Origin of the sequence: Saccharothrix longispora (genome assembly GCF_030852425.1) — a bacterium.
GTDB classification, from domain to species: domain Bacteria; phylum Actinomycetota; class Actinomycetes; order Mycobacteriales; family Pseudonocardiaceae; genus Actinosynnema; species Actinosynnema longispora.
On the sequence record NZ_NSDM01000001.1, the window covers coordinates 56,478 to 282,790 of the forward strand.

Below are 226,313 nucleotides of genomic sequence, written 5' to 3' on the forward strand. Positions count from 1 at the left end.
GGGAATCGCTCGAAGCGGAATCGACCACAGCACGGGGGGAACCGTGAACTCACCTCGGAACCGGCCGCAGCAGACACCGCCCGGGCAGGCGCCTCCCGGCGGGTACGGGTACGGACCCGGTGCCGGCGGGTACGGACCCGGCGGCGGGTACGGGCCCGGACCCGGTGGCGCCGGGTACCCGGGACCTCCGCCGGTTCGGAAGAAGCGGACCGGGTTGGTCGTCGGGATCGTGGTCGCGGTCGTCGTGCTGCTGGTGGCCGGTGTGGTCGGGAAGCTCTACTTCGACTACGCCGACGAGCCCGGCGGCGGGCCCGGCGGGGAGCCGGTCGCGCAGTGCGCGTTGAGCGACTCGCTGAAGCAGCAGGCGCACGTGAGCAGCTTCCGGCTGATCCAGGCCCCCGCCGAGGCCGAGAAGGGCATGAAGCAGACCCACTGCGCCTGGGAGCAGACCAAGGGCCGGGACGGGCGGAACCCGCGGACGATCCACGTGCTGGTCTACGACTACGCGAAGTTCTCCGACAAGTCCGACCGGAACGAGGAGATGGCGGAGGGCAACTACACGAGCTTCACGTCCTACGCCTCGGGGTCGCAGGCCAAGCAGGTCGACGGTCTCGGTGACCAGGCGATGGTCGTGATCCCCTCCTCGTCGACGGATCTGACCGAGGTGAACCTGCTGGTGCGCAGGGGTGCGGTGGTGTGGAACATCCGCTACTTCGGCCGGGACAAGGGTTTCCTGAGCGACTCGGCGTTCCCGGTGGACGACGCGGAGGCCGTGGCGCGCCGGACGGCCGAGGAACTGGTGCGGTAGCGCAGGCGGGAAGACGGGCGGTCACGCGGGAGGGGCCCGACCGGCGGTCAGCCGGTCGGGCCCCTCCCGGACGCCCCTCGGGGCGGCGGTCAGTGGGCGAAGTGCCGCGTGCCCGTCAGGTAGACGGTGGCGCCGGCCGCTTCGGCGGCCGCGATGACCTCGGCGTCGCGGACCGAGCCGCCGGGCTGCACGACGGCGCGCACGCCCGCCTCCAGCAGGACTTCGAGGCCGTCCGGGAACGGGAAGAACGCGTCGGACGCGGCCATCGCGCCCTTGGCCCGCTCACCGGCCCGGGCAACCGCCAGCCGGGCCGCGTCGACCCGGTTGACCTGGCCCATGCCGGCGCCGACGGTGGCACCGCCGGAGGCCAGCAGGATGGCGTTGGACTTCACCGCGCGGCACGCGCGCCAGGCGAACGCGAGGTCCGCCAGGCCCTCCTCGGAGAGCGGCTCGCCGCACGCCAGCGTCCACTTGGCCGGGTCGTCGCCGTCGGCCTCGATGGTGTCGGCGGTCTGGAGCAGCAGCCCGCCGGACACGGCGCGCATCTCCGCACCGCCGCGCTCCGGCTCGGGGGCGACCAGGACGCGGATGTTCTTCTTGCGGGTCAGCACGTCGACCGCGCCGTCGGCGTACGACGGGGCGATGATCACCTCGGTGAAGATGTCGGCGACCTGCTCGGCCATCTCCACGGTGACCTCGCGGTTGGCCGCGATGACGCCGCCGAACGCGCTCACCGGGTCGCACGCGTGCGCGTTGCGGTGGGCCTCCGCGATGGCGCCCGGACCGTCCACCTTGGACACCGCGATGCCGCACGGGTTGGCGTGCTTGATGATCGCGACGCACGGCAGCTCGTGGTCCCACGCGGCGCGCCAGGCGGCGTCGGAGTCCACGAAGTTGTTGTAGGACATCTCCTTGCCGTGCAGCTGGGACGCCGTGGCGAGGCCGGGCAGCCCGTCGCCCCGCGTGTAGAGGGCGGCCTGCTGGTGCGGGTTCTCGCCGTAGCGCAGCACCTGCTTGCGGTTCCACGTCGCGCCGACCCAGCCGGGGAAGCCGGAGCCCTCGTCGTCGGGCGAGACGACGCTGCCCAGGTAGGAGGCCACGGCCACGTCGTAGGACGCGGTGTGCCGGAACGCGTCGACGGCCAGCCGCTGCCGCTCGGCCAGGGTGAAGCCGCCGGCGGCGACCTGCTCCAGCACCCACCCGTAGCGGGACGGGTCGACCACGACGGCGACGACGGCGTGGTTCTTCGCCGACGCGCGCACCATCGCGGGGCCGCCGATGTCGATCTGCTCGACGCACTCGTCGGGGGACGCGCCCGACGCGACGGTGCGCGCGAACGGGTACAGGTTCACCACGAGCAGGTCGAACGGCTCGATGCCCAGCTCGCGCAGGGTCTCCAGGTGGGCCTCGCGGCGGGTGTCGGCGAGCAGGCCCGCGTGCACGCCGGGGTGCAGCGTCTTGACCCGGCCGTCGAGCACCTCGGGGAACCCGGTCACGCTCTCCACGGGCGTCACCGGCACCCCGGCGTCGGCCAGGGTCTTCGCGGTGCCGCCGGTGGAGACGATCTCGACTCCGGCCGCGTGCAGGCCGGTGGCCAGTTCCAGCAGCCCCGACTTGTCGGACACCCCGATCAGGGCCCGACGAACCGGTCGCCTCTCGGCAGGAGTGGTCACGGGATGCTCACCTTTCGTCCGTTCACGGTGCAGCCCTCGCGGGCCAGGCGGGCGACCACGTCGACGAGCAACCGCCGCTCCACCACCTTGATGCGCTCGTGCAGGCTTTCGACGTCGTCGTCATCGGCGACGACGACCGCTTCCTGGGCCAGGATCGGCCCGGTGTCCACGCCGCCGTCCACCAGGTGCACGGTGGCGCCGGTGACCTTCACGCCGTAGTCGACGGCGTCACGCACCCCGTGCGCGCCCGGGAACGCGGGCAGCAGCGCGGGGTGCGTGTTGACCATCCGGCCGCCGAAGCGGGCCAGGAAGGCGGGTCCGAGGATCTTCATGAACCCCGCGGACACCACGAGGTCCGGTCGGTGCGCCTCGACGGCGTCGGCGAGGGCGACGTCCCACGCGGCCCGGTCGGCGTGGTCGCGCAGCTTCGCGGTGAAGGTCGGGACGCCGGCGCGCTCGGCGCGGGCCAGGCCCTCGATGCCGGCGCGGTCCGCACCGACGGCCACCACCTCCACCGGGTAACCGGGGTCGGCCGCCGCGTCCAGCAGCGCCTGCATCAGGGTGCCGGAACCGGAGACGAGGACGACGACCCTGGCGGGGACGGGAAGCCGGAGTGTGGTCGCGGCGCTCAGCGTGCTCTCCTTGCTGGGGACTGTCACAGCAGCTCAAGAGCAGCCTAGGCGGTGCTCACCTCGGCTTGTCGGCCAGGTCCGGGTCGCCGTCCCGGCCGTCGTCCGGGTCGGCGCCCGACCCGGGGACCGGGTCGCGGCCGGCCTCGTCCTCGTCCTGGACGTCGTCCTCGTCCTCGGCGTCGTCGTACTCCTCGGAACGGGGGTCTTCGGAGTCGTCGAGGTCCTCGGCCTCGTCGTACTCCTCGTCCCCGTCCTCGGCGTCGTACTCCTCGTCGTCCTCGTAGTCGTCGGGGTCCTCGGGGTCCTCGTCCGATTCGTCGTACCCGGCGTCGTACTCCCCGTCCTCGTCGTCGTCAGCGGGTTCGGCGCCCGGGCCGGGATCGGGGTCGGGTTCGGGCTCCTCGGCGGCGGCCTCGAACACCGGCTGGGGTTCGGGGGCCCGGACGCGCGCCGGACGGGGGCCGGAGAACCAGGCCACGACCGCGCCCGGCACGGCGATCCACGCCATCGTGAGCACGGCCAGCAACCCGGCCGGGATGGTGACCGGGTCGAACGCGCCGGACCCCAGCGCACCACCCGACACGGCCGCCAGCACGAGCAGCCCCACGGCCGCGGTGACCGCCGCGACCAGCACCGCGCGCACCCTGGCGCGGGGCGTCCCGGCGGCGTCGCGCAGCGAGAACCCGATCAGCACGCCGAGCGCGCCCGGCACCACGAGGACCAGCGGCAGGTAACCCGCCTGCTCCTCGGGCAGGGCCGCCAGCAGCGGCACGGCGGGCACGGGGCCGCCGACGAACTCCAGCGGGCGCACCACGGCCGAGCCGATGGAGAACCCGGCCCCCACCACGTACGACAGCGCGCCGACCACCGCGTTCGGCAGGTAGGCCAGGCACATGAGCCAGATGCCGAGGCCGGTGCCGATGGTGCCGCCGGTCTGGTCGAACAGCGAGGCGGTCGTGGACCAGGAGAACAGCAGGCCGAGGGTCAGCACCAGCGCGCCGGCGGCGGTCAGCGCGAACAGCGCCAGCGCGCCCGCCCGCAGACCGCGCCGCGCCACCGGGTCGACGCGCTCGAACACGACCTCCACCAGGCCGCAGCGCTGCGCGACGCCCGCCACGGCCGCCACGCCGGACACCGCGGCGCACCCGAAGAACGCCACCGCGGGCGTCGCGCGCACCACGCCGTCGTCGCCCATCAGGAACGCGATCACGCCGCCGACCACGGCGTGCGTGCCGGCGATGCTGAACACCACGGACCGGGCCTGCAACGGCTCGAACAGGCCGAGCCGGTCGGCCGCGCTCGCCGCCGCCCGGTACACCAGCAGCATCACCAGCGCGGTGGGCAGCAGCGGCAGCAGGCCGAGCTGCCCGCCGTCGAACCGCAGCGGCACGTGGTGCGCGACCAGCCAGCCGGGTGCGGCGGCGGTCAGCACGCCGGTGGTCGAGAACGACGCGTGCGCGGCGGTCGACGAGATCAGCGCCAGCAGGGCCGCGACGGCCGCGTACCCGACGACGACGGAACCGGCGGCGGTCGTGGTGAGCACCCGCGCGCGTTCCGCGCGGGAGAACTCGGGCGGGCGCACGGAGTCCGTCACGGCACCGTGTGGAGTCGTTTGCAGCACCGGCATCTGTCCACCATCCCAGTCACGATGGGCCGTTCGGGTGAGGCTCGCCGCACACGCGAAGAGGGGTGGCACCGGAGCACCGGTGCCACCCCTCCCACGTCTGCGTCAGGACTGCTGCTGGGGACCGCCGAACCCACCGGGCGGCGTGCCCTGGCCGGGCTGCTGGCCGGGCTGGCCGAACTGGCCGGGCTGCGGCATGTACGAGGTCGGCTGCGGCTGGCCGGGCTGCTGGCCCTGCTGCGGCTGGACCGGCTGCTGCTGCTGGAACTGGCCGGACGGCGGGCCGTACTGCTGCGGCTGGCCCTGCTGCGGGAACGCGCCGGACTGCGGGTTCCAGCCGCCGGGCTGCTGGCCGTAGGGGTTCGCGGGCTTCGGCGTGAGCTTCAGGACGCCCGCGTCGAGGAGCAGGCTCGCCACCACGGCCGCGGCGAGCAGCAGCGACACGATCAGCAGGACGACCTGCATGCCCTCCACGTCGGCCTCGGTCTTGACGATGCTCTGGAGCAGCACGAGCATCGGGATGACCGCGAGCGGCACGGCCGCGTAGAGCAGGCCCCTCGGGGCCTTGGGCAGCACGGACAGGCCGGCGAGGATGCCCGCGGCGTACATGAACTCGATGAAGCCCGACGAGGGCACGTCGTCGGCGAACGCGAGCAGGAACGCGATCAACGCCAAACCGGCCGCGACCAGCGGCAGGATCAGGTTCAGGTTCACGCCAACCGCCGGCTGCGCCGGTCCCGGCTGCTGCTGAGGGGCGCCGTACGGCTGGGACATGGTGCGGTCTCCTCCACCTGCGGGGTACTGATCGGGACGACAGAACGCTAGCCGATGCACACTCTCCGACGACCACCGGACTCCCGTGGTTCCCCGGAAAGCACCCGATCAATCGGATCGGGATGTGCCGAAGGCCACCTCCGGGGTGGGAGGTGGCCTTCAGTGTGTTCCACGAACGGGTGAATGTCAGCCCATCGACTGCATGATCTCCCGCATGATGGCGGCGGTCTCGGACGGCGTCTTGCCGACCTTCACGCCGGCGGCCTCCAGGGCCTCCTTCTTCGCGGCGGCGGTGCCGGCCGAGCCGGACACGATCGCGCCCGCGTGACCCATGGTCTTGCCCTCGGGCGCGGTGAAGCCCGCCACGTAGCCGACGACCGGCTTGGTGACGTTCTCCTTGATGTAGGCCGCGGCCCGCTCCTCGGCGTCGCCGCCGATCTCGCCGATCATCACGATCGCCGCGGTCTCCGGGTCGGCCTCGAAGGCCGCCAGGGCGTCGATGTGCGTGGTGCCGATGATCGGGTCGCCGCCGATGCCGATGGCGGTGGAGAAGCCGAAGTCCCGCAGCTCGTACATCATCTGGTAGGTCAGCGTGCCGGACTTCGACACGAGGCCGATCTTGCCCGCGCCGGAGATGTTGGCGGGGATGATGCCGGCGTTGGACTGCCCGGGGCTGATCAGGCCGGGGCAGTTCGGGCCGATGATGCGGGTCTTGTTGCCGGTGGCGACGGCGTGCGCCCAGAACGCGGCGGTGTCGTGCACCGGGATGCCCTCGGTGATGACGACGGCCAGCCCGATGCCCGCGTCGATCGCCTCGACGACGGCGGCCTTGGCGAACGCCGGCGGCACGAAGATCACGGTGACGTCCGCGCCGGTGGCCTCCATGGCCTCGGCGACGCCGCCGAACACCGGGAGCACGTTGCCGTCGAAGTCGACCTTCTCGCCGGCCTTGCGCGGGTTCACGCCGCCGACGATGTTCGTGCCGGAGGCCAGCATCCGCTTGGTGTGCTTGGTGCCCTCGGCCCCGGTCATGCCCTGGACGACGACCTTGCTGTCCTTGGTGATGAAGATAGCCATCGTCAGACCCCCGCAGCCGCGAGCTCGGCAGCCTTGTCGGCCGCGTTGTCCATAGTGTCCACCACGGTGACCAGCGGGTGGTTGGCCTCGGCGAGGATCGCGCGGCCCTCTTCGACGTTGTTGCCGTCGAGGCGGACGACGAGCGGCTTGGCGGCCTCGTCGCCCAGGATGCCGAGCGCGGCCACGATGCCGTTGGCGACCGCGTCGCACGCGGTGATGCCGCCGAACACGTTCACGAACACCGACCGCACGTCGGGGTCGTTCAGGATGATGTCGAGGCCGTTGGCCATGACCTCGGCGGACGCGCCGCCGCCGATGTCGAGGAAGTTGGCGGGCTTCACGCCGCCGTGCTTCTCCCCCGCGTAGGCGACCACGTCGAGGGTGGACATGACGAGGCCGGCGCCGTTGCCGATGATGCCGACCTGGCCGTCCAGCTTGACGTAGTTGAGGCCCTTCTCCTTGGCCTTGGCCTCCAGCGGGTCCTCGGCCTGCTTGTCCACCAGCGCCTCGTGGGCGGGGTGGCGGAACGAGGCGTTCTCGTCGAGGGTGACCTTGCCGTCGAGCGCGACGATCCTGCCCTCGGGGTCGCGGACCAGCGGGTTGACCTCGACCAGCGTGGCGTCCTCGGACACGAAGGTGTCCCAGAGCTTCACGATGACGTCGGCGACCTGGTCGGCCACCTCGGCCGGGAACTTCGCGGCGGCGACGATCTCGTCGGCCTTCGCGCGGTCCACGCCCGTGATCGCGTCGACGGGCACCTTGGCCAGGGCCTCGGGCTTGGTCGCGGCGACCTCTTCGATGTCCATGCCGCCCTCGACGCTGGCCATGGCCAGGAAGGTGCGGTTGGCGCGGTCGAGGAGGAAGGAGAAGTAGTACTCCTCCGCGATGTCGGACGCGGGGGTCACCAGCACGCGGTGCACGACGTGACCCTTGATGTCGAGGCCGAGGATGGCCTCGGCCTTCGCCTCGGTCTCGTCCGGGTTCTCGGCGAGCTTGACGCCGCCCGCCTTGCCGCGGCCGCCGGTCTTGACCTGGGCCTTCACCACGACGGTCGAACCGAAGCGCTCGGCGATGGCCTTGGCCTCGGCGGGGGTGGTCGCCACGTCGCCCGGAAGTACCGGGACGTCGTGGGCGGCGAAGAGGTCCTTCGCCTGGTACTCGTACAGGTCCACTCGGGTCTCCTGCGACGTCGGTGTCGGACACCGCGCCTCTTCGTGCGGTCCCTCGATGGTCCGGCGCTCCAGGCTGGTGCCTGGTGCCCTCACGTACCAGGCATCACCTGGAACGCCGGCATAGCCGTGGGGGGGACCGGCTCGACGCGGCTTCGCAAGACACTATCGACCTGCCCGGACCACGCCGCACCCCACGCCCGTGAAGTCGGTCATAGAGGTGGTGAGGTCGATCACCACACCGGTTCAGCGGGCGGTGCGGACCGCCGCGGTGACCAGGAGGGCGGCGGTGGCGGCGAGGGCCAGCCACAGCCCCGGTCCCGGCTCGGCCCCGGCGGCGCGGGCGGCGGTGAGCGGGTACTCCAGGGCCCTCGTGCCGGTGACGGCGGCGGCCCCGAGCAGGAGCGCGGCGCCGTTGCCCGGCCGGGCGCGCAGGGCGAGGGCGGCGGCCCCGAGCACGGTCACCAGGGCGACCAGCAGCCCCCAGGAGCCGACGCGCAGGCCGAACGCGGTGATCGGCGCGTAGTCCCGGGCCTCGATCACGGGCAGCGCGAACGCGCCGACGGCGAGCAGGGCGGCGATGAGGGCGCCCGCGATCAGCGGCAGCGGGGCCTCCCCGGACGCGGTGCCCGCCTCGTCCCGCTCCACCGCGCCGGCCAGGGCGGCGGTGACGGCGGCGGCGAGGGCGGCCAGCGCGGCCACGACCGTGAACCACGTGCCGGGGCCGGGCTGGACGGCGTCGACCCGCGTGGCGGCGAACACGGCGTCGAGCGCGCCGGCGGCGGCGAGCGGGACGGTCGCGGTGGCCACGGCGAACGCCGGGCGGGCCGCGCCCCTGGCGAGCAGGGCCGCGCCCAGGACGCCGACGGCGACGGCGGCGGGCCACAGGAGCCGGGCGGCGTAGTCGGTGGGGGCGGGCAGGCCGGCCGGGAGGACGAGCTGGTCGGTCAGCGCGCCCGCGACGGCGGCGGCGGCGGCGACCAGGCCGAGGGCGCCCGCGACGGGGTGCAGGCGGCGCAGGCCGGGCAGCCCGGGTTCGGCGCGCCCGGCGGGGCGGTCGGTGACCCGGTCGGCGGCGCGGTCGCGCTGGGACCAGGTGAGCAGCGCGGCGGCGGCCAGCACCAGGAACGGGCCGGCGGCCGGGCCGACGCGGTCGGTCGCCAGGGCGGTGGCGACCGGTGGGAGCGCGACGGTGACCAGGGTCGCGGCCAGGCCGAGCAGGCCGCCCCGGCGGGCCTCGGGCGTGGTGGCGCTGGCCGCGATCACGGCGAGGACCGGTGCGGCGACGACGAGCAGCAGGCCGCCGAGCATCGGCAGGGCGGGCGAGTCGAGCGGGCCGCGCGCCGGGACCAGCGCGTCGGTCGAGGTGAAGGGGGCGGCGAACAGGCCTACGCCGGCCAGCAGGCCCGCGACGGCGGGGAGGACGAAGCGGGCGCGCTCGGCGCGCGCGTCCGGCTCGGCGAGGGTGGTCGCGGCCAGCGCGCCCGCCGTGACCAGCAGCACGTGACCGGCGAGCAGCGGCCACACCCCCGCCGCGGGGGTGGGCGCGTCGAGGGTCGCCGGGCGGAACAGCTCGGGGCGCGCGGTGTCGAGCGGGTCGACGAGGACCTGGAGGTCGACCAGCAGGCGGCCCACCGCGAGGACCGCGGGGGCGATCAGCGAGGCGGCGGCGCTGACCTGGTGGCCGCGCGCGAGCAGGACGGCGGCCAGGGCGGTCGGCGCGAAGGCGAGCACGGCCAGCAGCGGCCACGCGGTGAACGCCGGGGGCGCGCCCGCGTCGACCACCCCGACCAGCGGGGCCGCCGCGCCGAGCAGCGAGCCGGCGAGGCCGAGCCCGACCGCCGAGCGCAGCCTCGTGGGTGCCGATGAGACCGGGTCCGCGGTTCGGATCACCGGTCGGACGCTAGCAAAGGGGTGGCCGGCGGGTGCGGTGCGCGGGGATGCGCGCGGGGAATGCGCGCGGGGAATGCGCGCGCGACGCCGCCGGTTGTCGGGGGTACCGCCTACCTTCACTCGTACGGGTGGTCCGAGGGGGTCGGTGGGGTCCGACCGTTTCGGGAGCGGGAGGGGCGGGCACCCGGAGTGCACCGGCCCACGGGGTAGCGGGGCACGGGTTTCGGGATGTCGGGACACGACCGGTCCGGGGAAGCGGGACGACCGGTCCGCTCCCGCGGCGCCGTCGGCGCCGCGGTCGGGGGTTCGGGGCGTCCCCCGTCGGGGGAACGTCCGGTCGGAGCACGCCGCGCTGCGGGCACCGGAGTACGGGATACGTGATTCAGGTCACCTTTGAATATCGGTTGCCCGTAGCGCTCCGCGTGCAGTAGTGAGCCCAGTCACACGATCGGACCATGCTGCGGGTCACCCCATCGTGCCTGTACGCACCGCGTTTCTTGGGGTTCCGATGACCGAAAGTCACAGTTGACAGTTCTGCGCGAGCCTTCGGGCGCTAAACGGTAGACATCGACACCGGGGATTGCCCTTAAGGGTCTCGCCCCGTTATCTTCCCCCGGTCCGTTGTCACGGTCTGGTCACAAGCAGGACAGCGAGTCGGTTACCCCGACCGGCTCGACCGGGATCCCCCGCCCGGTGTCCGACCGGACTCCCCGAAGACGGAAGGCCAGGTTTTGTCCCGACACCGCTCCCCCGGCGGCCATACGAGTTCTGCTGTGCTCGACGAAGCGGTCGAATCCGCCTCGACGCGTGCGGTCGGCACTCACCGGCTCCCGCCGCCGCCCTCGGCGCTGCGCGGCCGGATCGTGGTCGCGGCCGTCGCCGTAGGCGCTTTCGCCGCCGCCGGCGCAGGTCAGACGCTCCACGCGCTCGGCTCCGACTCCCCCTCCTCCGCCGACGAGGTCACACCGCTCGCGAACGCCGCCGACGGCGCCGCCGCGTTCGGCGTCGGCGGCTCCGGCCCCGCGTCACCGCAGGTCCTGCCCGTCGCGAAGACGGTCGACACCGCGGCCGAGGCCCAGAAGCTCGTCAAGAGCCAGCAGATCACCGAGAACCGCGAAGCCGCCGAGATCGAGGCGAAGCGCCCCAAGTACGTGCGCCCCGCCGCCGGCTCCTTCACCTCCGGTTACGGCGGCCGCTGGGGCGAGATGCACTACGGCATCGACATCGCCGGCCCCATCGGCACGCCGATCCTGGCCGCCGCGGATGGTGTCGTGGTCGAGGCCGGTCCCGCAAGCGGTTTCGGCCTCTGGGTCAAGGTCGAGCACGACGACGGCACCACGACCGTCTACGGCCACATGGACACGTTCTCCGTGCGCAAGGGCCAGCGCGTCATGGCCGGCGAGCAGATCGCCCGCATGGGCAACCGCGGCTTCTCGACCGGCCCGCACCTGCACTTCGAGGTCTGGAACCCGGCCGGCATGAAGATCAACCCGCTGACCTGGCTGAACAGCAAGGGCGTCAGCGTCTGAGGCGCTGAGCGCGGGCCGGCCGCCACGACGCGGACGGCGAAGGACGGCACGGACGACAGAGGCCGGGCTGCTCGACGAGCAGCCCGGCCTCACCCTGTGGTCGTGCAACCGCCCCCCCCGGCGGCGCCCCCCCGGTGCGATCACCGCCCCGACGCGGTGGGCCGCACCCGTTCCCCCTCGCCACCGGCGGCTCCCCCACGGCCCGCTCGCCCCGAACGACCAGGCCGTCCGCTGGTGACACCCCTTAAGACGCCCGGTGGCGGCCGGGGTTGCGGACGAATCCGGAATTACCCGGACAGGTGACGTCAGGCGGCGCCGGAGTCCTCGGCGAGCCGGGCGTCGTACGCCGCGCGCGCCGCCGCGACCTCCGGTTCGTGCCGGTCGGACCACGCGCCGAGGACCTGGACGACCCCTGCGGGCCCACCCCGAGGGGCGTCAGCTCGTAGTCGATGCGCGGCGGCACGGTCGGGGTCACGGTCGTCATCCCATCCGCCGGCTCACGCCGTCGATCCTGCGCCACAGCTCGCCGAACCGGTGCGGCCTCTCCGCCAGGAACGACAGGGTCGGCGGGGTCCACCGGTCGGCCACGCGGTCGAGCACGGCGCGGACCTCGCACCCGGACCCGTGGTCCCACTGGCGGGCGTCGTCGTCGGTCCCCGTGCAGTGCCCGGGCACGTCTTCTGCCACGGCTCCTGGTCTGGGTGGAATGCATGCGCACGCAAGGGCATTTCACCCCCCGCGATGCCCTGAGGGGCCGGGCCCCTCAGGGCATCGCGGGACCCGTCAGAGCTTCACCAGGGGCACGCCGCCGATGAGCATGAGCCGCACGGTGCCCGAGCCGCCGAAGTCGATCGTGGCGGTCGCCCGGGGCCCGGAGCCGTCCACGGCCACCACGCGCCCCAGCCCGTACTTGTCGTGCGTGACCCGGTCGCCCACGTCGAGCTTGATCGCGGGCGTGTCCTTCCACTGGTTGTTCACCGGCGCGGGGCGCGGCGAGGACGACGAGCGGCCCCACGAGGTGGGCGCGGACGGCGCGGACCGCCTCGGCTCGACCCGGCGCCAGTCGACCAGCTCGGCCGGGATCTCGTCGAGGAACCGCGACGCGGGGTTCGCCGACGGCTGGCCCCACGCCGAGCGCACCAGCGCCCGCGACAGGTACAGCCGCTGCTGCGCCCGCGTGATGCCCACGTAGGCCAGCCGCCGCTCCTCGGACAGCTCCGCCGGGTCGCCCAGGGCCCGCATGTGCGGGAAGACGCCGTCCTCCCAGCCCGTGCAGAACACGACCGGGTACTCCAGGCCCTTCGCGGTGTGCAGGGTCATCAGCGTGACCACCCCGTCGGACTCCGCGTCCGGCACCGAGTCGGCGTCCGCGACCAGCGACACCCGCTCCAGGAACGCGCCCAGCGAACCCTCGGTGGGCAGGCCCTCGTCCTCCTCCGGGACGGGGACCGCCGTGCCCAGGTCGGTGAACTCGCGGGCCACCGTGACCAGCTCGTTGAGGTTCTCGACCCGGGTGTGGTCCTGGGGGTCGTCGCTGGCCTCCAGCTCGGCCCGGTAGGCGGTCTTCTCCAGCACCGCCTCCAGGATGTCGGCCACGTCGTCGCCGCGCTCGACCATCACCCCCAGCTCGTCCATCAGCTCGACGAACCCGGCGATGGCGTTGCGGGAGCGCGGGTTGAGCATCGGCACGCGGCCGACCACGGCGTCGCGAAGGGCCTGGGCGAAGCCGATGCGCTCGCGCTCGGCGTAGGTCGAGACGCACGCCTCGGCGCGGTCGCCGATGCCGCGCTTGGGCACGTTGAGGATGCGCCGCAGCGACACCGTGTCGTCCGGGTTGGACAGCGCCCTCAGGTAGGCCAGGGCGTCGCGCACCTCGCGCCGCTCGTAGAACCGCACGCCGCCGACGACCTTGTAGGGCAGGCCGAGGCGGATGAAGATCTCCTCGAACACGCGCGACTGGTTGTTGGTGCGGTAGAACACGGCGATCTCGCCGTTGTTCGCCTCGCCGGAGTCGACCAGCCGGTCGATCTCGTTCGCGACGAACTGCGCCTCGTCGTGCTCGTTGTCCGCGACGTAGCCGACGATCTTCTCGCCGTCGCCCAGGTCGCTCCACAGCCGCTTGTCGCGCCGGTCCGGGTTGCGCGAGATGACCGCGTTGGCCGCCGTCAGGATGGTCTGCGTCGAGCGGTAGTTCTGCTCCAGCAGGATCGTGGTGGCCTGCGGGTAGTCCCGCTCGAACTCCACGATGTTGCGGATCGTCGCGCCGCGGAACGCGTAGATCGACTGGTCCGCGTCGCCCACCACGCACAGCTCGGCGGGCGGCACGCCGTCGGAACCGGTCCCGACCAGCTCCCGGACCAACGTGTACTGGGCGTGGTTGGTGTCCTGGTACTCGTCGACCAGCACGTGCTTGAACCGGCGGTGGTAGTGCTCGGCCACGTCGGGGTGGTCCTGGAGCAGCTCGACGGTCCGCATGATCAGGTCGTCGAAGTCGAGCGAGTTCGACTCGGTGAGCCTGCGCTGGTAGCTCTCGTAGACCTCGGCGACGCGGCGCTCCAGGTCGTTGGTCGCGCGGTCCTTGGCCGTGGCCGCGTCCACCAGCTCGTTCTTCAGGTTCGAGATGTGGATGGCGAGCGTGCGCGCCGGGTACCGCTTCGGGTCCAGGTCGAGGTCGCGGGCCACCAGGGTGATGAGGCGGCGCGTGTCGTCCGAGTCGTAGATCGAGAAGTTGGACGACATGCCCAGCACCTTGGCCTCGCGGCGCATGACCCGGACGCACATCGAGTGGAACGTGGACACCCACATCGACCGGGCGCGCGGGCCGACCAGGTCGGCCACGCGCTCCTTCATCTCGGCGGCGGCCTTGTTGGTGAAGGTGATGGCCATGATCTCGCCGGGGTGCGCGCCGCGCTCGGACAGCAGGTGGGCGATGCGGCGCGTGAGCACCCTCGTCTTGCCGGAACCCGCACCGGCGACGACGAGCATCGGCGACCCGGCGTGCTCGACGGCCCGGCGCTGGGCCGGGTTGAGGTCGTCGAGCAGGCGCGCGGACCGGGAGGAGGGGGGACTTGCGGGCAAGTCGAACAAGGCGCTCATCGTCCGTCCACGGTACCGGGTGCCCCCGACAGAGCGGGTGCTGTGGCATAGTGGGAGTTGTGCAGGCGACCCACTTCGAGTTTTTCTACGGGAACCGGATTCCGGCTCCCGTGGGGCGCTAGCGCGACCAAGCCACCACGAAGCCCCGGAGTCCTCGGACCCCGGGGCTTCGTCGCTTCCGGGGCAGGGACTCCCACCAGAGTCGAGAGGTCCTCACGATGAACAGCACCGACGCCGCCCCCACCGACGCCGGCCACGGCGCCGACCACGACATCGACGCGCTCCGCCAGGAGATCGACCACCTGGACGCCGAGCTGCTGCGGCTGGTCAAGCGGCGGATCGAGATCTCCAAGATCATCGGCGCGGCGCGGATGGCCGCGGGTGGCACGCGGATCGTGCACAACCGGGAGATCGACGTGCTCAACCGCTACCGGGAACTCGGCCCCGAGGGCCGCGACCTGGCGATGATCCTGCTCAAGCTCGGTCGTGGGCCGATGGGTCGCCAGTGACCGCACGGGCGAACGCCCAGCCGGTGAGCGCGGACCTGGCGCGCGCCAGGTCGGCGTCCACCAGCTGGGCGTCGTCCGGCACGTAGGCCAGCGGGTCGTCCAGCAGCTCCAGGCCCAGCAGCCCCTCCACGAGGGCGTGCAGGCACAGCGCGGCGTACCCGCGCAGGTAGCCGCCCTCCTGGGTGAGCACGGCGGGCAGGCCGAGGCCGGCCACCGCGCCGCCGATCCACCGGTAGCCGGCGGCGGTCAGGTTGTGCCTGCCGTTCGGGTCGAACGCCGAGCCGTCGAAGCCCGAGGCGCAGACGAGCAGGTCCGCGCCGAACTCCGCGACCGCCGGGAGCGCCACCTCCTCGAACGCCCGCCGGTAGGCGTGGTCGCCCGCGCCGAGGGACAGCTCGACGTTGACGTTGCCCGGCCCGCTCTCCTCCGGTCCGCCGGTCTGCGCGTGGTTCGCGCCCCACGGGCCGTGCCGCATGTGGACGGAGACGGTGAGCACGTCCGGTGTGTCGCGGAACACCTCCTGCGTGCCGTTGCCGTGGTGGACGTCCCAGTCGAGGACGGCGACCCGGCGTCCCGCGCGGCGGGCCGTCTCGGCGACCAGCGCGGCGTTGTTCACCAGGCAGTAGCCGTCCGCCAGGCCGGGCTGGGCGTGGTGGCCGGGCGGCCGGACCAGCGCGTAGGCCAGGCGCGCCCGCCCCTCGGCGACCGCCTCGTAGGCGGCGAGCGCGGTGCCGGCGGCGGCCCTGACCGCGTCCCACGAGCCGGGGCCGACGGCCGTGTTGACCTCGACGTTCGTCCGCCGTCGGCAGGCGTCGCGGAGGTACCCCAGGTACTCCGGGGTGTGCACGCGGGCCAGCTCGTCGTCCCCGGCGAACCGACCGGCCGACCAGGTGAGGTGGCGGGCGACGGGGCCGTGCCGCAGGGCGTGCCGGAACGTGCGCAGCCGGTCGGCGCTCTCCGGGTGCGGTTCGGGGACGTCGAGCCAGTCCCACTGGCCCGGCAGCTCCCACAGGCCCGAGCCCGGGTCGTGCTCCAGGCAGGCGTCGTGCCAGAAGACCTCCACGCGACGGTGGATATCAGGGCGATCACGGATGGTCCAGCGGGTTTGGCCGCGGGCACACTGTCCGCATGGGAGTCATCGGTCTGATCACGGGCCTCGTCGCGATCCTGGGTGTGCTGGCCGCGCTGGCGCACGACGGCTACCTCGCGATGCTGGGTTCGGCCGCCAAGTCCAAGCGCGCCGCGGGCGCGCCCATCGCGCAGTACGTCCGGAGCCGGTGGACGCTCGCCGGCGTGACCACGATCATCGCCCTGGTGGGCTTGCTCATCACCTCGGGCGAGGGGGTGTCCGGCGACGTCATCGGCGCGCTGATCGCGGGTGGCGCGGGCCTGGCCGCCACCAACGCGCTCCAGGGCACCCGGAAGAGGCTCAACAGCGGGAGCTGAGCGACAGACGGCCAAGATTCACTCTTAAGCGTGGCAGTGGTCGTCACAAGGCTGATCCGGTCGGCTCCACGTGGACCCCGCGCCTACGGTGAGGTGGTCGCGGGGTCCACGACATCCCATCCCCGGTGCCCCCGCACGTCACTTGAGCCACACAGGTGAGCTGCCCCTTCCCGGGCGTCCGACCAGGGGGTGGGAGGGGTCTGCACAACATGGACATCGGGGAACAGGAGCGGTCGGGCAGGCACCGGGTCGACGACCGGGTGGTGGTCCGGCTGCCCGACGTCGGCGACCCGCCGTCCGCGGCGGCGCTCTCCCTGCCCGCCCAGCGGGCACGCGACCCGTTCGTCGACACGGACGCGGTGGGCCTGCGGAAGTTCGACATCGGCCTGGTGCCCGCCTCGGTGACACCGCCGAGGACGTGGCGCCGCGCCGCGTGGTTCGCGGTGCTGTCCTCCGCCGCGGTCCTCGTGGGCCTGGCCGCCGTGGCGTCGGAGCTCGTCGGGCCGGTCGGTCCCGCGGAGCGCATCGGGATGCCCGGCTACCCGACCGACGTGCCGCTGCTGACGAGGTTCCCGAGCGGCACGCCGTCGACGGCGGGGACCACGGCCGTCCCCACGCCCGACCGCCGCACCGCCCCCGGTCCGCGCGTGGACGTCCTGCGCACGGGGTCGGGCGACGGCTCCCCGGAGGACCGCGGCGGCAAGCCCGGCGGCCCGCCCGGCAGCCGCCCCGGGGGCCGCACCCCGGACGTCACCGTCCTCCCGTCCTCCGCGCCCGGCGTCACCACCGTGCCCGGCGACTCGGCGCCGCTGGTCGACGCCGAGGACGTCGCCACCCTCACGGAGCGGTTCTACGAGGAGGCGGCGCGGAACGCGGGCACCGCCGTCGCGATGGTGTCGGCGGCGTTCCGGCCGGACGCGCGGGCGCTGCTGGAGCAGCGGTACGCCGACGTGTCGCTGGTCGAGGTGAAGCAGATCAGCGTGGACCCGGCCAGGGGGACGACGACCAGCACGATCCTGGTGACCCGCGCGGACGGGTCGACGAGCACCGAGCGGTGGGAGCTGGTGTTCACCACCGGCGACGAGCCGCTCATCGCCGCCGAGAGGCCCGCCGGGAGCGCCTAGCGGTCGTTCGCGAACGCACAGCGGAACGCCGCTGCGTAGCGCTTCGCCCGATCGAGGGACGACTGTTGGCCGCTCACCGCCACGAACGGGTGAACTCGTGCGTCGAACTGGCTTTCCGCTGGTCGGGCACGGTACCTGTCTTGCGTCGTCCAGCCGAGGAGTCCCAGTGCAGCGCTCCACGACGAGCGGTCGCAGGCACAGCCGCGCGGGCTCGGTGTCCGTCGCCGAGCTCATCAGGAAGCAGCCCGCGCCGGTGCGCACCCCCTCACCCGGTCGGGCCGCCGCGCACGGTCCGGTGACCGCCCAGGTGACCGACCCGCCCGTCCCGGGACCGCGCCCGTCGGACCGGCGGGGCAGACGGGCGCGGCTCGTCGGCGTGGCCGCCGGTGCGGCGCTGGTGCTGGCCTCGGTGGCCGCCGCCTCGCTGCTGGCGGCCCACCGCGAAGCCGGCCCGGACGAGCCGCGCGTCGAGGCGCCCGGGCCGATCAGCGGTGCGTCCGCGCTGCGCCCCGACGTGCTGGCGGAGCGCCTGGGCGCGAACCGGCCCGACGGGCTCCCGCTCGGCGCGTCCCCGGTCGCCGACGACGTGCCGTCGCCGCTGGGGGAGGGCGTGCACGCGATCCTGCCGACCGGGCCGAAGCCGCAGGTGGACGCGGTCCGCACGTTCTTCGAGCTGCTGCCCTCGAAGCCCGTCGACGCCTCGCGGCTGCTGTCGCCGGACCTGCTGGGCGACAGCGCCCGGGAGTTCGTGGCGGCGTGGCGCGGCGTGCGGGCGATCACGATCGAGTCGACCAGCCTGCGCCCCGACGGCACGGTCCTCGCCGTGGTGTCCATGCAGGAGAGCGGCGGTGACTGGATGCGGGTCGAGCAGCTGTTCCGGCTGACCGACACCACGGTCCCGCAGATCGTCCACGCGGAGGTCCTGTCCGCACAGCGAAAATGACCGTGCGTGACGATCCGTCGCGCTCGATTGACACTGCGTGCATGTCAACTGTGTTTATGTGTCGGACTTCCCCCAAAGGGGTTACGAACTCGGTCACGATTCGGTATCCATGTCCCGGTCAGTAGCGCAACGCACTCCACCGGGAGAGGTGTCCAGCGGTGTCGAACGACGACAAACGCCGTCGATTGGATGGTGATTCGACGGCGAAGCTGTCGGTCGCCGACCTGATCGCGCGGCGTGAGGCGGAGACGCAGCCGATCCCGAGGATCACCGAGGACCTACCCGCGAGCGGGTCCGAGGAGACGGTGCGCTTCACGCCCACCACCAACCTCTCCGGCCGGGAACTGCACGTCACCGAGCTGCTCAAGCGCGAGGGACGGGCCGGCGAGGAGGAGCGCGGCGGCGGGTTCTCCGTGCCGAAGATCGTCGCGATGGCCGGTGGTGGCGTGGTGCTCGCCGGCACCGTCGCGTTCAGCGCCACCAACCTGCTCTCGTCGCCGGACGAGCGACCGCCGGCGGAGGTGCGCTTCGACGCCCGCCCGGCCGCCCGGGCCACGAACACGCTCACCAAGGACCTCGGCGCGGCCGCCGCCAAGCAGCAGGAGACGCAGCAGGCGCAGGTCGAGACCACGACCACCACGCCGGAGCCGACGACCACCCGGCGCCCGCAGCGCACCCAGCAGCAGGCGCCGAGGCAGACCACCGCGCAGGAGCAGGCCCCGTCGACCGCGGAGCAGGCGCCGACCGCCGACACCGAGCGGACGACCACGCCGCCGCCGAGCACCGGCACGACGACGCCCGCGCCGCCGAGCAGCAGCACCCCGCCGACCTCGCCGACCTCGTCGTCCACCGCGCCGCCCTCCTCGGACGCGAGCACGCCGCCGTCCTCCGCGCAGCCGTCCCCGACCCCGCCCTCCTCGACCCCGCCCTCCTCGACCCCGCCCTCCTCCAGCACGCCGTCCGGCGGCATCGGGGTCGGCCTCGACCTGGGCGGCCTGCTCGACCCGATCGGCGGCTTCGACTTCTTCGCGCCGGGGAACTGATCGCTCCACGCACGCCACGGGTCGACCCGGGACACCCGGGTGGGCCGTTCGGCGTGCCCCGGTCGCGCGTCCGGCGCGGCTCCGCGGCGGTTGGGCCGTTCGGCCCCAATGTGCGCGGTCTTCGCGGGAACGCCCCCCGCCGGACGCCCTCATCGGGTATCCCTTCCCGGTCACCCCTCCACGGGCGTCGTCCCGGCGCGGGTGACCCGCACAACGGTGCGAAAGCCGTCGTCACGACCGGGGTAGGCTCTGCGGGCGAGCGGTGGCCTAGCCTGTTCCGCGCACCGACCCGCACGACGAGGAGCCCCAGCGTGAGACCAGCTGCCCTTGCCGCGGCCACGCAGCGCCCCAGCGAGGTGGTCCGGTGAGCAACGACGGTCGCGTGATCGCCGATCGCTACCGTTTCCTGGACAGGATCGGCAGCGGCGCGATGGGCGTCGTGTGGCGTGCCCAGGACGAGCGGCTCGGCCGCGTCGTCGCGGTCAAGCAGCTGCTGCTCCAGCCCAGCCTGGAGGCGCGCGAGAAGGACGAGGCGATCCAGCGCGCCATGCGCGAGGGCCGCATCGCCGCGAAGCTGCACCACCCCAACGCCATCGCCGTCTACGACGTGGTGGAGGAGGACGGCGCTCCGTGCCTGGTCATGGAGTACCTGCCGTCCTACAGCCTCGCCGACACGATGGCCGAGCACGGTCCGCTGGACCCGCTGGAGGTCGCGCAGATCGGCATGCAGGCCGCCGCCGCGCTGGCCGCCGCCCACGCGGCCGGGATCGTGCACCGCGACGTGAAGCCCGGCAACGTGCTGCTCGCCGAGAACGGCCTGGTCAAGATCACCGACTTCGGCATCTCGCGGGCCAGCGACGACGTCACGGTCACCAAGACCGGCCTGATCGCGGGCACCCCCGCGTACCTGGCGCCGGAGATCGCGCGCGGCCAGGACCCGACCCCCGCCTCGGACGTGTTCTCGCTCGGCTCGACGCTGTACGCGGCGGCCGAGGGCGAACCGCCGTTCGGGCTGTCGGAGAACACCCTGGGCGTGCTGCACGCGGTCGCCGCGGGCCGGATCAACCCGCCGACGCTCGACCACCCGCTGACCGACGTGCTGCTGCGGTTCCTCAACTACGACCCCGAGGCCCGGCCGACCATGGCCCAGGCCCGGGACCTGCTCAACGCGGTCGCGCACGGGCGCAACCCGAGCCTGACCGGCCTGGCCCCGGCCACCTCGGTCGGGCTGGCGCCGCTGGGCGCGGGCGCGACGACCGTGCTGGACGGCGACCGCACCCGCGTGGTGCGCCCCGGTCCGCGCACGGTCGGCCCGCGGACGGCCGGGACCATCCCGCCGGTGGCCCCGCCGCCGTCGAACAACAACCGGCCGCTGGTGGTCGCGGCGGTCGTGCTGGGCGCCATCCTTCTGGTGGGCTTCCTGCTCGTCGCGCTCGACGTGTTCGACAAGTCGCCGACCACCCCGCCGGCGGGCGGCTCCAGCTCGTCCACGCCCACGCCGACGACCACCACCACCACGCCGTCGCAGGTGGTGACGACGACCCAGGAGGTGGTCCCCACGACCACGACCCCGGAGGTCGTCCCGACCACCACGCCCCAGGAGCGGACCACCACCACGACGACCACGACCACCACCACGACGACGACCACCACGACGACCACCACGACGACGCCACCGACGACCTCGATCTCGGTGCCACCGGTGAACCCGGGCGGGTCGTGAACCTCGTATGGTGTGCGTCGAACCCAATCGGGTGATGCACCGTTCTTGTCCTAGTGGCGTCCGGTCGTTCGCCACAGAAGTCCTAGCACTTACTGGGAGCACGCCGTGACCGACGATGGCCGCCTGGTTGCCGGCCGCTACCGACTTGGCCAGCGGATCGGCAGCGGTGCGATGGGCATCGTCTGGCAGGCGCACGACGAGCGCCTGCACCGCACCGTCGCCGTGAAGCAGCTGCTGCTCCAGCCGGGGCTCGCGGAAGCCGACACGGACGAGGCGAAGCGCCGCGCGATGCGCGAGGGCCGGATCGCGGCCCGCCTCCAGCACCCGCACGCCATCGCGGTGTACGACGTGGCGGAGGACGACGGCCAGCCGTGGCTGGTGATGGAGTACCTGCCGTCCAAGAGCCTGTCCACGGTGCTGTCGGAGCGCGGCACGCTGCCGCCCCGCGACGTGGCCTCGATCGGGCAGCAGGTGGCGTCGGCGCTCGCCGCCGCGCACAACGCGGGCATCGTGCACCGCGACATCAAGCCCGGCAACATCCTCCTCGGCAACGAGGGCACGGTGAAGATCACCGACTTCGGCATCTCCCGGGCCACCGGCGACGTCACGGTCACCGCGACCGGCATGCTCGCCGGCACCCCGGCGTACCTCGCCCCCGAGGTGGCCAAGGGCTACGACCCCGGCCCGCCGTCGGACGTGTTCTCGCTGGGCTCGACGCTGTACGCGGCGATCGAGGGCATGCCGCCGTTCGGCCTGAACGAGAACACCATCGCGCTGCTGCACCAGGTGGCGTCCGGCAAGGTCGTGCCGCCGAAGCAGGCCGGTCCGCTGACGGCGCTGCTGATGCGCCTGCTGCGCGCCGAGCCGGAGGACCGGCCGACGATGGCCGAGGCGCGCGAGGCGCTGGCGGCGGTGGCCGCGGGCCGGGCCGCCCCGGACTTCCCGATGCCGATGCCGCAGAGCCACCCGCCGTCGTGGCAGGGCTCGCCCGTGCAGGCGCCGCCCGCCGCGGCGACCCGCGCGATGACGCCCGCGTCGGGCATCCCCCAGGGTCACCAGAACGGGTCGCCCGCCGCGACGCGCGTGGCGCCCGCCGTGCAGTCCCCGCCGCCCGTGCAGCAGCAGGCCCGGCCCGCGGCGTACATCCCGCCGCCGGACCGCCCGCGCGGCGCGTCGAGACCGGCCGGCCGCGGTGGCGCGCTCAAGAGCAAGCGCTCCACCGTGATCACCGCGCTCGCCATCGCGGGCGCGGCCACCGCGGGCATCCTGCTGGCCAGCCTGATGTCGGGCGGCGACGACCCCGGCAACCACGCGGCCACGAACACGTCGACCACCGCGCCCGCCGCGGGCGGCGAGCCGTCGACGACGTCGACGAAGAAGGCGCCGGGACCGCCCGCCACCTACACCAGCGCGCCGACGGAGCAGGACCAGGAGCGGACGGTCCGCGAGTACTACCAGCTGCTGCCGGTGGACCTCGACGCCAGCTGGGGCCGGCTGGCCCAGCCCATGAAGGACGCCAAGGGCGGCTTCGAGGGCTACAAGAGCTGGTGGAACCAGTTCGAGACGGTCGAGCTGACGGGCGTGCGGCGGAACTCCGACTTCGCCTACGAGGTCGAGCTGACCTTCACCACGAAGAGCGGCCAGCAGGTCGTGGAGCGCAAGCTGATCGTGCTCCAGTGGGCGCAGCAGAGCCTGTTCATCTCCAACGAGCAGGACCTCGGCCGGTCCTAGGCGGTAGTAGCGGCTCCCCGGGGCGCCGTCCCCTGGAGCGCCGTCCCCTGGGTGGCCGCCGCGGCCCGCAGCGCCTCCAGCAGGCTGTCCACGGCGGGCGAGCCGACGGCGTCCTCGCGCGCGGCCGCGCAGATCGTCCTGGTCGGTTCGGGGCGGCGCAGCCTGCGCACCACCACGCCGGGGTGCACGACGCCCAGGCTGAGCTTGGGCACGATGGTCACGCCGAGCCCGGCCGCGACGAAGCCCTGCGCGGTCGGGTAGTCGTCGGCCTCCACCACCACGGTGGGCGCGAACCCGGCTCCCGCGCACGCGTCGAGCACGATGCCGCGGCACGGCCCCGGCGGCACGACGGCGTCCACCCACGGCTCCCCGGCCAGGTCCGCGAGGTCCAGCACGCGCTTGCGGGCCAGCTCGTGCCCGCGCGGCAGCACGGCCAGGTACGGGTCGTCGAGCAGGTGCACGAGGCGCACGCCGCGCGTCGGCTCGTCGGCCGCGTGGCTCACCACGACGGCCACGTCGGCCCGCCCGGCCGCCACCTCGACCGCGGGGTCGTCGGGCTCGGTGAGCTTGAGGTCGAGCGCCACGTCGGGGCGGGCGGTGCGGAACGCGGCCACGGCGGGCGGCACGAGCGCCGCTCCCGCGGTGGCGAAGTACCGCACGCGCAACCGGCCCGTGCGGCCCGCGCGCAGGTCGGCCAGGGCCGCCTCGGCCTCGACGAGCCGGTCGGCGATGCGGGCGGCGTGCTCGGTGAGCACCCGGCCCGCCGTGGTGGGCCGCACGCCGCGCCCGACGCGGTCGAGCAGCGGCAGCCCCGCCTCCCTCTCCAGGGCCGCCACCTGCTGGCTGACGGCCGAGGGCGTGTACCCGAGGTTCTCCGCGGCGGCGGTGATGGAGCCGGTGGAGACCACGGCCCGGAGCACCTGCATGCGTCGTACGTCCAACATGCCACCACGCTACAGCTCTGCTTAAGCGTCGTGCAGTTCTCTTCACTTGTGCTGATGCTTCGCGTGGCTCAGGGTTGACCCGTGAACAGACCCGGCACGCTGATCAGGATGGGCGTCCTCGCCCTGCTGTGGGGCTCCAGCTTCCTGTGGATCAAGATCGCCCTCACCGGCCTGTCGCCGGTCCAGATCGCCCTGGCGCGCACGGTCCTGGGCGCGGGCGTCCTGGTGGTGCTGCTCCGGGTCGGCGGTCGGCGGCTGTCGCGGGACCGGGCGGTGTGGGGCCACCTGGCGCTCGCCGCGGTGTTCGGCAACGTCGTCCCGTTCGTGCTGTTCGCGGTCGGCGAGCAGACCGTGGACTCCGGCGTGGCGGGCGTGCTGAACGCCACCACTCCGCTGTGGGCGCTGGCGATCGGCCTGGTGCTGGGCACGGAGCGCGGCGGCGGCGCGGTGCGGTTCGTCGGCCTCGCGCTCGGTTTCGCGGGCACGCTGCTCATCTTCGCGCCGTGGGAGCGGGCCGGCCTGGCGAGCTGGGGTGCGCTGGCGTGCCTGCTGGCCGCCGCCTCGTACGCGGTCTCCTACAGCTACGTGGGCCGCACGGTGGCCGGGCGCGGCTCCACGCCCCTCCAGCTCTCCGCCACGCAGCTCGTGGCCGCCTCCGGGCTCACCGCGCTCGTCGTGCCCGCGGGCGGCCTCCAGCCGGTGCACCTCGACTGGCGGCCGCTGGTCGCCGTGGCCGTCCTGGGCGTGTTCGGCACCGGCGTCGCGTTCGCCCTCAACTACCGGCTCATCCAGGACGTGGGCGCGACCGACGCCACGACGGTGGGCTACCTGCTGCCGGTGGTCTCCGTGCTGCTCGGCGCGGCGTTCCTCGGCGAGGCGCTCGACGCGCGGGTGGTGCTCGGCATGGTGGTCGTGCTCGTGGGCGTCGCGCTGACCCGGAAGCGGCGCGCCCCGGCGCCCGGCGCGCCGATCCGGGAGTTGGCGACTACGCTCAAGTGACCAGGGATAACGCTGGGTTACCCGCCGGTATGAGCCAGTTGGGACACCCGTCCTGGGCAAACGGGTGGACTTGAGACGCAGGTCTCCCCCGATCGCGTGGTGTTCAGGCGAAGCACGTCCCGATTCGCCCCCTCGGACGTCTCTTCTCATGAAAGGGATGGACGTCGAAGGGAACCCCAGGGACATGAGCACCGAGAGCATCACCACCACGACGACGTTCCACCTCCTCGTACCGGGGATCGCCCCGGCACCGGTGGAGGCCGAGCTGCACTACGAACCGGAGGACCCGTACGCGGTAGCCGTCCTGTTCCACACCGGGCAGGGCAAGGTCGAGTGGATCTTCGCCCGCGACCTGCTGGCCGACGGCCTGCTGACCGCGTCCGGCGAGGGCGACATCCTCATCCGCCCGGCCGCCGACGACCCGGAGCGGGTCCTGCTGGAGCTGAACGCGCCGACCGGGTTCGCGATCTTGTCCGCCGAGGCCGAGCACATCGCCGAGTTCCTGGACCTCACCTACGACGTGGTGCAGCCCGGCGAGGAGGACCTGTGGATCGACTTCGACCGCGAATTGGCCAAGCTGGTCTCGACCAACTGATCCCGTCGCCTACCCTCGTAACCCGTGACGGGGTCCGGGGGGACGGTAGGCGGTCGGTACGCGCTGGTCGAGCGGGTCGGCAGCGGCGCCATGGGCGTCGTCTGGCGGGCGCACGACGAGCTCCTCGACCGCGAGGTGGCCGTGAAGCAGCTCCGCATGCCCGACCTGACGCCGGACGAGGCGGAGGTCGCCAGGGCCCGGGCGATGCGCGAGGCGCGCAACGCCGCCAGGCTGCACCACCCCCACGCCGTCGCCCTGTTCGACGTGGTGGTCGAGGACGGCCGGCCGTGGCTGGTCATGGAGCACCTGCCCTCCCGCAGCCTCGCCGGGCTGCTGGCGGAGGACGGTGCGGTGAGCCCGGCAGAGACGGCCAGGATCGGCGGCCAGGTCGCCGCCGCGCTCGCCGCGGCGCACGCGGCGGGCATCGTGCACCGCGACGTGAAGCCGTCCAACGTGCTGATCGGGCACGACGGCACGGTGAAGCTCACCGACTTCGGCATCTCCCGCGCCACGGGTGACGGCACGCTGACCGACAGCGGCATGATCACCGGCACCCCGGCGTACCTCGCGCCCGAGGTGGCGCGCGGCGAACAGCCGGACAGCGCCTCCGACGTCTTCTCCCTCGGCGCGACCCTGTACGCGGCGACCGAGGGCAGGTCGCCCTACGGCGAGTCCGACAACAACTTCGGCCTGCTCTACCGGGCGGCCGCCGGCCGGATCGAGCCGCCCGCCCGCTCGGGCGAGCTGACGGACCTCCTCACCCGCGTGCTGTCCCCGGACCCCGCGGAGCGGCCGACCGCCGCCGAACTGGTGGACCTGCTGGTCGCGCACGCACCGACGACCTCGCCGATGTCCGCCCCGAAACCGGCGCCGGAACCAGAGCCGGAGTCCGAGCCCGCCGAGGGGCCCGCGGCGGGAACCGCCCCCGGCCGACGCCGGCGCGGGGTGGTCGCCGCGCTGGTCGTGGCCGTGCTGCTGGTCGCGGGCGTCGTCGGGTACGCCGCGGTGGACCTCGACGTGGTGGACCTCGGCAACGCGCTGGGACTCCACGACGGCCGGCCGCCGGTCGAGCAGTGGGTGCCGTCCCCGGCCGACAACGCCGTCGAACTGGTCCGCGGCCACTACGAGGTGCTGCCCGAGGACCCGTCGAGGGCGTACGAGAACCTCGCCGAGTCCTACCGCCTGCCGTTCGAGGAGTACTCCGCGTTCTGGGGCCGGTACGAGGACGTGCGGACGTCGCTGATCGAGGCGGTCCAGGACGGGGCGACCGTCCTGGTGCGCACCCGGGTGGTCTTCGTGGAGGCCGGGGTGGAGACCAGCGGGGACTACGAGCTGCGGGTCGAGCCCGGCCCCGGCCGACTGGTGATCACGGGCTCGCGGCAGTTCGGCTAGACCAGGCGGCGGTCCGACGCCCAGCGCGACAGCTCGTACCGGTTGGACAGCTGCGTCTTGCGCAGCACGCTCGACACGTGCGTCTCGACCGTCTTCACCGAGATGAACAGCTCCGAGGCGATCTCCTTGTACGCGTAGCCGCGCGCCAGCAGCCGCAGCACGTCCCGCTCGCGCGGGGTCAGCAGGTCCAGCTCCGGGTCGCTGATCGGGGCCGCGCCCGGCCGGTCCGCGAACGCGTCCAGCACGAACCCGGCCAGCCGGGGGCTGAACACCGCGTCGCCCTCCGCGACCCGCACGACCGCGCGCACCAGCTCCTGGCTGGAGATGGTCTTCGTCACGTACCCGCGCGCGCCGGCCCGGATGACCGCGATGACGTCCTCGGCCGCGTCGGACACCGACAGCGCCAGGAACACCACCTCGGGCAGCGCCGTGCGGACCTGCCGCAGCACCTCCGCCCCGCCGCCGTCGGGCATGTGCACGTCGAGCAGCACCACGTCGGGCCGGTGGTGGCCGATGCCGACGACCGCCTCCCCGACGGAGCCGGCCTCGCCGACCACCTCGACCTCGTCCGTGATCGAGTCCAGCTCGGCCCGCACGCCCGCGCGGAACAGCGCGTGGTCGTCCACCAGGAACACCCGTACCGCCACGGCCCGGCCCCCGTCTCCCACTCGTCAGCCGATCACTTGTCGGCTGTCTTCCTCGGCATCATCAGCTGCACTTCCGTCCCCTCGCCCAGCGAGGTGCGGATGCGGACTTCACCGCCGTGCCGCTCCATCCTCCCCCCGATGGAGTCCGCGAGGCCATGCCGGTCCTCCGGGACGGTCTCCGGGTCGAAGCCCTTGCCCCGGTCGCGCACGAACACGGTCACCCGATCGGGCTCCACCTCGCCGTACACGCTGATCTCGGCGACGCCCGCGTGCTTGGCCGCGTTGACCACCGCCTCGCGGGCCGCCTGCACCAGGGCGTACAGGTCGGGGTCCAGCTCGCAGTCGCCGACCACGACCGGCTGCACGGACAGCGCGAACTGGTCCTCCACCTCGCCGGACGCGGCGGCGAGGGCGGCGGACAGCGTCCTGGGCCGGGTGCTGTCCTCCACGACGTTGCCGTACAGCCACTCGCGCAGCTGCCGCTCCTGGCCGCGGGCGAGGCGCTTGACCTCGCGCGGCTGCTCCGCCTGCTTCTGGATCAGCGCAAGCGTTTGCAGGACGGAGTCGTGCAGGTGGGCGGCGATCTCGGCGCGCTCCTCGGTGCGGATGCGGACCCGGCGCTCCTCGCCCAGGTCGTTGATCAGCTTGATCCACAGCGGCACGGTGAGCACCGCGACGCCGCCGAGCGTGGCGACCACCGCGAGCAGCGCGAACCGCAGCTGGTCGATGCCGTAGCTGTTGACCAGCAGCACGCCGATGCCGATGGCGACCAGGGCGACGCCCGCGAGCACCCGCACGACCGTGGTGCGACCGGTGCCGAGCAGCCCGGACCGCGCGCCGTCCCGCCAGCGGCGGCGCTGGGCCTCGTCCGCCTCCCGCCACACGACGGCCGCGCCGACCATGGCCACCGCGAGCGGCCCGGTGATCCAGCCGCTGACCGGGCCGGAGACCAGGCCGGTGAGCACGGCCGCGCCGATGCCCAGGGCGAGCAGGCCCAGCGCCTGCTGCCGCTCCCTGGGGTTCGGGGGCTGCTCGGGCACGCCCGCCGCCTGCTGCGGCACGAACAGCCACAGCAGGCCGTAGGCGATGGCGCCGACGCCGTTGAGCGCGGTCAGCGCGGCGAACACCGCGCGCACCCAGAACACCTCGACGCCGAGGTGGTCCGCGACCCCACCGGCCACACCCGCGACCACGCGCCCCGTGCGCCTGCGGCGGACCGGCTCCGCGGCTTTCGCCTTCGTCTCCACGCTCACCGGACGATGGTCACACGCGGCCGGGGGCCGGTCATCAGGGTTCCACCCCATGCCCGGTTCAGGGTGCGTCCCGGATGTGCGGGGCGGCCCCCGTCCAGCAAGCTCGTCATCGTGAGCGGGAACATCAGCGCAGCGGGCGTCGAGGAGACGCTGAAGGACTTCTGGGTCAGCCGACCCAGGCGGCCACACGACGGTCGCAAGATCGCCGGTGTCGCCGCCGGTATCGCACAGCGGTACCAGATCGACCCGGTGATCGTCCGGGTGGCGTTCGTCGCGATGGCGCTGTGCAACGGCGCCGGCGTGCTCGTCTACCTGCTGGGCTGGCTGTTCCTGGCCCAGGAGGGCGACGAGTCCTCGGCGGCCGAGGCGCTGGTCGGACGGGGGCGCAGCTCGACGCCGACGCCCCTGACCGTGGCGCTGGGCATCGCCGTGCTGCCCGCGACGGGGTTCTTCGTCGACGGTGGGTTCACGATGGTCGGCGGCGTGCTGCTGTCCGTCGGGGGGATCTACCTGCTGCACCGCGGTCGCGGGCAGCTCAACCGACCGGCCGCGCCACCGACGCTGCCGGCCTACGACCCGGGGGTGCCGGTGCAGGACCAGACGACCGAGCGGGTGACGCCGCCCGCGTGGGACCCGCTGGGCGCGGCCCCGTTCGCGTGGGACCTGCCGGAGCCGGCGGGCGTGCCCGAGCCGGTGGTGGCGCGGTCCCGACCGGTGCGGCGCAGGTCGCGGGCAGGCGTGGCCACGTTCGGCGTGGCGATGCTGGTGCTGGCCGGTTCGGTGATCGCGGCCGACCACTGGGCCTGGTTCACCGTGCCGCACGTCATCGGCCTGCTGGTCGCGGTGATGGGCCTGGGCATGGTGGTCGGCGCGCTGCGCGGCGGCGGTGCCAAGGGCCTGCTGTGGTTCGTCGTGCCGCTGTCCCTCGTCGGGGTGGGCATGACCGCCGCCGACCTGGAGACGCTCCGCACCGACCGGATCGGCAGCCACCGGCCCGCGCCCACCGCGATCGAGCAGGTGCAGCCCCGCTACGAGACGGGCATCGGCGAGGTCGACCTGGACCTGACCGGTCTGCCGGGCACGGGGTCGGTGAAGACGGTCGTCGAGGTCGGGGTGGGCAGCGCGCGGGTGACGGTGCCGGCGAACGCGGACGTGGTGGCGACCTGCCGCGCGGACCTCGGGTCGACGCGGTGCCTGGGCGCGGAGTCGGGCGGCGAGGACCGGCTGGAGACCGTCGACGACGACGGCGCCGACGGCCCGGGCGGGCTGAGGATCGAGCTGGACGTGCGGAGCGAGCTGGGAGAGGTGGTGGTGAGCCGTGGCTGACCAGGATTCGGTCGAGAAGCGCGGGGTCGACGTGGTGGGGCTGGTGCTGGGGGTCGCGGCCCTGGTCGCCGCGACCTACATGCTCTCGGACGGCGCCTCGTGGCCCGCCTTCCTCGACCTGAGGTGGGCGCTGGCGGGCGGGGCCGTGGTCATCGGCATCGGCCTGCTGGCGGGATCCGCCCGGCGGCGGGGGTAGCGACCGAGGGGGTCGGAGGAAGAGCGGAAGGCCCGTCCCGGGTGGGACGGGCCTTCCGGCCGTTCAGGGGAGGGTCACTCCCACTCGATGGTGCCCGGCGGCTTGCTCGTCACGTCCAGCACGACCCGGTTGACCTCGTCCACCTCGTTGGTGATGCGGGTCGAGATGCGCTCCAGCACGTCGTACGGCAGGCGCGTCCAGTCCGCGGTCATGGCGTCCTCGCTGGACACCGGCCGCAGCACGACCGGGTGGCCGTAGGTGCGGCCGTCGCCCTGCACGCCGACGCTGCGCACGTCCGCCAGCAGCACCACGGGGCACTGCCAGATCTGCCGGTCGAGGCCCGCGGTGGTCAGCTCCTCGCGGGCGATGGCGTCGGCCTTGCGCAGGACCTCCAGGCGCTCGGCGGTCACCTCGCCGATGATGCGGATGCCGAGGCCGGGGCCGGGGAACGGCTGGCGCTGCACGATCGTCTCGGGCAGGCCCAGCTCGGTGCCGACCCGGCGCACCTCGTCCTTGAACAGCGCGCGCAGCGGCTCGACGAGGGTGAACTGGAGGTCGTCCGGCAGTCCGCCCACGTTGTGGTGGCTCTTGATGTTCGCCGCGCCGGTGCCGCCGCCGGACTCGACGACGTCCGGGTACAGCGTGCCCTGGACCAGGAACCCGTAGTCGCCCTCGGCCTTGAGGTCGCGCTCGGCCTGCTCGAAGACGCGGATGAACTCGCGGCCGATGATCTTGCGCTTCCGCTCCGGGTCCGTGACGCCGGCCAGCGCGTCCAGGAAGCGCTCGCGGGCGTCCACGGTCACCAGCTTCACGCCGGTCGCGGCCACGAAGTCGCGCTCCACCTGGGCGCGCTCACCGGCGCGCAGCAGGCCGTGGTCGACGAACACGCAGGTGAGGCGGTCACCGATGGCGCGCTGCACGAGGGCCGCGGCCACCGCCGAGTCGACGCCGCCGGACAGGCCGCAGATGGCCTTGCCGTCGCCGACCTGCTCCCGGATGCGCGCCACCTGCTCGTCCACGATCGACGAGGTCGTCCACCGGGGGCGGATGCCCGCGATGTCGTGCAGGAAGCGGCGCAGCACCTCCTGGCCGTGCGGGGAGTGGCCCACCTCCGGGTGGTACTGCACGCCCGCGAACCGGCGCCGCGGGTCCTCGAACGCGGCCACCGGCGCGCCCTCGCTGGTCGCGGTCACGGTGAAGCCCTCGGGGGCCTTGGTGACCGAGTCGCCGTGGCTCATCCACACCGGGTGGCTGGCGGGCAGCTCGTCGTGCAGGAGGCCCCCGTCCTGCCGGACGCCCAGCTCGGTGCGTCCGTACTCGCGGGCGCCGGTGCGCTCGACCGTGCCGCCCAGGGCGCCCGCCATGGCCTGGAAGCCGTAGCAGATGCCGAACACCGGCACGTCCACCTCGAACAACTTCGGGTCCACCTGCGGGGCGCCCGGCTCGTAGACGCTGGACGGGCCGCCGGACAGCACGATGGCGGCCGGGTCGCGCTCCAGCAGTTCCGCCACGGGTGTGGTGTGCGGGACGACTTCCGAGTAGACCTGCGCCTCCCGGACCCGTCGGGCGATCAGCTGCGCGTACTGCGCGCCGAAGTCGATGACCAGCACGGGGCGGTTGCTGCTCTCAGCCACTGCTGCAAAACCTCTCGTCTCGCGGGTTCGCGCAGGTGAAGGATGTCATGCGTGGAAGAGGAACCGCTCACCGGAGGCGGCCTGAACGAGGTCGTCCGGATCGGGTCGACGGTGCGCCGCCCGACCGGGCCGTGGACGCCGAACGTGCACCTGCTGCTGGAACGCCTTGCGCCGCTTGGCATCGCGCCGCGCGCGCACGGCGTGGACGAGCGCGGCCGGGAGGTGCTGTCCTACCTGCCGGGTGAGGTGGGCCACCCGCCGCTGCCCGGGGCGATGCGGTCCGACGACGTGCTGGTGGCCGCGGCGCGGCTGGCCCGCCGGCTGCACGACGCGTCGGCCGGGCTCGCGCACGTGCGGGAGGGCTGGCAGTTCCCGGCGCTGTCACCCGTCGAGGTGATCTGCCACAACGACCTGGCGCCGTACAACACGGTGTTCCGGGACGGCCTGCCGGTCGGGTTCATCGACTTCGACGGGGCCCGGCCGGGGCCGCGCTGGTGGGACCTGGCCTACACCGCGTACTGCCTGGTGCCGATCTCACCCGAGTGGGGGACACCCGACGAGCAGTGGCGGCGCGCGGAGCTGTTCTTCGCGGCTTACGGCGCCGAGGTCACGGGCCTGGGCGCGCGCGTGCTCGCCCGGTTGGACGACATGGTGACCATGATCCGGGAGCGCCCGGAGTTCCACCGGCAGCGCGCGGAGCGACACGACGAGTACTACCTCGGTCACGCGCGGTATGTGGAAGAGCACTTCCAAGATCGATAGTCGAACCAACCCGGACGGGCATACGGTGTGGTCCATGGACGCCACCACCCCCGAGCCGAGGCCCTGCTGGATCGCCGGACGCGCCGAGCAGGGCGTGCAGGCCATCACCGTCTTCCACCCGTTCGACGGCACGGAGGTGGCGTCGGTCGCCGTGCCCGGACCGGACCAGGTGGAGCGGGCCGTGGCCGCCGCCGCGGCCGTCGCGAAGGACTTCCGGCGCACGCCCGCGCACGTGCGTGCCCGTGCGCTGATGCAGGTTTCCGAAGCGCTGGCCGACCGCGCCGAGGAGATCGCCGAGACGATCACCGCCGAGAACGGCAAGCCGCTGCGGTGGGCGAACACCGAGGTGCAGCGGGCGGTGAACACGTTCCGGTTCGCCGCCGAGGAGGCCCGGCGGTTCACCGGCGACCTCCAGCGCCTGGACACCGACCCGAGCGGCGAGGGGCGGCTGGCCGTCGTGCGCCGGGTGCCGCGCGGCCCCGTGCTGGCCGTGGCGCCGTTCAACTTCCCGCTGAACCTGGTCGCGCACAAGGTCGCCCCCGCCCTCGCGGTCGGCGCGCCGGTGATCGTGAAGCCCGCGTCGGCGACGCCGCTGTCGGCGCTGCTGCTCGGCGAGCTGCTGGCGCAGACCGACCTGCCCGAGGGCGCGTTCTCCGTGCTGCCGGTGCGCGGCGGCGACATGAAGGCGCTGGTCACCGACGAGCGGCTGCCGGTCATCTCGTTCACCGGGTCCACCTCGGTCGGCTGGTCGCTGATGGACGACGCGCCGCGCAAGCACGTGGTGATGGAGCTGGGCTCGAACTCGGCGGCCATCGTGTGCCCGGACTGGCCGGACCTGGACCTGGCGGCCTCGCGGATCGCCACGTTCGGCAACTACCAGGCCGGGCAGTCGTGCATCGCGGTGCAGCGGGTGATCGTGCACCGGGACGTGGCCGGTGAGTTCGTGCCGAAGCTGGTGGCGGCCGTGCGGTCGCTGCGGACCGGCGACCCGCACGACCCGGAGGTCGAGGTCGGGCCGCTGATCGACGAGGACAACGCGCGCCGCGTCGAGGAGTGGGTGGCCGAGGCCGTGTCCGCCGGGGCGACCCTGCACGTCGGCGGCGGGCGGACCGGCACCACGGTCGAGCCGACCGTGGTGCAGGACGTGCCGGAGACGGCGAAGCTGTGGCGCCAGGAGGTGTTCGGGCCGGTGCTCGCGGTGTCCGTGGTGGACTCGGTCGCGGAGGCGTTCGAGCAGGCCAACGCCACCGACTACGGGTTGCAGGCCGGGGTGTTCACGCGCGACGTCGGCATCGCCTTCGAAGCGGCGGCCGAGCTGGAGGTCGGCGGCGTGATCGTCGGCGACGTGCCGTCCTACCGGGCCGACCAGATGCCGTACGGCGGCGTGAAGGGGTCGGGCACCGGGCGCGAGGGCGTGCGGTCGGCGATGGAGGACTTCACCGAGGAGCGCACGCTGGTGCTCACCGGCATCACCGTGTGAGCGCCTTGGCGATCGCCATGAGGCCGTCGACCAGGTCCTCGGGGTCGGAGCCGGTGGACAGGGCGCGCAGCTTGAGCCCCATCACCATGGCGACGACGGCCCCGGCGACCTGGTCGGCGTCCTCGACCCCGATGGACGCCAGCACGGTCGAGGCCAGCTTGTCGTAGGCGGCGAAGCACTCGGCGGCGGCGGCGCGCAGCTCCGGGTCGCGCCCGGCGTTGAGGTACAGCTCGTGAGGCGCGATCCGGTCCGCGTCCGCCCGCGTGGCCCGGCCGACCTGGCACACGACCTCGACGACCTGCTCCAGGTCGTCGCAGCCTGCCTGGTTCTGCCGGGCCAGCTCCGCGAACCGCCGGGTCTCGTCGGCGACGAAGTGCAGCATGCTCTCCCGCAGCAGGTCCTGCTGCGTGGCGAAGTGGTAGGTGATCGAGCCGAGCGAGACGCCCGCCTCCTGGGCGATGCGCCGGTTGGTCACACCGGCGACGCCGTCCTCGCCGATGATCCGCAGCACGGCGCCGACGATCCGCTGCCGGGTTTCGACGGGCTTGGTCATGCCCCCATTGTCCCCTGCCACCCGCTCTCCTCCCGCCACCGGCCGTGCGCCGCCGATGGTACTGTTCGTTCGAACGAACAGTACAACTCCGGGAGGGCTCATGCACGTCAGGGGAACCACCGCACTGGTCACCGGGGCCACCGGCGGGCTCGGGCAGGCCATCGCCCGCGCCCTGGCCGACCGGGGCGCGCGACTCGTGCTGACCGGGCGGCGGGTCGCCGAGCTGGAGCGGGTCGCCGACGCGACCGGCGGCCGCGTCGTGGCCGCGGACCTCGCCGACCCGGCCGACGTGGCGCGCCTGGTGGAGGAGGCGGGCGAGGTGGACGTGCTGGTCGCCAACGCCGCGCTGCCCGCCAACGGCGCGCTGCTCGACTTCACCCCCGAGCAGGTCAGGCGGGCCCTCGCGGTCAACCTGGAGGCGCCGATCGCCCTCACCCACGCCCTCGTCCCGGGGATGGTGGCGCGCGGGCGCGGGCACGTCGTGCACATCGGCTCGCTCGCGGGCAAGGTCGCCTCCGGCCACTCGTCGCTCTACAACGCGTCCAAGTTCGGCCTGCGCGGGTTCGCGCTGGGCATCCGGGAGGACCTGCGCGGCACCGGCGTCGGCGTCTCCGTCGTGGAGCCGGGCATGGTGCGCGACGCCGGGATGTTCGCCGACGCGGGCGGCGTGCCGCCGAAGGGCGTGCGGACCGTGTCCCCGGCACAGGTCGCGGAGGCCGTCCTGGACGCCGTCGAGAAGGACCTGGCCGAGGTCGCCGTGGCACCGCCCGAGCTGCGGTTCGCCGCCACGCTCGGCGGCGCGTTCCCGACGTTCTCCTCCTGGTTGCAGCGGCGGATGGCCACCGACGAGATGCAGCGCCGCATGGCCGAGCCGAACAGGGCGAAGCGCTGATGGCCCGCCCCGCGCCGACGACGGGCGCGCGGGCGGTGGACACCACCGCGATCCCGCACCCCCGGTGGCGGCTGCCGGTCGTCGGCGACGTCGTGGGCACGAGCCGCCGCACGCCCGTGCAGGACTCGATGCGCCTGGGCCGCGGCCTCGGGCCGATCTTCACCCGCAAGTTCCTGGACCTGGAGATCGTGTTCGTGGCCGGCGGGGCGCTGACCGCCGAGCTGGCCGACGAGACCCGGTTCGCCAAGCACCTCGCGCCGGGCGTGGAGATGCCGCGCGGCATCGGCGGCGACGGCCTGTTCACCGCCTACAACCACGAGCCGAACTGGCGGGCCACCACCGGACGATGGTCGAGGTGACCGCGCAACTGGTGGCGAAGTGGGACCGCGGCGGCGAGGTCGACGTGTCGGCGGACATGACCGCGCTGGCCCTGGAGACCACCGGGCGGGTCGGGTTCGGCTACTCCTTCGAGTCGTTCGAGCGGTCCACCGCGCACCCGTTCGTGAGCGCCACGCTCGGCCCGCTGCGGTACGCCCAGCGCCGGAACTTCACGTTCCCGCTGGTCCGCACGCTGTTCGGCGGTCGGGCCGAGGAGCGGTACCGGAGGGACCTGGCCCACCTGGCCGAGGTCGTGGACGAGGTGGTCCGGGCGCGGCGCGCCGAGGGCGGCGGCGGGGCGGACCTGCTCGGGCTGATGCTCGACTCGGGCGCCCTCGACGAGGTGAACATCCGCGACCAGGTCATCACGTTCCTGATCGCCGGGCACGAGACGACGTCCGGCGCGCTGTCGTTCGCCCTGCACTACCTGTCGCGCCACCCGGAGGTGGCCGAGAGGGCGCGGGCCGAGGTCGACGCGGTGTGGGGCGCGGCGGAGGCGCCGGAGTTCGAGCAGGTGGCCAAGCTGCGGTACGTGCGGCGGGTGCTGGACGAGGCGCTGCGGCTGTGGCCGACCGCGCCGGTGTACGCGCGGGAGGCGCGGCGCGGCACCGTGCTCGGCGGGCGGTACCCGCTCGAGGCGGGCCAGTGGGTCCTCGTCCTGCTGCCGCTGGTGCACCGGAACCCGGAGGTGTGGCCGTCACCGGAGTCGTTCGACCCGGACCGGTTCGCGCCGGATCGGGTGCGGGCCCGGCCGGCGCACGTCTACAAGCCGTTCGGGACGGGCGAACGGGCGTGCATCGGGCGGCAGTTCGCGGTGCACGAGGCCACGCTGGCGCTGGGCACGCTGCTGCGCCGCTACGACCTGGTGGCGTCGCCGGACCACCGGCTGCGGGTGGCGGAGGCGCTCACGCTCAAGCCGGAGGGCTTCACCCTCACCCCCCGCCGCCGCTGACCGCCACCGTCGACCACCGGGGCGCGGGCGGGGTCACCGGAGCGCTTCCCGCACCGCGCGCTCCCGCTCCGGCGTCCAGATCCGCGGCCAGTCCACGCCGTCGCACTCGTCCCAGCAGCGCTGCACGTCGAACGGCAGGCACCGCTCGAAGGCCGGCGACCGGCCGTGGCGCGGGGCCAGGGCGGCGTGCGCCGCCCGGAACGCCTCCTTCACCGTGCCGCCGGCGACGTGCACCGACCCGACCGCGCGGCGCAGCTCGTCCAGGAAGTGGCGGGACCGGGCGATCGCGGCCTCCACCCCGCCCCGGTCGCGCGCCGGCGCGCCCCGCCCGCCGACGAGCTGCTCCGCGCCCAGGGCCGCGACCCGGTCCAGCGTCGAGGTCGCCCACTCGTCGTGGAACGCGTCCCCGGTGCAGGGCGCGGCCCCTCCCCCGACGAGGTCGCCCGCGAACAGGACGCGCTGGTGCGGCAGCCACACGAGGACGTCGCCCGCAGTGTGCCCCCGACCGGCGTACCGCAGCTCGACCACGCCCCGGTCGCCGCCGAGCGGGATGGTGAGCCGGTCGGAGAACGTCATCGTCGGCCAGGTCAGGCCCGGGATGCCCGCGGGCTCCTCGAACAGGGCGGGCATCCGCCCGTGCTCGTGGGCCCGGTCGGCGCGACCGCGCTCGGCGATCAGCTCGCGGGTGTTCTCGTGCGCGATGACCTCGTCCGCCCCGAACGCGGAGGCGCCGAGCACGCGCACCGCGTGGTAGTGGCTCAGGACCAGGTGGCGGACCGGTTTGCCGGTGTGCCGGCGCAGCACGTCGAGCCAGCGGCGCGCGGCCTTCGGCGTGGCGCGGGCGTCCACGCAGACCAGGAAGTCCTCCCCCTCGATGGCACCCACGTTCGGGTGTCCCTCGGCGGTGAGGGCGTAGACGCCCTCGGCCAGTTCGACGAAGACCTCGTCCTCGGGCGTGAGGTCGGCGTCGGACGCGAACGGCTTCGGTGCCACACCTCCCATCATAGGCGGTCGCGGTCACCCCCAGTGATGCCCCGTTGACGCAGCGGTCACCCTGACGAGCGGATCTCCACGATCGGCAACCGCAGCGCGCCCGGCGCGTGGGCCGGGACGGCCGGTGCCGCCGGCGGCACCGGCGCGATCCGCCGGTACCCCTCGCCCTGCGCCGGCCGCAGGTCCCGCTCCCCCTTGTTCGGCCACAGCGAGAAGGCCCGCTCGGCCTGCGCCGTGATGGTGAGGGACGGGTTGACGCCGAGGTTGGCCGAGATCGCGGCGCCGTCGACGACCGACAGGGTCGGGTGGCCGTAGGCGCGGTGGTACGGGTCGATGACGCCCGCCGCCGGGTCGGAGCCGATGGGGCAGCCGCCGATGAAGTGGGCGGTGAGGGGGATGTTGAACAGCTCGCCCCACGTGCCGCCCGGGATGCCGCCGATGGCCTCCGCCGCCCGGAGGTTCGCCTCGTGCCCGGCCGGGATGAACGTCGGGTTCGGCTCGCCGTGCCCCTGCCGGGAGCCGAGCTTCCGGCGGCCGAACAGGCCCCTGCCCGGGTACGTGGTGATCGAGTTGTCCAGGCTCTGCATCACCAGCAGGATCACCGTCCGCTCGCTCCAGCGGTGCACGGACAGCAGCCGCGCCAGGCGGACCGGGTGGCGGACCGCCTGCGCCAGGAACTGGAGCAGGCGCGGCGTGGACTTCGCGCCGTCCGTGGCCAGCGTCTGGAGCAGCCCCATGACGTTGCTGCCCTTGCCGTAGCGCACCGGCTCGATGTGGGTCTGCTCGTCCGGGTGGATCGACGAGGTGATGGCCACGCCCTGGCTGAAGTTCCGGTCCTCGTCCACGGTGTAGCGGCCCGCGCCGATGATCGCCTCGGAGTTGGTCCGGGTCAGCTCGCCGAGCCGGTCCGACAGGCGGGGCAGCGCGCCGGTGCTCTTCATCCGGTGCAGGAGTTGCTGGGTGCCCCACGTGCCGGCGGCCAGCACGACCTGCCCGGCGGTGATCGTGCGGCGGCCCTTGCGGAGCTTGCCGCCGGTGCGGCGGGTGCCCACCGCCCACGTGCCGTCCGACACCTGCCGCAGGTCGGTGACGGTGGTGAGCGGCAGCACGGTCGCCCCGTTCCGCTCGGCCAGGTACAGGTAGTTCTTGACCAGGGTGTTCTTCGCGCCGACCCGGCACCCGGACATGCACGCGCCGCACTCGGTGCAGCCGGTCCGGGCGGGGCCCGCGCCGCCGAAGTAGGGGTCCTCGGCCTGCCGGCCCGGCTCGCCGAAGTACACGCCGACCGGCGTCGGGTGGTAGCTGTCGGACACGCCCATCTCGGCCGCGACCTGCCGCATCACGTGGTCCGACGGCGTGGTGGTCGGGTTCTCCACGACGCCGAGCATCCGCGACGCCTGGTCGTAGAACGGCGCCAGCTCGGACTCCCAGTCGGTGATGTGCGCCCACTGGCGGTCCCGGTAGAACGGGGCGAGCGGCCGGTACAGGGTGTTCGCGTAGACCAGGGAGCCGCCGCCGACGCCGGAGCCGGCCAGCACCATGACGTTGCGCAGGGCGTGGATGCGCTGGATGCCGTAGCAACCGATCGCGGGCGCCCACAGGTAGCGGCGCAGGTTCCACGAGGTCTCGGCGAACTCGTCGTCGGCGAACCGGCGGCCCGCCTCGACGACGGCCACCCGGTAGCCCTTCTCCACCAGCCTGAGCGCGGCGACGCTGCCGCCGAAGCCAGAGCCCACGACCACGACGTCGAAGTCGGTGTTGTTACCGGCGAGTTCACCCATGTCCGCGAGGTTAGGCGTAACTTCCGGTAACAGCTAGTTCTCGATCGGTTCAGACGCCCACGCGGAAGAGCCCCCGCCGAGGACGACGGGGGCTCCTGGCGCGAAGCGGGTCAGCCGCGGATGGTCAGGCCGACCTTCTGGAACTCCTTGAGGTCGGAGTACCCGGTCTTGGCCATCGCCCGGCGCAGCGAGCCGAACAGGTTCGTCACGCCCCGCGGGTCCACCGACGGGCCGAACAGCAGGCTGCGCAGGTCCACGACCTGGTCGACGCCGGTCGACACGTGGCTGCGCGGCACCGACGGGTGCGCGGACGCCGCCGTCCAGTACAGCCCCTGCGCGGGCGCCTCCGCCGCGGCGGCCAGCGGTTCGCCCAGCATCACCGCGTCCGCGCCGCAGGCGATCGACTTCGCCACGTCACCGCTGGTCAGCACGCCACCGTCGGCGATCACGTGCACGTACCGGCCACCGGTCTCGTCCAGGTAGTCCCGGCGCGCGGCGGCCGCGTCGGCGATGGCCGTGGCCATCGGCACGCCGATGCCGAGCACCGCGTCCGTCGTCGTCACGCCCGGCGTGTAGCCGTAACCGACGATCACGCCCGCCGCGCCCGTGCGCATCAGGTGCATCGCCGTCCGGTAGTCGCCGACACCACCCGCGATCACCGGCACGTCCAGGTCCGCGATGAACGACTTCAGGTTCAGCGGCTCGCCGTCGCGCGACACGTGCTCCGCGGAGATGATCGTGCCCTGCACGACCAGCACCTCCACACCCGCCGCCAGCAGGTCCGGGGTCAGCTCGGCGGCCCGCTGCGGGCTGACCCGCACCGCGACCGTCACGCCCGACTCGCGCACCTGCTTGATCGCCTCGGCGATCAGGTCCATCCGGACCGGCGCGGAGTGCAGCTCCTGGAGCACCCTCACCGGCGCGGCCGGGTCGTCGGTGTCCTCCACCGACTGCACCAGCCGGAACAACGCCTCTTCCACGTCGCCGTGCCGGGCCCACAGGCCCTCCGCGTTGAGGACGCCCAAGCCGCCCAGCTCGCCGATCGCGACCGCCGTGCCCGGCGACACGATCGCGTCGGTCGGGTGGGTGATCAGCGGGATCTCGAACCGGTAGGCGTCGATCTGCCACGCCGTCGAGACGTCCTTCGAGGACCGGGTCCTCCGGGACGGGATGATCTCGACGTCGTCCAGCTCGTAGGCCCGCCTCGCGGTCCGGCCCATGCCGATCTCGACCAGATCGCGCACCTCAGTCGTCCTTCCGTGGAGCCAGCAGAACCAGTGGACCTTAGCTCAGTGCGACGCGGTTCAGCGGGTCGTGTAGTTCGGCGCCTCGACGGTCATGGTGATGTCGTGCGGGTGGCTCTCCTTCAGGCCGGCCGCCGTGATGCGCACCAACTGCTTCTGCTGGAGGTCGGCGATCGTCTTCGAACCGGTGTAGCCCATGGCCATCCGCAGGCCGCCGACCAGCTGGTAGGCCACCTGGGACAGCGGGCCGCGGAACGGCGTGCGGCCCTCGATGCCCTCGGGCACCAGCTTGTCCTCGGACAGCACGTCGTCCTGGAAGTAGCGGTCCTTCGAGTAGGACTTGCTGTTGTCGCCGCGCCCGCGCAGCGCCGCCAGCGAGCCCATGCCCCGGTAGGTCTTGAACTGCTTGCCGTTGACCAGGACGACCTCGCCCGGCGCCTCGGCCGTGCCCGCGAGCAGGCTGCCCAGCATGACCACGCTCGCGCCGGCCGCGATGGCCTTCGCGATGTCGCCGGAGTACTGGATGCCGCCGTCGCCGATCACCGGCACGCCCGCCGGGCCGCACGCCAGGTTCGCCTCGTAGATCGCGCTGATCTGGGGCACGCCCACGCCCGCGACGACGCGCGTCGTGCAGATCGAGCCGGGGCCGACGCCGACCTTCACGCCGTCCGCGCCCACGTCCACCAGGGCCTGCGCGCCGGCGCGGGTGGCGACGTTGCCGCCGACCACGTCCACCAGGTCGCCCAGCTCCTTCTTCACCCGGGCGACCATCTCCAGCACGTTGCGCTGGTGGCCGTGCGCGGTGTCCACCATGATCACGTCCACGCCCGCCTCGGCGAGCGCCGCGGCGCGGGCGAAGCTGTCCTCGCCGACGCCGATCGCGGCGGCGCACAGCAGCCGGCCGTCCGGGTCCTTCGAGGCGTTCGGGTACTGCTCGGTCTTGACGAAGTCCTTGACGGTGATCAGGCCGCGGATCTTGCCGTCACCGTCCACGATGGGCAGCTTCTCGACCTTGTGGCGGCGCAGCAGCCCCAGCGCGGCCTCGGCGGACACGCCCACCTGCGCGGTGACCAGCGGCCCCTTGGTCATGACCTCGCTGACCTTGCGCGAGTGGTCGACCTCGAACCGCATGTCCCGGTTGGTGATGATGCCCACGAGCTTGCCGCTCTCGTCGGTCACCGGGACGCCGGAGATCCGGTAGCGGGCGCACAGCTGGTCCACGTGCGCGATGGTGTCGTCGGGCGAGCAGGTCACCGGGTCGGTCACCATGCCCGCCTCGGAGCGCTTCACCGTCTCCACCTGGCGCGCCTGGTCCTCGATGGACAGGTTGCGGTGCAGCACGCCGATGCCGCCCTGGCGGGCCATCGAGATGGCCATCCGCGCCTCGGTCACCGTGTCCATCGCGGCCGAGGCCAGCGGGATGCCCAGGGTGACGTTGCGGGACAGCCTGGTACCGGTGTTCACCGCGCTCGGGATGATCTCCGATTCGGCGGGCAGCAGCAGTACGTCGTCGAAGGTCAGTCCCAGCATGGCGAACTTGGGGGGGACTCCGTCAGCGTTGAGCTCGCTGGTCATGGCGGCTGGCTTGCCTTCCGTCGTGCGGTGATCCCGCCGGCGCGGATCGGGTTTCCACAGGCGGCGATGGGTTCAGCCCATGGTATCTGGACGTGGTCGGGGGTCGGCCCGGTACCGTGCGGGGTCGTGCCGCACGACGCGTTGCCACCAGACCCGTTCGCAGGTGATCCGGACGACCCGGCCAGGGCGCTCGGCGAACCCGAACCCGATCACGACCACCCGCCGATGGACGACGAGGAGCGGGCCGAGCTGGTCGGGGACCTCAGCGACCTCGCGGTGTACCAGGCGCTGCTCGAACCCCGTGCCGTGCGCGGGATCGTGGTCGACTGCGGCGAGTGCCAGGAGCCGCACTACCACGACTGGGCACTGCTCAGGTCGAGCCTGGAGCAGCTGCTGGCCGACGGTCGCATGCGCCCGCACGAACCCGCGTACGACCCCGACCCGGCGGCCTACGTCAGCTGGGAGTACTGCCGCGGTTACGCGGACGGGGTCACCGCGACCGAGAGCGCCCGCTGACGGTGTGACGAAGCCCGCCCCCGTCGGGGAGCGGGCTTCGTCACACGCGGTTCGCGCTCACCGCTCGGAGGTGCTCTGCGTCTCCGCCTGGCCGGCGGACTGCCCCGCGTTGCCCGGCGACTCCGTCTCGCCGCGCGAACCCGTCGGATCACCGGACACCCCGCCGGTCGGCAGGACCGGGGCGGTCGTCGTGGTCGTCGTCGGGACCGTCGGCTCGGTCGGCTGGACCGGGAGGACCGGGGTGGTGGTCGGGGACGTCGGCGACGGCAGGTCGCTCGGCTTGACCGGGACCACCGCCGTGCTCGACGGGACCGGCGTGGCCGGCGTGGTCGTCGGGGTCGCCGAGGTGCTCTCCAGCATCTGCTTCTTGAGGGACTCGTGCGTCTGGGCCAGGTCGTCCTTGCCGTCGTCGTGGGAGACCGACCCCAGGTACTGGTCCGCCTTGTCGAGGGCGTCCTTCGCCTCGTCGTAGCGGCCCTCGCGCAGTGCGACGGTCGCCCGGTCGAGGTCGCTCCTGACCGTCACGGCGGCCTCGACCGACCGCGCGTGGTCGGAGTAGAGGACCCTCGTCAGGCCCCAGAGCGTGTCGCCGGGCTGGGCGTCCCTCGCGACCAGGCTCATCCCGGTGAACGCGATGGCCAGCACGGCGGCGGCGCTCGCGAGGGGGATGAGGAAGCGGTGCCTGCCCCGCGCCCGGGGGCGTGCCGCGGCGATGGTGGCCACGGCGGTGTCGGTGTCGACGAGTTCGCCCACCGGGCGGCTGTCCACCTCGCGCCGCCACGCCAGCAGCAGCGCGTTCAGCTCGTCCCCCGCGAGCGCGTCCGCCTGCTCGGTGTCGCGCCCACCGAGCGCGTCCAGCAGGGCGTCGTCAGCCCGGATGCCCGCGAGGTCGTCCCCAGGACCGACCAGGGTGTCATCCGGTTGCGGCGGTCTCTCATCTCGTCCGCGCACGACTTCTCCGTTGCCCTTCTCGTGCTGGTCAGCCACTCAGACCACCTCCTCCGAAGCCAACGTCTTGCGCAGCCGGGCCAGGGCGCGGTGCTGCGCCACCCGGACCGCGCCGGGCGTGGACCCGACCGCGTCGGCGGTCTCCTCGGCCGACAGGCCGACGACCACTCGGAGCAGCAGGATCTCCCGCTGCTTCTCGGGAAGGACTTTCAGGAGGACGGCCATCCGGTCGGACAGCTCACCCTGCATGGCCCGCTGCTCCGGACCCGCCTCCGTCTCGGGGGCGTCCGGCACCTCCGGGACCGGCTCGGACCGGTTCCGGGCTGCGGAGCGATGCGCGTCGGCCACCTTGTGCGCGGCGATCCCGTACACGAACGCCAAGAACGGCCGACCCTGGTCGCGATAGCTGGGCAGGGCCGTCAGCACCGCGAGACACACCTCCTGGGCCACGTCGTCCGCCGAAGCGAAAGACCTCTCCTGCCTTCCGACACGGGCGCGGCAGTACCGCACCACCAAGGGGCGGATGGATGCCAGGAGCCGCTCGATCGCGTGGCGGTCGCCTTCGACGGCCGCGCCCACTTCGGCGTCCAGTCCGTCCCCCAAGTTGGTCATCGCAGACAACAGCCCTGGTGTTACGCGTAGGCGTACCGACAACGAACGGCACGGGACGATCTACGTCGCCCGCACCGGCGATGCTTACCGTACCGGTCCGAACGCGGGGTGTCGGGCAACGGGTACGCGGAGTGCGCGTGACCAGCGGACACGCCGTACGCAACGAGCCGGCCCGGCGACGATGACGTCGACCGGGCCGGCAAGAGGAAGGAGCCGGTGTGACCCGCCTTACGAGACGAGGCCGCGCCGGAAGCCGTGCGCGACGGCCTGGGCGCGGTCGCGCACGCCGAGCTTGCGGAACAAGCGCCGCGCGTGCGTCTTCACCGTGTCCTCGGACAGGTAGAGCTCGCGCCCGATCTGCCCGTTGCTCTTGCCCTGGCTCATCCCGCGCAGCACCTGGAGCTCGCGCTCCGTCAGCTGCACGCCCGGGTCGGACGGCTGGCGCGGCGCGGGCACGCTGGTGCTCGCGAGGGTGTGCGCCAGCGCGGCCACCAACTCCGGGCGCGAGGCGTCCCAGCGGAGGTAGCCGCGGGCCCCGCCGGCGATCGCGGCGGCGATGCTGCCCGCGTCGTCCGGTGCGCCGAAGACGATGACGTTTGCCTGCGGGTTGGCCGAGACGAGTCGCCGGGTCGCTTCGACCCCGGTCGGCACGGCGCGCTGGGTTCCCACCAGTACGACGTCCACCGGCTGCCTGGAGAAGCGAGCCAACAACTCGTCACCGTGCGCTACGCAGTCGATGCGGCTAACCCCGGGGACAGCCGACATCACGCGGGTGAGACCCTCCCGCACACTGCGCCGGTCGTCGCAAATAAGGACCGTGGTCACGGGGACTCCTTCCTGCAGCCGAGTGACGTTCCATATCCCCTATCGGACGCTAGGGGCCGAACCTTGACACGATCCGGTGCTTAATCCGTCAAGAACTTCGTCTCAGCGTCTGCGTTCGGGGGTTCCCCGGAACGGAGCAGCGAAGTCGGGACCCACGGCGAGTGGGCCGCCAATCGTCGGCTGATCGGATCAGCTCTGCGCAACACGCAGCTCAGAGCACTTTTCGCACTCTTCCTCACGTTCCAGTTTTCCGCAGAAGTGCGGTCTACCTGGACATTTGCGAGCACGAGTGCCGCCGGCCAGGACAACGAGAGAAGGCCCATCCGGTCAGTGTGAGTTAGGTCACAGTGCAGCATTCGGGTCCCCCTGTCAACGCTTTCGGGGGTCCCGACGACCACCAGGGCGGTACCCAGGACGAGGTCCGACTTGAGGGTGTGGCGCAGGGCGCCGGCCTCGCGTGCGAGTGACGCGGCCGTCTCAGCCGGGGCGACGGCTCGCTCCGCGTGACCGGCGGCCAGCTCGACCTCGGCGGCCACCCAGGCGTGGCGGACGCGCGCCCGCCAGCCGACCGGCTCGACCCGGGCGTGCAGCCGACGCGCCTCGACGAGCCTGCCCGCACCCAGCGCGTCGGCCGCCAGCCCGAGCAGCGCGTCGGTCCGCGCCCCCGCCGCGTCCACCCCGTCCACGTCCACCCCACCCCCGCGCGGGGCGCGCGCGAGCGCCACCGCGTCGAGGCGGCGCGCGGCGGCGTGGCCGCCCAGCTGGCGGCGGTGCGAGGCGAGCGTCGAGGCCGCCAGCGAGCCGAAGAGCCCACCCGCCGCGATCAACTCCCCCAACGCGGTGGCCGCCGCCGCGTAGTGCCCCTGCCCCCCGAGCACGACGGCTGCCAGCCACCGCTCCTCCGGGCCGCCGCGCAGCCCGCCCCACACCTCGGCGTCGGGCCGGTCGCCGAACGCGGCACGTCTCAGTTCCACTCCCCCATCCTGCAGCCACCCCCCGACAACCCCGGCCGCCGGACCTGGACGCAGAACCCACCGACCCCGAACGCAGAACCCACCGAACCCGGACGTACGACTCACCGGCCCCGGACGTACGACTCGCGCGACCTGGACGTACGACTCGCGCGAGAGTCCAACGTCCGGGTCGCGCGAGTCGTACGTCCGGGGGCCCTGAGTCCTACGTTGGGGGGCCTGGGTTCTGCGTTCGAGGGCCTCGGTCAGGGGTGGCAGACGGCGCGTTCCACGGCGGTCGCCGCCGCGGCCGGGTCGGTCGCGCGCTCCACCGGGTGGGGCACGACGCCGCGCTGCCAGCCCGGGCCGCCCGCGAGGACGCGGAACTGCTGGCGCGTGCGGGGCAGGGCGGCGAGCACGGCCGGGTCGGCGTAGCGGGGCAGGTGGGCCCACAGGACCACGGCGGCGGGGGCGGTGCGGCGGACCGCGGCGACCAGGGCGGTCACGGGGAGGGCCGGGCCCAGGTTGCGGACGTCCACACCCCGGCGGGCCAGCTCGGCGGACAGGGGGTGGAGGGGCAGGTCGTGCCGCTCACCGGGGGCGCAGGCGAGGAGGACCGGTCGGTGGTTGCGGGGTTCGGTGACGATCGGCGCGACTCGGGCGAGGGTCGCCCGGACGCACTCCTCCAGCAGGTGCGACACCTCCGCGCCCGCCCCCGAGGGCTCCCGGCGGGCGGCGACCGCCGCCAGGACCGGGCTGATCACCCCGGTCCAGGTGGTCAGCACCCCGTCGGCCTCCACCGCATCGGCCAGGAGGGTCTGCGCGGCCGCCTGGTCCAACGCCACCACGGCACGGGCCAGGCCCCTGGCCGGGCGGTTCGCGCCGCGGAGGCGCAGGGCGCCACGGCCGGGCGGTGGCGGGGTGGCCGGCGACGCGGGGACGGGGGCGGAGAGGGCGTACTCGGCGGCTTCGGCGGACGACGCCCCGCGCAGGAGCGCCTGCTGCATCAGCTCCAGGCGGGCCACGTCGCGTGGCGCGTACTTGCGGTGTCGCCCGGTTGTGTGATCACCAGGTCCGAGGCCGTAGCGGCGGTCCCAAGTGCGGAGCGTGGCCGGCGCCACGCCCAGCCGGCGGGCCACCGCCGCCACCGACAGGGTCAGCGGGTGCTCCGGATCACCTTCTGCCACAACGCTTCCCCCCTCTCCCGCGGGCGGGGTGGCGGCGTGGTCGGGGGGCGTGGTCACGCCGCCATCGTCCGTTCACCCGAAGTCACCGGCAAGTCCGGGTTTCAACCGAATTCCAACACCCTTCGAATGAATTGACGCCCATACGTCCTCCGCCCCCTTGAACAAGCTTTGGCGCGGTTCTACGGTGGATCATCGTTAAGCCGAATGGAGCAGTTCAGGGCCATGGGCCAAGGAGGCGGTCTCGATGGCGGACACCCGTAGGCTTCCCGGTCCCAACGCGGATTTGTGGGACTGGCAGATGCGCGGCTCGTGCCGCGGGATGGACAGCGCGTTCTTCTTCCACCCGGACGGTGAACGCGGCCCGGCACGGGCACGGCGGGAGGCGCGGGCGAAAGCCGTGTGCCTGTCGTGCCCGGTGCTGGAGATGTGCCGGCGGCACGCACTGGCGGTGCAGGAACCGTACGGGATCTGGGGAGGGCTCTCGGAATCCGAACGGGACGGCATCATCAAGGCCAGGAAGCGGCACCTGACGCCGGCCTGAGGGCCGGGTCGGACGCGCGGCGCGGAACGAAGAGGGGCGGCACCCGGTCGGGTGCCGCCCCTCTGCCCGGCTCGGATCGAGCCCCGAGTCGGACCTCAGTGGCCGTGGCCGTGACCGTGGCCGTTGCCGGCCGCGGCGGGCTCGTCCTCCTTCTTCTCCACGACGGCGCTCTCCGTGGTGAGCACCATGCGCGCGATCGACGCGGCGTTGGAGACCGCGGAGCGGGTCACCTTCACCGGGTCGATGATCCCGGCCTCCAGCAGGTCGCCGTAGGTCAGGGTGGCGGCGTTGAGGCCGAAGCCCCAGTCGCCCTCGCGCACCTTGTTGACCACGACGGCGCCTTCGAGGCCCGCGTTCGCGGCGATCCAGAACAGGGCCGAGCCCAGCGCCTCGCGGACGATGGCGACACCGGTCGCCTCGTCGCCCGACAGGTCGAGGCCGTTGTCGAGGACCTTGGCGGCGTGGATCAGCGCGGAGCCGCCACCGGGGACGATGCCCTCCTCCACCGCGGCCTTGGTCGCCGCGACGGCGTCCTCGATGCGGTGCTTGCGCTCCTTGAGCTCGGTCTCGGTGGCCGCGCCGACCTTGATGACGGCGATGCCGCCGGACAGCTTGGCCAGCCGCTCCTGGAGCTTCTCGCGGTCCCAGTCGGAGTCGGTGGCCTCGATCTCGCGGCGCAGCTGCTCCGCGCGACCGGCCACGTCGGCCTTGGTGCCGCCGCCGTCGACGATGGTCGTGTTGTCCTTGGAGACCACGACGCGGCGGGCGGAGCCCAGCACGTCGAGACCCGCCTCGGACAGCTTCAGGCCGACCTCGGCCGCGATGACCTGGCCGCCGGTGACGACCGCGAGGTCGTCCAGGAACGCCTTGCGGCGGTCGCCGAAGTACGGCGCCTTGACCGCGACCACGCGCAGCGTCTTGCGCAGGGCGTTGACCACCAGGGTGGACAGCGCCTCGCCCTCGACGTCCTCGGCGACGATGACCAGCGGCTTGCCGGCCTCGGCGACCTTCTCCAGGATCGGGAGCAGGTCGGCCAGCGCCGAGATCTTCTCGCGGTGCAGCAGGATGCGGGCGTCCTCGAACACCGTCTCCTGGGCTTCGAGGTCGGTGGCGAAGTGCGCCGAGACGTAGCCCTTGTCGAACTGCACGCCCTCGGTGATCTGCAGCTCGGTCGCCATCGAGGAGGACTCCTCGACGGTGATCACGCCGTCCTCGCCGACCTTCTCGATGGCCTCGCCGAGCAGCGCGCCGATCGACTCGTCGCGGGACGACACGGTGCCGACCTGGGCGATGTTGTCGCGGCCCTTGACCGGGGTGGCCTTGCCCTTGAGGGCGTCCACGACGGCGTCGGCGGCGGCCTGGATGCCGACCCCGAGCGACATGGGGTTGGCGCCGGCGGCCACGTTGCGCAGGCCGACCCGGACCATGGCCTGGGCCAGCACGGTCGCGGTGGTGGTGCCGTCACCGGCGACGTCGTTGGTCTTGGTGGCGACGCTCTTGGCGAGCTGGGCGCCGAGGTTCTCGAACGCGTCGTCCAGCTCGATCTCACGGGCGATGGTGACGCCGTCGTTGGTGACGGTCGGCCCACCGAACTTCTTGTCGAGCACCACGTGCCGGCCGCGCGGACCGAGGGTCACCTTGACCGTGTCCGCGAGCTTGTTCACGCCGCGTTCGAGAGCCCGACGAGCGTCCTCGTCGAAGCTGATCTGCTTGGGCATTGCTTACCTCTCCTGGATGCGAAACGCCCCGGTAGCCCCGGTGATGGGGTCGCCGGGGCGCCTTGCGTGACAGCCGGACGTCAGTTGATGACGGCCAGCACGTCGCGGGCGGAGAGGATGAGGTACTCCTCGCCGTTGTACTTGACCTCGGTGCCGCCGTACTTGGAGTAGATGACGACGTCGCCGACAGCCACGTCCACCGGGACGCGGTTGCCCTTGTCGTCGATCCGGCCGGGGCCGACCGCGAGGACCTTGCCCTCCTGGGGCTTCTCCTTCGCGGTGTCCGGGATCACGAGGCCGGAAGCGGTCGTGGTCTCGGCCTCGCTGGCCTGGACGACGATCTTGTCCTCGAGCGGCTTGATGTTCACGCTCACCGGGCTGACCTCCACGGTCGTCGAAAGCGTTGGCAGGTTGCGTTACGGCTCCTGCCACCCCGCCGTCGCGGGGGTCGGGGCGGTTGCTGGTGCCGTGCATCTAGCACTCTACCCATGCGAGTGCCAACGCTTCAACGACCCCCTGTCACTCGTCCCGGGGACCGAGCCGCGCCACGCCGTCGAGATCGGCGCGGAACCGGTCGAACCCGCGGCGCGGCACCTCGGACGCGCCCTTCAGCGCGACCTCCCGCGCCCGCGGTCGCCCCTCGTGGACCTGCGGAGCGCCGGACTTCCCGCGGAACACCCTGGTTCACCCGTTCGCCACCCGCGTCGACCACGGTGGGCGCCCGACCACCGTTACCGGTGGTGCGGCCCCGGCGGCGGTCTGCGCCGCTGACGCGGGCTCCCCGGAGCCCGACGGCCCTTCGCGCTCGGCGTGGCCTCGGACGGCGCAGGTGGTGGGTCCGACGGGCGTCAGAGGACCTGGATGGTGCCCACCGGCAGGCCGGGCGTGGTGGACAGGTCCATCGGGGACGGCTTCGCGCCCGCCGCGACCAGGTGCGCGCCCAGGGCGGCGATCATCGCGCCGTTGTCGGTGCACAGGCGGGGGCTCGGGACGCGCAGCAGGATGCCCGCCTCGGCGCAGCGCTCCGCCGCCAGGCCGGAGAGGCGCGAGTTGGCCGCCACGCCGCCGGAGATCACCAGGGTGTCCACGCCCAGGTCCTTGCACGCCCGGATCGCCTTGGCCGTCAGCACGTCCGCCACGGCCTCCTGGAACGACGCCGCCACGTCGGCCAGCGGGATCTCCTCGCCGGCCCGCTCCTGCCGCTCCACCCACCGCGCGACCGAGGTCTTCAACCCGGAGAACGAGAAGTCGTACTTCGAGTCGCGGGGACCGGTCAGGCCGCGCGGGAACGCGATCGCGCACCCGTTGCCCTGCTTGGCCAGCTTGTCGATGGGCGGGCCGCCGGGGTAGGGCAGGTCCAGCAGCCGGGCCACCTTGTCGTACGCCTCGCCGGCCGCGTCGTCGACGGTCGAGCCGATCTCGGTGATCCGCTCGGCCAGGCCCTCCACCAGCAGCAGCTGCGAGTGGCCGCCGGACACCAGCAGCGCCAGGCAGCGCTTCGGCAGCGGGCCGTGCTGGAGGGTGTCCGCGGCGACGTGCCCGGCCAGGTGGTTCACCCCGAACAGGGGCTTGTCCAGCGCCGCCGCGTACGCCTTGGCCGCCGACACGCCGACCAGCAGCGCGCCCGCGAGGCCCGGTCCGGCGGTGACCGCGATCGAGTGCACGTCCCGCAGCTCGACCCCGGCCTTCTCCACCGCCCGGCGCATGGTCGGGACCATCGCCTCCAGGTGCGCCCGGGACGCGACCTCGGGCACGACGCCGCCGAAGCGGGCGTGCTCCTCGACGCTGGACGCGACCTCGTCGGCCAGCAGTTCCATCGCGCCGTCCGGGCCGAGCCGGACGATGCCGACGCCGGTCTCGTCGCACGAGCTCTCGATACCGAGGATGAGCCGGTCAGTCACGGTTCGCGGGCCTTCCCATCGTGTACGCGTCGGCGCCCGACGGCTGGTAGTAGCGGCGGCGCAGGCCGAGGTGCTCGAACCCGTGCGCCAGGTAGAGGTTGATGGCGGTCGCGTTGTCGGTCCGCACCTCCAGGAACACCGGGAGGCCGGTCTCGTCCGCCTTGGCCAGCAGGGTGCGCAGCAGCGCCTTGCCGACGCCCGTGCCCTGCTGCCCGGCGACCACGGCGATGGTGTGCACGCTCGCCTCGAAGTCGGTCAGGCCCAGCCCGGCGTACCCGATCAGGACGCCGTCGAGGTACGCGCCGACGTAGAAGGCGCCGTTGTCCAGCTCGCTGCGGAACGCGCCCTCGCTCCACGGGTCGTCGCCGGGGAACAGGTCCTGCTCGATCCGCGCGCACCGCGGCGCGTCCTCGCGCCGCAGCGGGGCGATCGTGACGGTGCCGGTGCTCACCCCTTGGTCACCCGCTTGCGGCCGGCCGGTTCGACGGCGTCGGGTCGGCGCAGGTAGAGCGGGGTGAGGGCGGCCGGGCGGGCGCCGGCCAGCAGCTCCTCCGCCGCGGCGGCCACCAGCGACACCGGCGACGGGTAGCGCGCCGCCACGACCGGCAGGCCGAGCACGTCGGCGTACAGCGAGGCGCCCTCGCCCGCGGCCGAGGCGACGGCGGGCAGCTTGGCGGCCAGGTCGGCCGGCCGGTCCACGTGCGGGCCGTCGGTGCGCCGCCCGGCCGCGTCGTAGGCGGCCCAGTAGACCTCCTTGCGGCGGGCGTCGGTGGCCACCAGCAGCGGCTTGCCGGTCGCCGCGTCCAGCGCGACGGCGTCGGGCGTGGGCACCGGGTACACCGGCCGGTTGAGCGCCTGGCCGAGCGCGGCGGCGGTGACCAGGCCGACGCGCAGGCCGGTGAACGGCCCGGGGCCCGAACCGCACACGACGGCGTCGAGGTCGGCGAGGGTGCGACCGGCTTCCGCCAGCGCCTCCTGGAGGTGCGGGGTGAGCAGCTCGCCGTGCGCCTTCGCGTTGACCGTCACCCGCTCGGCGAGCAGTCGCGGGGGCGAGTCGGGGGTCAGTTCCACGACACCGGCCGTCACGGCGGGGGTCGCGGTGTCCAAGGCGAGCACCAGCACAACGGTCAAGGATAGAGGTCCCCCCGGCCGCCCGGGACTCGGTGACCCGGTGCGCGGCCCACACTGGACTTGACGTCCACGTCAAGTCGGAGGATCGGCACCGTGCGCATCGGAGAACTGGCGCGGCGGGGTGGGACGACCACCCGTGCGCTGCGCTACTACGAGTCCCTGGGCCTGCTGCCGGACCGGCGCGGGGCGAACGGGCAGCGGGAGTACGACGAGGACGACCTGCGGCTGGTCGTCGAGATCCGCTCGCTGACCGGCATCGGCTTCACCCTGGAGGACACCCGGCCGTTCGTGCAGTGCCTGCGCGACGGGCACGCCGGCGGTGACGCCTGCCCGGCGTCGGTCGCGGTGTACCGGCGCAAGCTCGCCGAGCTGGACGAGTGCCTCGCCCGGCTCGGCGAGGCCAGGGAACGGGTGCGCGCGCAGTTGGAGGACGCCGAGCGGAGGAGCAGACCGTGCGCACGCTGACCGAACTGACCGACGACACGTTCGCCGAGGGGGTGGCCACCGGGACCGTGCTGGTGGAGTTCCGGGCCGACTGGTGCCCGCCGTGCCGGATGCTCGAACCGGTGCTCGTGGAGATCGACGCCGAGCGCGACGACCTGACCGTGGTGAAGCTCGACACGGACCGGAACCCGCGCACGGCGCGCGACCAGCGGATCATGTCCGCGCCCACGCTCCAGCTCTACAAGGACGGCGAACTGGTGGCCCAGGTCGTCGGCGCACGGCCGAAGATCCACCTGATGGCGTGGCTCGAACCACACTTGTGATACGCCAGGCGGTCCGGCCGGTCACTGTGGGTGGATGCTGCTGCCGGCGTTGGCCTCACCGTCGTCGAAGACCGCCCTGCGCTTCCCCGGACGGGAGCTGACCTACGAGCGGTTGGCCGACGAGGCCCGCCGCGTCGCGCACGGGGTGCGCGGGATGCGGCGGGTCGCCGTGTGGGCGCGGAACACGCCCGAGACGTGCGTGGCGGTCGTCGGCGCGCTGCTCGCGGGCGTGCCCGTGGTGCCGCTGAACCCGAAGCTCGGCGAGCGCGAGCTGGCGCACGTCCTCGCCGACAGCGCGCCCGACCTGGTCGTGGACGACGAGCTGCCGTCCGGGCCGTCGGGCGACCTGCCCGAGCCGGACGCCGAGGCGCCCGCGCTGATCGTCTACACCAGCGGCACGACCGGGCCGCCGAAGGGCGTGGTGCTGCCGCGCCGGGCGCTGGCCACCAACCTCGACGCGCTGGCCTCGGCGTGGGCGTGGACCGCCGACGACGTCGTGGTGCACGGCCTGCCGCTGTTCCACGTGCACGGCCTCGTCGTCGGCGTGCTGGGACCGCTGCGGCGCGGCGGCACCGCGCACCACCTCGGGTCGTTCGGCGTCGCGGGCGCGGCGGCGGCGCTGGAGGCAGGCGGCACGATGCTGTTCGGCGTCCCGACGATGTACCACCGGATCGCGAACGAGCCGGAGCACGCGGCGGCGTTCGCCCGCGCCCGGCTGCTGGTGTCCGGTTCGGCCGCGCTGCCCGCGAGCGTGCACGAGCGCGTCGAGCGGCTGACCGGGCAGCGCGTCGTGGAGCGGTACGGCATGACCGAGACCCTGATGAACACCAGCGTCCGCGTGGACGGCGACCGGCGGCCCGGCGCGGTGGGCCCGCCGCTGCCCGGCGTGGAGCTGCGGGTCGTCGGCGACGAACCCGGCGAGATCGAGGTGCGCGGCCCGAACCTGTTCCTGGAGTACCTGAACCGGCCCGACGCGACCGCCGAGGCGTTCCACGACGGCTGGTTCCGCACCGGGGACCTCGCCGTGGTCGACGCCGACGGGTACGTCCGGATCGTCGGCCGCCGGGCCACCGACCTGATCAAGAGCGGCGGCTACAGGATCGGCGCGGGCGAGATCGAGAACGCGCTGCTGGAGCACCCCGCCGTGGCCGAGGTCGCGGTGACCGGCGAACCGGACGAGGACCTGGGCGAACGGGTCGTGGCCTGGGTGGTGGCGCGCGGGGAGGCGCCCGCCCCGGAGGAGCTGGGCGACCACGTGGCGCGACTGCTGTCGCCGCACAAGCGCCCGCGCGTCGTGCGGTACGTGGACGCGCTGCCGCGCAACGACCTGGGCAAGGTGCTGAAGCGGGAGCTGCGGTGAACGCGCCCGACCCCCTGGGTTGGCCGGGGTACCGGGACCAGGTGGCGCGGGCCCGGGAGCGGACGGGCGGCGTCGAGTCGGTGTCGTGGCGGCGGACCCGGCGCGCGGTGGAGGTCGTGTTCGACTTCCGGTTCCTCGGCGGGTCGGTCGGCACGGCCACCGGCGACGTGGTCGAGGCGGCGTTCGGGCAGGCGCGGGCCGCGGGCCTGCCGGTCGTGTCGCGGATCTCCACCGGCGGCAGCCGGATGCAGGAGGGGATGCTGTCGCTGCGGCAGCTCCAGCGGGTGGCGGCGCTGTGCGCGCGGCACCGCGCGGCCGGCCTGCCGCACGTGTCGGTGCTGGGCGACCCGACGACCGGCGGCCTGTGGGCGTCGCTCGGCGCGGGCGCGGACTACGTGATCGCGGTGGCCGGGGCGCAGGTCGGGTTCGCGGGCAGCAGGGTGCGCCCGGCCGACGACCCCGCCTACACCGCCGAGGGGCAGTTCGCGGCGGGCGCGGTCGACCTCGTGGCGGAGCCGGGCGACGTGGACGCGCTGGTCGCCGCGGTCCTCGAACTGCTGACCCGGGGCGACGCCGTCCCCGCCGAGGTGCCCCGCGCCCTGGGCGCCGAGGACCTGCCCGCGGACGGGTGGGACGCGGTGCTGCGGGCGCGCGCCCCGGAACGCCCCCGCGCGGCCCGGTACCTCGACGACTACTTCGACCTCCGGGTGCCGGTCAACGGCGACCGGGCCGGGGGCGTGGACCCGGGGGTGCTGTGCGGCATCGGCCTGCGGGGCGAGCGGCCCGTCGCGTTCGCCGCGCAGACCGGCACGGCCACCACGCCGGCCGGGTTCCGCACCGCGTCCCGGCTGATCCGGCTGGCCGAGCGGTTCGCGCTGCCCGTGCTCACGCTGGTCGACACGCCCGGCGCGGCCAACGACCCGGCCGCCGAGCGCGCGGGCGTCGGCCCGGCCATCGCCGAGCTGTTCACCGTCGTCGCCGAGAGCCGCGTGCCCGTCACGACCCTGGTGATCGGCGAGGGCGGCTCCGGCGGCGCGCTCGCGCTGGCCTCGCCCGAGCACACGTGGATCACGCCCGACGCCTACTTCTCGGTGATCGCGCCGGAACTGGCGGCGAACATCCTCAAGCGCGACGACGTGCCCGCGCTCGCCGACGACCTGCGGCTGCGGCCGCAGGACCTGGTCGAGCTGGGCGTGGTGCGCGGGATCGCGTCACACGGGTAGCCCGCGGGTCACACCGGAAGTTCCCGCTCGACCCACGCGCCGTGCGGGCTCAGGTGCGCGACCCGCACGTCGTCGTCGCGCCGCTCCAGGGTGATGAGCAGGTGGTCCTCGTTGAGGCGCTCGGCCACGCCCTCGCCCCACTCGACGGCGACCACCGCGTCCACCAGGTCGGTGTCCAGGTCGAGGTCGTCCAGCTCGTCGAGGTGCCCGCCGAGCCGGTAGGCGTCCACGTGCACCAGTGCCACGCCCCGGCCGCCCGGCGCGGGGTCGTGCACCCGGGCGATGACGAACGTCGGCGAGCTGACCCGCCCCGTCACGCCCAGGCCCGCGGCGAGGCCGCGCACCAGCGCCGTCTTGCCCGCGCCCAGCGGACCGGACAGCAGCACGAGGTCGCCACCCCGCACCAGCCCGCCCAGCCTGCGCCCGAAGTCCTCGGTGTCCGCCACCTCGGGGAGCATCACGCTCACGCCCGTCGCCACCACTGCCGACCGCCCTCCGATCGTTCGGCGGCACTGCGCCGAACCAGACCGACCAGGTGCCCGGTGACCAGGTCTGCCTGCTCCAACATGAGCATGTGGCCCGCGCCGGGCACGCGGACCAGTTCGCCGTGCGGCATCTCCTCGGCCATCCGCTCGGCGTGCGAGAACGGCGTCAGCTTGTCCGCGTCGCCGCTGATCACCAGCACCTCGCAGTGCCGCAGGCCGGCCAGCGCCTTGTAGCGGTTGTGCGTGCCGAGGGTCTCCAGGAACTCGGTGAGCGCCTGCACGGTGACGCCGTTGATCATCCTGCCCATCAGGTCGACCATCGACGGGCTGACGTGCCGGTCGCCGAACGCCAGGGTCCGGATGCCGCTCCAGGTGAGCGTCGAGGCGCGTCGCCGCACCCACTCGACCAGGCCCGGCTGGAGGCCCGCCAGGCGACCGACGCCCAGCGTCACCGGGTTGTGCCGGGACAGCACGGACCTGGGCAGCCCCGCGCCGCCGATCTCGCCCGCCGCCGTGCCGACGAGGGCGACGCCGCGCACCCGTTCGGCGAACAGCTCGGGCCGGTGCTCGGCCAGCGCCATGATCGTCATGCCGCCCATCGAGTGCCCGACGAGGACCAGCGGGCCGTTCGGGGCCATGCTGCGGATGACCGCGTCGAGGTCGTGGGCGAGCTGGTCGATCGTGCTGGACCCGGGCGCGGCGCGGCCCGAGCGGCCGTGGCTGCGCTGGTCGTAGAGGACCTGGCGGACCCGCGGGTCGGTGAGCTCCGCCAGGTCGCGGCGCTGGAAGTGCCAGCAGCGGCGGTCGAGGGCGAAGCCGTGCACGAGGACGACGGTGAGGTCGGGCCTGCCGCCGTCCGCGGGATCGACCTCCTCGGCCGACAGCGGCACGCCGTCGTCGGCGGCCACCGTGGACTCGCGGTTCGGGGTGAGCCCGCCCAGCGGTTCGTCGGCGAACGGGTCGTCGGCCTCGCGGTCGTGCGAGACCTTCTTCTGGTTCGCGGCCACGCCGACCGCCACGCCGGTCACGGCGGCGCCGAGGATGCCGCCCGCCCAGCCGACGGCCTTCCACAGCGTGTTCACCGGTACACCCTGGTCACGCGCGGGCGGTACATGCCGGTGACGATCTCGTAGTCGATGGTGCCGGTGGTGTCGGCCCACTCGCGGACCGTGGGCTCGCCGCGCTCGCCGGTGCCGAACAGCACGACCTCGTCGCCCTCGGCGGGCCGGTCGTCGCCGCAGTCGACCACGACCTGGTCCATGCAGACCCGGCCGACGACCGGGCGGCGCCGACCGCCGAGCCACACGTGCATCCGGTTGGACAGGGCGCGCGGCACGCCGTCCGCGTACCCGACGGGGACCAGGGCCAGCGTGGTGTCGGACTTGGCGGTCCAGGTCATGCCGTAGGACACGGACTCGCCGACCCCGATGCGCTTGGTGAGGGCGACGGACGAGCGGAACGTCATCACCGGGCGCAGGTCGGCCGGGACCGGGACCGGGTTGAGGCCGTAGATCGCGATGCCCGGCCGGACGAGGTCGAAGTGCAGGTCCGGGCGGGTGAGGAGGGCGGCGGAGTTGGCCAGGTGGCGGAGCGGGTCCAGGCCGGCGGCGCGGGCCTCGCGGAAGGCGTCGTCGAAGCGCGCGGCCTGGGCGTCGGTGGCCGGGTGGCCGACCTCGTCGGCGACGGCGAGGTGCGACCAGACGGCGTGGACCCGCACGTTGGGGGTCTTGGCGGCCTTCTCGACCAGTTCGGGCCAGTCGGCGGGCGGGCAGCCGCCGCGGGAGAGACCGGTGTCGACCTTGAGGTGCACGCGGGCCGTGCGGCCGGCCCTGGTGGCGGCGTCCGCGATGTCGTCGAGCTGCCGGGGCGAGGACGCCGACAGGTCGATCCCCTGCTCCACGCCGGGCGCGTAGTCCGTTCCGGGCGGGTCGAGCCAGGCGAGGATCGGCGCGGTGAGCCCGGCGGCCCTGAGCCTCAGCGCCTCGTCCAGCGAGCAGGAGCCGAGCCAGGCGGCCCCCGCCTGCACCGCGGCCCTCGCCACCTCCACCGCCCCGTGGCCGTACCCGTCCGCCTTGACGACGGCCATGGTCCCGGCTCCCGGCGCGAGCGCGTCGAGGTGCGCGACGTTGTGCCGGAGGTTGTCGAGGTCGATCACGACCTCAGCGCGAGGAGCAGCCATAACACCGCTCATGGTGACACAACCCGCGAGTCGTGCGTTCAAGCCGGGCGAGTCGTACGTCCAAGCCGCGCGAGTCGTAAGTTCAGGTCCGGTGAGTTTCGTGTTCGGGTCGAGAGGCACTGATCCCGAACGCAGAACCCGGTGCTCCCGACCGTACGACTCGCCCGGCACGAACTTACGACTCGCGCGGGGCGAACGTACGACTCGCGGATCAGGGGGTGCGGGTGGTGCGGGTGGTGCGGATGGCGTCGGGGAGGGCGTGGAGGAGGGCGGAGGCGGGGATGGGAGCCCCGTCGGCGGCCAGGGCGGCGGCGAGGGTGTGGACGCGGGTGGCGCAGGCCGCGGCCAGGGCGGGGTCCAACCCGGCTGCCAGGAGGGAGCCCAGGACGCCCGAGAGGACGTCGCCCGAGCCCGCGGTGGCGGCCCAGGAGTTGCCGGCCCGGTTGACGAGGGTGCGGCCGTCGGGGGACGCGATCACGGTGGCGTGCCCCTTGAGGAGGACCACGGCGTCGAACTTGTCCGCGGCACGTCGGGCGGCGGCCACGCGGTCCTCGCCCACCGGGCCGGCCAGGCGCTCGTACTCGCGGTCGTGCGGGGTCAGGACGAGCGGGGTGTCGGGGTCGCGCGCGTCCCACAGGTCGGGGTTGTTGGCGAGCATGGTGATGGCGTCCGCGTCCGCGCACACCGGGACGCCCGCTTCCAGGACGGTGCGGAGCACCTGCTCGGCCCCCGGGCCGGTGCCGAGCCCCGGACCGACGACCCACGCCTGCACGCGGCCCGCGTCGGTGATCGAGCCCGTGCAGATCGCCTCCGGCCAGTGCGCCCGCACGGCCTCGGCCGCCGGGCCCGCGTAGCGCACCAGTCCCGACGTGGACAGCAGGGACGCTCCGGTGGCCAGCACCGCCGCACCGGGGTAGGTCGACGAACCGGCGGCGACGCCCGTCACGCCCTGCGTGTACTTGTCCGAGTCGGGGCCGGGGACGGGCCAGGCCGCGCCCACGTCCGCCGGGTCGAGTTCGAGCAGGTCGGGACCGGGCAGCGCGTCGGCCAGGCCGATGTCGACCAGCCGCACGTCGCCGCAGTCGGCCAGCGCGTGCACGGGCTTGAGGCAGCCGAACGTCACGGTGGTGTGCGCGCGCACCGCGGGTCCGGCGACGTGACCGGTGTCCGGGTCCACGCCGCTCGGCAGGTCCACGGCCAGCACGGGCGCGTCCAGCCCGGCCACGTGGGCGGCGGCGTCCGGGCGCAGCGGGCCGCGCGCGGACAGGCCGACGATGCCGTCGACGACCAGGTCCACCGGTCCCAGGCGGTCGACGACCCGGCCGCCGGCGCGGCGGAACGCGGCCAGGCCCTCGGCGTGGGCGCGGGACGGCTCGAGCAGCACCGCGGTCACGGCCACGCCCCGCTTGCGCAGGTGGTACCCGGCCCACAGGGCGTCGCCGCCGTTGTTGCCCGCGCCGACCAGCAGGCCGACCCGCCGCCGCCCGGCGAGCAGCTCCGCCGCGACGACGGCCACGCCGAACGCCGCCCGCCGCATCAGCGCGCCCGGCGGCACGGCCGCCATGACGCGTTCCTCCGCCGCCCTGACCCGTGCCGTCGTCCACAGACCCCGCATGGGGGTCAAGCCTGCCCTACTCGACGGTGACGGACTTCGCGAGGTTGCGGGGCTTGTCCACGTCGTACCCGCGGCTGCGGGCGATCTCCGCGGCGAGCACCTGGAGCGGCACGGTGGAGATCAGCGGCTGGAGCAGCGTCGGCACCGCCGGGATCTCGATCAGGTGATCCGCGAACGGCCGCACGGTCTCGTCGCCCTCCTCGGCGATCACGATGGTGCGCGCGCCGCGGGCCTGGATCTCCGAGATGTTGGACACGAGCTTCGAGTGCAGCTGCGCGCGGCCCTCGGGCGACGGCATCACCACGACGACCGGCAGGCCGGGCTCGATCAGCGCGATCGGGCCGTGCTTCAGCTCCCCCGCCGCGAAGCCCTCGGCGTGCATGTACGCCAGTTCCTTGAGCTTGAGCGCGCCTTCGAGCGCCACCGGGTAGCCGACGTGGCGGCCGAGGAACAGCACGGCCTTGGAGTCGGCCAGCTCGCGGCCCAGCGCCCGGACCCGCTCGACGGTGCCGAGCACCTTCTGCACGGCGGCGGGCATGGCCTCCAGCTCGTGGAACTCGCGGGCCACCTCGTCCGGGTACTTGGTGCCGCGCGCCTGCGCCAGGGCCAGGCCGACGAGGTAGTTGGCCGCGATCTGGGCGAGGAACGCCTTGGTCGACGCCACGCCGATCTCGGGCCCGGCGTGCGTGTAGAGCACGGCGTCGGACTCGCGCGGGATCTGCGCGCCGTTCGTGTTGCACACCGCCAGCACGCGGGCCTTCTGCGCGCGGGCGTGCCGCACGGCCTCCAGAGTGTCGGCGGTCTCACCGGACTGGGAGACGGCGACGACGAGGGTGTCGCGGTCGAGCACCGGGTCGCGGTAGCGGAACTCGGACGCCAGCTCGACCTCGACGGGCAGGCGGGTCCAGTGCTCGATGGCGTACTTGGCGACCAGGCCGGAGTGGTAGGCCGAACCGCAGGCCACCACGAACACCTTGTCGACGTCGCGCAGGTCCTGGTCGGACAGCCGCTGCTCGTCGAGCACGATCCGGCCGTCGCGGAAGTGGCCGCGCAGCGTGTTGGCCAGCGCCTCGGGCTGCTCGTCGATCTCCTTGAGCATGAAGTACTCGTGGCCGCCCTTCTCGGCGGCGGACAGGTCCCAGTTGACCGTGAACGGCTTGGCCAGCGCCTCGTCACCGTGGAAGTCGGTCACGGTGTAGCCGTCGCGGTCGATGACCACGACTTGGTCCTGCCCCAGCTCGACGGCCTCGCGGGTGTGCTCGATGAACGCCGACACGTCGCTGGCCACGAACGTCTCGCCGTCCCCGACACCCACGACCAGCGGGGACGAGCGGCGGGCGGCGACGACCAGGTCGGGCTGCTCGGCGTGCGTGACGACGAGGGTGAACGCGCCCTCCAGGCGGCGGACGACGGCGCGCACGCTGGCCGCCAGGTCGCCCTTGGTGTCACCGTCGGCGTAGGCGCGGGCGACGAGGTGGGCGGCGGTCTCGGAGTCCGTGTCGCTCGCCATCTCGACGCCGTCGGCCTCCAGCTCGGCGCGCAGCGCGGCGAAGTTCTCGATGATGCCGTTGTGGACGACCGCGACCTGGCCGGTGACGTCCCGGTGCGGGTGGGAGTTCCGGTCGACCGGCGCCCCGTGCGTGGCCCAGCGGGTGTGGCCCATGCCGGCGGTGCCCGCGAAGCCCTCGCGCCCGACCTCGTCGAGCCGGGCCTCCAGGTTGGTCAGCCGTCCCGCCTTGCGCTCCACGGCCAGGCCGCCCGCGCCGTCGAGGACGGCGACGCCCGCCGAGTCGTAGCCCCGGTACTCCAGTCGCCGCAAACCGTCGAGCACGACGTCCAACGCCGACCGGTGGCCCACATATCCCACGATTCCGCACACGCCGCACAGCGTAACTAGACCAGGAGCATCACCCAAAAGGGCCACCTCAACGCGTTTGCGCAGGTGGGCGTGCGATTTGGTATAGACCAATCGTGAGGTGCGCCCGGGTCCGCTCGATCGACTACCGTTCACGCGGTGAGCGGTTACTCGGCGAAGCAGGTGCTCGACCAGCTCGGCAGGCCCGGCCCGCACCCCGTGCTGCGCGGCGACCTCGCCCTGGTCGGGCTCCCCGGTCTGGTCTACACGCCCGCCTCCGGCCTCGGCCTGCCCGCGGTCGCGTTCGGGCACGGCTGGTTGCAGCCCGTCGAGCGCTACCGGGCGCTCCTGCGGCACCTCGCGTCCTGGGGCGTCGTGGCCGCCGCGCCCGGCACCCAGCGCGGTCCCCTGATGTCCGCCCGCCTGCTCTCCGGGAACCTGCGCACCACCCTCGACGTGCTCACCGGTGTCCGGCTCGGCGACGGCGGGATCAGCGTGGACACCGAGCGCCTGGCCGTGGCGGGGCACTCGATGGGCGGCGGGGCCGCCGTGCTGGCCGCCGCCGACGACAGCCGGGTGCGCGCGGTCGTGACGTTCGCCGCGTCCGAGACCCGACCGTCCGCACTGGACGCCGCCCGCCGCGTCACCGCCGCCGGCCTGCACCTGGCCGCCGGGGAGGACCGCATCGCGCCGCCCGTCGGGCACGCCGAGGCCATCGCCGACGCCTGGCAGGGCCCCGTGCAGCTGCGGTCGCTGCCCGACACCGGCCACCTCGGGTTCGCCGAGGGCAGGCACTGGAGCGAACTGCTCCTCGACGGCAAGGGCGAGCGGTCCACCCAGAGGATCGCGCGAGCGCTGACCACGGCGTTCCTGCTGCGCCTGCTGAAGGGCGAGAAGCAGTGGGACGCCCTGCTCGACCACGACGTCAAGGGCGCCCGGCTCGACCACCAGCGCGGTCCGCTCGCCCGACGCTGAACGCGCGACGGCCCCGGTCCTCAGTGGACCGGGGCCGTCGCGTGCCTCACGTCAACCAGCTCTGCCCGCCGAAGTCCTCGTCGTCCACCGGCGCGGGACGCCGGGGAGCCGGCCGCACCGCGGGCGGCGGCGGGGGCGGCGGAACCGGGGCCGCCACCGCGGGGAACGGCGTGGTCGGGGGCGTCGGCGCGGGCGTGGTCCACGCGTTGCCCGGCGCCGGCGCCTCGTAGGTCGGCTCGTCGTCCTCGGCACCGAAGCGGAACTCGCCCGGCTTCTTCTCCGTGGCGGCCTGCGTGCCCCAACCGCCGGCGGCCTTCCGGCGCGCTTCGGTCTCCTCGATGCGCTCGACGACCTTCTGCGCGACCCGCCCCTGCTTCGAGAAGCTGTCGGCGGCCTGCTCCTTGGCCTCGCGCGAACGTCGTTCCCGCAGCTCACGCCGGTCCGCGTGCTCCCGCGAGATCTCGTCCAGGCGGCTCTTGGCCGCGGCCAACCTCTCCGACGCGACGCTCATCGGCGCTCCTCACCCAGCACGCCCTGGACCCGGCTGAGGGCGACGTCGTCGTCGAACAGCGAGCCGGTCGTGCGCCACTGCCCGGGGCTGCTGCGCTCGTTGTCGCCGCCGCCGCCCTGCTGGCCGCCGGCGGCGGGCATCCCACCGGCCATGCCGCCCATCATGCCGCCGCCGACGGCCGAACCGGCCGGCTGGCCCGCGGTGCTGCCGTCGTGCATGGACGGCAGGGTCGCCGAACCGGCCTGCCCCGCCTGGGAGGCGTTGGTGTCCGCCGCCAGGCCCTGGTCGGCCGAGTTCGGGGCGCTCCACGTGCCGTCCGAACCGGACGACGAGCCGCCGAGCACCGAGTCGGCCCCGTTGAAGCCGCTCGGGCCGCCGCCGAGCACCGACGCGCCGGACGCGGACGTGGTGCCCTCGGTGTTGTACTGGCCGGGGCCGTCGAACGCGGGCCCGGCGACGAAGCCGCCACCACCGGGACCCCCGCCGAACCCGCCACCGCCGTCGAAACCGCCGGCGAAGCCCGGACCGCCGCCACCGGGCAGCGGGACGCCGGCGGCGGGCGTGGGCGCACCCGAGGGCTCGGTGAAGCCGCCCGCGAACCCGCCGCCCCCGACCGCACCACCACCGGCCGCACCACCACCGGCGACCGGCATCGGCGCGCCCTGGGGCTCGGTGAAGCCGCCGTCCGGAGCCGGCATCGCGACCGGCTCCGGCGCGGTGAAGGCGGGCGCGGGCTGACCGATCAGCGGCTCGGCCGGCGCGGGCATCGTGGTCACGTCGCCGGGCCGGTCCGCGCTCGGCAGGTCGGGCACGGCCGCCGCGTCCGAACCGGAGTCCGGGGTGTCCTCGCCGAACTCCACGCCGTACTGCTCCGGCGACCCGTCGCCGTCGTCCACGGTCAGGTTGATCTCACCGGTCAGCGGGTCGACCTCGGCCGTGATGGCCAGGCCGTCCAGCTCGATCAGCGCCTTGCCGTCCGCGCCGGCCTCGATCGGGATGGCACCGTCCGCGCCCGCTCGGCCGCCGTCCTCGCCCGCGGCGAACAGGGCACTGGCCGCGCCGGCCTGCGCCCCGCCCGGCACGCCGGCACCGGACGCCGGGGTCGCGCCCGCCGGCGCGCCGGCCGGCGCCGCGCCGCCGTTCTGGCCCATCAGGGCCTTCAGCGCGTCGGGGTTGTCGCTGAAGTCGACGTCGTAGGTCTTCGGCTCGCTCTGCGGCGTGTCGACGGTGATCCTCACGTGGCCGTTCGCGTCCGGCTCGGTGATCTTGATCTCGTTGTCGCCGCTCTTGATGGTGACGGTCTCGGGGTTCTCCTCCTCGCCCTTGAGGCCGTCGGGCTCACCGCCCTGCTGGTCGTCCGGCTTGCCGTCGCCGTCGAGGTCGTCGGGCTTGCCGTCCCCGTCGGTGTCCCCCGGGACCTTGATCTCGTCGGGCTTGCCGTCGCCGTCCTTGTCGAGCGGGTTCTCCGGCTTCGGGATCTCCGGCATGGCACCGCCACCGCCGCTCCCGCTGCCGCCACCGGGCATGCCGCCACCGGGCATGCCGCCACCGGGCATGCCGCCACCGGGCATGCCGCCGCCGGGCATGCCGCCGCCGCCCGACCCCGTGCCGCCGCCCGACCCCGTGCCGCCGCCACCGGTGCCGCCACCCCCGCCGGTGCCGTCGCCGCCCGTGCCGGTGCCGTCGTCACCCTGCCCCGACGAGGGCTCGGGGAACGGGCTCTCGAACTCGGCCATGTAGTTGGCGAGCGTGTCCCACTGCGCGTCGACGGAGGTCTTCGTCTCCGCGCAGCACTGCTTGAACTGCTCGTAGAGGCCCCAGAACTCGGTGTTGAACGAGTCCCTGATCCACTTCTTGCACTGGTTGATCGCGTAGTCGCGGTTCTCGTCGTTCAGCGAGCAGTCGTCGGAGTGGATGCGGTCCGCGATGTTGCTGCCGGTCTTCGAGTCGACCCAGCCCGCGATCTCCAGCACCCGGTCCTTGGAGTAGTCGCCCTCGCCGCGCGCGAACGAGACGACCTTCTCCGCCATGAACGTGTCCGCCTGGCCGATCTGCTCCCGGTACATGCCGAGCACCTCGTCGGCCTTGCCCTTGCACAGCTCGTACACGCCGCTGACGGCGGTGCGGGTCAGCTCGGCGGCCCCGTTCAGGGCGTCACCCAGTTCGGTGATCTTCGGCACGATGTCGCCGCTGTAGTGCTCCCGCGACGCCTGGGACGCCGCACCGTCCCACTCGCCGTACAGGGCGTTGAGCTGCGTGTCCACGTCCGACTTCATCTCGTCGACGCGGGACTTCGCGCTGCTGAACTCGTCGGCCTCCATGAGCAGCTTGTGGAAGTTGATCCCCCGCTGCTCGTCGTACGGCTTGTTGACGTGCTCGGCCATGTTCAGCGAGTGCGTGTTGCCGACGCAGTCGCCGGGCCGGTTGTTCCAGATGGGCTCGAACTTCTCGAAGACCTTCAGGCCCGCCTTGCCCGCGTCGAACAGCTCGTCGGACAGCTTCACACCGGTGCCGGCCGAGGTGGGGGCCTGCGAGCCGTCCAGGGACGCCTGCCCGTCCTCGACCGCCTTGGTCTGCTCGCGGGAGTTGTAGCTGTTGGACTCGCCCTCGGCCTTGGCCTCGTCGTAGCGGCTCTGGAGCCCGTTGTCCGCGGACGCGCCGTCGCCCCAGTTCCAGAAGCTGGAGGTGTCGTAGCGGTCCTTGTAGGCGTTGGCGTCGTCGGGGATGTTCCACGGCGCGGTGTCGGAGACGTAGGCGTGCATCAGCTCCGCCTTCTTGTCCTCCGACACGTTCGGGTCGTCGAGGACCGCCTTGACGTCGTCCCAGCTCGGCGTCGCCATCAGTACTGGCTCCCCACGTTGCCCGCGTTGGTGGACTCGACGTCGTCGTAGGTCGCGGCGCCGGAGCCGATCTTCCCGGCGAACCCGGCCAGCACGCCGGTCATGTTCGCGATGCCCTTGCCGAAGTTGTCGATCCCCGTCTTGTACTTGGCGAAGTGCTGCTGGTGCGCCTCGCCGAAGTCGCGGGAGATCGTCTCGGTCTGGCCGACCTTCTTCAGCTCGTCGGCCGTGTCCTTGGCGGCGTCGGAAATGCCCTTCGAGGCCTTACGCATCGCCTCGGTACTGGTGCCGTAACCGGCCACGGCGATCCACTCCCCTCCGTGGCACGACGGCCACGACCCTCTCAACCGACTCGCCCGGTACGACGCGGGCGTGCGGCTCGTGGTTCCCATCGTGGCAGCTCGCGCGGCTGCCCGGACACCTTTCCGGTCTCGTCGCACGCGTGGGCGACCGGGCTGGTCAGCCCTGCCGGGGCGGCTGCGGCGGCTGACCGGGCGGGTACGGCGGTGGGCCGTGCGGCGGGCCGGCCTGCGGCGGGCCGTACGGTTGCCCGTAGGGCTGACCGGGGTGCCCGTGCGGCGGCCGGGGACCGGGCCTGTTCCGGCCCTTCTTCACCAGCACCACCACGAGCACGACGACGGCGATCACCACCAGCGCGATGATCGCCATCGAGGCGTAGCCGAACCGCACCATGCGGACCCCCGGGCGTGAGGCGTCAGTGCACCGAGGAAACCACACCGGCGAGGCGCTGCGCGGCGGACTCGGCCAGCTCGTGCGTCGCCGCCTCCACCATCACCCGGACCAGCTGCTCGGTGCCCGACGGGCGCAGCAGCACCCGACCGGTGTCGCCCAGCTCGGCCTCCACGGCGGCCACGGCCTCCTTCACGGCGGCGTCCGTCGCCACCGCGGCCTTGTCGGCCACGACGACGTTCAGCAGCACCTGCGGCAGCCGGTGCATCACCGACGCCAGCTCGGCCAGCGGCTTGCCCGTCTCGGCCATGCGGGCCATCAGGCGCAGCGCGGTCAGCAGGCCGTCGCCGGTGGTGGCGTGCGCGGGCAGGATGACGTGGCCGGACTGCTCGCCGCCGAGGGCGAACCCGCCCGCGCGCAGCTCCTCCAGCACGTACCGGTCGCCCACCGCCGTGGTCCTCAGGGCGATGCCGTGCTCGCGCATCGCGATGTGCAGGCCCAGGTTGCTCATGACGGTGGCGACCAGCGTGTCGTCGGTCAGCTCACCGGATTCCTTCATGCCCAGCGCCAGCACGGCCATCACCTGGTCGCCGTCCAGGTCGTTGCCGTCGGCGTCGACCGCCACGCAGCGGTCCGCGTCACCGTCGTGCGCGATGCCGAGGTCCGCGCCGTGCTCCACGACGGCGGCGCGCAGCAGCGCCACGTGGTTCGACCCGACGCCGTCGTTGATGTTCAGGCCGTTCGGCGCGCAGTGCATCTCCACGACCTCGGCGCCCGCGCGGCGGTAGGCGTCCGGCGCGGCGACGGACGCGGCGCCGTGCGCGCAGTCCACGACGACCTTCAGGCCGTCGAGCCGGTGCGGCGTCACCTTGACCAGGTGCTGCACGTACTGGCCCTCGGCGTCCTCGATGTCGCGGACCCGGCCGATGCCGGCGCCGGTCGGGCGGTGCGGGCGCTCGCCCATCTTCTGCTCGATCTCGTCCTCGACCGCGTCGGGCAGCTTGTGCCCGCCCGCGGCGAAGAGCTTGATGCCGTTGTCGGGCATCGGGTTGTGCGACGCGGAGATCATCACGCCGACGTCGGCGCCCAGCGCGGCCACCAGGTGGGCCACGGCCGGCGTGGGCAGCACGCCCGCGCGCAGCACGTCCGCACCCGCCGACGTGAGACCCGCCACCACGGCCGCCTCCAGCATCTCGCCGCTGGCGCGCGGGTCCCTGCCGACCACGGCGACCGGCCGGTGCGACCGGTCGTGCTCGGCCAGCACGCGCGCCGCGGAAGCGGCCAGCGACAGCGCCAGCTCGGGGGTCAGGTCCGCGTTGGCGAGACCGCGTACGCCGTCGGTACCGAACAGGCGGGGCATGATCGCCGTGACCTCCACGTGAAGTGCGCAACACTGGGCTGGCGGAACGGACTGGCAGGACTCTCGCTGGAAAAAACACCGCGGGAGCAGCAGTTCGACGAAGAACGAAGAACTGGCTGCTCCCGCGGGGTGGTGCTCGCGGACCCGGGTGGGGTCAGCGCTTGCTGTACTGAGGCGCCTTGCGGGCCTTCTTCAGACCGTACTTCTTCCGCTCCTTGACCCGCGGGTCACGGGTGAGGAAGCCGGCCTTCTTCAGCACCGGGCGGTCCTCGGAGTCGACGGCGATCAGCGCACGCGCGATCGCGAGGCGCAGCGCACCGGCCTGGCCGGTGGTGCCGCCGCCGCGCAGGGTCGCGATGACGTCGAACGTCTCCGGCTTCTCCGTCGTCACCAGGGGCTCGCGGATGAGCTGCTGGTGCACCTTGTTCGGGAAGTAGTCGTCCATCGACTTCCCGTTCAGGGTGAACTTGCCGGTGCCGGGGAGGAGCCGCACGCGGACGATCGCCTGCTTGCGGCGGCCGACGGTCTGCGCGAGGTGGTGCGCACCCGCGTTCAGGGTGTGGCGCACGACGGGCGCGGCGTCGGTGTCCTCGGCGCCCTCGGCGTCGGCGTCACCCTCCGCCTCGACGGCGTCGGTGTCCTCGGCGTCGGTGGCCTCCGTGGCGTCGGCCTCGGTGCCCTCGACAGCCTCGGGGGCGGTCTCGTCGGCGTCGGTCTCGACGGCGTCGAGCTCGGCCTCAGGGGTCGTCACGTCGGTGTCCTCGGTCTGCTGCGGCTCGGTCACTGGCCGACCTTCTTGATCTCGTACGGCTGCGGCTGCTGCGCAGCGTGCGGGTGGTTCGGGCCCGTGTAGACCTTGAGCTTGCCCGCCATCGCGCGGCCGAGGCGGTTCTTGGGCAGCATGCCCTTGATCGCCTTCTCGACCAGCCGGTCGGCGCGGGTGTCGAGCACCTCGCCGAACGAGCGCTGGCGCAGGCCGCCCGGGAAGCCGGAGTGCCGGTACACGAACTCCTGGTCACGCTTCTTGCCGGTCAGCGCCACCTTGTCCGCGTTGATGACGATGACGAAGTCACCGGTGTCAACGTGGGGGGCGTAAGTCGGCTTGTGCTTGCCGCGCAGCAGCGTCGCGGCCTGGGTGGCGAGCCGACCGAGCACCAGGTCCTGGGCGTCGATCACGTGCCAGGCTCGGGTCACCTCGCCGGGCTTCGGGCTGTACGTGCGCACGGGTCTACCTCGTCGTCAACTTGCGTCTGGGGTCATTGCGGCGGTTGCTCAGGCCAGAGACCCCAGGTGGGCAGAGGACCAGAACACGAGGCGCGCATGGTGCACACCGGGTACCGCACAACAACGTAGGAAGATACCGGGTGGGATCGGGGCGGTCAAAACGGCCCCCGGTCAACCCGGTTCCGGAACCGCTCGCGGCCGTCGTCCGCGAGCGGCCGGGGTGGTGCGGGTCACACGTGCGCGGGCCCCGGGACCACGTGGGTCCCGGGGCCCGCGATGCGCGGTGGGGCCGGACTCAGCCCCAGCGGCCCTCGTTCTTCCGCTCCGCCGCGTTGTACGCGTCGTTCGCGGAGGCGACGGCGGTACCGATGGCGGCGAGCACCTGCTGGAGGCCGGAGGCCGACTCGTTCCACTTGGCCTGCGCCTGGGCGTACGCGTCGGACGACGCACCCTGCCACTGGGCGATGACCGGGTCGATGCGGCTCTTCAGCTCGTCGAGCTGCTGCTGCACCTGGCTGGCCTGGCCGGAGATGTCGCCGGCGGCCGTGGACAGCGCGCCGAAGTCAACCTTGATCTCGTCGTTCATGATTTCCCCTCGGAAGTCGTATCAAGCAGAAGAGGCATTGCCGGTGAATCAGAGGAAAACGCGGGGGAAAACATCAGCCGCCGAGGCGACCCATGATGTTCGACATCTCCGCGGCCTGCTCCTCTTCCTGCTGCACGTAGGTCTGCGTCGCGCCGCTGATCTGCTCGGCGATGGAGACGAGCGCCTCCTGGAGCTTCGCGGCGTCGGTGTTGAAGCGGTCCATCAGGTTCTTGAACGCGTCGGCCGCGCTACCCCGCCACGCACCGCTCACCGCGTCGATCGTGTTGCGGAGCTGGTTCAGCGTGGCCTGGGTCTGGTCGTTCACGTTCATGATGTCGGTAGCCGCGTTCTGGAGCTCCGGAACACCGGTTGCGTAACCGCTCATCGGGCGTGACCCCCTAGGTCGTCGATCAGGCGTTCTTGGTCCGTACGCCTCTTCCGACGCAGACCCTCCCACGAACGGTTCCGCCGTGTCGCGACTTCCTCCGAAGTAGTTGCGGTAGTAAACGCACCTTCGGGTCAGTAGAGGATTCGCGCTTGCGAAAAGTCCTCGTCATCGTCGGTGCGGGACGGGAGTTGGCCGCTGGGACCCGCTGCGGGACGAGAACCCGAGAACGGCGGCGAAGGAACGGGATTTGCATTCGCGTCCGTTTGCTCTCGCGATTTCCCGTCCGGCGGGGTGAGCAGTTCCACACCGGTGGGCAGTTCCTCGACCGGCAGCCCCCGGTGCTCGCGGAACCCGGTGGCGACGCGTTGGACGTCCTGGGACGTCGGGGCGTGCCCGTCGGGCCGCACGCGCCGCTCGCGCGCCCGCTCGGCCAACTCCCGGTTCCGGTCGCGCTGGGCGGCGGTCCTCGCGCCCGCCTCGGCTGCGGCGCGGCGGCCCCTGGTCACCGCCGCGTCGAGGTCCGAGCGGAACCTGGCCACGGCCTCCGAGATGCCGGTCATCACAACCCCCACGCGGTGTTCGGCCGGCCGGGGCGCGGCCCGGTCGCGGTCCGGCTGGTCACGGTCTAACCGGTCACGGTGAGCGTGCGCACGACCTGCTCGCACGCGGGGCGGACCCGGTCGCGCCCGTCCTCCGGGTACTGGCACCCGACGCTGACCTGGACCGAGCCCTCGAACAGCACGTACCACTCGATGGTCGCCGCGCCCGCCGCTTCCCGGTAGTAAACGACATCCTTGCCCGCGAAGCCGGCCGAAGCGTCGAAACCGGACAGGTTCGCGCCCTGGTCGTACAGCGTGCGCAGCTCGGTCTCGGCGCGGGCGCGGTCGGCGGTGGCGTCGTAGGCGAGCTTCTGCTCCTGCACCGCGATGACGTCCAGGTCGAGGTCCGCCGAGTCGGGCTTGAGCAGCACCTTCCGGGTCTCGACCTGGCCGCCGGTCTGCTGCCAGCCGACCGGCGCGGTGAAGCTGTAGTCGTACTGGGCGATCGTCTTGCCCGCGGCGGAGGACGTGGTGGTGGTGGTCGTGCTCGTCGGCTGCGCGGTGCCGCCGTCGCCGTCCCGGCTCAGCGCGTACGCCACGGACCCGCCGACGGCCGCGAGCGCGACCACGGCGCCGAGCACGACCAGCGGCAGGCGGTTCGGCCCGCGCGGCGGTGGCGGCGGTGGCGGTGGCGGGAGCGGCGACGGTCCGAAGTGGACGGGCCGGGGGAAGCCGGACGGCGGCGACGGCGCGGTGATCTTCCGGGTGATCTTGCGGGTCCGGTCGCCGGTGATCTTCTGCGTCACGTCGCCCTGGCCCGGCGGCGGGATCGCCCCGGTGCGCAGCGGGTCCACCCGCACGGCCCGCAGCGCGCCGCGCGCGACCACCGTCTCCGGCTGGTCGATGCTCGTGGGCACCACCCCGGACTGCTCCAGCACGAGCCGGGCCACCAGCGGGATGCGGCTCGACCCGCCGACGAGGAACACGCCCGCGAGCCCGCGCGGTTCCAGGCCGGCGTCGCGCACGGCCGTGACCACCAGCGCGGCGGCCCGGGTGAGCGGGGTGGTGACCAGGCGTTCGAGGTCGGTGCGGGTGACGTGCGCGTCGGGGAACGGCGGCGGCATCGGCACGTCGGTGTAGGCGTGCCGGGACAGCGTCTCCTTCGCGCCCCGCACGTCCTGCCGCAGCACCCGCCGACGCCGGCGGTCGATCAGCTCGCGGCCCTCGACGAGCTGCCGCCACGCCTCCGGGTCGCCGGGCGCGACGAGCGAGCCGATGTGCTCCAGCAGCGCCTGGTCGACGTCCGCGCCGCCGAAGCCGGGATCGCCCTTGGTCGCGAGGACCTGGAACGCCCCGCCCCGGCGGACCACCACGCTCGCGTCCGCCGTGCCCCCGCCGAGGTCGAGCACGGCCAGCGCCGCGCCGTCCTGGACGGCGTGCGACGCGGAGTGGAACACGGCCGCCGCGACGGGCTCCGGCACCAGCCGGACGTCCCGGCCCAACCCGCGCCCGGCCCGGAGCAGCACGCGGGTGCGGATGGCGCCCCAGTCGGCGGGGTGGGTGAGCACGAGCAGGTCGACCGGCGCGCCGCCCGCGACCCGCCGCGCCTCGTCCACGGCCCGCGCCAGCACGGCGCGCACCACGTCCACGACCGGCAGCACGGACGTGCCGAGCAGCAGTTCACCCTCGTCGACCCGGCGCTTCGGGTGGGGCTCGTAGCGAGCCGGGTCCACGGCCGCCTGCCGCTCCGCCTCCTGCCCGACGAACAGCGTCCCGTCGGCCGCGGCGAACACGGCGGAGGGCACGATCGGCTGACCGTCGACGACCACGACCTGCGGTTCCCGGCCGTTCAGCGACATGGCGACGCAGGTGCTGGACGTGCCGAAGTCCACCGCCACGTGCAAGGTCATCCGTCATCCCCTCGTCGGCCGGGGTCCGCCTGCCCGCATATGCATACCCCACGGCGCGGGCCGCCCGTCGGCTAACCCGGCGGGACGCGGGCGGGCGGCGGCCGGTGCGCCCGCGCCGCGGTCACCCGACGGACGTGCCGTGGGCGAGCAGGCGCTCGCCGGGCTCGCGCATCTCCGGCGCGCCCAGCTCGCGGAAGACGACGAGCGCGTCGCGCCAGTGGCGGCGGGCGGTGGCGGTGTCGCCGGCCGCGTGCCGGACGTCGCCCAGGCGGGTCAGCGCGAGCGCCTCGTTGTGGCGGTCGCCGACGGCCCGGCTGTGCTCCAGGGAGCGGTCCAGCGCGAGCGCCGCGGCGTCCAGGTCGGACAGTTCCAGGTGGATCAGGCCCAGGTTGGCGAGGTTGATGCCGGCCGAGTAGCGGTCGCCCGCGCCGAGGTTGAGGTCCAGCGCGCGTTCCAGGCACTCCAGCGCCCGCTCGCGCTCGCCGTCGGCGCGGTGGATCGTGGCGAGGGTGTCCAGCAGGATGCTCTCCCCCGGCCTGCCCTCCTGCCGGTGGCAGATCTCCAGGGCGCGCAGCAGGCAGTCGACGGCCAGGTCGTTGCGGCCGGTCGCGCTGTGCGCCATGCCGAGGTTGTTGAGGGCCTTGCGCAGGATGCGGTCGTCGCCGTGCGCCTCGCTCAGCTCCACGCACCGCGTCGAGTGCGCGATCGACTCGTCGAACCGGCCGAGCCTGCCGCACACGCTGCTCAGGTTGATGCGGGTCACCGTTTCCGCGTGCGCGTCGCCGAGGCGCCGGGCCGCCTCGACGCCCAGCCGGCCGAGCGACAGGATCTCGGCCCACTTCGACCGGGTGTTGAGGAAGTTCCACGAGACGGCCGACATCTGCGGCACGTACTCGCACCGGCCGCGGTCGGCGGCGGCGCGCGCCAGCAGCACGAAGTTCAGGTGCTCGGCCTCGAACCACGCGGTGGCGGCCTCGAACGAGTCGAACTCCTCCGGCCGCACGCCGTCGAGCACCGGCAGCCCGGGTTCGACGTAGTCCGACGTCATCCACCGCTTGGCCCGGTGGCCGGTGTGCAGGTACCAGTTGAGGGCGCGGTCGGCCGCCTCGTCGGCGTCGGCGTCCTCGGCGGCCGACAGCTCCGCCGCGTACCAGCGCAGCAGGTCGTAGGTGGAGTACCGGTCGGGGCCGTGCTCGAACAGCAGGTGCGCGCGGGTCAGCTCCTCGATCGCGGCGACCGCCCCGGGCAGCGGCACGCCGGCCAGCGCGGCGGCGGCGGGCGTGGACAGCGTCACGCCGGGGTGCCTGCCGAGCAACCGGAACAGCCGGGCCGCGGCCGGGCCCAGGTGCCGGTAGGACCAGGAGAAGACGTTGCGGACGCTCGCGTCCGGGTCGCCCGCGTCGAGGAAGTCGAGCCGGTCCTGCTCGTCGGCCAGCTCCTCGACGACCAGGCCGATCGGGAAGTGCGGGTTCACGGCGGCGCGCGCGGCCACCACGGCCAGTGCCAGCGGCAGGCCCGCGCAGTGCCCGACCAGGGCCTCCGTCGCGGCCTCGTCCCGCTCCAGGCGGTCCCGGCCGAGCCTGCGGGCGAGCAGGGTGCGCGCCTCGGCGTCGTCGAGCATGTCGAGGGTGAGCGGGTGGGCGCCCTCGGTGTCGCACAGCCCGGCCAGCCGGTCCCGGCTGGTGACGACGACGAAGCAGCGCGAACCGCCGGGCAGCAGCGGGCGCACCTGCTCGACGTCGCGGGCGTTGTCCAGCACGATCAGCAGCCGCCGGTCGCCGACCGTGTCCCGGTACAGCCGGACCTGGCCCTCGGTGGTGGCCGGGATGCGGGCGGGCGGGACCTCGAACGCGTCGAGGAAACCCCGGACGGCCTCGCCGGTCGGCACCGGTTCGCCGGTCGGGTCGAAACCGCGCAGGTTCACGTACAGCCGGCCGTCGGGGAAGGAGTCGGCGACCTGGTTGGCCCAGTGCACGGCCACCGTCGTCTTGCCGACGCCCGCCGTGCCGCTGATCACGACGAGCCCCGGGCCCGCCGCGCGCCGGGCGTGCGCGGACAGCTCGGCCAGCTCCTCCTCCCGGCCCACGAAGTGCGGGCTGCGCGCGGGCAGCAGGTGAGGCACGGCGACCGGCTCCGACCGGGGTGGCGGCGCGGGCGCCAGGTCGGGGTTGGCGATCAGGATGCGCTCGTGCAGCTCCCGCAGCGCCGGGCCCGGTTCGACGCCCAGTTCGGCGGCCAGCACCCGACGCGCGGCGCGGTAGGCGGCCAGCGCCTCGGCCTGCCGGTCCGACCGGTACAGCGCGAGCATCAGCTGGCCGTGCAGGCGTTCCCGCAGCGGGTGCAGCCGGACCAGCGAGCGCAGCTCGGCCACCAGGTCCCGGGCGGCGCCGGCGGCGAGGTCGGCCTCGACGCGGTGCTCCAGCGCGGCGGTGCGCTCCTCGTGCAGCGGCGCCACGTCCTCCGCGTGCAGCACGTCGGACCGCACGTCGGACAGCGGCTCGCCGCGCCACAGCGCCAACGCCTCGGCGTACCGGCCACACCGCACGAGCGACCGGAAGCGGTGCAGGTCGAGGGCGTCGGGGGCGACCTCGGCGACGTACCCGCCGGGCGCGGTGCGGACCACGTTCGCCGCGCCGAGCGCCTGGCGCAGCCGGGTGACGGTCATGTGCAGCGTGGCGCGGGCCCGCGACGGGTCGGGCGCGCCGCCGTCCCACAGCCGGGCCACGAGGTCGTCCACCGGCACGACCTCGCCCGCGCGCAGCAGCAGCGAGGCCAGCAGCACGCGCGCCTTGCCCGCGGGCACGGCCACCGGGGTCCCCGAGTACCGGACGGACAGGGGGCCGAGCACCCCGAACTCAGCAGTCAACGAGCCCTCCCCCACCAGCGACCCGTCCCGGAACGACCACCGCCAGTCTACCCGTGGGATCACCCGCCGTGACGGGCCGGCGACAGCCGGCTGACCTCCTCGCGCACCGCGGCGGCCTCCGCCGGGTCGAGGCCGTCGAACAGCTCCGCCGCCCGCTCCAGCGCGGCCAGGGCGGCGGGCACGTCGCCGCGGTCCCGCTCGGCGTGGCCGAGGCGGCGCGACGTGCGGGCCTCCTCGTCCTTCGCGCCGGTGTCGCGCCACAGCTCCACGGCCTCGCGGAACCGGGCCACCGCCTCGTCGTGCCGCCCGGAGTGGTGCAGCGCGTGGCCGAGGCTGTCCAGGGCGCCGGCCTGGCCGAACAGGTCCCCCAGCTCGCGGAACGCGGACAGCGCCTCCCGGCAGTGCGCCAACGCGGCGTCGTGGTCGCCGAGGAGGCTGTGGAACCAGCCCACCGCGTTCAGCGCGCCCGCCACGGCCGCCGGCCGCCCCGACCCGCGGAACAGCTCCAGGGCGCTCGCGCACTCGCGCAGCGAGTCCTCGTACCGGCCGCGCTGCTCGTGCACCGCGGCCAGGCCCCGGTGCGCGCGGGCGCGGCCGAAGTCGTCACCCAGCCGGGAGGACAGCTCCAGCGCCAGCCCGTAGTGCCGGGCCGCGCCGTCCAGGTCGCCGGTCTTGATGCCGGTGAGGCCGATGTTGCGGTGCGCCCTGACCTGCGCGTCGAGGTCGCCGAGCCGGAGGCCCGCGGCCAGCGCGACCTGCTGCGTGGCCAGCTGGTCGCGCCAGTGGCCCTGGCGCTGGAAGTACGTGGCGACCGTCCACGCGAGTTGCCACGCGTGCGCGTCGAACCCCTCCTCGTGCGCCAGCTCCACCGCACCGACCAGGACCGGGTGCTCGGTGGCGAACCACGCCAGCGCGGCGCGGTGGTCGACCGGCTCGACGGGGACCGCGCCCGGGCCGGCGGGCACCAGCGCGACGGGGTCGCGCTGCGGGTAGAGCAGCCGGTCGGCCCGGTCGGCGCTGTGCAGCAGGTGGTCGAGCAGCCCGCGCACGGCGGCGCGCCGCTCGTCCTCGTCGTGGTGCTCGCGCGCCTCGTCGGCGGCGTAGAGGCGGGTCAGGTCGTGGAAGGCGTACCGGCCGGGCGCGGGCTGGGACATCAGCCGGGACCGCACCAGCTCGCGCAGCGCCTCCTTCGCCGCCGGCGTGCCCACGCCCGCCAGGCTCGCGGTGGCGGCGGGCGTCACGTGCGGGCCGGGGTGCAGGCCGAGCAGGCGGAAGACCCGCGCGGTCGGCTCGCTCAGCCGGCGGCACGACCAGGAGAACACCGCGCGCGCCGCGGTGGCCGGGTCGCCGGCGTCCAGCGCGGCCAACCGGGTCCGCTCGTCGGCCAGCTCGGCGGCGAGCGCGCCCAGCGGCAGGTCCGGGTCGGCCGCGGCGCGGGCGGCGACGATGGCCAGCGCGAGCGGCAGGCCCGCGCAGTGCGCCACCAGGGAGTCGAGCGCGGCCGGTTCGGCGGCCCGCCCGACCGACCCGATCCGCCGCTCCAGCAGCGCCCGCGCCTCCGGCTCGTCGAGCAGGTCGAGCGACAGCGGCACGGCGCCCTCGCGCACCACCAGGCCGCTCAGGTCGTTGCGGCTGGTGATCAGCACGAGCGGCGCCGTGCCGCCGGGCAGCAGCGGGCGCACCTGCTCGCTGTCGCGCGCGTTGTCCAGCAGCACGAGGACGCGCCGGTCGGCGAGGACCGTCCGGTACAGCGCGGCCCGCGCGTCCAGGCCGACCGGGACCCGGCCGCGGTCCACGCCCAGCGCGTCCAGGAAGTGCCGGATCGCCTCGTCCGGCCGCACCGGGTCGGCGGTCGGGTCGTACCCGCGCAGGTCGGCGTAGAGCTGGCCGTCGGGGAACCGGTCGGCCACCTCGTGCGCCCAGTGCACGGCGAGCGCGGTCTTGCCGACACCCGCGGTGCCGCCGATCGCGGCGACCACGACGGTGCCCGCGTCGACGTCCAGCAACCCGTCCAGCGCGGCCAGCTCGGCGCGGCGGCCCACGAAGAACCCGGTGCGCGGCGGCAGCCGGCGGGGCGCGACCGGGCGTGGCGCCGGCAGTTCCCGGTGCAGCCGCTGGAGGTTCGGGCCGGGCTCGACGCCCAGCTGGTCGGCCAGCCTGGCGCGCAGCGCCGCGTACGCGGCGAGCGCCTCGGTCCGCCGTCCCGACCGCGCCAGGGCCGTCATCAGCAGGGCCCAGAACCGCTCCCGCAACGGGTGCCGCGCGACGAGCCCGCGCAGCTCCTCCTCCAGCTCACCGCCGCCACCGGCCTCCAGGTCGGCCTCGATGCGCCGCTCCAGCACCACCAGGTGCTCCTCCAGCAGCGGTGGCACGTCCTCGCGGCGCAGCACGGGCGACGCCACGTCCGCCACCGGCGTGCCGCGCCACAGCCGCAGCGCCGCCGCGTACTCGCCCCCCGCGGCCAGCTCGCGGAACACGTGCAGGTCCAGCGCGCCCGGCGGCACGTCCGCCGCGTAGCCGTTCGCGGTGGTGCGCACCACGTTCGCCTCGCCGAGCGCCTGCCGCAGGCGCGTCACGACCATCTGGAGCGTCGCCTTCACCCGGCGCGGGGCGGGCGCGTCGCCGTTCCACAGCCGCGCCACGAGGTCCTCGACCGGCACGGTCCGGCCGGCGCGCAGCAGGAGCGCGGCGAGCAGCGCGCGGGCCCGGTCACCGGGTACGGCCACCTCCCGGTCACCGTGCCGCACCTCCAGCGGGCCGAGCACCGCGAACCGGACTTCCGGTCTCCTCGGGTTCCGATAGGCAGCCACCCCGAATGTCTACCGCGACGGGCGGCGTGGCGCGCGTACGCCGACCGGGTCGGACCGGCCCACCGGGGGTGAGGGCGCCGTGAGCGGAGTGTGAGGAGCCCTCGGCACACTGGGACGTGCCCACCACCACACCACAACGGGCGGTGGGACCGCACCGGGGGGAGCGGTACCGGGACGCGGTGTGCCGTCGGGGAGCGGCACGCCGCTCCCGGAGCCGACCGGCGTCGGGGGGTCCGGGGTTCGGACGAGCCTCGTGTGAGCCGAGTGTGAGGGCCGTGCGGCACAGTGTGCGCAGGTCCACCGCGGGACGCGGGAACGGCGGTGAGGGGCACGGGGGGTGTCGCCGTTCGCGCTGGTGGGGGGCTGCCCCCGCGGGGGACCGGGACGGCCCGCGACCTGTTCGGCGATCGCCCGCCGGACGGGCCGCGGGCCGTACCCGTGCTCAGGCCGTGCGCGGGTGGGGGCCCCGCCGGGACCCCCACCGTCGGCGACGACTCACTCCGGGTCGATCCAGGAGACCTGGATGCGCTGTTGGCCGAACTTGCGGGTCACCAGCGTGCCCCGGCCCGGCGGCTGCGGCGACGGCTTGAGGTTGCCGACGACCGAGCCCTCCTCCTTCGAACCGGAACCGACCAGGAACGGGGCCGAGAGCTCCTTGAGCTTGCCGAGGATCGGGTCGAACAGCGCCCGGGACGCGCCACCCATGCGGCGGACCACCACGATGTGCAGCCCGACGTCCTTGGCCTGCGGGATGAACTCGGCCAGCGGCGCGAGCGGGTTCTGACCGCCCTGCGGCGCCACCAGGTCGTAGTCGTCGACCACGATGAACAGCTCCGGGCCCTTCCACCACGAGCGGTTCTTCAGCTGCTCCTGGGTGACGTTCGGGCCGGGCAGGCGGCCGGTCATCGAACCGCGGACGTCCTTGATCATGTCCGTGAGCTGGGCCGACGACACGGCGTAGGACAGCAGGTGGTCCGTCTCGATGTAGCCGAGCATGGTGCGCCGGTAGTCGACCAGCATGATCAGCGCCTCGGTCGAGGTGTAGCTGTTCATGATGCCGCGCACGATGGTGCGCAGCAGGTTCGTCTTGCCGGACTCGCCGTCGGCCAGCGACATGAAGTGCGGGTCGGCGTCGAAGTCCAGGTAGACCGGCGCCAGCGCGTCCTCGTTGACGCCGATCGGCACGAGGTGGCCGCGGTTCGGGTTGAGCTGCTGGACCTGGTTCATGAAGTCGGCGTACGGCAGCACGTCGGGCAGCAGGCGGACCTGCGGCGCGCGGCGCCCGCGCCAGGACGCGTTGACCTTGGCCATCATGTCCTGCACGCCGGCGGACACGCTCTCCGCGTCCGAGGACGCGTCGATGCGCGGCAGCGCGGTGAGGAAGTGCAGCTTCTGCGGCGACAGGCCGCGGCCCGGCCGGCCGGCCGGGATGTTGACGGCGACCTTGCGGTCCACGTCCGACTCGCTCGGGTCGCCGAGGCGCAGCTCGAAGCGGGTGCCCAGGAGGTCCTTCATCGCGGGCCGGATCTCCGCCCACCGGTTCGCCGACACGACCACGTGCACGCCGTAGGACAGGCCCTGCGCGGTGAGCGCCTGGACCATCGGCTCCAGCGCCTCGAACTCCTGCCGGAAGTTCATCCAGCCGTCGACGATCAGGAACGCGTCGCCGAACAGGTCGTCGCGGATCTCGCCGCGCCGCCTGCGGTTGCGGAACTCGACCATCGAGTCGATGCCCTGCGCCCGGAACCGCTGCTCGCGCTCCGAGATCAGGCCCGACAGCTCGGCCACCATGCGCCGCGCCTTGTCGACGTCCAGGCGGGAGGCGAAGCCACCGACGTGCGGCAGGTTCTCCATCGCGGCGAGCGTGCCGCCACCGAGGTCGAGGCAGTAGAACTGCACCTCCTCGGGGGTGTGCGTCAACGCCATCGACGTGATGAGGGTCCGCAGCATCATCGACTTGCCCGACTGCGGGCCGCCGACGACCGCGCCGTGGCCGGCCGCGCCGGAGAAGTCCGCCCACAGCAGGTCGCGCCGCTGCTCGAACGGCTTGTCGACCACGCCGAGGGGCAGCTGGAGCTTGCCGTTGGCGAAGAACCCGGGCGCGGTCAGACCGCGGTCCTCGGTCGCCTGGAGCGGCGGCAGGAGGGTGTCCAGCGACGGCGGCTCGTTCAGCGGCGGCAGCCACACCTCGTGCGCGGGCGGGCCCTGGCCCACCAGGCGCTCGACGATGACCTCCAGCTCGCTGGGCTCGTTGGAGTCCTCCTTCTTCTCCTGCTTGACCGGCTCGAGCGGCTTGACCGGCTCCTTGGGGATCTCGATGTAGTCCGGCACGAAGAAGCGCGGCCGCTTGTCGCTGGTCACCGGCGCGGACGGGCCCGCGACCTGGAGGCCGGCGGGCCGGTACGGGCCGGACACGTACAGCGCCTTGAACCGGGTCAGCGGCGAACCCTGCACGCCCAGGTAGCCCGAGCCGGGGATGGGCGGCAGCTCGTAGGCGTCCGGCACGCCGATCGCGGCGCGCGACTCGGCGGCGGAGAACGTCTTCAGGCCGATCCGGTAGGACAGGAACGTGTCCAGGCCGCGCAGCTTGCCCTCTTCGAGGCGCTGCGAGGCCAGCAGCATGTGCATCTGGAGGGACCGGCCGACGCGGCCGATCTGGAGGAAGATGTCGATGAAGTCCGGCTTGGCCGTCAGCATCTCGGAGAACTCGTCGATGCAGATGAACAGCGCGGGCAGCGGGTCGAGGTCGGCGCCGTTCTCACGGGCCTTCTCGTAGTCCCAGACGTTCTTGTAGTTGCCCTTGGCCAGGACCTCCTGGCGGCGCGACACCTCGCCGGCGATGGCGTCCTTCATGCGGTCGACCAGGGTCAGGTCGCCCGCCAGGTTGGTGATCGTCGCGGCGACGTGCGGGGCCTTGTCCAGGCCCAGGAACGTCGCACCGCCCTTGAAGTCGACGAGGATCATGTTGAGCGACGTCGACGAGTGCGTGGCGAGCATGCCGAGCACGAGCGTGCGCAGGAACTCGGACTTGCCGGAACCGGTCGCGCCGATGCACAGGCCGTGCGGGCCCATGCCCTCCATCGCGGCTTCCTTGATGTCCAGCTCGACCTGCTGGCCGTACTCGCCGATGCCGAACGGCACGCGGTAGCGGTCGCGCACCGGCCTCGGCCGCCACGCGCCCTGCACGTCGAAGGTCATCGGGTCGCCGGGGACGCCCAGGAACTCCAGCAGCGGCGGGTTGTTGCTCATCGACAGCGGGTCCTCGTCGCCGCCGCCCGCCTCCACGCCGCCGATCCGGTACGGCGACAGCCGCCGGGCCAGCGCCTCGGCCTCGACCACGCTCAGCCAGTCCGGCGAGCCGAACCACTCGACGCCGCTCGCGCTGCGCGCGCCGAGCTTGCCGTCCTCGATGACCAGCCGCAGGCCGCGGCGGGCGGTGAGGTTGCCCAGGGACTCGGACAGGTCGAGCAGCGTGACGCCGACCAGGCCCTCCTCCAGGATGATCTGCTCTTCCCGGGTGACGTCGCCGTCGTCGATCACGATGACGACGTGCGGCTGGTCGGCGGGCGGCGGCGCGTTGCGGGTGAACCGCTGGCGGTCGCGCAGCTGCTCGTCGAGCATCTGCTCGACCTCGGAGAGGGAGCCCGCCATCATCCGCATCTGGCCGATGCCGTCGACGATGTTCGGGTGCTGCACGTGCGGCAGCCACTTCATCCACTCCCACTCGGCCTTGGTGCGACCGGTGGTGACGACGGCGATCAGCAGGTCGTCCGGCGAGTGGAAGGTGGCCATCTGCGCGAGCAGGGCGCGGGCCAGGCCGCGCTTCTCCTCGATCCCGCCGAGCAGGCCGACGGCGGCGAAGCCGCGCAGCGCGATCGAGATCGGCAGGTCGGGCACCAGCGAGTGGGCGCGCACGAAGCGGCGCAGCGCCAGCGTCGCGATGGGCTCCAGCTCCTCGACCGGGCCGGTCTGCGGCGGCACCAGGCGGGTGGCCAGGCGCTGCGAGCCGCGGCCCGCGCGCAGGTGGCAGAAGTCCGGGTCGTTCTGCCGGCGCTCCCACATGCGCCGGGTCGTGGCCAGGGACCACAGCATCTGGGGGTCGGGGTGGACCCACTCGCGCTCGGCGCGCTGCTCGTTGGCGGCTTCGCGGGCGCGGTCGCGCATCTGGCCGAGGTAGCGCAGGTAGTCCTTGCGGTCCTCGTTCATCTCGGCCTTCTTCTGGCCCTTGCCCCCGCCCATGCCGCCGGCCATCATGCCGATGGTCGAGACCAGCATCATGCCGGGCATGATCATCGCAGCGGGGCTCCGCCCGCTGTAGCTGAACATCAGCACCATCATGCCGACGGACGACACGATCATGACGACGGGCATCGCCTTCATCATGATGTTGCCGGGGATGACGCGCGGCACCTCGGGTGGTGGTTCGAGGTGGACCTCACCGCCGGGCGGGCGGGGAGCAGCGAGGCGTGCCGTGCGCTTGAACTGCAGCGTGCTCACCTGAGAGGCACCTCTTCAAACTCGATCGAAAACACCTCTCGGCACGCGTGCGGGTGCGCGCGCCGACCAGTAGCAACCGACACTATTGCGCATCGAAACGACCCGTGGCGGTGGGTCCGGGAAATCCGCCGGCCGGAGGTGTTGCGCACGTGTTGTGCGGATCGGCACTTCCGGGTCATTCGGTGAGGCCATACTGGGTCCGCTCCCGCCGGGCCCGCTCCCGCCGGGGCGGCCGACGGGACCGCCGACCGGCCGAATAGGGTCGGGCGAGACCCACGGCACACACTCATCAGGACTTAGGGGGCGCTGGTGGCGACCGGTACGACGGTGTTCAGCCGGGTGACGGTGGTTGCGCCGCGAACGCGTATCGACGTCGCGCTGCCCGCCGACGTCGCGGTGGCCGACCTGCTGCCGATGCTGCTGGACATGGCCAAGGAGGCCACTCCGGACGGCGGCGTGCGGCACGGCGGCTGGGCCCTGGCCAAGCTGGGCGACAGCCCGCTCGACCCGAGCCGCACGCTGGCCTCGCTCGGCGTGGTCGACGGCGAGCTGCTGCAACTGCGCAAGCGCAACGAGAACCCTCCGCCGCCGCTGTACGACGACGTGGTGGACGCGATCGCCGAGTCCGACCCGGACAGCTTCCGGCCGTGGACGAAGGACACCGCGCGCCGCTACGGCCACATCGCGGGCGCGCTGTCCCTGATCACGGCCGCCGTCGCGGTCCTGCTGTCCGGTCCGCCGGCCGGCGGCGGCAGCCTCGGCCCGGCGATCAGCGCGGGCGTCGTGGCGATCGTCGCGCTGGCCGCGGGCGCGGTCGTCTCGCGCTCCTACAACGCGACCGGCACGGGTGTGCTCATCGCCGCCGCGGGCGGCCTGCCCATGGCGTACGTGGCGGGCCTCTACACCGTCCCGGGCCCCATCGGCCGGCCGAACCTGCTGCTGGCCAGCGCGCTGGTGCTGATCTTCGCGTCGGTGGCGATCCTGCTCATCGGCCGCGGCATCACGGTGTTCATCGCGGCCGCGACGGCGGGCGCGCTGAGCGGCCTGGCGTTCCTCGTCGGCATCTTCGTCGACCACCCGCTCCAGGGCATCGCGGCGGCCACCGCGGCCGTCTCGCTCGCGGCGCTGTCCACGCTGCCCCGGCTGACGATCCAGCTGGCCAAGCTGCCGCTGCCGACCGTGCCGGGCAGCGCCGAGGACCTCAAGGAGGACACCGGCTTCCCGGAGTACTCCGTCATCGAGCGCCGCACGGCCAACGCCCACGAGTACCTGACCGGCATGATCATCGGCTGCGGCGGCGTCGCCGCGGTGTTCGGCGTCATCGCCGCCTCCGACGGCACCGTCTGGGGCCCGCTGCTGGCGATCGTGGTGACCCTCGTCCTGCTGCTGCGCGGCCGCTCCTACGCCAACGGCGCGCAGGCCGTGGCGCTGCTGGCCAGCGGCATGGTGGCGGGCGCGGGCGTGCTGGTCGGCTGGCTCCTCGGCTCCACGCCCGGCGACCGGCTGCTGTACGTGTTCGGCACCCTCGTGGTGGTCGGCGCGCTGGCGCTGGTGCTCGGCGTGATCTTCCCCCACCAGAAGTTCTCCCCGGTGCTGCGCCGCACGGTCGACGTGCTGGAGGCCATCCTCATCGCGGCGGTGCTCCCGCTCGCCCTGGCGGTGATGGACCTGTACGTGGCCATGCGCCAGCTCATCCCCGCGTGAGGAACCGATGCGCATCCGCAAGCTCGCCGCGCTGACCGCGGTGGCCGTCACGCTGGCCACCGCGCCCGGCGTGCACGCGCAACCCGCCTCGACGGCCCCGCCGACCCGGCCGAACTCCCAGCCGCCGCCGGTCGACCTGGCCAAGTACCTGCGCCCGCGCGCCAACCCCCAGGAAGACGTCGACTACAAGCAGTCGACGCAGTGCATCACGTCCGGCACGGGCGACCGCGCCATCCCCAACAAGCCGTGGGGGCAGATGCAGCTGCGCCTGGAGGAGGCGCACCGCTTCGCCACCGGCAAGGGCGTGATGCTGGCGATCATCGACACGGGCGTCAACGCGGACCACCCGCGCCTGGCGGGCCGGGTCGTCCCCGGCGGCGACTACGTCGAGACCGAGCGGCGGGGCGTCTTCGACTGCGACGGCCACGGCACCGAGGTCGCGGGCGTCGCGGCGGCCAGCCGGGACGACGCCACCGGGTTCGTCGGCGCGGCGCCGGACGCCAAGGTGATGGCGATCCGGCAGACCAGCGACCACTACAAGTTCGAGGACCCGGCCAAGGTCGACAGCCGGGCGTCCGCCGGCAAGGTCGACACGCTGGCCAAGGCCATCGTGGTGGCCGCGTCGGACGGCGCGAAGGTCATCAACATCTCGCTGACCGCGTGCGCCCCGCCGAGCGAGCCGAGCACCGGCGAGCGCGAGTTGCAGGCCGCGATCAGGTGGGCGGTGGACGAGAAGGACGCCGTCATCGTCACCGCGGCGGGCAACATCGCCCAGGACAGCGGCTGCCAGGGGCAGAACGACAACCAGAACCCCCAGAACGTCAACGTGGTCGCCTCGCCGCCGTGGTACGCGGACGACGTGCTGGCGGTGGCCTCGATGAGCGAGAACGGCGCGGTGTCGTCGTTCTCGGTGTGGGGCCCGTGGATCAGCGTGGCCGCGCCCGGCGAGGACATCGTGACCCTCGACCCGGCGGGCAAGGGCCTGACCGACGCGAAGACCAACCCGCAGAGCGGCCAGCTGTCCCGCATCCAGGGCACCAGCTTCGCCTCGCCGTACGTGGCGGGCGTGGCGGCCCTGGTGCGCGAGCGGTTCCCGGACCTGAAGGCGCGCCAGGTGATGGAGCGGATCAAGGCCACCGCCCAGCACCCCGGCAACCCGAGCGGGCGCGACCACAAGGTCGGCTACGGCATGATCAACCCGGTCGCCGCGCTGACCGCCGAGCTGCCCGGCGAGTCCGGCTCCGCCATGTCGGCCGCGCCGACCCAGCTGATGACGACCCTCGACCCGCTCAACCCGCCGGACAGCACGCCGATGATCGTGGCGCTGGCCGGGACCGGCACGGGCGTGGGCCTGCTGCTGCTGACGCTGTTCATCGTGCACACGGTCAACCGCAACCGCGCCCGGCGTGCCGCCGTCCCGGTGAGGCGCTCGGCGCTCTGACCCGCCGGGTCACGAGACCGGACCACCGCGAAGGGCCGCCTCCCGGACGCCGGGGGCGGCCCTTCCCGCGTCCGGGGCGGTCAGTCCTCGCCGAGCACCGACGGCGCGGACTTCTTGGGCTTGCCGAACAACTGCTCGGTGGACCCGGCGAGCCGCACCTTCGCCCGGTGCTCCTTGTCGCCGCCCTGCTGGCCGCCCGCACCGCCCATGGCGCCCATCATGCCGCCGCCCACCACCCCGGCGCCGGTCCCGCCACCGGGGCCCGCCGGGCCGCCCGGGGCCGCCGCGGCGGCGGGCCTGGCCGCCGCCGGTTCCGCGGGCCCCGGCTCGGAGACCGCGGTGGAGCCGCCCGGCGACATCTGCTCCGGGGCGCCCCCGCCGGGAACGCCACCGCCGCCGCCGGGGACGCCACCGCCCGGCACACCCCCGCCGCCACCACCGGTCGGGGACCCGCCACCACCGGAGGCCGCGGCGGGCTCCGGGGCGGCCGGGGGCAGCCCCGGCGGGGTCGCGGTCTGCGGGGTCGCGGTCTGCGGGGTCGCGGGCGCGGCCCACGTCCAGTCCCGCTCGGGGTAGCGGTGCTCCATCGCCACGTCGGCGAAGTCGTCCGAGCCGGACACCCCGTCGCACAGCCGCAGGAACGCCTCCAGCACGTCGCGCACCGACTCGTGCAACTCCTTGACGGGGTCGTGCAGGTCGTCCAGGACCTCCACGACGCGCCGGTCGCCGTCCAGCGGCAGCGCCGCCGCGCCGGACACCGCCTCGGCCGCCTCGGCGAACACCCGCGACATGTCCTCGACGATGCCCCGGACGCCCTCGGCGGTCCCGTCCAGCGCCTCGCCCATGGCGTGCATGGCGTCGGACATGTCGTGCCCGGCCAGGCCGACCTGGCGCATGTGGTCGACGAACGCGTCGGCGTCCCGCCCCTGCCACGCCGAGTCGAGCTTGCCCAGCGGGCCGGTCAGGTCGCGCGTCACGTGCTCGGCGACGAGCCCCGCCCTGCGCCAGCGCCCGGCCTCGTCGTGCAGGTCGTCCCAGTCGCCCAGGACGGGCGCGAAGTAGTCGGCGACCAGGTCGCGCACGCCGAGCCTGCGGCTGATCCCGGAGAGGTAGTCGAGTTCCGCGCCCACCTCGGCGGCGATCCGCCCGCCGTCCCCGCCGCGCATCAGCCACCCGCCCCGTGCCGCTCGGCGCCCTTGATCAGCGCGACGGCGTCCTCGTCCTGGGCGCCGTAGTGCTCGGCCACCTCGTGCAGGCCCGCGGCGGCGGCGGTGAGCACCTCGCACGCCCGGTCCAGCTGCCGCTGGAGCAGCCCGGCCGCGCGGCCGTAGGACTCGGCGCTGCGCAGGGTCCGGCCCAGCTCGCCGAAGCTCCGCGGTCGCACCGGCGCGTCGCGCAGCTCCGCGCGGGCCCGCGCCAGCTCGCCGGCCGCCTCGTCGACGCGCTCCGCGTACAGCTCCAGCCAGCGCGGGTCGACCGACACCCGACCGGCGCTCGTCGACGCCACCGCGCCGCGTGGGACCTCGTGCACCACCGCACCTCCTGAGCCCTGTGACGGCGGCCGGCCCGCGCCGGTTCCGCCGGAGGGGTCAGCCGCCCTGCTTCTTCGCCTGCTCCTCCGGGAGCAGCCCGTTGTTCTTGGGCACCGGGATGGAGTCCCAGCTGCGCGCGGCGTCGTTGCGGTTGAGCTGCGGCCCGTTGGGCAGCAGCCGCAGGATCGACTCGGGTCCGGGCGTGAAGCCGTCCGCGCCGAGGCCGAGCGCGGCAGCCGTGGTCACGTCCGGCACGCCGTACTTCACGCCGCGGCCGGTGATCAGGTGGATCGGGCCGCTCGTGAAGTCCTGGGTGGACGTCGCGCTGCGCACCACGGCGGCCTTGCCGGGCGCCATCACGAACTGGCTCACGACCTCGCCGGTGGCGCCGACCTGGTTGATGGTCACCGGCACGACGCCCGACGGGACCGGCAGCGACGGCGCGATGGTCACCTTGGTGTGCTGCGACTTGTTGTCCGAGCCCACGTTCTGGGCCTGCCAGCCGAGGCACACGACGCGGTTGTTCTGGTTCGCCTCCAGCGTGTCCGGCACCTCGGTCGGGTAGTCGTCGAAGTCGAGCTGCTTGGTCGTCTTCGCGCTGTTGATCCGCGCGATGTCGACGCGCTTCGGGTCGGCGCCCTGCGCGTAGGCGGAGCGGATGAGGTCGCCGGCCGCCCTGCTGATCTCCTGGAGGCCGTCCCGGAGCGTGACGTAGAAGACCGGGTCCGCGCCGGTGCGCGCGACCTCGATCACGTCGCCGACCTTGAGGTTCTCGCCCTGGACGTAGGTCACGGCCTGGCCGCGGCCGTCGATCTCGGGCGCCACCAGCGGCTTGGCCTCGGGGATGGCGTTGAGCAGGCCGGAGCTGATGATGCGCGGCTTCTTCTGGTTCAGGTTGAGCGCGGTGAGGACCTTGGCGTCGGCCAGGTCGACCTTGGCCCGCACGGTGGAGGTCGAGGTCACCTTCGAGTTCACCGGCGCCTTGTAGATCAGGTACGCCTGCTTGTCGTCGGTGGCCGCGCGCACCAGCAGCGCCCGGTTGCCGTCGAGCAGCTCGCCGCCACCGCTGTAGCCCGCGAGCACGGTGGTGGTGAACTTGTTGTTCGCCGTGGGGTCGTTCAGGGACTCGTCCAGCGTCAGCGTGTCGCACACCGACCAGTCCGAGCCGATCCGGTCGGCCGGGGCGGGCAGCACGTCGGGACCGTCCGGGATGCCCGTCAGCCGGCCCTTGGCCAGCTTGGACAGGGCCTTCTCGGTGACCAGCTTGGGCTCGCCGCCCGCGACCTGGGGGGCCTGGTTGACCGCGCCGGCCGCGGCGTCACCGCCGGCCTGGGCCTCGGTGCCGCTGTCCGGGTTCTGCTGCTGGAGCAGCAGCAGCCGCGCGGAGGCGAGGTTGGTCATCGGGATCAGCGTGCGGGGCGAGCCGCCGCGCACCACGTAGACCTGGCCGGTCTCCTTGGAGATGGCGATCTGCGTGTCGTCGGTCACCTGCGGGTCCGGCGAGAAGAAGCCGAAGATCAGGAAGCCGATCAGGCCGATGACGCCGAGGAGGACCCCCACCGCGGTCGCGCGCGAGTGCGTGCGCATCGGGTCGTGCAGCATCACCGCGTCCCTGCGCACCAGGGCGGACTGCATCCTGCGCAGCACGAAGCGGTAGGCCTGGACCTGTGACTTGGTGGTGGGTGTTGATGCCATTCTCGGCTCGCTGCTCTCCCAGTCGCGGTACGGTCTGCACGATAGCCGGACGGCGGGTGGTCCGTGTGCGGGTTGGTGAACCCGGTCGGTCCACCCGGCGCACGCCGACGGAAAGAGAACCAGATCGGATGTCGGTCACTACTCCGCCTCCGGGCACACCACCCGTGGGCGCGGCTCCCCGCCCGGGCGGCCCGCCCACCCCCGCGGGGGCACGTCCGCAGGCCGCCGGCAACGCCGTGCGCGCCGCCCTGCTGAAGGCCCGTCGCCGCACCGCCGGTTCGAGCCTGGGCGCACTGCCGGTCGCCAACCTGGTCGTGCTGGAGGTCGGTGTCGCGATCGGCCTGGTCCTGCTGGCCGTCGGCGCCACCGGTGACGGCGTCGAACCCGTCCCGATGTACATCGCGGCCGGCGTGGTGCTCGTCGCCCTCGTCCTCGCGTTCGCCCGCTCCCGGGGCCGCTGGCTGACGCAGTGGATCAACCTCGTGGTGCGCTACAACTTCCGCTCGCACACCCGCGCCGCCAAGCGCAGCGGCCCGGTGGAGATGAAGCCGCCGTCGGAGGAGGAGAACTCGGTCATCGGCCCGGAGGACCCGAGGGTGGCGCTGCTGCGCCTCGCGGTGCCGGACCTGGTGATCGCCAAGGGCGTGGACCACGAGCGGCGCCCGCTGGGCATGGCGTGGCACCAGGGCGCGTGGACCGCCGTGCTGCTGGTCGACCCGGCGCCGGGCCTGATCACCGCGGTGGGCAGCGCGCCGTCGCTGCCGCTGGGCGCGCTGGCGCCCACGCTGGAGGACCGCGGCGTGGTGCTGGACTCGATCTCGGTGATCTGGCACTGCTACCCCGGAAGCGCCGCGCTGCCCGCGAACTCGCCCGCGCTCAACTCGTACCTGGAGGTGCTCGGTCCGCTGCCCGCGGCGGCCCGGCGCACCACGTGGATCGCCGTGCGGCTCGACCCGCGGCGGTGCGCGGCGGCCATCAAGGAGCGCGGCGGCGGCGTCGTGGGCGCCCACCGCGCGCTGATCGGCGCGCTGTCCCGGGTGCGCAACGCGTTGGAGTCCGCGGGCGTGTCGATCCGCCCCCTCGACTCCGACGAGCTGATCCGGGCGGGCATCTCCGCGGCCGAGCTGACGGCGGTGGCGGGCTCGAACAACCCCGTGGCGCTGCGCGAGAAGTGGAAGGGCGTGACGGCGGGCGGCGTGGGCCACGCGAGCTACGCCATCACCGGCTGGCCGTCGAAGGGCATGCGCAACAACCTCAACGCGCTGACCGGCGTGCGGGCGCTGTCGTCCACGCTGTCGATGACGATCTCGCCGAGCAGCGAACAGGGTCAGGTCGGCCTGCGCGGCCTGGTGCGGGTGAGCGCTCGGACGCCGTCCGAGCTGGACCGCGCGGACGACAAGCTCAAGGCGCTGGCGGACAAGCTCGACATCACGCTGACCCCGTTGAACGGCCTCCAGGTCTCCGGCCTGGCGGCGACGCTGCCGCTGGGAGGTGTGGCGTGACGAACGCGCGCCTGTTGGACTCGCACGGCCGGGGCGTCGCGCCGGAGTTCCTGGTGTCGCCGCAGCTGCTGGACGTGGTGAGCCCGTCGGGCGACCGCGGCGGCATGGTGCTCGGCTCCGGGTTGCAGGGCGAGCCGCTGACGATCTCCGTGCTGCGGTCCGCGCCGACCCGCATGGTCGTCGTGGGCGGGCTCTACCTGGCCCGCCAGATCGCGTTGCGCGCCATGGCGACGGGCGCCTGGATCACCATCGCGACGGGCCGCCCGGCGGCCTGGCAGCCGGTGGTGCGGGCGGCGGGCGCGGGCGCGGACGGCCGCCCCTCGCCGCTGGTGCAGCTGCGCCGGCTCAGCCCGGTGGAGCTGCCGCGGCCGTCGGAGGACAGCCCGCTGCTGGTCGTGCACGACGGCGGCCACGTGCCGCAGGAGCTGTTCCCGCCGCGGTCCCCGTGGCAGACGACGATGTACGTTCTGCCCTATTTGCACCCGCAGGCGGCGAACACCGCGAATTCCGCGGACCTGGTGCTGCTCCAGCGGTTGCCGGTCGGCCAGGCGCAGTTGGCGTCGCAGATCTGGCGGTTGCCGCCCCAGATGGCGCACCAGCTGACCACGCTCAAGGACGACCAGGTCATCGCCCTCGGCACGAACCTGTGGCGCCCCCTGCGGCTGGTCACCACCCCCGGTGAGCAGCAGATCCTGGGTGCCGTCCGCCGCGGCGACTGACCCGCCCCGGACACCGCCGCGCCCCTCGGACCACCGGTCCGGGGGGCATATTTTCGCACTCTCGTCCAGTCACTCTCCGCAGCAATTCGTTCACAGCGCGAATAAAACTGTGGAGGAGCCATTTGTCGGCTGTTCCGCGCAATTCCTTGCGCGCCCACCCGCGGGAGAACTAGGAACGACTTCACCGTGTTCGGACGGTATCGGGGGCGACACCGTCCGAACACACACCCTGTGAAGAGGAGACCCCGCCCATGGGAGACGTTCGCACGTCCTGGACGAGACGGCCGGCCGGTGTCGGGCTGGCCACGGGCACGGTGTTCGCGGTCACCGCCGCGCTGACCACCTTCACCGCCGCCGCCGAGGGCGACATCCGCGGCCTCGGCGCGCCGAACGCGGTCAAGGACAGCTACATCGTCGTGCTCAAGGACGTGGGCACGAGCAGCGCGAGCGCGCTCGGCGCCAAGTACCGGGCCGACGTGAAGCACACGTACACGTCGGCGCTGCGCGGCTTCTCGGCGACGATGACCGAGGCGCAGGCGCGCGCGCTGGCCGCCGACCCGTCGGTGTCCTACGTCCAGCAGGACGCGGTGGTCACCATCGCGGGCACGCAGGCGCCGACCCCGTCGTGGGGCCTGGACCGGGTCGACCAGGCCGCGCTGCCGCTGGACAACTCCTACACGTACCCGAACGAGGGCGAGGGCGTCACCGCCTACATCATCGACACGGGCATCCGCTCCTCCCACGGCGACTTCGCCGGCCGCGCCACCAGCGGCCGCGACACCGTCGACAACGACGACGACTCCAGCGACTGCAACGGCCACGGCACGCACGTCGCGGGCACCGTCGCGGGCACGGCCCACGGCGTGGCCAAGAAGGCCAAGCTGGTCGGCGTCCGGGTGCTCAACTGCGCCGGCTCCGGCACCTACGCGGGCGTCATCGCCGGCATCGACTGGGTCACCGCGAACGCGGTGAAGCCGGCCGTGGCCAACATGTCCCTCGGCGGCGGCGCGGACGCCACGGTCGACCAGGCCGTGCGCAACTCCATCGCCTCGGGCGTGACCTACGGCGTCGCCGCGGGCAACAGCAACGGCGCGGACGCGTGCAACTTCACCCCGGCGCGCACCGCGGAGGCGATCACGGTCGGCTCCACGACGAGCACCGACGCCCGGTCGTCGTTCTCGAACGTCGGCACCTGCCTGGACATCTTCGCGCCGGGCACGTCGATCACCTCGGCCTGGCACACCAACGACACGGCCACCAACACCATCTCGGGCACGTCCATGGCGACCCCGCACGTCGTCGGCGCGGCCGCCGTCTACCTGGCCGCCAACCCCACCGCGACCCCGCAGCAGGTCCGCGACGCGCTGGTGAACGGCGCCACCAACGGCGTCGTCACCGACCCGCGCACCGGTTCGCCGAACAAGCTGCTGCGCGTCGTCGGCGACGTCGTCCAGCCGCCCGGCGGCTGCGAGGCGAAGACCAACGACGCCGACGTCGCCGTCCCGGACCTGGGCACCGCGTCCAGCCCGATCGTCGTGGCCGGCTGCGCCGGCAAGGCGTCCGCCACCTCCCGGGTCGAGGTGCACGTCAAGCACTCGTACCGCGGCGACGTGGTGATCGACCTGGTCACGCCGAGCGGCTCGGTCAAGCAGCTCAAGGTGCAGTCGGGCACGGACAGCGCGGACAACGTCGACGCCACCTACGCGGTGAACCTGTCGGCGGAGAACGCCAACGGCACGTGGAACCTGCGCGTGCGCGACGCGTACAGCCAGGACACCGGGTACATCGACAGCTGGACCCTCGACCTCTGAGACCAGCGGCGCAGTAGCGGCCAAGCGGCCCCGAACCGGTACCACCGGTCCGGGGCCGCCCCCGTTTCACCTGGCCAGGGACTCGCAAGCCCCACCGGGGCGGTGGCACGGTCATACTCATGTCGATCCTGGAGGTGGAGATGTCCGCCGCTCTGCGGCACCCGGTCGGCCCGCACACCGTCGACGAGTGGCCGGCCCTGCCCCCTGCGGAGGACGGCGCTCGCACCGAGCTGATCCTGGGTGCCTCCACGTGTCTCCCGCGCCCTCCGGCGAGCACCAGCTCGCCGCTCACCGACTCGCCCGCCTCATCGAGGACGCCGTGGAGGATGCCGGCCGAACGGACCTGTACGTCGTCCCCGCGGTGGACGTGAAGATCTCCTCGGAGCTGCGCACCGCGCCGACACCGGACGTCGTGGTGCTCGACCGGAGACCAGCCGGTGTCAGCCTTCCCGCGGAGGCACTGGCACTCGCGGTGGAGGTGTGGTCGCCCGCGAACAGGCAGGCCGGACGCGGAGCGAAGATGTGGGCCTACGCCGAGGCGGGGGTCCCGTTCGTGTGGACCCTCGACCCGAGGCACGGGTTGATCGCCCACCGCCTCGACCAAGGCGTCTACGTGCCGGAGAACGTCGTCACGACCGGCGAACCGGTGACGATCACCGCCTCACCCGTCACCGTCGAGGTGGACCTGGCGCGGCTGATCGCCTTCTAGGCCGTCGCCACCCGCACGTTGCGCGTCACGGCCGCGCGCGCGGCCAGTTCGTCGTCCGCCGGGTAGTCCACCCGGACGAGCGACAAGCCGTGCGGTGGGGCCACGGTGACCGCGCTCGACCTGGCGGTCAGCGACAGCAGCGACGCGGGCCAGCCCACCGGCTTCCGCCCCTCCCCCACGGCCAGCAGCGCGCCCACCAGGCTGCGCACCATCGAGTGGCAGAACGCGTCCGCCGACACGAACGCCGTCAGCACGTCCCCCTCGCGCTCCCACACGAGCCGCTGGAGCTCGCGGATGGTCGTCGCACCCTCGCGACGCCGGCAGAAGGCGCAGAAGTCCCGCTCCCCCAGCAGCAGCGCCGACGCCTCGTTCAGCGCGCCCAGGTCCAGCGGGCGGGGCCAGGACAGGGTGTCCAGCCTCCGCAGCGGGTGCGCGCCGGACGGGGCGTCGGTCACCCGGTACTCGTAGTGCCGCCTCAGCGCCGCGAACCGGGCGTCGAAAGCGGCGGGCACCACCCGCGCCGAGAACACCCGCACGTCCGGCGGCAGGGCCCGGGCCAGGCGCTTGGGCAGGGCGGCGACGTCCACCGACGACGGCAGGTCGGCGTGCGCCACCTGGCCCGCCGCGTGCACGCCGGCGTCCGTCCTCCCCGCCACGGTCAGCGAGACGTCGTGCCGCAGCACCGTGGACGTCGTGTCCTCCAGCACCCCGCACACCGTGCGCCGACCGGGTTGCCGCGCCCACCCGGAGAAGTCCGTGCCGTCGTACGCCAGGTCCAGGCGCACGCGAACGAGCCCGTCACCCCCGGTGGGGGCGACGGGCTCGTCGGTGAAGTGCTCGTCCGTCAGGACTCGTCCTTCTTCGCCTGCGGCTCGGCGGACTCGTCGTCGGCGCCCTCGGCGGGCTCCTCGGTCGCGTCCTTGGTGGCGGACTCGGGCGCCTCGGCGTCCTGGTCCTCCACCTCGTCGGCCTTGGTCTCCTCGGCGGCCGGAGCCGCCTTGGGGGCCTGGTCCTTGGCGAACTTCGTCTTGCGGGCGCGCTCCGCCTCGGAGGTGACGGTCTGCTCCGCGACCAGCTCGATCACGGCCATGGGGGCGTTGTCGCCCTTGCGCGGCAGCGTCTTGGTGATGCGGGTGTAACCGCCGGCACGCTCGGCGAACTGCGGGCCGATCTCGGCGAACAGCTTGTGCACGATGTCCTTGTCACGGATGACCTTGAGGATCTCGCGACGGTTGTGCAGGTCGCCGACCTTCGCCTTGCTGATCAGCTTCTCGGCGTACGGGCGCAGCCGCTTCGCCTTGGCCTCGGTCGTCGTGATCCGACCGTGCGTGAACAGGGACGTGGCCAGGTTGGCCAGCATCAGCCGCTCGTGGGCCGGCGAGCCCCCGAGACGCGGTCCCTTGGTGGGGGTGGGCATCGAATTGCTCCTCGGATTTCTTCCTGATCCTCTGCTCCGGGCCGGCCGCTAGCGGCCTTCAGAGCTGCTCGGTCTCCGCGTAGTCCTGGCCGTCGTCGTGGGAGTCCACGGTCGTGTCCGCGCCCCAGCCCTCGGCGGGGTAGTCGGACGCGGCGGCCGACGGGTCGAACCCAGGGGGGCTGTCCTTCAGCGCGAGGCCGAGGCCGACGAGCTTCATCTTGACCTCGTCGATCGACTTGGCGCCGAAGTTGCGGATGTCCAGCAGGTCCGCCTCGCTGCGCGAGACCAGCTCGCCCACCGTGTGGATGCCCTCGCGCTTGAGGCAGTTGTACGACCGGACGGTGAGGTCCAGGTCCTCGATCGGCATCGCGAACGCCGCGATGGTGTCGGCCTCGGCGGGCGACGGTCCGATCTCGATGCCCTCGGCGTCGATGTTCAGCTCGCGCGCGAGGCCGAACAGCTCCACCAGCGTCTTGCCCGCGGACGCGACGGCGTCGCGCGGCGTGATGGAGGGCTTGGTCTCCACGTCGAGGATCAGCTTGTCGAAGTCGGTCCGCTGCTCGACACGGGTGGCCTCGACCTTGTAGGTCACCTTCATGACGGGCGAGTAGATCGAGTCGACGGGGATGCGGCCGATCTCGGCACCGGCCTGCTTGTTCTGCACGGCGGGGACGTAGCCGCGACCGCGCTCGACCACGAGCTCGATCTCCAGCTTGCCCTTGCCGTTCAGGGTGGCGATGTGCAGGTCGGGGTTGTGCACGGTGACACCGGCCGGGGGCACGATGTCGCCGGCGGTCACCGCACCCGGCCCCTGCTTGCGCAGGTACATGGTCACCGGCTCGTCCTCCTCGGAGCTGACGACCAGCTCCTTGAGGTTGAGGATGATGTCGGTGACGTCTTCCTTCACACCGGGGACGGTCGTGAACTCGTGCAGCACGCCGTCGATGCGGATGCTGGTCACGGCCGCGCCGGGGATGGACGACAGCAGGGTGCGGCGGATGGAGTTGCCGAGGGTGTAGCCGAAGCCCGGCTCCAGCGGCTCGATGACGAACCGGGAGCGGGTCTCGTTGACCGCTTCCTCGCTGAGCGAGGGGCGCTGGGAAATCAGCACTGGGTTCTTCCTCTTCTACTACCCCGACGCCCGCTATTTGACGCCGTGGGATGCCGGTCGCGGAGACCGGCGAACGCGTGCGGCACACCATTCCGTGCCGTCGCGGGACCCGACTGGAGGGGCCTCGCGAGAGGCCCCTCCAGGAGGATCACTTCGAGTAGAGCTCGACGATCAGCTGCTCGGTGACGGGCGTGTCGATCTGCGCCCGCTCCGGCAGCTGGTGGACCAGGATGCGCAGGTTGGACTGCACGACCTGGAGCCACGCCGGGATCGGCCGGTCGCCGAACGACGCGCGCGCGGCCTCGAAGGGCAGCGTGGGCAGCGACTTCGGCTTCACGTCGATGATGTCGAACTTCGACACCTGGTAGCTGGGGATGTTCACCTTCTGGCCGTTGACCAGGAAGTGGCCGTGGCTGACCAGCTGGCGGGCCTGGCGACGGGTGCGCGCGAGACCGGCGCGGTACACCACGTTGTCCAGGCGGGACTCCAGGATCTGCAGCAGGTTCTCACCGGTCTTGCCGGTGCGGCGGACCGCTTCCTTGTAGTAGCGGACGAACTGCTTCTCCAGCACGCCGTACGTGTAGCGGGCCTTCTGCTTCTCCTGGAGCTGGAGCAGGTACTCCGACTCCTTGATGCGACCGCGGCCGTGCTGGCCGGGCGGGTAGGGACGGCGCTCGAACGCCTGGTCCCCACCGACGAGGTCGACCTTGAGGCGACGCGAGATGCGCGTGGCCGGTCCGGTGTAACGAGCCATGGTGTCTTACTCCTCCCCGTGCCTCAGACCCGGCGCCGCTTGGGCGGGCGGCAGCCGTTGTGGGGCTGCGGGGTCACGTCCTGGATGGTGCCGACCTCGAGGCCGGCGGCCTGCAGCGAACGGATCGCGGTCTCGCGGCCGGAGCCGGGACCCTTCACGAACACGTCCACCTTGCGCATGCCGTGCTCGGCGGCCTTGCGCGCGGCGTTCTCCGCGGCCATCTGCGCGGCGAAGGGGGTCGACTTGCGCGAGCCCTTGAAGCCGACGTGGCCGGCGGAAGCCCAGCTGATCACGTTGCCCAGCGGGTCCGTGATGGACACGATGGTGTTGTTGAACGTGCTCTTGATGTGGGCCTGGCCGTGCGAGACGTTCTTCTTTTCCTTGCGCCGGACCTTCTTGACCCCGGCGCCCGTGCGGGACTTGGGTGGCATCTCTGGGTGATCTCCTACGTAGTACGCGAGGTGTTACTTCTTGCCGGCCTTCTTCTTGCCCGCCACGGTCTTCTTCGGACCCTTGCGGGTGCGCGCGTTCGTCTTGGTGCGCTGCCCGCGGACGGGCAGGTTGCGACGGTGGCGCAGACCCTGGTAGGTGCCGATTTCCATCTTGCGGCGGATGTCGGCCTGAACCTCGCGGCGGAGGTCACCCTCGACCTTGAAGTTGTTCTCGATGTAGTCCCGCAGCTTCGCCAGGTCGGTGTCGCCGAGGTCCTTGACCCGGAGGTCGGGGGACAGCTCGGTGGCGGTCAGCACTTCCTTGGACCGCGTGCGCCCGATGCCGAAGATGTAGGTCAGCGCGATCTCCAACCGCTTTTCGCGGGGGAGGTCGACGCCAGCGAGTCGTGCCATGCGGCGCTTGCTCCTAACAGTGGTGTCGCTCCAGGTCTGCTCCTCGCCCGGTCCCGGGACTGACTCGCTGTGCCAGTGTCCGGTCGCTCTCACGACCGGGTGTCCCGGCCCCGGCCTGGAGTCCGGGGGTGTGCCAGGGGACGTGCGGGTGGTGGTGCGCCCGCGCGCGTCCCCGGCAGGTGCGAGGAGGCTTGCTTGCTGGTCGCGTCCCTGAAGACTCGACTAGTGCCGGTTGGCTCTGGTCAGCCCTGGCGCTGCTTGTGGCGCAGGTTCTCGCAGATGACCATGACCCGGCCGTGACGGCGGATCACCTTGCACTTGTCGCAGATCTTCTTGACGCTCGGCTGGACCTTCACGCCTGAGCTTCTCCTGCGTCAGCCGGCGCGCCCCTGCTTGAGCGCGCCGGAGGTCACTTGTAGCGGTAGACGATGCGCCCGCGGGACAGGTCGTAGGGCGAGAGCTCCACGACAACCCGGTCCTCAGGGAGGATGCGGATGTAGTGCTGACGCATCTTGCCGCTGATGTGTGCCAGGACCTTGTGACCGTTCTCCAACTCGACGCGGAACATCGCGTTGGGAAGCGGTTCTACTACGCGGCCCTCGACCTCAATGGCCCCGTCCTTCTTGCCCATGTCCTCCGCGTTTCGTGACGGTGGGTGTTTCTTCGGAGTGCGGGCACGCGCTGCCCCGACTCCGCGGTAAGGCCCTTGGCGAACCCTGCCCACCGGGGCGAACCCCAGGCATGGCGGAACCGGCGCGACGTGTGCGCCACCGCTCCATACTACGCGCGTCCGCGCCCGTGCCCAAATCGAGCGCCGTCGAAGACCGTCCGACGCGCTTCGTCGCAGGTCAGGTCACCTGCGGGTGGTCAGCCACACCGAGCCGAGGACCGAGCCCGGGACCAGCGCCACCCACAGGAACCACGGGTACGCGAAGCCGTTCCCGCCCAGCACGCTGACCAGGAACCAGACCACGAGGTTCACCGCGCTCACGCTCAGCCAGAGCGTGGTGAGCACCCGGAGCACCGTCCGGCCGACGCCGGCCCGCCTCCCCGGCGGGAGGGGCGCCGGGGACGGCGGGGCCGCGGGCGGCGCGAGCGGGAGCGGGGTGGGCAGGAGCGGGGTGGGCACCTGCGGGAGGTCGGCCGTCAGGGCGGCCAGGTCGCCGCGCGTCCTGGCCTGCCAGGCGTGGACCACGCGGGCGTCGAACTCCTCCAGGTCGAGGCTGCCGTCCGCGTGGGCGCGGCGGAGCCAGTCCTGGACCAGTTCGCGGTCGGGGTCGGAGGCGCGGAGGTCGCCGGGGCGCACGGGCGGCTGCGTCACGCACCCATGGTGGCGCGGCGGGAGCCGGGGCAGAAGGGGGCCGTCCCCCGGGAAGTTCGGTGGGCGCGGGTCCCGCGCCCACCGGTCAGCCCTCGTCGGGGGCGGTCAGCACCCAGGGGCCGTCGTCCGTGATGGCGACGGAGTGCTCCCAGTGCGCCGCGCGCGAACCGTCGGCCGTGACGACGGTCCAGCCGTCGTCCAGCTCCACCGTGCTCTCGCCGCCCAGCGTCAGCATCGGCTCGATGGCGATGGCCATGCCGACCTTCAGCCTCGGGCCCTTGCCGGGCTTGCCGTGGTTCGGCAGGAACGGGTCCATGTGCATCTTGGTGCCGATGCCGTGGCCGCCGTAGCCGTCCACGATGCCGTACTCGATCCCGTGCTCCTCGCCCGCCAGGATCGTGGCCGACTCGATGGCGAACGAGATGTCGCTCAGCTTGTTGCCGGGCACCGCGGCGGCGATGCCCGCCTCCATCGACCGCCTGGTGGCCTCGGACAGCTTCAGCTCGGCGTCGCTCACCGCGCCCACCGCGAGCGTGACGGCCGAGTCACCGTGCCAGCCGTCGAGGATGGCGCCGCAGTCGATCGAGATCAGGTCGCCCTCGGCGAGGACCTGCGTCCGCGCCGGGATGCCGTGGACCACCTGCTCGTTCACCGACGCGCAGATCGACGCCGGGAAGCCGTGGTAGCCCTTGAACGACGGGACCGCACCGGCGTCGCGGATGCTCTGCTCCGCCAGCTCGTCCAGCTCGGCGGTGCTGACCCCGGCCTTGGTGTGCGCGGTCAGCAGCGCCAGGGTGCGCGCCACGACCAGCCCGGCGGCCCGCATGGCCTCCAGCTGGCCGCGGCTCTTGATCTCGATCATGCGGTCACGACCGGGGAGCACGCGGCGCAGGGCATCGACGACACCGTTCACTTCACGTCGCGCAGCGCGCGGAGGGCGCGCTCGCTGATCTCGTCCACGTCGCCCACCGCGTCGATCGAGACGACGATGTCGGCGTAGTGGTCGAGCAGCGGCGCGGTCTCCGTGCGGTACACCTGCTGGCGGTGCCGGATGACCTCTTCCTTGTCGTCCGTGCGCCCGCGGGCGAGCAGGCGCTCGACCACGACGTCCTCGTCGATCCGGAACTCCAGCACCGCGTCGAGCGCGTGCCCGGACGCGGCGAGCATCTCGCCCAGCACGCCCGCCTGGGCCACGTTGCGCGGGAAGCCGTCGAGCAGGAACCCGCCCGTGGCGTCCGCCTGGGCCAGCCGGTCGCGGACCATCTCGTTGGTCACCTCGTCCGGCACGAGCTCGCCGGAGTCCAGGTACTCCTGGACCTCCTTGCCGAGATCGGTCTGCCGGCTGATGTGGGCGCGGAAGAGGTCCCCCGTGGAGATGTGCGGCACGCCGAGCTTGGCGCTGAGGACCAGGGCCTGCGTGCCCTTGCCCGCTCCGGGCGGGCCGACGAGAACGAGTCGCACTAGCGGAGGAACCCTTCGTAGTTGCGCTGCATGAGCTGGCTCTCGATCTGCTTCACGGTGTCGAGGCCGACACCGACCATGATCAGCACCGCCGTGCCGCCGAACGGGAAGTTCTGGTTCTGGCCCTGACCGGTCAGGTCGAGGAACAGGTTCGGCAGGATGGCGACGATGCCCAGGTAGAGCGAGCCCGGCAGCGTGATCCGCCCCAGGACGAAGCGGAGGTACTCGGCGGTCGGTCGACCCGGTCGGATGCCCGGGATGAACCCACCGAACTTCTTCATCTCGTCGGCGCGCTCGTCCGGGTTGAACGTGATGCCGACGTAGAAGTACGTGAAGAAGACGATCAGCAGGAAGTAGAGCGCGATGTGGATCGGGCTCGACTGGCTGACCAGGTGCGTCTGGACGAAGGTCTGCCACCAGCCGGGGGCGGAGCCGTCGTTCGAGGTGGTGAGCCGCGAGATCAGGTCGGGCAGGTACAGCAGCGACGAGGCGAAGATGACCGGGATGACACCGGCCTGGTTCACCTTGAGCGGCAGGTACGTGGACGTGCCGCCGTACATCCGCCGGCCGATCATGCGCTTCGCGTACTGGACCGGGATGCGGCGCTGGGCCTGCTCGACGTAGACGACGCTGGCGATGATCAGCAGTGCCGCGATGCAGACCAGGAAGAAGGTCAGGCCGCCGCGGTCCCAGATGATCTTGCCCTCGATCGGGATGCGCGCCGCGATGCCGCAGAAGATCAGCAGCGACATGCCGTTGCCGATCCCCTTCTCGGTGATGATCTCACCGAGCCACATGATCACGCTGGTGCCGGCGGTCATCACGACCACGAGGACGACCAGGTTGAAGATGCTCTCGTCGGGGATGACGGGGACGTCGCAGTTCTGGAAGAGCTGGTCGCGCACGGCCAGGGCGATGATGCCCGTGGACTGGAGGACCGCCAGCGCGATGGTCAGGTAGCGGGTGTACTGGGTCAGCTTGCCCTGACCCGCCTGCCCTTCCTTCTTCAGCTGCTCGAACCGCGGGATGACCACGGTGAGGAGCTGGACGATGATGCTCGCGGTGATGTAGGGCATGATGCCCAGCGCGAAGATCGACAGGTTCAGCAGCGCGCCGCCGCTGAACAGGTTGATCAGCGAGTAGATCCCCTGCTGGTCGACCTGCTCGATGCACTGTTTGACGTTCTTGAAGGAGACGCCCGGCGCGGGCATGGTCGCGCCCAACCGGTACACCACGACGATCCCCAGTGTGAAGAGGATCTTCTTCCGTAGGTCCGGCGTCGCGAGAGCCGAGCGGAATGCGCCGAGCACGCGAACCTCCATCAGCGTTGCCGCCCCACTGGGGTCGGCATCTCTGCGGTACCGGCTGTGTTGCCGGCACAGTCTTGCGGGCATACCGCCGACACTCGCCGACGGTGGCGGAAGCGACGGGTAGCCGCGACCGACCCGGAGGACATCCGGGTTCAGCCCGCGACTTTAACAGCCGCGAGGCCGATCGCCGTAGCCAGTCGTCCTTCACACTTCGTACCTGATCGACTACGGCGGTCTACAAGCCCCCGAACGGATCAAGTTCCGATGCTTCCGGCCGGTCGCGCGGACCGGCGGTCCTCCACGGGGGCGCCACCGGGTCGGCCGAGGGGGCGTGGTGCGCCCTGAGGACGGCCGTGCGGGCCTTTCCGGGGCGCGCCGGGCCCGTTGTGGGCCGGAACACGCCGGAGGGGACTGCGGGGCACGTGGGGCGGTGTCGGTGCCGGCCCGCGAAACCCGTTACGCCCTGGGCGAACAGCGTCTCGGACGGGCCCGTCCGCCGGGTTGACCGTTAAAAAGCCGCGCCCGTGACGCGGACCGGCCCCCGGAGCGGGAGGCTCCGGGGGCCGTTCGCGTGCTGGTGCGGTCTAGAGCACCGTGTGCGTGCCGCCGGCGGCGGCGATCTTCTCGACCGCGCTGCCCGAGAACTTGTTCGCCACGACGTCGACCTTCACGCCGTTCAGGTCACCGTTGCCGAGGACCTTGACGAGCTCGTTCTTGCGCACCAGGCCCGCGTGGATCAGGGCGTCCACGTCGACGCGGCCACCGTCCGGGAAGACCCGGGCGATGTCGCCGACGTTCACGACCTGGTACTCGGTGCGGAACGGGTTGCGGAAGCCCTTGAGCTTCGGCAGGCGCATGTGCAGCGGCATCTGGCCACCCTCGAAGCGCGGGGAGACGTTCTTCCGCGCGCCGGTGCCCTTCGTACCGCGACCTGCCGTCTTGCCCTTGGAGCCCTCACCGCGACCGACACGGGTCTTCGCGGTCTTGGCGCCGGGGGCCGGACGCAGGTCATGGATCTTGATGGTCACGACTGGACCTCCTCGACGACCACCAGGTGGCGGACGGCCTGGATCAGGCCGCGCACCTGCGGCGTGTCCTCGCGGACCACCGACTGGCGGATCTTGCGCAACCCCAGGGTCCGGAGGGACTCGCGGTGGTTGTGCTTGGTACCGATGCTGCTCTTGACCTGGGTCACCTTGAGCTGGGCCACGGTCACACCGCCCCTGCACGGGCGCGGAGCATGCCGGCGGGAGCCACGTCCTCGAGCGGCAGGCCGCGGCGGGCGGCCACCTCCTCGGGGCGCTGGAGGCCCTTCAGGGCCGCCACCGTGGCGTGCACGATGTTGATGGCGTTGTCCGAGCCCAGCGACTTGCTCAGCACGTCGTGGACACCGGCGCACTCCAGCACCGCGCGGACGGCGCCACCGGCGATGACACCGGTACCGGCCGACGCCGGGCGGAGCAGGACGACACCGGCCGCCTTCTCGCCCTGGACCGGGTGGGGGATCGTGCCCGCGATGCGGGGGACACGGAAGAAGTTCTTCTTCGCCTCCTCCACACCCTTGGCGATCGCCGCCGGCACTTCCTTGGCCTTGCCGTAGCCGACACCGACCATGCCGTCGCCGTCGCCGACCACGACGAGGGCGGTGAAGCTGAAGCGACGACCACCCTTCACGACCTTGGAGACGCGGTTGATCGCGACCACGCGCTCCAGGTGCGGGGTCTTCTCCTGGGCCGCGCCGCCGCGGCCGCCATCACGACGGTCGCGACGCTCTCCGCGCTCGCCCCCGCCGCCTTCGCGACGCGTGCGTCCTGGCATCAGGCGTCCCTCTCAATTCCAGTGATCTGCATTGTCAGAACTCCAGCCCCGCCTCGCGGGCGGCGTCGGCCAGAGCCGCGATCCGGCCGTGGTAGGCGTTGCCACCGCGGTCGAACACGACCTTGGTGATGCCGGCCTCCTTCGCGCGGGCGGCGGCCAGCTGGCCGACCTTCGCCGCACGGGCCTTCTTGTCGCCGTCGACCGCGCGGACGTCCGCCTCGACCGAGGAGGCGGCGGCCAGGGTGTGGCCGGCCAGGTCGTCGATGATCTGCACGGTGATGTGCTTCGACGACCGGTGCACCGCCAGGCGCGGGCGCTCCGCGGTGCCGCTGACCTTCTTGCGGAGGCGGAAGTGACGACGGGTCTTGGAGACGCGGCGGGTGGTCGAGATGTCCTTGCCCACCGGCTTGCGCTTGGTTGCAGTCTCGCTCATGTCACTTACCCGTCTTTCCGACCTTGCGGCGGATCTTCTCGCCCGCGTAGCGCACGCCCTTGCCCTTGTACGGGTCGGGCTTGCGCAGCTTGCGGATGTTGGCGGCGACCTCGCCCACGAGCTGCTTGTCGATGCCGGCCACGGAGAACCGGGTCGGGGTCTCCACCGCGAAGGTGATGCCCGCGGGGGCCTCCACCTTCACCGGGTGGCTGTAACCCAGGGCGAACTCCAGGTCCGAGCCCTTCAGAGCCACGCGGTAACCGACGCCGTGGATCTCCATCTTCTTCTCGTAGCCCTGGGTCACGCCGACGACCATGTTCTGCACCAGGGTGCGCGACAGGCCGTGCAGCGAGCGGCTGCGGCGCTCGTCGTTCGGGCGCTTCACCTCGAGGGTGCCGTCGTCGGCCTTCTCGATGATGATCGGCTCGGCGAGGGTCAGCGACAGCGAGCCCTTCGGGCCCTTCACGCTGACGTCCTGGCCCGCGATGTTCACGTCGACCCCGGAGGGGACGGTGATCGGCAGCTTTCCGATGCGCGACATAGCTAGTCCCCCTTCCTCACCAGACGTAGGCGAGGACTTCCCCGCCCACACCGGACTTGTTGGCCTGGCGGTCGGTCATGAGACCACCAGAGGTCGAGATGATCGCGACGCCAAGACCACCGAGCACCTTCGGCAGGTTGGTCGACTTCGCGTAGACGCGCAGACCGGGCTTCGACACGCGGCGGAGACCCGCGATGCTGCGCTCCCGGTTGGGGCCGTACTTCAGCTCCACGACCAGGTTCTTCGCGACGTCGCCCTGCTCGTCGCGGTAGCTCGCGATGTAGCCCTCGCGCTTGAGGATCTCGGCGATGTTCGCCTTCAACTTCGAGTGCGGCATCACGACCTTGTCGTGGTAAGCCGAGTTCGCGTTCCGCAGACGAGTCAACATGTCTGCGATCGGGTCGGTCATCGTCATGGTGACCTGGTCAACCTTTCTCACTGCGGTTCCCCAGCCAGGGTCCGAGCCGGCCCCGGGGGGCCGGCTGGTCGTGGACGGGCCTACAGCGAAGTGAATGATCTAGAAAACCTGCCGCCGAGCCGGACTTACCAGCTGGACTTGCTCACGCCGGGCAGCTCGCCCCGGTGGGCCATCTCGCGGAGGCAGATCCGGCACAGGCCGAACTTGCGGAACACCGAGTGCGGGCGACCGCAGCGCTGGCAGCGGGTGTAACCCCGCACCTTGAACTTCGGCTTGGCCGCGGCCTTGTTGATCAGCGCCTTCTTGGCCATGTCAGTTCTCCCTGAACGGGAAGCCCAGCTGCTTGAGCAGCGCGCGGCCTTCCTCGTCGTTCGTGGCGGTGGTGACGACCGTGATGTCCATGCCGCGGGGGCGGTCGATGGCGTCGGGGTCGATCTCGTGGAACATCGACTGCTCGTTGAGACCGAAAGTGTAGTTCCCGTTGCCGTCGAACTGCTTGCCCGAGAGGCCGCGGAAGTCGCGGATGCGGGGCAGCGCGATCGTCAGCAGCCGGTCCAGGAACTCCCACATGCGGTCGCCGCGCAGCGTCACGCGGGCGCCGATCGGCATGCCCTCGCGCAGCTTGAACTGCGCGATGGACTTGCGGGCCCGGCGGACCTCGGGGCGCTGGCCGGTGATGATCGCGAGGTCCTTGACGGCGCCCTCGATCAGCTTGCCGTCGCGGGCGGCGTCACCGACACCCATGTTGACGACGACCTTCACCACGCCGGGGATCTGCATGACGTTGGCGTACTCGAACTGCTTGCGCAGCTCCGCGACGATCTCCTCGCGGTAGCGCGCCTTCAGCCGGGGGATGGTCTTCTCAACGGTGGTCATCAGATGTCCTTCCCGTTACGACGGGAAATGCGCACCCGCTTGCCCTCGTCGTTCGTCCGGTAGCCCACGCGGGTCGGCTTGCCGTCCGAGTCGACCACCATCACGTTCGACACGTTGATGGGGGCTTCCTGGGTCACGATGCCGCCCGACTGCGCGCCACGCTGGGTCTGGGTGACCCGGGTGTGCTTCTTGATGCGGTTGACGCCCTCGACCAGGACGCGGTTCTCAGCGGGGTAGGCCTGGATGACCTTGCCGCGAGCACCCTTGTCCTTGCCGGCGATAACCACGACGGTGTCGCCCTTCTTCACCTTCATGGTCAGAGCACCTCCGGCGCCAACGAGATGATCTTCATGAACTTCTTGTCGCGCAGCTCGCGGCCCACCGGGCCGAAGATGCGGGTGCCGCGCGGCTCGTTGTCGTTCTTGATGAGCACCGCGGCGTTCTCGTCGAAGCGGATGTAAGAGCCGTCGGGACGGCGCTTCTCCTTGACCGTGCGGACGATGACCGCCTTGACGACGTCGCCCTTCTTCACACCGGCACCGGGGATGGCCTGCTTCACCGTCGCGACGATGATGTCCCCGATGCCCGCGTAGCGGCGGCCCGAGCCACCGAGAACACGGATGCAAAGGATTTCCTTCGCACCGGTGTTGTCGGCGACGCGCAGCCGCGACTCCTGCTGGATCACTTACCTTCTCCTGACCATTCCTGGCCCGCCAGATTGCCGACCTGACGGGCTCGGTCCCTAGAAAACTACTTGGCCTTCTCGAGGATCTCGACGAGGCGCCAGCGCTTGGTGGCGGACAGCGGACGCGTCTCCATGAGCAGGACGCGGTCGCCGACACCGGCGGTGTTGCCCTCGTCGTGCGCCTTCACCTTGGTGGTGGAGCGCATGACCTTCGAGTACCGGCGGTGCTTCTTGCGGTCCTCGACCGCGACCACGATCGTCTTGTCCATCTTGTCGGACACGACGTAGCCCTCGCGGACCTTGCGGTCGTTGCGCACCTCGGTCGTCACTTCGTTGCTCTCGCTCATGCCGCACCCTCACCAGTGGAAACCGCGTCGGGGGAGGTCGAGAGACCCAGCTCCCGCTCCCGCATCACGGTGTAGATCCGGGCGATCTCGTGCCGGACCGTGCGCAGGCGGCGGTTGTTGTCGAGCTGCCCGGTGGCCATCTGGAAGCGGAGGTTGAACAGCTCCTCCTTCGCCTCCCTCAGGCGCAGCACGAGCTCTTCCTCGGTGAGCTCACGCAGCTCGGAAGCGGTGGTACCCGCTGCCATCAGAACTCACCACCCTCACGCGTAACGATGCGGCACTTCATCGGGAGCTTGTGGATCGCGCGGCGGAGTGCCTCGCGGGCCACAGCCTCGTTCGGGAAGCTCATCTCGAAGAGCACCCGACCCGGCTTGACGTTGGCCACCCACCACTCCGGGGAGCCCTTGCCGGAACCCATGCGGGTCTCGGCCGGCTTCTTGGTCAGCGGGCGGTCCGGGAAGATGTTGATCCAGACCTTGCCGCCACGGCGGATGTGCCGGTTGATCGCGATACGAGCCGACTCGATCTGCCGGTTGGTGACGTAGGCGGGCTCCAGAGCCTGGATGCCGTACTCGCCGAACGTGACCCTCGTACCGCCCTTGGCAGCACCGGACCGACCGGGGTGGTGCTGCTTGCGGTGCTTGACCCTGCGCGGGATGAGCACTACTCAGCCCTCCGTCTTCGCGACGTTCGGAGCGTTGTCCGTGGCAACGTCGCCAGTCGTCTGATCACTTGCCTGGGCGGCGCGACCCGCCTCGGTGCTCGTCGCGGTGGTGCCACTGGCACCGGAGCGGCGGGCCCGGTTCGGGCGGTCGGTGCGGTCGCGCCGCGGCGCGCGGTCGGCCGCCGGGGCGGCGTCGCGCTCGCGCTTGGCACTGATGCCACCGACGATGTCGCCCTTGTAGATCCACACCTTCACGCCGATGCGGCCGAACGTGGTGCGGGCCTCGAAGAAGCCGTAGTCGATGTCGGCGCGGAGCGTGTGCAGCGGCACGCGGCCGTCGCGGTAGTGCTCCGAGCGGGACATCTCGGCGCCGCCGAGGCGACCACCGCACTGCACGCGGATGCCCTTCACCTGCGGCGAGCGCATGGCCGACTGGATGGCCTTGCGCATCGCACGGCGGAAGGCCACGCGGTTGGACAGCTGCTCGGCCACGCCCTGCGCGACGAGCTGGGCGTCCGACTCCGGGCTCTTCACCTCGAGGATGTTGAGCTGCACCTGCTTCTTGGTGAGCTTCTCCAGCTCACCGCGGATGCGGTCGGCCTCGGCGCCGCGGCGGCCGATGACGATGCCCGGCCGGGCGGTGTGGATGTCGACGCGGACCCGGTCACGGGTGCGCTCGATCTCCACCTTCGAGATGCCGGCGCGCTCCATGCCCTTCGAGAGCAGCTTCCGGATCTTGACGTCCTCGGCCACGTACTCGGCGTACTGCTTGTCGGCGTACCAGCGCGACTTCCAGTCGGTGGTGATACCGAGGCGGAAGCCGTGTGGGTTGATCTTCTGGCCCACTACCGAGCCCCCTTCTTCCCATCAACGCCGGCCTTCGCGCCGGCCTTCTTGGGACGGCTCTCCACCTCGACGGTGATGTGGCTCGTCCGCTTGCGGATCCGGTAGGCGCGGCCCTGGGCGCGCGGGCGGAACCGCTTGAGGGTCGGACCCTCGTCCACGTAGACCTTCGACACCCACAGGGTGTCGGGGTCGAGGGACAGGTTGTTCTCGGCGTTGGCCATGGCGCTCGCGAGCACCTTGCGGACCGGCTCAGATGCCGCCTGCGGCGCGAACTGGAGCACGGCCAGGGCCTCGCTGGCGCTACGACCCCTGATGAGCTCGACGACGCGGCGCACCTTCATCGGCGTGTCGCGGACGTAGCGAGCCCGAGCCACGGCGCGCGGGAACTCCGGCGCCTCAGCTTCGTTACGGGCGTTCATCGCTGCTTCCCCTTGCTCTTCCTCTAGTTCGTCGCCTTAGCGGCGGCGCGACTTCCGGTCGTCCTTGATGTGACCCTTGAACGTGCGGGTCGGGGCGAACTCGCCGAGCTTGTGCCCGACCATCGCCTCCGTCACGAACACCGGCACGTGCTTGCGGCCGTCGTGCACCGCGATCGTGTGGCCCAGCATGTCGGGGATGATCGTCGACCGGCGGGACCAGGTCTTGATGACGGTCTTCTTGCCCGACTCGTTGAGGACGTCCACCTTCTTGAGCAGGTGGTCGTCCACGAAGGGGCCCTTCTTAAGGCTGCGAGGCATCCTTCACTCCCTCCCTGCTCAGCGCTTCTTACCGGTGCGACGACGCCGGACGATGAGCTTGTCGCTTGCCTTGCGGCGGCGGGTACGGCCTTCGGGCTTGCCGGCCGGGTTCACCGGGTGGCGACCACCGGAGGTCTTGCCCTCACCACCACCGTGCGGGTGGTCGACCGGGTTCATGGCGACACCGCGGACGGTGGGCTTCTTGCCCTTCCACCGCATGCGGCCGGCCTTGCCCCAGTTGATGTTCTGGTGCTCGGCGTTGCCGACCTCGCCGACCGTGGCGCGGCACCGGACGTCCACGTTGCGGATCTCGCCCGAGGGCATCCGCAGCTGGGCGTAGGGGCCGTCCTTGGCGACGAGCTGCACGCTGGCACCGGCCGAGCGGGCGATCTTCGCGCCGCCGCCGGGGCGGAGCTCGATCGCGTGGATCACGGTACCGACCGGGATGTTGCGCAGCGGCAGGTTGTTGCCCGGCTTGATGTCGGCCTTGGGGCCGTTCTCGATCCGGTCGCCCTGCTGCAGCTTCGACGGCGCGATGATGTAGCGCTTCTCGCCGTCGGCGTAGTGCAGCAGCGCGATGCGCGCCGTGCGGTTGGGGTCGTACTCGATGTGCGCGACCTTGGCCGGCACGCCGTCCTTGTCGGTGCGGCGGAAGTCGATGAGGCGGTAGGCCCGCTTGTGGCCGCCACCCTTGTGCCGCGTCGTGATCTTGCCCGACGCGTTGCGGCCACCGCGGCCGTGCAGCGGGCGGATCAGCGACTTCTCCGGCGTCGACCGAGTGATCTCGGCGAAGTCGGAGACGCTCGCACCGCGACGACCGGGGGTCGTCGGCTTGTACTTGCGAATGCCCATCTCTACGCAGTCCTCGTCGTCATCAGGCGGCCGGGCCGCCGAAGATCTCGATCGGCTTGCTCTCGGCGGACAGCGTCACGATGGCGCGCTTGGTGTCCTTGCGCTTGCCGAAGCCCGTCCGGGTGCGCTTGCGCTTGCCCTGGCGGTTGATCGTGTTGACGCTGACGACCTTGACGCCGAAGACCTTCTCCACGGCAATCTTGATCTGGGTCTTGTTCGCACCCGGAGCCACCACGAAGGTGTACTTGTTCTCCTCGAGGAGCCCGTAGGACTTCTCGGAGATCACCGGCGCGAGCAGGATGTCCCTGTGGTCGGGGATCACTTCGAAGCCTCCTCGTCGGTGTCGGACGACACCGCAGTGGCCTCGGCGGAACCCTGCCCGTGCTGGGCCTTGCTCGCGAGGAACACGTCGAGCGCGTCCTTGGTGAACACCACGTCGTCGTTGACCAGCACGTCGTACGTGTTCAGCTGGTCCGGGGCGATGATGTGCACGTTCGGCAGGTTGCGCAGGCTGACCCACGAAACCTCGTCGGTGCGCAGCAGCACGGCCAGCACGCGGCGGGCCTCGGTGACCGTCCCCAGCGCCTTGCGGGCCGACTTGGTCGACGGGACGTCGCCCTCGACGAAGCCGCTCACCACGTGGACCTGGCCGGCGCGCGCCCGGTCGGAGAGGGCACCGCGCAGGGCGGCGGCCTTCATCTTCTTGGGGGTGCGCTGGCTGTAGTCGCGCGGCTGGGGCCCGTGCACGACGCCACCGCCGGCGAACTGCGGGGCGCGGGTCGAGCCCTGGCGGGCGCGGCCGGTGCCCTTCTGCCGGTACGGCTTCTTGCCACCGCCGCGGACTTCACCGCGGGTCTTGGTGGAGTGCGTGCCCTGGCGGGCCGCGGCCAGCTGGGCCACGACCACCTGGTGCAGCAGCGCCACGTTCGCCTGCGCGTCGAAGATCGCGGCGGGCAGCTCGACGGAGCCGTCGGTCTGGCCGGCCGGGGTGCGGATCTCAACGGAAGTCATGATCAGGCACCACCCTTCGCAGCGGTCTTGATGAACACGGTGCCGCCCTTGGGGCCGGGAACGGCGCCCTTGATGAGCAGCAGGCCCGACTCGGCGTCGACCCGGTGGACCTTGAGGTTCTGGGTCGTGACGCGCACGTTGCCCATGCGGCCGGCCATGCGCAGGCCCTTGAACACGCGGCCGGGCGTGGCGCAGCCGCCGATCGAACCGGGCGAGCGGTGCTTGCGCTGGGTGCCGTGGCTGGCGCCGAGGCCGTGGAAGCCGTGGCGCTTCATGACACCCGCGGTGCCCTTGCCCTTGCTGGTGCCGACCACGTCGACCACCGCGCCGGCCTCGAAGACCTCGGCGGTGATTTCCTGGCCGACCGTGTACTCGGACGCGTCCGTGGTGCGCAGCTCCGCCAGCTGACGACGGGGCGTGACGCCCGCCTTGGCGTAGTGGCCCGCAACGGGCTTGTTGACCTTGCGCGGGTCGATCGCGCCGAAGGCCAGCTGAACGGCCGAGTAGCCGTCGTTCTCCTGGGTCCGAACCTGGGTGACCACGTTCGGCTCGGCCTTGACGACGGTAACCGGAACGATCCGGTTGTTCTCGTCGAAGACCTGAGTCATGCCGAGCTTGGTGCCCAGGAGGCCCTTAACCTGCCTGTCAGACATGGGTCTCTTTGCTCTCCGCCCCAAATGGGATCAACACTGCCGCGTCCAACGCTTACTGGATGTTGACGTCGACGCTCGCCGGCAGGTCGATGCGCATGAGCGCGTCCACCGTCTTCGGCGTCGGGTCGAGGATGTCGATCAGACGCTTGTGCGTGCGCATCTCGAAGTGCTCGCGCGAGTCCTTGTACTTGTGCGGCGAGCGGATGACGCAGTAAACGTTCTTCTCAGTGGGCAGCGGCACAGGCCCGACGACCCGAGCGCCGGTGCGCGTCACGGTCTCGACGATCTTGCGCGCGGACGCGTCGATCGCCTCGTGGTCGTAGGCCTTGAGCCGGATGCGGATCTTCTGTCCCGCCATGATGGCTTGCCGTTCCTCTGCTTCTAGTACCGCTGCGGTGCGGGCACCTTTCGCGAGGTCACGGGACCTCCGGCGCGCTCCGCCCCCTATTCAGGACTGACACCGAGCGGTGTCACGGTGCCCGGTCCACGCGGTCGGGCGTGTCGCACCCTCTGGCACAGACCGGTCCCACTGATGAAACCTGTGGGATTTTGTCTTGCTCGATCAAACCCCGCTCGTGACGGGGCGGCCAGGTCCAGAACTCGAACCGGCCGCCCCGACGAGCAACCCGTCAATAGTTGCACACGGCCGTGCGCAAACCAAATCGGGGGGTGAGTTGTAGAGCTAGATCACTTGATGATCTTGGTGACCGAGCCCGCGCCGACGGTCCGGCCACCCTCGCGGATGGCGAACCGCAGACCCTCGTCCATGGCGATCGGCTGGATCAGCTTCACGGTCATGGCGGTGGTGTCGCCCGGCATGACCATCTCGGTGCCCTCGGGGAGGGTCACGACGCCGGTCACGTCGGTGGTGCGGAAGTAGAACTGCGGGCGGTAGTTGTTGAAGAACGGCGTGTGCCGACCGCCCTCGTCCTTGGACAGGATGAAGACCTGCGCCTCGAACTCGGTGTGCGGGGTGGTGGTGCCCGGCTTCACGATCACCATGCCGCGCTCCACCTCCTCGCGCTTGATGCCGCGGAGCAGCAGGGCGGCGTTGTCGCCGGCCTGGCCCTCGTCGAGGAACTTCTTGAACATCTCGATCGAGGTGACCGTGGTCTTGCGCGAGGTCTCCTTGATGCCGACGATCTCGACCTCTTCGTTGACCTTGATGATGCCGCGCTCGATGCGACCGGTCACCACGGTGCCACGACCGGTGATCGTGAACACGTCCTCGACCGGCATGAGGAAGGGCTTGTCGACCTCGCGCTCCGGCTCCGGGATGTTCTCGTCCACGGCGTCCATCAGGCCGACGAGCTTCTCGCCCCACTCGGCGTCGCCCTCCAGCGCCTTCAGCGCGGAGACGCGGACGACCGGCAGGTCGTCACCGGGGAACTCGTACTCGGAGAGCAGCTCGCGCACCTCGAGCTCGACGAGCTCCAGGATCTCCTCGTCGTCCACCATGTCGGCCTTGTTGAGGGCCACCACGATGTAGGGCACACCGACCTGGCGGGCCAGGAGGATGTGCTCCTTGGTCTGCGGCATCGGGCCGTCGGTCGCCGCGACCACCAGGATGGCGCCGTCCATCTGCGCCGCACCGGTGATCATGTTCTTGATGTAGTCGGCGTGACCGGGGCAGTCGACGTGCGCGTAGTGGCGCTTCTCGGTCTGGTACTCGATGTGCGCGATCGAGATCGTGATGCCGCGCTGCTTCTCCTCCGGCGCCTTGTCGATCTGGTCGAACGGCGTGAAGGGGTTCAGGTCCGGGTACTTGTCGTGCAGGACCTTGGAGATCGCCGCGGTCAGCGTCGTCTTGCCGTGGTCGATGTGACCGATGGTGCCGATGTTGACGTGCGGCTTCGTCCGCTCGAACTTCGCCTTCGCCACTGGATTGTCCTCCTGGACTTCTGTTGCTTAGTCCGGCGGGCGGATTACTGCCCGCCGGACGTCACGTCTGGGTGGTGCGGACCCCAGGGACACAAACCCCGGAGAGCCCGCGCGGTGCTGCGGTGCTCCGGTTGGGGTTACTCGCCCGTCGCCTTCGCGATGATCTCCTTCGCGACGTTCGCGGGAACCTCGGCGTAGGAGTCGAACGTCATCGAGTAGTTCGCACGACCCTGGGTCCTGGACCGCAGGTCGCCGACATACCCGAACATCTCCGACAGCGGCACCAGTGCCTTGACGACACGGGCCCCGCTGCGCTCCTCCATGGCCTGGATCTGGCCACGTCGGGAGTTCAGGTCGCCGATCACGTCGCCCATGTAGTCCTCGGGCGTGGTGACCTCGACCGCCATCAGCGGTTCGAGGATGGCCGGGCTCGCCTGGCGGGCGGCTTCCTTGAGCGCCATGGAACCGGCGATCTTGAACGCCATCTCCGACGAGTCGACCTCGTGGTACGCGCCGTCGAGCAGCGTCAGCTTCACGCCGACCAGCGGGTAGCCCGCCAGCACGCCGTACTGCATGGCGTCCTGGGCGCCCGCGTCCACGGACGGGATGTACTCCCGCGGGATGCGACCACCGGTCACCGCGTTGACGAACTCGTAGAGCGCGCCGTCCTCGGTCTTCTCCAGCGGCTCCAGGTCGATGAGGACCTTCGCGAACTGGCCCGAACCACCGGTCTGCTTCTTGTGGGTGTAGGAGTACTTCTCCACCTTGCGGCGGATGGTCTCCCGGTACGCCACCTGCGGCTTGCCGATGTTGGCCTCGACCTTGAACTCGCGGCGCATGCGGTCCACCAGGATGTCCAGGTGGAGCTCGCCCATGCCGGCGATGATGGTCTGGCCGGTCTCCTGGTCCAGGTTGACCCGGAACGTCGGGTCCTCCTCGGCCAGCTTCTGGATCGCCGTGCCCAGCTTCTCCTGGTCGGCCTTCGTCTTGGGCTCGATCGCCACCTGGATGACCGGCTCGGGGAAGGTCATCGACTCCAGCACGATGGGCGCCTGCGGGTCGCAGAGCGTCTCACCCGTGGTGGTGTCCTTCAGACCGATCACGGCGTAGATGTGACCGGCGATGGCCTCGTCGACCGGGTTCTCCTTGTTGGCGTGCATCTGGAAGATCTTCCCGATGCGCTCCTTGCGGTCCTTGGTCGAGTTGATGACCTGGGTGCCGGAGGCGACCTTGCCCGAGTAGACCCGGATGTAGGTCAGCTTGCCGAAGAACGGGTGGGCGGCGATCTTGAACGCCAGCGCGGCGAACGGCTCGTCCGTCGACGGCTTGCGGAAGGCCGGCGTCTCGCCGTCCTGCAGCGTGCCCTCGACCGGCGGGAGGTCCAGCGGAGCCGGCAGGTACTCGATGACCGCGTCGAGCATGGGCTGGACGCCCTTGTTCTTGAACGCCGAGCCGCACAGCACCGGGTAGGCGGTGCGGTTCTTGACGATCGCGCGGATGCCCGTCTTGATCTGCTCGACGGACAGCTCCTCGCCGCCCAGGTACAGCTCCATCAGGGCGTCGTCGGTCTCGGCGACGGCCTCGACGAGCTGCTCGCGGTACTCGGCGGCCTGCTCGGCGAGGTCGGCCGGGATCTCCTCGACCGTGTAGTCCTCACCCTTCTGGACCTCGCCGCGCCAGGTCAGCGCACGCATCTCGACCAGGTCGACGACGCCGATGAAGTCGCTCTCCGACCCGATCGGGATCTGGATCGGCAGCGGCTTCGCGCCCAGGCGCTCCTGGATGGTGCGCACGGTGAAGTAGAAGTCCGCACCGAGCTTGTCCATCTTGTTGACGAAGCAGATGCGCGGGACGTCGTACTTGGTCGCCTGGCGCCAGACCTGCTCGGACTGGGGCTCGACGCCCTCCTTGCCGTCGAACACGGCAACGGCGCCGTCGAGGACGCGGAGGTTGCGCTCCACCTCGACGGTGAAGTCGACGTGGCCGGGCGTGTCGATGATGTTGATCTGGTGGTTCTTCCAGAAGCAGGTCGTCGCGGCCGATGTGATCGTGATGCCGCGCTCCTGCTCCTGCTCCATCCAGTCCATCACCGCGGCGCCGTCGTGGACCTCGCCGATCTTGTAGCTGATCCCGGTGTAGAACAGGATCCGCTCGGTCGTCGTGGTCTTGCCCGCGTCGATGTGGGCCATGATCCCGATGTTGCGGACCTTGGCCAGGTCGGTGAGCACGTCCTGTGCCACGGGTGGTTCCCCTGTCTTGAGCTCGCTGGTAGCAGGCTCACTAGGGCTGGGAGAGCCCCACCGGTCCTCGGGGAACCGGCGGGGCGTCGCATCACCAGCGGTAGTGGGCGAAGGCCTTGTTCGACTCGGCCATCTTGTGCGTGTCCTCGCGGCGCTTGACGCTCGCGCCCAGGCCGTTGCTCGCGTCGAGCAGCTCGTTCATCAGGCGCTCGATCATGGTCTTCTCACGGCGCTGCCGGGAGTACGTGATCAGCCAGCGCAGCGCGAGCGTGGTCGAGCGACCCGGCTTGACCTCGATCGGCACCTGGTAGGTGGCGCCACCGACGCGGCGGGACTTCACCTCGAGCGCGGGCTTGACGTTGTCCAGAGCGCGCTTGAGCGTGACGACCGGGTCCGTGCCGGTCTTGTCGCGGGCGCCTTCGAGGGCGCCGTACACGATCCGCTCGGCCACGGAGCGCTTGCCGTCGACCAGCACCTTGTTGATGAGCTGGGTCACCAGCGGAGAGCTGTAGACCGGGTCGGAGATCAGCGGCCGCTTCGGGGCCGGTCCCTTGCGGGGCATCAGCTCTTCTCCTTCTTCGCGCCGTAGCGGCTGCGAGCCTGCTTGCGGTTCTTCACGCCCTGCGTGTCGAGGGAGCCGCGGATGATCTTGTAGCGGACACCGGGGAGGTCCTTCACACGACCGCCGCGCACGAGCACCATCGAGTGCTCCTGGAGGTTGTGGCCCTCACCCGGGATGTAGGCCGTGACCTCGATGCCGCTGGTCAGCTTCACGCGGGCGACCTTGCGGAGCGCCGAGTTCGGCTTCTTGGGCGTGGTCGTGTAGACGCGGGTGCACACACCGCGCCGCTGCGGGCTGCCCTTGAGCGCCGCGGTCTTCTGCTTCGCGACCTTGTCCTGCCGGCCCTTGCGGACCAGCTGCTGGATCGTTGGCATACGCCGGCTGCTTCTTCCGTTCGAGCGCTCGTCGCCTTGGGGGCGTCGACCGCTGTTTACCTGGTCCCTCTCTGCACCCGAGGTCGGGCGTGTCGCACCCTTCCGGCAAGGCCGGCGGGGTCAACGCCGTTACCCCAGGTCCGCAGGCGACATCCCAGGACGCCCCTACGTGTGGAGGTCACCGCGGCCGGCTTTCCAGCACGACTGGCGCGTAGGCACGCGGAGCGGCCCGACATGGGTCGGGCACGAGTACCAAAGATACCCCGCCCGCTTCCCACTGGTCAAAACGGGCCACCTCTACCGCCGATCGAGTGGAGATCGCGCCGCGATCCGATGACCGCCCGGGTGGGCGGGGGCCGGAGCCGGGGTGCGCCGAGTGGACACGCCACTGAGAGTGAGCGGGATTCACCGGAACGAGTGAGCAATCGCCACTTGGTTGCCGCGCGGCAGGCCGGCGAGGGCGGAGCGGCCCGCCGGGCGACACTGGTCGGGTGAACTCGGACCTGATCGCGGGGATGGCGGCGCTCGTGGGCGCGGGCGCCGCCCCCGAGGTGCTGGCGGTGCGCGGGGACGTGGTGGTGGTCCGCGTCGGCGACGTGGTGCTCAAGGCCCACGAGCGCGGCACGGACCCCGTCGTGCTCGCCGACCGGCTGCGGCTGGCCGCCGACCCCCGGTTGGCCGACCTGCTGCTGCCCCCGCTGCCCTTGGGTGGGGCGCCGGGACCGGCCGTCGTGCTCGGACGGGTCGTCACCGCGTGGCCGGTGGGCACGCCGGTGCCGCAGGCCGAGCCCGAGGACCTGCCGATGGAGGCCGCCGGGCGGATGCTCGCGGCGCTGCACCGGTTCACCGCCGCCGACTTCGCGCCGCCCGTGCCGCCGGCCGGGGCCGTGCCGCGCATGGTGCGGGCGGTGCGGGACCTGGCGCTCGACTCCCCCGCCGCCGCGCTGGTGCGCCGGGCGTTCGCGACCCTGCCCGAGCTGCCCGCGGGCGGCGCGGCGGTCGTGCACGGCGACTGGCACCTCGGGCAGCTGGTGGAGCGGGACGGGTACCGGTTGATCGACCTGGACGACCTCGGTGCGGGCGACCCGGCGTGGGACCTGGCGCGGCCCGCCGCCCTGCACCTGTCCGGCGTGCTCGACGCGCGGGCCTGGGGGCGGCTGCTGGGGGCCTACCTCGACGCGGGCGGCCCGGGCGTGCCGGCCGGCGACCCGTGGTCTGCGCTGGAGGTGCCCGCCCGGGCGCTGGTCGTGCAGATGGCGGCACGCGCGCTGAGCGCCGCGGAACGCGACGGGACGGACCTGAACAGCGCGCAGGAGGCGCTCATCGACGCGTGCGGCCGGATCGTGTCGGCACACGAACCCATTCCGCGCGGCTAATATCGGGCACATCGCGTCAAGAGCAGGAGGCTCACCACGATGCAGTGTCCCAAGTGTCATGCGAACATGCGCACCTTCGACCGCATGGGCGTGCACATCGAGCAGTGCGATGGCTGCCGCGGCGTCTTCCTCGACTACGGCGAGCTGGAGGCGATCACCCGCCTCGAGCAGCAGATGGCCCCTCCGCCGCCCCCGCCGCCCGTCGCGCCGGCGCCCGCCCAGGTGCACTACGTCCAGCAGCCGGTCCAGCCGGGCTGGGGCGCCGCACCGGGCTACGGCCACCACTACGGCCACCGCAAGCACCGCGGCCTGGGTGGTCTGTTCTTCTCGTCGTGACCTCCGGGCGGTGGCCCCGGCGCGCGCGGTCGCGCACGGGGCCACCGCAGGAGGTGCGGACAGCCGCGCGGACAGCCGCCGGAGCAGCGACCGGAGTTGCCACTACCGAAAAACGGGGCGATAATCGGTAGCGACCGGAGGGGGTCCGCCATGTCCGTCGCCACCGAGGCCGCGCAGATCCGTGACCTGTTCGAGCAGCTCGAAGAGATCGAAGAGGTCGCGCTGAGCCTGGCGGAGGACGACGAGCGGCGGCGCAAGCTGCACGGCGTCGTGGCCAAGGTCCTGGCCAAGGCCCCGCCCGTCCGCCCCGTCGTCGCGGGCGAACTGCTCGACCTCACCGAGAAGACGGTGAAGGCGTGGGCGCGCGAGGGCGTGCTGGCCATCCACAGCCGGGAACCCCGCATGCTGCTGGACGCCGTGCGCCTGCACGAGGTCCTGCACGTCGTGGCCGACCTGCGCCGGGCCGGCCGCACCCGCTCCCTGCTGGACGAGGTCCACCGCAGGTTGAGCGACGCGGCCCTGCTCGACCGCCCCGACCTGGCCACCAGCCTGGCGCAGATGCACCGCGGCGAAGGGCGCGTGGTGCGCTGATCGAGGTCGTCGAAACACCCGTCGCCGCCGTCCAGGCAGCAGGCCTGCGCGGCGCGGCCCGGGTCGCCTACGACCGGTTCCTGGACGAACTGGCGCACAGCGGCTGCTCGGCCCTCGGCTACCGGGTGACCGGCCCCGAACCCCTGCCGCGCCTGTGCGTGAAGCACCTGCGCGGCGTGGACCGCGCGGTGGTCGCCTTCCCCGCCGCGCGCACGGCGTGGGTCCTGCTCGTGGGCCCGCACGACGACGACCCCGGCCGCGACCTCTACGAGGCCCTGTACGAACTCGCGGGCGTCCGCCCGAGGCTCGCGGAGAAGCGCACCAAGCCGCCGTGCTGCGAGGACGCCGCTCCCCCGGTCTCCGACAGCGACCTCGTCGACGACCTGGTCGCCCGCGCCCGCTCGCTCACGAAGTCCCGCCGCCGCACCGGCTGACCGCACGATGCGATGACGGGCCTCGCCACGTTGCATCCGGACGAGACCGGGGTCAGGACCAACGCCGAGCAGCGGGAACGGGAGTGAACCCGTCCACTGACCGCGGGCAGGTTGCGCCGGTCCCGCGCCGTGACGGCACAGCCGCACGCGGACCACGTGCGGAAGGACTCGACCGCGGGCACTGATCGCGGAATCCCACCTGACCGACGTTCGCACCACCCGCGACGACCGACGAGACGCGAAGCCCGGAGTCCCACGACGACGCGGGCGCATCCGGGCTCACTTTCGACCGTGTCCGCAGACCGGCGACATTGTGATGTCACAACCGGGTCGGCTCGCGAAGTCCCGTCGCCGCGCGGGGCGGGCCGGGGCGGTGGCACCCGCCCCGGCCCGCGGCGGTCAGCCCGTGACCGCGAGGTGTCCCGCGACGGGCGTCGGGCGCGGCGCCTTGGCGGGCCCGCCCGAGGACGCGGACGGGCCGGCGACCCGGGTGGTGGTCGTCGCGGGCGCGTCCGACGGGGTCGGCGTGGCGCTCGGTGTCGGCGTCTGCTCCTCCGCCGCGCCCCGCGCGCACGTCGCCGAGGCGATCTCGATGCGCTGGAGGTTCGCCGCCTCCACCACGACCGCGGTGACGGTCAGCGAGCCGTCGCCGTTGCGCCGCTGGTCGTTCAGCACCACCGACGCCACGCCGGGGACCGCCACGCCGGTGCCGGGGGCCGGGCGCAGCGCCACCTCGTGCCCGGCGATCCGCGCGCCGGCCAGCGTCACGCCGCCCGCGCCGTCGTCGCACCTCGCCTCGACCAGCTCGGCGCTCAGGTCGAACGGCAGGCCGACCAGCTCCAGCCGCGTGCGCACGTCCACCGCGCTCGACCGCGCGCGGCCCGCGTCGACCTCGGCGTTGAGGGCGCCGGCGGTCAGGACCGGGGTGGTCGGGAGGGGCAGGGCGACCTCGGCCGCGGACGTCTGCCGGAACCCGGTGCCGCCGGCCAGGGACGCCAGCGGGTCGACCTCGAGGACGCCGGTGGCCGACAGCGCGGTGGCCGAGCCGACCGGGGCGGCGGCGAGCGCGGTGGTGACGAGCGCGGAGGCTGCGGGGGTGGCCGCGACGCCGACGGCGAGGGCGCACAGGACGGCCGCGAGCCGTGCGGCGACGGCGGAGCGCTTGCGGGACAACGTGTTCCCCTTCATCACTTGACGATCACCACGGTGCCCAGCGGCAGGGTGAGGAGGACGTCCAGCGCGTCGTCGGGCACGCGCACGCACCCGTCGCTGGAGGCGGTGCCGAACGGGGTCGCGTCCGGCCAGCCGTGCAGCGCCACCGTGCCGGGGCCGCCGCCGAACGTCTCGTGGCTGTCGGAGTGGGCGCCCAGCGGCAGGACGTACCGGCTGAAGTCCGTCACGGTCTCCTCGATCGAGGCCAGGACGAACGTCCGGCCGACCGGCGTGGGGTGCTCGGCGGAGCCGACGCCGACGGTCCACCGGCCGATCGACCGACCGCGCTCCAGCACCTCCAGCCGGTAGGCGGCCCGGTCCACGGTGACCAGGTGGTCGTTCCCGGCGCGCTCGACGTCGTCACCGCCCGTGTGCACCCAGCCGCTGGACCGGTTGGGCCGGTTCGGGAGCAGCACGCGCGACCAGTCGCCGCGGCGCTCGACCTCCGGCACCCACGTCGGCGAGCCGACCTGGGTGGCGGGCAGTGTGGCGACGGCCCGGCCGCCGACCGCGTCGTGCACCACGACGTCCTCCACGACCCGCAGCACCTGCCCCTCGGTGGGCTCGGCGCCGTGGTCGCGCGGAAGACCCTCGATCGTCGCGAAGGTGGTCGCCTCGGGCAGCGTCGCAAACGCTTGCTCGTCCACGGCGACGGGTCTGACCTGCTGTTCTTCTTGGGGTGAACCGCACGCGGCGGTGACGGTGATCGCCGTGAGCACGGCGAGCACGAGAGCTCGGGGCATGGGGAGGGGCATCCTTCGGGTTCGACTGGTCCCGGCGGGGGAGGCGCTCGACGGCGCACCCGGGACGTGGTCCGCGACCGCTCGTAACGGGGCGATCACGACGAACCCGAAGCTATCCAGGCGAGCCCCGTTGCGACAAGAGGCCCAGCGGACGCTCACCTCCATGTCGCAGCGCCCGCTGCTCCTGTGAGCGGAGCGTGACCGGAATCCGGGCATGAAGAAGCCCCCGGAGTGATGCGCTCCGGGGGCTTCTTCAGCTAGCTACGGGCTTCAGCGGTAGTCGCGGCCGAAGTCGTAGTCGTCCAGCGGAACCGCGGCGCCGGTGCCCGTGCCGAAGACGTCCGGCGTGTAGTAGCCGTCGTCGTAGCTCGGGATCGCGTACGCCGCCGCACGCGCCTCCTCGGTCGGCTGGACCTGGATGTTCCGGTACCGGTTGATGCCGGTGCCGGCCGGGATCAGCTTGCCGATGATCACGTTCTCCTTCAGGCCGATGAGCTTGTCCGACCGGCCGTTGATGGCGGCGTCGGTCAGGACTCGCGTCGTCTCCTGGAAGGAGGCCGCGGACAGCCACGAGTCGGTCGCGAGCGACGCCTTCGTGATGCCCATCAGGACCGGGCGACCGGCGGCGGGCTCGCCGCCCTCGGCCACGACGGCCCGGTTGCCCGACTCGAACTCCGCGCGCTCGACCAGCGAGCCCGGCAGGAACTCGGTGGCGCCCGAGTCGATGATCGTCACCCGGCGCAGCATCTGCCGGACGATGACCTCGATGTGCTTGTCGTGGATCGCCACGCCCTGGGCGCGGTAGACCTTCTGGACCTCCTGCACCAGGTGCAGCTGGGCCTCGCGCGGCCCCATGACGCGCAGCACCTCGTGCGGGTCGGGCGTGCCCTCCAGCAGCTGCTGGCCGACACCCACGTGGTCGCCGTCCTGGAGCGGGCCGGTGGCCGTGTTCGCGAGCCGCTGCCGCTTGGACAGCTTCTCGAAGAGGATCTCCTCCGACCCGTCGTCCGGGATGAGGGTGATCTTCCAGAACCGGTCGCCGTCCTCGATCCGCACCCGGCCGTCGACGTCCGCGATGGGCGCCTTGCCCTTCGGCACACGAGCCTCGAAGAGCTCCTGCACACGGGGCAGACCCGTCGTGATGTCGTCACCGGCGACACCACCCTGGTGGAAGGTGCGCATCGTCAGCTGCGTGCCGGGCTCACCGATCGACTGGGCGGCGACGATGCCGACGGCCTCGCCGACGTCGACCAGCTGGCCGGTCGCCATCGAGCGGCCGTAGCAGGACGCGCACACGCCGACCGCGGACTCGCAGGTCAGCACCGAGCGGACCTTGACGCGGGTCACGCCCGCCTCGACGAGCGTGGCCAGCGCCGGGTCGCCCAGGTCGGCACCGCGGTTGAGGACGAGGTTGCCGTCCTTGTCCGTGATGTCCTCGGCGATGGTCCGGGCGTAGACCGAGGTCTGCGCGAACTCGGCCAGCACGACCTTGTCGCCCTGCCGCTCGCCCACGGTCATGTTCACGCCGCGGGAGGTGCCGCAGTCGACCTCGCGGATGATGACGTCCTGCGACACGTCCACCAGACGACGGGTCAGGTAACCCGAGTCGGCGGTGCGCAGCGCGGTGTCGGCGAGGCCCTTGCGGGCGCCGTGCGTGGCGATGAAGTACTCCAGCACCGACAGGCCCTCGCGGAACGAGTTCTTGATCGGCCGCGGGATGTACTCGCCCTTCGGGTTGGTCACCAGACCGCGCATGCCCGCCAGGGAGCGGACCTGGGTCATGTTGCCCGCCGCCCCGGACGCCACGATCATGCGGATCGAGTTGTCCTCGGGGAAGTTGGCCTCCATGACCTCGGCGACCTCTTCGGTGGCCTTGGTCCACACCTTGACCAGCTCGTTGTTGCGCTCCGTGTGGGAGAGCTGACCGCGCTGGTAGCGCTTCTCGACCGCGTCCGCGAGCTTCTCGTACTCGTCGAGGATGCCCTGCTTGGCCTCCGGGACGAGCACGTCGGAGATCGCGACGGTCACGCCGGACCGGGTGGCCCAGTAGAAACCGGCGTCCTTCAGCTTGTCCAGCGTCCGGGCGACGGTGACCATCGGGTACCGCTCGGCCAGGTCGTTGATGATCGTGGCCTGCCGCTTCTTCGGCATGACCTCGTTGATGAACGCGTAGTCCTGGGGCAGGACCTCGTTGAACAGCACGCGACCGAGGGTGGTCTCGGCCAGCCACGGCTGACCGGGCTCCCAGCCCTCCGGCTCCTGGCCCTTCGGCGGGTTCTTGTCCGTGATCCGGATCTTGGCCATCGCCTGGAGGCCCAGGGCCTTGCGGTCGAACGCCATCAGCGCCTCGGCCGGCGAGGAGTACGCCCGGCCCTCGCCGATGTCGCCCTCCTTGTGCCGGGTCAGGTGGTACAGACCCGTCACCATGTCCAGTCGCGGCATGGCCAGCGGCTTGCCGGACGCGGGCGAGAGGATGTTGTTCGAGGACAGCATCAGCACGCGCGCCTCGGCCTGCGCCTCGGCGGACAGCGGCAGGTGGACCGCCATCTGGTCACCGTCGAAGTCGGCGTTGAACGCCTCGCAGACGAGCGGGTGCAGCTGGATGGCCTTGCCCTCGACCAGCTGCGGCTCGAACGCCTGGATGCCCAGCCGGTGCAGCGTGGGCGCGCGGTTCAGCAGCACGGGGTGCTCGGTGATGACCTCTTCGAGCACGTCCCACACGGCGGGGCGCGCGCGCTCCACCATCCGCTTGGCGGACTTGATGTTCTGCGCGTGGTTGAGGTCGACCAGCCGCTTCATCACGAACGGCTTGAACAGCTCCAGCGCCATCTGCTTGGGCAGGCCGCACTGGTGCAGCTTCAGCTGCGGGCCGACCACGATGACCGAACGGCCGGAGTAGTCGACGCGCTTGCCGAGCAGGTTCTGGCGGAACCGGCCCTGCTTGCCCTTGAGCAGGTCGGACAGCGACTTGAGCGGGCGGTTGCCCGGGCCCGTCACCGGCCGGCCGCGGCGGCCGTTGTCGAACAGCGCGTCGACGGCCTCCTGGAGCATCCGCTTCTCGTTGTTGACGATGATCTCGGGCGCGCCGAGGTCGATCAGCCGCTTGAGGCGGTTGTTCCGGTTGATGACGCGGCGGTACAGGTCGTTCAGGTCCGAGGTCGCGAAGCGGCCACCGTCGAGCTGCACCATCGGGCGCAGGTCCGGCGGGATGACCGGGACGCAGTCCAGGACCATGCCCTGCGGGTTGTTGCGGGTCGCCTGGAAGGCGGCCACGACCTTGAGGCGCTTGAGGGCGCGCAGCTTCTTCTGGCCCTTGCCGCTGCGGATGGTCTCCCGCAGGACGTCGGCCTCGGCGTCCACGTCGTAGTCACCCAGGAGCCTCTGGATGGCCTCGGCGCCCATGGCGCCGGTGAAGTAGTCGCCGTAGCGGTCGTACAGCTCGCGGTAGAGCAGCTCGTCCGCGATCAGCTGGGCGCGCTCGAGCTTGGTGAAGGTGGACCAGATCTCGTCGAGCCGGTCCAGCTCGCGCTGGGCGCGGTCGCGGAGCTGGCGCATCTCGCGCTCGCCGCCCTCCTTGACCTTGCGGCGCACGTCGGACTTGGCGCCCTCCGCCTCCAGCTCGGCCAGGTCGGCTTCCAGCTTCTGCGCGCGGGCCTCGACGTCCGCGTCGCGGCGGTTCTCGACGCGCTTGCGCTCGACCTGCATCTCGTTCTCGAGCGTCGGCAGGTCGTTGTGGCGCAGGTCGGCGTTCACGCCCACGATGACGTAGGCCGCGAAGTAGATGATCTTCTCGAGGTCCTTGGGCGCCAGGTCGAGCAGGTAGCCCAACCGGCTGGGGACGCCCTTGAAGTACCAGATGTGCGTGACGGGGGCGGCCAGTTCGATGTGGCCCATCCGCTCGCGGCGCACCTTGGCGCGGGTCACCTCGACGCCGCAGCGCTCGCAGATGATGCCCTTGAAGCGGACGCGCTTGTACTTGCCGCAGTAGCACTCCCAGTCCCGGGTGGGACCGAAGATCTTCTCGCAGAACAAGCCGTCCTTCTCCGGCTTGAGCGTGCGGTAGTTGATGGTCTCGGGCTTCTTGACCTCGCCGTAGGACCACTGGCGGATGTCGTCCGCGGTCGCGAGACCGATGCGGAGCTCATCGAAGAAGTTGACGTCGAGCACGTCTACTCTCTTCCCCTTTTTTGTTTCGGTGCTGCTCGGGAGCTGGCGGTGCGGTCACCGCGGGACGCGGGAGGCGTCCCGCGGTGACCGGCGAGGTACTAGTTGACGACGTCGTCCACGGACGGCGACTCGGACCGCGACAGGTTGATGCCGAGGTTCGCGGCCGCGCGCTCCAGGTCTTCGTCGTCGCCGTCGCGCATCTCGATCGCGGCGCCGTCCGAGGACAGCACCTCGACGTTGAGGCACAGCGACTGCAGCTCCTTGAGCAGCACCTTGAAGGACTCCGGGATACCCGGTTCCGGGATGTTCTCGCCCTTGACGATGGCCTCGTAGACCTTCACGCGGCCGAGCACGTCGTCGGACTTGATGGTGAGCAGCTCCTGCAGGGTGTATGCGGCGCCGTACGCCTGCATCGCCCAGCACTCCATCTCACCGAAGCGCTGACCACCGAACTGCGCCTTACCACCCAGCGGCTGCTGCGTGATCATCGAGTACGGGCCGGTCGAGCGGGCGTGGATCTTGTCGTCCACCAGGTGCAGCAGCTTCAGGATGTACATGTAGCCGACCGACACCGGGAAGGGGTACGGCTCGCCGCTGCGCCCGTCGAGGAGCACCGCCTTGCCGTTCTCCTTGACCATCCGCTCGCCGTCGCGGTTCGGGATCGTCGAGCCCAGCAGGCCCGTGATCTCGTCCTCGCGAGCGCCGTCGAAGACCGGCGTGGCGGTCTTCGTGCCCGGCTCGACGTCGTACAGCTCCGCCGGCAGGTTCTTCGCCCAGTCCGGGTCGCCGTTGATGCTCCAGCCCTGCTTGGCGATCCACCCGAGGTGGGTCTCCAGCACCTGGCCGATGTTCATACGACGCGGGACGCCGTGCGTGTTCAGCACGATGTCGACCGGCGTGCCGTCCTCCAGGAACGGCATGTCCTCGACGGGGAGGATCTTGCCGATGACGCCCTTGTTGCCGTGGCGGCCGGCGAGCTTGTCGCCGTCCTGGATCTTGCGCTTCTGGGCGACGTAGACGCGGACCAGCTCGTTCACGCCGGGGGGCAGCTCGTCGTCGTCCTCGCGGCTGAACACGCGGATGCCGATGACCTTGCCGTACTCGCCGTGCGGCACCTTCAGCGACGTGTCGCGCACCTCGCGCGCCTTCTCGCCGAAGATCGCGCGGAGCAGGCGCTCCTCCGGGGTCAGCTCGGTCTCGCCCTTGGGCGTGACCTTGCCGACCAGGATGTCGCCGGGCTGGACCTCGGCGCCGATGCGGATGATGCCGCGCTCGTCGAGGTCGGCCAGGACCTCCTCGGAGACGTTCGGGATGTCCCGGGTGATCTCCTCGGCGCCCAGCTTGGTGTCCCGCGCGTCGATCTCGTGCTCCTCGATGTGGATCGAGGTCAGGACGTCGTCCTGCACGAGGCGCTGCGACAGGATGATCGCGTCCTCGTAGTTGTGGCCCTCCCACGGCATGATCGCGACGAGCAGGTTCTTGCCCAGCGCCATCTCGCCGTTCTCGGTGCACGGGCCGTCGGCCAGCACCTGGCCGTGCTGCACCCGGTCGCCCTCGTTCACGATGGGCTTCTGGTTGATGCAGGTGCCCTGGTTCGACCGGCGGAACTTGTGCAGGCCGTAGGTCTGCCGCGAGCCGTCGTCGGCCATGACCGTGACGTAGTCGGCGGAGATCTCCTCGACCACACCGGTCTTCTTGGCCACCACGACGTCACCGGCGTCGACCGCGGCGCGCAGCTCCATGCCGGTGCCGACCAGCGGGGACTCGCTGCGCAGCAGCGGCACCGCCTGGCGCTGCATGTTCGCGCCCATCAGGGCGCGGTTGGCGTCGTCGTGCTCCAGGAAGGGGATCATGGCGGTCGCGGCCGACACCATCTGGCGCGGCGAGACGTCCATGTAGTCCACGTCGGACGGGTCGATCATCTCGACCTCGCCGCCCTTCTTGCGGACCAGCACCTTCTCCTCGAGGAAGTTGCCCTCCTCGTCGATCTTGGCGTTCGCCTGCGCCTTGACGTACCGGTCCTCCTCGTCGGCCGTCAGGTAGTCGACCTGGTCGGTGACCCGACCGTCGACGACCTTGCGGTACGGCGTCTCGATGAAGCCGAACGGGTTGACCCGCCCGTAGGAGGACAGCGAGCCGATCAGGCCGATGTTCGGGCCTTCCGGCGTCTCGATCGGGCACATGCGACCGTAGTGCGACGGGTGGACGTCGCGGACCTCCATGCCGGCCCGCTCACGGGACAGACCGCCGGGGCCCAGCGCCGAGAGGCGGCGCTTGTGGGTCAGGCCCGCGAGGGGGTTCGTCTGGTCCATGAACTGCGACAGCTGGGAGGTGCCGAAGAACTCCTTGATCGCCGCCACGACGGGGCGGATGTTGATCAGGGTCTGCGGCGTGATCGCCTCGACGTCCTGGGTCGTCATGCGCTCGCGCACGACGCGCTCCATGCGGGAGAGGCCGACCCGGATCTGGTTCTGGATCAGCTCGCCGACGGTGCGCAGGCGGCGGTTGCCGAAGTGGTCGATGTCGTCGACCTCGACGGGCACCTCGGTCTCGCCGGGCTTCATGTTCGTCTCACCGGCGTGCAGGCGGACCAGGTACTCGATCGTCGTGACGATGTCGTCCTCGGTCAGCACGCCCGTGGAGATCGGGGTGTCCAGGCCCAGCTTCTTGTTGATCTTGTACCGGCCGACCTTCGCCAGGTCGTAGCGCTTGTCCTTGAAGAACAGGTTCTCCAGCAGGGCCTGCGCGGACTCCTTCGTCGGCGGCTCGCCCGGGCGCAGCTTGCGGTAGATGTCGAGCAACGCCTCGTCGGTGCCCGCGGTGTGGTCCTTCTCCAGCGTCGTCAGCAGCGTCTCGGAGAACGAGAAGCGCTCGCGGATCTGCTCGGTCGACCAACCCAGGGCCTTCAGCAGCACGGTGACCGGCTGGCGGCGCTTGCGGTCGATGCGCACGCCGACGGTGTCGCGCTTGTCGACGTCGAACTCCAGCCAGGCACCCCGGGACGGGATGATCTTGACGCTGAAGACGTCCTTGTCGGTCGTCTTGTCGATCGCGGTGTCGTAGTAGACACCCGGCGAGCGGACGAGCTGGGAGACCACGACCCGCTCGGTGCCGTTGATGATGAACGTGCCCTTGTCCGTCATCATCGGGAAGTCACCCATGAACACCGTCTGGCTCTTGATCTCGCCGGTGGTGTGGTTGGTGAACTCCGCCGTGACGAACAACGGGGCGGCGTACGTCATGTCCTTGTCCTTGCACTCCTCGGTCGAGGCCTTGACCTCGTCGAAGCGCGGGTCGGAGAAGGAGAGCGACATCGAGCCGGAGAAGTCCTCGATCGGGGAGATCTCGTTCAAGACCTCCTCGAGGCCGCCCGTGGGGGCCTCGTCACCCGCGTCGACGCGGCGCTGGAACCACGCCTCGTCGCCGGTGAGCCATTCGAACGACTGAATCTGCAGGTCGAGCAGGTTGGGCGTCTGAAGCGGTTCGTGGATCTTCGCGAAAGAGACTCGCTTCGGCGCTCCGGGAATCCCCGACGTGGAGTTGGTCGCAGCAGTGGCCTTGGTCGCGCGAGAGATCGCCAAGATGCGTCCTTCCAGGGACAGGTAGCTGGCTAGTCAGCGGAACTAGCACGGCTGTCAAGGGTGCGGCGATGCCCGGCAATCCAGCTCTCGGCGAAGGGCAAACGGAAAGAGGGCAGCGCAAAGGAGCAGTCTAGCTACGCGCACGCCAACTGTCGAGAGGCACGTGGAAGGACCTTTCTCGTGCTCACCGACAGAGTGACCCCGCTGACGCTCGCAGTCAAGATGCCACGCGGCGATCACCCCACTGGCGCAAGCTGCGATAACCGCGCGTTATCGCGCTGACCTGGGAAAATACACCGACGTGAGCAACGTGATCCGTTGGCGGTCCGTGCGGGGACATCGGGGAGCCGTGGCGATTCCGTTCGGTCACCGCCGCAAAATAGTGGCACGGATCACGTTGTGCGAAGTGTTCGGATGGGGTTCGCGGTCCTCAGTGGACGAGTACGGGGTTGGGGACGCCCCGGCGGGGGTAAGGAGGGGGCGGCGAAGGCACGGCGGAGGGCCGCCCGGGGGGGGGTGGCGCGGGGTGTGGGCGGCGGGTCAGCACCGGGCGGTCTCGGCCGCCTGGTCCCCGCTCTGGCCGAACATCTCCATGTTGTCGACCTTCCACCGGCCGTCGACCCGCTGCGCGCCGACCCGCATCATCGCGATGCCGCCGCCGCTCTGGTTGTCGGTCGTGCGGGTGGTGACCTGGTCCACGAACAGCAGCACGGTGGCGCGGTCCCCGGACAGCGAGGTCACGCCGCTGGAGACCGCCTTCACGGTGACCACCAGCTTCTGCTCCGGCGCGAGCGCGCGGACCGGGCCGAAGATCGCGTTGTACTGGCACTTGGCCTTGCCGACCAGCAGCTCGTTGGCGGCGGCCTCGGTCGCGGCGACGTCGGCGAAGTTGTAGGAGAACGCCTTCTCGATCGCCTCGCGCGTCTGACCGGCGACCTCGCTGGTCCCGGCGCTGTCGACCAGGGCCCGGTCGTAGCGCACCTCCCCCGCACGAACCTGGAACAGCACGCCCAGCCCGACCAGCAGCACGGCCACCACGACCAGCGAGACCGGCAGCAGGAGCCCGTCGCGGCCGGACCGGTCACCGGTCCCGCGCCCGCTCTCCCCCGCGCCCGGCTCGTCGTCGAGCACGCTCGCGGCCACGGCCTCACCGGCGCGCTTGCGGCGGCCGGTCGGGCGGGGGCGCGGCGCGGGCTCGGGAGGTCCCCCGTCGGCGCCGTCCTCGCCGGCGCCGTCCTCGTCCGCGCCCCGGGGCTCGATCAGGCCCGGGACCCGCGCGGACGCCTCGGCCGGGCGGTCGTCGACCCGGTCGTCGGCGGGGCCGTCGGCCGGCTGACCGGGCGCGAGGTCGGCGGCGGTGCCGGCGGCGTCGGTCGTGCCGGCGTCGTCCGCCCGCTGCCCGGCGTGCTCGGGGCGCTTGCGCAGGCCGGCCACGCGGGGGCGGCCACCGGTCGGGGTGGACGGGACGGGGCGGCGGCGGGACGGGGGCACTGTCATCTCCTCGCGATCACGCGCCGCCGGCCGCGACGGGCCCGAGCGCGCTGAGCTTCCAACCGGCGTCGGTGCGGGCCAGGTCGGTCTGGTACCGGTTGACCTTCTTCACCGACTGGCCGCCCTCCGGGGTGACCGTGGTCTCCACCACGGCGATGAGGTGGGCCTTCCCGGCCCGCGAGTCCAACTCGGTCACGGCCGCGTCGAGCACCCGGCTCACGGTGACCGTCCTGGCGTCCTCGATCTGCTTCTTCCGGGTGTCCCGCCCGCTCTCGATCTCCGACCGCAGGTCGCCGGTGGACGAGTCGAGCCACCGGTCGAGGTCGGCGTCCACCTTCTTGTAGTCGAGCGTGGTGAAGTTCGCGATGCCGACCTGGCCGACCCGCAGCACCTCCTCGCGCTCGCGGGAGAACGCCACCGACTCGCTGGACGAGGCGCTCCACCAGGACACGCCCGCCCACACCGCGTACCCCGCGGCCAGCACGGCGAGCACCGCGGCGACGGGCAGGAACCACCGTCGAACAGCCATTGCGTCCTCTCCTCAGCCCGGCAGCCCGAGCAGCTGGCCCAGGCTGGTCAGCAGGGGCGGCTCGACCGCCTCGCCCCGGCCCGCCGGGGGCTCCGGGCCGGGCTGCGACGTCTCGTTGCCGGTGGGCGTGGTCGGGGTGCCACCGTAGGGGGCGTTCTGCGCGCCGCGCACGGCGGTCGCGCTGCCCCGGGCGAGCGCGCAGTACGCCTGCGTGTTCAGCGGGGCGGGTGTGGTGTCGGTGCCCTGCCGGATGCGCGTGCCCTCGTAGCCCACCGTGCACGGCGGCGGGTCGAACACGTTGAGCGCCAGGCCGAAGTGCGCGCCGGTGCCGTCGCCCTTGGCGACGGAGAAGCCGCCGCCCACCACGATCGGGTAGGTGACGGCGATCTGCTCCAGCCCGTCGAGCCGCGTGACCAGGATGTTCCCGGTGGTCAGCAGGTTGGCCAGCACCACGCCGAGGTTCGGCCCGCTCTCCGCGAGCAGCGCCGACACCTGCTCGGCGGCCTGCGGGGACACCCCGATGAGCCGCCGGAGGTCGCCGTCGGAGTCCTTCAGCTGCTCGGCGAGCGCCCGCAGGTCAGACGAGAACGACCTGATCGCGCTGCCCTGCTCGGCCTGCGTGTTCAGCACCACGAGCCCGCTGTCGATCAGCGCCTTGGTCTGCGGCAGGTTCTCCGTCGCGGCCTTCGTGAACAGGCGGGTGTTGTCCAGCAGCACCTGGAGGTCGGGCCCGGTGCCGTCGAACGCGAGGTCCAGCTCGTCGACCACGGTCTTCAGCGAGTCGGCGGGCACGGACTTGGCGAACGCGTCGAGGTTGGTCAGCAGCTCGTCGACGGGCGGCGGCGTCCTCGTCGCCGACCTCGGGATGACCGCGCCCGCTTCCAGGTAGGGGCCGTCCTCGCCGCGCGGGCGCAGGTCGACGTACTGCTCGCCGACCGCGGACCGGTTGGCGACCACGGCCTCCAGGTCGGCAGGGATGCGCGGCGCGTCCGGGTCGATGCCCAGGTCCACGTCCAGCCCGTCGTCGGTCAGCCGCATCTGGCCGACCCGGCCGACGGCGACGCCCCGGTAGGTGACCTCGGCGTTGGTGAACACGCCGCCGGAGTCGGCGAGCTGCACCGTCACCACGTAGCCCGACGACCCGACCAGCCGGCCGAGCCCGGCGTAGCGGGCACCGACGTAGCTGACGCCGACGAGCGCGATCAGCACGAACGCGCCGATCTGGAGCTTGGTCCTCCGGGGGATCACCCGCGCCCACCTCCGAGGAGTCCACCGAGCAGGTCGCCCAACCCGGACCGCCCGGACACGCCGGGCAGCGGCAGGTTCGGCAGCGGGAGCGGCAGCGACGGCGCGGTGCCGGTGATGCCGGGCAGCGACGGCGTCGACGGCAGCGGCGACTGCCGGGACCGGCCCAGGTTCTCGACGATCGTGCCCAGGTCCAGGTCGATGTCGGCGTACAGGTTGGTGTAGTCGCCCCTGATGCCGTCGAGCGCCGAGTCCGGGAACGGGTAGGTGAGCAGCAGCTCGAACCCGTTGGGCAGGTTGGTGCCCGCCTCGACGAGCTTCCGCAGCGTCGGCGCGAGCGCCTTGAGGTCGGCCACGACGTCGTCCTTGGACCTGGTCACGGTGTCCACGGCGACGTCGGACAGGGTGTCGAGCGACTGGAGCAGCGTCACGAGCTGGGTGCGCTGGTCGGCGAGCACCCTCAGGCCCGGCTCCAGCTCCTCCAGGACGCCGCCGATCCGGTCGCGCTGGGCGCTCAGCGTGCCGCCGAGCCGGTTGAGGCCGTCCAGCGCCCGGGTGATCTCGCCCTTGTGCGCGTCCAGCTCGCCGACCAGCGCGTCCAGGTTCGCCAGCAGCGACTTGATCTCCGGCTCGTTGCCCTCCAGGGCCGCGTTCAGCTCGCGGGAGATGTCCTGGAGCTGGGCGATGCCGCCGCCGTTGAGCAGCATGGACAGCGCGCCGAAGACCTCTTCGACCTCGGGGTTGCGGTTCGTCCGGTCGAGGGGGATGACCGCGCCGTCGTCCAGCGAGCCCTCCTCCGCGCCCTCGGCGGGCCCGGCCAGCTCGACGTACTTCTCGCCGAGCAGGGCCGACTGGCGCAGCCTGGCGACCGCGTTGCCGGGCAGCCGCACGTCCCCGTTGACCAGCACGGTCACCTCGGCGGTCCAGCCGTCGGGGGCCAGGCCGATGGCGTCGACCCGGCCGACCGGCACGTCGTTGACCTTCACGCCCGCCTGCGGCACGAGGTCGAGCACGTCCTGGAACTCGACCTTCACCCGGTAGGGGCGGTCGCCGACGTCGGCGCCGCCGGGCAGCGGCATGTTGTAGACGCCGTCGAAGCCGCCCGAGCCGCAGCCGGCCAGCAGCAGCGCGCCGGACACGGCGGCCGCGAGCCCCGTGATCGCCTTCACCGCGGCACCCCCGCGAGCGGCAGGGGCAGCGGCACCTTGCCCTGGGTGAGGTCGGAGACGATTTGGCCGGGGTCGTTCAGCGGCACCGCGCCGGACAGGATCGGTTCCAGCTGCCGGCACGCCTGCGAGAGCGCGCCGGGCACCCGGCCCGGTTCGACGCCCTGGACCAGCTTGCAGACCAGCACGATCGGCGGCTGGCTCAGCTCGTTGATGTCGGCGCGGGTGTCGAGCGTGCCGGACGCCGCGTTGTAGGCGTTCTGGAGGTTGCCGAGGGCCAGCGGCGCCACGTCCAGGGTCTCCGCGAGCGCGGCCCGCTGGTCGACCAGCACCTGCGTGATCCCCGCGAGCTTGTCGACGTTGGACTTGAGCGCCGCCCGGTTGTCCTGGATGAAGCCCCGCACCTGGCCGAGCGCGGTGGCCAGCTCGTCCAGCGCGCCCCCGAGGTCCTCCCGCTCGTCGGCGAGGAACCCGGCGACCTCGGCGAGCTGCCGGTTGAGGTCGCGGACCTGGCCGTCGTTCGCGGCGAGCATCCCGGTGAACCTCTGGAGCTGGTCCACGGTGGCGAACAGGTCGTCCCGGGAGCCGGACAGGGTGCGCGTGGCGTCGCCGAGCTGCTGGATCGTGTCGCCGAGCGCCTGCCCGTTGCCCTCCAGGGTGTCGGCCGCGGAGTCCAGCAGGTCGGACAGCGCGCCGTCCCGGTTGGCGCCGTTCGGCCCGAGGGCGGTGGTCAGCCTGTCCAGGCTCGCGTACAGCTCGTCCAGCTCGACCGGGGTGGCGGTGCGCTCGCGCGGGATGGTCGCGCCGTCGGCCAGCCGCTCGCCGCCGGTGTAGGCGGGGGCCAGCTGCACGTACCGGTCGCTGACCACGCTCGGCGCGACCACGACGGCCTGCGCGTCGGCGGGCACCTCCACGGTGCGGTCGATGGACATGGTGACCTCCACCGTCGCGCCCCGCGGTTCGACCTCCTCGATCGAGCCGATCCGCACGCCGAGCACGCGCACGTCCGAGCCGGGGTACACGCCCACGGCCGAGCCGAACACGGCGGTCACGCGGTGGCTGTCGGCACCCGCGAACACCCACCACACGGCCGCGGCGACGACGAGCGCGAACACGCACGCCAGCGCGACGGCGCGGGTGAGGCCGCGGCCGGCCCTGGTGGTGGTCATCGGTTCCCTCCCTGGGCCGGGGCCGAGCGCTGCACACCGGGCGGGAGGCAGCCCTCCTCGTTGAAGCCGACCACGCCGAGGTTCACCGACGGCGGCAGCAGACCGCAGATGTAGACGTCGAACCAGCGGCCGTTGCCCAGGGTGTTCGCGAACACCCGGTAGAACGGCCCCATCAGCGCGAGGCTCCGGTTCAGCGCGTCCTGGTTGCGCTGGAGCATCGTCGCCACCCGGTCCAGCTGCTCCAGCGCGGGCCGCAGCTGGGCCTGGTTGTCGTCCACCAGCCCGGACAGCTCCCGGGACAGCTCGCGGGTGCCGTCGAGCAGCGCGGTGATCGCGTCGCGCCGCTTGGCCAGCTCGGCCAGCAGCAGGTTGCCGTCCGCGAGGAGCTTCTCGAACTGCTCGTTGCGGTCGGACAGCGTCTTGGTGATCTCGTCGGTGTTGGCCAGCAACGTGGCCAGCTGCTCGTCGCGCGAGGAGATCGTCCTCGACAGCGCGGACAGCCCGTCCAGGGCGCCGCGGACGCTCTCCGCCGAGCCCTGGAAGGTCTCCGAGAGCACCTGGAAGCTGTCCGCGAGCTGCCGGGTGTCGATCTGGCCGACCGTGGTCGCGAGGCCGTTGAACGCCTCCTGCACGTCGTACGGCGACAGGGTGCGCTCGCGCGGGATCGGGTCGCCCGGGTCCAGCGGCTGCGACCCCTGCGGGTCCAGGGCCAGGTACTTCTGGCCGAGCAGCGTCTTGATCCGGATCGTCGCGGTGCTGCGGTCGCCCACCCAGGCGTCCTTGACCTTGAACGACACCAGGACCCGGTCCCCGGCCAGCTCGACGTCGGTCACCTTGCCGACCTTCACGCCCGCGACGCGCACCTCGTTCGACGGCACGAGGCCCGCGGCCTCGCTGAACTCCGCCGAGTACGTGGTGCCGCCGCCGATGACCGGCAGGTCGTCGGAGTGGAACGCGGCGAGCAGCAGCAGCGCGATGACGGTCAGCGAGACCACGCCGACCGTGACCGGGTCGCGCTCCCGGCGCGGTGAGGGGCTGTGCTTCACGGGCGACACCTCGCCTGGGTCACCGGCAGCGCCGTGATCGGGACGGGGTCGTCGATGATCGGTGGCACGGCCACCCGCCCGGTGCCCTCGCACAGGAAGAAGTTGAACCAGGAGCCGTAGGACGCGGTCCGCGACATCGCCTCGATCTTCCCGGGCAGGCGCTGGATGACGCCCTCCACGACGGCCTCGTTGTCCGCGAGCGTGCGCGACACCAGGCCGAGGTTCGCGATGTCGTCCTTGAGCGGCTGCCGCGCCTCCTCCAGCAGGCCCGCCGTGGTGTTCGTCAGGTCGCCGAGGGCGCTGATCGCCTCGCCGATCGGCTGCCGGTCGCCCGCGAGGCCCGTCGTCAGCTCCTGCAACGTCGTCACCAGGGTCGACACCTGCTCCGTGCGCGAGTTGACGGTGTCGAGCACCGCGTTGAGGTTGGTGACGACCTCGCCGATCACCTGGTCGCGGCCCGCCAGCGTGGAGGTCAGCGAGGCGGTGTGCCGCAGCAGGCTGTCGATCGTGCCGCCCTCGCCCTGGAGGACCTGGACGATCTCGCTCGACAGCTGGTTGACGTCCTCCGGGTCCAGCGCCTGGAACAGCGGCTTGAAGCCGTTGAACAGCACCGTCAGGTCCAGCGCGGGCTTGGTGCGCTCCAGCGGGATGACGCCGCCGGGCCGGAGCGCGGCGGTGTCGCCCACGCCGTGCTCCAGCGCGACGTACCGCTGGCCGACGAGGTTGCGGTACTTGATCGTCGCGGTCACCGAGACGGGCAGCGTGCGGTCGCCCTCCAGGGTGAACTCGACCTCGGCGAGCCTGCGGTCCACCAGGCGGATGTCCTCGACCTGGCCGACCCGGACGCCCGCGATGCGCACGTCGTCCCCCTCGTTGAGCGCGGTGACGTCGGTGAACCGGGCCGTGTACTCGTTGCCGCCGGCGAAGTTCGCGTTGGAGATGGTCACCGCGAGCAGCGCCGTCGCCAGGACCGTGACCGCGGCGAAGACGCCCAGCTTCACCAGCGGTGCGGCGAGGGACCTCATGCCGTCACCTCCGCTCCCCGGTACAGGGGGCCCAGCAGCAGCGCCGTGAAGCTCGGCATCTCGTCCTGCTCCAGGCCCACCTCCGGCGCGAGCAGCGCGGCCAGGAATTCCTGCTCGGCGGGCGAGTTGGCCAGCACCGGCGCGCCGTACGACGACGACACGACCGTGCCGTCCTCGCGGATCGTGCCGGTGTTCGGCGGCAGCACGCCGTCGGTGGCCGAGCGCGCGGGCGGCGGCGACGTGGAACCGTCCCTCACCGGCCCCTCCGGCGGGTACTGCGGGAACGGGTCGGGCCGCGGCACGATGTCGTAGCAGCGGGGACCGCGCTTGTCGGCGTACTCCGGCTCGTCCTTGCCCGGCTCGTACTTGCCGCGGTTCGCGGTGACCTCCAGCGTGATGTGCAGCCCCGGCTCGTCCGTGCCCTTGCCGAACACCTGGTCCATGATCGGCTTGAACTCGGTCAGGCCCTTGAGCAGGCACGGGTACTCGGGCGCGTACTTCGCCAGCAGCTCCAGCGTCGGCCGCGACACGTCCGCGAGCTGGATGAGGTTGTTCCTGTTCACCGCGAGGAAGCTGTTCACGTCGACCGAGGTGGTGGTCAGCGCGCCGTACAGGGTCAGCAGGTCGTCGCGCTGGTCGACCAGCGTGCGGCTGGTGACCGTGGCGTCGGACAGGGCCCGCACCAGGTCGGGCGCGGCGTCGGCGTAGGTGTTCGACACGTCCGCGAGCCTGCTGATGCCCTCCTTGAGCTTCGGCAGCTCGGGGTTCAGCTCACCGAGGTACGCGTCGAGCTGCACCATGGTCTCGCCGAGCGGCCTGCCCCGGTTCTCCAGCGCCTGCGACACGGCGGTCAGCGTGGTGGCCAGCTTCTCCGGCTGCACCGCCTGGAGCACCGGCATCAGGTCGTCGAGCACCTCCTCCAGCTCCACCGCGCCGCTGGAGCGGTCCTGCGCGATGACGTCGCCGTCGCCCAGCGGCCGTTCCCCGCGCTCGGGCAGCACCAGGTTCACGTACCGCTCGCCGAACAGCGTCTTCGGCAGCAGGCGGGCCGAGACGTTCGCCGGGATGTGCCGGACCTGCCCGGGGTCGAGCGCCAGGTCCAGCTCGGCGCCGTCGCCCGAGGTGCGGATGCCGTCGACGTGGCCGACGACCATGCCGCGGACCTTCACGTCCGAGTCCACCAGCAGCTGGTTGCCGACCCGGTCGGTCTTCAGCGTGACCTTCACGACCTCGGTGAACGCGTCGTTGTAGAGCGCCACCGTGAACGTGAGGAACAGCGCGATCACGGCCAGGAACACGACGCCGAGGAGTCGTCGCTTGAGCGTCATCCGGCGATCCTCACCGTCGTCGTCGTGCCCCAGATCGCCATGCTGAGGAAGAAGTCCAGCAGGCTGGTCGTGACGATCGCGGTGCGCACCGCGCGGCCGACGGCGATGCCCACGCCCGCCGGCCCGCCGGACGCCCGGTAGCCGTAGTAGCAGTGCGTCAGGATGATCACGACGGAGAAGACCAGCACCTTGCCGAACGACCAGAGCACGTCCACCGGCGGTAGGAACAGGGTGAAGTAGTGGTCGTAGGTGCCCGCCGACTGCCCGTAGAACTGGACGGTGATGAACCGCGCCGCCAGGTAGCTGGTGAGCAGGCCGATCACGTACAGCGGGATGATCGCGACGAAGCCCGCGATGATCCGCGTGGTGACCAGGTACGGCATGCTGGGGATGCCCATGACCTCCAGCGCGTCGATCTCCTCCGAGATCCGCATCGCGCCGAGCTGGGCGGTGAAGCCGGAGCCCACCGTCGCGCTCAGGGCGAGGCCGGCCACCAGCGGCGCGATCTCGCGGGTGTTGAAGTAGGCCGACACGAAACCCGCGAACGCCGACGTGCCGATCTGGTTGAGCGCGGTGAAGCCCTGGAGGCCCACGACCGTGCCGGTGAACACCGACAGGCCGACCATCACGCCGATCGTGCCGCCGATGACCGCGAGCGCGCCGGAGCCGAAGCTCACCTCGGCCAGCAGCCGCAGCGTCTCCCGCAGGTAGCGGGTCAGCGTGCGCGGCGTCCACGCCAGCGCGCGCAGGTAGAACCACAGCTGGTCGCCGAAGGTGTCGAGCATCGACAGCGGCGCGTTCGCCGCCTTGCGGACCCGGTTGCCGATCGTGGCCACCTCAGCTCCCCTTCGCCGGGACGACCTGGAGGTAGATCGTGGTGAGGACGAAGTTCACGAAGAACAGCAGCAGGAACGTGATGACGACGGCCTGGTTGACCGCGTCGCCCACGCCCTTCGGCCCGCCGGCGGGGTTCAGCCCGCGGTAGGCGGCCACGATGCCCGCGATGAACCCGAAGATCAGCGCCTTGATCTCGGAGATCCACAGGTCCGGCAGCTGCGCCAGGGCGCTGAAGCTCGCCAGGTACGCGCCGGGCGTGCCGTCCTGGAGGATCACGTTGAAGAAGTAGCCGCCCATCACGCCGACGACGCTGACCATGCCGTTGAGCAGCACGGCCACCAGCATCGTGGCCAGCACGCGGGGCACCACCAGGCGCTGGATCGGCGAGACGCCCAGCACCTCCATCGCGTCGATCTCCTCGCGGATCTTGCGGCTGCCGAGGTCGGCGCAGATGGCGCTGCCGCCCGCGCCCGCGATGAGCAGGGCCGTCACGATCGGGCTGGCCTGCTGGATGATCGCCAGCACGCTCGCCGCGCCGGTGAACGACTGGGCGCCGATCTGCCGGGTCAGGCTGCCGATCTGGAGCGCGATGACCGCGCCGAACGGGATCGACACGAGTGCCGTGGGCAGCACGGTCACGCTCACCACGAACCAGCACTGCTGGATGAACTCCCGCAGCTGGAAGGGGCGGCGGAACGTGTTGCGCACGACGTCGATGCCGAGCGCGAACATCCGGCCGGTCTCGCGCAGGACGCCGGCGCCGGGGAACGTCGCCGACGTGCTCACAGCACGCCCCCGTGCCGCGGCCACGGGGTGGGACCCGCCGGGGTGGTGGCGTCCGCCGGCAGCCGGTAGTGGCGCTGCTCGTCGGGCGTGAGGCTCGCGATGATGCCCTTCCGGGCGTCCGGCGACAGGGTGTGCAGGATGCTCATCACCCGGTCCTTGCGGCGGCGGACCGCGCCGCGCGGCGGCAGGCCGGGCGTCGGTTCGAGCTGCGGCACGACGCCGCGCACGTCCTCGTCCGGCGAGCCGTCCGAGTGGCCCGCCTCCTTGTGGGCGAGCTCGGCGGCCATGGTGGCCTGGTCCTTCTCCTCGGACATGCCGATCGGACCGAGCCGCCGGCCGTTGAGGAACTGCTCCACGACCGGCTCGTCGCTGGTGAGCAGCACCTCGCGGGGGCCGAACATGACCAGCTCGCGGCGGAACAGCATGCCCAGGTTGTCGGGCACCGTGCGCGCGACCGTGATGTTGTGCGTGACGATCAGGATGGTCGCGTCGATCTGCGAGTTCAGGTCGATCAGCAGCTGGCTCAGGTACGCCGTGCGCACCGGGTCCAGGCCGGAGTCCGGCTCGTCGCACAGGATGATCTCGGGGTCCAGCACCAGCGCCCGCGCCAGGCCCGCGCGCTTGCGCATGCCGCCGGAGATCTCGCCGGGGAGCTTCTTCTCCGCGCCGACGAGGCCGACCATCTCCATCTTCTCCAGCACGATCCGCCGGACCTCGGCCTCGGTCTTGCGGGTGTGCTCGCGCAGCGGGAAGGCCACGTTGTCGAAGAGGTTCATCGAGCCGAACAGCGCGCCGTCCTGGAACAGGACGCCGAACAGCTTCCTGATCTCGTACAGCTTGTGCTCGGAGCAGCGGACCAGGTCCGTGCCGTTGATGACGATCTTCCCGCGCTCCGGCTTGAGCAGCCCCACCAGCGACTTCAGGAAGACGGACTTGCCGGTGCCCGACGGTCCGAGCATCACGCTGACCTCACCGGGAGGGAGGGTCAACGTGACGTCCCGCCAGATGGTCTGCTTGCCGAAGGACTTCGTCAGGCCCTCGACGACCACCTCGACGCCCATCGCACCTCCTGGTCAACGGCACCGGAGCCGACACCGGCAGGCCGGTGTCATACCGGTGCAACGAGGACGTCCCGCCGTGGTTACTCGCCAGTTGGTCCAACGCCATCTCAACTGGGTAACAGGGTGACGTCCACCACCGACCAGAACCCTACCCACGAGTAGGCAACTTTTTCCAGTCCGCTCCGGCCGCCGCACGGCGGCGCTGAACAGCACGAGGGCGGGCACCCGGTGTGGGTGCCCGCCCTCGACGGTGCCTGGAGCGCTAGATCACTTGAGCGAGATCTTGGCGCCGGCGGCCTCGAGCTTGTCCTTGGCGGCGTCGGCGACGTCCTTCGCCACGTTCTCCAGGATCGGCTTCGGAGCGGACTCGACCAGCTCCTTGGCCTCCTTCAGGCCCAGGCCCGAGACGACCTCGCGGACGACCTTGATGACCTGGATCTTCTTGTCGCCCGCGCCCTCGAGGACGACGGTGAACTCGTCCTTCTCCTCCTCGGCGGGGGCGGCGGCGGCGGCCGGGCCGGCGGCGGCGACGGCGACCGGGGCGGCGGCGGTGACCTCGAAGGTCTCCTCGAACTGCTTCACGAAGGAAGACAGCTCCAGGAGGGTCATCTCCTTGAACGCGTCGAGCAGCTCGTCGGTGCTGAGCTTCGCCATGGTGGCGGTCCTTTCTCTTTCAACGCCCGAACTGCGGCCGGGACGCGGAGTGTGCGGGTGTTGTGATCAGCTTTCGGCGGGAGCGTCGTCCTCGGCGGCGGCGGGCGCCTCCGCGGACTTCTTCTCCACCAGGGCAGCAGCCAGGCGGGCGACCTGCGAAGCCGGGGCGTTGAACAGACCCGCGGCCTTGGCCAGGTTGCCCTTCATCGCGCCCGCCAGCTTGGCGAGCAGCACCTCACGGCTCTCGAGGTCCGCGATGGCGGTGACCTCGTCGACCGAGAGCGGGCGGCCATCCATGTAGCCGCCCTTGATGACCAGGGCCTTGTTGTCCTTCGCGAAGTCACGCAGGGCCTTCGCCGCGTCGACCGGCTCGCCTTCGACGAAGGCGATGGCGGTCGGGCCGACGAGCAGGGCTTCGAGGCCCTGGACGCCCGCGTCCTCAGCGGCACGCTTGACCAGCGTGTTCTTCGCAACGGTGTACGTGGTGCCCGCGCCGAGAGCGCGACGCAGCGTGGTGAGCTGCGCCATGGAGAGGCCACGGTACTCGGTGACGACGGCGGCCGAGCTACCGCGGAACTTGTCCGACAGCTCGGCGACGGCCGAAACCTTGCTGGGCTTCGCCATGATCGCCTCCTCTCTGGGCTTTGGTGACCGCCGGGAGAGGGCTCCGCGCAACAAAAAACGCCCCTGCGCAGCAGCACGGGGCGTGACAGACCGGAACGGCCTGCTACTTCCTCGTTCTCCTGCGCGGGTCGCCCGTCGTGCGGGACCTTCGTTCCGGGTCACGTGACGTGCCCCGGATGACCAGCGGTCTTCGGTGAACCGTTCCCCAGCGTACGGCAGGTGGCAGTCGGCTTCCAAATCGGCATGATGTGACGCGTGACCGAAGAGCCGCCCAGGAACCCGCCACCGCCACCGGACCTCGACCCGGAACAGCTGAGGCAGTTCCAGGAGTTCCAGAGGTTCCAGGAGTTCCAGCGCTTCCAGCAGGCCCAGGGCGCCGCCGGACCGCCGGCCCTCCCCCCGGGCCAGTCCCCGTCCCCGCACCTCCAGCAGCCGCACCCGTACCCGCACCCCCCGGCGACCCCGCCCCCGGCGCCGCCGCGCACACCGCTGTGGAAGACCCTGCTGCGCAGCAAGCTCGTCCGGCGGCTGGTCTACCTGGTCGTCGTCCTGCTGGTGCTCTCGTACTTCTACGAGCGGTACTTCGGCGGCGACGACCCCGGTGACGTGGCGGTGGACAGCGGCGGCGTGGAGAACAACGTCACCGCGCCCCAGACCCCGTACGGCAACAACGGCACGATCGCCCTGTTCTACAAGCACGTCGGCACCGGGGACGGCGGCCAGGCGTGCTCGTACTTCAAGACCGACGAACCGGAGAAGGCGTTCGCGGAGGCGTTCGGCGCACCCGACTGCGAGGCCGCGGTGGGCAAGCTGAAGGAGCAGGTGACGGATGTGAGCACCTACCGCCAGCTCGGCTTCCCCGCCGACATGCGCACCGCGCCCGCGTCGGGCTCGGTCGAGGTCAGCTCCTGCGCGCTCACCGTGCGCAGCGGCCCCAAGCTGGGCAGGTTCACGCTCACCAGGCAGCCGAGCTCGAGCTGGGCGATCACCGGCTACGCGCCCGAACCCGCCTGTCCCTGAACGGCTCCCCGCACGGCTCCCCCGAACGCGGGAGCGCCCCCCGGCACCAGGCCGGGGGGCGCTCCGCACAGCGGTCGAACGAGGTCAGGCGGTCGCCTCGTCGGTCAGCAGGTTCCGGGTCCGGTTCGGGTCGACCGGGATGCCGGGGCCCATCGTCGTCGAGACGGTGACCTTCTTCAGGTACCGGCCCTTCGCGGCGGACGGCTTCGCGCGCAGGATCTCGTCCAGCGCGGCGGCGTAGTTCTCGACCAGCTTCTCCGGCTCGAACGACACCTTGCCGATGACCAGGTGCAGGTTGGCCTGCTTGTCGACGCGGAAGTTGATCTTTCCGCCCTTGATGTCGACGACGGCCTTGGTGACGTCGGGCGTCACGGTGCCGGTCTTCGGGTTCGGCATCAGGCCGCGCGGGCCGAGGATGCGGGCGATGCGACCGACCTTGGCCATCTGGTCGGGGGTGGCGATCGCGGCGTCGAAGTCGAGCCAGCCGCCCTGGATGCGCTCGATCAGGTCCTCGGAGCCGACCGCGTCGGCACCGGCGGCCTCGGCCTCGGCGGCCTTGTCACCGGTGGCGAAGACGATCACGCGGGCGGTCTTGCCCGTACCGTGCGGCAGGTTCACGGTGCCGCGGACCATCTGGTCGGCCTTGCGGGGGTCGACGCCGAGCCGGATGGCGACCTCGACGGTCGCGTCCAGCTTGACCTTGGACGTCTCCTTGGCGAGCTTGGTGGCCTCCAGCGGCGAGTACAGCCGCTCCCGGTCCACCAGCTCGGCGGCGTTCTTGTACGCCTTGCTGCGCTTCATGCGTCTGTTCCTTAAGTGGATCAGTGGTGGTGACGAGCCAGCGCGTGGCTCTCCCACGGACTGCGAAGTACGGGGGTGGTCAGCCTTCGACCGTGATGCCCATGGAGCGGGCGGTGCCGGCGATGATCTTCGCGGCCTGGTCGACGTCGTTCGCGTTCAGGTCGACCATCTTGGTCTGCGCGATCTCGCGGACCTGGTCCATGGTCACCTTGGCGACCTTGAGGCGGTGCGGTTCGCCCGACCCCTTCTCGACACCGGCGGCCTTGAGGATCAGCTTCGCGGCCGGCGGGGTCTTGAGCTTGAAGTCGAACGAGCGGTCCTCGTACACGGAGATCTCGACCGGCACGACAGTGCCCCGCTGCGACTCGGTCGCGGCGTTGTACTGCTTGCAGAACTCCATGATGTTGACGCCGTGCTGACCCAGCGCGGGGCCGACCGGCGGCGCCGGGTTCGCGGCCCCGGCCTTGATCTGCAGCTTGATGACAGCTGCGAGCTTCTTCTTCTTGGGAGGCATCTCAGTTCCTTTATTGCGGTGTCCGCGCCCGGCCCTGCCAGCCGCAGCGTGGCTGCCGGCACCCCCTTTCGCAGGGGGGACCGGGAGCTCTTGGTGTCCTGGCTAGATCTTGGAGACCTGGCTGAACGACAGCTCGACCGGAGTCTCGCGACCGAAGATCGACACCAGGACCTTCAGCTTCTGGCCGTCCGCGTTGACCTCGCTGATCGTGGCGGGCAGCGTGGCGAACGGGCCGTCCATGACGGTGACGGACTCGCCGACCTCGAAGTCCACCTCGACGGTCGACTTCGTCGGGGCCGCGGCCTTCTTGCCCGCGGCGGGCTTCTCTTCGACCCGGGGCAGCAGGAACTTCAGCACCTCGTCGATGGTCAGCGGCGACGGCTTCGACGTCGCGCCGACGAAACCCGTCACGCCGGGCGTGTTGCGCACCGCGCTCCACGAGGCGTCGTTGAGCTCCATCCGGACCAGGATGTAGCCGGGCAGCACCTTGCGCTGCACCTGCTTGCGCTGGCCGTTCTTGATCTCGGTGACTTCCTCGGTCGGCACCTCGACCTGGAAGATGAAGTCCTCCATGTCGAGCGTCTGGATGCGCGTCTCGAGGTTGGTCTTGACCTTGTTCTCGTAGCCCGCGTACGAGTGCACGACGTACCAGTCGCCGGGAGCGCGGCGCAGTGCCTCGCGCATCTCCTCGGCCGGGTCGGCGGGCTCGGCGTCGATGTCCGGGACGACGGCCGCGGCCTCACCGGGCTCGTCGGCGTCCGCCTCGGCGTCGTCCTCGTCGGCAGCAGCGGAAGCGGACTCCTCGATGGCCTCCGACGCCTCGTCCTGCTCGCCGGCCTCGACGCCACCGTCGAGGTCCTCGTCGGTCAGGTCGGTGTGCTCCTGGGCGTCAACGCCGTTCTCGGACGTCACTGTGGGTCCCGCTTCCTCTCATGCATCACATGTCCACCGCCACCCGGGGCGGCGCGGCGCTCGGCTCAGCCGAACAGCCGGAACATGCCCCAGGCGAAGGCCGAATCCAGGCCGAAGACCAACGCCACCATGAAGGCCACGAAGACCAGCACGACCCCGGTGTAGGTGATCATCTGCTTGCGGGTCGGCCAGATGACCTTCCGCAGCTCGCTGACCACCTCACGGATGTAGCGGACGATCCGGGCGAAGATGTTGGGACGCTTCTCCGAGTCCGTCCGCGAGCGCGTGGGGCGGCCCTTCTTGTCCGCCTCGGCGTCGGAATCGGCCTCGGCCGACTTCTTCGCCTCGACGTCCTTGCGGCCCGCCGGCCGTGCGGAACCACGGCGCTCGCGCCGCGCTGCGGCGGTAACCGGCCGGGAGGCGCTCTCGCGCTCGTCCGGCTGGTCCTGCTCGCGGCCCTCGCTCATGCCGTCCTCCGCTCACGTTCGCGCTTCGACGCAGGGGCGACAGGACTTGAACCTGCAACCTGCGGTTTTGGAGACCGCTGCTCTGCCAGTTGAGCTACGCCCCTTTGGGGTTCCACCGTCGGAACCCCCTGGCCGGAGACGCCCCGCACCGCCCTCACGTGGCTCGTGAGGCAGCGACTCGGCGTTCCGAGTTCCAGAGCATACGGCACGCATCACCCCACTTTCCAACCGGCCCGGTCAGAGGGGGTGCCGGCACTCGGGCGCGATGTGCGGTCTGCCACGATTGGGGCCATGGCCACGCCTGAGACGACGACCGAGTCCACCCCCGCCGAGCTGCCCCGGATCTCCAAGCGGATCGGCGGCATCGCCGAGTCCGCCACCCTCGCGGTGGACGCGAAGGCGAAGGCGCTCAAGGCGGCCGGTCGGCCCGTGATCGGCTTCGGCGCAGGCGAGCCCGACTTCCCGACGCCCGAGGCCGTCGTCGCCGCCGCCCAGGCCGCGTGCGCCGACCCCCGCAACCACCGCTACACGCCCGCCGCGGGCCTGCCGGAGCTGCGGGAAGCCGTAGCCGCGAAGACGCTGCGCGACTCCGGCTACGAGGTGAAGGCCTCGCAGGTGCTGATCACCAACGGCGGCAAGCAGGCCGTCTACCAGGCGTTCGCCACGATCCTGGACCCGGGCGACGAGGTGCTGCTGCCCGCGCCGTACTGGACCACCTACCCCGAGGCGATCACGCTGGCCGGCGGCGTCCCCGTGCAGGTCACCGCCGACGAGACGACCGACTACCTGGTCACCGTCGAGCAACTGGAGGCGGCGCGCACCCCGAGGACCAAGGTGCTGCTGCTGTGCTCCCCCTCGAACCCGACGGGCTCGGTCTACACCCGCGAGCAGGTCGTCGCGATCGGCGAGTGGGCGCTGGAGCACGGCCTGTGGGTGATCACCGACGAGATCTACGAGCACCTGGTGTACGACGGCGCCGAGTCGGTGTCGCTGCCGGTGGTCGTGCCCGCGATGGCGGACCGGACGATCGTGCTCAACGGCGTGGCGAAGACGTACGCGATGACCGGTTGGCGGGTGGGCTGGCTGATCGGCCCGGAGGACGTGGTGAAGGCCGCGACGAACCTCCAGTCGCACCTGACCTCGAACGTGGCGAACGTCTCGCAGCGCGCGGCCCTGGAGGCCGTGTCCGGGTCGCTGGAGGCGGCGCACGGGATGCGCACCGCGTTCGACCGCCGGCGGCGCACGATCGTCGAGATGCTGTCGGCGATCCCCGGCGTCGAGTGCCCGACCCCGAAGGGCGCGTTCTACGCGTACCCGTCGGTCAAGGCGCTGATCGGCAAGGAGCTGCGCGGGACGACGATCACGGACTCCGTGCACCTGGCCGCGCTGATCCTGGAGCACGCCGAGGTGGCCGTGGTGCCCGGCGAGGCGTTCGGCACGCCCGGCTACCTGCGGCTCTCGTACGCCCTGAGCGACGAGGACCTCAAGACCGGAGTCACCCGAATGGCCGATCTACTGGCTGAGGTCCAGTAGAAAAGCGACTGTCCGTCACAATAGGCACCCTTTCGGGGTGCCTATTGGCGTATTTGGACACTTTTCGGTGACGGCCTGTAACTATGATCGAATTCGTGTCGATGTCCCGGACGTCACACCCGCTGTCGCGGGCAGCCCGTCCGAGGAGAACCCCCATGTCGTACCCCCAGCCGCCGCAGGTGCACCACCAGCCGCCGATGCCGCCGCCGGCGCCGCAGAACGGCCTCGGCACGGCCGGTTTCGTGCTCGGCCTCGTCGGCCTGCTGTTCAGCTTCCTGCCGGTGATCGGGGTCGTCGCGTGGCCACTGGTCATCCTGGGCCTCGTGCTCGGGCTGGTCGGCGTCTCCAAGGCCAACCGCGGTCAGGCGACCAACAAGGGCCTCGCCGTCGCGGGCATCGCGCTGTCCGCGATCGGCCTGGTGATCTGCGTCCTGTGGGCGGCGGTGTTCACCAAGGCGGCGTCCGACGTGGACCGGGCGATGGACGAGCTGGAGGCGGAGGCCGACAAGCAGTCCGTGGTGCTCTACGAGGTCACCGGCGAGGGGACCGGCGCCGGCGTCACGTACTCGTCCTACAGCGACGGCGGCGCGTCCACCAACGACGAGGACATCACCACGTTCCCGTGGACCAAGGAGGTCACCGTCAAGGGTCTGTTCAGCGGCGGCACCCTGACGGTGATGACCGGGGCCGACGGGGGCACCGTCACGTGCCGCATCACGGTGGACGGCGTGGAGAAGAAGACCGCCACCGCGACCGGGGCGTTCTCCGTCGCCAGCTGCTCCGACTTCTGAGCCACCCTGCGTAACCCGTTCGGGTGAAGGCTGTAACCGGCGGTCGTGTCACACCGATGGTCCATTCAGTCCCACCGGTCCACGTCCGAGGAGCCCCATGCCGGAGCCCGAACGGCCCCCACGACCGCGCTTCCGCACGTGGTCCGTCGTCGCGGGCGCGGCGGCGCTGGTGATCGGGGCACTGGCCCTCGTCCTGTGGGCCACCCGGCCGGTGCCACCGGTGCGGGTGGTCTACGAGGTGAGCGGCGAGGTGGAGCGGGCCACCGTCACCTACTCGACCTTCCGGCAGGGCGGGACGCACCCCGGGGAGACGCTCCGCGAGGAGCTGACCGCGCTGCCCTGGCGCAAGGAGCTGGTGGTGGCCGACGCACCCGTCGACGGCGTCCTCACCGTCACCATCGGCCAGTCCGGCGGGGACGTGGCGTGCGCGGTGACCGTGGACGGCGTCGAGCGGCGCTCGGCCACGGCCACCGGCGCGCACACCAGCGCCCTGTGCAACGGTTTCTGACGGCCCGCGGAGAGCCCCCGCGGAGAGTCCCCGCGGAAGAGCCTCAGGGCAGCCGCACGCGGGCCGACGCGCCCCCGAGGACCGACTTGCCCTCGAACGAGGCCGTCACGTTGACCTTGAACGTGCCGTCCTCCAGGACCTTGGTCACCTTGCCCGTCACCTCCACGAGCGCGCCCTCGTCGTCGTCCGGCACCGGGACGGGCCGCCCGAACCGCACGCCGTACTCGACGACGGCGCCCGGGTCGCCGGCCCACTCGGTGACGATCCGGCCCGCGAGGCCCATGGTGAGCATCCCGTGCGCGATCACGCCCGGCAGGCCGACCTCGCGGGCGAACCGCTCGTTCCAGTGGATCGGGTTGAAGTCGCCCGACGCGCCCGCGTAGCGGACCAGGTCGGCTCGGGTGATGCGCAGCGTCAGCGGCGGCAGGGCGTCGCCGACGGAGACGTCCGAAGCCCTGATCACGACTCCTCCCCGCGGACCACGAGGGTGGACTTGGCGGTGGTGACCGGCTCGCCGTCCTCGGTGGTGATCTCGGCGCGCAGCGCCAGCATGTCGTTGCCCATCCGGGACGTGATGCCGTCGACGTGCAGCACCACGGACAGCCGGTCGCCCGCCGTGATGGGGCGGTGGTGGACGAACACCTGGTCGCCGTGCACCACGCGGCTGTAGTCCAGGCCCAGCTCGGGGTCCCCGACCAGCACGTCGTTGATCTTCAGCGACAGCACGACCGCGAACGTCGGCGGCGCGATGACGTCCGGGTGGCCCAGGGCGCGCGCGGCCTCGGGGTCGCGGTGCGCCGGGCTCGGTTCCCCGACCGCGTCGGCGAACTCGCGGATCTTCTCGCGGCCGACTTCGTAGGGGGGCGACGGCGGGTAGGAACGTCCGACGTAGGACTGGTCGAGAGGCACGGCACGCAGGCTATACGCGACGAGGCCCGCCCCCACGCGGGGGACGGGCCTCGTCGAAGCGGTGCTACCGGCTCAGCGGGTTTCCTTGTGAGCGCGGTGGGTCTTGCAGTTCGGGCAGAACTTCTTGATCTCCAGGCGGTCCGGGTCGTTGCGCCGGTTCTTCCTGGTGATGTAGTTCCGGTGCTTGCACTCCTCGCACGCGAGGGTGATCTTGGGGCGTACGTCGGTTGCAGCCACGGTCCTTGCCTTCCTAGAGCGCGTGTGCCCCGGTTCCCCAGTGCGGGCTTACCGCCTGGCGGGGATCTTGCGAGTAGCGGTGGCCGGACTTGAACCGGCGACACAGCGATTATGAGCCGCTTGCTCTACCAACTGAGCTACACCGCTTTACACAAGTCAGCCGCGATGCTTGAGCACCGCGGCCGGTTGTGGAGCCCCTTTACGGAATCGAACCGTAGACCTTCTCCTTACCATGGAGACGCTCTGCCGACTGAGCTAAAGGGGCTTGCTCTTGCAGCGAGTAGAACTCTACAACACCCCTCCCGCAGGAGTGAAATCGGGGGTGCCGATCAATGCACCAGAGTGAGCACCGTCTCATCCCGGGCACCCCTGACCTGCACGGTCCGCGCCCGCAGCCACGCCTCGAAGCGGTCCTCGGACAGCGGCCGGGAGATCAGGTAGCCCTGCGCCACGTCGCAGCCCATGCCGACCAGCTGGTCGCGCGCGGCGTCGTCCTCGACGCCCTCGGCGACCACGGTGAGGCCGAGCGAGTGGCCCAGCTCGACGATGGAGCGGACCACGGCCATGTCGCCCAGGTCCGTGCCCATGCCGAGCACGAAGCTCTTGTCGATCTTGACCTCGTCCACCGGCAGCTGGCGCAGGTAGGCCAGTGACGAGTAGCCGGTGCCGAAGTCGTCCACGGCCAGCACGACGCCCATCTGGTGCAGGCGGCGCAGCACGGGCAGCGCGCGCTCCGGGTCGGCCATCACCCCGGACTCGGTCAGCTCGAACGTGAGCAGCTCCGGCGGCACCTCGTGCCGGCGCAGGGCCGCCGCGACGCGGTCGGGGAACTCCTCGTCGGCCAGCGTGCGCACGGACAGGTTGACCGCGATCGACATCCGCAGCCCGCGGTCGATCCACAGCCTGACCCGCTCCAGGGCCCGGTCCATCACGAAGTCCGTCAGCACGTCGACCAGGCCGGTGGCCTCGACGGCGGGCACGAACTCGTCCGGGTCGACGCGGCCGAACTCCGGGTGCTTCCAGCGCACCAGGGCCTCCGCGCCGATCACCTGGCGGCTCGGCAGGGCGATCTTGGGCTGGTAGTGCACGGAGACCTGGCCGTTCTCCAGGGCCGAGCGGAACTGCGTGACGAGCTGGAAGCGGCGCAGGAAGATCTGGCCCATGCTCGGCGCGTACTGGCGCAGCGGCTCGTTCTCGCTGGTCGCCCGCACGGCCACGTCGGCGTGCTGGAGCAGCACGTCGGGCTCGTACTCCTCCAGCTCCTCGTCCGCGGTGGTGGCCCAGCCGACGACCGCGCCCGCCTCCACGGTGAGCCGGTCGACGGGGTAGGGCACGGACAACGCCGCGCGCAGCCTCTCGGCGATCTCCCGGACCCGCTCGGACTGCCGGTCGAGCAGCAGCGCGGCGAACGCGCCGCCCTCCAGGCGGGCCAGCGGCACCTCGGGGCCCAGCTCGTCGCGCAGCCTGCGGCCGGCGGCGACGACCATCCGGTTGGCCCAGGTCTGCCCGAGCGCGTCCGAGACGGTGGACAGCACGTCGAGGTCCACGCGCACCACGACGGCCGTGTCGGCCTGCCGCATCGGCTCGCTCGCGGCCTCGCGGAAGCCCGGCCGGTTGAGCAGGCCGGTCAGCGGGTCGTGGTAGGCGTCGTGGCGCAGCCGGGCGAGGAGCCTGCGGTTGTCCACGGCGGTCGAGAGGTGGCTGGCGAGCGTGCGCAGCAGCTGGAGGTCCGCCTTGCCGAAGCCGCGCCACCGGCTGAGCCGGTCGTGCACCTCGACCGCGCCGAGCAGCTGGGTCGCCCCGCGCAGCGGCACGACCAGCGCCTCCTGCGCGTCCCGGCGGGCCAGGGCCTCGGAGACCTCCTCGCCCGCGTCGACGACCCGGAAGTACCGCACCTGCGCGCCGGGCAGCTGGAGCATGGCGTCCTCGCGCAGCACGCGCGGGTCGTCGCGGCGCATCCCCGGCGGCAGCGGCTCACCCGAGACGAAGCTGCGCATCGGCGCCTGGGGGTCGGTGCGCAGCCGCAGCACGACGCGGTTGGAGTTGAGCTGCTCGCGGATGCGGTCGGCGATCAGCTGCCACTCGTCGTCCTCGGCGCGGCCGTCGCCGGCGTCCGGGATCGCGCCGCGCGGGCCCGTGGCGTGCCGGCCGGAGCGGGCGACGCGCAGCGAGACCTCGCTCAGCGCCTCCAGGTCGCGCTGCTCGCGCAGCAGGCCCGAGTAGGCGAGGTAGATGGCGGTGATGCCGGCGAAGACCAGGCCGATCAGCAGGCCGCCCCACGGCACGCGCGTCGCGACCTCGTAGCCGACGAGGCCGGCGGAGGTGTTCAGCAGCGCCACCACGAGGGTCTGCGCGACCAGGCGCAGCGCCGGGCCGAGCCGCATGCCCTTGCGCATGATCCGCAGCGCGGTCAGGCCGAGCAGGCTGGCCAGCAGCGGCACGGCGATCGTGCCGACGAACGCGCCCGCCCAGACCGGGCCGCTGCGGCCGAGGAGCTCCTTGACCCACTCGGCGACCGCGAAGGCCACCGAGATCTCCATGAACATCAGGCCGGCGTTGTAGACGGCGCGGTCGAGCACGCGGCGGCCGAGCAGCGTGCCGACGCCCGCGACGACGTGCGCGGCGAGCACGACCTCGAACGGCGCGACGAGCAGGCCGAGCACGAGCGGGATCTCGGTGAACGAGATGGTCCAGGCCACCCCGCTGCGCACGTCGACGTTGATGGCGAGCTGCTCGGCCAGCAGGAAGCCGACGACGAGCAGCGGGCCGGTCCACAGCAGGCTCGGCGTGGCGGAGTTGTCGGGCAGCCAGGAGCCGACGGCGAACGCGGACAACCCGCCCGCGACGAGGAGCAGGGCCGCGAACACGCTGAAGGAGCGGTTCGTGGACCGGGACGGCGCGGTGGGCGCCTTGGCCGACGCGTGGTCGGACATCCAGCCTCCTCGTCGGCCGTCGTCACGGTGGGCCGGGTCGCGGCCTGCGGGCTCCTGGCGTGACTGAGGGGTCCCGAACGTCGACCAGGACCCCTCCAAGGCTGCCAATGTACCCCGGTCGGGGGACGAAATGGCAGGTCGTAGGACGGATTACCACGAAAGGTGACGACGCCGTTCACACGTTCAGCAGGCCCTTCACCACCACGACCGCACGGCGCGAGAAGCGTGCCCGACCACCGGCGGCGGTGGTCCGGACCAGCCCACCGCGGCGTGGCGCCTGCTCAGCCGACAGGTCGCCGCACCCCGGCCGGTCGGGGTGCGCCGGGACGGTCACGGTGTGCGCGGAACCGGTTACGGACACCTCCGGGACTCCGTAGGGAACGTTCACCGCATCCGGCTCCACAGGGTCACCGGTCCCGCCTACACCCCCACCGGTTCCCGCCGCGCGACCGCCGCGTCGCCCCGCAGCACCGCGCGCACGCCCTCCAGCACCCGGCACGCCTCCGTGGCCGCCACGTGCTGGGCGGCGCCGCTGCCGATCGCGTCGCGCAGCGCGAGCCACACCGCGGACTCGTCCTCGCGCACCGCGCCGAGCAGGTCGTGCCGCTCGGGGTACGGGTGCAGCGCGATCTTGCCGACCAGCCCCTTGAGCGTGCCGAAGACGTCCTTGGGCAGGTCCCCCGCGAGCCGTTCGAGCTTGGCCGCCAGGTCCACCCCGGTCAGCTCGGACGCCGACAGCGGCCCGAAGTTCAGCACCGCGGCCAGGCCGTACTCCAGGTCGTCCACGGCGTTGAGCAGCGCGCCGACGTCGGCGGGCGCGGGCGACGACGACCGGGGCGAGCGACGGCGCCCCGGGAACGGGACGACCCGGCCGAGGAGCACGCCGGTCGCGAGGGCCGCGAGGGCGATGAGGATTTCGCTCATGGCCCGAGTGTCGGCCCGGCGACCGCCCCCGCCCCGCCGGTCCGCGACGGCGGGTCGATCGCGTCGCCGACCGGTCGGCCGCACTTCGGCTGGGCCGATCAGCGCAACCGGTCACCGCGCCAGGGAGGACCGAACGGACGCCACACCGTCGGGTGATCTCGCCTGGGCCACCCGAGTGAACCCGGGTCGGCCGGGTACTCGGGGCCCGGGGCCGGACCTCCTGTGAAAAGAGGGAAGCTGGTATGGGCAGAGCTGGCGAGGGGGTCGCCGTGATCGTCGTGCAGGAGCTGTCCGGCCGGGCCAGGTCCATGCTCCGGGCCGTCGCCGCGGGCAGGGCGCAACTGTCGGGAGGACGAGAACCGGACCTGTACGTGGACGGGCTGCCGTGCTGCGACCAGATGGTCACGCACGACCTGGTCCACGCGGGCCTGCTGAGGGCGCGCCGCGCGGTCGGCCTGGACGAGCGGGTGGACGCGGAGCTGACCGAGGCGGGGAGAGCGGCGATCGCATGACCCTCGAACAAACGTTCGACATGGGTTATGCTGCATCGCGAGGCCGGCACGCAAGCGAGAGGAAGCGCTTGCGCGTCGGCCTCACCTACGTCACGGCTCCGCGGACCCCGCTCGGGGCCGCCGACCGGCGCAGCACCCCGTGAACGACGAAGACCCCCGCTCGCTCTCGGCAAGCAGGGGTCTTCGTCTCGCGTGGCGGGTAGAGGATTCGAACCTCTGTAGCTTTCGCGACGGATTTACAGACTCCTACCACCACGCGCCTTGACCTGGCCTTTTGCAACTAGAAGGGTCAGTTTGGACGTGGCTTGGACGCGGCCCGGTGTTGCCCGTGCAGCGGACGGCCGCGTCCATGACGCGCCGCAGCGCCCAAGGAGGCGCACTCCCCCGCCCCTGAACCCTGCGCTAGGTCTGCCCTACCTGTGCCTGCCCTACGAGCGCCCCATGCCAGCGACTGCGCCAGCACACATCGGCCACCGCGTGAACCAGAACACCTGGGAACTTCAGAGCAGTACCACCTGTGAGGTACGCGCCACCTACCCCACAGCTACCCACGGTATGCGTACAGGTGCGTACAGGTGCGTACAGGTGCGTACACAAGTGTGTGCGGAAGCGCTGTAGATTCAACTGTGTTCCACAGAGATCAGCGGCCGAGGATCGCTCCGGGGGTGCCGCCCCGTTCGACCCCCGGCCGCCGACAGGGTCACCTACCTCTTGCGCAGCGCACTGGCAGCGGAGTGGAGACCGAGACCGAGGAGCCCGGTGATCATGTAGATCACCGGGCTCCCGCCGGTCAAGATCGGACCCGAAAGGGTCACCGTCTCTAAACCGACCGCCAAGTGATCACAGACCTGGGCCGCTCGCTCTCGGGACCTCCGTGATGGTGACCCCTCGCGCTCCTGCCTCTCGCTCAACTCTTGCCGCCGTCCCCCGGTGATCTCCAGGCGAACCCTTCGGGTTCAGGTTGTCCTCCACCGGATCCGGGTGGAGGACAACGGAAGTTGGCAAGTTGATCGAAGTCGGAACACGTGCCGCAGACTGTACAAGGCCCCGCGCGCAGGGGGTCCGAACGACCTAGCGTCACAGGTGACACCACACGTGACACCATCATGACGCCATTCGATGCCGTAGGCCGTTGACGTGCAGAAATACAGGGTCACAGCGGTCAAGGGTGAAGCACTGCCCACTACCGCCCGTGCGCTTGAGACGCTTCGATCAGCGAATCTTCGCAGCTACAGGCCTTGCAGCCATTGGGAGATCAGTACGTCGGTGTGCACCGCTTTCCCATGTGGGCAACTAGCTGAACTGCCCGTCAGCACCCTTGGATGAGCTTGGTGAAGATGGCGTTGACGGTGGCTGTGGCCAAGGTTGCGGCCCCTGCCCGCCGCGTAGAACTTGCTTCACCTGCTTGTTGCTTGATCATGTAACCCGGATGGCGCTTGCCTGTCTACAGGATCGGTAACTGCGGTAACTGGGGTAACCGTGCAGGTCAGAGGGTTACCTTTGATCATGGGTTACGGATGTGGATCGGTAACCGCACCTACCGACTCTCGTTCTGCTATCGGGCGAGCACCACAAGGCGGCTGTAGCCGAGGGCGTGACGGAAGCACCACCGCACCTGCCTCCGGCTACAGCCTTCCGGTTCCCGGTTACCGATTCCAATCGGTAACCGGCCCTCTATCGGTGACCGTCCGACCTGCACGGTTACCGCAGTTACCGCAGTTACCGATCCCAGAGGCACCCACCGCCCGCACGACCAAGCGTGACGATTCCCCTGCGGGCAAGATCACCTTAGTACGGCGTTTGACGGCACACCTCCAGCGACAAAGACTCCGATCTGCTCAGCAGCCACCATGTAGCAGAGCCGATTGGTCCCCGGCACCGTTCGCGCCGAGTGCGGGCTGACGATTGCGCCAGCACACTTCCAAAGCGGATGACCAGGCGGTAGCGGCTCAGGGTCCGTCACGTCCAAGGCCGCGCGCAACCGGCCACTTTGCAACTCACTCACGAGCGCCGCAGTATCCACGATTTGACCGCGACCAGCGTTGACAAGCAATGCGCCGTCGTCCATTGCCGAAAGAAAGTCGGCGTCAACAAGCTTTCGCGTAGCCTCGTTCAGCGGTGCCGTCACCACAACTACCTGATGCCCAGGTAGCAAGTCAGGAAGTGCATCGGGCGCGTACACCCCTTCTCGGGCGACACTCGCAACAAGCGTCGACATGGCATCGAAGGCTGCGAGCTTCCGAGCCACCGCCATGCCGATACTCCCTGCCCCTAGGATGAGAACCTGTTTCCCAGCGAGCGTGTCAGCAGCAAAACGCCGATGGGCCCATGTCTCAGAATCCTGGAACCTCACCAAGGCTGGCCATTGACGCAATTGAGTGAGAATGGCCGACAGCACCCACTCTGACACCGGTCCGGCATGAGCGCCCCTAGCGCTGGCCAGGGTTACCTCTCTAGGCACGTGCTCGAACCATTCGTCCACTCCGGCAGAGAGAAGCTGCACCATACGCAGCTTGGGTAGTTGCTGAAGCAGCGGTATGGGCCGGTGACTGCCCCGGTACGGCGGAATCAAAAGTTCCGCAGAACGTTGCGTGTTGCTCAATTGAGAGTTGTTCGGGTCGTAGGTCAGTACCTCAAGCGCGGACTCGGCACCTAGAATCTCCCTACCCACCTGGTCGTCAACTTCATGACTGACCAAAACTTTCATCCGGGTCACCACATCAGCCCTCATTTACGATCGAAGCAACCAATTCGCGCGCTTGAGTCTGCAACGGCGCACCAGACGCACTGTTGTTTACCGTGAAGTGTGGAGCAGGTGGGCGGAAGTCGATGTCTATTGAAGCGATGTAGCTTGCCCAGTTGTCCAGCTTGAAGGAGTCGCGTGCGGCACCACGATGGCGTATGTAGGTGTGCATCGTGTCCGGATCACAGTGGACCCACACGAGCGACACCTTTGCGCCCATATCCTCACAGGAAGCTTCTAGACGATCCAACCAAGCCTCGTCTCTGAACTCCTTTACGAAGGGAGCGGTGACGATGGCACTGTTTCCGCACTGGACGTTCTCAGTCATGGTGTTGATCAGCGCTTCATATTCACGCGGACGGATTCGCGACAGGTAGCCTTCCGACTCTCGATCGTGCGGCGAAAGTCCAAGCACTTCCAGAGCCGCTTCAACGACCGGCCGGGTCAGGCTGTCTTTATCGAGCATCGGCCAGCCAGTCTCACGGGCGAGCACGCGCCCAAGCTCCGTCTTCCCGCTCCCTGCATAGCCGCCCACGAGCAGCACGTGAGGTGAGTCGGTACGTACCTCGGTTCGCGCGGCCTGGTCGGGAGCATTCACGATGCGCCCTGCGCGCGGCTTGCTGACGACCACGTTTTCAGCGGCAAGCAACTTCATGGCCTCGTTGATCGTGAACACGCTTACGCCCCACTGCTGGGCAAGGTCACGCGTGGACGGCAACGGCTGACCGTGACGCAGTACGCCAGCAGCGATCTCGTTGCGAATGTTCCTGGCCACCTGCTGCTGAAGCGGCTCACCTCGCGAGACACGAGGGTTCTGGCCTGACATGCAACCTCCGGTGCGCTGGACGTCTGACCAGCAGCATACCAGCCACCTAACAGGCCGCCGATCAGCGTTTACGCAGGTAGAAGCCATTTCTGGACAAGTTTTGACCAAACAGTTGACCCGCACTCCTAACAACTGTTAGCTTCCTCTCGTCGCCAGGTGTGGCGACAGACACACAGGAGGAAGCCTGATGTTCGGCGAGGAAGACGGACTGACCGAAGACGCGATCGACGCGTTGATCGCGCAAGCGGCGGACGAGGTGGCAGACCTGCCGCCCGCCACGTCCGCGCTCTTGGACGGCTCGGCGCTCAGGCGGCGGGACCGGCGCGAGGAGCGGCGCACCCTGGGCGGCACGGTGCGCGTGCTGCGCACGTTCGTCCCGCTGTCCGGCCCGATGGACAACGAGGCCGCGTGATGGCGAGCAAGTCGTTCCCCTGGGTGCTCATGCCGGTGCCGTGGGCCGATGGTCCGCAGTTCACCCGTGGCACGCACGACGGCTTGCCGCTGCTTTCCTATGGCTGCGCCCCCAAGAACAAGTTGGCCACGCGGCGGCAGTTGCGGGCGCTGGGGTTGCGGCCGAACGGTCAGGACCCGGTGGCGGTGCTGTACGTGCGGCACAGCGCCTCGGGCAAGACGGTGTTCGCGTCGCTGTACCTGATCGAGCGGGCCGCGCCGGTCCGGCCGATGACCCCGGCGAAGTTCACCGCTCTGGCCAAGGCCAACCTCGCGCGCCGCATCTGCGGCAACTGCGGCAAAGACCCGCTGTACGTGCTGCCGACCAGTACTCACCTGTGCTGGCCGTGCTTCGAACTGACCTCGGACACCCCGCAAGCCGCCTGATCAACCCGACTAGGGAGACACCCCCATGAGTTCATCCGCAACAAGGTCCAGCAGGCCCTCAACGCCAGCGCACGCGGTGACCAGCAGGGCGTGACGCAGGCGTTCAACGAGCTGCTCGCCGAGAACGACGCGACGCCCCGCGAGACCTTGCGCCAGGTCTACGACCTGGTCATGCCCGACAACAAGAAGTGAGTTCGCCCGGACCGGCGGCCTGGAACCGCCAAGAACCCGCCACCGGTCCGGCCCACCCCAACACCGCCCTCAAGAGGGCGGGTCAGGAGACCAAGAGCATGTCACGCACGACGTACGACGACACCGCAGTGTCGCGGGTGGAGTCCACCGCTCGCGCCACCTACGAGAGCGCTCACCCCGGCCACTCGTGGGAGTCGGCCCCGGCCTACCAGCGCGACCACGCCCGGCTGATCGAGCGGCAGCGCGCGGGGGTGGCCGACGATGAGTGAGCTGATCACCACCTATCCCCTGCCGTTCGCCGTGATGGCTGTCGTCGCCCTGGTGGTGGCGGTGCTGCTGTGGCGGCTGGTCGTGTCCGCTGCGATGGGCGCGTGTGGCCTCTACAGCTTGGCCGTGCACGGTGAGCACACCGTGGCCGCCCTGGTCGCGCTGTGCCTGCTGATCTGTGCCGCCGTTCTGGTGGCCGACCCGAAGTCTTCGCCGCGCCGTTCGGTGCGGATGCGTCGCCAGGAGGTGACGGCATGAGCGTCACGACGCTGCCCATGCCCGGTCCCGACGACTCCCGTGACGAGGTGGACCAGGCGGTGGCCGAGGTGATGCGCTACGTCGCGGCTCAGGCCCCGGCGCTCGTGCGGGACGAAACCCAGCCGGCGGGGAACCGTCACGAGGTGCCGGTGCGCACGCGGCGGGTGCGGCGGCTGCGCGCCGAGGTGGACGAGGCACACGCGCTGCTGAGCTTGCAGGGCGACGCCGCGCCGTTGGCCGTGGACTCCCGCAAGGTCCGACGCAGCCGCAAGCGCGCCATGCAGGCCGCACGGTTGCACGCATTGGCTCAGGACGCGGCGGCGCGGGCGTGGCAGGCGTCCCGGGTGCGGGCGGTGCTGACCGTGGTGGCCATGACGGCGTTGGTCGGCGCGCTGGCCTGGTCGACCACCGGGGTTCACCACACGCTGACGTTGAACACTCCGGTCCACAGCGCGGCGTGGTGGGGCGCGTGGGCGGTGGAGCCGGTCATCTCCGCCGTGCTGCTGGTCGTGGTGGCCGCCCGCGCCTACCTCGCTACCCGTGGCCGGGTGCTGGACCACCCGCACCTCAACCGGGTGGAGCGCGGCGCGCTGGCGGTGACGCTGACACTGAACGTCTGGCCGTACCTGCCGTTCGTCGCCGAGCGGTTCGAGCCGATGACGCTGCTCGCGCACTCGATCGGCCCCCTGGTGGCTGTAGCCGCCGTGACGGTCATGCCGGTCATCTGGGCAGAGTTCGCCGGGCTCGACCACGGCGACACCACCCCCGCCGATCCGCCCGTGACGCAAGCGCCCAGGGCGCAAACGTCACCCGTCACCCCGAGTCCGCGGGGAACCGTCACCACAGGTCAGGAGGCCGCGGGGGAACCGTCACGCGTCCCCACCGTGAGCGTCCCGGCGGCGGCTGACACCCCGATCGTGCAGGCAAAACCGCTCCCGACGCTGTCCAAGCGGGCGGCTGAGCTGCTGCCCCGGGTGAGCGCTGCGGTGGCCGCCGGGGAGCTTCCCCCGGTGCCGTCCGGCAGCGCGATCCGCACCCACCTCCGGTGCGGCAGCGAGTACGCCCGGGAGATCCGCGAGTACCTGACGGCCCATCACGAGAGCGAGGGTGACCGATGAGCACCACCACCGACCTCACGGCCCCCGGCTCCCCCGACGAGATCCCGGACAACGTCCGTCACCTGCGTCCGACCGGCACCGACGCCACGCCCGGCGCGGCGGTCGAGACCGTGCCGGTGGTGCTCGATGCGGAGATCGTGGACGAGGACCAGGCCGCCGTGCGGCCGGTGCTGGTGGACTCCGCCGAGGACACCACCGACGACTCCGACTGGGTCACGCGGCTGCGGCACCAGACCAGGCAGCCGATCGTCCCGCACTACCTGTCCAGCGTCGCCGAGATCAGGCAGACCGCGCGGTGGGTGCTGCGGCACTACGCGCACGCCACCGGCTACCACGCCGCGCGGGTACCGCTGTACCTGTGGCGGCTCGCGGCCCGGTCGCCGCGCGGCGCGCTGCTGCTGATGGCCGCGACCGGCCGGTGGGTCTCCGACTCGGAGGGCCGCCCGCTGCGGCGGGAGATGGCGCTGCGGGGTGACGCGGAGCGCTATCTCAAGCTCGTGGCCGAGCGCAACGCGCGGGTCCGGGTGCGCACCATCCTCACTCTGGTCGCGGGCACCGTGGGCACGGTGCTGCTGGTCGTGCTGCCCGACGTCGCGCCGGGGTGGGTGCTGTGGCTTTGCGGGCTGGTCGCGGTGTCCCTCCTCGGTTCGCTGGGCAGCACGGCGGACAAGCCGGTGGCCACCCGCGCCGTGGTCCAGGCGCAGGCCGCGCGGCTGACCTCCGACCTGGTGGTGAAGGCGCTGACCTCGCTGAGCATCGCCGGGATCAACGGGCCGATGGCCAAGAACCCGAACGCAATCGGGTTCACCTCCCCCATCCACCGCGACGGCCCCGGTTGGCGCGCGGACGTGGAGCTGCCCGGCGGTGTCACAGCGGCCGACGTGATCGAGCGGCGGGAGCGGCTGGCCTCCGGTCTCGGGCGCGCGCTGGGCTGCGTGTGGCCGGAGCAGGCACCGGACGGGCACCCCGGTCAGCTCGTGCTGTGGGTCGGTGACCGGGACATGTCCAAGGCCAAGCAGCCCGCGTGGCCACTGGCCAAGGGCGGCGCGATCGACCTGTTCACGCCGCAGCCGTTCGGCACCGACGTACGTGGCCGGTGGGTGTCGTTCGCCCTGATGTTCCTGGCCGGGGTCGTGGGCGCGATCCCACGCATGGGCAAGACGTTCACGCTGCGGCAACTGCTGCTCACCGCCGCTCTCGACCCCCGCGCGGAGCTGCACACCTACGACCTCAAGGGCACCGGGGACCTGTCCCCGCTCGCGCCGGTCTCCCACCGGTACCGGGCCGGTGACGACCCCGAAGACCTGGAGTACGCGCTTGCCGACCTCCGCGCGCTGCGGGAAGAGATGCGACGGCGCACGAAGGTGATCCGGGAACTGCCCAAGGACCTGTGCCCGGAGAACAAGGTCACCACCGAGTTGGCCTCGAAGCGGTCCCTGCGGCTGCACCCCGTCGTGATCGGGGTGGACGAGTGCCAGGTGTGGTTCGAGCACCCCGAGCACGGCGCGGAGATCGAGGAAATCTGCACCGACCTCGTGAAGCGCGGCCCGGCGACCGGCATCGTGCTGATCCTCGCCACCCAGCGGCCGGACTCGAAGTCCATCCCCACCCAGATCAGCGACAACGCCGTGTTGCGGTTCTGCCTCAAGGTCACCGGGCAGATGGCCAACGACATGGTGTTGGGCACCTCGTCCTACCGCAACGGTGAGCGCGCCACGCAGTTCTCGTTCTCCGACAAGGGGATCGGGCTGCTCAAGGGCGTCACCGACGACACCACCACCGTCAAGGGCGTCTACATCGACGGCCCCGGCGCGGAGACCATCGCGGGACGGGCACGCGCCGTGCGCAGCGCGGCCGGGCTGCTGTCCGGCTACGCGGCCGGGCTGGACGTCGAGGTGGACGAGGTGGCGGCGGACACGCTGCTGCCCGACGTGCTCACCGCGATGGGCGCGGCGGACAAGGCGTGGTCAGAGTCCATCGTGGACCGGCTCGCCGAGCTGCGACCGGCCGTCTACGGGCCGTGGGCGGAGCAGGACGGCAAGGACAAGGCCAAGCACCTGGCCGCCGCGCTCAAGCCCTACGGCGTGTCCACGGTGCAGGTCTGGGGCACCGACCCCGGCACCGGCAAGGGAGCCAACCGGCGCGGCGTCGAACGCGCACACATCACCAATGCCATCACCGAGCGTGACAGGAAGTAGGCCGGTGGCCTAGCCCGGAACGGCGCTGGGTCTAGCACGCGACCCCGCTAGACCTAGCGCCCCCGCTAGCACCCCACTTCACGCCTGATCAGCGCCCTAGTTCATAGCGGCGTCGGTGCCGCACACCCTGAAACAGCCCGAAAGGCCACATCGTGACCCCCTCACGCGTCGCGTTCGCCATCCTCGCACTTCTCACTCTCAGTGACATTCCGTCTGTCAAGCCGTTCGGAGTCGTGGGTCTGCTCCTGCTGTCCACCGTCCACATCGGCCTGTACGCCACGCACCCGTTCAAGCCCTGCCGCACCTGCAAGGGCAAGGGCAACCACCGTTCCCCGCTCGCACTGGCCTACCGCCCCTGCCGCCCCTGCGGCGGAAGCGGGATGCGGCTGCGCACCGGCCGTCGTCTCTGGAACACGTTCACCCGCGTCCGCCGCAGCCGCCGTGACAACGCCCGCAACGTCCAGCGCCCCGGCAACTGACCGCCACCGTTCGGAAGGGAGAGTCATGAGCTACCTACCGTCCGCCGCCTCGATGTTGCGGCACGCGTTGGACGCTGCGGCGAGCGGCTTCCACGTCTTCCCGCTGCGGCCCGGCACCAAGGTTCCCGCCCTGCACGGTGAGCGGCGCTGTCCCCGTACCGGACCGTGCACCAACGGCCACCTCGGGTGGGAGCAGCGTGCCACCACCGATCCGGCCGTGGTCGAACGCTGCTGGGCCACCGGTCCGTTCAACGTCGGGATCGCCACCGGCCCGTCCGGGCTGCTCGTGGTCGACCTCGACATGCCCAAGTCGTTGGCGTCTGTGCCGGACGAGGACGGCTGTAGCCGAGGGGGCGTCACCACCGGCCGCGACGTGCTCACCGACCTGTGCGCGGCCGGTGGGCACCCGGTGGCCGAGGTGTTCGACACCCGCTCGGTCATCACCGCCAAGGGCGGGGACCACCTCTACTACCGGGCGCCGGTCGGGGTCGAGCTGCGCAACACCGCCTCCGCCCTCGGGCCGATGGTCGACACCCGTGCGCACGGCGGCTACGTCGTCGGCCCCGGCTCGCAGACCCCGGACGGCCCCTACAGCGTCGGCGACGACCGCGCCCCTGCCGATCCGCCCACCTGGTTGGTCCAGGCCCTCACGCCCACGCCGCGTACGGCCCGTACAGCGCCCATCGTGAGCCGCACAGAGCGGCTACCGGGCTACGTGGCGGCTGCGGTGCGGGGTGAGCGGGACCGGGTCGCAGCGGCCCAACCAGGCCGCCACACCCACACCCTGTTCGTCGCCTCCGTCGCCCTCGGGCAACTCGTCGGCGGCGGACTGCTGCCTGCGGCTACAGCAGAGGCAGAGCTGCACACGGCGGCACTCCACATGATCACCGACCGATGCGGCTGCACCGAAAACGAAGTTCTCCGCACCATCGGCAACGGACTGCGCGCCGGAGCCACCCGACCCCGCAAGGCACCGGAGACCACCTCGGCACAGCGGGGTGCCGCATGAGTCGGCCGCGTCTGCTGGACCTGTTCTGCTGCGCCGGGGGCGCGTCCGCCGGCTACCACGCCGCCGGGTTCGACGTGACCGGCGTCGACATCCGCCCGCAGCCCTACTACCCGTTCCCCTTCGTCCAGGCCGACGCGCTCACAGTGGACCTGTCCGGCTACGACGTGATCGCAGCCTCCCCGCCCTGCCAGCGTTTCTCCACCGCCACCCCCGCCGACCGACGCCACGAACACCCCGACCTCGTCGAACCCATCCGGCGACGGCTGCGCGACGCGGTCGAACGCGGGGACGCGTGGGCCTACGTCATCGAGAACGTCCCCGGCGCACCACTGCACAACCCGGTCACCATCTGCGGCGACACCCTGCGGCTGGGAGTGCGACGGCACCGGCTGTTCGAGTCCAACCTGCCGCTCCACGGCACACCGTGCCACCACGACCGCAGCACCCCCGCCGTACCCGTCTACGGCTCCTACGGCCAACGCGGGAGACGAAACCCCGTCGACGGGGAACCGTCACCCGGCACCCCCACCGAGGTCGGACGGGCCGCCATGGGCATCGACTGGATGCCCTGGCCCAACCTCACCCAGGCCATCCCACCGGCCTACACGTTCTGGCTCGGAACCCAGCTCATCGGCCACGCCCGACACCTGGCCACACCCGTGACCAAAGCAACCAGGGCGCAAACGTCACGCGCCGACGCGGCGCACCGGTGGGAAGCGTCAGCCGGTGACGCTATCCCCGCGGCCGGTGACGCTTCCCCCGCGGGCACCGGTGACGGATCACCGCAACCCACCGGGACCGTGACCACCCGCGTCTGCCGCTGCGGCGCACCACTGGTCCGCCCCCTCACCGGCCGATGGCCCCGCCACTGCTCCCACGCCTGCCGACAAGCCGCCTACCGCGAACGCACGAAGGGACACGCCGCATGAGCACCCACAACGGCGCGGAAATCCTGGACCAGGTCCGGGCGTTCGTCGCGCGGTACAACGCCTTTCCCGACGAGCACTGCGCCCCCATGCTGGCCCTCTGGTACGCCCACACCTGGGCTGCCGAGCACTTCTACATCACGCCCCGGCTCATCCTGTCCAGCGCCGAACCCGGCTCGGGCAAGACCCGCGTCATGGAGGTGGCGCGGTTCCTGGTCAAGCAACCGGAGATGACGTTCTCCGCCACCCCGGCCGCGCTGTTCCGCATGGTCGGTGCGGGTCCCATCACCATCCTGTTCGACGAGATCGATGCCATTTTCGACACCAGGGGCGGTGGCAACGAAGACCTCCGGGCGCTGGTCAACGCCGGTTACAAGCGCTCCGCGACCGTAGCCCGCTGCAAGGGCGACGCCGGGAACATGGTGATCGAGCGGTTCCCCGTCTACGCCCCGGCCGCGCTGGCCGGAATCGCCGGACGGATGCCGGAGACCATCACCACCCGCGCCATCACCATCCACATGCGGCGACGCCGCGCCGAGGAGAAGGTGGAGCAGTTCCGCGAACGCCGGGTGGACCAGGAATCGACCCCCATCCGTGAGGCGCTGTCAGCGTGGATGGACGCGGTCGGTGCCGAGGTCGGCGCGGCCGTGCCGGAGATGCCGGACGGTGTCGCCGACCGCGCGGCCGAAATCTGGGAACCGCTGCTGGCCATCGCGGACGCGGCCGGTGCGCACTGGCCCGACACCGCCCGCGCCGCGTGCCTGCACTTCGTGAACGCCTCCCAGCAGGACCCGATCTCCGACCGGATTCGGCTGCTGGGTGATCTGCGGACCATCTTCCGGGAACGCGGCGTGGAGCGAATGAGCACCGTCGAAATCCTCGCCGTGCTGTGGAGCATGGAGGAAGCGCCGTGGGGTGATTACAACGGCAAGGCGCTCACCGCGCGCCAACTCGCGGCCGAACTGAGCCACTACAAGGTCAGGGTCACCGCCTACAAAAGCGGCGGGAAGACGTTCAAGGGCTACGTCATCGACGGGGAGAACGGGCTCGGTGACGCGTGGGCGCGCTACTTGCCCGTTGAGAACGAAGCTGAGGGGGTGGCCGTATGACTCGCCGGGAGTTGCTGACGGTGGCCGAGTTCTGCAAGGAGTTCAAGATTTCACGTTCGACGTTGTACGACTGGCTTGCCAAAGGGCTCGCACCGAAGTGTTCCAAGCTGCCGAACGGACAATTGCGGTTCGACCGCCGGGACATTGACGCGTGGTACGACGGCTGCGGGGTGGCTGCCTGATGGACACCTCGACCCGCGTGCGCATTTGGAAGATCGGCGCGCCGTACAAGGGCAAGCGCAAGACGACGTACAAGGTGCGGTGGACGGTGGCGGGCAAGCCGTTCAGCGAGCCGTGTTCCACCAAGGCCCTTGCGGACGCGTTCCGGTCCAAGCTGCTGAGCGCCACCACCGATGGCGTTCCGTTCGACACGGGTACCGGCTTGCCGGTCACGATGCTGCGGAAGGAGAGCGCGCCAAAGTCGTGGTACGACTTCGCGTGCTCCTACGTTGACCGGATGTGGCCCGAGTCGTCGCCCGGTCACCGCCGGACGATTGCGGACGCACTGATTCCCATCACGGTGGCCATGCTTTCCACGGATCGGGGACGGCCGAATGCGAAGGTTCTGCGCGCGGCACTGCGTACGGCGTTCAACACCCGGCACCGCGACGACAAGCACGCGCCCGACATTGCCGACGCGCTCACGTGGGCGGCTCGCAACACGCGGCCGGTGAGCGACCTGACCAGGCCGGATTTCCTGCGCGGTTTCCTGAACGCGGTGGAGACGAAGTTGGACGGGAAGCGGGTGGCCCAGGACACCGCCCGGTTGCGTCGCACCACGTTGGGCAGCGCGCTGGAGTACGCCATTGAGCAAGGGGTGTTGAGTGAGAACCCGCTGAAGTCGGTGAAGACGAAGAAGCGCAAGACGGTGACCAACGAGGTGGACCGCCGATCGGTGGCGAACCCGGTCCAGGCTCGGACGCTGCTGCTGGCGGTGAACGGAATTCAACGGAGCGGGCCGTCCCTGGTCGCGTTCTTCGCGCTGATGTACTTCGCTGCGCTGCGTCCCGAGGAAGCGGCGAACCTCCGGAAGCACAACCTGTCCCTCCCCGAACGCGGGTGGGGTGAGCTGCACTTGGAGTCGGCGGCACCGGAGGTGAGCGGCCGGTGGACCGACAGCGGTCAAGCACGGGAGGAACGCGCGCTCAAGCACCGGGAGGAAGGCACCGGGCGCGTGGTGCCGTGCTCCCCGGAACTGACCTCGATCCTGCACAACCACCTCACCGTGTTCGGCACGACCGCCGATGGTCGGCTGTTCCGGGCCGAGCGCGGCGGCAGGGTGGGCAGCTCGACCTACGGCCGGGTGTGGGCGCTGGCGCGGCAGGCCGTACTCACCCCCGAGGTGGCCGCCTCACCACTGGCACGACGCCCGTATGACTTGCGTCACGCCTGCGTCTCGACGTGGCTCAACGCAGGCGTAGAGGCCACACGGGTAGCCGAATGGGCCGGTCACAGCGTGGCCGTCCTGCTGCGGGTCTACGCGAAGTGCCTCGACGGAGGTGAGCAGAGCGCCCGTCAGCGCGTCCAAGCGGCTCTCGGAGGCGCGCCGAACTTGGACGCGCCCTGGACGTGACGGGCCGTAGACGGCCGTTCTGAGCCGTACGCAGCCGGACACAACGAGAAGACCCCCGTGACCTGTTCTCACAGGTCACGGGGGTCTTCTGGCTCGCGTGGCGGGTAGAGGATTCGAACCTCTGTAGCTTTCGCGACGGATTTACAGTCCGCTCCCATTGGCCGCTCGGGCAACCCGCCCCGCGCCCGGTCTCCCGGGTGCGGTGGAGACAATACATAAGTCCGTCCGGACCCGTGCAACCGGGATACCCGAGTAGGCTTCCGGGCGGTTCCAGACCCACCGACGCGGAGGTACCGGGCACGTGGCAGACCCGTCGTTCGACGTGGTGAGCAAGGTCGATCGCCAGGAGGTCGACAACGCGCTCAACCAGGCCGCCAAGGAGCTGAGCACGCGCTTCGACTTCCGGGGCACCGGGACGCAGGTCTCCTGGGCGGGCGAGGAGGCGATCACCTTCCAGTCCGAGACCGAGGAGCGGTGCCGCGCCGCCATCGACGTCTTCCAGGAGAAGCTCGTGAAGCGCGGCATCTCGTTGAAGGCGTTCGAGATCGGCGACCCCGCCATCTCCGGGAAGGTGTTCAAGGTCACGGGCACGCTCGTGCAGGGCATCTCCAGCGAGAAGGCCAAGGAGATCGCGAAGAAGGTCCGCGACGAGGCGCCCAAGGGCGTGCAGGCGCAGATCCAGGGCGACCAGCTCCGCATCTCCGGCAAGAAGAAGGACCACCTCCAGGACGTGATCGCCCTGCTGAAGGGGTCCGACTTCGGCATCGCCCTCCAGTTCACCAACTACCGGTGAAGGGCATCGTCCTCGCGGGTGGCAGCGGCACGCGGCTGCACCCGATCACGCAGGCCGTGTCCAAGCAGCTGCTGCCGGTCTACGACAAGCCGATGGTGTACTACCCGCTGTCGGTGCTGATGCTCGCGGGCGTGCGCGAGGTGCTGCTGATCTCGACGCCGGTCGACCTGCCGCTGTTCAAGCGGCTGCTGGGCGACGGCTCGCAGTTCGGCCTCGACATCTCCTACGCCGAGCAGGCCCACCCGAACGGGCTGGCCGAGGCGTTCGTCATCGGCGCGGACTTCGTCGGCGACGACGACGTGTCCCTCGTGCTGGGCGACAACATCTTCTACGGCCAGGGCTTCTCGAAGCTCCTCCAGAGCAACGCCGAGGAGTTGGACGGCTGCGTGCTGTTCGGCTACCCGGTGAAGGACGCCGAGCGGTACGGCGTAGGCGAGGTCGACGCGACCGGCAGGCTGATCTCCATCGAGGAGAAGCCCGCGCTGCCGAAGTCGAACAAAGCCATCACCGGCCTGTACTTCTACGACAACCAGGTCGTGGACATCGCGCGCGGCCTCAAGCCGTCGGCGCGCGGCGAGCTGGAGATCACCGACGTCAACCTGGCGTACCTGCGCGAGGGCCGGGCGAACCTGGTGGACCTCGGGCGCGGTTTCGCGTGGCTCGACACCGGCACGCACGACTCGATGCTGGAGGCGGGCCAGTTCGTGCAGGTGCTGGAGCACCGGCAGGGCGTGCGCATCGCGTGCCTGGAGGAGATCGCGCTGCGGATGGGCTTCATCACCGCGGACGAGTGCTACGCGCTCGGCGAGAAGCTCGCGCAGTCCGGCTACGGCCAGTACGTGATGAACGTGGCGCGGGAGGTGCGCCCGTAGGGCGTCGTCAGCGGCGTCGTCAGCGGCGTCGTCAGCGGCGTCGCGCCAGCTCCTCCAGCCGGCGCACCCGGTCCGCGATCGGCGGGTGGGTGGAGAACAGCCTGGCGAGGTTCTCCCCCGCCCGGAACGGGTTGGCGATCATCAGGTGCGACTGCGCGACGACGGCGGGCTCGGGTGCGAGCGGCGCGCCCCTGGTGCCGTCCTCGATCCTGCGCAGCGCCGAGGCCAGGGCCAGCGGGTCGCCGGTCAGCTCCGCGCCGGACCGGTCGGCCTGGTACTCCCGGGACCGGCTCACCGCCACCTTCACGATGCCCGCCGCGATCGGGCCGAGCAGCGCGATCAGCAGCACGGCGAACGGGTTGGCCCGGTCGTCGTCGTCACCGCCGAACGCGCTCGCGAACAGCGCCAGGTTGGCCAGCGCGCTGACCGCGCTCGCCAGCGCGCCCGCCACGCACGAGATCAGGATGTCGCGGTTGTAGACGTGCGACAGCTCGTGCCCGAGGACGGCGCGCAGCTCGCGCTCGTCGAGGAGTTCGAGGATGCCGGTCGTGCAGCACACGGCGGCGTTGCGCGGGTTGCGGCCGGTGGCGAACGCGTTGGGCGCGGCCGTGGGGCTCAGGTAGAGCCTGGGCATGGGCCGGCGGGCGGTCTGGGCCAGTTCGCGCACGATGCGGTACATCGCGGGCTGCTCCACCTCGGACACGGGGCGGGCCCGCATGGTGCGCAGCGCCAGCTTGTCGCAGTTGACGTACGCGTAGGCGTTGACGCCCAGCGCCAGCAGCAGGCCGATCACCAGGGCGGTCCGCCCGAACAACGAGCTGATCGCCACGATCAGGCCGCTCATGACGCCGAGGAGCAACGCGGTCTTCAAACCGTTGTAGTGCTTGTGCACGGTGCGTCGCCTCCGGCTGTTCTACGTCCTCCCCCTCAACGCGCCCGGCCGGCGCGGGGTTCCGGCACCGGGGCGTGCCGGTCGTGTGGCGGTGGTCTCCGGCGCGGGCTCGGCACCCCCGTCGAGCTGCGGCGGAGGCGGGACGTGCGACACCCAGGAGCCCAGCACGTCGCGCTCGTGGACGAGTTCGGCGACCGCGCCGTCACCCGTCGGCGTGCCGGTGCCGGGGTAGGAGAAGTCGGGTGCCCAGTGCAGCGCGTCGAACGGGCACGCCTCGACGCAGATGCCGCAGTAGAGGCACTGGCCGTAGTCGACGGCGAACCGGTCGAGCACGTTGCGGGCGCGCGGGCGGGACGAGCCGGGCACCTGCTCGACCTCGGTGTGCGAGTCGATGTGGATGCACCAGTCGGGGCACTCGCGGGCGCAGATCATGCACACCGTGCAGTTGGCCTCCAGCAGCGCGATGACGCCGCGGGTGCGCGGGGGCAGGGCGCTCGGGGGGCCGGCGGGAGGCGTGTCACCGGGAGGCGCGTCACCGGAGGGCGTGCCGTCAGCGGGCGTGTCACCGGGGGGCGTGTCACTCATCGGCGTTCTCCTCGTAGCGCGGGCCCCACGACGGGTCGGGCACGCCGGGTGGGGCCGCGCGGCGGCGGCTGGGCGCGGACGTGCCGTCCTCACCCGGTTCGAGCCGGCCGGGCCAGGGGCGGACCACGCGGGAGGCCAGCACGAAGTCCTTGCGCAGCGGGTGACCGGCGAACGAGTCGGGCAGCAGCAGGTGGGGGACGTCGTGGTCGAGGGCGAGGCCGAACATCTCGACCGCCTCGCGCTCGTGCCACGCCGCGCCCGCCCACAGCCCGGCGACGCTGGGCAGCTGCCGCCCGGCCTCGACCTCGGTGCGCAGCAGCAGGCCCTGCCTGGTGCCGGGGTGCAGGACGTGCAGCAGCACGGCGTGCCGCGCGCCGACCGCCCCGGGGCGTCCGGCGTCCTCGACGCCCAGCCAGTCGAACTGGGTGCAGCCGAGGTCGTCGCGCGCGTGGCGGGCGGCGGCGAGCCAGCCGTCCAGGGGCACGTGCGCGGTAGTCTGGCCGAACGCGGTCCTCACCTCCGCGCCGGGGACGCGGGCGGCCAGGTCCTGCGACGCGGCGCTCACGACACGAGCCGGTGCAGCGCGGCGAGGCCGTCGAGCAGCGCCTCGGGGCGGGGTGGGCAGCCGGGCACGGCGACGTGCACGGGCAGCACCTGGTCGATGCCCTTGGTGACGCTGTAGGAGTCCCAGTACGGGCCGCCGGTGTTGCTGCACGCGCCGACCGAGAGGACGTACTTCGGCTCGGGCATCTCGTCGTAGGTCGCGACGACCGCGGGCAGCATCACGTCGGTGACCGTGCCGGAGACGACGAGCACGTGCGCCTCGCCCGCCGCGTGCACCGGGTCGACGCCGAGCGCTTCGAGGTGCTCCGGGCGGTGGCCCTCCAGGGCGGCCATGACCTCGACGCCGCAGCACGCGAGGCCGAGGTCGAGCACGGTGACCCGGTAGGTCGTGCCCCAGTCCAAGGTGGAAACCGTCACGGTCCATGAGGTTAATACGTGGGGGCCCGCCGGGCTGCCGCCCGGCGGGCCCCCAACCCCCCAATACCCCCTGATTGCTCCCACGTGAACAAGCACCTGGTTGCGGCAGAAGTCTCTTACGGATCGCGCATAGCTGTCCAGGGATAAGACCAAGATCTTCGGATAATTTCAACACGAACTGCGGCCAAGTTCAGTACAACTAATCGGTAGAACACCCCGACCCGACCCGAGAGGCCCTGCATGTCGACCTCGGCCAAACTGCTCCTGCCCGCCGGCACCCGGCTCAGCAGACTCCTGCACACCTCGCCGCTGCTGCTCGACACCACGTTGGACCAGCTCAGGACCTTGATCGCGGTGTACGAGACGAAGTCCGCCCTGCGCGCGGCCCGGGTGCTCGGCCGGGAGCAGTCCAGCGTGCAGAAGCAGGTGGACACGCTCAACCGCAACTTCAAGTCGCTGTGCGGCGAGCCGCTGGTCGTCAAGCAGGGCCGCGGAAAAGACGTGCTGATCACACCCACCGGCGAGGCGCTGGTGGAATTGGCGCGGACCACGTTGACCGAGTGGCTCGATTCGATTCACGATTGCCGCCGCAAGCTGGGCACGACGCTGACCGTCGGCACGACCCGGTTCATGCTCGACCCGCTGGCCAAGGCGTGGCACCACGTGGCCGACGACTTCCGCCGGCGGGACGTCGAGCTGAAGGTCGTGCACATCCGCACGAAGGACATCTGGACGTCGCTGGAGTCCAAGGAGGTCGACATCGTGTGCGGGAGCGTGGTGACCCCCGCGGGCCGGCGGGGCGGGTTCGACGAGTTCGACGTCATCGAGTGGCGCAGGGGCGGGTTGGCGCTGCTCACGAACCTGCCGGAGCACCGGTTGCCGGATCGCGTCGGCACCGGGGAGTTGCCGAAGCTGCCGCTGGTCGTGCCCGGTGACGGCCTGATCGCGGAATTCCTGCGAGGCTGGTTCGGACCGGACTACCGGAACGAATTGGACATAGCGGCGGAAATCGACGAAATCCAGTACGGCATGTCGTTGCTGCGCTCGGGCCTCGTCGAGGGCTGCATGATCGTCACCTCGGGCCTCGGCGTGGTCGCCGCGAACGGCGACCTGCGCGAGGGGGCGGGGCTGCGCGTGGTCGAGCTGAAGAACGACCGGAAGCCGCAGCTGGAACGCCTGGTCGGGGTCTTCGCCCGCAAGGAGGAGCGGGCGAAGTTCCCGTCCGACCACCCGTTGAACCTGCTGTGGGCGGCGTTCCAGCGCGAGGTGGCCGACTAGCGGACCGCCGCGTCGACGTGCCCGGCGGGGGGCCGCCCGCGGCGGCGGGCTCAGCCGGCCTGCGGTGCGGCCCGGCGGCGCTTCGCCTGCCTGGCCAACCACTCGAGCCCGGAGAGCCGCTCGGGCACCTCCGACGTGCGCCGACGCGCGGGCTCCTCCTCGTGCTGCGGTTGGGGCGACGGGCGCTGGGCGTCGAGTTCGTTCATGGCGCGCTCCCTACCTTCGTCGACAGCGGGTGCCGTCGATCGGAACACCGCCGGGGGGTTGCGCGCCAGGGTGCTCAGCCCTCCGGGTGACGTTCGGCGGGACCGCGGTTCCCGGTGGTGTGGGCGACTCCGGCGGGGGCGCCGTAGCGCGCCGCGTAGTGGGTCGGGGTCTCGCCGAACATCGCGGTGAAGTCGCGGACGAAGTGGGGTTGGTCGGCGTAGCCGAGGTCCGCCGCCAGGGCCGCCCAGTCGATGCGCCCGCCCGCGGCCATGCGCTGGGTGACCTCGTGCAGGCGGTAGCGGCGGATCACCCACTTGGGTGTCACTCCGACGTGGTCCGCGAAGAGGCGCTGGAGGCTGCGGGCGGTGGTGCCGAGGTCGGCCGCCAGGACGTCGACGCGGGTGATGCGCGGGCTCGCGGCGATCAGGTCGACGACGTCGACCGCGTCGCGCGCCCTCGGGTCCGGTTCGGGCAGGGCGCGGCGCAGGGCGTCCTCGACACCCGGCACGTCGGGCTCCGCCGGCAGGTCGCGGAAGACCTCGGCCGCCGGGATCGTGCGGTCGGTGATCGACTGGACCGGGGCCCCGAGGAACGGCCGGAAGGCGCCGGGGCGGAACGCGACGCCGAACGTGCGGCCCGTGCCGTCGAGGTCCTTGAACACGTGGCCGCCGCACACCCCGTGCACCTCGGCGCGGCCCGCGTGGAAGCTGAGCTGGACGTTCGGGTAGGGCACGACCAGCTGCCGGTACGGCCGGTCGTAGGACCACTCGACGACCCAGTAGCGGGCGACGTGCGGAGCCAGGTCGGGCGAGGGCGCGTGGAACTCGTGGGTCTGGTGGTCCCGCCACGCCAGCTCGCGCTCGTCCCGTCGGTTCACGTCCCGCACCGGCCCCGCCCCACTCCCCACGAAGGCATGTCGCCTTTCTTCAAGACACCCGCCTTCGATCTTCCTAGGGTGGCGGCATGTCCCGTGAGCAGTTGATCAGCCGAGCCGTGGCGACCACCGTGGAGGTCGTGGACGGCATCGAGCCCGACCAGCTCGGCGCGCCGACCCCGTGCACCGAGTTCGACGTCCGCGCCCTGGTGAAGCACCTGATGCACTGGGCCCCGGTCCTGGAGGGGGCGGGCCGCAAGGAGCAGGTGGCCCCGCCGGCCGAGTCCGACACCGCGACCACCGACGACTGGGCGGCCGAGCTGACCGCCCAGCTGCGCGCCACCGCCGCGGCGTGGAGCACGCCGGAGTCGTGGGAGGGCGCCACGTACATGGGCGGCCCGAACACGATGCCCGCGGAGGTCGTCGGCGGCATCACGCTCGGCGAGCTGGTCGTCCACACCTGGGACCTGGCGCAGGCGACCGGCCAGACCCCGACGTGGGACGACGAGGTGCTGGAGCACGTCCACCGCCGCCTGGTCCCGACCGTCGAGATGGGGCGCGGCATGGGCATCTACGGTCCCGAGGTCCCGGTGCCCGACGACGCCCCGCTGCTGCACCGCATCCTCGGGCTCACCGGCCGCAAGCCCTGATCACGAGCCGCCCCGGTCACGCTGCGGCCCCGGAGACCTCCGCGGAGGTTCCGGGGCCGCCGACGCGGTCCGCTCAGCCGGCGGGCGGGTTCGGGTCGCGCTCGCGGGGGTAGGTGTTCTTCTCCCCGATCGTGCCGTCCTGCTTCTTGATGACGTGCTCGACGCCGCGCTCCTGCGCCATGCGGCGCCCCTCGGCCTGCGCCTCGGCCTTCGTGTCAGCCGTGCTGGAAGCCCGCTCGCCGCCCTCGATCTTGTTCTTCCACCGGCCGTCCTCGTAGTACGTCTCCACGTCGCCCTTGGCCACGCTCAGCACCTCCTCAAGGTTCACTCGATGGGGTGGTCATTTCGAGAGGTGCCTACACATCGCGCTTGCGGACGTGCGCACGTGGGAGCACGAGCGCTCCGCTGGACCGCTCGTGCGAACCACCGGAGCGTCGCCTGCCGACGAGGTCGGAACGGGATCAGTCCCGGAGTTCCATCGTGCAGCACTTCGGACCGCCGCCCGACTTGCGCAGCTCCGAGATGTCCACGAAGTGCGGCTCGAAGCCGCGCCGGGCGATCTGGTCGGCCAGGTGGGTCGCCTCCACCGGCAGGACGACGTTGCGGCCGTCCGAGACCGCGTTGAGGCCCAGGCACGCCGCGTCGGCCCCGGTCGCGATGACGGCGTCCGGGAACAGGCGGCGGAGGACCTGCCGGGTGCCGGGCGAGAAGGCGTCCGGGTAGTAGGCGACCAGGTCGTCCGCGAGGACGAACAGGGCCACGTCCAGGTGGTAGTAGCGCGGGTCCGTCAACCGGAGGGAGACGACCGGCACGCCGAGGACCTCCTGGGCCTCGGAGTGGGCCAGGGGGTCGGTGCGGAAGCCCGTGCCCGCCAGCAGGTACCTGCCCGTCCACGCGAAGTCGCCCTCGGCCTCGTTGGTGCGCTCGGGCATGACGACGGACCGGTAGCCGTTGGCCAGGAACCAGCGGCGGAAGTGGTCGGCTTCCGCGGCTCGCTGGGGTGCCCGGAAGCGGGAGCCCAGGACCCGGCCGTCGACGACGGTGCCCGAGTTGGCCGCGAACACCATGTCGGGCAGGCCGGGGACCGGCTCGATGGTCTCCACCCGGTGCCCCAGGCGCTCGTAGGTCTCCTTCAGGGCGGTCCACTGCTCCACCGCCAACGCCGTGCTGATGGGCCGCGTCGGGTCCATCCACGGGTTGATCGAGTACTCCACGGTGAAGTGCTCGGGCGGGCACATCAGGTACCGGCGGGTGGTCGGCACGCGCACCGGCGCGGCCGGCGTCGCCACGTCCAGCACGATCGGCTCATCGCCGGGGCCCACGAGGGAAACCGAGGTCATGGATCGAAATGTAGAGCGCCCTCCGACCATCGAACAACGCCGCGACATTGCGTCTTCCAGGGCAGAATGTTGCGTGTGGACTCGATCGACCAGCGAATCATTTCGTGCCTCATGGCCAACGCCCGCTCCAGCTACGCCGACATCGGCAAGGAGGTGGGCCTGTCGGCCCCCGCGGTGAAGCGGCGGGTGGACAAGCTGCTGGACACGGGCGTGCTGCGCGGCTTCACGGCGGTCGTCGACCCCGAGCAGCTCGGGTGGGGCACGGAGGCGTTCGTCGAGGTGCACTGCCGCGGCAACGTGGCGCCGCACGACATCCAGCAGCGGCTCGAACCGATGGCCGAGGTGCTGGCCGCCTACACGGTGTCCGGCGCGGCGGACGCGATCGTGCACCTGCGCGCGGCGAACATCCACCACCTGGAGACGGCGCTGGAGCGGCTGCGCGCCGTCGAGATCATCGACCGGACCGTGTCGACGGTCGTGCTGTCCCGCCTCCTCGACCGGCCACCCGCCCCTTGAGGCCCGGCCCCTAGAGTCGGCGGCATGGCCGAAGTCCTCCTGGAACGCGCCGACCGCGTGGCGATCGTCACCGTGCACGACCCCGACCGCCGCAACGCGCTCACGCTCGACCTGTCCGACCAGCTCGTCCGGGCGATCGAGGACTGCGAGCGGGACGACGGCGTGCACGCCGTGGTCGTCACCGGCGCTCCCCCGGCGTTCTGCGCCGGCGCGGACCTGACGGCGCTCGGCGAAGCCCGCGAGGAGGGCCTGCGCCGCATCTACGCGGGCTTCCTCGCCGTGGCGGGCTGCGCGCTGCCCACGATCGCGGCCGTCGGCGGTGCGGCGGTCGGCGCGGGACTCAACCTGGCGCTGGCCTGCGACGTGCGCCTGGTCGGCGCGCGCGCCAGGTTCGACGCGCGGTTCCTGCAACTGGGCATCCACCCGGGCGGCGGCATGACGTGGATGCTGCAACGGCTCGTCGGCCCGCAGACGGCGACCGCGATGACCCTCTTCGGCCAGGTCCTGGACGCGGACGCCGCGGTCGCGCGGGGTCTGGCGTGGGACCGGGCGGACGGGGGTCACGACGAGCTGGTCGCGTCGGCGGTCGAACTGGCCCGTGCGGCGGCCGACGCGCCGCGCGGGTTGGTCAGGACCATCAAGTCCTCCATGCGGACGACCGCCGTGCTGGACGAGCACGCGCAGGCCGTTGACACGGAGCTGACACCGCAGGCCGCCTCCATCGGGACCCCGGAGTTCCAGGCGAGACTGGCCGCGATGAGGGCCAGGATCAGCGGGCACTGACCCCACGCAGCGCGTATCAGTAGCTGCTAATTGGAGTAACACGTACCTCTGGACACCCTCCCGGTTGCTCAACCGCCCATGTGCGGCACGTGGTGAGACCGATCGTCCCGCACCGTGGTACGGCTGCAACCGGCCCGTCAGCGGCGACGGCTACCCTCGATGAGGGGGAGGGGCACCAGCCCCTAGCGGTGTGAGGAAAGGGATCGGCCCAGGACATGACTACCGACGTTGGTAACGGCGCCGCGCCAGGTGGTGCGGAGGTCCGCAAGCTCGACCGCGTGGTGATCCGGTTCGCCGGCGACTCCGGCGACGGCATGCAGCTGACGGGTGACCGGTTCACCTCCGAGGCCGCCGCGTTCGGCAACGACCTCGCCACCCTGCCCAACTTCCCGGCCGAGATCCGGGCGCCACAGGGCACCCTGCCCGGCGTGTCCAGCTTCCAGCTGCACTTCGCCGACTACGACATCCTCACCCCCGGCGACCGCCCCGACGTGCTCGTGGCGATGAACCCGGCGGCGCTCAAGGCGAACATCGACGACCTGCCCAAGGGCGGCACGCTGATCGTCAACACCGACGAGTTCTCCAAGCGCAACCTGGTGAAGGTCGGCTACGCCGCCAACCCGCTGGAAGACGGTTCGCTGGAGGCCTACCAGGTGCACAAGGTGGCCATGGCCACCCTGACCATCGGCGCCCTGGAGGAGACCGGCCTGGGCAAGAAGGACGCGGAGCGGGCGAAGAACATGTTCGCCCTGGGCCTGCTGTCCTGGATGTACCACCGGCCGACCGAGGGCACCGAGCGCTTCCTGCGCGAGAAGTTCGCCAAGAAGCCCGACATCGCCGAGGCCAACGTGCTGGCGTTCCGGGCGGGCTGGAACTACGGCGAGACCACCGAGTCGTTCGCGGTCACGTTCGAGGTGGCGCCGGCCAAGCTGGACGAGGGCACGTACCGGCAGATCACCGGCAACACCGCGCTCGCCTACGGCATCGTCGCCGCGGGTCAGCGGTCCGGCCTGCCCGTGGTGCTGGGCACGTACCCGATCACGCCCGCCTCGGACATCCTGCACGAGCTGTCCCGGCACAAGCAGTTCGGCATCACCACGCTCCAGGCCGAGGACGAGATCGCCGGCATCGGCGCGGCGCTCGGCGCCTCGTACGGCGGCGCGCTCGGCGTGACCAGCACGTCCGGTCCCGGCATCGCGCTCAAGTCCGAGACCATCGGCCTGGCCGTGATGACCGAGCTGCCCCTGATCGTCATCGACGTGCAGCGCGGCGGCCCGTCCACCGGCCTGCCGACCAAGACGGAGCAGGCCGACCTGCTCCAGGCGATGTTCGGCCGCAACGGCGAGTCGCCGGTGCCGGTCGTGGCGCCGCAGTCGCCCGCGGACTGCTTCGACGCCGCCCTGGAGGCCGCGCGGATCGCGCTGGTCTACCGGACGCCGGTGCTGCTGCTGTCCGACGGTGCCATCGCCAACGGCTCCGAGCCGTGGCTGATCCCGGACGTCGACGAGCTGCCCGACCTGACCGTGGCGTTCGCCACGGAGCCCAACGGCCCGGACGGCGAGTTCTGGCCGTACCTGCGCGACCCGGAGACGCTGGCCCGCCCGTGGGCGGTGCCCGGCACGCCGGGGCTCCAGCACCGGATCGGCGGGCTGGAGAAGGCCGACGGCACCGGCAACATCTCCTACGACCCGGTCAACCACGACCACATGGTGCGGCTGCGGCAGCGCAAGGTCGACGGCGTCGAGGTGCCGGACGTCCTGGTCGACGACCCGTCGGGCGAGGCGAAGGTGCTCGTCGTCGGCTGGGGTTCGACCTACGGCCCGATCGGCGCGGCGGCGCGGCGGGTGCGCAAGCTCGGCATGCCCGTGGCGCACGCGCACCTGCGGCACCTCAACCCGTTCCCGAAGAACCTGGGCGAGGTCCTGGCCCGGTACGAGAAGGTCGTCGTGCCGGAGATGAACCTGGGCCAGCTGGCGCTGCTGCTGCGCGCCAGGTACCTGGTCGACGCCATCAGCTACACCAAGGTCCAGGGCCTGCCGTTCAAGGCGGAGGAGCTCCAGGACGTGCTCGCCGACGTGATCAAGGGAGTGTCGTAAATGACTGCGACGGATCTGGGCCTCCCCGGGCTGGGCGGCCTCGCGGGCGTGCCCACCTCCGACCAACCGCAGAAGGCCAAGGAGTACAAGTCGGACCAGGAGGTCCGCTGGTGCCCCGGCTGCGGCGACTACGTGGTGCTCAACGCCGTGCAGTCCTTCCTGCCCACGCTGGGCCTCAAGCGCGAGAACATCGTGTTCGTGTCCGGGATCGGCTGCTCGTCGCGGTTCCCGTACTACATGAACACCTACGGCATGCACTCCATCCACGGGCGCGCGCCGGCCATCGCGACCGGTCTCGCGGTGGCGCGGCCGGACCTGTCGGTGTGGGTGGTGACCGGTGACGGCGACGCGCTGTCCATCGGCGGCAACCACCTGATCCACACCCTGCGCCGCAACGTGAACCTCAAGATCCTGCTGTTCAACAACCGGATCTACGGCCTGACCAAGGGCCAGTACTCGCCGACCTCCGAGGCCGGCAAGGTCACCAAGTCGACGCCGCTCGGGTCGCTGGACCACCCGTTCAACCCGGTGTCGCTGGCGCTGGGCGCGGAGGCCACGTTCGTCGGCCGCGCGGTCGACTCCGACCGGGTCGGGCTGACCGAGGTGCTGCGGCAGGCCGCCGAGCACCGCGGGTCGGCCCTGGTGGAGATCTACCAGAACTGCCCGATCTTCAACGACGGCGCGTTCGACGTGCTCAAGGACGCCGACGAGGCGTCCCGGCGGATCATCGACGTCGTCGACGGGCAGCCGATCACCTTCGGCAACGGCGAGTTCGCCGTGGTCCGCGAGGGCTTCGGGCTGGCCGTGGCCAAGACCTCCGAGGTGGCCCCCGAGGAGGTCGTGGTGCACGACGCGAGCGACCTGAACCTGGCGTTCGCGCTGTCCCGGCTGTCGACCCAGGACCTGCGGCACACCGTGACCGGCGTGTTCCGCAAGACGTCCCGCCCCACGTACGACGACGGGGCCCGCGAGCAGGTCGAGCAGGCCAAGGCCGCACAGGAGGCGGACCTGGCCGCGCTGCTGCGCGGCAAGGACACCTGGACCGTGCTGAGCTGACCGCCCGGACGGAGAAGACCCCTGTTCCGCCTCCCGGAACAGGGGTCTTCCGCGTGACGGGCCCCGTCAGGTCAGGACCGTCGGGGCAGAACCGTCAGGGCAGAACCGTCAGGGCGCCTGGTGGAAGCCCGCCTTCTCCGCGTCGGACGTGGTGCGGAACCAGACGTCGGCGCGGGTCTCGCGGAAGTTCGCCGAGTCGTTGGTGAAGTAGCGGCGGCCCGTCAGGGTCGCCTTCACCTGGAACTCGGGGGCCGGGGCCAGACCGTCGGACTTGGGCAGCACCGAACCGGGGCCGAACGGGGAGCGCGGGTTGAAGCCCTCCTCCTGGCCGCGGTACCGGGTGCTGCCGGCGCCCGCGGCGGGCCTGCCGCCGGTGCTCGGGCTGAACCCGACCGGGCGCGGGCGGACCGGGCGCGCCGACAGCGGGGTGGCCGGCTTGGGAGCGGAGAGCGGCGGCGGGGTGCGCCGCTCGCCCGACTGGCGGGTGGGGCGCTGCGGCAGGCCGTTGGGGCCGGCGGTCGGGCCGGCGGCCTGGGCCTGGCCCGTGGACGCCAGCAGCTCCGGCGCCAGCGTGGGCACGAACGGCTGGTCGCCGCCCGGCGTGGGCGGCGGGGTGGGACGGGCCGTCTCGGGCAGCTCGTCGTCGGTGACCAGCGGCTCGAACAGGCTGCGCGGCCGGGGGCCGTCGCCCTTCGGCGGGTCCATCGCGACGGACCTGGGCGTGGGGTCCGCGCTCCGGACCACCAGCGGTTCGCCCGAGTCGACGAACGTCGGCTCGAACGGCACGTCGGCCGAGGGCGCCGGCTTCGCGGGTGCCGGCTTGACCGGCTCCACCTCGTCCGCCTCGGTCCTCTCCGACGCGGGCGTGAACAGCCCCGACCGGGGTCGCACCGGCTCCGGTTCGGCCTGCTCCGCCTGCTCGGGCTCGCGGGGCTCGGCGGGCACCGGCTCGAAGGACCCGATGGCGGTCTGCTCGGCAGCGGGCCCGGCCGGCGACTGGACCGCGGGCCGCTCGGCGACGGGCCGCTCGGCGGGCGGCGGGTCGAAGACCGGCTGCTCGGCCGTGACCGGCTCGGCGGCGTGGCGATCAGCCGAGCGGCGGTCGGCGGCGTGGCGGTCGGCGGGGTGGCGGTCGGCGGGGTGGCGGTCGGCGGGGTCCTGGCCGGACGCGTGCCGGTCGCCACCCTGGAGGTCCGCGAAGAACCGCTCGTCGGCGGCCTGGTGCTCGGCGAGCGACCGGGGGCGGTCCACCCCGGCGTCGAGGGCGGCGTCGCGCGACCCCTCGTGCCCGTCCGTGGCCTCGGCCGGGATCTCGGGCAACGTCGTCGTGATCGGCTCCGGCGCCTCGGACCGACGCTCCCGACCGGTCTCGTCACCGACCCGCACCGACCTCATGACCTCGGTCCTCGGCCCGCGCTCCACCGATTCCCGCTCCTCGGGCTCCCGCTCGGCCGGCTCCTCGTCGGGCACGGTCACCGGCTGGAAGTGACCGGTCAGGTCGTGCTCGGGCCAGACCTGCTGCTCCTCGTCCTGATCGACGTCACCCCGGTGGACATGACCCCGGTCGACCTCGGCGATGGCCTCGGCCAGCGCGGTGGCCGGGATGAAGGCGGTCTCCTCGGCGGCCTTGCGCTCCGGCTCGTCCTCCTCCTCGCGCCCCTCGGCGACCTCGTCCTGGTAGACCTCCCGGACGGGTTCCTCGCGCCACACCTCGCGCGGCTGGAACGCCTGCACCTCCGGCGGCGCGGTCGGCTCCTCGCGGCGCGGCGCCACCTCGGCGACCGGCGCGGGCGGCACGGCCGGGAGGAGGTTGGTCTCCTCCACGGGCAGCTCCGGCTCGTCGGCGGGCTGCGGGCGCTCGGCCCGGGGGAACGGCTGGGGCACGACCCGCGTGGACGAAGGCGGGGGCGTCGGCTGCTGCCCGGGCTTCGGCTCCAGCGTCTCGTGCGTGTCGGTCTCGCTGTCGAGGCGGTCGAACAGGCTGCGCGGGCGCTCCTCCTCGAACTCCGGGAAGTCGTGCGACTCCTCGAAGTCGGACAGCGGCCGGTGCTCGTCGTCCAGCTCCTCCAGCAGCTCGTCGCGCTTGTCGAGCTTCATGGCGGACACGTCGTAGCGCGGCTCGTCGTGGGCGTACTCGACGGGCTCGGCCCGGTCGAACGCCGGGCGCTCGAAGCGCGTCGGCTCGGCGACCGGCTGCACGTCCGACAGCGACCGGGACGCCTCGACGTGCCAGCTGTCGAACTCGTCACGCGCGGCCTGGGGCGCGGTCGCCGGCGTCGGGCGCGGCGACGTGAGGAGGCGTTCCTCCAGGTCCTCCAGCTCCCGCTTGGCCGGGCGCACGAGGACGAGCCAGGTCAGTGCGGCACCTGCCACGAAGGACAGCAGGCTCCACAGCCACACCTGCCCGAAGAGCGAACCCACGGGAGACCCTCCCACTACTGCTGCTTGTCACACCCCGACACGCTTCGCTTCCGAGCCTTCACCCGGTTGGGGAAGCGGTGCAAAACTACCCTGACGCCCCGGTTCGGCGCGTGGGGCCGGCCGGACCTGTGCCCAGTGTGTGACACTGGGCCATTCGGAGCAACCGACCGGCCAAAACGGTCGGCGTACAGTACTCCCCGTGCCGCCGTTGACGAACTCCTCCGCTGTTCAGGCGGATGTCCGCCGGACGAACAAGGGGATCGCCCTCGGTGCCGGCGCCTACTTCATCTGGGGCATGGTGCCCGCCTACTGGCCGATGCTCCAGCCGGCCGGTTCGGTGGAGATCCTGGCGCACCGCATCGCGTGGTCGCTGGTGTTCATGGCGATCATCACGACCGTCCTGCGCGGCTGGGGCGACCTCCGCCGGCTGTCCGCGCGCGGTTGGCTCATGGTCGCCGCCGCGTCCGTGCTGATCGCGGTCAACTGGGGCGTCTACATCCACGCCGTCAACACGCAGCACGTCGTGGAGGCGGCCCTCGGCTACTTCATCAACCCGCTGGTGAGCGTCCTGCTCGGGGTGTTCGTGCTCCGCGAGCGCCTGCGCCTCGCCCAGGGCGCCGCGCTGGTCATCGCGGTCGCCGCCGTGGTCGTGCTGGCGGTGGACTACGGCAGGCTGCCGTGGATCTCGCTGGTGCTGGCGTGCTCGTTCGGCTTCTACGGGCTGCTGAAGAAGACCGTGCCGCTGGACGCGACGACCAGCCTCACCGCGGAGAGCGTGGTGCTCGCCCCGGTCGCCGTCGGCTACCTGCTGCTGCTCGGCGACGCCGGCACGTTCCACGGCGGCGGCTGGTCGCACGCCCTGTGGCTGGCCTCGGCGGGCCTGGTCACCGCGATCCCGCTGGTCATGTTCGGCGCGGGCGCCCGGCTCGTGCCGCTGGTCACGATGGGCATGCTCCAGTACCTGGCGCCCGTGCTCCAGTTCGCCTGGGGCGTGTTCGTGGCGCACGAGCCGATGCCCGCCTCGCGCTGGTTCGGCTTCGCCCTGGTCTGGGCGGCGCTGCTCGTCTTCACCGCGGACGCCCTCCGCGCCAACCGCCGCCGAGCCCCACAGCCCTTTCGGGGCTGACCGCCCCGCCCGAGCCGATCACCGACGCCCCGCCGACCACCACGCGAGGCCGCGTCGGCCTGTCGGGTCGCGTTCCGACAGGCCGACTCCCAGGCGGCCGAGCCGCCGTCTGCGGAGCAGCGGCCAAACTACCTGGTGCGGGTGACCACGTACTCGCTGACCGACTCCAGCGCGTCCCGGGCGGTGCCCCTGGGCAGCACGTGCAGCAGTTCCCGCGCCCGGTCCGCGTACTCGTCGAGCGTCTTGCGCGCCCGCGCCAGCCCGTTGGAGACCCGCAGCAGCTCCAGCGCCTCCAGCACCTCGGCGTCGTCCTCGACGGGGCCGCCGAGCAGCGTCGCCAGCCGCGACCCGGGCTCCTCCTCCAGCGCGTAGAGCATGGGCAGCGTCTTCACGCCCTCGCGCAGGTCGGTGCCGGGCGTCTTGCCCGACTCCTCCGACGGCGAGGCGATGTCGATGACGTCGTCGGAGATCTGGAACGCGGCCCCGATGACCTCGCCGTAGGCGCGCAGCGCCTCGACCTGCTCGGGTGTCACGTCGGAGAACATCGCGCCGAACCGGGCCGCGGTGGCGATCAGCGAACCGGTCTTCTCGGCGATCGTGGTCAGGTAGTGCGCGACCGGGTCCTCGCCCTCGCGGGGCCCCATGGTCTCGCGCATCTGGCCGGTCACCAGCTCGGAGAACGTCTCCGCGATGATCCGGGCCGCCCCGGTGCCGAGGTCCGCCACCAGCGCCGACGCGTGCGCGAAGAGGTAGTCGCCGGTGAGGATGGCGATGCTGTTGTCCCACTTCGCGTTGGCCGACTCCGCGCCGCGGCGCATGGTGGCCTCGTCCATCACGTCGTCGTGGTAGAGGGTGGCGAGGTGGGTGAGTTCCACCACCGCCGCCGCCTTGACCACGTTCACGCGGTCCCAGGTGCTGCCGAACTGCGCGGACAGGATGGTGAACAGCGGGCGGATGCGCTTCCCGCCCGCTTCGACCAGGTGCAGGGACGTCTCCATCACCGGGTGGAACTCGCTCCGCACGACCGCGCGCAGCAGCTCCTCCACCTCGTCGAGGCCGCCCTGAACCAACTCCGCGAGCACGGGGTCCGAAAACCGGAACCCCGTCCCCGCCCGCTCGCTACTGGTCACCCCTCAGAGCCTACGTACCACTAGAAGATGAACGCGCCGGCACCCGCCCATTCGAGGGCGGGAGTCGGGAAGACACCGAGGGCGAGGGTCACCGCGGTGCCCAGGGTGATGGACATCGTGGTGAACGCGCCGGGCACGCTCACCGCGGGGCCGTCGGCCGCCGGCTCGCTGAAGTACATGAGCACGATCACCCTCAGGTAGAAGAACGCCGCGATGGCGCTGGCCACCAGGGCGATCACCACGAGCGGCGTCATACCGGCCTCCACGGCTGCCGCGAACACCACGAACTTGCCGACGAAACCGCTGGTCATCGGCAGGCCGGCCAGGGCGAGCAGCAGGAACGTGAACACGGCCGCGAGCACCGGCGACCGCTTGGCCAGCCCGGCCCACTGGGACAGGTGGGTGGCCTCGCCGTCGGCGTTGCGGACCAGGCTGATGACGCCGAACACGGCGACCGTCGTGAAGCCGTAGGCCAGCAGGTAGAACATCGTGCCCGACAGGCCCTCGGGGTTCAGCGCGATCACGCCGACCAGCAGGAAGCCCGCGTGCGCCACCGACGAGTAGGCGACCATGCGCTTCACGTCGGTCTGGGTGAGGCCGATGATCGCGCCCACGAACATGGAGATGATCGCGACGCCCCACAGGACGCCCTCCCACTCCCAGCTGGAGCCCTCGAACGCGCCGTACAGCACGCGCAGGATGCCGCCGAACGCGGCGACCTTCGTGCAGGCCGCCATGAACGCCGTGACCGGCGTGGGCGCGCCCTGGTACACGTCGGGGGTCCAGGCGTGGAACGGGCCGACCGACCCCTTGAACAGCAGGCCGACGACGAGCAGGCCGAAGCCCGCGTACAGCAGCGTGTCGGACCGGTCGGTGGCGGTGGTGGCGCTCGCGATGTCGGCGAGCTTCACCGAGCCCGCGTAGCCGTAGAGCAGGGCCACGCCGTAGAGGAAGAACGCCGACGCGAACGCGCCCAGCAGGAAGTACTTGACCGCGGCCTCCTGCGAGAGCAGGCGGCGACGGCGGGCCAGGCCGCACATCAGGTACAGCGGCAGCGACAGCACTTCCAGCGCGATGAACATCGTGAGCAGGTCGTTCGCCGCGACGAAGACCATCATGCCGCCGAGCGCGAACAGCGTCAGCGGGAAGACCTCGGTCTGCATGCCGAAGCGGCTCGCCTGCTCCCGGGTCATCACGGCCACCGCCGCGCGCCCGGTCACCTGGACGCCGCCACCCGGTCCACCGGCCGGGCCGCCCGCCGAGCCCTCGGGCACGAACGCGCCGCCGGGCTCGACGGACCGGTCGGCGATGAGCAGCACCGAGGCCAGGCCCAGCATCAGCAGCGTGCCCCACAGGAACACCACCGGCTGGTCCACGGACACGTGGCCGGAGAACGTGGTCACGCCCTGCTCCGGCGTGTCCTCGGCCAGCCCGTAGAGCACCAGCGAGACACCCGCGGCGGCCAGGGTGAGGAGGAGCAGCACCACCTGGCTCGCCCAGCGCTGCGCCTTCGGCAGGAACGCCTCGACCAGCACGCTGAGGCAGGCCGCGCCCAGCACGATCAGCAACGGCGCGACGGCCCCGTAGTCGATCTCCGGGGCTTGCAGCCGCTCCACCTGCGAGAGGAACGTCGTCACGTCACTTGCCTTCCTGCGCGACCGGGTCGGCCACCCCGACCTCGCTGAGCGTCGCCCCGACGGACGGGGTGATCACGTCCAACACCGGCTTCGGGTAGAAGCCGAGCACCAAGATCAGCGCCACGAGCGGTGCGAGCACGGCCAGCTCGCGCTTGTTCAGGTCGGGCACGGAGGCGCGCTCCGGGTCGACCGCCGCACCCGGCCCGCCGGCCAGGTCGACCAGCGCCGTGCCGCGCACCGGGCCCTGGAAGACCCGCTGGTACAGCCACAGCACGTACAGCGCGGCCAGCACCATGCCGACGGTGGCGAGGATCGTGTAGACCGGCTCGTTCGGGTAGGAGCCGATGAGCACCAGGAACTCGGAGACGAACGAGTTGGTGCCGGGCAGCGCCAGCGACGAGAGGCCCGCCACGAAGAACAGGCCGCCGAGGACCGGGGTGAGCTTGGCCATGCCGCCGTAGTCCTCGATCAGGCGGGATCCGCCCCGGGCCATCACCATGCCGACGACCAGGAACAGCATGCCGGTCGAGATGCCGTGGTTGACCATGTAGAGCACCGCGCCCGCGCCGGCCTGCGAGCTGAACGCGAAGATGCCCAGCGCGATGAAGCCGAAGTGCGCGATCGAGGTGTAGGCCACGAACCGCTTCATGTCGGACTGGCCGACGGCGAGCAGCGAGCCGTACAGGATGCCGACCACGGCGAGGACCAGCACGACCGGCGCGAGCTCCTGGCTGGCCGCCGGGAACAGCGGCAGGCAGTAGCGCAGGAAGCCGAACGTGCCGATCTTGTCCAGCACGCCGACCAGCAGCACGCCCGCGCCCACCGGCGCCTCGGCGCCGGCGTCGGGCAGCCACGTGTGCAGCGGGACCAGCGGCGCCTTGATCGCGAACGCGACGAAGAAGCCGAGGAACAGCCAGATCTGCGTGGACAGCGGCAGGTCGCGGGTGACGGTGACCAGGGTCGCCCAGTCGAACGTGCCCTGCCCGATCTTGTCCGCGCTCACCACGTACAGGCCGATCACGGAGGCCAGCATGATGAGGCCGCCGAGCAGCGAGTACAGGAAGAACTTCATGGCCGCGTACTGCCGGTTCGGCCCGCCGAAGCGGCCGATCAGGAAGTACATCGGGACCAGCACGGCCTCGAAGAACACGTAGAACAGGAACACGTCGGTGGCGGCGAACACGCCGATCATGCCGGTCTGCATCGCCAGCAGCAGCGAGAAGAACCCGCCCGCGCTGCGCCCCTCGGGCAGCCGGTCCGCCCACGAGCCGCCGATGACGACCGGCACGAGGAACGCGATCAGCGCGATCATCACCAGCGCGATGCCGTCGATGCCGAACGACAGGTGCACGCCGAGGGAGGGGATCCAGTCCGCCGAGCTGGTCAGCTGGAGCCGGTCCCCGCCCGGGTCGTACGCGGTCCACGCCAGCACCGCGAGCACCAGCTCGCCCAGCGAGAACGCCAGCGCGACCAGCTTGGCGACGCGGTCGTTCCGCCGCAGGAACGCCACCACGACGCTGCCGACCAGCGGCAGCACGAGCAGCGCGATCAGCACCCAGCTCACGAGAACCTCACCATCAGCAGCGCGCCCAGGACGAAGACCGCACCCAGGAGCATGGAGAGCGCGTACGAGCGCACGAACCCGGTCTGCAACCTGCGCAGCCGGCCCGAGCTACCTCCGAGCAGCGCCGCCGACCCGTTGACCAGGCCGTCGACGCCCTTGTTGTCCACGAACACCAGCGCGCGGGTGAGCCAGGTGCCCGGCCGCGCGAACAGCGCCTCGTTGAGCGCGTTGCCGTACAGGTCGTTGCGCGCGGCGCGGACCGGGAACGACACCCGCAGCGGGCGCTCCACCGGCTGCGGCTTGCGGCCGAACAGCAGGTAGGCGGCCAGCACGCCCAACGCGGACAGGCCGAGCACCAGGATGGTGATCTCGGTGTGGCCCAGCACGCCGTGCCGCTCCTGGAGCTCGCCCAGGGACGGCGTGAGCCAGCCCGCGAGGTTGCCGCCGGAGCTGAGGAAGAAGCCCGCGCCGACCGAGCCGACCGCCAGCACGATCATCGGCACCGTCATCGACAGCGGCGACTCGTGCGGGTGGTACTCGCGGCCGTCCGCGGACTTCAGGTCGGCGTACCGGGGCTTGCCGAGGAAGACCAGGATCAGCAGGCGCGTCATGTAGAACGCGGTGATGCCCGCGCCCAGGGCGGCCACGCCGCCGAAGACCCAGCCGCGCCACCCCTCCATGCTGAACGCCGCCGCGATGATGGCGTCCTTGGAGAAGTAGCCGGACAGGAACGGGAAGCCGATCAGGGCCAGGTAGCCGAGCGCCCAGGTGACGAAGGTGATCGGCATCTTCTTCGCCAGGCCGCCCATCCGCCGGATGTCGCCCTCGTCGTTCATGCCGTGCATGACCGAGCCGGCGCCGAGGAAGAGGCCCGCCTTGAAGAAGCCGTGCGTGAGCAGGTGCATGATGCCCAGCGCGTAGCCGATCGGGCCGAGGCCGACGGCGAGGATCATGTAGCCGATCTGGCTGACCGTCGAGTAGGCCAGCACCTTCTTGAAGTCGTCGTAGGCGCAGCCGATGACGCACCCGATCAGCAGCGTCAGCGCGCCGATGACCATGACGACGAGGCGCCCGTCCTCGGACAGGTTGTAGATCGGGTTCGAGCGGGCGATGAGGTACACGCCCGCGGTGACCATCGTCGCCGCGTGGATCAGGGCCGAGACCGGCGTGGGGCCGGCCATGGCGTCGGGGAGCCACGCCTGGAGCGGGAACTGGCCGGACTTGCCGCACGCGCCGAGCAGCAGCAGGAGCGTGATGGCCAGCACCTCGGCCGAGGACAGCTCGCCGACGCGGGCGAACACCTCGGTGTACTGGGTGGTGCCCAGCTCCTTGAACATGATGAAGATGGCGATCGCGAGGCCCAGGTCGCCGACCCGGTTCATCAGGAACGCCTTCTTCGCGGCCGACGCCGCTTCCGGCTTGTGCTGGTACCAGCCGATGAGCAGGTAGGAGGCGAGGCCCACGCCCTCCCAGCCGAAGTACAGGGTCACGAAGCCGTTGCCCAGCACCAGCAGGAGCATCGCGGCGACGAAGAGGTTCAGGTAGGCGAAGAACTTCCGCCGCCCGGCCTCGTGCGCCATGTAGCCGATCGAGTAGATGTGGATCAGCGACCCGACACCGGTGATCAGCAGCACGAACGTCAGCGACAGCGGGTCGAGGCGCAGCCCGAACTCCACGTCCAGCGCGCCCACCGGGATCCAGTCGAACAGGTGCACCTCGGTGCTGCGGTCCTCCGGGCCCCGTCCCAGGACGTCGAAGAACAGCGCCACGCCGTACGCGAACGCGGCGATCACGGTGGCGCTGCCCAGCAGGTGGCCCCACTTGTCCGTGCGCTTGCCACCGACGAGCAGGACCAGCGCGCCGAACGCCGGCAGGGCTAGCAACAACCAGGCGAGACTGCCGATCCCGCTGGCGACAACAGGTTCCGTCACCGGTGACCCCTCAGTACTTCAGCAGGTTGGAGTCGTCGACCGAGGCCGAGCGACGCGTCTTGAAGATCGACATGATGATCGCCAGGCCGACCACGACCTCGGCCGCGGCCACGACCATCACGAAGAACGCCATCACCTGGCCGTCCAGCCCGCCGTTGACGCGGGCGAACGTGACCAGGCTGAGGTTCACCGCGTTGAGCATCAGCTCCACGCACATGAAGACCACGATGGCGTTGCGCCGCACCAGAACGCCGACCGCGCCGAGGCTGAACAGCAGCGCGGACAGCAGCAGGTAGTACGTAGGGGTCACGACGACTCTCCCTTGAGCGCGCGCGCGTCGGGCTCGTGCCCGGTGCCGGACACCTCCGCGACGTCATCGTCGAGACGTTCCCTCGCGGTCGTCTCGATCAGCTCGGACAGGGACTCGGCGGCGACCGAGCCGTCCGGCAGCAGGGCGGGCGTGGCCACCGAGTTGGCGGTGGCGAACACGCCGGGGCCGGGCAGCGAGCCCGGGCGGTCGCCGCGGAAGCGCTCCTCGACCAGTTCGCGCTGGGTCTTCTTCGCCGTGCCCGGGCGGGAGGCGAAGGCCAGCACCATCGCGCCGACCGCCGCCGTGATCAGCAGGGCGGAGGTCAGCTCGAACGGGAACAGGTAGTCGGTGAACAGCGCCTCGCCGATGTTGGCGACGTTCCCGCCGTTCGCGGTGTTCTGCTGGGCCAGGCCGACCGCGTCCACGTCGGTGAGCGCGCGGGCCAGCGAGCCGACCACCAGGGCGGCGAAGCCGACGCCGAGCGCGGTGGCGGCGAGGCGCTGGCCGCGCAGCACCTCGACGACGGAGTCCGAGCTGTCCCGGCCGACCATCATCAGCACGAACAGGAACAGCATCATGATCGCGCCGGTGTAGACGATGATCTGCACGAAGCCGAGGAACGGCGCCTGCTGGACCATGTAGAGCACGCCGAGGCTGAGCATGGTGAGCACGAGCCACAGCGCGGAGTGCACCGCGTTGCGGGCGAACAGCATGCCCAGCGCGCCGGCGAGGGCCAGCGGGCCGAGCACCCAGAACGCGACGGCCTCGCCCGTGGTGACGGTGTCGACCACGCGCTCGACGGCGTCGGGCTGCTGGAGCAGGAACGACGTGAGGCTCACTTCAACGCCTCCTCGGGGCCCGTCTCGACGGTCTGCCCCTCGGGCACGCCGGCCGAGCGGGCCAGCTGCGGGCCGTTGACGTAGTAGTCCTGCTCGTTCTCGCCCAGCCGCATCGGGTGCGGCGGCTGCTCCATGCCGGCCAGCAGGGGCGCGAGCAGGTCCTCCTTGGTGAAGATCAGCTTCTGCCGCGAGTCGTCGGCCAGCTCGTACTCGTTGGTCATCGTGAGCGAGCGGGTCGGGCACGCCTCGATGCACAGGCCGCAGCCGATGCAGCGCAGGTAGTTGATCTGGTAGTCGGCGCCGTAGCGCTCACCCGGGGAGTAGCGCTCCTCCTCGGTGTTGTCGCCGCCCTCGACGAAGATCGCGTCCGCCGGGCACGCCCAGGCGCACAGCTCGCAGCCGACGCACTTCTCCAGCCCGTCCGGGTGCCGGTTGAGCTGGTGCCGGCCGTGGAACCGCGGTGCGGTGACCTTCTTGACCTCGGGGTACTCCTCGGTGACGACCTTCTTGAACATCGTGCCGAAGGTGACGCCGAAGCCCTTGACGGGATCAAAGACGCCCATCGCCGGCCTCCTTTCCCGCCGAGGTGGACGTGACTGCCGCCGGTTCCCGGTCCTGGTCGGCTCCCGGCAGCTCCGCGACCGGCACCTGCCGGCGTGGCGGGGCCTTGGGGACCTGGAGGTCCAGCGGCGGCACCGGGAAGCCGCCGCCGGTGAGCGGGACGGCGTTGGGGTCGTGCGGCTCCCGCTTGTCGGGGAGCAGGAACGCGATCAGCAGCACGATCGCGAGGACCGAGCCGATCACGATCAGCGCGGTGGAGGTGTCGAGCCCGCTGTTGGACTCCCACTCCTGGCGCAGGTAGCGGGCGAAGGCCACCGCGACGAACCAGACCAGGGCGATCGGGACCAGGAACTTCCAGCCCAGCCGCATGAACTGGTCGTAGCGCAGGCGGGGCAGCGTGCCGCGCAGCCAGATGAACAGGAACAGGAAGGCCAGCGTCTTGAGCACGAACCAGAGCAGGCCGAACCAGCCGCTGTTGAGCAGGTGGTCGTCGCCGACGAACGGGAACTTCCAGCCACCCAGGAACAGCGTGGTGGCCAGCGCCGAGACGGTGACCATGTTGACGTACTCGGCGAGGAAGAACAGCGCGAACTTCAGCGAGCTGTACTCGGTGTGGAAGCCGCCGACCAGCTCCGACTCGGCCTCGGGGAGGTCGAACGGCGCGCGGTTGGTCTCGCCGACCATCGACGTGACGTAGATGAGGAAGCTGACCGGCAGCAGGTAGAAGTACCAGCCGGCGGACTGCGACTCGACGATGTCCGAGGTGGACAGCGAGTGCGAGTGCATGACGACCGCGACGATCGACAGGCCCATGGCGATCTCGTAGGAGATCACCTGCGCGGCGGAGCGCAGCGCGGCCAGCAGCGGGTAGGGCGAGCCGGACGACCAGCCGGCCAGCACGATGCCGTACACGCCGAGCGAGGAGCAGGCCAGCACGACCAGCACGCCGACCGGCAGGTCGACCAGCTGGAGGGCGGTGCGCTCGCCGAAGATCGAGACCTCGCCGCCGATCGGGATGACCGAGAAGGCCACGAACGCCGGGATGCAGGAGATGACCGGGGCCAGGAAGTACACCCACTTGTCCGCCAGGACCGGGCGGATGTCCTCCTTGAACGCCAGCTTGAGGCCGTCGGCGAGGGACTGGAGCCAGCCGTTCGGCCCGACCCGGTTGGGACCGGGGCGCTGCTGCATGCGGGCGACGACCTTGCGTTCCCAGTTGATCATGAACAGGGTCATGACGACCAGGAACGCGAAGATCCCCACGACCTTGACGAGGACCAGCCAGAGCGGGTCGTCGGCGATCAGTTCTGCGGTGCTCATGCCTTGCCTCCGGGCGGGGTGATCTTCTCCGCGGTGCCCGTGACGACCGGCGCGACCGCGACCACGGAGCCGTGGCCCGCGACCAGGTTGCGCCGCACGGTGACCGCGCCCGAGTTGCCGGGCAGCCACACGACACCGTCGGGCAGGTCGGCCGCCTCGACCGGCAGCACCACCTCGCCCCGGTCGGTGGAGACGGTGATCTCGCCGCCCAGGTGGACGCCCAGGTGCACGGCGGTGGCCGGGGACAGCTTGGCCACCACCGGGCGCGCGGTGCCCGCCAGGTTCGGCTCGTCGTCCTGGAGCGAGCCGTTGTCCAGCAGGCGGCGCCAGGTGGCGAGGACGGCCTGGCCGTCCTTGGGCTGGGTCAGCAGCGGGGCGGGGACGGTCGGCGCGGCGGCCTGGACCGCCGCGACGCCGAGCCGGGCCAGGTCGGCCGCGGCGGCCGCCGGGGTCTGCGTGAACAGGTCGGCGTCCATCTCCACGGCCAGCGTGTCCAGGACCCGGCTGTCCGGCAGGGTGCCGGTGCCCTCCAGCGTGGTGGCGAACGGGCGGGGGCGGCCCTCCCAGTTGAGGTAGGTACCCGCCTTCTCCACCGCCGGGGCGACCGGGAGCACGACGTCGGCGCGCGCGGTGACCGCGCTGTGCCGCAGCTCCAGGCTGACCACGAACCCGGCGAAGTCGAGTGCGCGCTCGGCCAGCGCCGGGTCCGGCAGGTCGTACGGGTCCACGCCGCCGACGACCAGCGCGTCCAGGCCACCGCTCGCGGCGGCGGTCAGGATGCCCGCGGTGTCGCGGCCGGGCTTCGCGGGCAGCGCGCCCGCCGCCAGCCCCCACGCCGCCTCGACCTCGGCGCGCGCCGCCGCGTCGCCCACCAGGCGACCGCCCGGCAGCAGCGTGGGCAGCAGGCCCGCTTCGAGGGCGCCGCGCTCACCGGCGCGGCGGGGGACCCAGGCGACCTTCGCGCCGGTGCGCTCGGCCAGCGCAGCGACCGCGGAGAACAGGCCCGGGACCTCGGCGGCGCGCTCGCCGACCAGGATCACCGCGCCCGGCTTCGACAGGTCCTCGACCACGTCGGCGGCGTGCTCGGGCAGCGCGTGGAGCGCCGACGGCTCCTGGCCCGGCACGCAGGCGAGCAGCACGCCGTTGGTCTTCTCGACCGCGGGGGTCGTGAACTGGCCGAGGTGGAACACCCTGGTCCGGTTCTTGCGGCCGGCCTTGCGCAGCCGCAGGAAGACGATCGGCGACTCCTCCTCCGGCTCGAACGCGACCAGCAGCGCGGCCGGGGCGGCCTCGATCGTCGCGTAGGTCACGCCGCCGTTGTCCGGGTTCGCGCCCAGCACCGAGGCGGTCAGGAACTCCAGCTCCTCGGCCGAGTGGGCGCGGGCGCGGAAGTCGACGTCGTTGGTGCGCAGCGCGATCCGGGCGAACTTCGAGTACGCGTAGGCGTCCTCGACGGTGAGCCGGCCGCCGGCCAGCACGCCGACGCCCTTGCCGTCGCGGGCCTTCGCCAGGCCCTCGGCCGCGTGCTGGAGCGCCTCGGTCCACGACGTCTCGCGCAGCTCGCCGGTGGCCGCGTCGCGCACCAGCGGGCGGCGGATGCGGTCGGCGGCCGTGGCGTAGCGGAACGCGAAGCGGCCCTTGTCGCAGGTCCACTCCTCGTTGACCTCGGGCGCGTCGCCGGCCAACCGGCGCTGCACCTTGCCGCGCCGCCAGTCGGACCGCGTGGAGCAGCCCGACGCGCAGTGCTCGCACACGCCCGGCGTGGACACCAGGTCGAACGGGCGGGCGCGGAACCGGTACGCGGCGCTGGTCAGCGCGCCCACCGGGCAGATCTGGATGGTGTTGCCGGAGAAGTAGGACTGGAACGGCTTCTCCTGCGCCACGCCGATCTGCTGCTGCGAACCGCGCTCCAGCAGCTCGATGAACGGGTCGCCCGCGATCTGCGCGGAGAACCGCGTGCAGCGCTGGCACAGCACGCACCGCTCCCGGTCCAGCAGCACCTGCGTGGAGATCGGGATCGGCTTCGGGAACGTCCGCTTGTGCTCGTGGAAGCGGGAGTCCGCGCGGCCGTGCGCCAGCGCCTGGTTCTGCAGCGGGCACTCGCCGCCCTTGTCGCAGATCGGGCAGTCCAGCGGGTGGTTGATGAGCAGCAGCTCCATCACGCCCTGCTGCGCCTTGTCCGCCACCGGCGAGGTCAGCTGCGTCTTGACGACCATGCCGTCGGCGACCGTCATCGTGCAGCTGGCCTGCGGCTTCGGCATCGCCCGGCCGCCCATCTCGACCTCGACCAGGCACTGCCGGCAGGCGCCCGCGGGCTCCAGCAGCGGGTGGTCGCAGAAGCGCGGGATGACGGTGCCGAGCCGTTCCGCGGTGCGGATCAGCAGCTCGCCCTTCGGCGCGACGACCTCGACGCCGTCGATGACGAGCTTGACGTGGCCCTCGGGGACCACCAGCTCCGTGCTCTTGTCAGGCGCGATGGTCATGCGCTGGCTCCTGCCAGGACGGTACCTGCTCGGTTCTTGGCCGAGTTCTGGTCGCACAGGGCCAGGAACTCGTCCTTGAAGTACTTGATGCCGCTGGTGATGGGGCTGACCGCGCCGTCGCCGAGGGCGCAGAACGAGCGGCCCAGGATGTTGTCGCAGACGTCCAGCAGCGTGTCGATGTCACTGGCCGTGCCGTTGCCCGCCACCATCCGCTGGAGGATCTGGACGAGCCAGTAGGTGCCCTCGCGGCACGGCGTGCACTTGCCGCACGACTCGTGCTTGTAGAACTCGGTCCACTTCATGACCGCCCACGGCACGGACACCGTCTCGTTGAAGATCTGGAGCGCGGTGGTGCCCAGCATCGAGCCGGCCTCGGCCGCGCCCTCGAAGTCCAGCGGCACGTCCAGGTGCTCGGTCGTGAACAGCGGGGTCGACGATCCGCCCGGCGTCCAGAACTTCAGCGGGATGCCGTCCTTCATGCCGCCCGCCATGTCCAGCAGCTCGCGCAGCGTGACGCCCATCGGGGCCTCGTACTGGCCGGGGCGCTCGACGTGCCCGGACAGGGAGAAGATCTTCGGGCCCGGCGACCGCTCGCGGCCCATGGTGCGGAACCAGTCCGCCCCGCCGTTGACGATGTACGGGACGCTGGCGATCGTCTCGACGTTGTTCACCACGGTCGGCGAGGCGTACAGGCCCGAGGTCGCCGGGAACGGCGGCTTGAGCCGCGGCTGGCCGCGACGGCCTTCCAGCGAGTCGAGCAGCGCCGTCTCCTCGCCGCAGATGTACGCGCCGGCGCCGGCGTGCACGACCAGGTCGAGGTCGAAGCCCGAGCCGAGGATGTCCTTGCCCAGGTACCCGGCCTCGTAGGCCTCGCGCACGGCGGCGTGCAGCCGGCGGATCACGTGCAGCACCTCGCCGCGCACGTAGATCGCGGCGAAGTTCGCCCGGATCGCGTACGAGGTGATGATGATGCCCTCGATCAGCGAGTGCGGGTCCGCCATCATCAGCGGGATGTCCTTGCAGGTGCCCGGCTCGCCCTCGTCGGCGTTGATGACGAGGTAGTGCGGCTTGCCGTCGTTCTGCGGGATGAAGCCCCACTTCATGCCGGTGGGGAAGCCCGCGCCGCCGCGCCCGCGCAGCCCGGAGTCCTTGCACTGCTGGATCAGCTGGTCCGGGTGGGCGGTGAGCGCCTTGCGCAGCGCCGTGTACCCCTCCAGCTGCTCGTAGGTCTTCAGCGTCCAGGAGCGCGGCGACAGCCAGCGCTTGGTCAGGACGGGAGTCAAGGAATCAACCACGTCGACCTCCCCCTACTTCTTTTCCGGCAGCGGCGGGAACTCCGCGTTGTCCGGCATCGCCGGAGCCGTCCACCCGCGCTCGGCGGCCAGGGCCGCGCCGCGCACCGTCTCCGGGGCGGCCGACGGGCCGTCCAGGTCCGCCTCCCGGCCCTCGAAGAAGCCGGCCAGCTGGAGCTCCGCCTGGCGGAAGTCGGTCAGCCGCGCGCCGCGCGTCGGGTGGGGCTTCTCCCCCGCCTGGAGGGACTTCACGAGCTCCAGCGCCTTCTCCGGCGTCTGGTTGTCGAAGTACTCGTAGTTCACCTGGAGCACCGGGCCGAGGTCGCACGCGGCGAGGCACTCGGCGTGCTCCAGGGTGATCGAGCCCGGCGCGCCCGGCTCGCCCGAGGTCTCCTCGTGGCCGAGCGGCCTGCCGTCCGACCCCAGGTGCTCGCGCAGCCCCGCGTAGATCGCGTCACCGCCGAGCGCGGCGCACAGGGTGTTCGTGCAGACGCTCACCAGGTGCTCGCCGCAGGGGCGGCGCTTGTACATGGTGTAGAACGTCGCGACCGCGCTGACCTCGGCGTTGGTGAGGTCCAGCTGGTGGGCGCAGAACGTGATGCCCGCCTGGCTGACGTACCCCTCGACCGACTGCACGAGGTGCAGCATCGGCAGCAGCGCCGAGCGGGCCACCGGGTAGCGGGCGATGATCGCCTGCGCCCTGGCCACCGTCCCCTCGTCGAACACGCTCGTGTCGAACGTGCCGGGGGTCGCGGTGGCCTGCGTCGCCACCGGGTCCAGCGGCGAGGCCGCGAGGACGTTCTCGGGAGTGCTCATCGGTCACAACCACCCATCACCGGGTCGATGGAGGCCACCGACGCGATGACGTCGGCGACCATGCTGCCCTCGCACATGGCGGGCATCGACTGGAGGTTCACGAAGCTGGGTTCGCGCACGTGCACGCGCATCGGCCGGGTGCCGCCGTCGGAGACGACGTGGTAGCCCAGCTCGCCGCGCGGCGACTCGATCGGCACGTACACCTGGCCGGCCGGCACCGCGAAGCCCTCGGTCACCAGCTTGAAGTGGTGGATCAGGGACTCCATGGACTGGCCCATGATCTTGCGGACGTGCTCCAGCGAGTTGCCCATGCCGTCGGCGGCGATGGTCAGCTGGGCGGGCCAGGCGACCTTGGCGTCCTCGACCATCACGGGACCGGCGACGAGGTTGTCCACGGCCTGGCGGATGATCCTGAGGGACTGGTGCATCTCCTCCAGGCGCAGCAGGTAGCGCGCGTAGGAGTCGGCCGCGGTCGACGTGGGCACGTCGAACTCGTAGTTCTCGTAGCCGCAGTAGGGCTCGACCTTGCGCAGGTCCCACGGCAGGCCCGCGGAGCGCAGGATCGGGCCGGTGATGCCGAGCGCGAGGCACGCGTCCACCGGCAGGTAGCCGACGTTCGCGAGCCGGTTGCGCCAGATCGGCTGGCCGGTGAGCAGCTTGTCGTAGTCGGGCAGCCGGGAGTCCATCACCGTGATGAAGTCCTTGATGCGCTGCTCCGCGCCCTCCGGCAGGTCCTGCGCGAGGCCGCCGGGGCGGATGAACGCGTGGTTCATGCGCAGGCCGGTGAGGAACTCCAGCAGGTGCAGGACCTCCTCGCGCTCGCGGAAGCCCGAGGTCATGCCGGTGAGCGCGCCCAGCTCCATGCCGCCGGTGGCCAGCGCCACCAGGTGCGAGGAGATGCGGTTCAGCTCCATCAGGATGACCCGGACCGTCTGCGCGCGCTGCGGCACCGTGATGCCGAGCAGCTTCTCGACCGCCATGCAGTACGCGGCCTCGTTGTGCAGCGGCGCCAGGTAGTCCATGCGCGTCACGAACGTGACGCCCTGGGTCCAGTTCCGGTACTCGAGGTTCTTCTCGATGCCGGTGTGCAGGTAGCCGACGACGCTGCGGGCCTGGGTGACGGTCTCGCCCTCCAGCTCCAGCACCAGGCGGAGCACGCCGTGCGTCGACGGGTGCTGCGGCCCCAGGTTCATGACGATGCGCTCGTCGCCCGCGGCCTCGGCCAGCACCTCGTCCCAGTCGCCGCCGGTCACCGTGTAGACGGTGCCCTCGGTGGTCTCCCGGGCGCCCGCGTAGGAGTCGGGGTTCGAGGTGGTGCGGTTGGCGTCGTACGAGTCGCTGTCACGGCCGGCCGCGCTGGTGTCGGTGCCCGTGGTCACGTCGGAAAGACGTTCGGTCATGAGTAGGACCGCCTCTGGTCTGGCGGGGGGATCTCCGCGCCCTTGTACTCCACCGGGATGCCGCCGAGCGGGTAGTCCTTGCGCTGCGGGTGGCCGTCCCAGTCGTCCGGCATGAGGATTCGGGTCAGGCCCGGGTGACCGTCGTAGACGATGCCGAACATGTCCCAGGTCTCGCGCTCCTGCCAGTCCGCCGTCGGGTACACCGACACCACGCTGGGGATGTGCGCGTCGTCCACGTCGACCGAGACCTCCAGCCGGATGCGCCGGCGGTAGGTCATCGAGGTCAGGTGGTAGACGGAGTGCAGCCGCTGCGCGACGTCCACGCCGTAGTCCACACCGGACACCGAGCTGCACAGCTCGAAGCGCAGCGCGGGGTCGTCGCGCAGGATGCGCGCCACCTCGACCAGGTTCTCCCGGCGCAGGTAGAAGGTGATCTCGCCGCGGTCGACGGTGATCTGCTGCACCGTGTCGGCCGGCAGGCCCTTCTCCCGGATCGCGGCGAGCAGCTCGTCGGCGACCTCGTCGAACCAGCCGCCGAAGGGTCGCTCGGACGGCGCGGCGACGTGGGCGGGCAGCCGCAGGCCGCCGAAGCCGGACGTGTCGCCGGAGTCGGAGATGTTGAACATGCCCCGGCGGGCGCGACCGGCCGCGACGCCGCCGCGCGCCTCGTACTCCTCGTGCTGGGCCTCGCTCATGCTCGACGAGCTGAGGGCCTCGTCGTTGCCCGGGGTGCCCGCGCCGGGGGTCTTGGCGACCTCGCCGGGGGTGTTCCGGTCTTCAGCGCTGTTCTCGTTCGGCATGCCGCTCACTTCTTCGCAAAGCGCTGGGACGACGGGATCAGCTCGGTCCGGTGGCCCTGCTCGGCGAGCAGCGCGGCACGGGTCGGGCCGAGCGGCTCGTCCATGATCTTCGCGTGGATCTTCAGGATGGCGTCGATCAGCATCTCCGGCCGCGGCGGGCAGCCGGGCAGGTACATGTCGACCGGCACGACGTGGTCCACGCCCTGCACGACCGCGTAGTTGTTGAACATGCCGCCGGAGGAGGCGCACACGCCCATCGCCAGGACCCAGCGCGGCTCGGGCATCTGGTCGTAGATCTGGCGCAGCACCGGGGCCATCTTGTTGGTGACCCGGCCCGCGACGATCATCAGGTCGGCCTGGCGCGGCGAGGCGCGGAAGACCTCCATGCCGAACCGGGCCAGGTCGTAGCGCGGGGCGCCGGTGGTCATCATCTCGATGGCGCAGCAGGCCAGGCCGAAGGTCGCGGGCCACAGCGAGGACTTGCGGGTCCAGTTGACCAACTTCTCGACGCTGGCCAGCATGATGCCGTTCGGGAGCTTCTCTTCGAGACCCATGGTCTTCCCCCTCAGTTCCAGTCGAGGCCGCCGCGACGCCAGACGTAGGCGTACGCGAAGCCGACCGTGGCGACGAACAGTGCGATCTCCACCAGGCCGAACAGGCCCAGCCGGTCCGCGGAGACCGCGAACGGGTAGAGGAAGACCATTTCGATGTCGAACAGGATGAACAGCATCGCCGTGAGGTAGTAGGCGACCGGCATGCGGCCACCGCCCACCACGGGTTGCGGCGACGGCTCGATGCCGCACTCGTAGGCGTCCAGCTTCGCGCGGTTGTACCGGCGGGGTCCGATGTACGGCGCTGCCGTCACCGAGAACAGCGCGAAGGCGCCGGCGAGGGCGAACATCAATACGAGGGGGAGGTAAGCGTCCAGCACTCTCCGTCGTCCTTTCCTCGCTGTCGCGGTGGTGGTGCACCGCTGACCGTTGCGCACCCTATGGGGTGTTCTTGCGCCCTCCGGCAGTTAGGCACGCCTAACAATCCGCAGGTCGCTTGTGAAACACTTCACAAGGCATCACAGCCGGTTGTGAACTGATTCACAAGACCTACGGGCCAGTGTAGAACGTCACAGAGAGGCGCGACACACGCCCCCCACACCCCTGCTGACCAGGGCATACCGGGGCCGGATCGACAGCCGGCGGGGCGGCCCGTGAACGAGGCCACACCGGATACGGAACAGCGCCGTCCCGGAGGACGGCGCTGGTCCGATCGGGTGAGAGCGATCAGGCCGTCGGGGCGACCTTCGTGGCGGCGGTGATGATGCGGTCGAACGCATCGCCGTCCTTGGGGTCGTACAGGCCGGCGAGCAGCTTCAGGACCAGCCTCATGAGGGTCTTGCGGGGCAGCCCGTACTTGGTCGCCGTGCGCATGATCGTGGGGTTGCCGATGAGCTTGCTGAAGACGTTGCCGAGGCGGTAGTAGCTGCCCAGGGCCTGTTCGATGCGCACCGGGTAGCCGTGCAGCGCGCGCTCGCGGCTCGCGCCCTGGCGGGCCAGGGCCTGCACGACGCTCTCGGCGGCGATCCGCGCCGACTCCATGGCGTAGCCGATGCCCTCGCCGTTGAACGGGTTCACCATGCCGCCGGCGTCACCCACCAGGAGCAACCCGTCCCGGTAGTGGGGCTTCCTGTTGAGACCCATCGGCAGGGCCGCGCCGCCGATCTTGCCGGTGGCGTTCTCCTCGCGGAAACCCCACTCCTCCGGGGTGCCGTCGAGCCAGCTCTTCAGCAACGCGCGGTAGTCGGTGGTGCCGTACGCCTTGGAGGTGCTGAGGATGCCGAGGCCGACGTTCACCGTGCCGTCGCCCATGCCGAAGATCCAGCCGTAGCCGGGCAGCAGCACGTCGTTCTGGCGGTCCCACAGCTCCAGGTGCGACTCCAGGTAGTCGTCCTTGGTGCGCGGGCTGGCGTAGTAGCGGCGGACCGCGACGCCCATGGGCTTGGCGTCGTCCTTCTGGATGCCGACGCTGAGCGCGAGGCGCGCGGACACGCCGTCGCAGGCCAGCACGAGGGGTGCGCGGTAGGTCACCGGCTCCTTGCCCGGCCCCTGCTTCGCCTCCACGCCGACCACGCGGCCGTTCTCCACGACCGCGCCGGTGACGGTGGTCTGCTGGTGCATCCGGGCGCCCGCCGCGACGGCGGTGTTCGCCAGCATCTCGTCGAAGTCCTGCCGCGGGCGCACCAGGCCGTAGGGCGGGAACGTGGCCAGCTCGGGCCAGTCCAGCTCCAGCGTCACGCCGCCGCCGACCACGCGCAGGCCGCGGTTGTGCAGCCAGCCCGCCTCTTCCCGGGTGTCGACGCCCAGGTCGATGAGCTGCTTCACCCCGCGCGGCGTGAGGCCGTCACCGCAGACCTTCTCGCGGGGGAAGGTGCTCTTCTCCAGCAGCACCACGTCCAGGCCGGCCCGTGCCAGGTAGGTGGCCGCGGTGGAACCCGCGGGCCCCGCCCCGACCACGATCACCTCGGCGTCCTCGCCTGCCTTGCGGCGGCTGGGAGTCGTCATCCCCGCTCCTTGTGCCCGTGTTCACAAAGTCCACCCCGAGTCTACTGACCTCCCCCTGAGACCCCCGCGAGTCGTAAGTCCACGCCGCGCGAGTCGTCACTTCGCGCCGCGCGAGTCGTGACTTCGCGCACCCTGAGTCCTTCACTCGTGAGTGAAGGACTCAGGGGTCCCGAACGTACGACTCGCGCGGCGCGAAGTGACGACTCGCGCGGTGTGGGATTACGACTCGCGGGTCAGGCGGGTTTGGTGGCTCGGTGGAGGGCGACCATGCCGCCGGTGAGGTTCATCCAGGCCACGTCCTCCCAGCCGGCGCGGGCGACGACCTCGCCCAGCGCGCGCTGGTCGGGCCACGTGCGCATGGACTCGGCGAGGTACTTGTAGGCGTCCGGGTTGGACGAGACGAACTTCGCGATGAGCGGCAGGACCTTGAGCAGGTGGCGCATGTAGACGTACCGGAACGGCCGGAACGTGGGCGTCGACACCTCGCACACCACCAGTCGGCCGCCGGGCCGCACCACGCGCGCCATCTCGCGCAGCGCCGCCTCGGTGTCGTTGAAGTTGCGCAGGCCGAAGCTGACCGTCACCGCGTCGAACGCGCCGTCCGCGAACGGCAGGTGCAGGGCGTCCGCGGCCACCTTGGGCACGTCCCGGTGCCGCCCGCCCAGCAGCATGCCGACCGAGAAGTCCGCCGCCACGCACCACGCGCCCGAGGCCGCGTACTCCACGGTGGACACCGCCGTGCCCGCCGCGAGGTCCAGCACCCGCTCGCCGGGACGGGCGTCGAGCACGCGCCTGCTCCACTCGCGCCAGCGCCGGTCGAACCCCAGTGTCATGACGGAGTTCGTGCGGTCGTAGCCCTTCGCCACGCCGTCGAACATCTCGGCGACCTCGCGGGGGTTCTTGTCCAGACCTGCGCGCGACATGGGAGCAGACTAGGTGACGCGCAGAGCGTCCAGCATCCCGTCCACCGCCACCTGCCACGGGTACTCCTCGGCCCGCGCCCGCGCCGCGCTCCGGCGGGTCGGCTCCGGGTCGTCGAGCAGGTCGCTCACCGCCCCCGCGAACGCCGGCGCGTGGTCTGCCACCGCGGCGCCGCACCCCGGCCGCACGATCTCCCGCAGCGCCGACGAGGCCGAGACCACCACCGGCGTGCCGGAGGCGAGGGCTTCGAGCGCGGCCAGGCCGAACGTCTCGTGCGGCCCTGGCGCGAGGGACACGTCGGCGGTGGCCAGCAGGTCCGCGACGGCCGCGCGGTCGCCCAGGAACCCGAGGAACGTGACGGGCAGGCCCGCGGCCCGGCGTTCCAGCGCCTCCCGGCGCGGGCCGTCGCCGGCGATGACCAGGCGGACGCGGTGACCGGCGGCGTGCAGCTCGGCGGCGGTGTCGACGCTGCGCTCGACGTGCTTCTCCGGCGACAGCCGTCCGCAGTGCACGAGCAGCGCGTCCGCGCCCCGCGCGAGGTCCGCCCTGAGCGACCGGTCGCGCCGGGTCGGGGTGAACGTGCGCAGGTCCACGCCGAGCGGCACGCGCACGACGTTGCGCGCGCCGATCCGGTCGAACTCCTCGCGGGCGAACTCCGTCGTGCACACCACCACGTCGTAGGAGGCGGCCATCCGGGCGTTGGCCGCGTCCGCGCCCCGCCGCGCCAGGCCGCCGGGCACCAGGAACTGCTCCAGCAGCCGGTCCAGCCGCTCGTGCGAGACGACCGCGCTGGGCACGCCCCGCTCCGCCGCCCACCGGCCCATGCCGCGCAGCGTGAGCCGGTCGGACACCTCCAGCCGGTCGGGCGCCACCCGGTCGAGGAGGGCGCGCACCCGCCACGGGTCCACCGCGCGGTAACCGCCGGTGCCGGGGATGCGCGGCGCGGGCAGCGTGACGCGCCGCACCCCGCCGGCCAGGCGTTCGTCGGCGTGCGCGGGCCCGGGGACGACGAGGACGACCTCGTGGCCGTGCGCGGCGTACCCGGCGCCCAGGTGGTGCAGGGCCGTGCGCAGGCCGCCGGACCGCGGGCCGTAGAAGTTGGCCAGTTGGACGATCCTCACGCCGCGCGCCGCTGCGGGAGGTCCAGCACGGCCGCGTAGTGGGCCAGCAGCTCGTCGCACACCGCGGTCCACGTCCGACCGCGCACCCAGCGCCGCGCCGCCTGCCCGTACTGCCGGCGGCGCAACGGGTCGCGCAGGTCCTCCACGGCGGCGCGCAGCCCGTCGTCGTCGCGGAACAGGTAGCCGGTGTTCGGCCGCACGAGGTCGCGCGGACCGCCCGCGTCCGGCGCCACCACCGGCACGCCGCTGGCCAGCGCCTCCTGCACGGCCTGGCAGAACGTCTCGTGCGGGCCCGTGTGCGCGAACACGTCGAGGCTCGCGTACGCGGTCGCCAGCTCCGTGCCGCCCCGGAAGCCCAGGAACGCCGCACCCGGCAGCTCGCGGCGCAGCCGCTCCTCCTCCGGCCCTTCGCCGACGACCACGAGCCGGACGCCCGGCAGGTCCCGCAGGGCCGTGAGCCGGTCCACCCGCTTCTCCGGCGACAGGCGGCCGACGTACCCGACCAGCAGCTCCCCGTCCGGGGCGAGCTCGCGGCGCAGCGCGTCGTCGCGGCGGCCCGGGTGGAACAGGTCGACGTCCACGCCCCGCCCCCACCGGTGCACGCGCGGCACTCCGTGCTCCTCCAACGCCCCCACCGCCCAGCTCGACGGCGCGAGCGTGCGGTCGGCCTGGGCGTGCAGCCGGCGCGTCCACCGCCACGCGGCGCGCGCCGTCAGCCCGAGGCCGTAGTGGCCGGCGAACCCGGCGACGTCCGTCTGGTAGACCGCGACCGTCGGCACGCCGAGCCTGCGCGCCGCCGACAGGCCTCGCGCGCCCAGCACGAACGGGCTGGCCAGGTGCACCACGTCCGGGCGGAAGTCGTGCAGGGCGGTCAGCACCCGGCGCGTCGGCACGCCCACCGGCAGCGAGCTGAACCGCGGCAGGTCCACCGCCGGGACGCGCACGACCGGCGTGCCGTCGTGGTGCTCGTCGCCCGGACCGGGTGCGACGACCAGGGCCTGGTGACCGCGTGCCCGCAGGTGCTCCAGCACGCGCAGGACGGAGTTGGTGACCCCGTTGACGTGGGGCAGGAAGCTCTCGGTGACGATCGCTACGCGCACGCCGATCACCCTGGGCGGCGGAGGACACGACGGCGTGACACCTCGGCGAACGCCCGCGGAACTCCACGCGTCGGGGTTGACGTTGGCCCCGGCTTCACCTGGAGTACGCGCCGCGGTCACCCGTTGCGGTGACACTAGGTCGGCATGACCGTCTTGTCGTCCCGACCTGCCCAGCCCGTCGATCCCGGACTGGTGTCGATCGCGCTGGAGGTGGCGGGTCGCCTGGCCAACGACGCGTCCGACGTCATCATGGCGACGGCGGGGCGCGGTGCGCGGCCGGACGAGGACGCGTCGCCGTTCGACTGGGTGACCGACACCGACCGCACGCTGGAGCGCCACACCCGGCGCGTGCTCACGGCGGAGTTCCCCGACATCCCGGTGTTCTGCGAGGCCGCCGACACCGACGTCGCGGCGGACCTCCCGTTCCGGTGGGTCGTGGACCCGGTGGACGGCACGGCGAACTACGTGGCGGGTCTGCCGTGGTGCGCCTACAGCCTCGCCCTGGTGGACCGCTGGGGCCCGGTCGTGGGGGTGGTGGCCGACCCGTACCGGGCGCAGATCTACGCCGCCGCGCGGGGGCGCGGGATGAGGGCCAACGGCACGCCGGTGCGGCTGGGCGACCAGGCCGTCAGCACGATCGTGTGCACGGAGATGACGAGGACCGGCCCGTGGCCCGGGATGGGCGAGTTCATCTCGCGCGCGGCGGTCGCGGGCACCGGCGTGCGGGTGCTGGGCTCGAAGGCGCTGGCGGTGGCGCAGGTGGCCCTGGGGCACGCCGCGGCGGCGGTCCTGCACAGCTACCACGAGTGGGACGTGGCGGGCGCGGTGGCGCTGGCGGTCGAGTCGGGCGCCGTCGTGCTGGACCGGCGGGGCGAGGACGCGTCCCTGCCGGTGGACGGCCTGCTCGTCGCCGTGCCGGAGGTGGCGGAGGAGGTCCTGGGGTGGTGGCGGTCGTCGATGACCCGGTAGGCCGTTTGACGCAGAGCGCGCCTCTGCCTTGGTTGTCGCGTCGGGCCCAGTAGGGCCCGGAAGTGAACCCGGTTCACCGTCCGGACGGTCGGTTGCCGGGTTTCGCGCTGTTCGGGGCGATGTTCGCCCGCTGCACGCCCTCCAGCAGGCAGGCCACCCGACGCCGCCACTCGCCACCCGCGCCGTAGCACCAGGCGATCGCGTCGCTCGCCCACAGCATCGGGTCCTCGTGCGGGCGGAAGTGCTCGTGGTCGAGGTGGAAGATCTTCTTCTTCAGCACGGCCAAGGTGCGCCGGTCGAGGACGTCCTGGTGGGCGCAGCTCTCCAGGACCGGTCGCGCCGCGCTGATGTCGAGCACGTGCCGTCCGGCCGCCATGAGGCACGCCTGGCGGGCCACCTGGTCGTTCGGGTGCTCGCGTCGCTCTCCTTCCTTGAAGTGCAGGCGGCGCCGGCCGGGTTCCACCTTCGCGCGGAGGGCGGTCCGGATGCGGTCGAGGTCGCGCGGGAGGGCGATGACGACCGCGACCAGGCAGGTCGGGCCGCGGCGGGACCCGTCGAGGAATGCGTGCCACATGATCCGGCGGTTCCAACGGACCAGTGGCCACGTGCGATCGGTCTAACCATTCCCGAGGTGCGGCAGCTGTTGCTCCAGCACTTCGAGGTGCACGCGGGCCTCTTCGAGGGACGGCTGGTCGAACATCCGCAGTGCCACGCGGCCCACCTCGTCCTCGAACGCGGTGAAGTCGCGGACGGCGGCCGCGAGGCGTCGGGCCACCGGGTGGTCCTGGCCGCCGTCCAGCGCGCGGCCCAGGTGGGCCATGCGGCGGACGGCGGCGAGTTCCGCGTCGAACTGGGCGGCGATCCGCTCGAACCACTGGCGGGCCGGGGAGGGCGGGATGGTGTTCACGGCGGCGCGCACCCGGCTGACCGACAGCTCGCACCTCGCCACCATCGCCGACCAGCGGTCGTTCGGCGGCGGGGGCGGGGGCGGCGGGAGCTGCCGGGGCCGCGGCGGCGGGAGCGCTTGCCGCGGGCGGCGGACCGCGCCGACGACCAGGCCGATCAGCGTGCCCGGCACGCCGCCCATCACCACGCCCATCATCCCCGAGGCGATGAGGCTCGCCGCGACGTTCACGCCGGAGTCGACGTCGGACGTCGGGAGGGCGATGCCGAACATGAACAGGGCGGTCATCAGCACCGTGCCGATGAGCAGACCCCACAGCGCCGACCGTCCCATGTGCACCAATGTGCCAGATCAGGCGTCGAAATCGACCGTGATCGACGTGGTCCGCGCCTCGGACTGGCAGGTGAGCACGAATCCCGCCTCGACCTCGCGCGGTTCCAGGGCGTAGTTCCGGCGCATCTCCACCTCGCCCGACACGACCAGCGCCCGGCACGTCCCGCACACGCCGCCCTTGCAGGCGAACGGCAGGTCGGAGCGCACCCGCTGGGCCGCGTCGAGGATCGGGACGCCGGCGGGCAGCGGCACGTCGGTCGACCGGCCGTCCAGCACGACGGTGCACGTCGCGGCGGCCCGCACGGCGGCGTCGTCGGCGCGCAGCGGCGGCGGTGGCGGCTCGTCCACGTAGAACAGCTCGTGGTGCACGCGCCCGTCCGGGACGCCCAGCGAGGACAGCACCGACCGCGCGTCCGCCACCAGCCCGTACGGCCCGCACAGCCACCAGTCGTCCACGTCGGCCCACGGCACGACGGTCCCGAACAGCGCCCGCAGCTTCGCCGCGTCCAGCCGGCCGGAGAACAGCTCGACGTCCCTCGGTTCCCGCGACAGCACGTGCACCAGCTGGAACCGGGCCGGGTACCGGTCCTTCAGGTCGGCCAGCTCGTCGCCGAACATGACCGTGTCGGCCCGCCGGTTGCCGTACAGCAGCGTCACGCGCGCCCCGGCCGCCAGCACGGACGCGGCGATCGACAGCGCGGGCGTGATGCCCGAGCCGGCGACGACCAGGCCGTGGTGGGCGCCCGCGGAGTCCCCGGGGATGACGTCCTCGGGGGTGAAGTTCCCGGCGGGCGGCAGCACCTCCAGCACGTCACCGGGCTGCACGCGGTCCACCAGCAGCGTCGAGAAGAGCCCGCCGTCGACCCGCCGCACACCGATGCGCAGCGGCGCCCCGACGGCCGCGCAGATCGAGTACGACCGGCGCTCGTCGCCGTTGCGCAGCGTCACGAACTGGCCCGCGCGGAACGCGAACAGGTCGGCCAGCGGGGCCGGCACGTCGAACGTCACGGCCACCGCGTCCGAGCAGAGCCGCTCGACCGAGGCCACGGTCAGCTTGTGGAACTCCGGCCGCGCCACTCAGATCTCCTTCACGTGCTCGAACGGCTCGGCGCAGTCCAGGCACCGCCGCAGCGCCTTGCACGCCGTGGACCCGAACCGGGACAGCTCGGACGTGCGGAACGACCCGCAGCGCGGGCACGCCACGCGGGCGGACGGCGGCACCAGGTTGAGCGGCACCGGTCCGGCGACCTTCGGCCCCAGCCGGGACGGCGGCGCGATGCCCGCCTCCCGCAGCTTGCGCAGCCCGTCCTCGCTGATCCAGTCGGTGGTCCACGCGGGCGACAGCGAGGTCCGCACCTCCACCGCCGAGTACCCGGCCGCCAGCAGCGAACGCCGCAGGTCGGCACCCATCTCGTCGAGCGCGGGGCACCCCGAGTAGGTGGGGGTGATGGTCACCGAGACCCGGCCGCCCGGCGCCTCGGTCACGTCCCGCAGCACGCCCAGGTCGGCCAGCGTCAGCACCGGCAGCTCGGGGTCGCGCACCTGCGCCGCCACGTCGTACGCGGTGGTCACCGCGATCACCAGACCGCGCCGGGCAGCGACCGGTGCAGGTGCTGCATCTCGGCCAGCAGGTAGCCCATGGCCTCGGTGTGCACGCCGTCGCGCCCGGCCCGCCCGTTCACCCGCGCCGCGGGCACGTCCGCCGGCCGTTCCAGCCCGGCCGCCGGCAGGACGGCGTCCAGCACCCCGTCCACCTCGGCCCGCAGCTCGGACGGGTCGACCGCGACCCCCGGCAGCCGCAGCTCCACGGCGTGCGGCGCGAACAGCTCGTCGACGAACGGCCACACCCGCTCCAGGCCGGCCCGCATCCGCCGGTGGGACTCGTCGGTCCCGTCGCCGAGCCGCACGGTCCACTGCGCGGCGTGGTCGCGGTGGTAGGCCAGTTCCTTCAGGCCCTTCTCGGCGACGGCCGCCAGCACCGGGTCCGCGCTCCCCCGCAGCCGCGAGTACGACGCGACCTTCCACGAGGAGAACACCAGCAGCCGCGCGATCGTGGTCGCGAAGTCGCCGCCGGCGACCGGGCCGCACTCGATCTCGGCCAGGTGCACGTTGCGGAAGTCCCGCTCGTCGCGCAGGAACGCCAGCGCGTCCTCGTCCCGCCCCGCGCCCTCGACCTCGCCGGCCCGGGTGAGCAGCAGCCGGGCCTGGCCGAGCAGGTCGAGGGCGATGTTGGCGAGGGCGACGTCCTCCTCCAGCTCCGGCGCGCGCGAGGTCCACTCGGCCAGCCGCTGGGACAGCACGAGGGCGTCGTCGCCGAGCATCAGGCAGTACGCGGCCAGGTCGGCCCGGTCGACGCCCCCGGGCACCTCGCGGTCCACGCCGGCCAGCGCCTCGGAGAACCCGGTGCCGAACGCCCAGTGCGCGTCGTCCTCGCCCAGCAGGGACTCGTAAGCGTTGTCGAAGCTCATAGGTGCGGCACGTCCTCGGGGATCTCGTAGAACGTCGGGTGCCGGTACACCTTGTCGCCGCTGGGCTCGAAGAACGGGTCCTTCTCGTCCGGCGACGACGCGGTGATCGCCGCCGCGGGCACCACCCAGATGGACACGCCCTCGTTGCGGCGGGTGTAGACGTCGCGCGCGTTGCGGACGGCCATCTCGGCGTCCGGCGCGTGCAGCGAGCCCACGTGCACGTGGTTCAGCCCGCGCTTGCCGCGGACGAACACCTCCCACAGCGGCCACGACGAGCTGCTCATGCCACGTCCTCCCGGACAGCCCTCTTGGCCGCGTGGGCCTCGGCCGCCGCGCGCACCCACTCGCCGTCCTCGTGCGCCCGTCGCCGGTGCTCGACGCGCTGCTTGTTCGCCGGTCCGTTGCCGCCGACGACCTGCCAGAACTCGTCCCAGTCGGGCTGGCCGAAGTCGTGGTGGCCGCGCTCGGGGTTCCACTTCAGCTCGGGGTCGGGCAGCGTCACGCCGAGCTTCTCGGCCTGCGGCACGGTCATGTCGACGAACTTCTGCCGCAGCTCGTCGTTGGTGTTGCGCTTGATCCGCCACGCCATCGACCGCTCGGTGTTGGCGCTCTCCGCGTCCGGCGGGCCGAACATCATCAGCGACGGCCACCAGAACCGGTCGACCGACTCCTGGACCATGGCGCGCTGCGCGTCGGTGCCGCGCATCATCGTCATCAGCAGCTCGTAGCCCTGCCGCTGGTGGAAGGACTCCTCCTTGCAGATGCGGATCATCGCCCGCGCGTACGGCCCGTACGAGGTGCGGCACAGCGGCACCTGGTTGCAGATGGCGGCGCCGTCCACGAGCCACCCGATCACGCCGACGTCGGCGTAGGACAGCGTCGGGTAGTTGAAGATCGAGGAGTACTTCTGCCGGCCCGAGACCAGCTTCTCGGTCAGGTCGCCGCGGTCCGCGCCGAGCGTCTCGGTCGCCGCGTACAGGTAGAGGCCGTGCCCGGCCTCGTCCTGGACCTTGGCCAGCAGGATCGCCTTGCGGCGCAGCGAGGGCGCGCGGCTGATCCAGTTCCCCTCCGGCTGCATGCCGATGATCTCGGAGTGCGCGTGCTGCGCGATCTGCCGGATCAGCGTCTTGCGGTAGCCGTCGGGCATCCAGTCGCGTGGTTCGACGCGCTGACCGGCCGCGACGGTGCGCTCGAACTCCGCCTCCAGGTCCATGGAGGCGATGTTACACCTGAACGCGGTTTTTGAGGAGAACTGTCACAAACGCCGGCGCACCCACCAGACCAGCGGCAACAGCACCGCCCACACGGCGAGCAGGAACGTGCCGACGGGCAGCAGGGCGAGCACGGCGGTGCGGCCCGCGACCCGGGCCACCTCGGGGTCGGCCGTGTCGTACTCGATGCGCACCAGCTGGCCCGGCTCCAGGCCGTCGGGGTAGAGCAGGCCCTGCGACGGGCTGTGCACCGCGCCGTCCGGGGTCGCGAAGCGCACGACCGTGCGCTGGAAGGAGACGGAGACCACCTCGGCGGTGGCCTTGCCCAGCCGCTCCTCGATCATCAGGTCGTCGCGCCAGCACGCCGCGAGCAGGATCACCCCGATCAGCGTCACGACCGAGCCGAGCACCAGCAGTGCCCGGACGACCAGGAGCTTGACCTTCGGGCGAACGCCCGTCCGCACTGCGTCGTCCACCACACCTGAGGAGTCTAGGGCGGTGTGCGCACCGCATCTCAGGGGTGACTCCATACCCTCGTTGGTGTGACATCGGCTCCTGCTCAGCGAACACGACAGCGGCTGCGCGTGCACACCGCGCACACGCCCGGTGACGACCTCCTGGGCAGGCTGCCCTCGCCGACCGGCGCGCTGAGCTGGGTCCGCGACGGCGAGGGCCTGGTCGGCTGGGGCGAGGCGGCGCGCTTCGAGGCGTCGGGCCCGGACCGGTTCGCCGCCGCCGACCGCTGGTGGCGCGAGTTCACCGCGGCGCTGGACGTGGACGACGAGCTGGGTGTGCCCGGCAGCGGTCCCGTGGCGTTCGCGAGCATGGCGTTCTCCGACCGACCCGGCCACTCGGTGCTCGTGGTGCCCGAGGTCGTCGTCGGCCGGCGCGGCGGGCACACCTGGACCACGACGATCGGCGAGCCGGGGCACCGCGCCGTGCGGCCCGTGCGGCGGCCGACGGGGGTGCGCTACGCCGACGGCGAGCTGTCCGCGACCGGGTACCGCGAGGCCGTGCGCGCCGCCGTGACGCGGATGCGGGCGGGCGAGCTGGACAAGGTGGTGCTGGCGCACGACCTGCTGGCGGTGGCGGACGAGCCGATCGACCACCGGTTCGTGCTGGCGGGCCTGGCCGGGCGGTACCCCGAGTGCTGGGTGTACGCGGTGGACGGCCTGGTCGGCGCGACCCCCGAGCTGCTGCTGCGCCGCACCGGGTCCGTGGTCGACTCGCGCGTGCTGGCGGGCACCACGTGGCCGCACGACGGGATGTCCGACGACGAGCTGGCCGCCGCGCTGCTGTCCTCGGGCAAGAACCGCGAGGAGCACGAGTACGCGGTGGCGTCGCTGGTCGACACGCTGCGGCCGTTCTGCGCGACGATGTCCGTGGACGGTCCCTCCGTGCTGCGGCTGCCGAACGTCTCGCACCTGTCCAGCGACGTGATCGGCGAGCTGAGCGGCACGCCGTCGCTGCTCTCGCTCGGCGAGGCCCTGCACCCGACGGCCGCGGTCGGCGGCACGCCCCGGGCCGACGCGCTCCGGGTGATCGAGGAGCTGGAGGGCCTGGACCGGGGCCGCTACGCGGGTCCCGTGGGCTGGGTCGACGGCCGGGGCAACGGCGAGCTGGGCATCGCGCTGCGGTGCGCGCGGGTGGACGGCCGCACGGCCCGCCTGTTCGCCGGCTGCGGGCTGGTCGCCGAGTCGGACCCGGACAGCGAGGTGCGGGAGGCGCACGCCAAGATGCTGCCGTTCCGCGAGGCCCTCGAAGGCCGCTGACCGGGTCGCCGGCTACCGGTTCCGCCGGAGGAACGCCTCCCAGGCCGCCGTGCCCACCCAGAGCGCCCCGCCACCGGGGTTCTTGGAGTCGCGGACGCCGACGCGGTCGGCGAGGAGGCGGCACTCCACGCACTGGTCGCCGCCGCCGTTGCTGCGGCTGCTCGTGAACCAGCCGGTGTCGCGCTCGGTCACAGTTCCTCCAGTGTTCGCCGGATGAGGTCGACGGAGGCCGCGTGGTCCCGGGCGAGCCCTTGGACCGCTCGGAAGGCACGCAGCAGCGCGGCCGCGTCGGCTTCGTCGTCGAAGTAGGTCGACGGCCCGTAGACGGTCGGGGTGAAGGCGACGCTGGGCGCGGTGCCCCCGAAGTCCAGCACGGTCACCCCGCCGTTCGGCGCGGGGTTGCGGATGTCGCCCGGTCGCAGCACCTGCACGGTGATGTCCGGGCGCTGCTCCACGAGCTTGAGCAGGTGTTCGAGTTGTTCGCGCAGCACCTCGCGATCGGCACCGGCAAGCGCGTCCTCGGTGAAGACGAATTCGAACCTCTTGGGTTCGCTCGCCCCCAGGGTCGTCCGCTGCCGCTGTCGGCGGAACAGGCAGCGGTTCTCGACCTCGACCTCCGACGACTCCCAGAACACGCCGTCGCACGAGGAGACCACCGAGCGGGTGTACCCGGGCGCCTGCAGGAGGCCCGGCACCAGCCCCGGTTCGTAGCAGTGGATCGCGACGGCGTCCGCCTCCAGGTCCGCGAGCCGCTGGAACGAGCCCGGGAGCGTGTCGGTGTACGGCTGGGCGGCTGCGGCACCGCGCGGCAGCCGCCTCCGGGCGCGGGCGCCGAGTTCGAGGACCGTCGAGCGCTCGTCGGCCGGCACGTCGAGGAAGTCGAGCACTCGCCCCAGTTCGTCGGCGTCGAGCGTCGCGGTGCCGTCCTCGACCTTGCTGATCCGCGAGTCGCTGCGGCCGATGGCCGCGCCCACCTCGGCCTGCGAGGCGCCCTTCAGGCTCCGGTGGCGCTTGAGCGACAGGCCGAGCTGTCGCCGCTCCAGGGTCTGCCGAGCACGCATGGTCGAAGCCTCCGGGTGGTTCGCGGGCTTCCAGTGTGCTGGGACGGCGCGTCACGACCAGAGCCGGATGGTCTACCCGACCGAGGGACTGCGCAAAACAGAAGTTGCGCCTTATCGTCCTCGACATGATCAGCGCAGAGGGAACCAGTGCCGAGACCTGGGTTTCCGTGTCCGACGAATGCCCCATCACCTGCGAGGTCGCCGACGGTGAGGCGCAGTTCCGGTTCGGCGGCGCGGGGTCGTCCGCACTGGAGATGGCGCTGACCGAGCAGGGCTTGGCGAACCTGCTGCGCGTCGGCGGGGAAGCGCTGCGGAGCCTGCGCGGGCAGTAGCGGCGTCTCAGGAGTTGTCGGCCCGCTGCCGGTCGACGCGATCCACAGCGGCCGGATGAGACCGGAAGGGGCCGGACGTGACCTCCGGTTCCCGCGTCCCGCTCACACCCGGGAGGGGGACGGGGGTGGCGTCGATCCGAGAGGTGGCCGCGCGAGTCAGGGCAGCGTGCGAGAAGGGCAGGCAGGCGCGGTCCGCGCTCGAACGGGCGGAAGACCTGGCCGGGGAAGCCCACGACGGGTTGGCACGGGCGCTGGAGGGTTCCACCGATCCAGACGTGGACCCGATGCCGGCGTCGTTCCTGGCGGTGAAGGACGGCTGCAAGGGATACCTGTGGCCGCTGCTCAACGAGGCCGTGAAAGACGCCGAGAGCTACCCGGACCACCTGACAGTCGAGGGCTCCCGGAACCCAGGACCAGCGACTCGGCGTCCGAGGCAGCCACCCACGGCACAGTCACCGCAACAGGCTCCAGCCCGCCAAGCCGAACCCGATGGCCCGTTCGACATCCCGACCGAGCGCGTAGAGCAACTACGGCGTGAACTGCCGCCGCCCGTGGTGGCTGGAACAGGCCGGAAGACGCGCGGTTACTGGATCGGCGCGGATGGCACAGCTCAACCGGTCGTCAGCGGCCGCGACGACGATGCCGGTGAAGCCGACGCGCGACTACGCGACATGGGGATGCCGCGAAAGTCGGCCAAGACCGGGGACGTGGAGATCAAGCTGGCCACGCGCATGGTTCGCGAAGGAATCCGACACGCCACGATCTTGATAAACAACGAGCCGCGCATCGGTCCGTTCGGGTGTGACACCCTCGTGCCGGCCCTGCTCCCGGAAGGAGCGCCGCTCACCGTGTACGGCACGGACGAACAAGGTGAGCACGTCCGCAAGCGATACACAGGAGGTGCCCGTCCGTGGTGGCGCTAGATGCCTGGTACGACCGGAAAGCCACCGGGCCCACGGTCGTCAACACCCCGGCCGAACTGGATGCCGTGCTGGACACCGTCGTCGACTGGAACGCACCCATCACCGTCCAACTGCTCATCCACGGCGACCCCGGACACGCGATTCTCGACGTGGGACTGGACGCCCGAACCGGCCGGGGAGTCCTCTGCTACGCCGGGTCCGACGCCCCTGACGCCTGTATCAGCAAAGGTTCGGACACGGCAGAGCAACCGCCCCTCTACTTCACGGGGTCGGACACGGAATTTCCGGTGAACTCGGAAATCCCGCTCGGCGAGGCACGCCGGGCCGCCCACGAGTACATGAGCACCGGGGGTCGACGGCCGACCGGAGTCGAGTGGCAGCCGAGCTGGAACTAGCCACTCGGCCGGAGCTGCTGCGCACCGGCCTGGTGCCCGCCGACCTGCGCTCCGCGCTGTACCGGGCGCTGGCGACGCTCGACGGCGTGACCGTGACCGACGGCAACGCCAACCTGGACGGCCGCACCGGCGTGGCCGTCACCATCGAGACCGGGACGGAGCACCGCGAGCTGATCGTGGACCCGGCCACCGGCGACTTCATCGGTGAGCGGACCGAGGCGGCCGAGGCGGCCGGCTCGTGGATTCCCGCCGGCACGGTGACCGGCTACTCCGCGATCACCACCAAGGTCGTGAACGGCCTGGGCGAGACCTCCTGACGCCCCCTCGGGGCCGGCCCACCCGGGCCGGCCCCGAGAGTCCAACGCCCAGGACCCGAGAGTTCTACGTTCAGTGGTCGTGGGCGGCGAGCAGCTCGCGCGTCTCGCGGATCTTCCGGTACGACTTCGGCTCCGCCGGGGCGACAGCGGTCCTGGCCTGCGCGCCACCGGCCGAGCCCGGCGCGGCGGCCGGCTTCTCCGGGGTGAACAGCCAGATCCGGAACAGCTCGTCGAGCTGCCGGCCGGACACCTGCTCGGCGAGCGCGACGAAGTCCTCGATCGACGCGTCGCCGTTGCGGTGCTCGGCGAGCCACTCCTTCAGCAGCCCGAAGAACGCCTCGTCGCCGATCTCGGCGCGCAGCGCGTGCACGGCCATCGCGCCCCGGTCGTACACGGCCCCGTCGAACTGGTTCGCCGCGCCCGGGTCGCCCGGCAGCACCGTCCAGAACGGGTCGTCGGCCGGGTACAGGGAGTAGAGGTAGTCGGCGTTCTCCTGGGCCGTGCCCTCGCCGACGTGCTCCGACCACAGGAACTCGGCGTAGCTGGCGAAGCCCTCGTTCAGCCAGATGTCCCGCCAGCGCCGCACCGACACCGAGTCGCCGAACCACTGGTGCGCGACCTCGTGCGCGACGACGTAGGTGTTCGAGCCGCGCCGGAAGAACGCGGCGTCGTAGGTCGAGCGGGTCTGGTTCTCCAGCGCGAAGCCGATGCCCGGCGTCGCCACGCCGCCCTGCGCCTCGAACGGGTAGGGCCCGAAGGACTCCTCCAGGAACTCGGTCACCTCGGGCGTGCGCTCGATCGACGCCACCGACGCGCTGTAGTCCGCGCCCAGGCGCTCCGAGTAGGCGTTGAGGACCGGGCGGCCGGCGGCGTCGGTGGACTGGCGGATCTCGAACTGCCCGATCGCCACGAACGCCAGGTAGGTGGCCTGCGGCTGGGCGCTGCGGTAGCGCCAGCGGGTCCAGCCGTTGATCTGCTGGGTCGTGCCGCCGAACGTGCCGTTGGAGATGACCTCGACACCGCTCGGCACGGCCACCGACACGTCGAACGTGGCCTTGTCGGTCGGGTGGTTGTTGCTCGGGAACCACCACGGCGCGATGTCCGGCTGGTCGATCGCGAGCGCGCCGTCCGGGGTCCGCTTCCACGACGTGTAGCCGTCCACCGCGTGGCTCGACGGCACGTCGGAGTAGGTGACCACGATCGTCAGGGCGGTGCCCGCGCGCAGGGTGGCGCGCGGGTCGACCACGAGTTCGCCGCCCGCCTGCGTGAACCGCGCGACCTTGTTGTTGATCCGGACCGAACTCGCCTTCAGCAGGAAGTCCAGGTTGAACCGGGTGAGGTCCTGGGTGGTCCTGGCCAGGATCGTCGTGGTGCCGGAAAGGTTGTCGTTCGCCGGCTGGTAGTTGAGCCTGATGTCGTAGTGGGAAACGTCGTACCCGCCGTTGCCCGCATTCGGGTAGTACGGGTCGCCGATCCCCGGTGCTCCCGGTTGCGCCGCCGTCGCCGTGCCGGCGAGCAGCAGCAGGGACGCCGCGGTGGCGGTACCGAGGGTCAGCTTCGCTCTCAGGGACATGCCCGGCAAGCTATCCCCGGCGTGGGGGGCGGCATACCCCCGTACGTAGGGTCCGGCTAGTGGAACGCCGTTGACACGGCGGCCTTCAACCGCGCGTGCAAAGTGCGCAACCCCTTCCGCTCCGCACGGATTTCGACGACTTTGATCCCGTCCGGACGGCCCAGTTCGCGCCGCAGGTGGTCGGCGTCCAGCGCCCGCACGTGGGGCACGTGGTGCGCCGCGCACAGGGCCGCGAGGTCGACGCCGTGGGGCGTGCCGAAGACCCGCTCGAACGTCGTCGCGTGCTCCGGCGCGCCCTGCTCCAGCAGCGCGAAGATGCCGCCGCCGTCGTCGTTGAGCACCACGACGGTCAGGTCCGGCCGGGGCTCGCCGGGGCCGATGAGCAGGCCGTTGGCGTCGTGCAGGAACGTCAGGTCGCCGATCAGCGCGACCGTCGGGCCGGCGGTCAGCGCGAGGCCGGCGGCCGTGGAGACGCTGCCGTCGATGCCCGCCACGCCGCGGTTGGCGAACGTGGTCACGTCCGGGCGGGGCGCGGCGACCAGGTCGACGTCGCGGACCGGGTTCGACGAGCCGAGGAACAGGTTCGCGCCCGCCGGCAGCGCCGCCACCACGTCGCGGGCCACGTGCAGGCCGGTCGGCCACGGCTGCCCCGCGAGCAGGTCGTCCACCACGTCGGACACCGCCTTGTCGGCGTGCTGCCACGAGGTGAGCCAGTCGTGGTCCACCTCGTGCTCGCCCAGCACCAGGCCGGTCGAGGTGTGCGTGGCGGTGAACTGGGGGTCCGGCCAGTCGAGGTCGCGGCTGAGCACGTGCACGACGGGGGTGCGGGCGATGAGCTTCAGCACACCCCTGGTCAGGGTGGGGCGGCCCACCACGACCAGGGCCTGCGGCTCCAGGTGCGCGGGGAGGTCGGAGTTGAGCAGCAGCGAGCCGTGGCGCAGGGCGAGGCCGGTGCTCTCGGTGGGTTCGGCGACGACCGGCCAGCCCGCGCGCTCGGCGAGGTCGGTGATGTCGAGGTCGGTGTCGCCGACGACCACGAGGGTGCGCGGGCCGAGGTGGTCGGCGCTGTGCAGGGAGGTGGTGGCGCGCTCGGCGACGCGGGTCCACGGGACGTCGAACGGGCGGCCGTCGAGGTCCTCGGGCCAGTCGTCGTCGCCGTCGGGCACCAGCGGGTCGCGGAACGGCACGTTGAGGTGCACCGGGCCCTGCTCGCGGGCCGTGGCGACGACGCGGCAGACCAGGGAGCGCCAGAGGCCGTTCTGGCCGGTGCGGCGCTCGGCGACGGGGAACTGGAGGGTGTCCAGGCCGAACACCCGCTGCTGGTCCACGGTCTGGCTGGCGCCCGTGCGGTACAGCTCGACCGGGCGGTCGGCGGTGAGCGCGATGACGGGGACGTTCGCGTGCCGCGCCTCCAGCACCGCCGGGTGCAGGTTGGCCACCGCCGTGCCGGAGGTGCAGGTCACGGCCACCGGGCGACCGTCGCCGCGGGCCAGGCCCAGGGCGAGGAAGCCGGCCGTGCGCTCGTCGACGCGCACGTGGAGGGTGATCCGCCCGGCCACCGCCGCCTCGTGGAGGGCGAACGACAGCGGTGCGTTGCGCGATCCGGGGCTCAGCACGACGTGCCGGACGTCGTTGCGGATCAGCTCGTCGACGAGCACCCTGGCCTGCGCGGTGGACGGGTTCACCTGGACATTGTCCCCCAGTGCACGATGGGGTGACCCCCCTTGCCGAGTCGAACAGACGTTCGAATACTGGGGACATGACCCGCTACCAGGCGCTCCCCGCCACCCGTCCACGCCGCAGGGCGGTCCCGTTCTCAGCTCCGGCTCGGGCTTATTGTCCCTGGCGTGGCAGATCAGGACGTTTCCGAGCTGTTCGACCCCACCCGCTGGAAGCGGGTCGAGGGCTTCGACTTCACCGACATCACCTACCACCGCGCGGTCGACCAGGGCACGGTGCGCATCGCGTTCAACCGGCCGGAGGTGCGCAACGCGTTCCGCCCGCACACGGTCGACGAGCTGTACCGCGCGCTGGACCACGCGCGGATGAGCTCGGACGTCGGCTGCGTGCTGCTGACCGGCAACGGGCCGTCCCCCCGTGACGGCGGGTGGGCGTTCTGCTCGGGCGGCGACCAGCGCATCCGCGGGCGCAGCGGCTACCAGTACGCCTCGGGTGAGACGGCCGACACCGTCGACCCGGCGCGGGCGGGCCGGCTGCACATCCTGGAGTGCCAGCGCCTGATCCGGTTCATGCCGAAGGTCGTGATCGCGGTCGTGCCGGGGTGGGCGGCCGGTGGCGGGCACAGCCTGCACGTGGTGTGCGACCTCACGCTGGCGAGCGCCGAGCAGGCGAAGTTCAAGCAGACGGACGCGGACGTGGGCAGCTTCGACGGCGGCTACGGCTCGGCGTACCTGGCACGGCAGGTCGGCCAGAAGTTCGCCCGGGAGATCTTCTTCCTGGGGCGCACCTACAGCGCCGACGACATGCACCGGATGGGCGCCGTCAACGCCGTGGTGCCGCACGCCGAGCTGGAGGCGACGGCGCTGGAGTGGGCGGCGGAGATCAACGGCAAGTCCCCGACCGCGCAGCGGATGCTGAAGTACGCGTTCAACCTGATCGACGACGGCCTGGTGGGTCAGCAGCTCTTCGCGGGCGAGACGACCCGCCTGGCCTACATGACCGACGAAGCCGTGGAGGGCCGTGACGCCTTCCTGGAGAAGCGGGAGCCCGACTGGTCCGACTACCCCTACCACTACTGAGCCGATGATCACCCTCACGGCACTCCGGGCCGCGCTCGCCCCTGCCCTCACCGCCCCGGCCCCGACCGCCCCGCACTCCCCCGCCGACACCCCGGACGACGTCGGGCTGCCGCTGGTGGCCCAGCCCGAGGGCGGACCGCTGCCCGCCCTCCGCGGCTGGGAGACCGGGGCCGCGGTGGCGGTGGGCACGTCCGGGTCCACCGGGACGCCCAAGGTCGTCCTGCTGTCCGCCGAGGCGTTGGTCACCTCGGCCCGGTTGACGCACGAGCGGCTCGGCGGGCCGGGCACGTGGCTGCTCGCGCTGCCCACCACGCACATCGCGGGCATCCAGGTGCTCGTGCGCTCGGTCGTGGCCGGCACCGAGCCGGGCGTGACGGACCTCTCCGGCGGCTTCCGGGCGTCCGGGTTCGCCACCGCCGCGCAGGCCGTCCTGGCCTCGCCCGGACGGCGCTACACGGCGCTGGTCCCGACCCAGCTGGGTCGGCTCGTGGCCACCGAGGGCCCCGGGCTGGCGGCGCTGCGGCAGTTCGACGCCGTGCTGCTCGGCGGGGCCGCCACGCCGCACGCGCTGCTGGAGCGGGCACGTCGGCTGGGCGTCCGCGTGGTCACCACCTACGGCATGAGCGAGACGTCCGGCGGGTGCGTCTACGACGGGCTGCCGCTCGACGGCGTCCACGTGCGACTGGTCGACGGCCGGATCGAGGTCCGGGGACCGGTGCTGGCGCTCGGCTACCAGGGCGGTGAGCCGTTCGGCGAGTGGTTCCGCACCGGTGACCTGGGGCGCGTCCGGCCCGACGGCACGCTGGAGGTCCTCGGCCGGGCCGACGACGTGATCATCAGCGGCGGCGAGAAGATCGCCCCGCTCCGGGTGGAGCGGGCGCTCGCCGCGCAGGCGGGGGTGCGCGAGGCGTGCGCGGTGCCGCTCGCCGACCCCGAATGGGGGCACGTGGTGGCGGCCGCGGTGGTCCCGGAGGATTTCGGGAACCCACCGGACGAGGCGGCGCTGCGCGCGGCGGTCGGGGAGGCGGTCGGCCGGTTCGCGATCCCGAAGCGGGTGGTCTTCGTGCGCGAACTGCCCCTGCGCGGCCCCGGGAAGGTCGATCGCCGGGCGGTCGCGAACTCCTTCGAGTGACTTTCTTGCGAAGTCGGTTCACGATTGGTTGACAGGTAACCCTTCCGGGCGATTGGCTCGGCAGGCCGTGACGCGCGGCCCTGCCGCGGTCCCACCGCACCGCGTGTCCGGACGAGGAGTGCTGCGATGACCAGGCGCTACCTGTTCCCGCTCGCCCTCGCCACCGTCCTCACCGCAGGGCTGGCGGCACCCGCCGCAGCCGCCGGTGACGCCGAGTGGCGAGCCGACCTGACCACCGTCGACGCCGACGACACCGGGGTCGGCGCGCACGACGGCGCCATACGCCTCGACCGGGCCGCGCCGACGCCCGCCAGCGCGCGGGCCGCCGTGCGCACCGGGTTCCTCCTGCTCGAACCGCACGACCTGGGCGCACCGGCCAACGCCGTGGCCGCGACCGTCGAGAGCACCGTCCCGGCCGGCGCCGAGGTGGCGGTCGACGTGCGCGGCGCGCTCGGCGGCGACCGGTGGACCGAGTGGGTCGAGGCCCGCCCCGACGCGCCGGCCGTCCTGCCGCGGGCCGTCGGGACCGTGCAGGTGCGCGTCGCGCTGACCGCCGAGAAGGCCACGCCGGAGGTCCGGCGGCTCGACCTGCGGGCGTTCAGCGCGCCCGCGAGGACCGACGGCGTCGCGGCCGAGGCCGCCGGCCTGTCCTACCGGGTGTACGCCACGCGCGAGGGCCTCGTCGGCGGCACCACCGCGAACGGCCACGTGATCGTGTCGCGCGACCACTTCGTCGCGCTGCCGTCCCGCCGGGGCCTGAGCGCCAAGGGCACCGGCACCTACAGCGTGCGGGTGTGCGCGTCGAACGGCCGCTGCGAGTGGGCCCCGGTGTGGGACGTCGGCCCGTGGAACACCAAGGACGACTACTGGAACCCGTCGGCCACCCGCGAGATGTGGAAGGACCTGCCCCAGGGCAGGCCGGAGGCCCAGGCCGCCTACGAGAACGGCTACAACGGCGGCAAGGACCAGTTCGGCCGCACGGTCGCCAACCCGGCGGGCATCGACCTGGCCGACGGCACCTTCTGGGACGGCCTGAAGCTGACCGACAACGCGTGGGTCACCGTCACCTACCAGTGGACCGGGTCCGGCCCGGCCGGGTTCGTCCGCACCGAGGCCCAGAACGGCACGGTGAACGTCCGCGGCGGCGCCACCTCGACGGCCTCGCAGGTGGGCATCGCCGCGAACTACGCGCAGGTCCGCGTCGAGTGCCAGGTCACCGGCCAGTCCGTGACGGGCACGCAGGGCACGTCGAACCTCTGGTACCGGATCGCGTCGGGCAAGTTCGTCGCCCGCGCCTACGTGTCGGGCGTCTCGGGCGCGACCGCCTGCTGACGGCGGGAACCACCCGGAAGCGGGTCCCCGTTCACCATGTCGGAGGATGTCCGGCATGGCCACAGTCGCCCAGTGGGTCTCGGGGACCCGCCCCCGCACGCTGCCGAACTCGATCGCACCGGTCCTGGTCGGCGCGGGCGCCGCGCACCACGTCGACGGCTTCGACGCGACCCTGGCGGTGCTGGCGCTGGTGGTGTCGGTGGCGCTCCAGGTGGGCGTCAACTACGCCAACGACTACTCGGACGGCATCCGGGGCACGGACGCCGACCGCGTCGGCCCGTTCCGCCTGGTCGGCTCGGGCGCGGCCGACCCGGGGGCGGTGCGCGCGGCGGCGTTCGCGGCGCTGGGCCTCGCCGCCGTCGTGGGCCTCGTGCTGGTCGCGCTGTCCGGCCGCTGGTGGATGATCGCGTTCGGCGCGGTGTGCATCGCCGCCGCGTGGTTCTACACCGGCGGGCGCAAGCCGTACGGGTACTCGGGCCTGGGCGAGCTGGCCGTCTTCCTGTTCTTCGGCCCGGCGGCGGTGCTCGGCACGCTGTACGTGCAGACCGGCGAGGTCACCGGCATCGGCATCGGCGGCGCGGTCGCGATGGGCGCGTTCTCCACCGGCGTGATGGTCGCCAACAGCCTGCGCGACATCCCCACGGACCTGCGGGCGGGCAAGCGGACGCTGTCGACGACCCTCGGCGACCGGGACTCGCGCATCCTCTACCTGGCGCTGGTGACGATCCCGTTCGTCATCACCCTGGCGATCGGCCTGCGCGTCCCGCTGTCCCTGGTGGGCTTCCTCGCCCTGCCCCTCGCCCTGCTGGGCGCCCGCCGCGTCCTCAAGGGCGCGACGGGCCGCGACCTGGTCCCGGTGCTGCGCGACACGGGCCTGGCGATGCTCGTGTGGGGCATCGCGGTGCCCGCGGCGCTCGTCCTCGGCTGACGGGCCGACCGGCTACCAGGCGTCCTCGGTGAACGACAGCGGCTCGTCGTCGTCGCGGGGCGCGGGCTCGGGGGCGACGACGCGCGGCTCCTCGCCCCGGCACAGGGCGGAGAGGGCGGCCCGGTCCGCCTCCAGGGCCGCCTTCACGCCCCGGTCGTCGGCGGCCTCGCCCAGCAGCACCTGCCGCCAGCTCAGGTAGCCGCCGGCGATGCGCCGCTGGAGCGCCCGCAGCTCGGGTGACGCCTCGTTCGACTTGGCGTACTGCATCACCCGCCGCACGTCGTCCGCGGACGGCTCGCGCTGCGGGTAGCGCAGCTTCGCCGCCTCCCGGATCGCCCGGTCGGCGTCGGCGACCGACCTCGTCAGCACGTCCTCGGCCGTCAGCACGTCCGCTGTCCGCCAAGCGCCCACCGCTCGCCCCTCTCCGACACACGCCGCCGATCCCGCTGCGACGCGCGGCACCCGCCGCGCGTTCCACCCCGCTCCCACAAACGTGCACGAGCAAACGGGCGCGTCAGGTCGTCCAGGCGCCCGTGGTCAGGAACTCGTCGAGCGTCTTCAGGTGCGGGGCGAGGTCCATGCCCTGCGCCGCGACCCACTCGTCCGAGTAGTACGTGTTCGCGTACCGCTCGCCGCCGTCGCACAGCAGGGTCACCACGCTGCCCCGCTGCCGGGACATGCGCATCTCCGCGACCAGCTGGAACGCGCCCCACAGGTTGGTGCCGGTCGAGCCGCCGACGCGCCGCCCGAGGACGTCCTCGACGCGCCGGATCGTCGCGATCGACGCCGCGTCGGGCACCTTCACCATGCGGTCGATGACCTGCCCGATGAACGACGGCTCGACGCGCGGCCGGCCGATGCCCTCGATCCGCGAGCCCCGCGCCGAGGTCAGCGAGGGGTCGCCGTCGCGCCACGCGTCGAAGAACACCGAGTGCTCGGGGTCCACGACGGCGAGCCGCGTCCGCAGCTTCCGGTAGTGGACGTAGCG

The 226,313-nt window shown here is 72.0% G+C and carries 232 protein-coding genes and 4 tRNA genes (1 of these 236 only partly in view); 72 read left to right on the forward strand and 164 right to left on the reverse strand.

Annotated elements, in window-relative coordinates; all coding sequences use genetic code 11:
• The first annotated feature begins 214 nt into the window (after positions 1–214).
• On the forward strand, positions 215–808 hold the full coding sequence (locus CKY47_RS00295) for a hypothetical protein (RefSeq protein WP_306743548.1): 594 nt from the start codon (positions 215–217) through the stop codon (positions 806–808).
• Between the two features lie 89 nt (positions 809–897).
• Here CKY47_RS00295 and purH read toward each other — a convergent pair whose 3' ends face one another.
• The 7 genes from purH to CKY47_RS00330 form a co-directional block, all read right to left on the reverse strand.
• Positions 898–2,481, reverse strand: a complete 1,584-nt coding sequence (gene purH, locus CKY47_RS00300; protein WP_306743549.1) for a bifunctional phosphoribosylaminoimidazolecarboxamide formyltransferase/IMP cyclohydrolase — start codon at positions 2,479–2,481, stop codon at positions 898–900.
• Complete coding sequence (gene purN / locus CKY47_RS00305; RefSeq protein ID WP_371320613.1) at positions 2,478–3,113, reverse strand: phosphoribosylglycinamide formyltransferase; 636 nt, start codon at positions 3,111–3,113, stop codon at positions 2,478–2,480. The genes purH and purN overlap by 4 nt, the downstream gene beginning before the upstream one ends.
• A gap of 55 nt (positions 3,114–3,168) precedes the next feature.
• Complete coding sequence (locus CKY47_RS00310) at positions 3,169–4,707, reverse strand: cell division protein PerM (protein WP_306743551.1); 1,539 nt, start codon at positions 4,705–4,707, stop codon at positions 3,169–3,171.
• 135 nt (positions 4,708–4,842) lie between these two features.
• Complete coding sequence (locus tag CKY47_RS00315; protein WP_306743552.1) at positions 4,843–5,511, reverse strand: DUF5336 domain-containing protein; 669 nt, start codon at positions 5,509–5,511, stop codon at positions 4,843–4,845.
• A 186-nt stretch (positions 5,512–5,697) separates the two neighbouring features.
• Positions 5,698–6,588: a succinate--CoA ligase subunit alpha gene (gene sucD, locus CKY47_RS00320; protein WP_306743553.1), complete on the reverse strand. Its 891-nt coding sequence runs from the start codon at positions 6,586–6,588 to the stop codon at positions 5,698–5,700.
• Positions 6,589–6,590: 2 nt separating this feature from the next.
• Entirely contained in the window at positions 6,591–7,760 is a 1,170-nt protein-coding gene (gene sucC / locus CKY47_RS00325) for an ADP-forming succinate--CoA ligase subunit beta (RefSeq protein ID WP_306743554.1), read from the reverse strand.
• A 243-nt stretch (positions 7,761–8,003) separates the two neighbouring features.
• On the reverse strand, positions 8,004–9,650 hold the full coding sequence (locus CKY47_RS00330) for a hypothetical protein (protein WP_306743555.1): 1,647 nt from the start codon (positions 9,648–9,650) through the stop codon (positions 8,004–8,006).
• 773 nt (positions 9,651–10,423) lie between these two features.
• On the opposite strand from CKY47_RS00330, the gene CKY47_RS00335 reads away from it, so the two are divergent.
• Positions 10,424–11,179, forward strand: coding sequence for a M23 family metallopeptidase (locus CKY47_RS00335; protein ID WP_306743556.1), 756 nt, complete (start codon positions 10,424–10,426; stop codon positions 11,177–11,179).
• A gap of 480 nt (positions 11,180–11,659) precedes the next feature.
• Here the strand turns inward: CKY47_RS00335 and CKY47_RS00340 are convergent, their stop codons facing one another.
• Both CKY47_RS00340 and pcrA read right to left on the reverse strand, forming a co-directional pair.
• On the reverse strand, positions 11,660–11,866 hold the full coding sequence (locus CKY47_RS00340; RefSeq protein ID WP_306743557.1) for a winged helix-turn-helix transcriptional regulator: 207 nt from the start codon (positions 11,864–11,866) through the stop codon (positions 11,660–11,662).
• 96 nt (positions 11,867–11,962) lie between these two features.
• Entirely contained in the window at positions 11,963–14,275 is a 2,313-nt protein-coding gene (pcrA, locus tag CKY47_RS00345) for a DNA helicase PcrA (protein ID WP_306743558.1), read from the reverse strand.
• A gap of 218 nt (positions 14,276–14,493) precedes the next feature.
• Here pcrA and CKY47_RS00350 point away from each other — a divergent pair, with 218 nt between their 5' ends.
• A complete protein-coding gene (locus CKY47_RS00350; RefSeq protein WP_306743559.1) occupies positions 14,494–14,784 on the forward strand; it encodes a chorismate mutase in 291 nt (96 codons plus the stop codon).
• On the opposite strand, the gene CKY47_RS00355 is transcribed toward CKY47_RS00350, so the two are convergent.
• On the reverse strand, positions 14,750–15,847 hold the full coding sequence (locus CKY47_RS00355; RefSeq protein WP_306743560.1) for an arginase family protein: 1,098 nt from the start codon (positions 15,845–15,847) through the stop codon (positions 14,750–14,752). The genes CKY47_RS00350 and CKY47_RS00355 overlap by 35 nt on opposite strands.
• A 65-nt stretch (positions 15,848–15,912) precedes the next feature.
• On the opposite strand from CKY47_RS00355, the gene CKY47_RS00360 reads away from it, so the two are divergent.
• The 6 genes from CKY47_RS00360 to CKY47_RS00385 all read left to right on the forward strand — a co-directional run bounded on the left by CKY47_RS00360 (position 15,913) and on the right by CKY47_RS00385 (position 22,794).
• Positions 15,913–16,230 carry a hypothetical protein gene (locus CKY47_RS00360; RefSeq protein ID WP_306743561.1) on the forward strand — a complete coding sequence of 106 codons (318 nt, stop codon included), beginning with the start codon at positions 15,913–15,915 and terminating at the stop codon, positions 16,228–16,230.
• Positions 16,231–16,439: 209 nt separating this feature from the next.
• Positions 16,440–17,354, forward strand: a complete 915-nt coding sequence (locus CKY47_RS00365; protein ID WP_306743562.1) for a hypothetical protein — start codon at positions 16,440–16,442, stop codon at positions 17,352–17,354.
• A 166-nt stretch (positions 17,355–17,520) separates the two neighbouring features.
• Positions 17,521–18,297 (forward strand): hypothetical protein, encoded by a 777-nt coding sequence (locus tag CKY47_RS00370; protein ID WP_306743563.1) that lies wholly within the window; start codon positions 17,521–17,523, stop codon positions 18,295–18,297.
• A gap of 158 nt (positions 18,298–18,455) precedes the next feature.
• The gene (locus CKY47_RS00375; RefSeq protein WP_306743564.1) at positions 18,456–19,340 is read left to right on the forward strand and encodes a hypothetical protein; all 885 of its coding nucleotides are present in this window, start codon (positions 18,456–18,458) and stop codon (positions 19,338–19,340) included.
• 364 nt (positions 19,341–19,704) lie between these two features.
• Complete coding sequence (locus CKY47_RS00380; protein ID WP_306743565.1) at positions 19,705–21,063, forward strand: serine/threonine-protein kinase; 1,359 nt, start codon at positions 19,705–19,707, stop codon at positions 21,061–21,063.
• A gap of 105 nt (positions 21,064–21,168) precedes the next feature.
• Positions 21,169–22,794, forward strand: coding sequence for a serine/threonine-protein kinase (locus tag CKY47_RS00385; protein ID WP_306743566.1), 1,626 nt, complete (start codon positions 21,169–21,171; stop codon positions 22,792–22,794).
• Here the strand turns inward: CKY47_RS00385 and CKY47_RS00390 are convergent.
• The gene (locus CKY47_RS00390) at positions 22,791–23,738 is read right to left on the reverse strand and encodes a LysR family transcriptional regulator (protein WP_306743567.1); all 948 of its coding nucleotides are present in this window, start codon (positions 23,736–23,738) and stop codon (positions 22,791–22,793) included. The genes CKY47_RS00385 and CKY47_RS00390 overlap by 4 nt on opposite strands.
• A gap of 108 nt (positions 23,739–23,846) precedes the next feature.
• On the opposite strand from CKY47_RS00390, the gene CKY47_RS00395 reads away from it, so the two are divergent.
• The 3 genes from CKY47_RS00395 (at position 23,847) to CKY47_RS00405 (ending at position 26,724) form a co-directional block, all read left to right on the forward strand.
• Positions 23,847–24,737, forward strand: coding sequence for a DMT family transporter (locus tag CKY47_RS00395; protein WP_306744507.1), 891 nt, complete (start codon positions 23,847–23,849; stop codon positions 24,735–24,737).
• 184 nt (positions 24,738–24,921) lie between these two features.
• Positions 24,922–25,332: an SsgA family sporulation/cell division regulator gene (locus tag CKY47_RS00400; protein ID WP_306743568.1), complete on the forward strand. Its 411-nt coding sequence runs from the start codon at positions 24,922–24,924 to the stop codon at positions 25,330–25,332.
• Positions 25,333–25,356: 24 nt separating this feature from the next.
• Positions 25,357–26,724 carry a serine/threonine-protein kinase gene (locus CKY47_RS00405; RefSeq protein WP_306743569.1) on the forward strand — a complete coding sequence of 456 codons (1,368 nt, stop codon included), beginning with the start codon at positions 25,357–25,359 and terminating at the stop codon, positions 26,722–26,724.
• On the opposite strand, the gene CKY47_RS00410 is transcribed toward CKY47_RS00405, so the two are convergent.
• On the reverse strand, positions 26,721–27,371 hold the full coding sequence (locus CKY47_RS00410) for a response regulator (protein WP_306743570.1): 651 nt from the start codon (positions 27,369–27,371) through the stop codon (positions 26,721–26,723). The genes CKY47_RS00405 and CKY47_RS00410 overlap by 4 nt on opposite strands.
• A 32-nt stretch (positions 27,372–27,403) precedes the next feature.
• Complete coding sequence (locus CKY47_RS00415; RefSeq protein WP_371320588.1) at positions 27,404–28,675, reverse strand: ATP-binding protein; 1,272 nt, start codon at positions 28,673–28,675, stop codon at positions 27,404–27,406.
• Positions 28,676–28,735: 60 nt separating this feature from the next.
• Between CKY47_RS00415 and CKY47_RS00420 the strand changes: the two genes are divergently transcribed.
• Both CKY47_RS00420 and CKY47_RS00425 read left to right on the forward strand, forming a co-directional pair.
• Positions 28,736–29,950, forward strand: a complete 1,215-nt coding sequence (locus CKY47_RS00420) for a PspC domain-containing protein (protein WP_306743572.1) — start codon at positions 28,736–28,738, stop codon at positions 29,948–29,950.
• Positions 29,943–30,146, forward strand: coding sequence for a hypothetical protein (locus CKY47_RS00425; RefSeq protein ID WP_306743573.1), 204 nt, complete (start codon positions 29,943–29,945; stop codon positions 30,144–30,146). Before CKY47_RS00420 ends, CKY47_RS00425 begins: the two co-directional genes overlap by 8 nt.
• 74 nt (positions 30,147–30,220) lie before the next feature.
• Here CKY47_RS00425 and guaA read toward each other — a convergent pair whose 3' ends face one another.
• Positions 30,221–31,780, reverse strand: coding sequence for a glutamine-hydrolyzing GMP synthase (gene guaA / locus CKY47_RS00430; RefSeq protein ID WP_306743574.1), 1,560 nt, complete (start codon positions 31,778–31,780; stop codon positions 30,221–30,223).
• Between the two features lie 51 nt (positions 31,781–31,831).
• Between guaA and CKY47_RS00435 the strand changes: the two genes are divergently transcribed.
• Together CKY47_RS00435 and CKY47_RS00440 are read left to right on the forward strand one after the other, a co-directional pair.
• Positions 31,832–32,542 (forward strand): phosphotransferase, encoded by a 711-nt coding sequence (locus CKY47_RS00435; protein ID WP_306743575.1) that lies wholly within the window; start codon positions 31,832–31,834, stop codon positions 32,540–32,542.
• A 34-nt stretch (positions 32,543–32,576) separates the two neighbouring features.
• Entirely contained in the window at positions 32,577–34,022 is a 1,446-nt protein-coding gene (locus CKY47_RS00440; RefSeq protein ID WP_306743576.1) for an aldehyde dehydrogenase family protein, read from the forward strand.
• On the opposite strand, the gene CKY47_RS00445 is transcribed toward CKY47_RS00440, so the two are convergent.
• Positions 34,012–34,575 carry a TetR/AcrR family transcriptional regulator gene (locus tag CKY47_RS00445; RefSeq protein ID WP_306743577.1) on the reverse strand — a complete coding sequence of 188 codons (564 nt, stop codon included), beginning with the start codon at positions 34,573–34,575 and terminating at the stop codon, positions 34,012–34,014. The two genes, CKY47_RS00440 and CKY47_RS00445, sit on opposite strands and share 11 nt — an antisense overlap.
• Positions 34,576–34,675: 100 nt before the next feature.
• Here CKY47_RS00445 and CKY47_RS00450 point away from each other — a divergent pair, with 100 nt between their 5' ends.
• The 3 genes from CKY47_RS00450 to CKY47_RS00460 are packed head-to-tail and all read left to right on the forward strand — an operon-like array spanning position 34,676 to position 36,797.
• Entirely contained in the window at positions 34,676–35,467 is a 792-nt protein-coding gene (locus CKY47_RS00450) for an SDR family NAD(P)-dependent oxidoreductase (RefSeq protein WP_306743578.1), read from the forward strand.
• Positions 35,467–35,826, forward strand: coding sequence for a hypothetical protein (locus tag CKY47_RS00455; protein ID WP_306743579.1), 360 nt, complete (start codon positions 35,467–35,469; stop codon positions 35,824–35,826). The genes CKY47_RS00450 and CKY47_RS00455 overlap by 1 nt, the downstream gene beginning before the upstream one ends.
• Positions 35,814–36,797: a cytochrome P450 gene (locus CKY47_RS00460; RefSeq protein WP_371320589.1), complete on the forward strand. Its 984-nt coding sequence runs from the start codon at positions 35,814–35,816 to the stop codon at positions 36,795–36,797. Before CKY47_RS00455 ends, CKY47_RS00460 begins: the two co-directional genes overlap by 13 nt.
• A 33-nt stretch (positions 36,798–36,830) precedes the next feature.
• On the opposite strand, the gene CKY47_RS00465 is transcribed toward CKY47_RS00460, so the two are convergent.
• From CKY47_RS00465 to guaB, 4 genes are all read right to left on the reverse strand, one after another.
• Positions 36,831–37,790, reverse strand: coding sequence for an MBL fold metallo-hydrolase (locus CKY47_RS00465; protein ID WP_306743581.1), 960 nt, complete (start codon positions 37,788–37,790; stop codon positions 36,831–36,833).
• Between the two features lie 56 nt (positions 37,791–37,846).
• Entirely contained in the window at positions 37,847–39,571 is a 1,725-nt protein-coding gene (locus tag CKY47_RS00470; RefSeq protein WP_306743582.1) for a GMC family oxidoreductase, read from the reverse strand.
• Positions 39,572–39,681: 110 nt separating this feature from the next.
• A complete protein-coding gene (locus CKY47_RS00475; RefSeq protein WP_306743583.1) occupies positions 39,682–40,815 on the reverse strand; it encodes a GuaB3 family IMP dehydrogenase-related protein in 1,134 nt (377 codons plus the stop codon).
• Between the two features lie 60 nt (positions 40,816–40,875).
• On the reverse strand, positions 40,876–42,390 hold the full coding sequence (gene guaB / locus CKY47_RS00480) for an IMP dehydrogenase (protein WP_306743584.1): 1,515 nt from the start codon (positions 42,388–42,390) through the stop codon (positions 40,876–40,878).
• Between the two features lie 66 nt (positions 42,391–42,456).
• Here guaB and CKY47_RS00485 point away from each other — a divergent pair, with 66 nt between their 5' ends.
• Positions 42,457–42,906: a DUF5319 domain-containing protein gene (locus tag CKY47_RS00485; RefSeq protein WP_306743585.1), complete on the forward strand. Its 450-nt coding sequence runs from the start codon at positions 42,457–42,459 to the stop codon at positions 42,904–42,906.
• A gap of 57 nt (positions 42,907–42,963) precedes the next feature.
• On the opposite strand, the gene CKY47_RS00490 is transcribed toward CKY47_RS00485, so the two are convergent.
• The 5 genes from CKY47_RS00490 to CKY47_RS00510 form a co-directional block, all read right to left on the reverse strand.
• On the reverse strand, positions 42,964–43,893 hold the full coding sequence (locus CKY47_RS00490) for an anti-sigma-D factor RsdA (RefSeq protein ID WP_306743586.1): 930 nt from the start codon (positions 43,891–43,893) through the stop codon (positions 42,964–42,966).
• The gene (locus CKY47_RS00495; protein ID WP_306744508.1) at positions 43,894–44,466 is read right to left on the reverse strand and encodes a sigma-70 family RNA polymerase sigma factor; all 573 of its coding nucleotides are present in this window, start codon (positions 44,464–44,466) and stop codon (positions 43,894–43,896) included.
• A 228-nt stretch (positions 44,467–44,694) separates the two neighbouring features.
• The gene (locus CKY47_RS00500; protein ID WP_015805222.1) at positions 44,695–45,291 is read right to left on the reverse strand and encodes a response regulator transcription factor; all 597 of its coding nucleotides are present in this window, start codon (positions 45,289–45,291) and stop codon (positions 44,695–44,697) included.
• Positions 45,292–45,371: 80 nt separating this feature from the next.
• On the reverse strand, positions 45,372–46,265 hold the full coding sequence (locus CKY47_RS00505; protein WP_306743587.1) for a hypothetical protein: 894 nt from the start codon (positions 46,263–46,265) through the stop codon (positions 45,372–45,374).
• A 242-nt stretch (positions 46,266–46,507) separates the two neighbouring features.
• Positions 46,508–47,428 carry a MerR family transcriptional regulator gene (locus CKY47_RS00510; protein ID WP_306743588.1) on the reverse strand — a complete coding sequence of 307 codons (921 nt, stop codon included), beginning with the start codon at positions 47,426–47,428 and terminating at the stop codon, positions 46,508–46,510.
• Between the two features lie 244 nt (positions 47,429–47,672).
• Between CKY47_RS00510 and CKY47_RS00515 the strand changes: the two genes are divergently transcribed.
• Positions 47,673–47,969, forward strand: a complete 297-nt coding sequence (locus CKY47_RS00515) for a WhiB family transcriptional regulator (protein ID WP_306743589.1) — start codon at positions 47,673–47,675, stop codon at positions 47,967–47,969.
• Positions 47,970–48,064: 95 nt separating this feature from the next.
• Here CKY47_RS00515 and groL read toward each other — a convergent pair whose 3' ends face one another.
• From groL to tsaB, 6 genes are all read right to left on the reverse strand, one after another.
• Entirely contained in the window at positions 48,065–49,687 is a 1,623-nt protein-coding gene (gene groL, locus CKY47_RS00520; RefSeq protein ID WP_306743590.1) for a chaperonin GroEL, read from the reverse strand.
• Between the two features lie 80 nt (positions 49,688–49,767).
• Positions 49,768–50,061, reverse strand: a complete 294-nt coding sequence (gene groES / locus CKY47_RS00525) for a co-chaperone GroES (RefSeq protein ID WP_033428811.1) — start codon at positions 50,059–50,061, stop codon at positions 49,768–49,770.
• 145 nt (positions 50,062–50,206) lie between these two features.
• Positions 50,207–50,365 carry a hypothetical protein gene (locus tag CKY47_RS00530; RefSeq protein WP_306743591.1) on the reverse strand — a complete coding sequence of 53 codons (159 nt, stop codon included), beginning with the start codon at positions 50,363–50,365 and terminating at the stop codon, positions 50,207–50,209.
• A gap of 170 nt (positions 50,366–50,535) precedes the next feature.
• Complete coding sequence (gene tsaD, locus CKY47_RS00535) at positions 50,536–51,588, reverse strand: tRNA (adenosine(37)-N6)-threonylcarbamoyltransferase complex transferase subunit TsaD (RefSeq protein ID WP_306743592.1); 1,053 nt, start codon at positions 51,586–51,588, stop codon at positions 50,536–50,538.
• Positions 51,581–52,039: a ribosomal protein S18-alanine N-acetyltransferase gene (gene rimI / locus CKY47_RS00540; RefSeq protein WP_306743593.1), complete on the reverse strand. Its 459-nt coding sequence runs from the start codon at positions 52,037–52,039 to the stop codon at positions 51,581–51,583. Before rimI ends, tsaD begins: the two co-directional genes overlap by 8 nt.
• On the reverse strand, positions 52,036–52,710 hold the full coding sequence (gene tsaB / locus CKY47_RS00545) for a tRNA (adenosine(37)-N6)-threonylcarbamoyltransferase complex dimerization subunit type 1 TsaB (RefSeq protein ID WP_306744509.1): 675 nt from the start codon (positions 52,708–52,710) through the stop codon (positions 52,036–52,038). The genes rimI and tsaB overlap by 4 nt, the downstream gene beginning before the upstream one ends.
• Positions 52,711–52,812: 102 nt before the next feature.
• On the opposite strand from tsaB, the gene CKY47_RS00550 reads away from it, so the two are divergent.
• The 4 genes from CKY47_RS00550 to CKY47_RS00565 are packed head-to-tail and all read left to right on the forward strand — an operon-like array spanning position 52,813 to position 56,069.
• A complete protein-coding gene (locus CKY47_RS00550) occupies positions 52,813–53,184 on the forward strand; it encodes a MerR family transcriptional regulator (protein ID WP_306743594.1) in 372 nt (123 codons plus the stop codon).
• A complete protein-coding gene (locus tag CKY47_RS00555) occupies positions 53,172–53,486 on the forward strand; it encodes a thioredoxin family protein (protein ID WP_371320590.1) in 315 nt (104 codons plus the stop codon). Before CKY47_RS00550 ends, CKY47_RS00555 begins: the two co-directional genes overlap by 13 nt.
• Positions 53,487–53,520: 34 nt before the next feature.
• The gene (locus CKY47_RS00560) at positions 53,521–54,846 is read left to right on the forward strand and encodes an acyl-CoA synthetase (protein WP_306743595.1); all 1,326 of its coding nucleotides are present in this window, start codon (positions 53,521–53,523) and stop codon (positions 54,844–54,846) included.
• A complete protein-coding gene (locus tag CKY47_RS00565) occupies positions 54,843–56,069 on the forward strand; it encodes a carboxyl transferase domain-containing protein (protein WP_306743596.1) in 1,227 nt (408 codons plus the stop codon). The genes CKY47_RS00560 and CKY47_RS00565 overlap by 4 nt, the downstream gene beginning before the upstream one ends.
• Positions 56,070–56,077: 8 nt before the next feature.
• On the opposite strand, the gene tsaE is transcribed toward CKY47_RS00565, so the two are convergent.
• The 5 genes from tsaE to glmS all read right to left on the reverse strand — a co-directional run bounded on the left by tsaE (position 56,078) and on the right by glmS (position 62,227).
• The gene (gene tsaE / locus CKY47_RS00570; RefSeq protein ID WP_306744511.1) at positions 56,078–56,527 is read right to left on the reverse strand and encodes a tRNA (adenosine(37)-N6)-threonylcarbamoyltransferase complex ATPase subunit type 1 TsaE; all 450 of its coding nucleotides are present in this window, start codon (positions 56,525–56,527) and stop codon (positions 56,078–56,080) included.
• A gap of 5 nt (positions 56,528–56,532) precedes the next feature.
• Positions 56,533–57,636, reverse strand: coding sequence for an alpha/beta fold hydrolase (locus tag CKY47_RS00575; RefSeq protein WP_371320591.1), 1,104 nt, complete (start codon positions 57,634–57,636; stop codon positions 56,533–56,535).
• The gene (gene alr / locus CKY47_RS00580; protein ID WP_371320592.1) at positions 57,633–58,745 is read right to left on the reverse strand and encodes an alanine racemase; all 1,113 of its coding nucleotides are present in this window, start codon (positions 58,743–58,745) and stop codon (positions 57,633–57,635) included. Before alr ends, CKY47_RS00575 begins: the two co-directional genes overlap by 4 nt.
• Before the next feature lie 199 nt (positions 58,746–58,944).
• Positions 58,945–60,348, reverse strand: coding sequence for an NAD(P)H-hydrate dehydratase (locus CKY47_RS00585; protein ID WP_306743598.1), 1,404 nt, complete (start codon positions 60,346–60,348; stop codon positions 58,945–58,947).
• A gap of 16 nt (positions 60,349–60,364) precedes the next feature.
• Positions 60,365–62,227: a glutamine--fructose-6-phosphate transaminase (isomerizing) gene (gene glmS, locus CKY47_RS00590; protein WP_306743599.1), complete on the reverse strand. Its 1,863-nt coding sequence runs from the start codon at positions 62,225–62,227 to the stop codon at positions 60,365–60,367.
• Between the two features lie 135 nt (positions 62,228–62,362).
• Between glmS and CKY47_RS00595 the strand changes: the two genes are divergently transcribed.
• The gene (locus tag CKY47_RS00595; RefSeq protein WP_306743600.1) at positions 62,363–63,178 is read left to right on the forward strand and encodes a dienelactone hydrolase family protein; all 816 of its coding nucleotides are present in this window, start codon (positions 62,363–62,365) and stop codon (positions 63,176–63,178) included.
• A 46-nt stretch (positions 63,179–63,224) separates the two neighbouring features.
• Here the strand turns inward: CKY47_RS00595 and CKY47_RS00600 are convergent, their stop codons facing one another.
• From CKY47_RS00600 to eccCa, 14 genes are all read right to left on the reverse strand, one after another.
• Entirely contained in the window at positions 63,225–63,689 is a 465-nt protein-coding gene (locus tag CKY47_RS00600) for a hypothetical protein (protein ID WP_306743601.1), read from the reverse strand.
• Complete coding sequence (locus tag CKY47_RS00605; protein WP_306743602.1) at positions 63,686–66,529, reverse strand: WXG100 family type VII secretion target; 2,844 nt, start codon at positions 66,527–66,529, stop codon at positions 63,686–63,688. The genes CKY47_RS00600 and CKY47_RS00605 overlap by 4 nt, the downstream gene beginning before the upstream one ends.
• The gene (locus tag CKY47_RS00610) at positions 66,529–66,801 is read right to left on the reverse strand and encodes a hypothetical protein (RefSeq protein ID WP_306743603.1); all 273 of its coding nucleotides are present in this window, start codon (positions 66,799–66,801) and stop codon (positions 66,529–66,531) included. Before CKY47_RS00610 ends, CKY47_RS00605 begins: the two co-directional genes overlap by 1 nt.
• A 187-nt stretch (positions 66,802–66,988) precedes the next feature.
• Positions 66,989–67,222: a hypothetical protein gene (locus tag CKY47_RS00615; protein ID WP_306743604.1), complete on the reverse strand. Its 234-nt coding sequence runs from the start codon at positions 67,220–67,222 to the stop codon at positions 66,989–66,991.
• Positions 67,223–67,244: 22 nt separating this feature from the next.
• Positions 67,245–68,579: a phosphoglucosamine mutase gene (gene glmM / locus CKY47_RS00620; RefSeq protein ID WP_306743605.1), complete on the reverse strand. Its 1,335-nt coding sequence runs from the start codon at positions 68,577–68,579 to the stop codon at positions 67,245–67,247.
• A gap of 154 nt (positions 68,580–68,733) precedes the next feature.
• Positions 68,734–69,363: a 30S ribosomal protein S9 gene (gene rpsI, locus CKY47_RS00625; protein ID WP_306743606.1), complete on the reverse strand. Its 630-nt coding sequence runs from the start codon at positions 69,361–69,363 to the stop codon at positions 68,734–68,736.
• Positions 69,360–69,803 (reverse strand): 50S ribosomal protein L13, encoded by a 444-nt coding sequence (gene rplM / locus CKY47_RS00630; protein ID WP_306743607.1) that lies wholly within the window; start codon positions 69,801–69,803, stop codon positions 69,360–69,362. The genes rpsI and rplM overlap by 4 nt, the downstream gene beginning before the upstream one ends.
• 295 nt (positions 69,804–70,098) lie before the next feature.
• A complete protein-coding gene (locus tag CKY47_RS00635; protein WP_306743608.1) occupies positions 70,099–70,389 on the reverse strand; it encodes a WXG100 family type VII secretion target in 291 nt (96 codons plus the stop codon).
• Positions 70,390–70,462: 73 nt separating this feature from the next.
• Complete coding sequence (locus CKY47_RS00640; protein WP_306743609.1) at positions 70,463–70,774, reverse strand: WXG100 family type VII secretion target; 312 nt, start codon at positions 70,772–70,774, stop codon at positions 70,463–70,465.
• Positions 70,775–70,908: 134 nt separating this feature from the next.
• Entirely contained in the window at positions 70,909–71,337 is a 429-nt protein-coding gene (locus CKY47_RS00645) for a hypothetical protein (protein ID WP_306743610.1), read from the reverse strand.
• A gap of 65 nt (positions 71,338–71,402) precedes the next feature.
• Complete coding sequence (locus CKY47_RS00650; protein WP_306743611.1) at positions 71,403–73,226, reverse strand: type VII secretion-associated protein; 1,824 nt, start codon at positions 73,224–73,226, stop codon at positions 71,403–71,405.
• A gap of 121 nt (positions 73,227–73,347) precedes the next feature.
• Positions 73,348–76,092, reverse strand: coding sequence for an AfsR/SARP family transcriptional regulator (locus CKY47_RS00655; RefSeq protein ID WP_306743612.1), 2,745 nt, complete (start codon positions 76,090–76,092; stop codon positions 73,348–73,350).
• Positions 76,093–76,151: 59 nt separating this feature from the next.
• Positions 76,152–78,902, reverse strand: coding sequence for an ATP-binding protein (locus CKY47_RS00660; protein WP_306743613.1), 2,751 nt, complete (start codon positions 78,900–78,902; stop codon positions 76,152–76,154).
• Between the two features lie 495 nt (positions 78,903–79,397).
• Entirely contained in the window at positions 79,398–83,399 is a 4,002-nt protein-coding gene (eccCa, locus tag CKY47_RS00665; protein ID WP_306743614.1) for a type VII secretion protein EccCa, read from the reverse strand.
• 309 nt (positions 83,400–83,708) lie between these two features.
• Between eccCa and eccD the strand changes: the two genes are divergently transcribed.
• Positions 83,709–85,103, forward strand: coding sequence for a type VII secretion integral membrane protein EccD (gene eccD / locus CKY47_RS00670; RefSeq protein ID WP_306743615.1), 1,395 nt, complete (start codon positions 83,709–83,711; stop codon positions 85,101–85,103).
• Between the two features lie 7 nt (positions 85,104–85,110).
• The gene (gene mycP / locus CKY47_RS00675) at positions 85,111–86,544 is read left to right on the forward strand and encodes a type VII secretion-associated serine protease mycosin (protein ID WP_306743616.1); all 1,434 of its coding nucleotides are present in this window, start codon (positions 85,111–85,113) and stop codon (positions 86,542–86,544) included.
• A gap of 80 nt (positions 86,545–86,624) precedes the next feature.
• Here the strand turns inward: mycP and CKY47_RS00680 are convergent, their stop codons facing one another.
• Genes CKY47_RS00680 through eccB form a run of 3 tightly spaced genes read right to left on the reverse strand, consistent with a single transcriptional unit; the run spans position 86,625 to position 89,771 of the window.
• Positions 86,625–87,710 carry a WXG100 family type VII secretion target gene (locus CKY47_RS00680; protein ID WP_306743617.1) on the reverse strand — a complete coding sequence of 362 codons (1,086 nt, stop codon included), beginning with the start codon at positions 87,708–87,710 and terminating at the stop codon, positions 86,625–86,627.
• Complete coding sequence (locus CKY47_RS00685; RefSeq protein ID WP_306743618.1) at positions 87,710–88,075, reverse strand: hypothetical protein; 366 nt, start codon at positions 88,073–88,075, stop codon at positions 87,710–87,712. Before CKY47_RS00685 ends, CKY47_RS00680 begins: the two co-directional genes overlap by 1 nt.
• Positions 88,076–88,133: 58 nt before the next feature.
• Positions 88,134–89,771, reverse strand: a complete 1,638-nt coding sequence (gene eccB / locus CKY47_RS00690; RefSeq protein WP_306743619.1) for a type VII secretion protein EccB — start codon at positions 89,769–89,771, stop codon at positions 88,134–88,136.
• A 128-nt stretch (positions 89,772–89,899) separates the two neighbouring features.
• On the opposite strand from eccB, the gene eccE reads away from it, so the two are divergent.
• The 4 genes from eccE to CKY47_RS00710 all read left to right on the forward strand — a co-directional run bounded on the left by eccE (position 89,900) and on the right by CKY47_RS00710 (position 94,512).
• Positions 89,900–91,273 carry a type VII secretion protein EccE gene (gene eccE, locus CKY47_RS00695; protein WP_371320593.1) on the forward strand — a complete coding sequence of 458 codons (1,374 nt, stop codon included), beginning with the start codon at positions 89,900–89,902 and terminating at the stop codon, positions 91,271–91,273.
• Complete coding sequence (locus CKY47_RS00700) at positions 91,270–91,992, forward strand: hypothetical protein (protein WP_306743620.1); 723 nt, start codon at positions 91,270–91,272, stop codon at positions 91,990–91,992. The genes eccE and CKY47_RS00700 overlap by 4 nt, the downstream gene beginning before the upstream one ends.
• A 251-nt stretch (positions 91,993–92,243) precedes the next feature.
• Positions 92,244–93,803: a S8 family peptidase gene (locus tag CKY47_RS00705; RefSeq protein WP_306743621.1), complete on the forward strand. Its 1,560-nt coding sequence runs from the start codon at positions 92,244–92,246 to the stop codon at positions 93,801–93,803.
• A 250-nt stretch (positions 93,804–94,053) separates the two neighbouring features.
• Positions 94,054–94,512, forward strand: coding sequence for a Uma2 family endonuclease (locus CKY47_RS00710; protein ID WP_306743622.1), 459 nt, complete (start codon positions 94,054–94,056; stop codon positions 94,510–94,512).
• On the opposite strand, the gene truA is transcribed toward CKY47_RS00710, so the two are convergent.
• The 37 genes from truA to rpsL form a co-directional block, all read right to left on the reverse strand.
• Complete coding sequence (gene truA / locus CKY47_RS00715) at positions 94,509–95,297, reverse strand: tRNA pseudouridine(38-40) synthase TruA (RefSeq protein WP_306743623.1); 789 nt, start codon at positions 95,295–95,297, stop codon at positions 94,509–94,511. The genes CKY47_RS00710 and truA overlap by 4 nt on opposite strands.
• A gap of 59 nt (positions 95,298–95,356) precedes the next feature.
• Positions 95,357–95,929 (reverse strand): 50S ribosomal protein L17, encoded by a 573-nt coding sequence (gene rplQ / locus CKY47_RS00720; RefSeq protein ID WP_306743624.1) that lies wholly within the window; start codon positions 95,927–95,929, stop codon positions 95,357–95,359.
• 58 nt (positions 95,930–95,987) lie between these two features.
• Positions 95,988–97,040, reverse strand: coding sequence for a DNA-directed RNA polymerase subunit alpha (locus CKY47_RS00725; RefSeq protein ID WP_306743625.1), 1,053 nt, complete (start codon positions 97,038–97,040; stop codon positions 95,988–95,990).
• A 148-nt stretch (positions 97,041–97,188) separates the two neighbouring features.
• A complete protein-coding gene (gene rpsD / locus CKY47_RS00730; protein WP_306743626.1) occupies positions 97,189–97,794 on the reverse strand; it encodes a 30S ribosomal protein S4 in 606 nt (201 codons plus the stop codon).
• 23 nt (positions 97,795–97,817) lie between these two features.
• Complete coding sequence (rpsK, locus tag CKY47_RS00735; protein ID WP_015105236.1) at positions 97,818–98,225, reverse strand: 30S ribosomal protein S11; 408 nt, start codon at positions 98,223–98,225, stop codon at positions 97,818–97,820.
• 33 nt (positions 98,226–98,258) lie between these two features.
• Positions 98,259–98,639, reverse strand: a complete 381-nt coding sequence (rpsM, locus tag CKY47_RS00740; protein ID WP_233825465.1) for a 30S ribosomal protein S13 — start codon at positions 98,637–98,639, stop codon at positions 98,259–98,261.
• Between the two features lie 242 nt (positions 98,640–98,881).
• The gene (gene rpmJ, locus CKY47_RS00745; RefSeq protein WP_010148647.1) at positions 98,882–98,995 is read right to left on the reverse strand and encodes a 50S ribosomal protein L36; all 114 of its coding nucleotides are present in this window, start codon (positions 98,993–98,995) and stop codon (positions 98,882–98,884) included.
• 53 nt (positions 98,996–99,048) lie between these two features.
• On the reverse strand, positions 99,049–99,270 hold the full coding sequence (gene infA, locus CKY47_RS00750; RefSeq protein ID WP_005166804.1) for a translation initiation factor IF-1: 222 nt from the start codon (positions 99,268–99,270) through the stop codon (positions 99,049–99,051).
• Positions 99,271–99,492: 222 nt separating this feature from the next.
• Positions 99,493–99,960 (reverse strand): DUF1707 SHOCT-like domain-containing protein, encoded by a 468-nt coding sequence (locus CKY47_RS00755; RefSeq protein ID WP_306743627.1) that lies wholly within the window; start codon positions 99,958–99,960, stop codon positions 99,493–99,495.
• 85 nt (positions 99,961–100,045) lie between these two features.
• Complete coding sequence (gene map, locus CKY47_RS00760) at positions 100,046–100,822, reverse strand: type I methionyl aminopeptidase (RefSeq protein ID WP_306743628.1); 777 nt, start codon at positions 100,820–100,822, stop codon at positions 100,046–100,048.
• 47 nt (positions 100,823–100,869) lie between these two features.
• The gene (locus CKY47_RS00765) at positions 100,870–101,421 is read right to left on the reverse strand and encodes an adenylate kinase (protein ID WP_306743629.1); all 552 of its coding nucleotides are present in this window, start codon (positions 101,419–101,421) and stop codon (positions 100,870–100,872) included.
• Entirely contained in the window at positions 101,421–102,731 is a 1,311-nt protein-coding gene (gene secY / locus CKY47_RS00770) for a preprotein translocase subunit SecY (protein ID WP_306743630.1), read from the reverse strand. Before secY ends, CKY47_RS00765 begins: the two co-directional genes overlap by 1 nt.
• 584 nt (positions 102,732–103,315) lie before the next feature.
• A complete protein-coding gene (gene rplO, locus CKY47_RS00775) occupies positions 103,316–103,759 on the reverse strand; it encodes a 50S ribosomal protein L15 (RefSeq protein ID WP_306743631.1) in 444 nt (147 codons plus the stop codon).
• Positions 103,756–103,941, reverse strand: coding sequence for a 50S ribosomal protein L30 (rpmD, locus tag CKY47_RS00780; protein ID WP_141980311.1), 186 nt, complete (start codon positions 103,939–103,941; stop codon positions 103,756–103,758). The genes rplO and rpmD overlap by 4 nt, the downstream gene beginning before the upstream one ends.
• Positions 103,942–103,943: 2 nt before the next feature.
• Complete coding sequence (rpsE, locus tag CKY47_RS00785) at positions 103,944–104,549, reverse strand: 30S ribosomal protein S5 (protein WP_015105247.1); 606 nt, start codon at positions 104,547–104,549, stop codon at positions 103,944–103,946.
• Between the two features lie 34 nt (positions 104,550–104,583).
• The gene (rplR, locus tag CKY47_RS00790; protein WP_306743632.1) at positions 104,584–104,982 is read right to left on the reverse strand and encodes a 50S ribosomal protein L18; all 399 of its coding nucleotides are present in this window, start codon (positions 104,980–104,982) and stop codon (positions 104,584–104,586) included.
• 1 nt (position 104,983) lies between these two features.
• Positions 104,984–105,523, reverse strand: coding sequence for a 50S ribosomal protein L6 (gene rplF, locus CKY47_RS00795; RefSeq protein ID WP_306743633.1), 540 nt, complete (start codon positions 105,521–105,523; stop codon positions 104,984–104,986).
• 16 nt (positions 105,524–105,539) lie between these two features.
• The gene (rpsH, locus tag CKY47_RS00800) at positions 105,540–105,938 is read right to left on the reverse strand and encodes a 30S ribosomal protein S8 (protein WP_306744514.1); all 399 of its coding nucleotides are present in this window, start codon (positions 105,936–105,938) and stop codon (positions 105,540–105,542) included.
• 128 nt (positions 105,939–106,066) lie between these two features.
• The gene (locus CKY47_RS00805; RefSeq protein ID WP_053715226.1) at positions 106,067–106,252 is read right to left on the reverse strand and encodes a type Z 30S ribosomal protein S14; all 186 of its coding nucleotides are present in this window, start codon (positions 106,250–106,252) and stop codon (positions 106,067–106,069) included.
• 1 nt (position 106,253) lies between these two features.
• The gene (gene rplE / locus CKY47_RS00810; RefSeq protein WP_306743634.1) at positions 106,254–106,817 is read right to left on the reverse strand and encodes a 50S ribosomal protein L5; all 564 of its coding nucleotides are present in this window, start codon (positions 106,815–106,817) and stop codon (positions 106,254–106,256) included.
• Positions 106,817–107,131 (reverse strand): 50S ribosomal protein L24, encoded by a 315-nt coding sequence (gene rplX, locus CKY47_RS00815; RefSeq protein WP_306743635.1) that lies wholly within the window; start codon positions 107,129–107,131, stop codon positions 106,817–106,819. The genes rplE and rplX overlap by 1 nt, the downstream gene beginning before the upstream one ends.
• A 2-nt stretch (positions 107,132–107,133) precedes the next feature.
• Entirely contained in the window at positions 107,134–107,502 is a 369-nt protein-coding gene (gene rplN / locus CKY47_RS00820; RefSeq protein ID WP_033436721.1) for a 50S ribosomal protein L14, read from the reverse strand.
• A 65-nt stretch (positions 107,503–107,567) separates the two neighbouring features.
• Entirely contained in the window at positions 107,568–107,849 is a 282-nt protein-coding gene (gene rpsQ / locus CKY47_RS00825) for a 30S ribosomal protein S17 (protein WP_306743636.1), read from the reverse strand.
• On the reverse strand, positions 107,846–108,094 hold the full coding sequence (gene rpmC / locus CKY47_RS00830) for a 50S ribosomal protein L29 (RefSeq protein WP_306743637.1): 249 nt from the start codon (positions 108,092–108,094) through the stop codon (positions 107,846–107,848). The genes rpsQ and rpmC overlap by 4 nt, the downstream gene beginning before the upstream one ends.
• Positions 108,094–108,513: a 50S ribosomal protein L16 gene (gene rplP / locus CKY47_RS00835; RefSeq protein ID WP_306743638.1), complete on the reverse strand. Its 420-nt coding sequence runs from the start codon at positions 108,511–108,513 to the stop codon at positions 108,094–108,096. The genes rpmC and rplP overlap by 1 nt, the downstream gene beginning before the upstream one ends.
• A gap of 3 nt (positions 108,514–108,516) precedes the next feature.
• A complete protein-coding gene (rpsC, locus tag CKY47_RS00840; RefSeq protein ID WP_306743639.1) occupies positions 108,517–109,359 on the reverse strand; it encodes a 30S ribosomal protein S3 in 843 nt (280 codons plus the stop codon).
• Positions 109,359–109,778 (reverse strand): 50S ribosomal protein L22, encoded by a 420-nt coding sequence (rplV, locus tag CKY47_RS00845; RefSeq protein WP_306743640.1) that lies wholly within the window; start codon positions 109,776–109,778, stop codon positions 109,359–109,361. Before rplV ends, rpsC begins: the two co-directional genes overlap by 1 nt.
• 36 nt (positions 109,779–109,814) lie before the next feature.
• Positions 109,815–110,096 (reverse strand): 30S ribosomal protein S19, encoded by a 282-nt coding sequence (rpsS, locus tag CKY47_RS00850; protein WP_015105260.1) that lies wholly within the window; start codon positions 110,094–110,096, stop codon positions 109,815–109,817.
• A gap of 18 nt (positions 110,097–110,114) precedes the next feature.
• Positions 110,115–110,948 (reverse strand): 50S ribosomal protein L2, encoded by an 834-nt coding sequence (gene rplB, locus CKY47_RS00855; protein ID WP_189224143.1) that lies wholly within the window; start codon positions 110,946–110,948, stop codon positions 110,115–110,117.
• Between the two features lie 22 nt (positions 110,949–110,970).
• A complete protein-coding gene (gene rplW / locus CKY47_RS00860; RefSeq protein ID WP_121009862.1) occupies positions 110,971–111,270 on the reverse strand; it encodes a 50S ribosomal protein L23 in 300 nt (99 codons plus the stop codon).
• On the reverse strand, positions 111,267–111,959 hold the full coding sequence (gene rplD / locus CKY47_RS00865) for a 50S ribosomal protein L4 (RefSeq protein WP_306743641.1): 693 nt from the start codon (positions 111,957–111,959) through the stop codon (positions 111,267–111,269). The genes rplW and rplD overlap by 4 nt, the downstream gene beginning before the upstream one ends.
• Before the next feature lie 2 nt (positions 111,960–111,961).
• Positions 111,962–112,612: a 50S ribosomal protein L3 gene (gene rplC / locus CKY47_RS00870; RefSeq protein ID WP_306743642.1), complete on the reverse strand. Its 651-nt coding sequence runs from the start codon at positions 112,610–112,612 to the stop codon at positions 111,962–111,964.
• Between the two features lie 52 nt (positions 112,613–112,664).
• Positions 112,665–112,970 carry a 30S ribosomal protein S10 gene (rpsJ, locus tag CKY47_RS00875; protein ID WP_003938093.1) on the reverse strand — a complete coding sequence of 102 codons (306 nt, stop codon included), beginning with the start codon at positions 112,968–112,970 and terminating at the stop codon, positions 112,665–112,667.
• 329 nt (positions 112,971–113,299) lie between these two features.
• Positions 113,300–114,493 carry an elongation factor Tu gene (gene tuf / locus CKY47_RS00880; RefSeq protein WP_306743643.1) on the reverse strand — a complete coding sequence of 398 codons (1,194 nt, stop codon included), beginning with the start codon at positions 114,491–114,493 and terminating at the stop codon, positions 113,300–113,302.
• Between the two features lie 137 nt (positions 114,494–114,630).
• A complete protein-coding gene (gene fusA, locus CKY47_RS00885; RefSeq protein WP_306743644.1) occupies positions 114,631–116,733 on the reverse strand; it encodes an elongation factor G in 2,103 nt (700 codons plus the stop codon).
• Positions 116,734–116,824: 91 nt separating this feature from the next.
• Complete coding sequence (rpsG, locus tag CKY47_RS00890) at positions 116,825–117,295, reverse strand: 30S ribosomal protein S7 (RefSeq protein WP_306743645.1); 471 nt, start codon at positions 117,293–117,295, stop codon at positions 116,825–116,827.
• On the reverse strand, positions 117,295–117,669 hold the full coding sequence (gene rpsL / locus CKY47_RS00895; protein ID WP_030473471.1) for a 30S ribosomal protein S12: 375 nt from the start codon (positions 117,667–117,669) through the stop codon (positions 117,295–117,297). The genes rpsG and rpsL overlap by 1 nt, the downstream gene beginning before the upstream one ends.
• 491 nt (positions 117,670–118,160) lie before the next feature.
• Here rpsL and CKY47_RS00900 point away from each other — a divergent pair, with 491 nt between their 5' ends.
• The 4 genes from CKY47_RS00900 (at position 118,161) to CKY47_RS00915 (ending at position 120,406) form a co-directional block, all read left to right on the forward strand.
• Complete coding sequence (locus tag CKY47_RS00900) at positions 118,161–119,045, forward strand: phosphotransferase family protein (protein WP_306743646.1); 885 nt, start codon at positions 118,161–118,163, stop codon at positions 119,043–119,045.
• 39 nt (positions 119,046–119,084) lie between these two features.
• Entirely contained in the window at positions 119,085–119,381 is a 297-nt protein-coding gene (locus CKY47_RS00905; RefSeq protein WP_306743647.1) for a TFIIB-type zinc ribbon-containing protein, read from the forward strand.
• Between the two features lie 150 nt (positions 119,382–119,531).
• Positions 119,532–119,972 carry a hypothetical protein gene (locus tag CKY47_RS00910; protein WP_306743648.1) on the forward strand — a complete coding sequence of 147 codons (441 nt, stop codon included), beginning with the start codon at positions 119,532–119,534 and terminating at the stop codon, positions 119,970–119,972.
• Between the two features lie 125 nt (positions 119,973–120,097).
• Positions 120,098–120,406, forward strand: a complete 309-nt coding sequence (locus CKY47_RS00915; protein WP_306743649.1) for a hypothetical protein — start codon at positions 120,098–120,100, stop codon at positions 120,404–120,406.
• 399 nt (positions 120,407–120,805) lie between these two features.
• Here the strand turns inward: CKY47_RS00915 and CKY47_RS00920 are convergent, their stop codons facing one another.
• The 17 genes from CKY47_RS00920 to rplJ all read right to left on the reverse strand — a co-directional run bounded on the left by CKY47_RS00920 (position 120,806) and on the right by rplJ (position 143,070).
• Positions 120,806–121,594, reverse strand: a complete 789-nt coding sequence (locus CKY47_RS00920; RefSeq protein ID WP_306743650.1) for a choice-of-anchor P family protein — start codon at positions 121,592–121,594, stop codon at positions 120,806–120,808.
• Entirely contained in the window at positions 121,594–122,361 is a 768-nt protein-coding gene (locus CKY47_RS00925) for a L,D-transpeptidase (RefSeq protein ID WP_306743651.1), read from the reverse strand. Before CKY47_RS00925 ends, CKY47_RS00920 begins: the two co-directional genes overlap by 1 nt.
• A gap of 270 nt (positions 122,362–122,631) precedes the next feature.
• Complete coding sequence (locus CKY47_RS00930; protein WP_306743652.1) at positions 122,632–126,528, reverse strand: DNA-directed RNA polymerase subunit beta'; 3,897 nt, start codon at positions 126,526–126,528, stop codon at positions 122,632–122,634.
• A gap of 98 nt (positions 126,529–126,626) precedes the next feature.
• Positions 126,627–130,109, reverse strand: coding sequence for a DNA-directed RNA polymerase subunit beta (rpoB, locus tag CKY47_RS00935; RefSeq protein WP_306743653.1), 3,483 nt, complete (start codon positions 130,107–130,109; stop codon positions 126,627–126,629).
• Between the two features lie 540 nt (positions 130,110–130,649).
• Positions 130,650–131,606 carry a hypothetical protein gene (locus tag CKY47_RS00940; protein ID WP_306743654.1) on the reverse strand — a complete coding sequence of 319 codons (957 nt, stop codon included), beginning with the start codon at positions 131,604–131,606 and terminating at the stop codon, positions 130,650–130,652.
• Positions 131,607–131,616: 10 nt separating this feature from the next.
• Positions 131,617–132,129: an Rv1363c family protein gene (locus tag CKY47_RS00945; RefSeq protein ID WP_306743655.1), complete on the reverse strand. Its 513-nt coding sequence runs from the start codon at positions 132,127–132,129 to the stop codon at positions 131,617–131,619.
• 12 nt (positions 132,130–132,141) lie between these two features.
• Positions 132,142–133,377, reverse strand: coding sequence for an MCE family protein (locus tag CKY47_RS00950; protein ID WP_306743656.1), 1,236 nt, complete (start codon positions 133,375–133,377; stop codon positions 132,142–132,144).
• Positions 133,374–134,543, reverse strand: a complete 1,170-nt coding sequence (locus CKY47_RS00955) for an MCE family protein (RefSeq protein WP_306743657.1) — start codon at positions 134,541–134,543, stop codon at positions 133,374–133,376. The genes CKY47_RS00950 and CKY47_RS00955 overlap by 4 nt, the downstream gene beginning before the upstream one ends.
• Positions 134,540–135,709 (reverse strand): MCE family protein, encoded by a 1,170-nt coding sequence (locus tag CKY47_RS00960; protein WP_306743658.1) that lies wholly within the window; start codon positions 135,707–135,709, stop codon positions 134,540–134,542. Before CKY47_RS00960 ends, CKY47_RS00955 begins: the two co-directional genes overlap by 4 nt.
• The gene (locus CKY47_RS00965; RefSeq protein ID WP_306743659.1) at positions 135,706–136,755 is read right to left on the reverse strand and encodes an MCE family protein; all 1,050 of its coding nucleotides are present in this window, start codon (positions 136,753–136,755) and stop codon (positions 135,706–135,708) included. The genes CKY47_RS00960 and CKY47_RS00965 overlap by 4 nt, the downstream gene beginning before the upstream one ends.
• Positions 136,752–137,780 (reverse strand): MCE family protein, encoded by a 1,029-nt coding sequence (locus tag CKY47_RS00970; RefSeq protein WP_306743660.1) that lies wholly within the window; start codon positions 137,778–137,780, stop codon positions 136,752–136,754. Before CKY47_RS00970 ends, CKY47_RS00965 begins: the two co-directional genes overlap by 4 nt.
• Entirely contained in the window at positions 137,777–139,108 is a 1,332-nt protein-coding gene (locus CKY47_RS00975) for an MCE family protein (protein WP_306743661.1), read from the reverse strand. Before CKY47_RS00975 ends, CKY47_RS00970 begins: the two co-directional genes overlap by 4 nt.
• Positions 139,105–139,893, reverse strand: a complete 789-nt coding sequence (locus tag CKY47_RS00980) for an MlaE family ABC transporter permease (RefSeq protein WP_306744515.1) — start codon at positions 139,891–139,893, stop codon at positions 139,105–139,107. The genes CKY47_RS00975 and CKY47_RS00980 overlap by 4 nt, the downstream gene beginning before the upstream one ends.
• Positions 139,894–139,945: 52 nt before the next feature.
• A complete protein-coding gene (locus tag CKY47_RS00985; protein ID WP_306744516.1) occupies positions 139,946–140,677 on the reverse strand; it encodes an MlaE family ABC transporter permease in 732 nt (243 codons plus the stop codon).
• Between the two features lie 50 nt (positions 140,678–140,727).
• Entirely contained in the window at positions 140,728–141,792 is a 1,065-nt protein-coding gene (locus tag CKY47_RS00990) for an ABC transporter ATP-binding protein (protein ID WP_306743662.1), read from the reverse strand.
• Between the two features lie 267 nt (positions 141,793–142,059).
• Positions 142,060–142,446 (reverse strand): 50S ribosomal protein L7/L12, encoded by a 387-nt coding sequence (gene rplL / locus CKY47_RS00995; protein WP_306743663.1) that lies wholly within the window; start codon positions 142,444–142,446, stop codon positions 142,060–142,062.
• Positions 142,447–142,512: 66 nt separating this feature from the next.
• Entirely contained in the window at positions 142,513–143,070 is a 558-nt protein-coding gene (gene rplJ / locus CKY47_RS01000; RefSeq protein ID WP_306743664.1) for a 50S ribosomal protein L10, read from the reverse strand.
• 255 nt (positions 143,071–143,325) lie between these two features.
• Between rplJ and CKY47_RS01005 the strand changes: the two genes are divergently transcribed.
• Positions 143,326–144,090: a hypothetical protein gene (locus CKY47_RS01005; protein WP_306743665.1), complete on the forward strand. Its 765-nt coding sequence runs from the start codon at positions 143,326–143,328 to the stop codon at positions 144,088–144,090.
• 84 nt (positions 144,091–144,174) lie between these two features.
• On the opposite strand, the gene rplA is transcribed toward CKY47_RS01005, so the two are convergent.
• The 5 genes from rplA to CKY47_RS01030 all read right to left on the reverse strand — a co-directional run bounded on the left by rplA (position 144,175) and on the right by CKY47_RS01030 (position 146,888).
• Positions 144,175–144,891 (reverse strand): 50S ribosomal protein L1, encoded by a 717-nt coding sequence (gene rplA, locus CKY47_RS01010; RefSeq protein WP_306743666.1) that lies wholly within the window; start codon positions 144,889–144,891, stop codon positions 144,175–144,177.
• Positions 144,892–144,970: 79 nt separating this feature from the next.
• Positions 144,971–145,405, reverse strand: coding sequence for a 50S ribosomal protein L11 (gene rplK / locus CKY47_RS01015; RefSeq protein ID WP_306743667.1), 435 nt, complete (start codon positions 145,403–145,405; stop codon positions 144,971–144,973).
• A 102-nt stretch (positions 145,406–145,507) separates the two neighbouring features.
• Positions 145,508–146,317: a transcription termination/antitermination protein NusG gene (gene nusG, locus CKY47_RS01020; protein WP_306743668.1), complete on the reverse strand. Its 810-nt coding sequence runs from the start codon at positions 146,315–146,317 to the stop codon at positions 145,508–145,510.
• 65 nt (positions 146,318–146,382) lie between these two features.
• Positions 146,383–146,784 (reverse strand): preprotein translocase subunit SecE, encoded by a 402-nt coding sequence (secE, locus tag CKY47_RS01025; protein ID WP_306743669.1) that lies wholly within the window; start codon positions 146,782–146,784, stop codon positions 146,383–146,385.
• Between the two features lie 31 nt (positions 146,785–146,815).
• Positions 146,816–146,888 (reverse strand) — tRNA-Trp (locus tag CKY47_RS01030).
• Positions 146,889–147,075: 187 nt separating this feature from the next.
• Here CKY47_RS01030 and CKY47_RS01035 point away from each other — a divergent pair.
• From CKY47_RS01035 to CKY47_RS01045, 3 genes are all read left to right on the forward strand, one after another.
• Positions 147,076–148,317, forward strand: a complete 1,242-nt coding sequence (locus CKY47_RS01035; RefSeq protein ID WP_306743670.1) for a pyridoxal phosphate-dependent aminotransferase — start codon at positions 147,076–147,078, stop codon at positions 148,315–148,317.
• A gap of 155 nt (positions 148,318–148,472) precedes the next feature.
• On the forward strand, positions 148,473–149,108 hold the full coding sequence (locus tag CKY47_RS01040) for an MmpS family transport accessory protein (RefSeq protein WP_306743671.1): 636 nt from the start codon (positions 148,473–148,475) through the stop codon (positions 149,106–149,108).
• Positions 149,109–149,205: 97 nt separating this feature from the next.
• Positions 149,206–149,616 (forward strand): MmpS family transport accessory protein, encoded by a 411-nt coding sequence (locus CKY47_RS01045; protein ID WP_306743672.1) that lies wholly within the window; start codon positions 149,206–149,208, stop codon positions 149,614–149,616.
• A gap of 43 nt (positions 149,617–149,659) precedes the next feature.
• Here CKY47_RS01045 and CKY47_RS01050 read toward each other — a convergent pair whose 3' ends face one another.
• From CKY47_RS01050 to CKY47_RS01085, 8 genes are all read right to left on the reverse strand, one after another.
• On the reverse strand, positions 149,660–150,079 hold the full coding sequence (locus tag CKY47_RS01050; RefSeq protein ID WP_306743673.1) for a MaoC family dehydratase: 420 nt from the start codon (positions 150,077–150,079) through the stop codon (positions 149,660–149,662).
• The gene (locus CKY47_RS01055; RefSeq protein ID WP_306743674.1) at positions 150,076–150,525 is read right to left on the reverse strand and encodes a MaoC family dehydratase N-terminal domain-containing protein; all 450 of its coding nucleotides are present in this window, start codon (positions 150,523–150,525) and stop codon (positions 150,076–150,078) included. The genes CKY47_RS01050 and CKY47_RS01055 overlap by 4 nt, the downstream gene beginning before the upstream one ends.
• Before the next feature lie 72 nt (positions 150,526–150,597).
• A complete protein-coding gene (rpmG, locus tag CKY47_RS01060; RefSeq protein ID WP_015105301.1) occupies positions 150,598–150,762 on the reverse strand; it encodes a 50S ribosomal protein L33 in 165 nt (54 codons plus the stop codon).
• 74 nt (positions 150,763–150,836) lie between these two features.
• Positions 150,837–150,909: transfer RNA gene (locus CKY47_RS01065), tRNA-Met, on the reverse strand.
• Positions 150,910–150,951: 42 nt separating this feature from the next.
• Positions 150,952–151,027: transfer RNA gene (locus CKY47_RS01070), tRNA-Thr, on the reverse strand.
• A gap of 64 nt (positions 151,028–151,091) precedes the next feature.
• Positions 151,092–153,695, reverse strand: coding sequence for an EAL domain-containing protein (locus tag CKY47_RS01075; RefSeq protein WP_306743675.1), 2,604 nt, complete (start codon positions 153,693–153,695; stop codon positions 151,092–151,094).
• Positions 153,696–153,870: 175 nt separating this feature from the next.
• On the reverse strand, positions 153,871–154,056 hold the full coding sequence (locus CKY47_RS01080) for a hypothetical protein (RefSeq protein WP_306743676.1): 186 nt from the start codon (positions 154,054–154,056) through the stop codon (positions 153,871–153,873).
• Positions 154,057–154,115: 59 nt separating this feature from the next.
• A complete protein-coding gene (locus CKY47_RS01085) occupies positions 154,116–154,619 on the reverse strand; it encodes a hypothetical protein (protein WP_306743677.1) in 504 nt (167 codons plus the stop codon).
• A 242-nt stretch (positions 154,620–154,861) separates the two neighbouring features.
• Between CKY47_RS01085 and CKY47_RS01090 the strand changes: the two genes are divergently transcribed.
• The gene (locus tag CKY47_RS01090; protein WP_306743678.1) at positions 154,862–155,131 is read left to right on the forward strand and encodes a hypothetical protein; all 270 of its coding nucleotides are present in this window, start codon (positions 154,862–154,864) and stop codon (positions 155,129–155,131) included.
• A 1,783-nt stretch (positions 155,132–156,914) separates the two neighbouring features.
• Here the strand turns inward: CKY47_RS01090 and CKY47_RS01095 are convergent.
• Positions 156,915–157,838 carry an NAD(P)-dependent oxidoreductase gene (locus CKY47_RS01095; protein ID WP_306743679.1) on the reverse strand — a complete coding sequence of 308 codons (924 nt, stop codon included), beginning with the start codon at positions 157,836–157,838 and terminating at the stop codon, positions 156,915–156,917.
• Positions 157,839–157,851: 13 nt separating this feature from the next.
• Positions 157,852–158,700 (reverse strand): GntR family transcriptional regulator, encoded by an 849-nt coding sequence (locus CKY47_RS01100; protein ID WP_306743680.1) that lies wholly within the window; start codon positions 158,698–158,700, stop codon positions 157,852–157,854.
• A gap of 187 nt (positions 158,701–158,887) precedes the next feature.
• Here CKY47_RS01100 and CKY47_RS01105 point away from each other — a divergent pair, with 187 nt between their 5' ends.
• The 12 genes from CKY47_RS01105 to CKY47_RS01160 all read left to right on the forward strand — a co-directional run bounded on the left by CKY47_RS01105 (position 158,888) and on the right by CKY47_RS01160 (position 168,666).
• Positions 158,888–159,112, forward strand: coding sequence for a hypothetical protein (locus CKY47_RS01105; protein WP_306743681.1), 225 nt, complete (start codon positions 158,888–158,890; stop codon positions 159,110–159,112).
• Entirely contained in the window at positions 159,112–159,537 is a 426-nt protein-coding gene (locus CKY47_RS01110) for an RRQRL motif-containing zinc-binding protein (protein WP_306744517.1), read from the forward strand. The genes CKY47_RS01105 and CKY47_RS01110 overlap by 1 nt, the downstream gene beginning before the upstream one ends.
• Positions 159,538–159,827: 290 nt before the next feature.
• Positions 159,828–159,998, forward strand: coding sequence for a hypothetical protein (locus CKY47_RS01115; protein ID WP_306743682.1), 171 nt, complete (start codon positions 159,828–159,830; stop codon positions 159,996–159,998).
• Entirely contained in the window at positions 159,991–160,254 is a 264-nt protein-coding gene (locus CKY47_RS01120; RefSeq protein WP_306743683.1) for a hypothetical protein, read from the forward strand. The genes CKY47_RS01115 and CKY47_RS01120 overlap by 8 nt, the downstream gene beginning before the upstream one ends.
• On the forward strand, positions 160,251–161,372 hold the full coding sequence (locus CKY47_RS01125; RefSeq protein WP_306743684.1) for a hypothetical protein: 1,122 nt from the start codon (positions 160,251–160,253) through the stop codon (positions 161,370–161,372). Before CKY47_RS01120 ends, CKY47_RS01125 begins: the two co-directional genes overlap by 4 nt.
• Entirely contained in the window at positions 161,369–163,570 is a 2,202-nt protein-coding gene (locus tag CKY47_RS01130; RefSeq protein WP_306743685.1) for a P-loop NTPase family protein, read from the forward strand. Before CKY47_RS01125 ends, CKY47_RS01130 begins: the two co-directional genes overlap by 4 nt.
• A 233-nt stretch (positions 163,571–163,803) precedes the next feature.
• Positions 163,804–164,049 (forward strand): hypothetical protein, encoded by a 246-nt coding sequence (locus tag CKY47_RS01135; protein WP_306743686.1) that lies wholly within the window; start codon positions 163,804–163,806, stop codon positions 164,047–164,049.
• Between the two features lie 25 nt (positions 164,050–164,074).
• Positions 164,075–165,058: a bifunctional DNA primase/polymerase gene (locus tag CKY47_RS01140; RefSeq protein WP_306743687.1), complete on the forward strand. Its 984-nt coding sequence runs from the start codon at positions 164,075–164,077 to the stop codon at positions 165,056–165,058.
• On the forward strand, positions 165,055–165,987 hold the full coding sequence (locus CKY47_RS01145; RefSeq protein WP_306743688.1) for a DNA cytosine methyltransferase: 933 nt from the start codon (positions 165,055–165,057) through the stop codon (positions 165,985–165,987). Before CKY47_RS01140 ends, CKY47_RS01145 begins: the two co-directional genes overlap by 4 nt.
• Positions 165,984–167,093 (forward strand): DUF3631 domain-containing protein, encoded by a 1,110-nt coding sequence (locus CKY47_RS01150; protein ID WP_306743689.1) that lies wholly within the window; start codon positions 165,984–165,986, stop codon positions 167,091–167,093. The genes CKY47_RS01145 and CKY47_RS01150 overlap by 4 nt, the downstream gene beginning before the upstream one ends.
• Complete coding sequence (locus CKY47_RS01155; protein WP_306743690.1) at positions 167,090–167,275, forward strand: helix-turn-helix transcriptional regulator; 186 nt, start codon at positions 167,090–167,092, stop codon at positions 167,273–167,275. The genes CKY47_RS01150 and CKY47_RS01155 overlap by 4 nt, the downstream gene beginning before the upstream one ends.
• Positions 167,275–168,666: a tyrosine-type recombinase/integrase gene (locus CKY47_RS01160; RefSeq protein ID WP_306743691.1), complete on the forward strand. Its 1,392-nt coding sequence runs from the start codon at positions 167,275–167,277 to the stop codon at positions 168,664–168,666. Before CKY47_RS01155 ends, CKY47_RS01160 begins: the two co-directional genes overlap by 1 nt.
• A 98-nt stretch (positions 168,667–168,764) precedes the next feature.
• Here CKY47_RS01160 and CKY47_RS01165 read toward each other — a convergent pair.
• A tRNA-Tyr gene (locus CKY47_RS01165) sits at positions 168,765–168,845 on the reverse strand.
• 122 nt (positions 168,846–168,967) lie between these two features.
• On the opposite strand from CKY47_RS01165, the gene CKY47_RS01170 reads away from it, so the two are divergent.
• Both CKY47_RS01170 and rfbA read left to right on the forward strand, forming a co-directional pair.
• Positions 168,968–169,459 (forward strand): YajQ family cyclic di-GMP-binding protein, encoded by a 492-nt coding sequence (locus CKY47_RS01170; RefSeq protein ID WP_306743692.1) that lies wholly within the window; start codon positions 168,968–168,970, stop codon positions 169,457–169,459.
• Positions 169,456–170,331: a glucose-1-phosphate thymidylyltransferase RfbA gene (gene rfbA / locus CKY47_RS01175; protein ID WP_306743693.1), complete on the forward strand. Its 876-nt coding sequence runs from the start codon at positions 169,456–169,458 to the stop codon at positions 170,329–170,331. Before CKY47_RS01170 ends, rfbA begins: the two co-directional genes overlap by 4 nt.
• Positions 170,332–170,362: 31 nt before the next feature.
• On the opposite strand, the gene htpX is transcribed toward rfbA, so the two are convergent.
• From htpX to CKY47_RS01195, 4 genes are read right to left on the reverse strand one after another with little or no spacing between them, the layout of a single operon-like run.
• The gene (gene htpX, locus CKY47_RS01180) at positions 170,363–171,223 is read right to left on the reverse strand and encodes a zinc metalloprotease HtpX (protein ID WP_306743694.1); all 861 of its coding nucleotides are present in this window, start codon (positions 171,221–171,223) and stop codon (positions 170,363–170,365) included.
• A gap of 21 nt (positions 171,224–171,244) precedes the next feature.
• The gene (locus CKY47_RS01185) at positions 171,245–171,808 is read right to left on the reverse strand and encodes a 4Fe-4S binding protein (protein WP_306743695.1); all 564 of its coding nucleotides are present in this window, start codon (positions 171,806–171,808) and stop codon (positions 171,245–171,247) included.
• Positions 171,801–172,373: an NADH-quinone oxidoreductase subunit C gene (locus tag CKY47_RS01190; protein ID WP_306743696.1), complete on the reverse strand. Its 573-nt coding sequence runs from the start codon at positions 172,371–172,373 to the stop codon at positions 171,801–171,803. The genes CKY47_RS01185 and CKY47_RS01190 overlap by 8 nt, the downstream gene beginning before the upstream one ends.
• Positions 172,370–172,789 (reverse strand): NADH-quinone oxidoreductase subunit B, encoded by a 420-nt coding sequence (locus CKY47_RS01195; RefSeq protein ID WP_306743697.1) that lies wholly within the window; start codon positions 172,787–172,789, stop codon positions 172,370–172,372. Before CKY47_RS01195 ends, CKY47_RS01190 begins: the two co-directional genes overlap by 4 nt.
• Positions 172,790–173,029: 240 nt before the next feature.
• Between CKY47_RS01195 and CKY47_RS01200 the strand changes: the two genes are divergently transcribed.
• Positions 173,030–174,067 (forward strand): LysR family transcriptional regulator, encoded by a 1,038-nt coding sequence (locus tag CKY47_RS01200; protein ID WP_306743698.1) that lies wholly within the window; start codon positions 173,030–173,032, stop codon positions 174,065–174,067.
• A 50-nt stretch (positions 174,068–174,117) separates the two neighbouring features.
• On the opposite strand, the gene CKY47_RS01205 is transcribed toward CKY47_RS01200, so the two are convergent.
• Positions 174,118–174,273, reverse strand: coding sequence for a hypothetical protein (locus CKY47_RS01205; RefSeq protein WP_306743699.1), 156 nt, complete (start codon positions 174,271–174,273; stop codon positions 174,118–174,120).
• A gap of 74 nt (positions 174,274–174,347) precedes the next feature.
• Complete coding sequence (locus CKY47_RS01210; RefSeq protein WP_306743700.1) at positions 174,348–175,151, reverse strand: helix-turn-helix domain-containing protein; 804 nt, start codon at positions 175,149–175,151, stop codon at positions 174,348–174,350.
• Between the two features lie 86 nt (positions 175,152–175,237).
• Between CKY47_RS01210 and CKY47_RS01215 the strand changes: the two genes are divergently transcribed.
• A complete protein-coding gene (locus CKY47_RS01215) occupies positions 175,238–175,798 on the forward strand; it encodes a TIGR03086 family metal-binding protein (protein WP_306743701.1) in 561 nt (186 codons plus the stop codon).
• Positions 175,799–175,871: 73 nt separating this feature from the next.
• Here the strand turns inward: CKY47_RS01215 and CKY47_RS01220 are convergent, their stop codons facing one another.
• On the reverse strand, positions 175,872–176,126 hold the full coding sequence (locus CKY47_RS01220; protein ID WP_306743702.1) for a DUF2188 domain-containing protein: 255 nt from the start codon (positions 176,124–176,126) through the stop codon (positions 175,872–175,874).
• A gap of 133 nt (positions 176,127–176,259) precedes the next feature.
• Positions 176,260–177,138 (reverse strand): dimethylargininase, encoded by an 879-nt coding sequence (ddaH, locus tag CKY47_RS01225; protein WP_371320594.1) that lies wholly within the window; start codon positions 177,136–177,138, stop codon positions 176,260–176,262.
• A 75-nt stretch (positions 177,139–177,213) separates the two neighbouring features.
• Between ddaH and CKY47_RS01230 the strand changes: the two genes are divergently transcribed.
• From CKY47_RS01230 to CKY47_RS01245, 4 genes are all read left to right on the forward strand, one after another.
• Positions 177,214–177,654 carry an Lrp/AsnC family transcriptional regulator gene (locus CKY47_RS01230; protein WP_015105339.1) on the forward strand — a complete coding sequence of 147 codons (441 nt, stop codon included), beginning with the start codon at positions 177,214–177,216 and terminating at the stop codon, positions 177,652–177,654.
• Positions 177,655–177,678: 24 nt separating this feature from the next.
• Positions 177,679–178,437 (forward strand): enoyl-CoA hydratase, encoded by a 759-nt coding sequence (locus CKY47_RS01235; protein ID WP_306743703.1) that lies wholly within the window; start codon positions 177,679–177,681, stop codon positions 178,435–178,437.
• Positions 178,438–178,652: 215 nt separating this feature from the next.
• Entirely contained in the window at positions 178,653–180,533 is a 1,881-nt protein-coding gene (locus CKY47_RS01240; RefSeq protein ID WP_306743704.1) for a 2-oxoacid:acceptor oxidoreductase subunit alpha, read from the forward strand.
• On the forward strand, positions 180,534–181,589 hold the full coding sequence (locus CKY47_RS01245; protein WP_306743705.1) for a 2-oxoacid:ferredoxin oxidoreductase subunit beta: 1,056 nt from the start codon (positions 180,534–180,536) through the stop codon (positions 181,587–181,589).
• A 108-nt stretch (positions 181,590–181,697) separates the two neighbouring features.
• On the opposite strand, the gene CKY47_RS01250 is transcribed toward CKY47_RS01245, so the two are convergent.
• Positions 181,698–184,010 carry a sunset domain-containing protein gene (locus CKY47_RS01250; protein WP_306743706.1) on the reverse strand — a complete coding sequence of 771 codons (2,313 nt, stop codon included), beginning with the start codon at positions 184,008–184,010 and terminating at the stop codon, positions 181,698–181,700.
• A gap of 199 nt (positions 184,011–184,209) precedes the next feature.
• Between CKY47_RS01250 and rarD the strand changes: the two genes are divergently transcribed.
• Entirely contained in the window at positions 184,210–185,136 is a 927-nt protein-coding gene (gene rarD, locus CKY47_RS01255; protein ID WP_306743707.1) for an EamA family transporter RarD, read from the forward strand.
• Positions 185,137–185,264: 128 nt separating this feature from the next.
• Here rarD and CKY47_RS01260 read toward each other — a convergent pair whose 3' ends face one another.
• The 19 genes from CKY47_RS01260 to CKY47_RS01350 all read right to left on the reverse strand — a co-directional run bounded on the left by CKY47_RS01260 (position 185,265) and on the right by CKY47_RS01350 (position 206,916).
• Positions 185,265–186,266 carry a polyprenyl synthetase family protein gene (locus CKY47_RS01260; RefSeq protein ID WP_371320595.1) on the reverse strand — a complete coding sequence of 334 codons (1,002 nt, stop codon included), beginning with the start codon at positions 186,264–186,266 and terminating at the stop codon, positions 185,265–185,267.
• Positions 186,267–186,286: 20 nt separating this feature from the next.
• A complete protein-coding gene (nuoN, locus tag CKY47_RS01265; RefSeq protein WP_371320614.1) occupies positions 186,287–187,882 on the reverse strand; it encodes an NADH-quinone oxidoreductase subunit NuoN in 1,596 nt (531 codons plus the stop codon).
• Positions 187,883–187,904: 22 nt separating this feature from the next.
• Entirely contained in the window at positions 187,905–189,467 is a 1,563-nt protein-coding gene (locus CKY47_RS01270; RefSeq protein WP_306743709.1) for an NADH-quinone oxidoreductase subunit M, read from the reverse strand.
• On the reverse strand, positions 189,464–191,398 hold the full coding sequence (nuoL, locus tag CKY47_RS01275) for an NADH-quinone oxidoreductase subunit L (protein ID WP_306743710.1): 1,935 nt from the start codon (positions 191,396–191,398) through the stop codon (positions 189,464–189,466). Before nuoL ends, CKY47_RS01270 begins: the two co-directional genes overlap by 4 nt.
• Positions 191,399–191,408: 10 nt before the next feature.
• Positions 191,409–191,708 (reverse strand): NADH-quinone oxidoreductase subunit NuoK, encoded by a 300-nt coding sequence (gene nuoK / locus CKY47_RS01280; RefSeq protein WP_306743711.1) that lies wholly within the window; start codon positions 191,706–191,708, stop codon positions 191,409–191,411.
• Positions 191,705–192,547, reverse strand: a complete 843-nt coding sequence (locus CKY47_RS01285) for an NADH-quinone oxidoreductase subunit J (RefSeq protein WP_306743712.1) — start codon at positions 192,545–192,547, stop codon at positions 191,705–191,707. Before CKY47_RS01285 ends, nuoK begins: the two co-directional genes overlap by 4 nt.
• Entirely contained in the window at positions 192,544–193,110 is a 567-nt protein-coding gene (gene nuoI, locus CKY47_RS01290) for an NADH-quinone oxidoreductase subunit NuoI (RefSeq protein ID WP_306743713.1), read from the reverse strand. Before nuoI ends, CKY47_RS01285 begins: the two co-directional genes overlap by 4 nt.
• Positions 193,097–194,428 carry an NADH-quinone oxidoreductase subunit NuoH gene (nuoH, locus tag CKY47_RS01295; RefSeq protein ID WP_306743714.1) on the reverse strand — a complete coding sequence of 444 codons (1,332 nt, stop codon included), beginning with the start codon at positions 194,426–194,428 and terminating at the stop codon, positions 193,097–193,099. The genes nuoI and nuoH overlap by 14 nt, the downstream gene beginning before the upstream one ends.
• On the reverse strand, positions 194,425–196,911 hold the full coding sequence (locus CKY47_RS01300; protein ID WP_306743715.1) for an NADH-quinone oxidoreductase subunit G: 2,487 nt from the start codon (positions 196,909–196,911) through the stop codon (positions 194,425–194,427). Before CKY47_RS01300 ends, nuoH begins: the two co-directional genes overlap by 4 nt.
• The gene (gene nuoF / locus CKY47_RS01305) at positions 196,908–198,206 is read right to left on the reverse strand and encodes an NADH-quinone oxidoreductase subunit NuoF (protein ID WP_306743716.1); all 1,299 of its coding nucleotides are present in this window, start codon (positions 198,204–198,206) and stop codon (positions 196,908–196,910) included. Before nuoF ends, CKY47_RS01300 begins: the two co-directional genes overlap by 4 nt.
• Positions 198,207–198,218: 12 nt before the next feature.
• On the reverse strand, positions 198,219–199,019 hold the full coding sequence (gene nuoE / locus CKY47_RS01310) for an NADH-quinone oxidoreductase subunit NuoE (RefSeq protein WP_306743717.1): 801 nt from the start codon (positions 199,017–199,019) through the stop codon (positions 198,219–198,221).
• Positions 199,016–200,419: an NADH-quinone oxidoreductase subunit D gene (locus CKY47_RS01315; protein WP_306743718.1), complete on the reverse strand. Its 1,404-nt coding sequence runs from the start codon at positions 200,417–200,419 to the stop codon at positions 199,016–199,018. Before CKY47_RS01315 ends, nuoE begins: the two co-directional genes overlap by 4 nt.
• Positions 200,416–201,114, reverse strand: a complete 699-nt coding sequence (locus tag CKY47_RS01320; protein ID WP_306744520.1) for an NADH-quinone oxidoreductase subunit C — start codon at positions 201,112–201,114, stop codon at positions 200,416–200,418. The genes CKY47_RS01315 and CKY47_RS01320 overlap by 4 nt, the downstream gene beginning before the upstream one ends.
• Positions 201,115–201,224: 110 nt before the next feature.
• Positions 201,225–201,773, reverse strand: a complete 549-nt coding sequence (locus CKY47_RS01325; protein WP_306743719.1) for a NuoB/complex I 20 kDa subunit family protein — start codon at positions 201,771–201,773, stop codon at positions 201,225–201,227.
• A gap of 11 nt (positions 201,774–201,784) precedes the next feature.
• Positions 201,785–202,150, reverse strand: a complete 366-nt coding sequence (locus CKY47_RS01330; protein WP_306743720.1) for an NADH-quinone oxidoreductase subunit A — start codon at positions 202,148–202,150, stop codon at positions 201,785–201,787.
• A 346-nt stretch (positions 202,151–202,496) separates the two neighbouring features.
• Complete coding sequence (locus CKY47_RS01335) at positions 202,497–203,774, reverse strand: geranylgeranyl reductase family protein (protein ID WP_306743721.1); 1,278 nt, start codon at positions 203,772–203,774, stop codon at positions 202,497–202,499.
• Positions 203,775–204,007: 233 nt separating this feature from the next.
• Entirely contained in the window at positions 204,008–204,697 is a 690-nt protein-coding gene (locus CKY47_RS01340) for a demethylmenaquinone methyltransferase (protein WP_306743722.1), read from the reverse strand.
• A gap of 9 nt (positions 204,698–204,706) precedes the next feature.
• Complete coding sequence (locus tag CKY47_RS01345; RefSeq protein ID WP_306743723.1) at positions 204,707–205,816, reverse strand: glycosyltransferase; 1,110 nt, start codon at positions 205,814–205,816, stop codon at positions 204,707–204,709.
• Positions 205,813–206,916 (reverse strand): glycosyltransferase family 4 protein, encoded by a 1,104-nt coding sequence (locus tag CKY47_RS01350; protein ID WP_306743724.1) that lies wholly within the window; start codon positions 206,914–206,916, stop codon positions 205,813–205,815. The genes CKY47_RS01345 and CKY47_RS01350 overlap by 4 nt, the downstream gene beginning before the upstream one ends.
• A 144-nt stretch (positions 206,917–207,060) precedes the next feature.
• On the opposite strand from CKY47_RS01350, the gene CKY47_RS01355 reads away from it, so the two are divergent.
• Entirely contained in the window at positions 207,061–207,885 is an 825-nt protein-coding gene (locus tag CKY47_RS01355) for an inositol monophosphatase family protein (protein WP_306743725.1), read from the forward strand.
• Between the two features lie 73 nt (positions 207,886–207,958).
• On the opposite strand, the gene CKY47_RS01360 is transcribed toward CKY47_RS01355, so the two are convergent.
• From CKY47_RS01360 to CKY47_RS01395, 8 genes are read right to left on the reverse strand one after another with little or no spacing between them, the layout of a single operon-like run.
• Complete coding sequence (locus CKY47_RS01360; RefSeq protein ID WP_306743726.1) at positions 207,959–208,459, reverse strand: hypothetical protein; 501 nt, start codon at positions 208,457–208,459, stop codon at positions 207,959–207,961.
• Positions 208,460–208,501: 42 nt separating this feature from the next.
• The gene (locus CKY47_RS01365; protein WP_306743727.1) at positions 208,502–209,122 is read right to left on the reverse strand and encodes a hypothetical protein; all 621 of its coding nucleotides are present in this window, start codon (positions 209,120–209,122) and stop codon (positions 208,502–208,504) included.
• A gap of 18 nt (positions 209,123–209,140) precedes the next feature.
• Entirely contained in the window at positions 209,141–210,199 is a 1,059-nt protein-coding gene (gene paaE / locus CKY47_RS01370; protein ID WP_306743729.1) for a 1,2-phenylacetyl-CoA epoxidase subunit PaaE, read from the reverse strand.
• Positions 210,200–210,694 carry a 1,2-phenylacetyl-CoA epoxidase subunit PaaD gene (gene paaD / locus CKY47_RS01375; RefSeq protein WP_306743731.1) on the reverse strand — a complete coding sequence of 165 codons (495 nt, stop codon included), beginning with the start codon at positions 210,692–210,694 and terminating at the stop codon, positions 210,200–210,202.
• Positions 210,695–210,699: 5 nt separating this feature from the next.
• A complete protein-coding gene (gene paaC / locus CKY47_RS01380; RefSeq protein WP_306743732.1) occupies positions 210,700–211,590 on the reverse strand; it encodes a 1,2-phenylacetyl-CoA epoxidase subunit PaaC in 891 nt (296 codons plus the stop codon).
• On the reverse strand, positions 211,587–211,874 hold the full coding sequence (paaB, locus tag CKY47_RS01385; protein ID WP_306743733.1) for a 1,2-phenylacetyl-CoA epoxidase subunit PaaB: 288 nt from the start codon (positions 211,872–211,874) through the stop codon (positions 211,587–211,589). The genes paaC and paaB overlap by 4 nt, the downstream gene beginning before the upstream one ends.
• Positions 211,871–212,803 carry a 1,2-phenylacetyl-CoA epoxidase subunit PaaA gene (gene paaA, locus CKY47_RS01390; RefSeq protein WP_306743734.1) on the reverse strand — a complete coding sequence of 311 codons (933 nt, stop codon included), beginning with the start codon at positions 212,801–212,803 and terminating at the stop codon, positions 211,871–211,873. Before paaA ends, paaB begins: the two co-directional genes overlap by 4 nt.
• Positions 212,804–212,845: 42 nt before the next feature.
• Entirely contained in the window at positions 212,846–213,331 is a 486-nt protein-coding gene (locus tag CKY47_RS01395) for a DUF3592 domain-containing protein (RefSeq protein WP_306743735.1), read from the reverse strand.
• 12 nt (positions 213,332–213,343) lie between these two features.
• Here CKY47_RS01395 and CKY47_RS01400 point away from each other — a divergent pair, with 12 nt between their 5' ends.
• A complete protein-coding gene (locus tag CKY47_RS01400; RefSeq protein ID WP_306743736.1) occupies positions 213,344–214,573 on the forward strand; it encodes an isochorismate synthase in 1,230 nt (409 codons plus the stop codon).
• Between the two features lie 12 nt (positions 214,574–214,585).
• On the opposite strand, the gene CKY47_RS01405 is transcribed toward CKY47_RS01400, so the two are convergent.
• Complete coding sequence (locus tag CKY47_RS01405) at positions 214,586–214,765, reverse strand: DUF397 domain-containing protein (protein WP_306743737.1); 180 nt, start codon at positions 214,763–214,765, stop codon at positions 214,586–214,588.
• Positions 214,762–215,634, reverse strand: coding sequence for a helix-turn-helix domain-containing protein (locus CKY47_RS01410; protein WP_306743738.1), 873 nt, complete (start codon positions 215,632–215,634; stop codon positions 214,762–214,764). The genes CKY47_RS01405 and CKY47_RS01410 overlap by 4 nt, the downstream gene beginning before the upstream one ends.
• 125 nt (positions 215,635–215,759) lie before the next feature.
• Here CKY47_RS01410 and CKY47_RS01415 point away from each other — a divergent pair, with 125 nt between their 5' ends.
• The 4 genes from CKY47_RS01415 (at position 215,760) to CKY47_RS01430 (ending at position 217,601) form a co-directional block, all read left to right on the forward strand.
• The gene (locus tag CKY47_RS01415; protein ID WP_306743739.1) at positions 215,760–215,966 is read left to right on the forward strand and encodes a hypothetical protein; all 207 of its coding nucleotides are present in this window, start codon (positions 215,760–215,762) and stop codon (positions 215,964–215,966) included.
• A 125-nt stretch (positions 215,967–216,091) separates the two neighbouring features.
• Entirely contained in the window at positions 216,092–216,889 is a 798-nt protein-coding gene (locus tag CKY47_RS01420; RefSeq protein WP_306743740.1) for a DddA-like double-stranded DNA deaminase toxin, read from the forward strand.
• On the forward strand, positions 216,877–217,284 hold the full coding sequence (locus CKY47_RS01425) for an Imm1 family immunity protein (RefSeq protein ID WP_306743741.1): 408 nt from the start codon (positions 216,877–216,879) through the stop codon (positions 217,282–217,284). The genes CKY47_RS01420 and CKY47_RS01425 overlap by 13 nt, the downstream gene beginning before the upstream one ends.
• Positions 217,263–217,601, forward strand: coding sequence for a hypothetical protein (locus CKY47_RS01430; RefSeq protein ID WP_306743742.1), 339 nt, complete (start codon positions 217,263–217,265; stop codon positions 217,599–217,601). Before CKY47_RS01425 ends, CKY47_RS01430 begins: the two co-directional genes overlap by 22 nt.
• Before the next feature lie 70 nt (positions 217,602–217,671).
• Here CKY47_RS01430 and CKY47_RS01435 read toward each other — a convergent pair whose 3' ends face one another.
• Complete coding sequence (locus tag CKY47_RS01435) at positions 217,672–219,174, reverse strand: M1 family metallopeptidase (protein ID WP_306743743.1); 1,503 nt, start codon at positions 219,172–219,174, stop codon at positions 217,672–217,674.
• 56 nt (positions 219,175–219,230) lie between these two features.
• A complete protein-coding gene (gene menD / locus CKY47_RS01440) occupies positions 219,231–220,859 on the reverse strand; it encodes a 2-succinyl-5-enolpyruvyl-6-hydroxy-3-cyclohexene-1-carboxylic-acid synthase (protein ID WP_306743744.1) in 1,629 nt (542 codons plus the stop codon).
• Positions 220,860–221,021: 162 nt separating this feature from the next.
• Between menD and CKY47_RS01445 the strand changes: the two genes are divergently transcribed.
• The 4 genes from CKY47_RS01445 (at position 221,022) to CKY47_RS01460 (ending at position 225,325) form a co-directional block, all read left to right on the forward strand.
• Positions 221,022–221,933 carry a 1,4-dihydroxy-2-naphthoyl-CoA synthase gene (locus CKY47_RS01445; protein ID WP_306743745.1) on the forward strand — a complete coding sequence of 304 codons (912 nt, stop codon included), beginning with the start codon at positions 221,022–221,024 and terminating at the stop codon, positions 221,931–221,933.
• A gap of 4 nt (positions 221,934–221,937) precedes the next feature.
• Complete coding sequence (menE, locus tag CKY47_RS01450) at positions 221,938–223,065, forward strand: o-succinylbenzoate--CoA ligase (protein ID WP_306743746.1); 1,128 nt, start codon at positions 221,938–221,940, stop codon at positions 223,063–223,065.
• Positions 223,066–223,191: 126 nt separating this feature from the next.
• Positions 223,192–224,397: a DUF8814 domain-containing protein gene (locus CKY47_RS01455; RefSeq protein ID WP_306743747.1), complete on the forward strand. Its 1,206-nt coding sequence runs from the start codon at positions 223,192–223,194 to the stop codon at positions 224,395–224,397.
• 55 nt (positions 224,398–224,452) lie between these two features.
• Positions 224,453–225,325: a 1,4-dihydroxy-2-naphthoate polyprenyltransferase gene (locus CKY47_RS01460; protein WP_306743748.1), complete on the forward strand. Its 873-nt coding sequence runs from the start codon at positions 224,453–224,455 to the stop codon at positions 225,323–225,325.
• Positions 225,326–225,337: 12 nt separating this feature from the next.
• On the opposite strand, the gene CKY47_RS01465 is transcribed toward CKY47_RS01460, so the two are convergent.
• Together CKY47_RS01465 and cds1 are read right to left on the reverse strand one after the other, a co-directional pair.
• The gene (locus tag CKY47_RS01465) at positions 225,338–225,736 is read right to left on the reverse strand and encodes a hypothetical protein (RefSeq protein ID WP_306743749.1); all 399 of its coding nucleotides are present in this window, start codon (positions 225,734–225,736) and stop codon (positions 225,338–225,340) included.
• 103 nt (positions 225,737–225,839) lie between these two features.
• Positions 225,840–226,313 carry the end of an L-cysteine desulfhydrase Cds1 gene (gene cds1 / locus CKY47_RS01470; protein ID WP_306743750.1) on the reverse strand. Its footprint extends 621 nt past the window's final position, so 474 of the gene's 1,095 nt are visible here — the last part of the coding sequence; its start codon lies beyond the right edge, outside the window; its stop codon occupies positions 225,840–225,842.

Coding starts and splice junctions, on each gene's coding strand:
- CKY47_RS00315 (WP_306743552.1), bottom strand. CDS start 5,511: ATGTCCCAGCCGTACGGCGCCCCTCAGCAGCAGCCGGGACCGGCGCAG.
- sucD (WP_306743553.1), bottom strand. CDS start 6,588: ATGGCTATCTTCATCACCAAGGACAGCAAGGTCGTCGTCCAGGGCATG.
- pcrA (WP_306743558.1), bottom strand. CDS start 14,275: ATGAGCGCCTTGTTCGACTTGCCCGCAAGTCCCCCCTCCTCCCGGTCC.
- CKY47_RS00350 (WP_306743559.1), top strand. CDS start 14,494: ATGAACAGCACCGACGCCGCCCCCACCGACGCCGGCCACGGCGCCGAC.
- CKY47_RS00360 (WP_306743561.1), top strand. CDS start 15,913: ATGGGAGTCATCGGTCTGATCACGGGCCTCGTCGCGATCCTGGGTGTG.
- CKY47_RS00365 (WP_306743562.1), top strand. CDS start 16,440: ATGGACATCGGGGAACAGGAGCGGTCGGGCAGGCACCGGGTCGACGAC.
- CKY47_RS00390 (WP_306743567.1), bottom strand. CDS start 23,738: ATGTTGGACGTACGACGCATGCAGGTGCTCCGGGCCGTGGTCTCCACC.
- CKY47_RS00395 (WP_306744507.1), top strand. CDS start 23,847: ATGGGCGTCCTCGCCCTGCTGTGGGGCTCCAGCTTCCTGTGGATCAAG.
- CKY47_RS00400 (WP_306743568.1), top strand. CDS start 24,922: ATGAGCACCGAGAGCATCACCACCACGACGACGTTCCACCTCCTCGTA.
- CKY47_RS00415 (WP_371320588.1), bottom strand. CDS start 28,675: ATGGGGTGGAACCCTGATGACCGGCCCCCGGCCGCGTGTGACCATCGT.
- CKY47_RS00440 (WP_306743576.1), top strand. CDS start 32,577: ATGGACGCCACCACCCCCGAGCCGAGGCCCTGCTGGATCGCCGGACGC.
- CKY47_RS00445 (WP_306743577.1), bottom strand. CDS start 34,575: ATGACCAAGCCCGTCGAAACCCGGCAGCGGATCGTCGGCGCCGTGCTG.
- CKY47_RS00450 (WP_306743578.1), top strand. CDS start 34,676: ATGCACGTCAGGGGAACCACCGCACTGGTCACCGGGGCCACCGGCGGG.
- CKY47_RS00455 (WP_306743579.1), top strand. CDS start 35,467: ATGGCCCGCCCCGCGCCGACGACGGGCGCGCGGGCGGTGGACACCACC.
- CKY47_RS00460 (WP_371320589.1), top strand. CDS start 35,814: ATGGTCGAGGTGACCGCGCAACTGGTGGCGAAGTGGGACCGCGGCGGC.
- CKY47_RS00470 (WP_306743582.1), bottom strand. CDS start 39,571: ATGGGTGAACTCGCCGGTAACAACACCGACTTCGACGTCGTGGTCGTG.
- guaB (WP_306743584.1), bottom strand. CDS start 42,390: ATGACCAGCGAGCTCAACGCTGACGGAGTCCCCCCCAAGTTCGCCATG.
- CKY47_RS00485 (WP_306743585.1), top strand. CDS start 42,457: ATGGGTTCAGCCCATGGTATCTGGACGTGGTCGGGGGTCGGCCCGGTA.
- CKY47_RS00495 (WP_306744508.1), bottom strand. CDS start 44,466: ATGACCAACTTGGGGGACGGACTGGACGCCGAAGTGGGCGCGGCCGTC.
- CKY47_RS00515 (WP_306743589.1), top strand. CDS start 47,673: ATGGCGGACACCCGTAGGCTTCCCGGTCCCAACGCGGATTTGTGGGAC.
- groL (WP_306743590.1), bottom strand. CDS start 49,687: ATGCCCAAGCAGATCAGCTTCGACGAGGACGCTCGTCGGGCTCTCGAA.
- CKY47_RS00560 (WP_306743595.1), top strand. CDS start 53,521: ATGCTGCTGCCGGCGTTGGCCTCACCGTCGTCGAAGACCGCCCTGCGC.
- tsaE (WP_306744511.1), bottom strand. CDS start 56,527: ATGCTCCCCGAGGTGGCGGACACCGAGGACTTCGGGCGCAGGCTGGGC.
- alr (WP_371320592.1), bottom strand. CDS start 58,745: ATGAGCGGTGTTATGGCTGCTCCTCGCGCTGAGGTCGTGATCGACCTC.
- CKY47_RS00585 (WP_306743598.1), bottom strand. CDS start 60,348: ATGCGGGGTCTGTGGACGACGGCACGGGTCAGGGCGGCGGAGGAACGC.
- CKY47_RS00600 (WP_306743601.1), bottom strand. CDS start 63,689: ATGAGCGTCGCGTCGGAGAGGTTGGCCGCGGCCAAGAGCCGCCTGGAC.
- CKY47_RS00605 (WP_306743602.1), bottom strand. CDS start 66,529: ATGGCGACGCCGAGCTGGGACGACGTCAAGGCGGTCCTCGACGACCCG.
- CKY47_RS00610 (WP_306743603.1), bottom strand. CDS start 66,801: ATGCGTAAGGCCTCGAAGGGCATTTCCGACGCCGCCAAGGACACGGCC.
- CKY47_RS00615 (WP_306743604.1), bottom strand. CDS start 67,222: ATGGTGCGGTTCGGCTACGCCTCGATGGCGATCATCGCGCTGGTGGTG.
- glmM (WP_306743605.1), bottom strand. CDS start 68,579: ATGCCCCGCCTGTTCGGTACCGACGGCGTACGCGGTCTCGCCAACGCG.
- CKY47_RS00635 (WP_306743608.1), bottom strand. CDS start 70,389: ATGAACGACGAGATCAAGGTTGACTTCGGCGCGCTGTCCACGGCCGCC.
- CKY47_RS00640 (WP_306743609.1), bottom strand. CDS start 70,774: ATGAGCGGTTACGCAACCGGTGTTCCGGAGCTCCAGAACGCGGCTACC.
- CKY47_RS00645 (WP_306743610.1), bottom strand. CDS start 71,337: ATGACCGGCATCTCGGAGGCCGTGGCCAGGTTCCGCTCGGACCTCGAC.
- CKY47_RS00650 (WP_306743611.1), bottom strand. CDS start 73,226: ATGACCTTGCACGTGGCGGTGGACTTCGGCACGTCCAGCACCTGCGTC.
- mycP (WP_306743616.1), top strand. CDS start 85,111: ATGCGCATCCGCAAGCTCGCCGCGCTGACCGCGGTGGCCGTCACGCTG.
- CKY47_RS00680 (WP_306743617.1), bottom strand. CDS start 87,710: ATGCGCGGCGGGGACGGCGGGCGGATCGCCGCCGAGGTGGGCGCGGAA.
- eccB (WP_306743619.1), bottom strand. CDS start 89,771: ATGGCATCAACACCCACCACCAAGTCACAGGTCCAGGCCTACCGCTTC.
- eccE (WP_371320593.1), top strand. CDS start 89,900: ATGTCGGTCACTACTCCGCCTCCGGGCACACCACCCGTGGGCGCGGCT.
- CKY47_RS00705 (WP_306743621.1), top strand. CDS start 92,244: ATGGGAGACGTTCGCACGTCCTGGACGAGACGGCCGGCCGGTGTCGGG.
- rplQ (WP_306743624.1), bottom strand. CDS start 95,929: ATGCCCACCCCCACCAAGGGACCGCGTCTCGGGGGCTCGCCGGCCCAC.
- rpsD (WP_306743626.1), bottom strand. CDS start 97,794: ATGGCTCGTTACACCGGACCGGCCACGCGCATCTCGCGTCGCCTCAAG.
- rpsK (WP_015105236.1), bottom strand. CDS start 98,225: ATGCCACCCAAGTCCCGCACGGGCGCCGGGGTCAAGAAGGTCCGGCGC.
- rpsM (WP_233825465.1), bottom strand. CDS start 98,639: ATGGCACGACTCGCTGGCGTCGACCTCCCCCGCGAAAAGCGGTTGGAG.
- infA (WP_005166804.1), bottom strand. CDS start 99,270: ATGGGCAAGAAGGACGGGGCCATTGAGGTCGAGGGCCGCGTAGTAGAA.
- map (WP_306743628.1), bottom strand. CDS start 100,822: ATGATCGAGATCAAGAGCCGCGGCCAGCTGGAGGCCATGCGGGCCGCC.
- rpsE (WP_015105247.1), bottom strand. CDS start 104,549: ATGCCAGGACGCACGCGTCGCGAAGGCGGCGGGGGCGAGCGCGGAGAG.
- rplR (WP_306743632.1), bottom strand. CDS start 104,982: ATGAGCGAGACTGCAACCAAGCGCAAGCCGGTGGGCAAGGACATCTCG.
- rplF (WP_306743633.1), bottom strand. CDS start 105,523: ATGTCGCGCATCGGAAAGCTGCCGATCACCGTCCCCTCCGGGGTCGAC.
- rpsH (WP_306744514.1), bottom strand. CDS start 105,938: ATGACGATGACCGACCCGATCGCAGACATGTTGACTCGTCTGCGGAAC.
- CKY47_RS00805 (WP_053715226.1), bottom strand. CDS start 106,252: ATGGCCAAGAAGGCGCTGATCAACAAGGCCGCGGCCAAGCCGAAGTTC.
- rplE (WP_306743634.1), bottom strand. CDS start 106,817: ATGACCACCGTTGAGAAGACCATCCCCCGGCTGAAGGCGCGCTACCGC.
- rplX (WP_306743635.1), bottom strand. CDS start 107,131: ATGAAGGTGAAGAAGGGCGACACCGTCGTGGTTATCGCCGGCAAGGAC.
- rpsQ (WP_306743636.1), bottom strand. CDS start 107,849: ATGAGCGAGAGCAACGAAGTGACGACCGAGGTGCGCAACGACCGCAAG.
- rpmC (WP_306743637.1), bottom strand. CDS start 108,094: ATGGCAGCGGGTACCACCGCTTCCGAGCTGCGTGAGCTCACCGAGGAA.
- rplV (WP_306743640.1), bottom strand. CDS start 109,778: ATGAACGCCCGTAACGAAGCTGAGGCGCCGGAGTTCCCGCGCGCCGTG.
- rpsS (WP_015105260.1), bottom strand. CDS start 110,096: ATGCCTCGCAGCCTTAAGAAGGGCCCCTTCGTGGACGACCACCTGCTC.
- rplB (WP_189224143.1), bottom strand. CDS start 110,948: ATGGGCATTCGCAAGTACAAGCCGACGACCCCCGGTCGTCGCGGTGCG.
- rplD (WP_306743641.1), bottom strand. CDS start 111,959: ATGACTTCCGTTGAGATCCGCACCCCGGCCGGCCAGACCGACGGCTCC.
- rplC (WP_306743642.1), bottom strand. CDS start 112,612: ATGTCTGACAGGCAGGTTAAGGGCCTCCTGGGCACCAAGCTCGGCATG.
- rpsJ (WP_003938093.1), bottom strand. CDS start 112,970: ATGGCGGGACAGAAGATCCGCATCCGGCTCAAGGCCTACGACCACGAG.
- rpsG (WP_306743645.1), bottom strand. CDS start 117,295: ATGCCCCGCAAGGGACCGGCCCCGAAGCGGCCGCTGATCTCCGACCCG.
- rpsL (WP_030473471.1), bottom strand. CDS start 117,669: ATGCCAACGATCCAGCAGCTGGTCCGCAAGGGCCGGCAGGACAAGGTC.
- CKY47_RS00905 (WP_306743647.1), top strand. CDS start 119,085: ATGCAGTGTCCCAAGTGTCATGCGAACATGCGCACCTTCGACCGCATG.
- CKY47_RS00910 (WP_306743648.1), top strand. CDS start 119,532: ATGTCCGTCGCCACCGAGGCCGCGCAGATCCGTGACCTGTTCGAGCAG.
- CKY47_RS00920 (WP_306743650.1), bottom strand. CDS start 121,594: ATGAAGGGGAACACGTTGTCCCGCAAGCGCTCCGCCGTCGCCGCACGG.
- CKY47_RS00925 (WP_306743651.1), bottom strand. CDS start 122,361: ATGCCCCGAGCTCTCGTGCTCGCCGTGCTCACGGCGATCACCGTCACC.
- CKY47_RS00940 (WP_306743654.1), bottom strand. CDS start 131,606: ATGACAGTGCCCCCGTCCCGCCGCCGCCCCGTCCCGTCCACCCCGACC.
- CKY47_RS00945 (WP_306743655.1), bottom strand. CDS start 132,129: ATGGCTGTTCGACGGTGGTTCCTGCCCGTCGCCGCGGTGCTCGCCGTG.
- CKY47_RS00960 (WP_306743658.1), bottom strand. CDS start 135,709: ATGACCACCACCAGGGCCGGCCGCGGCCTCACCCGCGCCGTCGCGCTG.
- CKY47_RS00970 (WP_306743660.1), bottom strand. CDS start 137,780: ATGAGGTCCCTCGCCGCACCGCTGGTGAAGCTGGGCGTCTTCGCCGCG.
- CKY47_RS00975 (WP_306743661.1), bottom strand. CDS start 139,108: ATGACGCTCAAGCGACGACTCCTCGGCGTCGTGTTCCTGGCCGTGATC.
- CKY47_RS00980 (WP_306744515.1), bottom strand. CDS start 139,893: ATGCTCGACACCTTCGGCGACCAGCTGTGGTTCTACCTGCGCGCGCTG.
- CKY47_RS00985 (WP_306744516.1), bottom strand. CDS start 140,677: ATGTTCGCGCTCGGCATCGACGTCGTGCGCAACACGTTCCGCCGCCCC.
- CKY47_RS00990 (WP_306743662.1), bottom strand. CDS start 141,792: ATGGGCGTCGAGGTGGTCGTCGAGGGCCTGACGAAGTCCTTCGGCAAG.
- rplL (WP_306743663.1), bottom strand. CDS start 142,446: ATGGCGAAGCTCAGCACCGACGAGCTGCTCGACGCGTTCAAGGAGATG.
- rplJ (WP_306743664.1), bottom strand. CDS start 143,070: ATGGCGAAGCCCAGCAAGGTTTCGGCCGTCGCCGAGCTGTCGGACAAG.
- rplA (WP_306743666.1), bottom strand. CDS start 144,891: ATGAAGCGCAGCAAGGCGTACAAGAACGCCGCCGAGCTGGTGGACCGG.
- rplK (WP_306743667.1), bottom strand. CDS start 145,405: ATGCCTCCCAAGAAGAAGAAGCTCGCAGCTGTCATCAAGCTGCAGATC.
- secE (WP_306743669.1), bottom strand. CDS start 146,784: ATGAGCGAGGGCCGCGAGCAGGACCAGCCGGACGAGCGCGAGAGCGCC.
- CKY47_RS01035 (WP_306743670.1), top strand. CDS start 147,076: ATGGCCACGCCTGAGACGACGACCGAGTCCACCCCCGCCGAGCTGCCC.
- CKY47_RS01040 (WP_306743671.1), top strand. CDS start 148,473: ATGTCGTACCCCCAGCCGCCGCAGGTGCACCACCAGCCGCCGATGCCG.
- CKY47_RS01045 (WP_306743672.1), top strand. CDS start 149,206: ATGCCGGAGCCCGAACGGCCCCCACGACCGCGCTTCCGCACGTGGTCC.
- CKY47_RS01075 (WP_306743675.1), bottom strand. CDS start 153,695: ATGTCCGACCACGCGTCGGCCAAGGCGCCCACCGCGCCGTCCCGGTCC.
- CKY47_RS01085 (WP_306743677.1), bottom strand. CDS start 154,619: ATGAGCGAAATCCTCATCGCCCTCGCGGCCCTCGCGACCGGCGTGCTC.
- CKY47_RS01090 (WP_306743678.1), top strand. CDS start 154,862: ATGGGCAGAGCTGGCGAGGGGGTCGCCGTGATCGTCGTGCAGGAGCTG.
- CKY47_RS01095 (WP_306743679.1), bottom strand. CDS start 157,838: ATGAAAGTTTTGGTCAGTCATGAAGTTGACGACCAGGTGGGTAGGGAG.
- CKY47_RS01100 (WP_306743680.1), bottom strand. CDS start 158,700: ATGTCAGGCCAGAACCCTCGTGTCTCGCGAGGTGAGCCGCTTCAGCAG.
- CKY47_RS01105 (WP_306743681.1), top strand. CDS start 158,888: ATGTTCGGCGAGGAAGACGGACTGACCGAAGACGCGATCGACGCGTTG.
- CKY47_RS01110 (WP_306744517.1), top strand. CDS start 159,112: ATGGCGAGCAAGTCGTTCCCCTGGGTGCTCATGCCGGTGCCGTGGGCC.
- CKY47_RS01115 (WP_306743682.1), top strand. CDS start 159,828: ATGTCACGCACGACGTACGACGACACCGCAGTGTCGCGGGTGGAGTCC.
- CKY47_RS01120 (WP_306743683.1), top strand. CDS start 159,991: ATGAGTGAGCTGATCACCACCTATCCCCTGCCGTTCGCCGTGATGGCT.
- CKY47_RS01125 (WP_306743684.1), top strand. CDS start 160,251: ATGAGCGTCACGACGCTGCCCATGCCCGGTCCCGACGACTCCCGTGAC.
- CKY47_RS01130 (WP_306743685.1), top strand. CDS start 161,369: ATGAGCACCACCACCGACCTCACGGCCCCCGGCTCCCCCGACGAGATC.
- CKY47_RS01140 (WP_306743687.1), top strand. CDS start 164,075: ATGAGCTACCTACCGTCCGCCGCCTCGATGTTGCGGCACGCGTTGGAC.
- CKY47_RS01145 (WP_306743688.1), top strand. CDS start 165,055: ATGAGTCGGCCGCGTCTGCTGGACCTGTTCTGCTGCGCCGGGGGCGCG.
- CKY47_RS01150 (WP_306743689.1), top strand. CDS start 165,984: ATGAGCACCCACAACGGCGCGGAAATCCTGGACCAGGTCCGGGCGTTC.
- CKY47_RS01155 (WP_306743690.1), top strand. CDS start 167,090: ATGACTCGCCGGGAGTTGCTGACGGTGGCCGAGTTCTGCAAGGAGTTC.
- CKY47_RS01160 (WP_306743691.1), top strand. CDS start 167,275: ATGGACACCTCGACCCGCGTGCGCATTTGGAAGATCGGCGCGCCGTAC.
- CKY47_RS01185 (WP_306743695.1), bottom strand. CDS start 171,808: ATGAGTGACACGCCCCCCGGTGACACGCCCGCTGACGGCACGCCCTCC.
- CKY47_RS01200 (WP_306743698.1), top strand. CDS start 173,030: ATGTCGACCTCGGCCAAACTGCTCCTGCCCGCCGGCACCCGGCTCAGC.
- CKY47_RS01205 (WP_306743699.1), bottom strand. CDS start 174,273: ATGAACGAACTCGACGCCCAGCGCCCGTCGCCCCAACCGCAGCACGAG.
- CKY47_RS01215 (WP_306743701.1), top strand. CDS start 175,238: ATGTCCCGTGAGCAGTTGATCAGCCGAGCCGTGGCGACCACCGTGGAG.
- ddaH (WP_371320594.1), bottom strand. CDS start 177,138: ATGACCTCGGTTTCCCTCGTGGGCCCCGGCGATGAGCCGATCGTGCTG.
- CKY47_RS01235 (WP_306743703.1), top strand. CDS start 177,679: ATGGCCGAAGTCCTCCTGGAACGCGCCGACCGCGTGGCGATCGTCACC.
- CKY47_RS01240 (WP_306743704.1), top strand. CDS start 178,653: ATGACTACCGACGTTGGTAACGGCGCCGCGCCAGGTGGTGCGGAGGTC.
- CKY47_RS01245 (WP_306743705.1), top strand. CDS start 180,534: ATGACTGCGACGGATCTGGGCCTCCCCGGGCTGGGCGGCCTCGCGGGC.
- nuoI (WP_306743713.1), bottom strand. CDS start 193,110: ATGGGCGTCTTTGATCCCGTCAAGGGCTTCGGCGTCACCTTCGGCACG.
- nuoH (WP_306743714.1), bottom strand. CDS start 194,428: ATGAGCACCGCAGAACTGATCGCCGACGACCCGCTCTGGCTGGTCCTC.
- CKY47_RS01300 (WP_306743715.1), bottom strand. CDS start 196,911: ATGACCATCGCGCCTGACAAGAGCACGGAGCTGGTGGTCCCCGAGGGC.
- nuoE (WP_306743717.1), bottom strand. CDS start 199,019: ATGAGCACTCCCGAGAACGTCCTCGCGGCCTCGCCGCTGGACCCGGTG.
- CKY47_RS01315 (WP_306743718.1), bottom strand. CDS start 200,419: ATGACCGAACGTCTTTCCGACGTGACCACGGGCACCGACACCAGCGCG.
- CKY47_RS01320 (WP_306744520.1), bottom strand. CDS start 201,114: ATGAGCGAGGCCCAGCACGAGGAGTACGAGGCGCGCGGCGGCGTCGCG.
- CKY47_RS01325 (WP_306743719.1), bottom strand. CDS start 201,773: ATGGGTCTCGAAGAGAAGCTCCCGAACGGCATCATGCTGGCCAGCGTC.
- CKY47_RS01335 (WP_306743721.1), bottom strand. CDS start 203,774: ATGACGACTCCCAGCCGCCGCAAGGCAGGCGAGGACGCCGAGGTGATC.
- CKY47_RS01340 (WP_306743722.1), bottom strand. CDS start 204,697: ATGTCGCGCGCAGGTCTGGACAAGAACCCCCGCGAGGTCGCCGAGATG.
- CKY47_RS01355 (WP_306743725.1), top strand. CDS start 207,061: ATGACCGTCTTGTCGTCCCGACCTGCCCAGCCCGTCGATCCCGGACTG.
- CKY47_RS01360 (WP_306743726.1), bottom strand. CDS start 208,459: ATGTGGCACGCATTCCTCGACGGGTCCCGCCGCGGCCCGACCTGCCTG.
- CKY47_RS01365 (WP_306743727.1), bottom strand. CDS start 209,122: ATGGGACGGTCGGCGCTGTGGGGTCTGCTCATCGGCACGGTGCTGATG.
- paaC (WP_306743732.1), bottom strand. CDS start 211,590: ATGAGCTTCGACAACGCTTACGAGTCCCTGCTGGGCGAGGACGACGCG.
- paaB (WP_306743733.1), bottom strand. CDS start 211,874: ATGAGCAGCTCGTCGTGGCCGCTGTGGGAGGTGTTCGTCCGCGGCAAG.
- paaA (WP_306743734.1), bottom strand. CDS start 212,803: ATGGACCTGGAGGCGGAGTTCGAGCGCACCGTCGCGGCCGGTCAGCGC.
- CKY47_RS01395 (WP_306743735.1), bottom strand. CDS start 213,331: ATGGAGTCACCCCTGAGATGCGGTGCGCACACCGCCCTAGACTCCTCA.
- CKY47_RS01410 (WP_306743738.1), bottom strand. CDS start 215,634: ATGCGTGCTCGGCAGACCCTGGAGCGGCGACAGCTCGGCCTGTCGCTC.
- CKY47_RS01415 (WP_306743739.1), top strand. CDS start 215,760: ATGATCAGCGCAGAGGGAACCAGTGCCGAGACCTGGGTTTCCGTGTCC.
- CKY47_RS01435 (WP_306743743.1), bottom strand. CDS start 219,174: ATGTCCCTGAGAGCGAAGCTGACCCTCGGTACCGCCACCGCGGCGTCC.
- menE (WP_306743746.1), top strand. CDS start 221,938: ATGATCACCCTCACGGCACTCCGGGCCGCGCTCGCCCCTGCCCTCACC.
- CKY47_RS01455 (WP_306743747.1), top strand. CDS start 223,192: ATGACCAGGCGCTACCTGTTCCCGCTCGCCCTCGCCACCGTCCTCACC.
- CKY47_RS01460 (WP_306743748.1), top strand. CDS start 224,453: ATGGCCACAGTCGCCCAGTGGGTCTCGGGGACCCGCCCCCGCACGCTG.